Source organism: Nitrososphaerota archaeon (genome assembly GCA_029785825.1).
Lineage (GTDB): Archaea > Thermoproteota > Nitrososphaeria > Nitrososphaerales > Gagatemarchaeaceae > UBA183.
On sequence record JAFLYY010000001.1, the window covers coordinates 509,851 to 736,163 of the forward strand.

Below are 226,313 nucleotides of genomic sequence, written 5' to 3' on the forward strand. Positions count from 1 at the left end.
GTCGAGGGTCCCCGCCTTGGAGGGCCTCCCCCGCTCTGTCACCTCCGACGACCTCAAGCACCTGGGGGCCGGGGCCGCGGCTGCCGGGCCTGTAACCATGATACACTATCCCGGGATCACCCCGGGGTCACCTACTCTCGCGGCCGCGTCAGGGGGTGAAAAGGTCGAGGAGGTGGAGGTCACGCGGGGGGACCTGGACGAAGTGAGGGCGGACCTCGACCAGACGGAAGAGCCCCCGGACCTCGTCGCCCTCGGCGTGCCGCACCTCTCAACCAACGAGCTCGGGGCCCTCGCCAACCTGCTCGAAGGGAGGAGGGTGAAGGCGGGGGTGAAGATGTACCTGTACACCTCATCACAGGCCTACGACATGGCCGAGAGGACCGGGATCGCCAGCGTGATCGAAGCGTCCGGGGCCCGCATCACCCACAGCACGGACGCGGAGATCTCGCCGCTGAAGGCGCTCGGCTTCGAGGTGGTAATGACCAACTCGGCCAAGCTCGCGGAGATCATCTCTTCAGAGGGTGAGGTCAGAATGAGGTACGCGCCGCAGAAGGATATAGTCGAGCGGGTGACAGGGTGACCGAGGCGAGCTTCAGAGGAAGGGGGCTGATCCCCGGGAAGGCGGAGGGGCCCGCCCTGCTCTCCTTGAAGGCGTTCACGTTCGCACACGGGGTCGACCCGTCCACCGGGACCGTGACCGACGTGAGGAGCGACGTCAGGGGATCCAACGTCAAGGGGCGGGTCCTGTTCTACCCGTTCGGGAAGGGGTCCACGACCGCCTCTGCCTGGTTCCTCGAGACTGTGCGCCTAGGGAACGCCCCCTCCGCCATAGTCACCGAGGGGGTGGACCTGTCTGCGGTGATAGGATCGGTGATGGCGCGCGAGGTATACGGCAAAGGCATCCCCGTCATATCGGGGATAGCGAGGGACGCATACTCGAAGATCGTCGCCGGTTCCAAGGTCAGGGTGGACTCGGAGAGGGGGGAGGTGAAGGTCCAGGGTTGAAGCGCGTCCTCTCGAAGAAGGACCTGTTCCTGTTCGACCTGGACGGGGTCTTCTACAAGGGGAAGGAGACCAGGGTGAAGATCGGAGGGACCGCCGCCGTGGAGGCACTCAGGAGGCGGGGAAAGAAGCTCTTCGTGCTCACCAACAACTCGACCGACTCGGCCGAAACGGTCTGGTCCCGCCTGGTGGGCACCGGAGTCCCGGTCCGCAGGGAGGAGGTCCTCACCACCACCCTCCTCATGGCCGACTTCCTGCTGGAAAGGTACGGCAGGGTGGCCTACTTCCTGGTGGGGGAGAGAGGACTGGAAGAGGAGATGGCAAAGCGGGGCCACACTCGGGTGAGAGGAGAAACCGCCGACTTCGTGGTGGTGGGGCTCGACAGGAAGATAACGTATGAGAAACTCGACCACGCCGCGAGGCTCGCCAGGAACGGGGCGAAGATCGTGGCCACCCACGCGTCACGTCTCTACATGTACAAAGCGGGGCCGGCGGTCGCGACGGGACCGCTTGTGAAGGCCATAGAATATGCCAGCCGCAGGAGGGCCGTCGTCATCGGAAAGCCTTCTCCGCTGATGTTCGAGATAGCGCTGGGCCGCGCCCATTCAGAGAAGGCAAACGCGGTCATGGTCGGGGACCAGGTGGACACCGACATAGCTGGCGCGTCGAACGCGGGAATCGACTCCGTACTTGTCAGGAGCGGGGTCGACCAGGACCCCGGGCCCTACAGGGTTCTGGCCACACTAGACAACGTCGACGGCATAGTCCCGCTCCTCTGACCTGCCTACGCCCCGTGCTCCTTCAGGAAGCGCTCGTCCACTTCGACCCCCAGGCCGTCTCCCGAGGGGACTTTCATTTTCCCTCCCCTCGGTTCGGGGATTCCGCGGACGAGCTCGGTCTGGAGCGGATTGGTGAAGGGGTTGAGCTCGACCCCGACCGAAGGGAAGGCGGAGGCGACGTGAATCGAGGCGGCAAGGGACACGCCCGAGTTCATCCCGGTCATGGGGGAGAACGATATCCCGTGCGCGGCTGCTTCGCGTGCGACTTCTGCCTCGACCTTCACCCCCCCGCATCGGCTCACGCTCGGCTCAACCACCCCGATCAGCCCCTCAGCGAGAGGGACGTGGAAGTCCCCGGGGAACCAGCTCTCCCCGGCCCCGATCCTCGTCCTGGCCCCTCTCAGCGCCCGGTATCCTCCGATGTCGTCGGACAGGACAGGCTCTTCGAACCAGGCCAGGTCCAGGTCGGAGAAGGCGTCGCACGCCCTCAGGGCGGCCGAGGAGTCGTAGGCCCCGTTGGCATCGGCGACAAGCATCCCATCCTCCCACAGGACCCTGACCCGATGCAGCAATCTGCTGTCCTCTTCTACCCCGAACCCCACTTTGACCTTGGCTCCTGAGAGCTCTTTGCCCTTCGACAGTGCGACCTGCGCTTCCAGAGGGCCTCTGGACTCGAACAGTGAGCCGGCAAATGCTGGGACCTCCTCCGCCGGCCCCCCTGACAGGATGCGCCCTAGAGGCTTCCGCTCAAGCTTTCCCCGGCAGTCATGGAGGGCGATGTCTATCCCGCTGAGCGCCTCGACGTCCGTCCCCCTGGTATGCCCCCGGACTCGGAGCTCCCGCCAGACGGCCTCCCAAGCCGACCCCTCGCCGTCCCAATCCTTCCCTTCGACCGTCTTCCCGAGGTACCTCACCAGCAGCGCCGTGGCGCCAGGGTCGAACCTCGTCATGGCTTCCCCCCAGCCCTGCACCCCGTCCACTTCAGCCCTGACCAGGACCGCCTGATACGACGCGTAGCTGAACGTCCCTCCTCTCAGCTTCTCTTCGGTCTTGACCCTGACGGGGAACGCTTCTACCGACCTGACTCTCATCCTGCCTCCGCGCCCGGGGCAACCTTAAATTGGTTAGCGCTGCCTTTCGTCATGTTTGCAGCATCCAGCTTCGAGAGGCCTCGCCAAATGCGCCCTTTGCGGCGCCCCCGAACCCCAGGCAGGGACCTTCCCGATGGTGGTCGGGGTGGGGAAGGTCTGCATCTCCGACGGGATGACGAAGGTGAAGTGCGAGTCCTGCGGGGAGGAGGTGAAGCGCGTCACGTCCGCGAAGCTCCAGGGTAGGACGGTCTGCCTGGCCGACTACATGAAGGAGGTGGAGAAGTTCAGGCAGCACATCGTTCAGAGCTTCGACGAGGACAACGAGCCTGCCGCTTCGATACTCGGGCGCGCCTACAAGGAAGCGCCGGAGGGATATACGCTGCTGGCAGTCCGCAGGGGGAGGAACAGCAGGCACCTGTGGGAGGCCGAGTATGAGAAGACCGAGATCTTCCAGATGAGATGCAGTTAACCGCCAGAGCAACAACTCTACACACTTTTCCTTAAACTGACGCCGGGCTCGTTACACGGCGAACCTTCTTTGGCCAACGAAGAGATGCTGGTCCTCAACAAGCTCCTTCAGGAGATAGAAGACCTGAAGCTAGGGCTCGATCCGAACGTCCTAGCGGGGTGGTATCAGAAGATAGCCAGCGACGCCAGGGCCGAGGCTCCGATGCACCTCACAGAGTCCATAGACGTGGTCCAGGATCCCATCCTCCCGATGAAGTTCGAGTTCAAGACGTCGAGGCGGGCCATCAAATATGTGACGGAAGCCATCGACAGAAACCTCGACGGCATGCCGCTGGCGACGCGGCTTTACTTCCAGAAGCTGTCCGAGCTCATCCAGGCCGAAGCCCTGCGCTAGCCTGCCAGCACGGTCACGACCCCGACCATCCAGGGGTGGAGCTCGCAGTGATACACGTAGACTCCGGGGACCGTGAAGGTGTGGGCGTAGTTGTCTCCGATGTTAAGGTATCCCGGGCTGAAGGGGATGCCCCGGCCGGAACCGTGGAGGAGTGATCTCCGACTGCATCGAGGAGATCTGCAGTTCCTGCGCGCTGAGCTGGTCAGCCGAGGACTGCGTGGACGTCACTTATGCCGCGGCGACTGCCGCCAGCCCGACAAGGGGGTGGACGCCAAGGGCGTTTGCCGTGTTCAGGCCTCTCCTCGTGTTTCCGTTCTTTACGTGCCGGAGTCCGGGAGGGCGGGTGTGACTTGAGTGGACCACGGCGTCCTGCGCTTCCGCCGCCTATGTGCAGGAGGCGCGCGAGTAGGCCGGTTTGCCGTTGATGGTCGCTGAGACGACGCTCCCGTCTGGCGCAGTCCTGGCGGTGAAGTCGACGACGAACTTCTTCCCCTCGACGACACAGGAGGTGAAGAGGAAGCCCGAGACCTCAACGCCGCTCCCGGTCGCCCTGACCCGAGTGACCCCTGCCTTCTTGAGGCGCTGACTCTGCGGCAGGAACCGCTTCATTCCGCTTGCGATGCGCTTCAGCTGCGCGTCTTCGACCCGCCTGGGGTGGGCCCCGAACTCGGACTCTTCCCGGCGGGTGCGGGCCCCGGCGCGTCCGGGATGTCTCCCCACTTCCCTTTCGAGGCTCTGCTGGCCGACGGGAGTCCCGGACCTGCGCGTCACGTCACGTCACTCCCTTCCGTCCGCGCCCCCTCGACGCGGAGATGAGCGGTACCATGAGCAGCGCTATGGCGGGGGGAGTGTTTGGGTCGGTGCCGAGCCCCGTCAGCGTCCCTCCGAGGCCGAGTCCGAACCACCAGATGAAGCCGAGCCATGCCAGGGCGAAGGCGTACCCCAGTCGGGACCGGCGGACCAGCAGTCCCACGCCAGCCAGAAGTGTGATGGTCACCTCAGCCGCGTTGCAAAGCACAGGATGAGCGGCTGCGAACCTTATGATCGGGACGAGGGTGTACGTCGCTTGGCTGGGTAGCGCCGCTATGTTCGCGGCGAATATAGACGACTGGCCGAAGGTCGTCCACATCAGAGGTGCAGCCTGTACCGCTGCCAGGACAAGGAAGAGGACAGCGGGAGCGTCCCTGACGACAGAGAATCGTCCGGAAAGGTTCCAGAACCCGCGCGGTAGGAGGAGAAGGAGGGCCGCAAGGGCGTAGACCAGGGCTGCCCCTGGGAACCCGTTCAGGATGCTCGGGGTCCCGGGGAATACGCCTCCCGACATTGTCGCTGCGAACACCCCTGACATCCCTTCGCCGAAAACCCAGACCGTGAGCCCCCACGCCACCGAGACCGCAAGGGCGGCCCGTCTGACCCTCTCGCCGCCTCTGAGAAGCGAGACGCCCAGGGCGAGCTGTACGACCGCAACGGAGGCGTTCCAGAGGGCCGCGTGGGGGGTGATATACCGTAGAAAGAAGCTCATCGAAGCGAGATAGAGCGGAGGAGGCAGCGACTGGAGTGCGTTGCCCAGCACGCTGTTCACATTGTTGGCGAAGAACAGACTGAACATCCGAGGCTGAAGCTGCAGGAGGCCGTCGACGACCCAGAGCGCCCCGAGTCCCAATGTCATCCAGCGACGGACGCTGCTTGCCGCGCCCGGACCGTATGCCTCTCCTGAGGTTTCAGCCTTGGCTTCGTAAGACTTAGCGGGCAAGGGCGAGGTTCGCCTTCGTCAGGCGTCAGCTCACCGTTATGGACCCGCCCATCCATCCGTTGGCCGACATCGGACCGAGCCAGCCGCTCGGCCCGTAGCCGCAGGGGTCTTCGCAGTGCCAGACGAAGGTCCCCGTCTGGTTGATGTAGAAGTCAGCCATCTCCACCGAGTTGGCCGCCACCGGTATGTTGATTCCCAGTTGCGGGATCGTGAAAGTGTGGCCGATCTGGGTCTGTGGATTCAGCGAGCTTACAGCCGTCGCGCTCGCCTGGGTGAAGTTGCTGAGGGCCGCAGTCCCGTTCACCACATAGACGACGTTCCCTACGGTGCCGGAGACCTGGCCGTACTCCGAAGGCAGAGGCGAAGCCGTGTCGTAGTCAACGATGGTGAGCTGGATCAGGGTGTGGGCCGGAAGGGTGATGTTAGCAGAAGATTTCAGGCCGTCAGGAGTGAGCACCCAGTACTTCGGCGCCGTCGCCGTCGAGTTCCATTGCGCTGCCCCGGCTATCAGGAGGGTAAGCTTGAAGGGTCCGCTCGTGCCGTTGCCGCTCTGAGAACCCGTACTCGAACTCACCTTGCTCTGGAGCGACTGTATCTGCGACTGTTGGGTCCGTATGGTCCCCTGCTGGCTGGATGCCACGCTAATCATGGCCGTCCCTATGGCCATGAAGACCAAAGTCAAAACCACCAGGACAGCAGCGACCTTCGCGTCCGACATGCCAGCCCTGCTGTACGCCCGCCGCCCTGCGGCCGTTTCGACTTCCATTACCCGATAGGAGGGGCTCAGGGTATTTGATACGGCCTGTACGGTTAGCCATTCGAAACTAACCTTATGTATGATTGTACATACGGCCATATGCATTGGGCCGTACTAACATTGCCGTCGAAGACGAGATAGCAGGCTCGCTCGCCGACGAAGCCTCGAAGGAGAACAAGACGGTCTACGCCCTGGCGAACGAAGCGATGAAGGCGGTCCTCAGGGTCTGCGAGGAGGGGGGGAAGCCCGACGACGTCTACGTGTCTTGGTTCTTCGCGCGTATCCTGCGAGACCTGGACTCGGTTCCGATTCCGGGGGACCTTCTGGAAAAGATGGTGAAGGCACTTTACGCGACAAACAGCGACTCCCTGCTGAAGTACTGGTTTGAGGAGGGCGTGAGGACGGGGGCTTACCTCCACCTTTCGTCGCCTAAGATAGAGGGGCTCTCATCGGAGGTGAGAGCGCTGTCTCAGGCGAACCTGCTCCCTGTGAAGAGGGTCGAGATCAAGGTAGAAGATGACAACAAAGTCGCCATCCGGGTCATCGGCGCCGGGCTTTCCATGGAGTCTACGAAATGCGCCGAGCACTTCATCAGAGGGATCGTCAGCGCCTACTCCTTGAAGGTGGTAGGGAGCAGCGTCACAGGCGGGATCATAGAGCTGAAGGTGTCCAAATGACCCGCACCGCCGCCCCCTAGCAGGGGCCCCTGTGACCCTGCAGCCGGGCCTGGCTTCTTGGGCAGTCCGTCGACTTCGTCTCTTTCAGGCCGATTTGCCTCCTCTGACCCCGTTTCCGCCTGGAAGGGGGCGCCATGCCCGGGGAGCCGCCTTCGTGCCGAACACCCCTTTCATGAAGGGGTTCGGCGCATCTCAACAGGCCCAGCGGATGCCCCAGGCGAGCGACCTGCCGAAGGGACCATCCTTGGGTCCGGTCCTCGGGCACAGCCTCCTCAAGCCTAGCTGGTCAGGCCGGAAAGGTCACCCCTTCGCCCGAGCGAGGGAGTACACTATGATGAAGAACCCGACCGCCTGGCTGTACGCCTGGACCGTGATCACCGTCCCGAGGTCTACGGTCCCGAAGTTGTAGAGCACCCCGGCGGCAAGGGCACCCAGGGTGACAAAGGCGAACCCGAGAGAAAGGAGTACCATCGCCTGGCTCTTCGTCTTGGCGTAGGCTCTCCAGGCGTAGTAAACCACCACTCCCCCGAAGAGAAGTATGAGCGCCTGAGCCACGTCCAGATAGAGAAGGTCGATCACCACTTCAAGTCACCCTTCGGGCCCTTTATAGCGTTGGGGCCGATTCTCAATATTGGCAATCATTTTACCTCTCTTATGGTGAGCCAGAGGCGCTTTAGCTTCTCCGCCACATCCTCGTTGATGGTCGCATCGACCTTCATGACCCCTCCCTCGAACGAGACGTTGACCGCCCGGTAGGCGCTCCTCAGGAGCTCATACTTCTTCCCCTCGGGGGTGACGACGATGCGCTCTATCACGAGTATCTGGGCCGCTAGGAGCTCGTGGACCCTCCTGTAGCATGTGCTCAGAGGTATGTCATTCTCCCGGCTCATGTCCTCGACGGACTTGCTATTCGGGATGGCAGCGAGGATGATCTTTCTGGAATATTCGTCCGCGAGCCCCTGGACCAGCGCATGGACCCGAGACGGCTCGGTTATCTCCAACCTCTCCGAATCCTTTCTTGAGCTTATTTGAGTATATGGCGGCCGCTACGGAAAGGAGGAGGAGGAGAAGCAGGACCTATTTTGCCCTACTTCTCATCACGTACCCTAGTCCACCCAGCAGCGCGCCAAGGCAAGCGACGAGGACCAGTCCGCCGATCGGGTCTACGAGTCCCCCGAGGATCTGGACGTGGACCTGGCCCGGGCTGAGGCCTTCGCCCCCGCTCGAGACAGGAGCGCTCGCCCACCCTGCGAGGTAACCCCCCCACATCATAAGGAACATCGAACCTGCCGCGCCGACGTTCATGAATATGAGGTGTCCCCATGCCAGGAGATTGGCGATCCCCTTGTACGGCTTCCCTTGGATTCCTTCGATGTAGAGGTAGAAGATGGCTGTGACTGCCATGGCGACTACGCCGACGACGAGGAAGGAGATGTACCCGGCGAACAGCCAGGTCCCAGCGCCGTTGGACGCTATGACTTTCGACGGAGAGTAGTATGTGTTGCTCGTGAAGAATTCGATGGGGTCGATGATGAGGACCGTCGCGATCACCGCGAACAGCCCTTCGATGATTGCCGCCAGGATGAACCTGCCGGCCCACTTGCTCTCGGTGGCAAGCGGCCGTGTCGTGTTTTCCATGGGTGGCGCGCCCGTGCCCTGGGCTTATAACGGCATAACACGATTTTCGCGCCTGATAATCAGTTTTAGGGCGTATCTCGCCTCGTTGGCCGTTCAAAAGGGCTTCCCGAACCAGGCCCTCCGCTCACCTTGATGCGGGTGTGACGGTTGCGCGACTCCCCAGGGACGGAGGACAGCTTCATGCGATTCTGACGTTCTCAACGGTGGGAATCGGAGGAGCGCGTTAAATAGTGAGGGGGTTCCAAAAAAACTGAACATGGCGAACAACGCGGGGTTCAAGCTGATAGTCGTCGCCTTCGACGGCTCGGATGACTCGGCGACCGCGGTGCAGCTGGCTGCCTCGGTGGCAAAGAAGTATGGTGCCGGACTCGTAGTCGCCCACGTGTACAACTCTCCTGCCATGGCGCTCGCCGGCGGGCCCGGGATGCCGATGCCCGACTACTCAGCGCTGGAGACGGCGGCGAAGGACACAGGTCGGTCGGTCCTGTCTCGCGGCGTCCAGCTGGCGGCCCAAGCGGGGGTGAAGGCAGGCGGAGAGCTCATAGAAGCCTCGTCCGTGGTCGAGGCGCTAGTGGGGTTCGCATCTGACCAGGATGCCGACCTTCTGGTCGTGGGGACCAGGGGGATGACAGGGTTCAAGAAGCTCGTGGTCGGGAGCGTGTCATCGGGGCTCGTCAGCCACGCCCACTGCCCGGTCCTGGTGGTGAGGTGATCCGATGATCTACGTGAGAGACGTGATGACGAGGGACGTCAAGACCATCGACTCGCGCTCCACAATACTGGACGCAGCGAAGGCGATGGCGAAATGGAGGATAGGCGCCCTCGTGGTCACCGAGGGGGCCAAGCCCGTAGGGATAGTGACCGAGGGGGACATCTCTAGAAGCGTCGCCGACGGCGTGGATCCGTCCACCGCCCTGGGGAAGTTTGGGACGAAGAGGCTGCTGACTGTGTCCCAGGACGAGAAGGTCGAGGTGGCAGCGAAGATGATGTCAGACGCGAGGGTCAAGAAGCTCCCGGTTATGGAAAAGGGTGCCCTCGTCGGGATCATCACGCAGACGGACATCGTGGGCTCCAGCTTCTCGCTGGTCACCTCGCTGAAAGAGATGGTGGAGGCCCGTTACCGGCCTCCTGACTTCGAGATGTGACAGCCGCTCCGCCCCACGCGTCGAGAACTTCCTTTAAGCACCCTCAGGGCGGGGCACAAACCGCTTGACCCTCCCAGAGTACCAGATCGTGGTGGACTTCGTGAGCGAAGGAGAGGTGGCCAACCTCATCAAAGGTTTCGTCGAAGTAAGAGGTACTCGGGTCAGGTTCTCCGGGGTAGCCTACGGCCGTTTCGGCGGGCAGAACTTCTCGCCCCAGTTCTCGAAGCGCGCCCGCGACGAGCTGACGAGGCTCACTGGCGACTTCCCGAAGTTCGAGGAGGACATGCAGATGAGGCTCGTCCGGGGGGAGTTCGAGGCGAAACCCGGCAAGGGCGAGCATCACCATCATCACCATCTGGGAGAGCAGCCTGCTTGAACCTACTGGTAGGAGCGACCGGTTTCGTCGGCGGGCACCTGGTCGAGTACCTGTTCCAGCAGGGGGAGATCTCGAAAGGCGTGTTCCGGAAGGGGTCCCATCTCAAGATAATGGACCTGAACGGGGTGCAGGGGATAGAGGCCGACCTCGCAGACCACCACGCCCTCCACGAAGCCATGGAAGGAGCGGACACGGTCTACAATCTCGCGTCGCCCATGCCCGGCGAGGCAGACGGGTTCCAGAAGACGAGCACGGAAGGGCTTCTGAACCTCCTGGAAGTCGCTTCAGAGGCGAAGGCCAAAGCTTTCGTGCACCTGAGCACCCTGGACGTCTACGGCTTCGCTGCGGGGCAGATCGGCCCTTCGACACCACTCCGTCCTTCAGGAGAGTATCAAAAGTCAAAAGCGGAGGCCGAGCGCCTTCTCCAGGACTTCGCAAAACGGAGCGGCACGCCGAGGGTGACGATAATCAGGGCCGCTAGGGCCCTAGGCTCAAGGGACGAGTCGCTCGTAGTCCCATTGCTGAAGATGGTCGGCGGCGGAAAGGTCATAGTGCCGAAGGGGGAGCAGATGTCGTACACGCATCCCAGGGACATCGCCAAGGCGATGTACGGAGCGGCCATCGGAAACCCCCAGACAGGGAACGTCTATTCTGTGAAGTCGTTCGAAGCCACCCCCGAGGAGCTGGCAGGTGCCCTTGCCTCGGCCTTGGGGAAGGAGACCCAGATCAAGAAGGAGGGGTTGTTCACAGGGGGCTCGCTCCCCCGATACACGTCGGATCAGCTGAAGGCGTCGCTCCGCATAGCCGTCCAGCCGTCCTGGAAAGATATCAGCTACGCCCCTGACTACACTCTGAAGGGCGCCTGCGAGGAGATATCGGCCTGGTACAGAAAGGAACCCTGGGTGACAGAGAGCGCCTAGGCATCCCGGAGATACTCCGGGAGATGCGGAGGATGGTCCATGCCTCTGCCGACAGGAGGGCCACCGCGCTTGCCCGCCTCAAGGAAACGGAAGACTCGGACCCCTTCAGGATACTCATCGGCACCATCCTGTCTCACAGGACCAAAGATGAAAACACGGCCAGAGCAACTGAAAACCTGTTTTCAAGATACGCTAGCCCCGCCGAGCTCGCGAAGGCCGACCCCAGGGTGGTGCGCCGCCTCATCAGACCGTCCGGGTTCTACAACATGAAGGCCCGGAACATAATACGGGCGTCCAGGCAGCTCGTCACAGAGTTCGGCGGGGACGTCCCGGACAACGAAGAAGACCTTCTCAAGATCCACTCCGTCGGGAGGAAGACGGCGAACTGCGTCCTGGTCTACGCCTTCGACAAGCCTGCCATCCCGGTCGACACCCACGTCCATAGGATATCCAACAGGCTCGGACTTGTCAGGACAAGGAAGCCCGAAGAGACCGAGTCTGAGCTGGTCCGGACGGTCCCCAGGCGCTACTGGTTGGAGCTCAACGACCTCTTCGTAAGATTCGGACAGACCACCTGCAAACCCATCGGGCCGAAGTGCCCCACATGCAGCCTCAAAGGGACATGCGCCTACTATCGGGACGTGGTCGTGAAGCGCAAACCTTCATAGCCACAACATCTTTGCCGTGGACGGCCGTGCCGACACTCGAGGAGTCAAAGAAGAAGATCGAAGAGCTAGTGAAAGCCAAGGGGTTCGGCAACACTCCGCAGGAGATAGCCAACAAGCTGCTCTTCGCCTTCATCGAGCTTGGCGAAGCCGGGGACTCCTGGAAGAAGGGGAAGGCCGCCGAAGAGACGATCGAGGAGCTGATAGACGTGATCTTCTATGTCCTGGACGCTTCGAGGCTGATAGCGCCGGACGCCAACATGGACGAGGTCTTCGAGAAGAAGTGGGCCAAGAACATGGGACGACCTTTCCAGTATGGGGAAGGGTTCCGTTCGAAGCAGGCCGGCTAGCCTGTCTTCACCCAAGTAACCTGCTTGTCAGCGTGGCAGACATACCCCTCGAAGCTGCCGCCCTTCCTGTCGGTGACCGGCTCTGTCCTCTTCAGGGGGCGGCCGCAGGAGAGGCACTCCTGCCCGGAGTCGTACTGCTTGACCTTCCCCCAGTCGAGCATGAAATACGTCAGCCACAGGGGGGAGACGTCTGTCTTCATCTCACCAACGCCGTCGCGTCCCATCCACAGGCAGTTGGCTGCAAGCTGCTAGAAAAAGCTCGCCATCGACGCGGGTCAAATCCGCAGGGCGAAGATGGGATCACCAAAGCGGTCGACCCGGCTGCCTAGGGCTGCCCCCTCGGCTGTGCTCGGACCGCCCGATTCAACACGCGAATGCCAAGCGAGCGTTAAATACGGACTGACGGTCCGCGGCACCACAATTTTCCATGATCCGCATCTTCTTCACCACCGACGTCCACGGCTCCGAGACGTGCTACAGGAAGTTCCTCAACGCTGCGAAGTTCTACAAGGCAGACGTCCTCATACTCGGGGGAGACATCACCGGGAAGCTCTTGGTCCCCATCGTCGAGCGCCCCGACGGGAAATACGAGGCCTCGGTCTTCGGAGAGCGGGCTGTCTTCGGCTCGGACAGGCTGGCCGAGACTAGGCGGACCCTCCAGGACGCGGGGCAGTACTCCTTCGTCACGACCGAAGCCGGGCTCTCCGAGATGAAGGCCGACCGAGCGAGGGAGGAGGCGGTGTTCAACGGGGCCATGGCGGAGGTCCTCCGGTCATGGGTGAAGCTCACAGAGGAGAAACTAAAGGGGACGGCGGTCAAGTGCTATGTGTCCCCGGGAAACGACGACAGGTTGGAGCTCGACTCCGAGCTGGTCGACTCGGGGCAGTTCGTCAACCCTGAGAACAGGGTGGTCGAGTTGGACGGGGGGTTCGAGATGATCACTCTCGGATACGCCAACCCGACCCCGTGGAAGAGCCCGCGGGAGGTGAGCGAAGGGAAGCTCGGGGAGATGATAGAGGCGCTGGCCTCTAAGGTGAACAGGCCGGAAGACGCCGTGTACAACCTCCACGTCCCGCCGGTCAACACAGAGCTGGACAAGGCCCCGGCGGTCAGCCACGACTTCAGCTACGTCAAGGAAGGGCTCGGGATCAAGGTCATCCATGTTGGGAGCTCCGCGGTGAGGAGGGCAATCGAAGTCCACGTCCCTCTCCTGGGGCTCCACGGTCACATACACGAGTCGAAGGGGTTCGCCAGGATCGGACGGACCCTCTGCCTCAACCCGGGGAGCGAGTATTCCGATGGGGTGCTCCGGGGAGCGCTAGTGAACCTGCAGCCTGGGAAAGGGAATGTTCACGACTTCGTGCTTACCAGCGGCTAGCTGGTGAACTCCTTCTTGACGAAGAGCCAGAGCCCCAGGGCGGCCATCACGACAAAGTAGGCCACGAGTATCTCCAGCCCTTCGGGGACGGTGGCGGAGTATGTTGAGATGGCGAAGTGGGAGTTGGCGTTGGTCTGGTTCCTGCCCAGGGCCGCGCCAAGGGACTCGGTCACCTTGTGCTGGGGGTAGGGGGACACGAGTATGCTGGAGATGATCCCCGCGCCATAGGTTATGGAATACCAGGGCTCGATTCCGGCGACGAACATCGAGACATCGTCAATCACACCGAAGACGAAGAGCAGGAGGATGACGCTCATGAGTATCGAGATTGAGCTGCTCTTGAACAGGGAGCTGAACGCGAAGGTCAGCGACAGTGCGGCGACGAGGTACACCCAAGCGAACAGGAGCGACTGCTCGAACTCCCACGGGACCGTCCCCGGGAAGTAGAACAGCCCGTTCCCCATCACTATCACAGCGAAGACGACGAGAATTATCGTCGAAGCTATGAGCGCGGCGAACCACTTCCCCACGTAGATGGCCGACCTCCGAATCGGGTTGGGGACGAGGAAGTAACCGGTCCTGTTCTGGAACTCGCCTGAAATCGCGTCTCCTCCGAAGAACGCGGCGGAGAGGATTACGACCAGGCTGGAGAAGCTGAGGAAGCCGCCCGTCCCGCCCCAGGCCGCCCCGTAGAAACCGAGGACCGCCTGCGAAGCCGGGGTCCCCGGGAGCCCCAGGAAGGCTACCGGCCTGTAGTATCCGACGAGGGCAGTGAGAAGGACTGAGATGAGCAGTATGATGGCCAGCATGACATAGAAGCGCCTCGCCCTGAAGTAGTTCAGGAAGTTGTATTTCGTCACCGTGACGACCTGCGAAAGGGACCCGACCCGGGTCGCGCTCGCCTTCGTCCCCATCCTAGAGCGTCTCCTTGATCAAGCTGAGGTATGCGTCCTCTAGCCCGCTTGAAGGCTGGAAACTGACCGCCCCTGCCTTCAGTCCCGCCACCCCTTCGAAGAGCTTATCCTGGGATATGGTCCCTGCGTCGAACCTCACTATCAGGTGCCTGTCGTTGGACCTGGTGACCTCTTTGACCCCGTTTATCTTCTGGACCATGGCCTCCGTCTGGGCGTCCACGTTCCTCGCGAAGCCGATCTCCACCGCCCCGCCCCCGCCTGCGAACTTCGCGGTGACGTTCTCAATGGTGTCGTAGACAAGTAGCTTCCCGTGGTCTATCATGGCTACCTCGTGGCAGACCTCGGTGACCTCGGCGAGGAGGTGCGAGCTCATGAACACCAGCCTGTCGTTCAGGGACTTCACTATGTCTCTCACCTCGCTCATCCCTCGCGGGTCCAGGCCGGTGGAAGGCTCGTCCAGTATGATCACTTCTGGGTCGCTCAGGAGGGTGGAGGCGACATTGACGCGCTGCTTCATCCCCTTCGAAAAGCTCCCTACCTTCTTGTCCTCCCATTCGGTCATCTTGACCTTCCCCAAGGCTTCGTCTATCCGGTTTCTCCTCTCGCCGGCCGCCACCCCTCTTATCTCGCAGAGCATGGAGAGGGCTTCTCTCGGAGTGAGGGAAGGGTAGATCTCGGGGGTCTCGATCAGGGTGGCGCACGACGAGAGCGCCGCTTTCTTGTCTTTGCTCACGTCTATCCCGCCTATCTGCGCCGAGCCGGCGGTCGGCGAGATGAGTCCTGTGAACATCTTCATGGTGGTCGTCTTCCCGGCCCCGTTGGGTCCCAGGAACCCCACGCACTTCTTCCCTTCGACCTTGAGGTTGAGCCCGGACACGGCCATGAAGCTGCCGTACGTCTTGGTGAGCTGCACTGCTTCAAGAGATGGCAAAATGAAGTTGGGGAGGCGGTCCGGTGGTGGCCATTTAAGTATTATCGAATACGATATCCTTTACACTTTTTATAGTCCTCACCAGGTGCACGAACGAATGCCCAGGAACCTCCGGCGGAAATGGCTCCGCCCTCAGGCCGTCCCCAGAGGGTTCTTCAGGCTCTACATCCTTACGCTTCTTTCACGCGGCGACGAGACCGGTTACTCGATCACACAGAAGATCCTTGACATGACCGAGGGCGCTTGGAGGCCCGGTCCAGGGACGATGTATCCGATGTTGAAGGGGCTCGCCTCTGACGGGCTGGCGAAGGCTGCGCCTGCCGCCAAAGGGTCGGGGAAGGCGTACTCCATTACCATGAAGGGACGGCGGGAGCTGGAGAAGATGCGAGAGAACCTGGCGGGGGCCGGCCGAAGGGAGAAGGTGGTGGGGAGGCTGTTCGCGGACTTGCTTCCGCCGTCCGTGTACGTGCCGGCGATGGTGAACAGATATCGCGAGGGAATCGACCTTCTGAGGCAGAAAATCCTCGAAGTCCCTGAGGCAGACAGGTTCATCCAGTTAAAGGAGCTGAAACTCGTGCTGGAGTCCCAGCTCCGGTGGGTCGAGCTCCAGCTCGACGAAAAGGTGGTTATCAGGGGGCCTGTGCTGAAGGCCCGACACAGGCAATAGAGGAGAGTCCCGACGCCAGAGCTCCGCTTAGTCTGTTACATGGAGGAGGGCGCCTAGTCTATGGAGTACAAGTGGACCGTCCTCTCCAACACGACCATCGGCGTGCTGATGGCGACCATCGACGGGACTATCGTCATGATCTCGCTCCCGGCCATCTTCAGGGGGATCGACATCAACCCGCTCGCCAACGGCTCCTTCGAGTACCTCCTCTGGCTCCTCTTCGGGTACAGCATCGTCACGGCGACCCTGCTGGTAACCTTTGGCCGGATCTCCGACATGCTGGGGAGGGTGAGGCTCTACAACATGGGGTTCGCCATCTTCACCGTGGGCTCTCTCCTGGCCGCCTTCACCCCGAACCAGGGGAACCTGGGAGCCATCGAGCTGATCGTGTTCAGGATCGTCCAGGGCGTGGGAGCGGCGTTCCTATGGTCCAACAGCGCCGCCATAGTCACCGACGCTTTCCCTCCCAACGAAAGGGCCCAGGCCCTGGGGATCAACATGGTCGCCGCCCTAGCAGGGTCGCTCCTGGGGATCATCATGGGAGGAGTCCTGGCGGTCTTCAACTGGAGGTACATCTTCCTGGTGAGCGTCCCCGTGGGGATTTTCGGTACGGCCTGGTCCTACCTCAGGCTGAAGGAGATAGTGGCCGTCAGGAAGCACCAGAAGCTCGACTACTGGGGGAACCTCGCGTTCGCCGCCGGTCTGATACTCATACTCGTCGGCGTGACATACGGCCTCCTCCCCTATGGCTCCTCTGACATGGGGTGGGGGAGCCCCTGGGTCGTCGGGTCACTGCTCGGAGGGCTGGCATGCCTCGTCATCTTCCCTTTCATCGAGATGAAGGTGGAGGACCCGATGTTCCACCTCAACCTCTTCAGGAGCCAGGCCTTCAGCGCCGGGAACTTCGCCGGTCTGCTTGCCTCCATCGGGAGGGGAGGGGTGCAGCTGATGCTCATCATACTTCTCCAGGGGATATGGCTCCCTCTGCACGGGTACTCGTATGAGTCAACCCCCTTCTGGTCGGGGATCTACATCACGCCGATGCTGCTGGGATTCGTCATAATGGGCCCTCTCAGCGGCAGGATCGCAGACAGGCACGGTGCCAGGTTCCTCGCCACCACAGGGATGGTCATAACCGCAGCCACCTTCCTCATGCTGTCTTTCCTCCCCTATGATTTCAGTTTCCCCGTTTTCGCAGTGATCATATTCGTGATGGGACTGGGGGGTGGGATGTTCGCAGCCCCCAACACAGCTGCCATCATGAACGCGTCTCCCCCTGAGCAGAGGGGGGCTGCTTCGGGGATGAGGGCTACGATACAGAACGTCGGGCAGACGGCGAGCCTCGCAGTCTTCTTCTCAATCGTGCTCGTCGCTCTTGCCGCTTCGCTCCCGGGGGCGATAGCCAGCGCCCTCGCCACTGCCGGGGTCCCGGGGCTCGCAGCCTACTTCCAGAACCTCCCCCCGACTAGCGCCCTCTTCGCCGCCTTCCTCGGCATCAACCCGATGCAGTCAGTCCTGGCAGCGACAGGCGCGGCGAGCTCCCTCCCCGCCAGCACCTACAGCACCCTCACGGGGAAGGTCTTCTTCCCGACGGCCATCGCTCCGGCGTTCATGGCCGCTCTCAGGCTCACCTTCTACATCGGCGCCGGGCTTTCGCTTGCCGCCGCCGTCGCCTCGGCACTGCGGGGGAAGAAGTACGTCCACGGGGAGGAGCACATTCCCAGCCCTGCGGCTGCGCCTACCGAGGAGACCGAAGCCGTAGCCGCAAAGCCTTAACCTCATCGCCTTGTGGAGCGGGGCCACCCACCAAATGGCGCAGGACAAGCAGACGGTCAACGTGCTGGTGCTCGAACTGGCGACGATGGTGGTCGCAATCTCGCTGGCCTTCACGGCGACATTCGTGGCATCATTCGACATCAACACCGTCGTGGCCTACATCTTCTCCAACGTGGTGGTGATCTGGTTCTGGTGGGGCTACGTGGTGGACAGGCTGTCCTTCCCCCCGAAGACTATGGCGTTCCCGCTCCTCGACATCCTCATCCTGATCCTGATCTCCCTGGTCCCGTTCGCGCTCAAGCTCAGGGAGACATACTACATCGCGAGCGTCGTGGGGGTCCTCATCATCGTCTGGGCTTTCCTGATCAGGTTCATAGTGGCTGAATACAGGGGAGAGCTCTCCCTGCAGACGGAGAGTGCACTCTCCAGGGAGGTCAGGCAGAGGCTGACGATAGGCCCGCTCTTCGTCGCTGACGCAGCACTGAGCTATCTGGTCCCCTTCGCGGGGCTGCTGGCTTTCGTCGCCCTGGCCCTCCTTACGGTCTCCATGAACACGAGGCTGAGGCGCCAGAACAGGGTTCCGGCCGTCGGATGAGGGCCTACGTTTATTCTGAGCCGGTAGGAGGGACAGGCCCGGGTTGAGGAAGACAAAGATCGTCGTGACGGTCGGCCCGGCCAGCAGGGACCCCGAAACCGTCAGGAAGCTCATACCTCTGGTGGACGTCTTCAGGATAAACTTCTCGCACGGAGACAGGGCGAGCCACGTCGAGGAGATCAGGACCATCAGGAGGGAGTCCAAGAGCCTCGGGAAGAGCGTCGCGATACTGCAGGACCTCCCGGGGCCCAAGATCAGGGTGGGGAAGATAGCGGGAGACGCCGTGGAGCTCAAGCAGGGGTCGAGGGTCGTCCTGGACGCTTCATCAGATGAGGGGACTCCCCTCCGGGTCCCGGTTAACTACCCTGCGCTGCTTCACTCCGTGGCCAGGGGGGACGTCCTTCATCTGGCCGACGGGGTGATTAAGCTCAGGGTCGAAGACGCCTCGGGAGAATCGGTCGCCTGCACAATCTTGGCCGGGGGGGTCCTGGGGTCGGGGAAGGGGATCAACGCCCCCGGAGTGAAGCTCAAGATCGACTACCCGACGAAGCGCGACGTCTCTCACCTTCGCTTCGGGCTGACGCATGGAGTGGACTTCGTCGCCGCGTCCTTCGTCCGGACCCCTTCGGACCTCCAGGCGATGCGCAGGCTGATCCCCAAGGAGGGGCCGATGCTAGTGGCCAAGGTGGAGAAATCGGAGGCGGTGAAGAACTTCGACGCCATCCTGGCGGAGGCGGACGCCGTCATGGTCGCCAGGGGAGACCTCGGCATCGAAGTCCCCATCGAGACCGTCCCTGCCATTCAGAAGAGGATAACATCGAAGTGCCGGGAGGCGGGGAAGCCGGTCATCGTTGCGACGCAGATGCTGGTGAGCATGGTGAGCTCCCCTGTCCCAAGCCGGGCAGAGGTCACAGACGTCTCGAACGCCATCCTTGAAGAGTCAGACGCAGTGATGCTCTCTGACGAGACGACGGTGGGGAAGTATCCGGTCGACGCGACCCGCATGCTCGACAAGATCGCCCGGACCACGGAGAAGTATCTCCCCGCCTACGACCAGCGCCCCCTCAGGTCAGGTGTAGGGGAGACGGGACCCGCCATAGCGAGGGCGGCCTGCGGGCTCGCCGCGTACGTAGGGGCCAAGGCGATAGTCGCGCCCACCCAGACCGGTGCGACGGCCAGGAGGGTCTCCATGAACAGGCCCCGCGAGCCGATAATAGCAATCTGCGCCGACAGGCGGGTTTCGAGGCGGCTGAACCTGTACTGGGGGGTGGTGTCCGTGGTCTCCAGGCAGGCGATGACCGTCGACTGGCTCTTCCAGCGAGCGGACGCCGTGGCGGAGGAGCTCGGGCTCGCCAAGAAGGGGGACAGGATCGTGGTCACTTCCGGGACCCCGGGGGTCAGAGGGACCACCAACCACATCAAGGTCTCGGTGGTCGGGCGCAAGGACTAGCCCAGGAAGTCCATCAGGGTGGGCTCCTTCGCCCTCCTTCTGGACGGCCTCTGGCTCGTGCCTTTGACGAGCTCCTTCATCCTGCTCTCCTTCATGAGCGTGCTGTAGTAGTATGACTCGTCCACCGTCCCCTCCGCCAGCAGGATGACCACCCTCCCCTCCCTCGTCCTCCCGGTCCTCCCGCGCCGCTGTATGTACCTGATCTCCGAGGGGACCGCCTCGTAGAACACTACCAGGTCCACGTCCGGGACGTGGAGCCCCTCCTCCCCGATGCTGCTGCTCACTAGGACCTTGAACTCTCCCTTCCTGAACAGCTCGAGCGCCTCAGTCTGCATCTGCTGGTCCATCCCCGCGCTCCCTTCCCTGTCTGCCTGACCGACGAACCTCCTGGCGCTGACCCCAGACCCGTCGAGGGCCTTTACGATGTCTTCAATCGTGTCCCTGTACTGGGTGAAGACTATCACCCTGGAGTCGGGTTTCCTGGCGAGCTGGGTCCCCACGACAGAAAGGATCACTGACATCTTGGGGTGGGGGACCGACGCGAGCTTGGCGGCCTCCTCCTCGGCCTTCTGCCACTTCGGGTCTCTGACGAGGGACGCGATCGCCTTCCCCTTGTCGGGCCTCTCGCGCACCTTCTCGAGGTACCTGAGCAGCGGCGGCGCCCCCTGCGTCTCCACCATCTCCAAGGCATGGAGGATCGCGACCGCCTGCGCCTGGTTGATGATGGCCCCGAATATGTACCCCTTCTGCCCGCCGTTCGCCTGGGCTGACTTCAACCTGGCAGAAATCGCGTTCCGCGCTTCGAGCAGCGCCTTCTTCGACACCCTGTTGCTGCGGAGGAACCCTCCCTTCAGGAGTTTCTGCACCTTGTCGTTGTAAAGCTCCCTCAGCCTGAGGATTGTCTCATAGTACTCGTCCGGGACCTTCACCCTGATTGGCTCTACGTCGGTCTTCTCTACGTACTCCCTGACGTCCTCGCTCTCCTCGCTCCTCGCTTCGACCCGCTCGATGAACAGGTTCCGTTTGATCTCATTGATCTTCTCCCTCGACGCGCCGGGGGACGCCGTGAGCCCGAGGACGAGCGGACTTGCCGCACTCTCTCTGTAAGCGGCGGCGAGCTTTGTGTAGGTGTAATCTTTCACGCTCCTGTGTGCTTCGTCGAAGACGGCGAGGACGACGTCCTTCATGGAGACCCTTCCACGGCTGACGTCGTTGTAGACTGTCTGGGGGGTAGCGAAGACCACCCGGGCCTTCAACCAGAGGAGCTCGCGCTCGCTCGGGTCGATGGTCCCTGTAAGGGCTACCAGGCTGTCCTGGGGGAGTTTGAGCGCGGAGGCGAAGGCCCTCTGGTGCTGCAGGACCAGGGGCCTCGTAGGGGCGAGGACCATGACCTTCGACTCAGGGTGCTTCGAAAGGAGCCGCTCTGCCACCATCACGGCGATCACCGTCTTGCCCAGGCCCGTGGGGAGGACCACCAGTGTGTTTTCCGAGGCCGCCGTGTCAGCTATCTTCTTCTGATACTCCCTGGCCTCGAACCCGGAAGAAAGCAACCAGACCGGTGCGGGCCAGATTCGACTAAAAGCCTTGCCTCCCCGATTCGGGACTCCGCTTAAACGACCGGGAAATTTCGTGGTCTCGTGTGGGTCAGGACGCTTATCCTGACAGGGCGGAGGGAGCGGCCGCGTCGGTGCCATCCCGCGTTTCGGCCGTCCGGCCCCTCCCGGCTTCCCTGGCCGTCCCTTCCAGTCACTCGCGGTCTGGGAACAGGGCCGGAGGAGGGTCCCGTTGCTCGGCACCGGCAAGAGTTATGTGGTCGCCTGCTCCCTCGCGGCCGACACGTCACCACTGCAGGGAAAAGGAACCGAATGCGCTCGTCAGGGAAGGGGTCGGTGCATGACTTGACTCGTGAGACCAACACGGGGGTCTGCAACGGCTCTCCCGTCTGGGTTTCAGGCAGGGGGTCGCAACGCGGGTGGAGCCGGAAGCTCACGGGGTGGGTGCCGCGTTGAGGATATCGAAGCTCAAGCTCCTCATTCTCGTCGCCATGTCAGCCTTCGGGCTCTGGGCGTCAGGGACCGTCCTGCTGATATTCTACACCCTCAACCAACAGCTCCCTTTCTGCCCGACGGGCACCTTCTTCGGCCTGCACTTCGACTGCGGAGCGGTCCTGAGCAGCCCGTACAGCAGGGTGTTCGGCGTCCCACTCGAGCTCCTCGCCATGGCGTACTTCATGGTCAACCTCGGGATGGTCTACCTCATCGCGTTCGGGTCCGCGCGGGTCTCGGACTTCATGCTGGAGGCGCTCTTCGGCTGGCGGTTCATCGGCGTGATCATAGTTCCTTACCTGCTCTTCGTCGAGCTCTACGTCATCCGGGCCATCTGCGTGTACTGCACCATGATGCACGTAGCCATCGTCTTGGACTTCGTCGTAGTCAGCTACCTCCTCTTCTTCGGGAAATCCTCCCCCTGGGCTGAGGCACCGGAAGGGGCTCCCGCGCAAGTCCCCGCTACAGGCTCCTGAGCCCCCGAAAGAACCCACGACGAACCGGGGGCGCGAAAGGGGCGTGCAAGGAGAACGACGGCAAGGCCCCACAGACGAAGGCGCCTCGAGGGCTTCCCCGACAGCGTGGAGGGGCTGGCTGCTAGAGTGCAGGCGATGCACAGTGAAGCTGGAATTCAAATCCGGGCGACCTCGCATTGGGTTCTCCCTCTCGTTTGTGACTGCATGCCCGTGCGCCTGTATCTCCGCGTGCGTGTGAGAGAAGAAGCGAGTGCGCTCTCTCTCTCGTTTGTGCCTGTACCTGTTCCTGCCTGCGCCTGCCCGTGTGCGTGTGTGTGCCCGCGCGAGAGAGACCGAGAGAGACCGCCTGAGAGAGCCCGGGAGGGCGCGTGAGTGTGCATGAAGAGAAACTAAACTTACTTGACCTTTCGAACGTGAAACGTGGAATCAGACACGACGATTCCCACTGTGGAACCCTCAGAAAGGCTCAAGGCTCTACACACCTCCTTGGGTATAGTCATCCGCAAACTGTTTCCAACCTTCACGACTTTTACTTCGAATTCTACCGGCACTAACGTGTATCCAAGGGATATACACTTAAGTATATGTATATCCGTAGGATATACATATTGGGGAACGTTACACTTTCAGAAACAGGTAAGCGATGTTCCCTTGTTAGCAGGGAGACGCTTAAAGCACCTGAAGGCTTGGTGAATCGACGTCAATGAAACAGGCCGTAAGCTTGTTCACGGGTGGTGCGATTGGAGATACTGGTTTTCGAGCCGCAGGTTACACTTACACGACTATGTGCGAAATCGATGCCGACCGGGCTCAACTTGCAAAGTTGAATTTCCCGGACACTAAGGTAATCTCGCAAAACATATGGGAGTGCAAGAATGAATTCGTCGATGTCACAAGGAAAACCTTGGGCCCTGGCGAGAACCCGTTTCTTGCGGTGTGCACTGCCCCTTGTCAAGGGATGTCGAAGAGTGGTCAAGGAACACTTCTTCGAAGGATACGAGAGGGGAAGCGGCCAAAGCTTGACCCAAGAAATCGGCTTATCCTTCCTGCGCTCGAAATCATCTCTGCGCTGAAACCTCAGTTCGTCGTCTTTGAGAACGTCTGCGAGATGCGTAACACGGTGATCGAAGTCGAAAATGGCGAAGCAGGATTGATTCTAGACGTAATCAGAAAGGCGTTAGGGCGGACTTACTCGGGAGAAGCCTACGATGTGGAATTCGCGGACTACGGAATTCCTGAGCGCCGAAAGCGACTGATTACTATCTACACCAGAGACGAGAATGCTGCTGCAGCTTACGAACGAGGTGTATCGCTATTGCCCGCTCCGACCCACTCGGCAAAACCCAAGCCTGGACTTGGGCATTGGATTACAGCGAAGGATGTCCTATCGCGATTCCCCCAGCTTGATGCAAAGGGCGAAGACACTGCTTCAGACAAGACTATTCCCTTCCATAGAGTAGCGGTAATGGACCCCAAGAAGTACAACTGGATCAAGTACGCGCCCCCAGGTGCATCTGCATTTGACAACCAATGCATCAATCCATCATGCATGTATCAACTCAATAGGGCTCATGGGGCAGAACGGAATCATGAGGGTATCAATCAAGCGAAGAAGGACACTCCTTTGTATTGCGAGAAGTGTGGTAGTCTCCTCCCTAGGCCTTACACCATTGGGGTCGACGGCAAGATGCGAATAATGTCTGGTTACACAAGCGCATACAAACGAATGGAGCCCGACCTTCCAGTCCCAGCGCTGACTCGTAATCTCTTCTATGTCTCATCTGACAACAAGGTGCATCCTTTCCAGAACAGGGTTCTCTCCCTAGCAGAAGCGCTTGTAATCCATACTATTGCTGACTATCATTACTCTTGGGGACCTTTCAGAAGCAGACAAGGGAGGATTTCAGATGCTGCGCCTGATACCCTCATAGCCGATGTTATCGGCGAAAGCGTGCCGCCCAGATTCTTCGAACTTCTTGGTCGACACCTCTTGAACCTTAGCGAAGGTCAAACAAGTTTGGTGCGAAGAAGCAAAATAACACAGTCGAAGCTGAGCTAACTCAAACAGGCACAGGCTTCGGAACTCCAAACACTTCGGAAAGAGGCTTGAGATAGAAATCGTCTTTCGGCAGCACCATCCAGCCTTCGCCCATTCTCTTAACGCCGCTCCTCTTCATTACGGAGACGCTCGTAGCATGGCTGTCCTCTCTGGGAACGACCATATTGCCCCAATCGTCAACAGTCAGGTCATTCCGATAGAAGGCGGCGAGGAATGTGGGCAATGTTTCTACGAAGTCCCAATACACACCAAGTAGACTCTTGGTCTCGCGATGATGAGCCTTCCACTCTGCGCTGACGAGCCCCGTCTCGATTCTTGACATGCCGATTGCCGGCTTTGGTTTGATGCTCGCCACGGGAGTGTTCCCGCAAGTCGCTTTGACTTCGACTCCCCCGTAAGGATATGGACTCCAGTACCTCTTGTCTGTGTTAATCTTACCTCTCGAATCAGTTAGCTTCTTCAAGTATGTCCTGCTCTCGGGAGTGAGAGCACAAAGGTCTGGGTAGCCGTCTTGGTTCTGATTCTTCAGGAATTTGTCCCTGTGCGCCAGTAATACCTGTTTTGCGAAGATTTCGCCCATTAAAGCACTCAGGTTCCTGAGACCTAGCAACTCGAAGAGGTCGAACTCATACAGCGAAGAGAAAACCTGCAGTCTTTCCGTAACCCTGCTAGCGCCGATAAGGCAATTCTTTATTGTGGTGGCGTCCAGACCCCATCTAGCCGCTGAGTTCTGAGTATACAGCAATTCGGATGAAGATCGCGAACTGTTTACGTTGAACTCAATGGAATTCCGCTTTGAACTTCCAGACTTTCCCCCTTGGTGGATGTCGAGTGCGGCCTCAGCCAAGACATACTCTGTCATCGAATTCTCGTCGAGGAACCGCAGAAGTCCATCCACATCTGTGGGTATCTTCTTGGCACCTAGTCCGCTGAATCTGGACTCCCTAATCACGGACACAGTAGCTTTGACCAATAACTGAAGTAGGTTGTGTTCCTTTTCCAATATGAAGAACACGGCCGTGAAGACCGGTCTCTTGAGCATTTCGAACCACACAGAAAGCCTGCAAGCGCGTGGTACACAGTATAATGTCGTGAATTAATAGGCCGAAGTGCCATGTGAGCCTCGTATGGAACCGAAAAGGCGTGACATCTTCTCACCTGAAAAGCGAAGCGATGTCATGTCTAGGATAAGGGGCAAGTACAGCAGGCTGGATATTAGGATGAAGAAAATCCTCGCCAAATCGGGTTTGAGATATCAGATGTATCCGAACCTTTTCGGAAAGCCCGACTTCTTAGTGGAGGACCGAATTGCCGTCTTTTGCGATAGCAGTTTTTGGCATGGTAAGAATTGGGGCCGACTACGCCGCAAACTGCTGTTGGGTCGTAATTCCGATTATTGGGTTTCGCATATCAATGCAAACAGGCAGAGAGATCGCCGTGTAACGGCGGAGTTGAGAAAGAGAGGTTTCAAGGTAGTCAGGTTTTGGGATGTTGATATCCAGAAGACGCCGAACTCAGTAGTGGGCAAGTTACATAGCGAATCAGAGCTTATTGAGGGGCATAGTTGATGCATTGATTCATTGCCAATTGACGACCGCTTCCTGAGAGTCAACAGTGGCCTGAACCCAAGTGACCGCGTATATCTCATTGACTCGGGACGATTGGCAAGACTTCAAAGGAAAGGCAAGGTAGTGTGTTACACATGTGGAAAGGCAATAGTGCAAGGTGAGTGGGTTGTTCTCAAACAGGGTAATCGTAGCGGGAAAGTGCGCCATCTAGCTTGTGCGTCAAAGGTTGGGTTGGTCAACCTGCCAAATCCTAGGGTTTATGACGTAAGATCGCCCAAGCAAAATAGCAAAGGCTGGTTGTGCGTAAGTAAGCCCGGAAATCTGAGGAAGATGAAGGGCATGGGAATTTACGGCGTCAGCAAGCGCGATGCAAGCAGGTTGAACCTAATTCGTCCGGGCGATGACCTATTTGTGTTCGCCCCAGGAGATATCGCCAAGGTCATTGGTCACTGCCGAGTCCAGTCTAGCATCTATCAGACTGACAGGCTAGACTCGTACAAGTACCCCTATCGTATCAGAGTGAAGTTCCTTTGGGATGCCGAGAAACATCCAGACCTAGGGGTAACCTTGCCGTGGAGTATCGGTGACGACCTGAGGATTGAACCCAACTTCTCGCTCCGCGCCTTGTTCCAACTTACACCCAAGGCCAAATCAGACCTTCTTTCAGAGATTTATCGGGATGACCGCTTGGATAGGAAGAGAAGTGAATCCAACTAATCACTGGAAGAATTGCCTGGTCTTCTCGTAAAGTCTGACTGACCCGGTTTCCTCTAGGCGCTTCTTCTGATACCAAAGCGTGGATTTAGCCATCCCGAGCTCACGATGCGACTTCGTGAGGATCATCTCCTTTACAGTGTCCTTCTCGAACGCCTCTTTGACCTTGACTGGCCTCAGCACGAACTCCATGTTCTGGTTCCTCCCTAGGAGGAAATTAGCGAACCTCCGCGTGTTCTGGATGATCTCCTCTAGCTTCAGGCCGAGCTTGAAGTTCATGAAGAGCAGGCTGATCGTCCTCTGAGACAACATGGCTTCGTAAGTATCAGTCAGGAAGTGGTTCCTGTCCTTGGCATTGAGTTGTTCCAAGGTCTGAATCACCGCATAATCTGAGTTGGTCCGCCACAGCTCCATCAAGTCGTAGACTAGCCCCCTGCTGTTCCCCATCGCGTGGACGAAGGGGATGGAGTTGTCCAAGCCCATGGCGTTGGTCGCCCGCCTGACGTAGGTCTGCAGGAGGGCATAGGAGTAGTTCATCAGCGCGTTGACGAAGTCAGGAGCTTTCTGGTTGTGCTCGGTGCTGGTTCTGCCCCTGAACTCGAACCCAAGCTTGTTGGACACTCTCTGAATCTGCCTGAAGTATTCAATCGCATACCCTGCTTCGTGGCCTCTGAGGTAGTCCATGTCGCCGAGCCTTGATTGTGTGAAAGGAGGGATGACTGGAACCCTCACGGGGTGGTTCTTGGCGAGGCTGCTGAGGAACTCCTGCTATCGCTTTTCCTTTGCTTCTATGATGGACCTGGCGATCTTCAGGCGTTTGCCCTGGTCAAGGTAGCTCTGATACTGTGCGACCCTCAACTCGTTTGAGGTAGGCTCGTCAGGAAGAAGCTGTGCCAGCACGTTCCCCTTCCAGTTCAGGACTGTCACGCTAACGTTGTGGACGACAAGCCAGTTGATTGCAGCCAAGGAAATCCAGCCCTGGCCCCGCTGAATTACGATGCTGTCGTATGGGATCTCTCTCGGCCTGAACTCCTCGATGACCTTCTCGTCCTTCCTGTCCATGACGACCAAGGAGTGATCTTTGATGCTCAGGCTGACGACTTCGGTGTCTATGTATAATGGCCGCACGACTCAAGACCTCTCGTCATCACGCATGGACATTCGTGTGTGTGACCGAGGGCGCTTTACCCCCAATGGCCTCAGAACACCAACGCCGCCCATCTCATCAAACCGCCTTCGCATTTGAGGACGCAGCTTGTAGACCCCAAACTTGGTCATAACAATTGTAGGTTCGTCCAGCTCCGACAGAATCTTACGATACTGACCCGCCGTGATGGATTCTGGTCTCTTGGCCAGTTTCAACTCCTGCACGAGGGCGACTTTCGCTGGGTCACTCTGGCAAAGCTCCTTGAGATTCCTGGTGAGCGACAGTGAGTAAAGACCCGTTACTTGCATAAGCTCTTTGTAGGTCATGAAATCGAATTCCTTTTCTTCGTAAAGAGACTTGAGTATTTTGTATTGGCTTTGGGACTTGACGAAATCAATGTATCTGTTCCAGTCGCTAGGCTTCCAGCCAACTTTTTTCATCGGATGATACTGGTAGTCCAATAAACTATCTATCGTTTAGCCATTTGGGCCCTTCCTACATTCACAATGGCTAAAGTGAATGCAGAAACAGAACCTGACCCAGCTGCCGGATTCTTATCGGTGGCGGCCAGGAAACGGAAGTATCTCATCGACGATATCGTCGAGGAACTGAGAAAACACAGGCTGAGAGACCTGGACGAGACCAACCCCAGGGACCTCAAGAAAGTCATCGCCATCGTCCAGGACATGCACCCAGAGTCGAACTACTACAAGTGTAGAGAATATTCGATTGTGGCGATCAGGATATGGAAGAAGAACAGAAGGAAGTAGACGCCACCCTGGACAGCTTCGCGGGCTCGGGGGTGGAGATCCCACAAGCCCACTGGGTCATCCAGGAGAACCTCTGGTTCATCGGCTCCATGGCCAAGAAGGTGCGCAAGGGAGAATGGACAATCAATGAGGTGCGGGAGTTCCTCGAAAGCAGAGGATACAAACGCGAGACCGTGAACAGGTTTGTCCGCGCGGTGACGCTACAGCTCAGGGAGGCAGTAGACAGCGTCACCAAGGATTTCCCTCCGCGCAAGAAGGTGGGGAGGAGCGAGGGAGCCATGAGCCCCGAGGAGGTCGAGAAGATCAAAGACCCTTGAGGCCCGCAGGCTAGCCAAGGAGTATCTGGACCAGACGGAAGCTCCCTCCAAGGAGGCAGACACGACATCCTCTGCAAGTTCAGTCGGGACTGCCTCCACCAAGGGGACCGACTCCACTAAGAATGAAGACCACGCCACCAAGAAGACGAAGGAGCGCACCAAGCCAGCTCCCAAGGGGAAGGCTGCGACCACCCGCCATGACAAACATTGACGACTTCAAACGGGAAGCCAGGGACAAGATTGACGGGCTCATCAGCGAGCCTTTTCCAGATGCCCTTCCCGAGCTAGAGCGGTTCTTCGGTGGCCCGTCTGGAGTGCTCACCCGCAAGCAGGTGGTATGGTTCGAGATGTATTGGCGCGAATATGGGACGGCCAAGACCAACGAGAGGGAAATCTGGGAAGCTCTGCAGAGGACTCCTGAGAGGCAGAGGTTTGCCAAGAGGAGACCAACAATCAGGAGAGAAGTGGTAAGGATCTTCGGCCACAAGGTGGTGCGCTACAGAGACATGCGGACTGGTCGCTGGGTGAGAAGGCAAAGGAGGAGATAGAGTCTGAGACGGACCTATTTCGCCAGGCAGAACGAGGCAATGCTCGACCATGATTCTGATTCCTCTTTTCGGGTCTTTCTCTCAAGGCTGTATCTGGTGCTCCCACTCGTCACCAAGATTGTTATCGTTGCAGAAAGGCCCCACCATTATCATACATTCCTCCGGCTCAAGAAGAAACAGACCTGGGCAAACATCTCGGCTTTGCAGACATTCCTCGGGAGCGACAAGTCGCGGGAGCTGGCCAACATGAGCCGTATCCTTGCTGGAGCGACTTATCCCATTCTGTTGATTGAGTATGGCCACAGAGTCCCCCACTGGAGGAGGGCCGACATCATGTGCAGTTGCCCGAGGGTTTGGAAGCGGAAGAAGCTCGGGAACTGCCGCCACCTCGCTCAGGTAAAGGGGCATAGAATGAAGTGGGGCTTCATTTCGACAAGACTGAAGGAAGTAGGAGTGAAAATGTAATGTGCTCGCACAACTGCAGGCGGCACTATTTTGTGGTGGACCCCTGGTTCACGGGGAGGTGCAAGTGCGGATGCTACATCACCAAACGCAACCTGCTCACGATGCTCAGTAACATGATCGCTGGCAGGTCGCGCGCGAGGTCTGTCCTCTGCACCAACGGCGTGCAGATATGGGCGCGGAGATAAACCCGTGTTCGTTTGCCCGAAGTGCGGATGTGTCACGGACGCCGCCGAGGAGTTCGATGAACACATGAAGGTCTCGCACAGCTCGCCTCTCAGGAGGCTGGCCAAGAAGGTCTTCAGGCTCTAGCCTTCAGTCGCAGTTCTCGCACCTAATCGAGGGGTGGACCCCCTTCGGCCTCCTCAGGAAGTGTGAAATCTCCAGCCCGTCGTGGATGACGTAGTACTCGTACTTGTCGTCCTCTCCTGCTTCTTTTGGCTCACTCATTAGGGAACCCCTCTTGGGCTGCAGGGAGATAATCACCAACCAGTTCTCGAAGCGCCTTGACGTACTTTCTCACAAGGCCCGGGTTGATTCCTGCAATGTCGGCAAGATACTTCATCGTCACTGCCTTTTGGCTGCGCATGAAACCAAAGTTTCCGTTTCTGGTCTATAAGGCAGGACACGTTTCGAACCGAGTTTCTGAGCGGGAGGCTTTCGCGAAAGTGAGCAGAGACCCTTGAACGCTTATTAGGCGAGCCGCCCGCAAACAGACTGCCTTGACTGAAGGCAAACAGCGGACTCCAAACGACCAGAAATCAGACAGATGGAACGACACCTCAGCAGAGTACAAAGCCGCCATGGATCACAAAGCGCAAATCCACGACCCCAATTCACAGGCGCATCAGGCGATGCTCGACAACAGGAGCAGACAGATTGCGGCGAACAAGGCGAAGGGAAGGAAATGAGCAGCCACAAGGATGACGACCCGGATAAAACAAAAGAGGAATACGACGCAGACAACCACGCGGACCAAGAGAACCCCAACAACGATGAATACGCAAAGGACGACTAGTTCCAGATATCAATAGCATTTGGCATAATACAGACAAGAGGGGGAGCGAAAGCTCCCCTCCCTATATTTTACTTCGAAGATGCTCGTCTTGCGATGGTATCTAGAGTCCTTCTGTTCTCTATCGCATTCTCTATTATCTCATCCATCTGATTTCTATCGGCTTTTAGAAGCCTCCACTTTGATATCCCGAGCTCTCTTTGAGCCGCAGATGCCAGCGCCTCTCGGCCAAGCTGTCCACGCAATATGGGGTCCATCAATTGGGACAGACTAACATTCCCAATCTGGCTGTTTGGACTTCGGGAAGCCTTGCGTGCGGTGTCGAGCATATCCGCTAACTTATCCAAGGTTAGCCCGCTGTAGGGTCTCAGCGTTCTGATGAGAAAGTCCAATTGCCTCAATTCGTCGGCAGAATTCGGAGACATGGCTTTCAAGAACTGCCTTGCTGCTCCTAGTGTCTTTAGCAGACGAGCAACTCTGACCGGTGGTTCAGGCGAGACCGAACCCGAGGATGCGCCATCCCTACTGTCTGGGCTCAAATGGCATCGACTCTCCTCTTGATCTCTGCCGTAACTTCAGAGAATACCCTCGGAAACCCCTGCCCTCCAATGTTTTGTTCCCGAGGGTAGTGATAGACAGGGAATCCCCTCGTAAGAGACTCGCTCACTCCCACCCCGTCTTTGATGAGAGGTTCGATAATCTCATTCCCTGGGTATTGTCCCCTCAAGGCTGCAAGATTCTCCGTGGCGTCGTTGGTCCAGCCGCTCGCCCCACGGGAGGTCTGGATTCTGGTGATGACGATTCCAATGAATGCACGTGTTGGAACGTATGTTGAGACAAGCTTGTAACCTTTGGTCCTTAACAGACCAGAGTAGTCCCTAAGTTGATCCTCAATCTTGCTCATCATCTGATTCGTTAGATGCGGTGTGCCCCTTACCGAAACCGCATCGGGTATTGTTGGGACCAAGTAGCCATGGGAGGCCGCCAAGGCATTCTGCGTTACTATCTTTGTGGCCGGAGGGCAGTCAAAAATTATGTATTCGTAATCACGGTGGATTCCGTTCGTCTCAAGCCACTCGCAGATTAGCGTCCTCCGCCGCCAGTCCGACTCGACAGCGTTACCCACAGTAGTTCCACTGAGATCAATTTCCGTCTCATCGAGTGCCAGTTCGGATGGCACTATGTCCAATGTGGGGTATAGCCTCTCTAGACCTGGATGGGGTTTGTGAATGATTTCACGCCCAGGCATCGGCTGCCCTGATTTCGTCATGTGAGTGAATACTCTGTTGATGGTCTTGTGTTGTTCGACAGCTTCATCCCATTTTCGCCTTCTCATGCATACGATGGAAAGGCTGCTTTGATGATCCACATCGCAAAGGAGCACACGAGAGCCGTCTGTCTTAGAGAGCTTACAAGCTACATTGAAGGCTAGAGTTGTCTTCCCCACGCCTCCTTTGAAATTGATTATGCTGAACCTCTTGACCATGTCTTCCAAAAATCGTCCTGTTCGATTTAAGCGTAAGGGACAAGGGGTGACCTCTCTTCATACACACTCACGCGCCCTCCCGGGCTCTCTCAGGCGGTCTCTCTCGGTCTCTCGCGCGGGCACACACACGCACACGGGCAGGCGCAGGCAGGAACAGGAACAGGCACAAACGAGAGAGAGAGAGAAGAAGCGAGTGCGGGGGGTGGGATTCGAACCCACGAACCCCTAAGGGACGAGGTCCTAAGCCTCGCGCCGTTGACCAGGCTGGGCGACCCCCGCGGTGACAAGCCGGCCTGACCCTGAAACTATAACGCTTTGGCCGGAGTGTCGGCAGGCTGGAGTTCATCAGGGATTTTCACCCCTGCTCTTCTGAGGATCCCCTCCCAGTCCACCTTGAACAGGACCGCTCCGATGAGGATGAAGACGACCGCGAGGGCCGCCGTGACCCACAGCTGGTTGGCTCCGAGGACCTCTGACACCCCTCTCAGGACGGTGAACTCCAGGCCGATCTCGGCCGCGCTCTTGAGGAGCTTCGCGCCCAATGTGACAGTCGACATCAGGCCGAGCGACGTGGACGTCGCCCCTGCTCCGACGAACATGTAGTCGTCAAACGGAAAGACCGGAACGAAAGCGGCCACGAAGAGGACCGCATACAGCCCCCAGTTCGACGTGTATCTTGCGAACAGCCGCACGTTCTTGTTCCTGACGATGTACTTCTTGAGCCCGAAGGCGCCGAAATAGATGACCAGCTTGGCGGCTGTCGCCCCCACAGCAGACGCCACCACCACGACCAAGAAGGCGGTCGGGGAAAAGCCGATGAGTATCAGTTGAAGCGTTGCGATCAGGGTGTATGACCCGCCCACGAAAGGGGAGACGTTAGCAAGGAACGAAATGACCAGTATGAAGACGGCGGCCCAAATCAGGGGGTCCAACGGTCCGGGGACCGGTCCTTCGTATTTATCCCTCGTCGAGGGCAGGCGTCAAGCGGGCTCCAGTAACGTATATATCGCGACCGGAGAGGCCGCGGCCAAGGTTCTGACCCTCTATGACGCGCATGCTAGCTTTCGTGGACATCTTCGTCGACTCCCCTGCCATGGACGACGTGGTCCAGGCTCTGTCTAAAATCCCCAACGTGGAAGAGCTCTATGAGGTCACCGGAGAGTTCGACATAGTGACCCTGGTGTCCGCGGGGGACATCGAAGAGTTCCGGGACATACTGAAGAACAGGATTCTCAAGATCCGGGGGGTAAAGAGCACCGTGAGCGCCATCGTGCTCTACACCCACAAAGGGCCGAGATTCAACGGGGACTCCAAACCCAAGGCGTCAGGGCGCTAGGCGCCCGGCGAAAGATTCTCATCAGAGGCACCGGAGCCGCGATGGAACCTGAGATAGTTGATAGACGCGCTACAGGCGTTCGTGGTTGTCGCCGTCCTGGGCGTCGCCCTCGGGTCGGGGTGGGCGCTTGCGCCCTACGTGGTCAGGGTCCTCACAGGGGCACCCACCTTCCTTGACAGGTTCCTTGGCCCGCTCGAAAAAAGGCTCTACAGACTGATCGGGACGGACCCGTCGTCCGGCATGGGGTGGAAGCAGTACTTCTTCGCGGCTCTCCTTCTCAACATAGCCCAGATGGCCATAGCATTCCTCGTCCTGGTGGGCCAGGGAGCCCTCCCCCTCAACCCTCAGGGGTTCCCGGGGATGAACTGGGACCTCGCCCTCAACACCGTCGTCTCCTTCGCCTCCAACACCAACCTCCAGCACTACGCGGGGGAGAGCACGCTCTCATACTTCTCCCAGATGGGGGCGATCCAGTTCCTGCAGTTCACCTCTGCCGCGACCGGGGTCTGCGTGATGGCGGCCATGGTGAGAGGGTTCAAGCGGGGGTCAGCCGACATGGGGAACTTCTACGTCGACTTCGTGCGCGTCATCTCTAGGATCCTCCTTCCTCTCTGCTTGGTCGCTGCCGTGGTCCTGGTCGCCCTCGGCGTCCCGCAGACCCTGGGCGGGTACATCACAGTGAAGACGGTGGAAGGGGCTACCCAGAGGCTCCTGGTCGGCCCCGTGGCCTCCCTGGTGTCGATCATGCAGATAGGGACCAACGGCGGCGGCTACTTCGGGGCGAACTCGGCCTATCCGTTCCAGAACCCGACCCCTGCGACAGACGTCCTCCAGATCTACCTGATGCTCCTCTTGCCGACGACCCTCGTCTTCGCCTTCGGGGAACTGGTCGGGAAGAAAAGGGAGACCCTCCCCATCCTCATCGCGTCCTACGGCCTGCTCGCCATCGACCTGGTTATCGCATTCGTCCCCAATGTGGCGGCCGTCGGCCCTGGGATCGAGACCAGGTTCGGGGCCTTCTTCTCCACCTTCTGGACGGTCGTCACGACCGCCGTCACGACGGGGTCAGTGAACTCTTCTCTCGCGGGAAACAACCCCCTGGCGATCCTGTCGGCCTTCATGGGGATGGTGATCCAGGCGACCCCCGGGGGAGAGGGGATCGGGGTCATGTACCTGATAATGTACGTGGTCATCACGGTCTTCGTCGTCGGTCTGATGACCGGCAGGACCCCCGAGTACCTCGGGGCGAAGATCGCCGCCCGGGACGTGAAGCTTGTCATGGTCGCTTTCTTCATCCATCCGGTGATCATACTCGTCCCGACCGTGCTGGCCTACGCCACGAAGGCCGTGAACGCCATCCCGGGGTTCTCGTCGCTCCCGGCGTCGGTCGGGTTCACCCAGATCCTCTACGAGTTCACATCATCGGCTGCCAACAACGGGTCTGACTTCTTGGGGGCCGCGGCCAACACCCCCTTCTTCAACGTCGCCACGGCGGTGGTCATCTTCGTGGGACGGTTCGCTCCAATCATGGTCCTCCTTGCGCTCTCGGGCTCGATGATAGGGAGGAAGAGGTCTGAATCCCAGACCCTCCGCACGGACAGCGGGTCGTTCTCCTTGGTGCTGATAGGGAGCATCCTCCTGCTCGCGGTCTTGACCTTCCTCCCCTTCCTGATGCTGGGGCCCATCCTGACCTACTTCCAAGGCCTGGTGAATTTCCTTGGCTAGTCGCGTCCCCAGGCTCGACAGGGTCCTCGGAAGGGTCAAGCTCCCGAGGCGGCCGTCGGCCCTCACAGCGAAGACCCTCTCGGACTCCGTAGTGAGGCTCAGCCCCGTCGCACTGCTCGGCAATCCGGTCATGTTCGTCGTAGAGCTGACCTTCTTCGTGGTCACGGCGATGGCCGTGGACCCCTACGCGTTCATCCCCGTCGCCAGCCCCGCCGAGCGGGTCTTCTACGTCCAGGTGGCGGCGATCCTGCTGGTCACGGTCTGGTTCAGCACCCTCTCAGACTCGCTGGCGGAACAGCAGGCGAAGAACACGGCCAGCAGCCTGAAGCGGCTGGAGACCGAGGTCCCCGTCAAGAAGGTGGTGACGGAAGGGTGGGAGAGGAAGGTGGTCCCTGCTACCTCCAGAACCCTGCTGAAAGGAGACCTCGTAAGGCTCGACAAGGGAGACGTGGTCCCTACGGACGGCGAGGTCCTCGAAGGGATCGCGATGGTGGACGAGTCGCTGGTGACCGGGGAGTCCGCCCCTGTCCGCAAGTCCCCCGGGGACAGCCTGATCGGCGGATCCACCGTCGTGAGCGACACTATGACCGCGAGGATAACCGCGAACCCGGGCGAGAGCTATCTTGACCAGATGGTGCACCTGGTCGAGTCGTCCAAACGCCCCAAGACCCCGAACGAGGCCGCCATCACCATGGTCCTATTCGGGCTCACGGCCATCTTCACGATAATCATCCTCTCGATGCTGGGGCTCTCGGTGGAGCTGGGGCTGAACACAGACCTCTCCGTCCTGATAGCCCTGTACGTCTGTCTGCTGCCGACCACCATAGGGGCCCTCCTTCCTGCCATCGGGCTCTCGGGGATAACCCGCCTTTACGAGCGGAAGGTGGTGGCGAAGTCGGGGAAGGCGATAGAGACGGCAGGAGACACGGACGTAATCCTCTTGGACAAGACAGGGACGATAACGGTGGGGAACAGGCACGTCGTGGAGATCATCCCCTTGGGCGGGCACACCGAAAGGGAAGTGGGCGAGGCGGCCTTCCTCTCTTCCTGGTTCGACGACACGCCTGAGGGGCGGAGCGTCATCAGCGTAGCATACGAAAGGGGGTATGTCCCGCGGGAACTCAACGCCCTCGCCCTTTCGGAGGTCTACGACTTCTCCGCCAACACGCGAACGAGCGGGGTCAAGATACACTTCGGCTCCAGCTTCGTCCTGCCGAAGGGGAGCATGCAGAGGGTGCGCAGGAAGTTCTTCGTGGAAGACGCCAGCGACCGCGGGATGCACCTCTCGGGCGAGGAGAGCGAGATCGTCAAGGGGGCGCCAGACTCGTTCACGAAGGTCGGGTTCAGCATCCCAGAGGAGTTCCCCGGCCTCGTCGAGAAGATCTCCTCTGCCGGGGACACCCCCATGGCAGTGGCCAGAGACCACCAGGTGATCGGGCTCATCAGGCTCAAGGACGTGCTGAAGGAGGGGACAAAGGAGAAGATAGACGCGGTCAAGGCGATGGGGATCAGGCCGGTCATGATCACGGGGGACCAGCCGCTCACGGCGAAGAGCATCGCGTCCGAGGTGGGCATTGATGAGTTCATACCGCAAGCCAAGCCGGAAGACAAGTTCAACATCGTAAAGAAAGAACAGGCGCAGACCCGGGTGGTCTCCATGATCGGCGACGGGACCAACGACGCCCCGGCACTGGCAGCCGCGGACGTCGGGCTCGCGATGAATTCGGGGACGGAAGCGGCCAAGGAGGCGGCGAACATGGTCGACCTGGAGTCCAACCCTGCCAAGATCATAGACGTGGTGCTGCTGGGGAAGCAGCTGCTCATGACGAGAGGCGCCGTCACGGCTTTCAGCATCTCCAACGACGTCGCGAAGTACTTCGCGATCCTCCCTGTGATGTTCGCCGCCACCCTCCCTGCCCTGCATTCTCTCAACATTCTCGGGCTAGGCGTGCACACCGCCGTCCTCTCCGCCCTGATCTTCAACGCCATCATCATCCCGATGCTCATCCCATTGGCGATGCGTGGGGTCGCGTTCAGACCGTCTGACACCATGACCATCTTCCTGAGGAACGTGCTCATCTACGGTGTCGGGGGGGTGGTAGTCCCGTTCCTGGGAATCAAGCTGATCGACGTCCTTCTGGGGGCCCTCTAGGATGACGACCGAGGTGGAGCCGAAGCGGCCCCGGTCTGGGACCTACAGGCCGATAGTGGTCCTGGCCGTGCTCTCAATGCTGGTCTGCGGGCTCGTCTTCCCCCTGGTCGTCACCGGGATTGCACAGGGGGCCTTCCCCTACCAGGCGAACGGGAGTCAGGCGACCCTGAATGGGAGGAGCGTCGGGTCATACCTCGTCGACAACAACTTCACCATCCCTGTCTTCTTCCAAGGGAGGAACGAGTCCAACCCGATGAACGCCTCTGCTTCGGGGGTCGACCCCGATATCCCGCTGTCCTATGCGCTCTCTCAGGTCCCCCGGATACACAACGCCACGGGGATTCCCGAGGCGAGCCTCGTCGCGATAGTGACATCACACGTGCAGTGGACCATCTGGATAGGGGGCTCCCCATATGTCAACGTCCTAGCGCTGAACCTCGCCCTGATAGGAGACTATCCTGCGGCGTACCCGGGCTATAGCTGACCCGCTACTTCTTGGCAGCGCGCCTTTTCTTCTCTGCTTCCTTCTCCAGCTTCTTCTGCTTCTCTTTGCGCCGCAGACTGTCGTACTCGCCCAGAGGCCCCTGGTGTTCGACGTAGCCGTGGTGCATTTCTAGGGTCCTCTTCACTATCTCCTCGCTTTCCTTGTCGCGTCTGGCGAACCTGACCGATAGGTTCCTCCTGTCCAAGACCGCCCATTCGAACCCCTGGTGCTTCTTCAACTCCTCTATCGCCTGCTCCATCGCATATTCGTTCCCGAAGAGCCCCCTGACCTCCCAGGCGCCAGCCATCAATCACCGGCCCCCGGAGGGGCGATAAAACTCTACCTAGCCGAGAGCTGGGATGCGAGATCTTCCGCCGAGTCTGCGGGGAGGTCGCATGAGAAGTTCTTGCAGACGTACGCTCTGGGCTTCTTGGATGGTTCCCGCCCTTGCAGCAGGGAGGTGAGACCTGAGAGGGCCCCGAACGTCTTCCCGGTGGCCAGGACCACGGCCTTGTCAGGGATGAAGGCCCTGTATATGCCTGACATCATCGCCTCGGCCCCTTTCTCGTCGTATGCCGTCACGACCACCTCCCTGGTCCCGTTCAGGAGGAGGTCGAGCGCGGCTAGCATGCCGGTGTGGCTAGCCGGGCTCCCGGCGACGTCCTTCCCGAACGTCTTCAGGGTCCGCTCAGCCTGGGCCCTGTAGTCGGCCCTCCCAGTGATTTCGGAGAGCCTGACGAGGTCGAGCGCCGCCACCGAGTTGCCTGACGGGACCGGGCCGTCGTAGCTCAGCTTCAGGGGTGCAGGGACCCCGTCGGTGGTCATGTAGAACCCTCCGCCCTCGACGTCTTCGAACCGTGCCATCGACTCTGCCAGCCTCCTCGCTTCCGCAAGCCAGGCCGGGGCTCCGGTCGCCTCGAATAGGTCCAGCAGCCCCTGGACGAAGTAGGCGTAGTCTTCGATGGTCCCGGGGAGCGCCGCCTCCCCGCCGGCGAAGCGCCTGAGAAGCTCTCCCCCGCTCGTCATCCTCTCGAGGACGAAGCTGGCGGCATCGGCCGCCTCGACCGCATAGGAAGGCTCGCCGAGCGCCCTGCTGCCGAAGGCGAGAGCCGAGATGGCGAGCCCGTTCCACGAAGTCAGGACCTTCGTGTCGGTGGCGGGCCGGGACCTCTTGAGCCTCGCGCGGTAGAGCTGTGGCCTGAGCCGGGCGACCGCCTCTCTTTCTCCCACGCCCATCGCCTTTCCCGGCCCCAGGTGGAGGAGAGACCTCCCGCCGAAATTGCCCGTCCGGGTCACCCCGTAGAGCGCGCAGAACGTCTCGCCATCGGCAACGCCCAAGCATTCCTTCACCTCTTCCGGGGTCCAGGAGTAGTAGGCTCCTTCTCCTTCAGCCGTGTCTGCGTCCTGCGCGGAGTAGAACCCTCCTCCTTCCCCCTTCATCTCCCCCGTGATCCAGCCGAGGGTCTCCCTGACGACGTCTGCGTACTCCGGTTTTCCCGTCAGCTGATACGCTTCGGCGTAGAGCTTCGCCAGGAGGGCGTTGTCGTAGAGCATCTTCTCGAAGTGGGGGACCAGCCAGACCCTGTCGGTCGAGTACCGATGGAACCCCCCGCCCACGTGGTCTCTTATCCCCCCGGCCATCATCTCGTCCAGCGTCTTCGTCACCGCCGAAAGGGCCATCCCCTTCCCAGTCCTGTAGTGGTACCTCAGGAGGAAGGCGAGCGAGACGGGAAGAGGGAACTTCGGGGCCGTGCTGAACCCGCCGTGGGCCTGGTCGAAGGCCGAGATGAGGGAGTTGTACCCGTCATCGAGCGCAGACCCTCCAAGCTCCCCCGGCGCCCCTGAGCTGGCCTCCGCCACCGCCTTCGCCACCTGCTCCGTGTTGGCTGCCACCTCGTCCCTCTTCTCCTTCCAGAGGGTGGCGACGAACTCGAGGACCTGCATGAAGCTCGGCATGCCGAAGCGCGGCTCCGGAGGGAAGTACGTCCCTCCGTAGAACGGCTTGAGGTCGGGCGTCAGGAAGACGCTCAGGGGCCACCCGCCCCCGCCCGTCATCGCCTGCACGGCCGTCATGTAGTATGCGTCCACCTCCGGACGCTCCTCCCTGTCGACCTTGATCGGTATGAAGTTCTTGTTGATGTACGCTGCCGTCTTCTGGTCCTCGAACGACTCCCTGGCGAGCTGGTGACACCAGTGGCACGTCGAATATCCGATGCTCAGGAAGATCGGCTTCCCGTCGTTCTTGGCTCTCGCGAGCGCCTCCTTCCCCCAGGGGAGCCACTTCACCGGGTTGTACGCGTGCTCGAGGAGGTAGGGGCTCTTCTCGCCGGCAAGCCCGTTGGGCGCTTTTTCGGGCAACTTTCTCGTGCGTGGCCTTTCTCGTAATTGAAGTTGTCTGCGCGGGCGAGACTTTACATTCCAATCTGGGGGCGGACCAAGTCTTCTGGAGGAGCTGGGAGCACGCAGTACAAGTGGACGGTACTCACCGTCACCACCGTAGGAGTTCTCATGTCCGGCATAGACTCCCGGATAATCGTGATAGGCATCCCGCAGGTGGCAGCCGCGCTGCATGCCGACGCCGAGCAGGCGATCTGGTTCACCCAGGCGTACATCTTCGGGAGCACCGTCGCCCTGCTCTTCATAGGGCGGGTGAGCGACATGATTGGGAGGGTAAAGATCTACACCGCCGGCTTCACCATCTTCACTGTCGGGTCGCTGCTGACCAGCCTCTCTGTCTCCCCCGACTATGTCATAGTCTTCCGGGTCCTCCAGGGGCTCGGTTCGGCCGCTCTTTTCGCCAACAGCGCCGCGATAATCACGGACGCGACCCCAAGCGACGAGCTGGGGCTCTTTCTCGGGATCAACCAGGTGGCCTTCAGGGTCGGCGCCATGGCCGGGCTGACCCTAAGCGGGCTCATCCTGCTCTTCCTCGACTGGCGCGCCCTCTTCTACATCAACATCCCGATTGGGATCTTCGGTACCTACTGGGCGCACAGGCGGCTGAAAGAGATTTCAAAGCCCGAGAAGGGGGTCCCCATGGACTGGCCTGGGCTCTTAGCCTTCACTGCGGCCTCCATCTCGATCCTCCTGGCGCTGACCTACGCCGCCTATGGCACCTTCCCCATCGGAGGTACCGCAGCGTTGGCTTCAGCCTCCGCCGTCTTCTTGGTGCTCTTCGTATACAGGGAGCGGAGGGTCCCCCACCCTCTCCTGGACCTCAAGCTCCTGAGGATCAAGGAGTTCACCGGGGGCGTCGTGGCCCAGATGCTCAACTCCCTGGCCTGGGGGGCCGTGATACTCCTTCTGAGCCTCTATCTCCAGCTCGTCAAGGGGCTGTCTCCATTCGCAGCTGGGATTTCGATCCTCCCCTTCGACGCCGCCTTCCTGGCTGTCGGCCCGCTGAGCGGCAAGCTGTCGGACGAATACGGTCACCTGCCTTTCACCACCGGAGGGCTGGCCGTCATGAGCGCCTCCCTCCTGCTGCTCTCCACCACCACCGTCGGCACCCCCTACGTGGTGCTCGCGCTCTACCTCGTCGTCTTCGGGATGGGGGTCGGGATGTTCAGCTCCCCGAACATGAGCTCCATAATGGGGTCGGTCCCTCCTTCGGACAGAGGGGTGGCCTCCGGGGTCAGGGCGACGTTCTTCAACGTGGGGTACGTCCTGAGCTTCAACGTCGCCATCCTGGTGATGACCGCCGTCCTCCCATACTCTACCATAACCGCGGTGATCTCCTCCCCTAACCCGGCTGCGATAGCCGGCGTGGACAAGGCGCTCTTTGCGAAGGGGCTCGACTACGCCTTCCAGGTGTCCGCTGTCATCAACGCCCTGGCGATAGCCCCGTCTGTCCTCCGAGGGAAGAGGACGACGGACGCCGCCTCTCCGGGCCCCCCGATGACCGGCCTGGAGCTCGAGTAGCTCACTTCGCAATCAGAGTCATTGGCCCGCAGAGCCCCTTGAAACCTAAGGGGTCCTAGCCGGCCGTCGTCGCAGGCGAAGGAGCGGCCATCCTTCCTGCTGCCATCGCCATCCCGGATCCCATGATCGCCATGGCGAAGACCGCGAAGGCGTTGAGGAGGTGGACCCACGCTATGCCGCTGCTGAGGGCCCCCGACGTCCTCAGCACGGCGAACCCTATCAGCGCCTGGAGGAGGATGTCTACGCCGATGCCGATGGTCAACCCAAAGAGCCTCTTCGGACGTGGCGACATCCTCGCCACGTAGACGAGCGAGACTATCGCGAGGACCCCGAGGACGACCCCCCACACGATGTGGGCGGAAGAATCAAGGAACCCGAAGGAGACCAGCCCCCCGAGAGCGACTTGGACTGCCAGAGCCGCCCCTGTTATCCTGAAAAGAAGCGAGATGTTCACTTTCATCTCTGGCGGCCCGAGTCTGAGATTTGAACCCTTCGGCGCGCTTCTGTGCGGTTCCACTCGTGGCATCATCCGACCTACATTCAAATACGGGGAGGAGGCGTGATCGAACATCTTCATGCCTCTCGAAAGCCTCGAAGGCGTCAAAGAGAAGTTCGATTCGGCTGGGGGGAGGGCGACCGCATACAACGTGCTGAAGCTGAAAGACCTCGGATACGACGTCGACCGGATTCCCTATTCGATACGGGTGCTCCTGGAGAACGCAGTCCGCCACTCCGGGAAGGTCCACGGAGCCTTGGATGCGGCTCACCAGCTCGCGCAATGGCCGAAGTCGGTCGGCTCTGAGACCCCTTTCATGCCTGGAAGGGTCCTCCTTCAGGACTACACCGGGGTCCCTCTCATAGTAGACCTCGCGGCGATGCGTGACGCAGCGAAGGCGGCAGGGGTGGACCCCGGCGCCGTCAACTCGAAGATCCCGGTCGACCTCGTCATAGACCACTCCATCCAGGTGGACGCCTGGGGGAACGACCTGGCCCTGTCCATCAACCTCGAGAGGGATTACGACCGGAACTCGGAGCGCTACGCCCTGCTGAAGTGGGCCCAGTCGTCCTTCAAGGGGATGCGCGTCTTCCCGCCGGGGAAGGGGATCTGCCATCAGCTCAACCTCGAGTACCTGTCACAGGTCGTCACGGAGAGGGACGGAGAAGTGTTCCCTGACACGGTGGTCGGGACCGACTCACACACTACGATGGTCAACGGGCTGGGGGTTCTGGGGTGGGGGGTAGGAGGGATAGAAGCCGAGGCGGTGATGTTGGGGGAGCCTTACCACATGCCGGTCCCGAAGGTCTACGGGGTGAAGTTCACCGGGACTCTGAGGGAGGGGGTGACCCCCACTGACCTCGTGCTCACCGTCACAGAACGGCTCCGAGAGAAGAACGTAGTGGGGGCTTTCGTGGAGTACTTCGGGGAGGGGTACGGTCAGCTCTCTGTCCCGGACCGCGCCACCATGGGGAACATGTCCCCTGAGTACGGCGCGACCGCAGGGTTCTTTCCGGTGGACGAGGCCACGATCCGGTATCTTTCGGGGACGGCCAGACCCAGGGCCCACGTCGACCTTGTCGCCAGGTACGCGAGGCAGTATGGGTTCTACGTGGGCGCCGTCGATCCGACCTACTCCGAAGTCATCCACGTCGACCTGGACAAGATTGAGCCGTCGATATCCGGCCCCAGGAACCCGGAAGAGAGGCGCTCGCTCGTCTCAGTACCCTCGTTCACCAGGGCGCTCCTCGACCAGCGGCGTCCGTCGGAGTCCGGAGGGGTGGTGGGAGCGGGCCGGAGCCAGCTGGTGCTCAAGGCGAACGAAGCGCCAGGCGCGCTCCCCGATGGCGCTGTGGTGATAGCCGCGATCACGAGCTGCACCAACACGTCGAACCCGACGGTCATGGTGGGCGCCGGCCTGATCGCCAAGAGGGCTGTGGAGGCGGGCCTCGCCCTGAAGCCCTGGGTCAAGCCCAGCCTGTCCCCTGGTTCCACGGTCGTCACCGACTACCTCCAGAGCTCGGACCTTCTGCGCCACCTCAACGCCCTCGGTTTCTACCTCACAGGCCTGGGGTGCCAGACCTGCATCGGGAACAGCGGCCCGCTCGCCCCCGAGGTCGAGAAGGAGATCAGGGAGAGGGACGTCTATGCGGTCGCCGCCCTCTCGGGCAACAGGAACTTCGACGGAAGGATCCATCCGCTGGCGAAGGGGTCCTTCCTGATGTCCCCCATGCTGGTCGTCGCGTACGGCCTCGCGGGGAGGATCGACTTCGATTTCGCGTCAACGCCGCTTGGAAGAGGAAGTGACGGGAAGCCGGTGTTCCTAAAAGACCTCTGGCCCTCTCTCGGAGAGGTAAAGAAGACCGTCGAGGCTTCGTTGCGCTCTGGGCTCTACGAGAAGCGCTACGCGGACGCAATGAAGGGAGACGAGCGCTGGCAGAGCCTCGCCTCCTACGCTGACGACGTCTACCACTGGGAGCCGTCGTCGACCTACATCAGGGACCCTCCCTGGTTCAGGCCCCCCCTGACGGACCCGTCGAAGGAGGACATCTGCCGCGCCAGGGTGCTCGCAGTCTTCGAGGACAAGATAACCACCGACCACATTTCACCTGCGGGGACGATCGCCGTCGACAGCCCTGCCGGCGAGTATCTCGAAGGGCACGGCGTCGACTTCGTCCACTTCTCCACCTATGGGAGCAGGCGGGGGAACCACGAGATACTGGTCAGGGGCGGGTTCAGCAACATCAGGCTCAGGAACCTGCTTGCGGGGGGGAAAGAGGGCGGGTACACCAAGCACTTCCCCGACGGCGCGGTGATGACCATCTACGACGCGGCTATGAAGTATGTCAAGGAGGAAGTGCCACTGGTAATCCTCGCCGGGAAGCAGTACGGGGCGGGGAGTTCGAGGGACTGGGCGGCGAAGGCCCCCCGGCTGCTCGGGGTGAAGGCTGTCATAGCGGAAAGCTTCGAGAGGATACACAGGAGCAACCTCGTGGCGATGGGAGTGGTCCCCCTCCAGTTCAAGGAAGGGGAAGGGGTGAAGCAGCTCGGCCTCACGGGGGAGGAGTCCATCGACGTCGCAGGAATAGAGAAGATGGAGTCACCGAAGGAGTGGGTAGAAGTCGTCGCCAGGGGAAAGGAGGGAGAGAAGAAGTTCAGGGCGCTCGTCCGCGTAGACAACGCTACGGAGATGCAGTATCTCCGGTCAGGCGGAGTGCTGCCGTACGTCTTTGGGCGGCTCACGGACGCAGCGCACTAGTCCTTTCTCCCGTGTCGGGGCCGAAAGAACCACTGAAGCGCCGGAAGGGTGGCGCATGCACGCTTCTGTGCATCGGCGCAACCGTTTTAATGGCTCCGCCGTCGGTCCGGTTTCGATGCACAAGGAGTCCCTGGTCTACCTCGACGGCAGTTTCGTCGAGAAGTCGAAGGCGACGGTCTCAGTATTCGACCACGGCCTCCTCTACGGCGACGGAATCTTCGAGGGGATACGCGCCTACAACGGCAGCGTCTTCAGGCTGGTCGACCACATCGATAGGCTGTACGACTCGGCGAAGGTCATCCGCCTGACGATACCGCTCACGAAGCGCGAGATGACCGAAGCGGTACTCGAGACGATGAGGAAGAACCAGCTCAGGGACGCCTACATCAGGCTGGTGATCACCCGGGGTGTAGGGGACCTGGGGGTCAACCCGGCGCTCTGTAAGGACCCCACCATATTCATAATCGCCGAGCCGATGGAGAGCGTGCTCGGGCCCAGGGAACCCAGGGTCGTCAGCGTGATGGTCTCCTCCTACAGGAGGGACGCTGTAGACGCGACCTCCCACGAGATAAAGTCCCTGAACTACATGAACAGCATACTCGCCAAGGTGGAGGCGAACAGCGCCGGAGCGGACGACGCCATCCTCCTCGACCACCGGGGGTTCGTCTCCGAGGCGAGCGTCACGAACATCTTCCTGGTCAAGGACGGCGACGTAACGACCCCTTCGGCAGCGGCCGGGATACTCCACGGCATCACCAGGGCCCGCATCATCTCGCTCTGCTCAGACCTCGGCATCGAGGTCGCCCAGAGGGACGTCACCCCGTACGAGCTCACCTCGGCGGACGAGGTGTTCCTGGTCGGAACCAAATCGGAGATAAGGGCGGTCGGCTCCATAAGCGGGGTAAAGGTCGGGAGCGGAGGAGCAGGAGAGCTGACCAAGAAACTGTACGAGGAGTTCTGCAAGACGGTCCAGAGGCCAGAGGAGGGGACCCCGGTCTACGAGGCAGAATCCGTCAGCGTCCAACGCCGGTCATCCGGACCCGCCAGCCTATCTCGCCGACGCGGCGCCCGGGACAGCTCCCGCAGGAGCTGACATAGCAGGGTCTGGGCCCTGACCGATAAAAGGAGCAGGAATCAGTCTGCTACAGACGAAAACGGCGAGAAAAATGGGCCCTGACGAGGACACCCTCGCCTTAGCTTAGCAATATTCAAATACGCGCCGAAAATCGGGGCCCGAGGGCCCTGTTACGTGTATTGTTCGCGCCAACTAGTCTGTATTATCAAAGGAGATAGAAGCGCTTGACACCCCCTGCCAAGAAAACCGTGCGGAGGAAGAAGGTGGAAGACGAGGTCCCAGCGTTCAAAGTGAGCACCCACTTCCTCATCCCGAAGCACGAGTTGCTGACCAAGGACGAGGCTTCCCAGGTGGTGGCCAGGTTCAACGGGTCTCCTTCCCAGTTCCCGTACATCCAGGCGACTGACGCCATCGCCAAGGAGATAGGGGCGAAACCAGGCGATTTCATCAGGATAACAAGGACCAGCGAGACCGCGGGGTCCGCGGTCTATTACAGGTACGTGGTGGAGGGCTAGAGTTTGAGCAAACCGTTCGCGTCCTCCAACTCCTGGGTGATACTCAGCGACCTCCTCCAGAGGGAAGGAGTGGCCCGCCAGCACCTCAACAGCTACAACGAGTTCGTGACCAGGGGGCTCCAGAACATAGCGGACGAGATAAGCGAGGTCGAGGTCGAGACTGTCAGCACCCCGTACAAGATCAAGTTCGGCAGGGTGACCCTCGGGTCCCCCCGGGTCGTAGAGATCGACGGCTCGGTCAGCAGCATACTACCCATGGAGTCAAGGCTCAGGAACCTGACCTACTCTGCTCCCATACTTCTCGAAATGACCATCGAAGAGGAGGGGCTGCCGCGGGACACCACCCGGCAGCACATAGGCGACCTCCCCGTGATGGTGAAGTCAGAGCTCTGCCAGCTCTCGAACCGCTCCAGAGAGCAGCTGATCGAGTCTGGGGAAGACCCCAACGACCCGGGAGGGTATTTCATCATCCACGGCGCCGAGAGGGTGATCGTTGGGCTGGAGGACCTATCCCCCAACAAGATCCTGGTGGACGCCGAGAAGCTCGCAGGGGCCACCACCTACAAGTCGAGGGTATATTCGTCGGTGGTAGGTTACAGGTCCAAGCTCGAGCTGACACTAAAGCAGGACGGGGGGATCAACGTGAAGATACCGAGCTGTCCGGTGGACCTCCCTTACGTCATAGTCATGCGCGCCCTGGGGATAAAGTCGGACAGGGACATCGCCAACGCCGTCTCGCCGAAACAGGAGATCCAGGACCTCCTGGAGGTCTCCTTCGACAAGGCGAGCGAGGCCCCCACCGAGAAGGACGCGCTGGTCTACATCGGGAACAGGGTCGCCCACGGGATGCTCGAAGAGTTCAGGGTGAAGAGGGCGCTCTCCACGCTCGACTGGGGGCTCCTCCCACACCTCGGGAAGACGGAGGACAGGCGCTTCGACAAGTCGATGTTCATGGGAGAAGCCGCGTGCAAGCTCCTCGAGCTCAGGCTCGGGTGGATCGAAGCCGACGACAAGGACCACTACGGAAACAAGGTGATAAAGTTCGCAGGCCAGATGCTGGCAGACCTGTTCCGGACCGCGTTCAGGAACCTGGTCCGGGACATGAAGTACCAGCTGGAGAGAACGGGGCAGAAGAGGGGAGGGAACGTCGTAGGCGCGGCCATCAGGACGGGCATCATCACTGACAAGCTGAACAACGCCATCGCCACAGGGAACTGGGGGAGAGGGAAGGTGGGCGTGACCCAGCTCCTCGACCGAACCAACTACCTCAGCACCCTGAGCCACCTGAGGCGGGTGCAGTCGCCCCTGAGCAGGAGCCAGCCCAACTTCGAGGCCAGAGACCTCCACGCGACTCACTTCGGGAGAATCTGCCCGTCAGAGACACCGGAAGGGGTCAACTGCGGCCTCGTCAAGAATCTCGCCCTCTCGGCGATCATCTCCGTCAGCGTCCCGTCGCAGGAGGTGGAGGGGAAGCTCTGGGAGCTGGGAGCGAAGCAGATCCGCGACTCCGACGAGAAGCTTCAGGTAGAAGGGTGCAGGATATTCATGGACGGGCGCTTCCTCGGCTATGTGGACGACGGCGAGCGCCTCGCCAAGGCCTTCAGGAAGCTGAGGAGAGAGGGGCAAATCAACCCGAGCGCGAGCGTCCTCTACATCTCCCCGGTAAACGACAACGCGTACCCGAGGATATACATCAGCCTCAGCTCAGGCCGGGTCCTCAGGCCACTGGTGGTGGTCGAGAGCGGCAGGCCGCTCCTCAACCCCGAGATGATCAGCAAGGTCAGCGGAGGCCAGCTCTCCTGGAGGGACCTGGTCGACCAGGGGACCCTCGAGCTCATCGACGCCAACGAGGAGGAGAACTGCCTCGTGGCGATGGGACCCGAGGACGTCACCACGAAGAACAGCCACATGGAGCTCTTCCCAGCGGCCATGTTCGGGATCGCCGCTTCCATCATCCCGTACCCTGAGCACAACCAGTCTCCCAGGAACACCTACGAGTCGGCGATGGCGAAGCAGAGCCTCGGGTTCAGCTCTCCGACCTACCCCATCTCTCCCCACGTAAGGCAGCACCTCCTTGTCAGCCCTCAGGCACCGGTGGTACGGACCAGGACCCTCGACCTGTTGAAGATCGACGAGCGGCCCCTGGGGACCAACTGCGTCGTGGCGGTTCTTTCGTTCGAAGGGTACAACATAGAAGACGCCATCATAATGAACAGGTCGAGCGTCGAAAGAGGGATGGCGCGCTCTTTCTTCTACCGCCTCTACGAGGGAGAAGCGAAGCAGTACCTTGGCGGTATGCGGGACGCGTTCGAGGTCCCGTCGGCCGAGTCCAACATCCGCGGTTACAGGGGGGAGAAGTTCTATCGCCTTCTGGAAGGAGACGGGGTCGTAGCTCACGAGTCCCAGGTGGCCGGCGGCGACGTCGTGATCGGGAGGACCAGCCCTCCGAGGTTCATGGAGGAGTACAAGGAGTTCGAGATCAAGGGCCCCTACAGAAGGGACACCTCGGTGGCCGTCAGGCCCTCGGAGGCGGGGGTGGTCGACTCCATCTTCATGACGGAGAACGTGGAAGGAGGGAAGATGTTCAAGGTCAGGGTCAGGGACATGAGGGTCCCGGAGATCGGGGACAAGTTCGCCTCGAGGCACGGCCAGAAGGGGGTCATCGGCCTCGTCGTCCCCCAGGAGGACATGCCCTATACGGCCGAGGGGATCGTCCCAGACGTGATAATCAACCCGCACGCCTTCCCGTCCAGGATGACCGTCGGGCAGTTCATCGAATCGATCGCCGGGAAGGCAGCCGCGTTCAGGGGGTCTCCGGTAGATGGCTCCGCCTTCGCGGGGGAGAGCATCGAGGAGATGGAGAAGGTGCTCAGGGGGAGGGGGTTTGAGCCCACAGGGAGGGAGGTGATGTACGACGGCAAGACCGGGAAGAAGTTCGCCGCCGACGTCTTCGTCGGGGTGGTCTACTACCAGAAGCTCCACCACATGGTGGCCGACAAGATCCACGCGAGAGCGAGGGGACAGGTGCAGATGCTCACGAAGCAGCCCACCGAAGGGAGGGCGCGCGGGGGCGGGCTCAGGTTCGGGGAGATGGAGAGGGACTGCCTCATCGCCTACGGGGCGTCGATGGTGCTGAAGGACAGGCTACTCGACGAGGCTGACAAGACCGAGATCTACGTCTGCGAGAAGTGCGGCCTCATCGCCTATTACGACGCAAAGCAGAGGAAGTACACCTGCAAGATAGACGGTGACCAGGCGAAGATATCCACGGTCGTGGTGGCGTACGCCTTCAAGCTTCTGCTCCAGGAGATGATGAGCCTGAACATAGCCCCGAGGCTCCAGCTGAAGGACAAGGTATAGAGTCATGTCAATGGAACAGGCGCTCAAGACGATCGGGGGGATCAACTTCGCGGTCTTCTCCCCGGCAGAGGTCCGCAAGTATTCCGTCGCCGAGATCACCCAGCCCGAGACCTACGACGAGGACGGCATGCCGGTGCAGGGAGGGCTCATGGACAGCAGGCTGGGGACCCTCGAGCCAGGACAGAAGTGCGGGACGTGCGGCAGCACGGCGGGCAGATGCCCGGGACACTTCGGACACGTCGAGCTCGCCGAGCCTGTCCTCCACATCGCTTTCGTAGACGAGATCAACAGGCTGGTCCAGACCACCTGCAGGTCGTGCGGCCGGATCCTCCTCACCCAGCAGGAGCTGGACGCATACAGGACGAAGCTTGGGAGCCAGACCGACTTCACCCCCTCGCTGGTGGCGGGGGTGGCGAAGGAGATCGCCACGAAGGCGAAGAAGGTCAAGCTCTGCCCCCACTGCGGGAAGCAGCAGTACCAGATAGAGTTCACGAAACCGACCATATTCCACGAGATAACTGAGGAAGGGGGGGCGACACGCCTCCTCCCGGTGGCCATCCGCGAGAGGCTGGAGAGGTTGAACAACGACGACCTAGAGCTCCTTGGGTTCAACTCGAAGGCAGCGCGCCCGGAGTGGTTCGTCCTCCAGGTGCTCCCCGTCCCGCCGCTCACCGTTAGGCCTTCCATCACGCTCGAGTCGGGTATCAGGTCCGAGGACGATCTGACCCACAAGGTGGTGGACATCCTCAGGGTCAACCAGAGGGTCCGCGAATCGAAAGAGTCCGGTACTCCCCACCTGATCGTCCAGGACCTTGTGGACCTGCTCCACTACCACGTCACCACCTACTTTGACAACGAGGTCTCGGGGATCCCCCAGGCCCACCACCGCTCCGGAAGGCCCCTGAAGACTCTCAGCCAGCGGCTGAAGGGGAAGGAGGGGAGGTTCAGAGGGTCGCTGTCGGGGAAGAGGGTCGACTTCTCGAGCCGCACGGTCATCAGCCCGGACCCCAGCCTCGACATCGGCGACGTCGGCGTCCCCTTTGAAGTGGCAAAGAAGCTCACCATCCCGGAGAAGGTCTCTCCCTTCAACATCGAGCACCTGAAGGAGCTCGTCAACAAGGGTCCATTCGAGCACCCCGGTGCCAACTACGTCATCCGGCCGGACGGGGTAAAGATCAGGCTGGACTTCGCCAGCGACAGGAAGGCCCTCGCCGACTCCCTTGCGTCGGGGTACGTCGTCGAAAGGCACCTGATGGACGGGGACGTGGTCCTGTTCAACAGGCAGCCGTCGCTCCACAGGATGTCTGTCATGGCTCACTTCGTCAGGGTGCTCCCGTTCAGGACGTTCAGGCTGCACCCCTCGGTCTGCCCCCCGTACAACGCTGACTTCGACGGGGACGAGATGAACCTGCACGTCCCCCAGAGCGAGGAGTCGAGGTCAGAGGCGCTCATGCTGATGAGGGTCCAGGACCAGATTCTCTCTCCCAGGTACGGCGGCCCCATCATCGGCGGGATCAGAGACTTCATCACGGGGGCTTTCATGCTCACGAGGGACGAGGCGCAGCTCACCCCGGCCGAGTTCTCCAACCTCGCACTGGTGGGCGACTACGTAGGGGACCTCCCCGAACCTGCAGTGAAGGGAGCCCACCCGATGTACACCGGGAAGCAGCTCTTCTCCCTCTTCCTTCCGAAGGGGATGAATTACGTCCTGACTTCGAAGTGGGCGAAGGCCCAGAGGACAGGGAGCACCAACGACGTGGTCATCCGTAACGGGGAGCTCCTGTCAGGCGTGGTGGACAAGGCCGTGATAGGCGCCGAGGAGCCCGACTCGCTCCTGCACAGGATTGCCAAAGACTACGGCAACGAGGAAGCGCGCAACTTCCTCAACTCCATACTGAAGGTCCTCAAGAACTTCCTGACGCGCAGGGGTTTCACATACGGCTTCAACGAGCTGGAGCTCCCAGCCGACGCGAAGAAGGGGATCACTGACGCTCTGGACGAAGCGTACGCCAGCGTCGCCGACCTGCAGAAGAAGTACAAGACAGGCAGCCTCCAGCTCACCAGGGGGCTCTCGGCAGAGGACACCCTCGAAGCATACATAGTCAACGAGCTCGCAAAGGCGAGGGACAGGGCGGGGAGGATTGCCGACAGGTCCTTCCCGGCTGAGAACTCCGGGATGATCATGGCAAGGACGGGGGCGAGGGGGTCTAGCCTGAACGTAGGGCAGATGACCGCAGCCCTGGGCCAGCAGTCGGTCAGAGGGAAGAGGATCACCCACGGCATGAAGGGGAGGGCCCTCAGCCACTTCTCCTGGGACGACCCCGCCCCCGAGGCCAAGGGGTTCGTGAGGAGCAACTACAGGGACGGCCTGTCCCCGACCGAGTTCTTCTTCCACGCAATGGGAGGCCGCGAAGGGCTGGTCGACACGGCCGTCAGGACCCAGCAGAGCGGGTACATGCAGAGAAGGCTGGTGAACGCCCTTGAGCACCTCAAGGTAGAGTACGACCTCACAGTCAGGGACCCCCACGGCCACATCATCCAGTTCCTCTACGGGGAGGACGGGGTCGACCCGGCGAAGAGCGACCACGGCCGCCCCATCAACCTGGACAGGCTGGTGGAGACCGAGGAGCTTTCGCACAAGTCGAAGGCGACTGCCGACGATGCCGAGATCGAGAAGCTCCTGAAGAAGTACCAGGGCTCCCTCAACGACAGGCTCGTCAAGGAGCTCAGGGAGAAGCTTGGCGCCTCACACCTCACCGAGGAGGGGCTGAAGGAGACCATGGAGAAGGTGGATGAAGCCATGGACTACTCAAGGGTCGAACCTGGAGAGGCCTCGGGGATAGTCGCGGCGCAGTCCATAGGCGAGCCTGGCACGCAGATGACCCTCAGGACATTCCACTTCGCAGGGGTCAGGGAGAGGGACGTGACGCTCGGGCTGCCGCGCCTCATGGAGCTGGTGGACGCGAGGAAGATCCCTGCCACGCCTTCCATGGACATCTATCTCACCAAGGAGTACGCCGCGGTGAACGAGAAGGCGGTCAAGGTGGCGAAGGAGATACTTTTCACCAAGGTCGGGAACGTGGTGGTCTTCAGCGAGGTGGACCCGACAGAGGGGATCAAGCTCCATCTCGGCCCGGACCTCATGGCCGACAGGGACACCAACCCTGAGGAAATCGCCAAGGTGATCGAGACCGGCAAGCGGAAGGTCCAGCAGGACAAGAGGAACGCCAACGTCATCCACGTCAGCATGCCCGACTCCGACCTCTCGGCACTCTTCACACTGAGGAACAAGATACTCAACATGAAGCTGAAGGGGATCCCCGGGATCACGCGCGTCACGGTCGTGAAGGAGGGGGAGGAATGGTTCATCCAGACCGCCGGGTCCAATCTGGGGAAGGTGGTGCAGGTGCAGGGGGTCGACCCGACAAGGGTCTACACGAACAACGTCCACGAGGTGGCCCAGGTGTTGGGCATCGAGGCCGCCAGGGCCACGCTGGTCAGGGAGCTGATGAGCACCCTTGACGAGCAGGGACTTGAAGTGGACGTCCGTCACATCTTCCTGGTGGCAGACCTCATGACGTCGAAGGGCTACATCCAACAGATCGGCAGGCACGGCATCGCAGGGACGAAGAGCAGCGTCTTGGCTAGGGCCGCGTTCGAGATCACCGTTCCCACACTCGCCGAAGCCGCGGTGAAGGGGGAGGTCGAGGACCTGAAAGGGGTCACGGAGAACGTCATCGTGGGGCTCCCGATACCTGTCGGGACCGGCATGATCGATCTCTACATGAGCTGATGTCCTTGGCAGACACAGCCCAGCTCCAGAAAGTTCTGAAGGACGCCCTGAAGGGGGGGAAGTCAGCGGTCGGGGCCAAGGAGAGCATCGCGGGAGTCAAGGGGAGCAAGGGGGTCCTGATCACAAGGTCCATCCCGTCAGCCCTCGGCTCGAAGCTCAGGGACGAAGCGAACAAGTACAACGTCCCTGTGGTCGAGCTCCAGCAGTCGTCAGCAGAACTCGCCCGCCTGGTCGGGAAACCGTACAAGGTCTCGGCCATGGCACTGAGGAACGTCAGCGACTCAGACGTCAGACTGCTTATGCGGTGACTGTGCGGGTGCCAGAGATCAAACTTTCGTCTGATGAACTGTCCCTGATGTCCATGTTCCAGGGGATGACTGGGGCCACGGCGAGGGACTGCCTGGTCGACGAGAAGAGGGACAGGGTGATCTTCGTCGTCGCCCAGGGACAGATGGGGCTCGCAATCGGCAAGGAGGGAGCCTCGGTGAAGAAGATCGAGAGGGCGGTCAGGAGGCCCGTCGAGGTGGTTGAATGGGCCGACGACGTCGAGGGGCTCGTCAGGAACACCCTCGGGACGAAGTTCGTCCAGGAGGTCAGGGTCAGCGACAGACTAGACGGGACTAAGGGGGTGGTCGTGGTGGTGGATTCCAGGAAGAAGGGGGCTGTCCTGGGGCTGGGAGGGAAGAACGCCGAGAAGGTGAGGCTCTTGGCGAAGCGGTACTTCGACGTGAGCAACCTACAGATAACGTCAGAGCTTTGAAGCGGTTATATACGGTGGAAAAGGGCGGCGTCTGAGAATGGCTTCACCACGGGGGGAGTTCGCCGGCCGCCAGATGCTCCAGAAGAGGCAGAAGCTGCGCTGGTCGAACAAGTGGTACAAGAGGCGGAAGCTCGGCCTAGACTACAAGGCCGACCCCTTGGAGGGGGCGCCCCAGGCCCGAGGGATCGTCCTCGAGAAGGTGGGGGTGGAGTCGAAGCAGCCGAACTCAGCCATCAGAAAATGCATCCGCGCTCAGCTGGTCAAGAACGGCAAGCAGATCACCGCGTTCCTCCCCGGCGACGGAGCGCTGAACTTCGTGGATGAGCACGACGAAGTGCTGCTGCAGGGAATCGGTGGGTCGATGAAGCGCGCCATGGGAGACATCCCAGGCGTCCGCTGGACGGTCTTCAAGGTGAACGGGGTGTCACTGAACGAGCTTGTCTACGGCCGCAAGGAGAAACCGCGGAGATAGCGTTTGAGCAGGCAATCTCTCGAGTACCCCAACCTCCTCCTCTGGGAGAGGTGGGACCTTACCGGGGTGAAGGTGACAGACCCGGGGCTACAGACGGTCATAGCAGTGAAGCCGACTCTCATCCCGCACTCGGGAGGGAGGCACGAGCACAAGAGGCTCGGGAAGACCAAGATCAGCATAGTAGAGAGGCTCGTGAACTCTCTGATGCACTCAGGGAAGAAGTACGCCAAGAACACGGGGAGGATGGGTGGGAAGAAGCAGAAGGCTATGAACATAGTCAAGACCTCATTCGCGATAATCGAGCTGAGGACCGGGCAGAATCCCGTCCAGCAGCTGGTGAAAGCCATCGAGAACTCTTCCCCCAACGAAGACACCACGAGGCTGAGCTACGGTGGTGTGGTCTACCACCAGTCCGTGGACATCTCTCCGGTGAGGAGGGTGGACCTCGCGCTCCGCTTCATCTCAGAAGGGGTCAGGGAGGCTGCCTTCAACTCCCCCAAGACGGTGGAGGAGGTCCTAGCCGAAGAAGTGATACTGGCTGCGTCCGGGGACGCGAACAGCTACGCGGTGAAAAAGAAGAACGAGCAGGAACGCGTGGCTATGGCCTCCAGATAGGGCCGTCCTTCTCGTCTTCCTTCCTCAGCGCCTTCCCTCTCAGCGCGTTCTCCATCTCCGGGGGCTCGGAGATCATGGCCTCTGGTCTTGCCAGGAACGTCCTAGTCAGCTGCAGAATCTGTGGCGCCCTGAACTTCTGAAGCCTGTGGGACATCCGAAAGTCGTATCGTGGGTCCTTGGCGACGGGTGACAGGACCTCGAGCCGCGACGTGCCGATGGCGTCCCTCAGCAGGTACCCCGCCTTCAGCTGGGTGACCATGTCGTCTTCCGCGAATATCACGAGGGTCGGCTTCCTCAGCTTCTGGAGCCGGGGGATCTGCTCTTCGTCGTAGGAGCTGGCGACCAGGACGAGGGACTCGACGCTTTCGGGCCACTCGAGGGCTAGCTCGAGCGCGACCTGGCCCCCCCACCCTCCGCCTATGACGGCTGACCTGGCTATCCCGAGCTTGTCGAGCAGGTCCCGCAGCATCTGCGCCTGCGCCCTGTGGTCTGGGGTCTCCTCAGGCCCCGTCGACTTCCCGAACCCCAGGAGGTCGGGGGCTATCACCTTCCGCGAGTCAGCGAGCGCGAGGAGAGGCTCCCACACGCGCCAGCTTTCGTTCGGCTCGCTCCCGTGGAGGAGGACGACAGGGTCTCCGCTCCCCGCTGAAGCGTAGTTTACGGTGTATTCCCCGACTGGGACCTTCTTCTCAGCCGCTTCCAACTTTGACACGCCCGGGCCGCGTCTCTTTTCAACCCTTCCTATTTCGCTACTTTACGAACGAGGCCCTGAACGCGTCCCTGTTCGCCTCCAGGACCCGTTCCCTGGTGAGGACGCCGTTCCTCAGAGGGAATTGTCGCCAGGTCCATGAACCTCCAGCAGTCCTTCGTCGGGAGCTTGGTCCCCTGGGCGTGGCGATCTCCCACATGACCGAGGGGTCTATTGACCCTCCCAGGTGGACGTGCAGCTCCGCGAGCTCCGTCGAAGGGCCGACGCTCTCCGTCGCGGTCACTGGGGCTCGATGGTAGCCGGGGGCTTCGAAGAGATGGCGTAGGCGACGGCTACCACTCCCGCCACTTCGTTGGTGATCCTGCTCGAAATCCGCTCCAGGACCGGAGCGCTCAGCCTGCTCCAATCCGCGGTCATGGCGTCGACCGACTCGACGACCTTCACGGTCACCTGACGCCCCGTCGTCCTCTCGTCCCCCAGGACCCCAGTCACCAGGTCGTCGCCGACATAGGCGAATGCCTGCCAGACCTCGCCCTGGATCCCCTCCTCTTTGAGGACCTCTTCCACTATGGCACCTGCTTCCCTGCATATCCTGAGCTTCTCGGGGGTGATCTCCCCGATCACCCTCACGGCGAGGCCGGGCCCCGGGAAGGGGTGAGCCTCGACCATGGCCTTCGGGAGCCCAAGGATTGCTCCCAGCTCTCTCACTTCGTCCTTGTACAGCTCTTTCAGAGGCTCGACCAGCTTCATCGAGAGGCCTGCCGGAAGCCCCCCGACGTTGTGGTGCGTCTTGATCACAGAGGCAGGGCCCGATGACCTCCCGCTTTCGATCACGTCAGGGTAGAGGGTCCCCTGGGCAAGATACGAGAACGGGCCGCTGTCTCGCGCAAACTCCTCGAAAACGTCAGCAAACGCCTTCCCGACGATCTTCCTCTTCCGCTCGGGGTCGGGCTCCCCGGCGAGCGCCCCGAGGAACCTCTCCGAGGCGTCCACAAACGCGACGCGCACCCCGAGCTTCTCTCCGAGGTGCTTCCTGACGCGGTCCCCCTCCCCCTTCCTGAGGAGCCCCGTGTCTATGAAGACGCACTGGAGCCTGTCCCCTATCGCCCTCGCTAGGAGCCCCGCCGTCACGGAAGAGTCCACCCCGCCCGAGACCGCACAAAGGACCCTCCCCTCGAGCTTTGAGTGCTCCTCCACCGACTTCTCCAGGAACCCCTCCATGCTCCACGTCTTGCGGGCCCGGGAGATCCCGAGGACGAAGTTCGAGAGGACGTCCTGGCCCCTCTCGGTATGAGACACCTCTGGGTGGAACTGAACCCCGTACTGGGGGGCCCCGGACAGCCTCACCGCCGCGTAAGGGGATCCGTCTGTGGTAGCCAGCACCCGCATGGTCGGGGGTATCTTCGTGGCCGAGTCGGAGTGGCTCATCCAGCAGGCCAGGTCTTTCGAGACCAGCCCGTCGAAGAGGCCTCCCCCTTCGACGACCTTCACGCGCGACCGTCCGTACTCCCTCCGACCGGCCTTCCTGACCTCCCCTCCGTGGGCCTTCACCATGAGCTGGTATCCGTAGCAGATACCAAGGATCGGGATCCTCCCATCGAACAGTCCCGGCGCCGCCTCCGGCGCCCCGTCGGAATAGACGCTGGCCGGCCCCCCAGAAAGGACCACACCCGCCACGCCTACCTTCGACAGCTCTTCCAAGGGGGTGTCGTGCGGGAGGAGGGCGGCGTAGACCCCCAGCGCCCTGACCCTCCTGCAGATCAGGTGAGCGTACTGGCCTCCGAAGTCCAGGACCGCTATCCCGCCCTCCAGCCCCTGTGCGGTCATTTCTTCACCTCGAGCGAATGCGCTCCGAGCTCGGCCGAGCCGGCGGCGCTCACGGAGCCGAACGACGCCTTTGTCCACATCTCCCCGACGGTCCTGGCCCCGGCGTATCCGAAGGCCGCCTTCAGCCCGTTCTCCATCGTGGCGACGACCCCCTCGGCAGGACCTACGTAGGGGACGAACGCCTCCACCCCTTCGTCAAGGCCCTTGGCTGGTACCGAGTACCTGTCCATGGCGAAGCGGACCTTCCTCGCAGCTGCGCTCGCCATCCCCCTGTGTGTCTTGAACTTCCTTCCTTCACGGACCACGACGCTGCTCGGCGCTTCGTCCGTCCCGGCGAGCATCGACCCGAGCATCGCCACGGACGCCCCCGCTCCGAACGCCAATGCGGCGTCCCCCGGCCCCCTTATCCCTCCGTCAGCCATGACAGGGATGTCGAGCTTCCGCTCCTGGAGCGCGCTCGCCACTTCTGCCACTGCGAAGAGGGTAGGGGCGCCGACCCGGGTCACCTCGGCGGTTATGCAGATGGACCCCGAGCCTATCCCTGCCCGGAAGCCGTCCACCCTAGGGAGCTCGTCTACGATGTCGAAGGTCGCCTTCTTCGTGCCGACGTTCCCGGCTATGAAGTCCGCGCTGATGTCAGGGATGATCTTCTTCGCCGCCTCCATGACCTTGGAGGTGTGGAAGTGCGCGACGTCGGCGACGAGGAAGTCCACGACCTTGTCCAGCGCGAGGCATCGTTCCCTGTCCATCGGCGAAACCGACGCCCCGACCAGCGGTCTCCCGCTGGCGTCGACGCTGAGCGCCTCGGTCCTCGACGCCTTGACCTTCTTCGCCTGCTCCACCTGCCTCTCGACAGGCATGTTCCTGTGTATCGTCCCCGCCCCCCCGACCCTGGCCATCTCCAGGGCGAGCTTCCACTCGGTCACCGTGTCCATGGGAGAGGAGACGAGCGGGACGCGGAGCCTGAAGTTCCGGGAGAGCCTGGTAGACAGCTCGATGTTCGCGGGCTCGACCTCGCTCCTTCCAGGGAGGAGTATGAAATCTCTGAAAGTGAATACCCGCTGGGCTCCTTCAAGCTTGCTGATGAAGGGTGTTTGCAAGGCGAAGGCCTTGCCGAAGTCTGGACTCGCGTTGGGTATTTCAATGCTCCCCTGTGTCTCTTTTTGTTGACCCCCGTCTGGGCGGACCCGACGGAGCCCGGGCCGGGACAGTTTCATCGCCCCCTCTCGTGGAGCGCCATCCATGCTTGCGGAGATTTATCTAACCGGGAGCGCAGGACCGCGCCGTGACAAAGTTCGTGCTCGTGCCGGGCGCCTGGCTGGGGGCCTGGGCCTGGAAGGGGGTGGCGGACCAACTCGCGAAGGACGGGCACGAGGCGTACCCTGTCACACTGACGGGGATGGGAGAGAGGGTCCACCTGATGTCCAGGGAGGTGGGGATGGAGACCGCGGTAAACGACGTCCTCAACGTCATACGGTACAACGAGCTCGACGATTACGTCCTTGTGGGGCACAGCTTCGCCGGGAAGGTGGCCGCGGTGGTCGCGGACAGGGCCCACGACCAGGTGAAGAAAGTGATCTACCTCGACGCGTTCAGGCCAGAGAAGGTGAGAACCCCGCAGGCCGGTTTCGATCCGACCAGGGAGTTCCCGGCGCTCACCCCTGACAAGCTGGGGGTACCGCTCACGGTGCTCACCATAGACACCATAGGCAAGGACGTGGTGGGGGCTAAGAGGAACTGGATGATGTCGCTGGCGACACCATGGCCAGTAAAGCTGGCCACGGACCCGATCACGCTGTCGAAGGAGTACGACTCCGTCAAGGAGGCCTACGTGTTCTGCACCCTTTCTGGAGACCCGGTAGACGAGATCGTCGCGGGCAAATGGGGGAAGCTTGAGGGCCCCCACAAGCTGATCGAGGCCGGCCACTGGCCCATGATAACCAAACCGAAGGAGACGGCAGACGCCCTCGTCGCCCTCTCCTAGTCCCCGGTCAAGGATGGAGCGGCGGTCGCAGCCATGAACCCGAATGACCAGGCCACGTCCTGGCTGCTCGAAGAGGAACAGCCTTCGATCCGCTACCTGACCCTCACGGAGCTGCTCGGAAGGCCAGAGGGGGACCCGGACGTCAGGGCAGCCCGGGCCGGGGTCGTCAAGAAGGGGTGGGGGAAGGAGATACTCGACAGGCAGGACCCCTCGGGGTTCTGGGAGAGCGGCAGTAGCCTCTACCGGCCGAAGTACACGGGGACGAACTGGATGCTGCTTGTCCTCTCCGACCTCGGGCTCACGAAGGCTGACCGGAGGGTCGACGCCGCCTGCCGCAGGTGGATGGACCTCTTCGCGACTAAGGACGGTGGGTTCGTCGGCTCCAACAAGGGAGGGGCGAAGCAGGGCCACCTCTGCACGACCGGGAACACCGCGAGGGCGCTGGTCAAGTTCGGGTACGCCGACCACCCGAAGGTGAGGAGCGCGTTTGAGTGGTTCGTAAAAAACCAGGCCAGCCTCGGCGGTTGGTCCTGCTTCAACTACGGTGAACGCGCCAGAGGGAGGAACCTCGACTCGTGGGAGCCCATGAGCGCGTTCGCCGTCTACCCCCGGGAGAAGTGGACCCGTGGGATGAAGGGCGCCGTGGAGAAGGGGGCAGAGTTCTTCCTTGAGCGTCAACTGCACGTCCAGGGAGGCAGATACGATCCCTGGTACCGGTTCCATTATCCGGTGCACTACTACTATGATCTCCTCGTGGGACTCGACTTCATGACGGCCCTCGGGTACGTGTCCGACAAGAGGCTGGGGTACGCCGTGTCGCTGCTGAAAAAGAAGAGGAGGTCCGACGGAAGGTGGAACCTGGACTCAGTCAACCCTGACCCTGAAAGCCCTCAGGGGGCGTGGGACCGGGGGCATCCAAAACAGGCTACGGTCCCGTTCTCCCTGGAGGAAGCCGGGGAACCCAGCAAGATGGTCACCCTGAGGACGCTGAGGGTCCTGAAGCGCCTCGGGGAGTGGGCCCCGCACGGATGATGGACCGTCGCTCCACAACCGTTAACTAACCCGGGGGCCGTTTCAGGACCGAAGATGCCTCAGGAACCCGGGTCCATCTTCGGGGGCCTATTGTCCGTCTGTGTCCGGGACGACTTCCAAAAGGAAAGGAAGGTCCTGGCGGAAGGAGTCATCTTTCTGGCCCTCGGAGCGGTGAGCAGCGTCGTGACGACCTATCTCCTGAGCCTGGCCGGACTCCTGCTGTAAACAATTCAACTATCCTGTAAAGGGATACTGTCTCTTTCCAATTTACCGACTCTGGCCATGGTCAGGACATCGAAACAGCATGGGAAGAAAACTCGTACTGTTCGGATTCTGGCTCCTGGGTTACGCCCTGGGGTTCTTCGCCTGGCTCGTCAGAGCGCCCGTGATCTCGTTCATCGAGAACTTCGGGTTCAGCGCTGACACCGCGGGGGCCCTGATCACTGGCTTCGCCGGTTCGCTGGTGATGCTCGTCGGCGTGATCATGTGGAGCTACCTTTCGTCGAGCTAGACGCGAGGTTTAGAGCGCAGAGCGGAGCTCGACCCGACTCGCGCTCCCGTATTTCTGCTCCTGTCCCGAGGTTAGGCGCCGCCCCTTCTCGTCAGCCGGTGCTGGCTGGCTGGCACCATGGGTGGCTGAAACCGAGCAACCGTCCTCGTCGCACGCTCTAGTTGCCGGGGCCTCCTCACGCGGCTTGCCCGACCCGTCGTGTCCCTTACGAGGCTAACAGGGGGACTGACGCGAAGACCTTCGAGTCGTTGATCAGGTTGGCTATCCGCGAGTACTCATTGGGTTCGTGGGGGACGTCGTCGATGGTGCTCCAGACCGCCGTGGGGATCCCTTCTCGCCTGAACAGGTTCCCGACCGTCTGCCCCCCTATGCCGGTGAACTTCGGGCGGACTCCCGCGACCTTCGAAACCGCCCTGGCGAGGAGGACGGCGACCTCGCTCCCCGGGGCTGTGGCGGGTCCGGCGGGTTCCTTCTCTACTTCCTCGAGCTCTATCTTCGCGCCGCGCTTCCCCTCGAAGCGCTTGACGACCGCCTTCACGTCCCTGACGACCCTGTCCAGATCATACTCAGGGAGGACCCGGCAGTCGAAGTAGAACACGTCAACCCCCGGGATGGTGTTCACGTTCCCCACGTTCGCCTCCACCTTGGTGGGCTCGAATGAGGAGACGGGGTAGTCGTAGAGCGGGTTCCTCTTCTTGTACTCCCCGTTGAGGAGGCGGTCGACCTCCAGGGCCAGCTCCATCCCGACCCTGTGGGCGTTGAGCCCCTTCTTTGGGAGGCTGGCGTGGACCTGCTTCCCCTTCGTGGTGACCTTCATCCAGAGGAGGCCCTTCTCCGCTATCTCGATCTCCGACCCTCTGGGGGTCCCGGCGTCGGGGACGACCACCAGATCCGACCCGCTGAACAGCCTCCTCTCGAGGAGCGCCTTTACCCCGTAGTTGCTCGCGAACTCCTCGTCTGCTACGAACCAGACCCCCACGTTGAACGGGAGCGCCCTGCCCAGCTCCTTCAGCGCTTTCAGCGCGAACAGGGACGCCACCAGGGACTGGCCGTTGTCTTCGGCCCCCCGGGCGAATACTTTCCCGTCCTTGACCGCAGGTTCGAAGGGGTCTGTCTTCCAGAGGTCCCGGCTCCCTTCGGGGACCGTGTCCATATGGGAGATGAACCAGAGTGTTCGCTTCCCCCTTCCCTTCAACCTCGCCGAGATGTTCGGCCTGACCCCGCCGGGGGACTCTCCGTCCTTCACGTCGATCCTCGTCACGTCGAACCCTTCCTTCTTCAGGAACCCCTCCAGGAACGAGGCTCTTTCGGCCTCCCCCTCGCCGCCCATCCTCGGGTTGACCGCCCTTATCCTGAGCATCTTCACAAAGAAGTCTTGCATGGCCCGGGCGTCTCGGTCGACCATAGACGCGACCTTCTGTAACTCTGAGACCTCACCCATGACGGTCCCTCCGGAGAGCCGACACTAGATATGGCTTCCAGCCGGGTCGGCTGGAGAAGGAGAGTGGAATGCGGGAGTGAGGGAGGGGCCGGCCCTCGGCTCGCCGTCGGACGTCTCATGGGTCGCTACGCTTAAATACGCTGAGAAGCGGTCGCTTCATTGTAAGGACTGAGCTAGCTTGGCAGATAAGCCCCACCTGAACCTGATAGTGACCGGCCACGTGGACAACGGGAAGTCGACCTCCATGGGGCACTTCCTCTTCGACCTCGGCGCCGTCGATCAGAGGATGATCGACGAGTATGCGAAGGAGTCCGAGAAGACCGGCGCGGGTGACTCTTTCAAGTTCGCCTGGGTCCTGGACCAGCTGAAGGACGAGAGGGAGAGGGGTGTGACCATCGACCTCGCCTTCCAGCGCTTCGAGACCCCGAAGTACTTCTACACGCTCATCGACGCTCCCGGCCACAAGGACTTCATCAAGAACATGATCACCGGCGCCTCCGAGGCGGACGCGGCCGTACTGGTGGTGTCCGCGAAGAAGGGAGAGGGGGACGCGGCCATAGCGGCAGGCGGCCAGGCCAGGGAGCATGCCTTCCTCCTCAGGACCCTCGGCGTCAGCCAGCTGGTAGTGCTCGTAAACAAGATGGACGACCAGACGGTGAAGTACTCCGAGCAGAGGTACAACGAGGCGAAGCAGGACATAGAGAACCTGCTGAAGACGGTCGGGTACAACGTCTCAAAGATACGTTTCATCCCGGCCTCCGGTTGGACTGGCGAGAACCTCGTGAAGCCCTCCACCAACATGCCCTGGTACAAGGGGCCAACGGTCCTCCAAGCGCTCGACGAGTTCGTCGAGCCGCCAAAGCCCATCGACAAGCCGCTCAGGCTCCCGGTTCAGGACGTCTACACCATCACGGGGGTCGGGACGGTCCCTGTCGGAAGGGTAGAGACAGGCAAGATCAAGGTAGGTGACAGCGTGTCCATCATGCCCGAGGGGCTCACCGCTGAAGTAAAGTCCATCGAGACCCATCACACTCAGATGCAGTCCGCCCAGGCGGGAGACAACATAGGGTTCAACCTCAGGGGCGTCGCGAAGGGCGACTTCAGGCGCGGGTCCGTCCTCGGCCCCTCCAACAGCCCGCCTACCATCGCCAAGGAGTTCAGGGCACAGATAATCGTGGTCTTCCACCCGACGGCGATAGCCGCAGGGTACACTCCGGTGCTCCACGCGCACACAGCACAGGTGGCAGCGACCATCTCCGAGCTGGTGGCTAAGATCGATCCGAGGACGGGACAAGCCACAGAGGAGAAGCCGAAGACCCTCAAGACAGGGGACTCCGCCATCGTCAAGATCACCCCGCTGAGGCCCATAGTCCTCGAGACGTTCAAGGAGTACTCGGAGCTGGGGAGATTCGCGCTCAGGGACAGCGGGAGCACTGTCGCAGCTGGCATAGTCCAGGAAGTCACGCAGAAAGGCTCTGCCGAGAAAGTCGCGGCGAAGGCATAGACTTCCTCAGTCCTGCCCGTTTTCCTTTCCTGTTAGCGGATGCCGAGAACGAGGAAAGGGGCCAGGCTTGTTTAGCTCCATCATTTTCTGGAAGCGATAGCTCTTGACGTATTCACTGAAAACTGGCAATGTAGAAGCCTCTCTGCGATTGAGTCTAGCCTTCAATGGTTCTCCACCTTCGAAGGCTACGTGGGCAGACGTCATCCCCAAGCTTCGGAGGACTCGCGTGATGAATTCGGAGTTCGGTACGCTCGCGATTTCGACCACATATCTCTTTACACAGCCGTCAGAGTCAGCGACACCCTGAATGAATCGCTTCCTGAAGGATTCAGGCATATCGAAGATCCACTCCATGCGCAACATGTTCGTTGTGGTGGTTTCTCCCCAGTTCAGCCCGAGACCGACTGAGAACATCCATGCCAAGAGAGGCGAACGCTCCGTTGACCATCGGTAAGCTGGTATCGGATTCCTTCCCAAGAGTTGCCTTCCGGAAGGCGACTTGTCCTTGATTCTTGTCATTTCTAGACCGATGCTGTTGACACACAGGGTCACGAACTCCCCGAGCTGGGCATTGGTTTCTTGCCCAAGGGTGAGCTGGAGGTCAAGGTGCATCGACGCGTACCGCTGTTGCTCTCCGCCGAGTTTCGCAGAGTCTCCTACCATCATCCCGAGAAGGTAAGCAAACAACTCGGGCCGCAGAACCTGAATTTGTTGATGCAATATAGCAAAATTGTTTGCAAGTTCGTATGTCTCGTTGCGTGGCTGGACTTGTTGGATGACATTTAAGACGTCATTGTATGACTGTATCGTCAGTGGAACCTGAATCCAACCTGATGGTTCGTTTCCTCCTGAAATGAGATGCATCGGGAGCAGCTTCCAATCTGCTCTTGGCACGAGCGGCAATGAGTCGTTGGCGGCTCTGGTGAGGTATGGCTGATCCGTTCCTTCTCTCCATTCCGCGACAGTGGAACGATGCACGGACAACCTTTGCGCGGTTTCTTTGACGCCGACACCCTGTTGATGTAGCTCCACGAACTCGCAGAATCTTCTCAGTTGCTTCACGCCGAAGGGGCTAGCCTTGATGCCCCATACCCGGCTCTTCACGAACTTGAGCACAGCATCGGGTCCCTTATCGACGAGTTGGACGAACTGGTGCGAGTATCTTAGCGGCCGCTGCTCCACCATGTGGTGCCCGGGTATGATGACGACGCCCTCCCTGTGAATCTCTTTGCTCACGGTGCTTGGTGCGACGCCGAACCGCCGTGCGATGGGGACGATGGTCACCCCGCTCTTGAAGAGTTCCACCCACTTCCTGACATCCTCCTCGTCCCTCCGCCATCGGTGCCGTTTGCCATCCAGTGGAGGGCGGGCGAGGCCTGCTGGCGCGTCGTTCGGCCCCTCTTCTAGCGTCATCAAAAGGCCCAAGGAACTCTTCTTCGCTTATGAACTGCCTCCGAGTCCGACCGGGAACGTCTGCGGGGTCACGTGAAAGTGAGTTCAGGGACCCGCACTTCCAAAGAGAGCCGCCTACGATTTCCTCGCCGCCGTGACGTAGAAACCCCCCTCGACCAGCTCAAGCAGGCAGTCGGGGCAGACCGGCTTCTTGAACACCAGCCCCACTCTCTTCTCGGGGCAGCATCCATCGCAGAGGACCATCCTGCACTTCGGGCACATCCAGAGCCTCGGCTTCAGGGCGCCGCCTATCTCTCGCCCGCACCGCGAACAGAACCCTCGCACGCACACGGAAGGCGTCTCCCGGCTTTAACGGGCATCCCCGCGCTCCCTGACGTGGCCGGGGCCGGTCGAAAGTGCCCTCAGCGCCTCCTGGCGTACACCGGGGGGTGACCTCACTCGATTCCGGTCTTGTAGCCTCTCCGCGTTGAACTCATCTTCGACCCCCGGCCTGACTACGGCCTGATGCGCGAGCGCATAGTTGGACGCCGACGCGCGCGATAAGAGGGGGCTCCCTCTCGGTCAAGCTGAAGGCGCGTCTCCGGGGGGAGATGCGCGGGGATCACACCGTCCGCCCTCTCCCCTGGGCCGAACGCGCTACTTCCAGACCAGCCCGAGCACGAGGAAGACGACGCCGACCCCCAGGAGCCCTCCGTATTCCGCCTTGACCCCTCTGGAGGCCATTAGCGCTACTCCCAGGAACGAGATGACGCCTCCCATAACAAGTAGCCGGAGCTTCATCCATCTCATGTGAAGGCCGTGAGGAGGTCGGTGTAATATGCTTGCCCGCTCCCTTCGTCTTGTCGGGACCTTTCCCCGCTGGAAGGCGGCTCTGGCCGGATTGGACCTGACCGCCCCAACTCCTCCGTCTCCGTCGCGCCGGGCCGTCTGTGGAGCCGGGCCCATCTGCAACGGTTAAACCCATGCGAACCTCCGGGCTTGCTCGTGAGCTTCGACCAGCTCCTCGCGGAGGCCGGGAGCTTCAGGAACATGTTCAGCGCGGCCAGAAAACGGGGGCTCGACGTGGAGAGGGAGGTGCAGAAGGCTATGGGCATAGACAGCGAGCTCTTCAGGATCGTGGGATACACGGTGGAGAATGTAGGCGACGGAGAAGTGGCGCTGAGCTTCCCTTTCGGCCCCGCGGTGGCCAGACGGGGAGGGATGGTCCACGGGGGCGTCATAATGTACACCCTGGACAACGTCTGCGGGTTGGCTGTGATGACGGTCAATTCGGGGGCCGACCAGCTCACCATGGAGCTGAAGGTCAACTTCCTCGAGCCGCTCGAGAAGGGTCCGTTCACGGCTACCGGGAGGGTGGTCAGGGCGGGGAGGACCATAGCCGTAGCCGAGGGTGAGGTGCGCGACGCCGCCGGGAAGCTGTGCGCAAAGTCACTCGGGACCTGGTACATGATCAAGAAGGAACGGTAGCCGACCCGGGCCCGGCGCCAAACGTTTTCTATCGGAGGGGGAGGCGAGGGGACGTTGGCGTTCCTCAGGGTGGTAGAGGTGCTCCCCCCCAGGTTCCCCCTGTCAGGGTCAGGCCGCGACAGGCTGGACCTGAAAGGGGAGGTGGAGCGCTTCGTCGCCGAGGTCCGCGCGGTCGGCCGTTTCGCCGACGTGGTCCTGGTTGCCAACATGAAGAACCCCCACCTCCTCAAGATGGACGCCGTCCAGGCGGCGGTCATTGCTCAGCGCAGGACGGGGGTCGAGGCGGCGCCCGTCATCGTCGTCCGGGACCAGGTCAGGGCACAGTTCCTGTCTTCGCTCGTGGCCGCGATCTCTTCGGGGCTGCGCTCGGCCATGATCGCCTGGGGAGACGACTTCCCCGCCTCCGGGAGGGGGACGGGCCCGGGGGGGTTCACAGACCTGGCCGAGGCGATAAGGGAAGCGTCCATCGTCCGGGAGAGGTCGCGGTCGGGGATCAGGTTCTTGGCGCCCGTGGACATGAGGAGGTTAGGCGGCGGGGGAAGAAGCGCAATGGCGGCCGGGCGGCTGAAGGCGGGGGCTGACCTCCTCCTGGCGCAGCCTCCTACCACAGATCCGCACAGGACGTTCGACAGGCACGCGTCCGCGATCAGGCGATCGGGGCTGGAGGGGAGGGTCCTCCCGGGGGTCTTCCCGTTCAAGGACGCCGCCGACCTCGCCCTCTACGAGAGGATGTTCGGCTGGAAACTCTCCGAAGAGCTACACGCCGCCGCATCCGGAGGAGAGGAGGCGCTCTTCGCGCTGACGAAGGCCGTGGTAGAGCGGATCTTCCAGGGAGGGTTCCCGGGGGTGTACGTGAGCACCCGGGGTGTGCCGTCCATGGCCGAGAGGCTCCTTACGTGACGGACTCTTCCATAACCGTTATATTTCCGCTTCCGGAGCGCAACGCGTTTCATGGCCAACGATAGGGCAATCGGCGGCGGAATCTTCGCGGGCAGCGTCATCGGCATAATCGTGTACGGCCTGCTCCTCTACTTCTGGGGGACCCTGGTGGTGGAGATAACCGCCTTCGTAGGCGTGCTGATACTCCTTGCGATACTCGCCTGGATCGGATACACCATGGCGACGACCCCCCCTCCAGAGCCGATAACCGACATCCCAGAGATGGCTCCTGAAAAGCCGGCTGGGGACTCAGGGACGCCTGCCGAAGCGAAGAAGGACTGACCGCCGAAGCCTGTTAGATCTTACCCAGGCGCCGCAGCCCCATAACCAGGCCCTCCAGGCTCGCTTCGGGTCCCCCAGCTGTCGTGTCTACTGTAAGGTCGGGGGTCTCCGGCGCCTCGTATGGGTCCTGAATGCCGGTCATGTTGTTTATCTCGCCGCGGCGCGCCTTCGCGTAGAGCCCCTTGGGGTCCCGCTGCTCGCACACAGAAAGGGGCGCCTTCACGAACACTTCCACGAACCTCTCCGCGCCTATCATCTCGCGGGCTTCCGCCCTCGAGCTCCGGTAGGGAGAGATGAGCGCGACGACGGCGACCACCCCGTTCCTGGCAAGGACCTTCGCGACATAGGAGACCCTTCTGGCGTGCTCCTCCCTGTCCTCCTTCGACAAACCTAGGTCGCGGGAAAGCCCCTTCCTAACCTCGTCCCCGTCGAGCACCTCGACGTAGCGGCCGAGCCTCCCCCTGAGTTCCGCTTCCAGGAGCTTCGCCAGGGTCGACTTGCCCGAACCGGGGAGCCCGGTCATCCAGACAGCGAACCCTTCGGGACGGGGCTCTCTGGCTCCCTGCTTCTCCGCCTTCAACTGCACCCCTCGACCGCCTCGGGGAGGACCTTCCCGTCGACCGCGGGGTGGTCGGGGAAGCTGAGCCCGAACGCCCTGAGCAGGGTCGGCCCTATGTCCTCTATCCTTGCCCCCTTCACTTCCGAGCCGCCCAGGTCCCTGCGCGGGTTGGACATGAGGAAGACGCCGTACTTGGAGTGCACGGAGTCGTCGGGGCCGGTGTCGTTCTCTGATAAGTAGATCGATTGGTGCCCCACCGTCCCTGCGGATCTCCAGTCGAGGTCGTCGAAGTACACCATGAGGTCGGGCTTGTCCCCGACGGCAGAGCCGTAGAGCGCGTCCGGCTCGTAGACGCGGTTGGACATCGGCCTCCCTGACCCGTCCGTGACGGCCAGGATCTTCCTAGTCAGCTCGGACTTCTCCTCCTCCAGCATGTCAGGGTCCACGGTCCCCGTCCTCTCGCGCCCTTTTACGTTGAAGAATATCCTCGCGTAATACCCTCCCCACCCCCATGCCCGTGTCCTCTCCCAGTCTACCTCGGCCTTCTCGAGGTCGGTGGGAGACGCTGGCTCTGACTTCATGGCGAGATATCCCTCCCTCTCGAGCCACTGGTTCACGCAGAACGCCCCCTTCATCGCTTTGGAGCCGTGGTCAGAGAGGACGAACGTGGTCGTGTCCTCCCCGAATATGTCGAGTAGGCGCCCGACCTTCTCGTCGACCAGCCTGTAATACTCCAGGTCAATCCCCTCGTACCTGTTCCCGGAGACGAACTTGGGGTGTGATGGGTCGAAGTACTTCCAGAACGCGTGGTGCAGCCTGTCGAACCCTATCTCGTGCATTATGAAGAAGTCCCACCGCTTCTTCCGTGCGAGGTACTCCGCCACCCGAAAGCGTTCCTCCGTCATCTCGAAGAGCTCCTGCTTGAGCCGATCCCTGTCTTCGGTCCGGAAGGTGACGTCGAACAGGTACCTGCCGCGGCTCACGTCCATGATCTCCTCTTTGAGGGATGCGGGGTAGGTGAACTCCCTGTCGGCGCTCGGGGTCAGGAAGCAGGACACGAGGTTCCCCCCTTCCACCTGCTTGGGTGGGTATCCTGGTGGGATGCCCAGCACCACAGACTTCTTCCCGTGGCTCGCGAGGACGTCCCACACGGTGGGAAGGCGGACGTGGGCCGAGTTGACCACGTAGCCGTCGGTGTACGACGCCCCCCTCCTGTGCCTGAACCCATAGATCCCGAGCTTTCCGGGATTCTGGCCGGTCAGCATCACCATCCACGCCGGGACGGTTATCGGGGGGTCGCATGTCTCGAGGGTCCCGTGCAGCCCCCTCCGATACATCCTTTCGAAGTTCGGGAGCTCTCCAAGGAGCTTGTCGAAGAGGAGCGCCGGGGGGACCGAGTCGAGCCCGATGACCGCGATCTTCTTCGGCATGCTCACTCCACGCACGGGGCGCACCCTGTCATGGTGAGACGCTATAATTACACGTAATTAAGCACTTCGCAGGGGGGACGTCCGCGAAGAACGCCTGACGTGCCGGCCGGATGACCTGGCTCCGGTCTCGCTCCGGGGGAGCCGCTCTGCTGGGCGGGCGCGGAGCCACGAGGGTCTGTCTGGTGACCTATGCTCTAAGGCCGTACGAAGTGTACGCGTCTTCCACTCGCTTGGCGAACGAATCGAACGTGAACGTCTTCCTCACAATCCCGTTCCCCGCGTCTCCCAGTCTCTTCCTAGCCTCCGGGTCACCCATCTCGACGATGGCCCTGCCGATGCTCTCGACCTCCCCGAACTTGCAGTAGTGGATGCCTTCGCCCTCTCCGGCGACCGATCGCACCGTGGGGATGTCCGCACAGATGGCTGGCTTGTTGAAGGCCCAAGCTTCAAGGACCACCTCGGGGATGGTTTCTCCCAAGGAAGGCAAGACCAGCGCGTCGCAGCTCGCCAGGAGCTTCTTCCTCGTGTCGTCGTCGACCACCCCGAAGTCGAAGATACGCCTGTTGAGGTTCCGGCTCAGGACCTCGTTGGAGGCCTCGGCGAGGGGGCCGCTGAAACCCTTCCCGGCGACGGGGCCCGCCACCATCAGGGTCGCATCCGGTAGGTGCCTCCAGACATAGGGCATGGCCGACAGGACGTGGTAGAATCCCTTCCTGTAAGCCCGACGCCCCAGCCAAAGCACCTTGTACGCGCCTTCGTTCACGTCCTGCGGAAGGGGAATCCGCCCGTACGCGCCGGCTTCAGAGAGCTCCATGTCGACGGCAGAGGCTATCACGGCGACCTTGCCGGCTTCGACTCCGAGCTTTGACGTCAGGTACCCCTTCTCATATGGGGTCTCGACCAGTATCCCGTCCGCCTTCCTGTACAGCCACTCGCGTTCCGGCCTGGCCACATCGTGGGTCTCCGTATGGACATATCCGATTGTTATGAACGGGGGGCTCCTTCCCACGGCGCGACGCGAGAGGAGCGTCACATAGGGTAACGACGACCCGGGGGGCGCGGCGTTGACGATGTCGCAATCCCCCAGCAGCTTGACCAGGTCGGGGACCCTCTTCCAGAAGGCGCGTGGGGGCTTGAACGAGCCCCTCAGGCAGAGCGCGAAGTCGCTCGTTACCATGGTGCCTTCTGCTCCACTGGTCGGCTTGGACCCCCCTACGGTCGAGCCCGACCGAGCCGGAAGGGCGGCCGGTCCTGACCTGTAGACGGCTCGCGGGGTGAGCACCGTGACTTCGTGCCCTCGTGCGGTGAGCGCCCGGCTGATGATCCGGGTGTACGTCCTTCCGCCGGAAGGCGTGGCGGAATCGAACGAGTCGAACACGTTTAGGATTCTCAATGCGCTGACTTCGAGCGAACGGGGGGCGCGCGGTCGGCATTTGACGTTTCAGGTGGCCCGCCCGCGTCCGCGAGGGCGGCGCCGGTCGTGGGACGCCCCCAGACATGGGTCGGGAGCCGCCATGTCCTTAGAACTGATGGCAGCACGTCGAAAACCCTGCGCATTCTTCTCTCCGTGCGAGCTGGGCCCTCTCCATACGTGAGTGTCACCATCTCTTCACTGCGGCGGTCATCTGACGGACTTCAGCAATGACTCGCAGATCTGCCGGACGTCGTCTTCCACCATGCCGTAGTAGGTCGGCAGGCTCAGGCCGTGCCTCGACAGATATGCGGTCGTAGGGTTCCGGTATCGCGTGCCCTTGTAGGGGGGCAGCTCCGAGATGGGATAGAACGACGGCCGGGTCTCAATCCCTTCCCGTTCCAGTCGTTTCGCCAGGCTCGCCAGCTCGGGCACACCGAGCTTCTCTATCATCGTAGTGTACATCCAGTAGACGCAGGTGGCCCAGTCCATCTGAGGGTGAGGCTCCAGACCGGCGCTGGACAGGATGTCGGTATACCACCTCCCGACCCTCCGATACCCTCTGATCCTCGAGTCGAGCGAGCCCAACTGGGCGCATCCGATGGCGGCCTGGAGGTTCGTCATCCTGTAGTTGAATCCCACTACCGGGTGCCAGAAGTGCCTGTCCGGCTTGGCCCCGTGGTCTCGGAGCAGCCGCATCGTGCTCTCAAGACGGTCGTCCTTGGTCAGGCACATCCCCCCTTCCCCTGTCGTCAGGATCTTGTTCCCGTAGAAGCTGAAGCAGGCTACGTCTCCGAATGTGCCCACCATCCTACCTTTGTATCTGGCGCCGTGCGCCTCCGCGCAGTCTTCGATTAGGAGCAGGTCTTTGGCGGCGCAGAGCTCCTTGATGGGGTCGATGTCCACGGGGTGCCCGTATAGATGGACGACCACGACCGCCTTCGTCTTCTTGCTCAGCCTGGCTTTGACTGAGTCGACGTCGAGCCCCCAGTACTGACGGTTGACATCCGCGAGGACCGGCTTGGCTCCCGTGTAGACCACCGTGTTTGCTACCGCCACGAAGCTGAAATCCGGTACGATGACCTCGTCGCCAGGACGGATACCGCACGCCGCCAGGGCCAGGTGGAGGGCCGTGGTGCCGTTGGATGTCGAAACTCCGTGACGGTCCCCGACGAACGACGCGAAACCGTCCTCGAACTTCCTGATGAATTCGCCTTTGGAGCTTATCCACCCGGAGTCATACGCCCGCAGGAGATTCTCTCTCGCTGATGGGGGGAGGCTAGGGCGCGCGAGCGGGTATCTGAAAGCCTTCATCTCGACCCTCACGACTCGCGTTTGGGCATGGAAACGTCCTGGGCGGTGATCCTGTCGAGATTCGTGGAGACCGTCACGTCCCACGGGAACACCTTCCCGTTCAGCGCATCCTTCCATCTGCGTAGGTCTGCTTCCACCATGGTCCGGATCAGCTTGGAAAACTCCGTCTTCGGGCGCCAGCCGAAAACCCTCTTCGCCTTCGAGTAGTCGCCTTTCAGGAATGGCACGTCGAGGGGCCTCAGCAGGCTCTTGTCCACCCTGACGTAGTCCTTCCAGTCCAGCCCCGCCACGGCAAACGCCTCCTCAGCGAGCTCGCGCACCGAGTGCTCCGTCCCCGTGGCGATGACGAAGTCGTCCGCCTTGTCGCACTGCAATATCTCCCACATCGCTTCGACATATTCCGGCGCATATCCCCAGTCCCTCTTGGCCTCGAGGTTGCCGAGCCTGACCTCCTTGCCGACGCCAACGCTTATCATGGCCACGGCGTTCGTCACTTTCCGCGAGACGAACTCGAGGCTCCTGAACTGCGACTCATGGTTGAAGAGTACCCCGTTTGCGGCGAACATGCCGAAGGCGTCCCTGTAGATGCGCGTGATCCAGAAACCGTAAAGCTTGGCCGCGGCGTACGGGCTAGCCGGCGCGAAAGGGGTCCGTTCGTTCTGCAGCGCGCTGGCGCCGTCTCCGAACATCTCGCTGGAAGACGCCTGGTAGAACTTGGGGCTCGTGCCTGCCATCCTGCAAGCGTCGAGCATCCTCGTGACCCCGACCCCCGAAATGTCGCTGGTGAACACCGGCTGGTCGAACGAGGTGCCGACGAAGCTCTGGGCGGCTAGATGATAGACTTCGTCGGGGTCGGCCGTCTTGATGGCCTGGGCGAGGGAACCGGCATCGGCGAGGTCTGCCGCGATTAGTCGGACTCTGTCCTGTATGTCCAGCCCCTGGAGGCGCCAGAAGGACGGGGTTGACACCCTGCGGTACGTCCCGTAGACTTTGTATCCCTTCTTCAGGAGCAAATGTGCCAGCAGGGCCCCGTCTTGCCCCGTCACCCCGGTAATGAGCGCTCTCAAGCTCAACACTGAGGGCAGTCAGGATCCCCGGTGGCAGCCGAACCGGGCCTGGACAACCAGCGAACTCTCCTGGCGAGGTCTCCCGCCGGGGCCCTCTTGTCCTCCCTGTGCTCCGACCCTGCCGCCGTCAACCCGGCTGCTGCGCAGTAGAAGCTCCGGAGCGCTGCGGTCGGGGAGCCAAGAGGTGCGAACTTCCTCCCTGACTTCTGGAGACGGCGTCGGACCCCCTGCGATGGCCTGGGCGCTTTCCGCCTGTCCGAAAGGATGCGGACCTACGCCTCCGTCTCTTCAGCAGAGGTGCTGGTGTGCAACCTGTATCTTCTGGGACTCTTGCCTTCCCCGGTAGGTTTTATGCTTTTTACGGCGTCCATGCAGAATCTCCGACAGAGGCGGCGCTCCCCAGGCGGGGCTTCCGGAAAAGACAATATTGCTCACAGGGAAGGGCTCTGCACGTTGCTGGCCGACGGCCCCGTGGCCACCAGGATGTCGGACCGTTAGTGGCTGAGATAGCTCCACGCCGCACCGGGGTGGTCGTCTTCGGCGCATGGATAGTCAGCATCTTCACCGGCATAGTGTTCATCTCCATGGTCACCCACCGTCTGACCGCTTCGCAGTTCGGGCTCCTGGAGATCATAACTGACATCGTCGCCTTCGCGAGCTACCCCCTGTCCATCGTCAGCTACTGGGCCCCGAGAGACATAGGGCGGGGAAAGAAGTTTGGGAAGACCGCCATAGTGGCCAACCTCGCCGTCTCCCTGGGAGGGTGCGCTGTCTTCGGGCTGTTCGCCTTCGTCGGCAACAGCGCCGTCGTCTCGAGCATCGCCCTGTTCTTCTCGGCGCTCGCGCTCGTCCCGTTGGCTTACTGGTACCGGACTGCTAACTCGATCCTTTCTGTCTCCAAGCCACATGCGACGGCCTATACGCTCCTCTCCACGGAGGCCTCGAAGCTGGTCGCGGGCTATTTCCTGATCTTTGTCCTCAGATGGGGTCTCCCTGGGGTCCTGCTTTCGCTGTCTCTCTCCAACGTCGTCCAGGCAGGGCTGGGGACCTACCTTGCCCGGGGGACCTTCGAAGGCTCCCTCTCCCTGGACCAGCTCAAGGTCTGGTTCGGAAGCGCGTGGCTCCCGCTGCTGGACATGACCCCGTCGATAGTCATCTTGGCCGACACCTATGTGGTGTTCCTCGTGACGGGAGGGTACACGGTCTCAGGCTACTACCAGGCCGCCTTCGTTATCGCGTCGATGGTCGGATATTCGCGATATCTGTCCTATGCGCTCTACCCCATGCTGCTCAAGGGGGAGGCTGAGAGGGTGATCGGGGTCCTCTTCGACCTCATGATGATGGTCGGGATCCCCATGGCGGTGGGCGTTTCGGCCCTTGCCCCGGAGTTCCTCTACCTGCTGTCGAAGCAGTACGTGGTGACGTCGGTCCCGCTCATGATCCTCGCCTTCTCCGCGCTTGCGAGCGCAGTCTTTTCCCTCCTCGACTACTCCCTCATAGGGAAGGACAAGTCGGACATAGCTGAAGGGAACAGGTTCGGAAACCTCCTGAAGGGGAACCTCTTCTTCGTACCGGTGATGAACCTGACCTACGGGGTCATCTACCTCGCCGGCGTCGCGGCGGTCGCCTACTTCGGCATCTCCTTCGGGTACTCCTACCCGCTCATCATTACGCTCTGGGCTGCTGGCCAGCTCATCCTGAACCTCCTGTTCGTGGTGCTGAAGGTCAGGAGGCTGGGTCTGAGGTCCTTCGCAGGGACAGGAAGACCCCTGGCCTACTACACGCTGTCGGCGGCGGCCATGGCCGCGACGGTCCGCGCGGTTGGTCCGTCGCTTCTGGGCTTCTCCATGCCCACGATAGACTACGCGGTACGGCTCATGCTCCTGATAGCCGTGGGGATGGCCGTCTACTTCGGCATCCTCGCGGCCGTCGATAAGCGTTCGAGAGAACGGATCGCGAAGGTGCCGGGCATCTTCCTGCCGTAGACCCCACGCGCCGGACCGGTCCCCCGGGGCCGGACGGTCATCAGCTCACCCCAACAGCAAGCTGTTCGCCCCACAGTAGTCAAGGGTGGAGCCGTAGTCGCCGTCAAGCATGGATGCCAGGTCAGGTGGGATCGCCCTCGCGGTTTCCTCTTCGCTGGGTGGAGAGCTCCCTCTCCGGGCGGTCCCTGCGCGCTCCCCGAGCCCCTTCAGGGGGTTGAGCTTCCCCAGCGGCTTCCGTAACGGCCCTTTCCCTTCCGGGTCCGCGGTGTTCAGGAAGTATCTGACCGGGGTCATCACTGTCCTGGTCAGCCGGAGGTAAGGCGCCGCCGTCCTCCGTTGGTACTCGTCCAACGACTTCATTCTGCCGGCGTTCGAGCGGAGCGGCTCGACGTCGACCGCCTCCACCCCCAGGAACTCGAAGACCCGGCGCATGACCTGCTCCGGCCGTTCCGAGAGGGACTTGTTGTCCACCACCTTGACCGAGTCGCCGAACAGCCGATGATATGACGTCAGCATCTCCCGGAAGAGAAACGGGCTGGCCTGGGGCCTGAACCTTTTCTCGATCCACCGGTGGAAGTCCGACTCCAGGTGGTAGGGGAAGCCGTGGAAGTAGAGGCTCAGCAGCCTGTCCTTCTGCTCCCTGACCATGAATATGAGCTTGGCTTTGGGGGAGAATCGCCAGAGCTTCTCGGGGAAGACCGGCGGCCAGATGTACGACTGGCTCCCTTCGGCTCTGTACCGGGCCCCCTTCGCCTTCTCCAGGCGGCCCCTGTACTGCTTCATGTCAAGGTAGTTGAAGTATGGCCGTTTCATCTGGTGGTGGTGGTCCCTTGCCCAGGCCGGAACGTCGATTCCCACAGCCAGCGTGTTGGGCTCCTTCGGCTCCATCATGTAGATGGCGGGGTTCTGCTTCAGATAGTCACAGAGCGCCGTGGTGCCGCACTTCGGAAACCCGGGGACGAAGAGGTTGGGCTTCCAGTCCTCAGGCCCTTCTTCCGTGCTCACAGCCGATCCGAGCGGGCGAAACCCGCACCGCTTTGAAAACGTTTTCCGGTATCCGTTATGCGACGCCTCTGTCGGAGGCGCCGGCTACCCCGCTACCGCCCTTGGCGTCCGCAGCACGGTCTCCCTGGTCTCCGGCTCTACCGCGCCGGAGGTCTGGCGTCATGACCGGGACCCGGGGTGGCCCGCAGCAGCCCGACCTCGCGCCCGTTGACCACCCTGACGCTCTTCTCGTCCACCCTCTCCATCCCGAACCTCCCGACCAGCTCGTCGCCGGTGTCCGCGCCGTGGTACTCCACGACGCACGGAAACCCTATCCTGTCAAGCTTGAGGAGCTCCTTCTCGCCTCCTTCGCAGTCTATCTCGGCGAAGTCGAAAGGCAGCTCACGGAGATGCTTTAGGTCGAAGCGTTCGTTGTAGACGACGGCGTCCCAGTGGTTGCTTTCCATGTTGGCCCTGAGGACGTCAGCAGACCCCTTCAGATAGTCGTCCGACTCCACGCAGATGAACCTGGTGGCGCCGTGAGACGCGTAGAAGGCCGCGCTCTCGCCCTGGCCCGCTCCCACGAGGAGGACCGTCTTGTTCCTGAGAGGGAACTGGGGGAGGTAATATTTCTCCCACTTTCCCCACTCCATCACAAGCGTCTTCGCGTACACTTCGTCGAGGGCGAGCGTCCAGCCGCCGCGGGCGAGCCTCAGGCGTCCCGGCTCGTCGGAGACGCGGAACCGGTACCGCTGGCGGAGCAGGGACGGAAGGTTCCAGACGGCGTAGGTCCCGTCCACGAACTTCAAGACAGGAAGATGCCTCCTTTGCGATAGACCCAGGGCGATATTCATGCTCTTGGCGGCCTCTGACCTGGGCATACTGTGCTACCACAGGTTGGCGTCGCGCCGCATTAAGTCTTGGGTAGGCGAGGGAGGTCAGTCCGCCCGCCATCAGATGTGGGCCACGCGCGTCCCTCTGTGACAGGACATCGATCAGCTCTCTACCCGCAGAGGCGACACATGGGAGCCCAGGGGTTCAGCCGTTGTTCTCTATCATGAGGCTCCGACTCCTGCAGAACTCGTACGCCTGGGCGTAGTCCTCGTCGAGCTTGGCTGCCAGCTCCTTGGGTATCAGGCTCTCCTCCGGGACCGCTTCGATTCGCCGCCTACGGGGTCTTTCGACCTGCTCGCTCCCGCGCTTCATGACCTTCCTCAGAGGGTGGAGCTGGAACAGGCGGTTCAGAAACGGGGACCCGCGCCCCGGGTCGGCGGTGTTCCAGAGGTAGGTGACCGGCGTCCTGACGTCCCGGACGAACCTGTCTCGGCCGGAGCGGATGGCTCTGGCCTCCGGGCTCAGGGACTTCAGCTCTCCCACGTTCGACTGTATGGGAGTGACCTCAGCCCTGGTGACCCCCAGGAAGTCAGACACCGCGTCCATCACCTGCTGCGGGGACCGTTGCAGCGCGTCCCCCCCGACCACCCTCATGGAGTCTCCGAAAACGTGATAGAATGACGACAGCCTTTCGCTGTACAGGAACTTGCCGATTTCCGGTTCTACCCTTTCGCTCACCCATCTGCGGAAGTCGGGCTCCCTGTGTTCCGTGTAGAGATAGAAGTACATGGAGACCAGCCTGCTCTTCTGCTCCCTTATCATGAACAGGAGCTTAGCCCTGGGCGAGAACTCCTTCAGCTTCCGCGGAAAGCGCCTGGGAAAGATGTAGTTCTGGGACCCTTCGGCCCTGTAGCGTGCGTCCGCGTGCCGCTCGAACTGCCGCCTGTAGGCCCGAAAGCCAAGGACCGAATAGTAGGGTCGCATCAACCTGAGGTGCCTGGACCCCCAAGCCGGTATCAGCTCCCCTTCGGCCAGCGTGTTGGGCTCCTTCGGCTCCATCATGTAGATGGCGGGGTTCTGCTTCAGATAGTCACAGAGCGCCGTGGTGCCGCACTTCGGAAACCCGGGGACGAAGAGGTTGGGCTTCCAGCTTCTTTGCTCTCCCGCCATGGCTGTTGCCTGGCCGTGGGGCGTTGATTGGCTTAGAAACGTTTCTTCCGGGCTGACCTGGCGCTCGTCAGGCACCGGTCTGCGACCTAGGCCAAGAGCGGCCCCGAGGCTTCAACCGTCGGCTTCCTCGAACGAGTCGTCCAGTCTCAGGTGCTGGACGTACGCGTGGAGCACGCCTCTGGTCGAATCTATCCTCCGCCTCATCAGCTGTCTCGCGGCCGCGACGTCACCCGTTCGCGCCAGTATGAAGGCGGCCTTGAACGGCTCCTGAAACACGAGCCTCTCGAGCTGGTTCCTTGGGGTGAGGATGCCAATCTGGTAGCCGCACCTCGCGCTCTCGTACGTCTCTGCAGCCATGTCACGGCCCGACAGGTGGTGGTAATAGTTCGAGGTCGGCGTCCTGACCCACCTGTACCCCTTCCTTTCCAAGAAGAGGCGCAGCCAGTCGTCTTCGTAGTAATGGATGCTGGGGAAGCGGATCCCCTTGGCGGCCCGCGTCCGGAGCAGGGTGGCGCCGGTGAACGCCCTGTCTACCGTGTCCAGCGGGCTCTTCCTTCCAAGGACCCGGTTCAGCGACTCCATCGCCGACAGCACGTTGTCCGCGTCCCTGTTCCCCGTGCCGACGACCTGCCTCCCTTCCACCGCCCCGACCCCTTCCTTCATCGCCGAGGTGACGTCACCGAACCAGGTCGACGTGAGCACGACGTCAGTGTCGACGAACGCGAAGCAGTCGGTGGAGACCTGCTCCACCAGCTTCTGCCTGGAGCGCCCCCTCCCTTTCGTCGAGTCTACGAGCAGCCTGTTGACCGGGATGACGTCCTCGAGGTGACGGGCGAACTCTTCGGAAAGCGGTTTCAGGGAGGGTACACAGACGTCTATCTTCATCGCGGACCTCTTCCAGCGGGCGCCGTCCGCCTCGCCGTACGACGCGCAAGCGGCCCCAGGAGCGCACCGGCCCGCAGGTCTTCCCTTATCTGGACACACGAGGCGGAGTTCATCTTGCTCCTTCAAGGCCGGGTCCTGGGCTGGAATTTAAGCTGCCTCCCCGCTGCCGTCCCCCGACCAGTCCGATCCGGAGAGGACTGCATGGCACGGGGGTGCTGTCGGCCCCCACCGGCCGGGACCTGGGGTCGCCGCCGCTTCATCCTTTAGTAGTCCGGCCGTGCGACAGCGTACGACTGTTACTTGTGCGGCATAGGCGGGTGCATAGGAGAACAGGCCACGAAAGAGCTCGTGGGGCGGATGTCGACGGTGACGAGGCACAGGGGTCCAGATGACTACGGCGACTATGTCGACCGGGGGGTGGCGCTCTTCTCGAACAGGCTGAGCATCATAGACGTGGAAGGCGGCCGCCAGCCGATCTTCAACGAAGACGGGACCCTCGCCATTGTCTTCAACGGCGAGATATACAACTTCGAGGAGATCCGGGCCGGCCTCGAGTCGAAGGGGCACCGCTTCAGGACGAGGACCGACACCGAGGTCATCCTTCACGGTTTCGAGGAGCACGGGGCGAAGGTCTTCGCCATGCTCGACGGCATGTTCGCCATAGCCATCTGGGACCTCAGGCACAGGAGGCTGACCCTGGCCCGGGACCGCGCTGGGGTGAAGCCTCTCTACTATGCGAGGACGGGAAAGGGGGACCTCCTCTTCTGCAGCGAGGTCAAAGGGCTCCTGGCCCATCCGGACGTCGAGGCGGCGGTCAGCCGCGAAGGGCTGTACTATCTGATCTCGCTCTACTACATCCCGTTCGGGTTCACCCTCTTCTCAGGGGTCTACAAGGTCCCGCCGGGGCACTACTACGACTCATCGGCCGGGACGGTGACGGCTTACTGGGACCCGCGGGGGCTTAGCCCGACCCCGCCGCCAGACCCCAAAGTGATCCGGGACGCCCTGGAGCAGTCTGTGAAGCGGCAGCTGGTCTCCGACGTCGAGGTGAGCTCGTTCCTCTCAGGGGGGCTGGACAGCTCTACGGTCGCGGCTTTCGCTTCGAAGCACTACCCTCACAAGCTGAAGACCTTCTGCCTCGGCTTCGGGCACGAAGACGACGAGCTGTCTGACGCCAGGCTGGTGGCAGAGCGCTTCGGGACGGACCACCACGAGCTGATCGCCACCGACAGGGCGGCGCTGGAGCTCTACCCCGAGATGATCTGGCATTCGGAGCAGCCGAAGCTGAACACCTACTACTGGTTCGTCGACGAGTTCGCCAGCAGGTATGTGAAGGTCTGCCTGAGCGGACTAGGGGGGGACGAGCTCTTCTTCGGGTACCCTACGTCGTCAAGGTTCACGGCGTTCCAGAAGGCGCAGCGCCTGATGAGCGTCCCCGGGGCTTCGCTCCTGTCGGCCTTCGCGACCGGAAAGAGGAAGAAGGTCATCGCCAGCGTCAAGGACAGGACCTCTTCGTACCTGACCATAGTGTCCCCCGTGTACGGTTCCATCGACGACACTGTCTTCTCCGGGCCCGTCTCCGCCGAACGGGCACGTCTGACCGACAGGATGCGGGCGTCGTTCTTCAGCGCGCCGGGTGCCGATTTCGTGCAGCAGGCGGTGTTCGCCGAGTTCAGCACGAAGCTCCCTGACGACTTCCTCGCCATGGAGGACGCGACCTCGATGGCGCACTCCCTCGAAGTAAGGGTTCCACTCCTGGACAACCAGCTGATGGACCTCATGCTCCCCGTACCGTATCGGTACAACTACGGGAGCGGGGCGGGGAAGGCTCTCCTCAGGGAGGCGATGGTCGGCGTCCTGCCGAAGGAGTGCTTCAAGAAGCCGAAGCACGGGTTCAGCCTGGACATCGTAAAATGGTGGCCGGGGGAGTTCGGCGAAGAGATCAGGAGCGTCGTCTCTGACTCGCAGACGGTGAAACAGTACTTCGACGTCGGGGCCCTGAAGAGGCTGATGCCCTCGGCCAAGGAGTCGTACAGCACGGTCTCTCTCCTCTGGCACGTCTACGCTTTCCATATCTGGCACGAGCTCTTCGTGGAGAAGGGGAAGGAGAGGGTGATGGCTTCCGCCCCTCGGATTTCCAGCTGACTTCTGCCAGCGAGCTTGTCGCGCGGCCGGTAGTGCGGACCGGCTCACTTGGTCGGGACCCTGAGGGCCCGGCCCACTCCGCAGTAGACGAACCCTGCGGCCGTCGCCGCGGCCGGGTCGACCGAGTTCCTGGCGTCCACGAGGGCGGCCTTGGCGCTGGCGGCCTTCGAAAGCGAAGCGAGGTCGAGCTCCTTGAACTCTGAGTGGGCCGTACCGAGGAGGATACAGTCGGCGCCCTTGGACGCTTCGAGCGCGCTCTTCGCCCCGAGGTAACCCAGGACCTCCTCCCCCCTGTACATCGGGTCGTAGACGGAGATCTCGGCCCCCATCGCGGAGAGCCTTTTCATCGCCCTTTCCACCGGGGTCAGCTGCACGTCCTTGACGTCGGGCTTGTAGGCGACCCCGAAGACCGCGACCTTCGACCCTCTGACTGTCTTCCCGACCCTGTTTAGCGCCTCGGAAGTGAGCTCCACCACGTGCTCTGGCATCCTGTCGTTGATCTCCCTCGCCATCCTCACCAGATAGGGGATGTCCCCAGCCTTGAGGGCCTCTGCTATCATGTAGTATGAGTTGCTCGGGAGGCATGGCCCCCCAACGCCGATCCCTGGGTAGTGGGGGACGAAGTTGTACTTTGTGGCACAGGCGTCTATGACCTCCCTCGCGTCGATCCCGAGCCCTTCGAAGAGCAGCGCGAACTCGTTCGACAGCGCTATGTTCACGTCCCTGAATATGTTCTCGGTGAGCTTGACCGCGTTCGCGGTGCGCGGGGACGTCACCCGGATCGGCTCTACCCCGAGAGCCTCCCTGTAGAGCTCGACGACGACGGAAGCGCACTCGGGCCCGGTGGCCCCTATGATCCTCGGCAGGGACTTCATGTCTCTGAGTATCCTCCCGGGGTCGGACCTCTCTGGGCAGGCGGCGAGCCCGAAGTCGTGCGTAGCCCGGAGGCCCGACGACTCCAGCGTGGGGCCGATCAGGCCCTCCACTATCCCTGGCCCCACAGTGCTCTCGGTGATCACCACCGTCCCGCTTCTGAGCCCCTTTCCGATGTCTTCGGACGCACGTCTGACGGCGGAGTAGTCTGGGGTCTTCCCCTGGTCCACGGGGGTGGGGACGCATATCACGACGAAGTCGGAGTCGAATGCCCCTTCGGGGGACCGCGTAGCTTTCATGGTCCCGCTCTTGGCGTGCTTTCTCACAAGGTCTCCCAGGCCGGGCTCGTCGACGAACTTGCACCTCCCCGCGTTCGTGTCCGCTACCACCGAAGGGTCGATGTCGAAGCCTGTGACCTTCGCCCCGGCCTCTGCGAAGAGAGCGGCGGTCGGGAGCCCGATCCTCCCGAGGCCCACGACCGTTATCTTCACGGCCCCCTGCTTCAGCCTCCGGGCGACGGTCCCGGGGGGGACCCTGAGCTGCTCGGTCTTCTCGGGAGCCAACTGGATACTAGCCCGCGGCCATCGGTGCACTTTATTATGATTTGTCGCGCAGCGGCGCCCAGTGCGTCGGGGCTCAGCTTGGACAAGTTGAAACGAAGCGGGGTGGGGGTCTTCATGGCCGTCCGCAACGAAAAGGAGGTCGGACGGGTCCTGGAGTCCCTCGAGGCGCAGGATGTCAAACCCGGCGTGGTGGTGGTCGTGGACGACGGGTCCACGGACGGGACCGGAGGGTTCCTCGACTCAGCGAAAAGGAGGTTCTCCTTCGACCTTGAAGTCGTCCACCGTCCTCCTCACCCTGGGAGCTACGTGGGTAGGCCGGAGCTCGCCGGGGTGCTCAACTCGGGATTGGAGGTGCTCGCACGGAGAAACCCCCTGCCCGATTTCGTCATGAAGCTCGACGGCGACCACGCCCTCCCGCCTGACTATCTGGGCCGGGTGCTGGAGAGGATGGCCGCAGACCCCCGCCTTGGGGTCGCCAGCGGCTGCATCTCTGGGGAACGCTACACGGAGAAGTCACCCAGGGGGTCCGGGATGGTGGTCAGGGCCGACTTCTGGAGGGACGCGAACGGGATGCGTTTCCCCCTGGAATACGGCTGGGAGAGCTGGCTGTATCTGAAGGCCCAGGCTTCGGGGTATGAGACCAGGTCATTCCCGGACATAGTAAGCGCTATCTCGCGCCCGACCGCCCTTTCGAAGGGGGTCCTCTACGGGAGGGCGATGTACGCCCTGGGATACTACTGGCCCTATGCCATAGGGAGGTGCCTGGTCTTCCTCCCTCGCTCCCCATGGAGCGCCCTGCAGATGCTCCGGGGATACGTAGATCACAGGGGGGTCGGTCGCCTGGACGTCGCCCCCTGGGTGAAAAGGGCCCAGCGCAGGTCACTTCTAAAGAGGGGGACGAGGATGGTCGCGCGCATTGGGGCCAGGTAGCGGCGACATAGACGCCGTAGTCTTCGACCTCGACGGGACCCTGTTCCACCTCCCTGTGGACTGGAAGGCGGTGAGGCGAGACCTGGAGGCTTCGTACGGTTCCGGCTTCGGGGGCGCGCCGATCTTCGCAAAGCTCAGGGAGCTGTCCAGGTCGGAGCCAGGGGCTCTGCCGAGGCTCTTTGCAGTGATAGACTCCTACGAGGTGAGGGCGGCTGAGGACGCGTCCCCCGTGGGGGGGTCCCTGGCTCTGCTTTCCTCTGCGCGCTCGAGGCGCCCCCTCGCCCTGGTCACCATGCAGGGGAGGAAGGCGACCGCGAGGGTACTGGCGCGCTTCGGGCTGGTCGGCTCCTTCGCCGCGGTGCTTACACGCGAGGACTCGCTGAGCCGGGAGGCCCAGATCCTGTCAGCATGCCGCACGCTGGGCTCGCCTCCCTCCCGCGCCCTGTTCGTGGGGGACAAGAGGAGTGACCTAGAAGACGGAAAGGCCGCTGGAGCGAAGGTGGCGCTGGTCGGGAGGCGCGCGAGCCCCGAGTGGGGGGGTGACTACTACTCCGAAGACCCCGCAGGCCTGGCGCCGATGGTCTGAGCTGCCGCGGACCATTCTTCACCGGACTGCGGCGCGGCAGAGCCACAGAATCTTCCTGTGCAACTCGCCGTTAGCGGAGGCCACGAAGTTGAACCTGTGCTCCAGGTCGAACTCAGGCGACAGCCTCCTCCCTCTCGGGTCAGTCAGCACCGCCCCTGCCTCCAGGGCTATGAGGCCGGCCGCTGCGAAGTCTGTTACCCTCATCTTCCCCCTGAGGTCGACGAAAGCGTCGGTCTTCCCCTCCGCGAGGTAGCAGAGCTCGAGGGCGTTGGCGCCCAGGTGCACTTGCCGCTTCACCCCTTCGATGAGCGGTCCCTGGCGCGCCGTCATCCTCTCTCGGGTCCCGCTCAGGTCCACCCCCACCACCGCGGTCGACGGGTCGGCGGTCCGGCTCGTCCTGATCGTCTTGCCGTTCTTTGTCGCCCCCTTCCCCCTCCGGGCGGCGTAGACGTCGCCGGTCACGAGGTCCCTGACCACCCCTACCCTGACGTCGTCCATCGTCCTTCCGTCTGCCAGGGCCACCGAGGTGCAGTAGAATGGTATGCCGTGCTCGAAGTTGGAGGACCCGTCGAGAGGGTCGACTATCGCCAGAATCGCGGCGTCGTCGTCTCCCACCGACCCAGCCTCCTCAGTCAGGACCTTCGCCCCTCCCGCCCGGAGGATGTGCTTCAAGAGAATGTCCTCCGCCTTCTTGTCCGCATAGATCGTCTTGTCGCCGGCCGCGCCCACGCCGATCACGGTTCCCCTCCCTCCGCGCCTGGCCAGGGGCGCCAGCCGGCGCATGACAGCCTCGGTAGAGGAGAGGAGGAGTCTCTCCCACTCGTCCTCTTTCACGTCGCCGTCGCCCTGCGCCTGTCGAGTATGGCCAGGATCTCGCCGAGGGTCACTCTGGTGTCGGAGTCGGTCTGGACCTCTTCCACTTCTTTCTCCCCCAGGTCACTGTGGACCTCTTCCAGGGCGGTGTAGTACCTGGTCCTGAAGTACTCCGAGACGTTCTTCTCCCTCTCGTCCTTCCCCAGCTGTCTGCTGGAGATGGTCTCGTTCCCAGCCCTCAGGCGGATGTAGATGTCTGGCCTCAGCGACGGCTCCTTGAGGACGCGCCTGGCCATCTCCATCATGGACGGATACGCGTCGCTCTTCTTCAGCTCGTGCCTTATCTTGGCGTAGGCGAGGTCAGACAGCAGGTACCCTTCCGAGACCACGTTCCTGGTCGCCCTGAGCTTGGATATCACCGAGCTGTAGACGAGCGTCGCCCCCAGGAGGCTGAAGTCCGCTGCGGTGTCTGCTCTGTCTGCGACCGGGACGTCATGGGGGACAGCGTGGGCGGACTCCTGCAGCCGGAACCATCCCATCAGCTCCAGACCCACTGCCAGGGTGGTCTTGCCCGTCCCCGAGAACCCCTCGAGGACTATGAACGTCAAAGCGCCTGCGCTTTCGGCGTTCCGGATTTAACCTATGGGCCAGGCGCTACGGAAGCGCGGCGAAGACCCCGTAGTTGAACAGCGCGAGGTACAGAAGGTATGCCGCATATCCTATCCCCAGGTAGGCGACAGTCGGGACGCCGTAGCGCACGACGACTGACGCGTCGGGCTTGTCCGCCTTCTCGACTTCGTCCCTGGCCACGTTGACGTCCCCGCTCACCTGGGTCCTGGCGCCGTCTGAGACGATGGCCTTCGGGATCCACCTTTGCTCGCGGAGGAACTGCTCCATCGATATCGTCTTCTCTCTCACGTTCCCCCTCGAGAGCTCGTACCCTATGTGACCCAGCGCCACCACGGCGGTGCCGATGAGCGGGGCGAAGGGTGAGAGGACGTAGGGGTCTGCCGCTATGAAGGCGATCGCTATCCCGTCCGCCTGCCCGATCCCCCCGAGAAAGGTGAAGGCGAGAGCAATCCCTCCGAGGAGGACGAACTTGGCGACGAAGAACTCGAACCCGAAGAACCCGCTCGCGTAAAACGAGTAGACGATGTAGCAGACCCCTGCCGCCGCCGGGATCCAGACCAGGTCGCTGACAGCCCTGTCCTTCACGTCCTGATAGGAGGCCATCACGAACGAAGCCAGTATGAGGAGCTGGGCGTACAACAGCCCCACCGGCCCCGGCCGACGATATAAGAAGCAGGGAGTCAGCGCGCCGTTTCGTCCACTTTCAGCTTCTGCCCTGCGAAGATGCGCTCGACTTTGGCGATGTCGTCGATCTCGGAGGGCCCTTTGTCTGTCCTTATCCTCTTTATCCGGGGGAACCTTAGCGCGAACCCCGAGTCGTGCCTCCCGCTGCGCTGGATGCTGTCGAATGCGACCTCGACGACTATCTCAGGTCTGACCTGCCGCCTGTGTCCGAAGTCTTTCACGGTCGTCTCTTTCAGCCGCTTCGTCATCTCTTCGATCTCCCTGTCGGTCAGCCCGCTGTACGCCTTCCCTACGGTCTTCAGCGCGTCCCCGTCCCTGACGGCAAAGGTGTAGTCGGAGATCACCCCTGCCCTCTTCCCGTGGCCGTATTCGGCGCCGACTATGACGACGTCCAGGGTGTCGAGTTCCTCCTTCAGCTTCGCCCATCCTGACCCTCTCTTCCCCATGGCGTAGGTCCCCCCGGGGTCCTTCACCACTAGACCTTCGTATCCCAGTTCCCTGCTTCGCCTGAACGCCGCCATCACGTCTCCTTCGGTCTTCACATCTACGGACTCCGCGATCCTCGCCGGTGACCCGGCGACCACCGCCGCAAGGAGCTTCCTCCTTTCCGAGAGAGGGAGTCCGACTGTCTCCCCGCCGTCCAGGGACAGGATGTCGAACGCGAAGTAGGTCACGGGGGCCTTCTTCCTGGCCCCTTCGAAATCCTCCTGCCTCCTGAGCCGTCTCTGCAGCAGCTGAAAGGGGAGGGGGCGGCCGTCAGCGAACGGGACCGCCTCTCCGTCGAGCACGAACTCTCTCCTCCGACCCGCGAAGGCGGAGACGACCTCGGGGAAGCCTTCGGTGATGTCCTCGAGCCTCCTCGAGTAGACGCGGACCGTCCCTTTCGAACTGTGGACCTGCGCCCTGACGCCGTCGTACTTGTACTCGGCATAAGCCGTCCGGCCGAAGTGCTCGGCGATTTCCCCGGGGGTCGTGAAGGGTTCGGCGAGCATGAAGTTCACCGGTCTGAACGGTTGGATCCTGGCAGACCGCGTGTCCCCCTTCGCCGCGGACTCCGCGAAGGTCCCGATGTCCCCCAGCACCATGTGCGCCCTTTCCGCTTCCTCGTCCGAAAGCCCATAGGCTGCGGCTATCGCCTCCTTCAAGAGCCCGGAGACCAGCCCGGTCCTCATCTCCCCTGTGAGAACCTTGACTATGTACTTCCCCTCGAGCGGGGTCGCGGCCAGCAGGAGGGACTTCACTATCCCGCGCTTGGTCCCTGAAGACCCTTGCCCCTTCGTCGCTCTCAGTCTCGCGAACGCGTCGTCGAGGGCGGCCAGGGTCAGGTCCTCCCCGAAGAGGGACTGCTCCTGCTTGTCGCGCAGGAGGACCTCGGCGACCTCGCCCAGGTCGCCCCGCTTCAGGTAGACCTTCGAGACGTCCTCTTCCGTCGCTCCGGTCGCTTCGCGTATGACGTCCAGGAGGGTGGAGTATCCCACCTGGGCCTCGTCCCTGCTCCCCCTCTGGGAGGACCTCCCGGAAGCGATACGAGAGGCTACCCTGGCGTCGTCAGGGCTGAGGTCTTTGAGGTACGCCGACAGGATGGCGACCTTCTCGTTCTTGCTGGCGGTCCCCTTCGCCCGTTCGAGCGCTTCTGCCAGCGCGATGAATCTCGCGCTTTTCATTGGGCGAGCGGTACCGCCATGACCAGGGCCGCCTCGCCGTCCTTGTAGTACCCCTCGAGCCTCCCGGAAGTCTTGTAGCCGAGCTTCTGGTAGAGGGTGATGGCGTCACTGTTCGAGACGCGGACTTCCAGATAGCACTCGGTTGCCCCCTTCGCAGCCATCGCCGCCTGAGAGGTATTGAGGAGCTGCGTGCCCACTCCCTTCCCCCTGTGTTCCTCTCTGACCGCCACCGACACGATGTGCCCCTTCTTCGAGAGCCCCAGCCGTCTGAGGTGCGAGAACCCGTACTCTATCCTCCCCATGACGTATCCGACCACCTTCCCCTCAAGCTCCGCGACCAGGAAAGGCTCGGGGAACTCGGAGAGAATCTCGTAGTAGAAGAAGTCAGAGTAGTGCTCTGGGAGCGTATCCTCGTTGATCTGGATGACCCCTGGGATGTCTTCCCTCTCGCACTGCCTTACCTGATAGTCTCCGACCCTCGCGACCACAGACTTCTGCAAGTCCCGCCTTGCGGGCCGCTTGTGGACGATTAAACCTTCCTGGCCGTCCAAAGCCTTTATCGGAACTCTGGCCGGCCCGTCCTCCAATGTCGGGGCAGGCCCAGGGGGTGGAGCAGATGGTCCGCGACCTCTTCGTGGTGAGGCAGTCCTTCTCCCTCCCGGATGGCGAGTACGAGTTCCAGATAGACTACGACGAAGGGACCAAGTCGAAGTTCGCCAGGCTGAAGGAGAAGGCGGGAGGACTGGGGTACAGGCCCGGGCTCACCGGGGGGATGGACGAGTGCGTGCTGACGCTGAAGAAGACCGAGCAGGGCCCGGGGAAGATGCCGCGCCTCCCTGTCTTCTTCCTTTTCTTCACCCTCGCAGCCCTGGTCGTCTCGTCCATAGAAGAGTTCGAAGTGAATCGGCAGCTTCTCCCGAGCTTCGCGAGTTACCTGGGTTTCTTCGCCTTCTGGGTCTGCGTGGCTGCGATCCTCGCCGCCCATGAGTTGGGGCAGCGACTCATGGCCAGGAGCAGAGACGCCGGCCATGCGAGCAGCTATGTCATACCGGGGATTCCCATCATCCCCCCCTATCTGCCGTCCCTCGGGTTCGCCACCTCACAGAGAGAGCCCGCGCTGAACAGGGACAGTCTCTTCGACGCCGTGGTGGCCGGGCCGCTGGCCATGCTCCTCCTTTCGGTCCTGCTCTATGCCATAGGGGTTGTGACCGCCTCTCAGTCGACCGTCCCTTTCGCCTCGACCCAGCTCGCGAACACCACCGTGACCGTCCCTCCGAACGCTATCCAGATGGGGCTCGGCTTCCTGCTCTCCCCTCTAGTCCGCACCGTCCCCCCGGGCTATGTCTTGGTCTCTCCCATGGCGGATGCGGCCGTGATAGGGTTCATCCTGGTCTTCCTTTCTCTACTCCCCATGGCGTTCTATGACGGGGGAATGCTCGCGTCTGCCGCCTGGGGCCAGAGGTCGGCGAGGATAGCGGGGTACCTCAGCGTCCTGGCGCTGCTGGCCATCGACACCCCGAACTACTGGGCAGTGGCGATAATCGCCTTGATACTCGCGGGGAGGCCCTTTCAGCTCAGGCTACTGGACGAAGTCTCAGGGCTGTCGAAAGCCCGGCGCTTGCTCGTGGTGGTGCTAATACTGGTAGCTGTCCTCTGCATACCCATCCCGCAGAACATCGCCACCTTTCCGCTAGGCTGACTCGATCAGGCACTCGGGAGCCCGCGGGACCACGTTCACCTTGCCGCTCCGGCCCACCTTGTTGAGCAGCCTCCCCACCGCCTCCCCTGATCCCTTGGCTGTGACGAGGCCGAGCTTTGACCGCGCATACGTCTCGGGGAGCCCGGAGAGGAGCAGCATGTCGTATTCGTCCTTCAGCTTGTTGAGGTAGAAGACCTCCTCGAGCCCGTCCACGTAGACCCCATGCCTCCTTTTATCATCGGACAGCCTTCCTGTCACCATCATCTCCAGGGCTGTCGAACCCACCCCCTCGGAGCACTCTGCGATGAGCAGGATCGTCCCCGTCTTCCTGACCGCGTCGACGACGTTCCACACGCCGCGGACTGCCGACGAAAGCGTGTCGTCGTATCCGCACCCCCCGGCGCCCACGACGAGCCCCTTCGCCTGCGGCATCTGCGTCCGTGCGAACGCGTTCTTGATGGCGTCGAAGGGAGCGTCTTCGAGGGCCGCCTGCGCCTTACCGCCCCTTGGGACGACGGTCACGAACTTCGGCTCGGTTATCCTCTCGACCATTTCCTCGATGGCTTCGTAGGGGGTCCCCTTCCTGAACGGAGCGGGCTCCATCGTCTTCTCGCCCTCCGCGGCCATCGCACGGGCCCGGGCTACCCAGTCGAGGCACGCCTCGACCTTGGCGTCGAGGAGCCCGAAGAACGGGTCGGGTTTCGCAGTACCGATGAACAGCTTCGTCCCCGCCGCCTTGAGCTCGGGCGCTACAGTCACGTCGTCGCCTTCTTTGGCGGGGAGTGGCGGCGGCAGGGTCGTGATCCTTCCCTTCAGTTCCGGGACCGATGCCTCTATCCTCTTTGGGGCCGGGGAGTAGAAAGCTTGGGGAGTCGCTCCAGGCGGTGCCGCGAGCCCTTTCAGGACCTCCAGGGTGGCGGGAGCCGCGTCGCAGACGAACACCGAAGCCGAACCCCTGGCCAGCTCGACCAGCCTTTCAACGTCCAAGGTTGGCCCTCCTGCGGGCGCCTCGGAAACCGCCCCCAGATTCTCCGCTTGGATTGTGACGAGGGTCTCTACGGTCCCATAAGGGATCCAGAGTTCAGGCAATCTGCCGAGATACCGCGAGGTTGCTTTTTAAGCAAATGAAGGAAGCGCCGGCCTATGGCCTGGAAGAAGCGGAACAGCAAGCTCGGCGCCATAGCGGAGGGGCTGGTGAAGGCAGGCGCGCTCCAGTTCGGGACGTTCACGCTCCCGGACGGGAGCGACAGCTCGTACTACGTGAACCTCCGGGGGCTCCCAAGCTATCCGGGGACATACGGACTCGTCTCGGAGGCCCTCGCGGAGCAGGTCTCCAAGAACGTGCCGAAGGCCGACGCGATATGCGCCTTCCCGACGACGGGGCTCCTCCTCGCCGTCCCGGTCGCGGTGGCGCTGAAGAAGCCGCTGGTATACGTCAGGACGGAGAGGCACGGAAACGACAGGCTGGTGGAAGGGGAGGTCAGACCGGGGTGGAACGTCGTCGTAGTCGGGGACCTCGCCACTTCGGGGAAGACGATAATGTCCGCGGCCGAGGCCGTCGAGGACGAAGGGGGAAAAGTCTCTTCGGCGGTGGTCCTCATCGACAGGCTGGAGGGTGCGAGGGAAGAGCTTGGTAAGAAGAAGGTGGCCCTGCACGCCGTCACCGACGTGGTGGAGCTCGCGGACACGCTCTTCTCCATGGAGCTGATCACCAAGGACAACATGAAGGCGATCACGAAGTCGGTCGGGCGCCGCTCGGGTTGAGCGGCAGGTCGCCTGGTTCGATCAGGATAGCGAAGCTCCCGGGCGCCAGGTGGAAGGAGGCGAGGGCGCTCCGGCTCGAGGCTCTCAGTACCGACCCTGGGGCGTTCGGCAGCTCCTATGAGGAGGAGGTGGGGAGACCGGAGGAAGAGTGGCGCAAGAGGATGGAGGGGACGCTCTACGCCTTGTCTGGAGGGAAGCCCGTGGGGATGATATCGAGGGTGTTCAACGACCGGGTCAGGACGGGGCACATAGCCGCCATCTACGGGGTCTATGTCACTCCTGCTCAGAGGGGAAGGGGGGTGGGCAGCCTCCTTATGGAGCGGGCCCTCCGCGACGTGCGGAAGAGGCGCGGGGTCATCAAGGTGCAGCTCAGCGTGAACTCGGAGTTCCGGCCCGCGCTTCAGCTCTACAGGAAGTTCGGGTTCGAGGTGACAGGGAGGGCGAGGAACGAGCTCAGGGTCGGCAAGACCTACTTCGACATGCTGTACATGGAGAATGAAATCAGGAAGCCCTAGCGGACAAAATCGGGGAGAAAGAACCTCTTCAGTACACCATGAGGTTCTTCTCTTCGAGGGTGATGTGGAGGTTGTTGACCGCCCTGTAGACTTCGCTCTCCTTCTTCGCGCCGGTGCAGACGAGCTTCCCTGACGCGAACAGGAGGATGACCGTCTTGGGGTCGGCCATTCTGTGGATCAGGCCCGGGAACTGTTCTGGCTCGTACATGGACTTCGGGAGGACGCGCGCCGCCTCCTCGAGGTGGACCTTCCCTCCCAAGCTCGCTGATGCCACGATGTTCTGGATCTCGACGACCGCCTCGTTCTTGATGGGTATCTTCCCCTTCTTGAGCTGACGGACCACTTCCTCTACAGCCTTCCTGGCCTGCTCCTCGGATTTCGCGCCCGTGCAGACCATCTTCCCAGAGCTGAAGATCAGGGTGGCCGTCTTGGGGTTCCGCAGCCTGAACACCAGGCCGGGGAACTGGTCGGGGTGGTACTCGACGGTGACGAAGTTCTTGGTGATGAGGTTCAGGTCGACGGTCTGGTTGATCGATGCCGATGCGACTACGTTCTCGATGCTGACTATTGCTTTTGTCTGCGGCATTCCGAGCCGAGGCGAATTCTCTCAGTATTTAAAGGAGTATTTAAGCAGGCTCTGCAGGCAGTGTTGCATCTACTGGTGCGTCTCTTCCCTCTCCTTCTCCGAGGGCTGCAACAAGGTCGAGACGATGACAACGAGGAGGATAAGGAGGGACGGGATGTAGTTGTACCACTGCGGCAGGTTGTACAGGTCGACGTAGTAGGCGAGCAGCTCTACGTAGGGTATCACGAACACCACCTCTCCTTCAAGGCAGTTCTGGGTGATGGGCCTGGAGGCTATCCCTGACGCCTGGTCTGTGCGGGGGTTGTTGTCCCCCTTCGTGATCAGGCCGGCAGAGGTGACGTTCACTACCCGGTGCACCACCGACTCTCCTCCTGTCGAGCAGAGGCCGTTGTACACTATGATGTTCCCGACGTGTACGTCGCTTATCGGGACGCTCTGGATCACCACCAGGTCCCCTCCCTCGAGCGTCGGGAGCATGCTGACGCCGTCGACCCTCCTGGTGTCCGTCTGGACGAAGTACGCCCAGAAGATCAGGGCGACGAAGACGGCGACATAGATGACAGTGCTTCTGCGGACCATCTGCATTAAGACGCCTCCGCGCCAGAACCGGTTAAACGTTTGAGCAGACTGGATGCTTTTTATCGCCCCCTGCCGACGATGACGTCGTGCTCAGGAACCTGTTGAAGGTCCTCGCGGCAGACGCCCTCCTGCTGGTGGCCCTCTACTATGTGGTCCAGGACTTGAGCTGGAGGATTTCCTATGCGGCCTCCCTCCATACGGCCTGCCCTAACCTATGCGGGTACACGCCGTCCTTCAGCTACTCGTTCCTGACCAGGCTCTTCACGATGTCCGGGAACCCGCTTCTGAGGTCGAGCGCCTTGGTGCGCCTAACCAGCCCACCGACCCTCGACTGGGTTCAGGTGCTTTCTGTGATGCTCGTGGCTGTGAACGCCTGGTTCGTCTACGTCACGCTCTGGAAGGGGAGGAGGTCGGCGGGCATGTCTCGCCCTTCCGAATCAGTTCCGCCGAACCCTCCAGCGTAAGGCCGGGCGGCCCTGCTCAGGTTCAAAAGGCGAGCCTCTGTCCATGCCTTCATGGGGTCGCTCCTCCAGCTCCTGGAGAGGAAGACCGGGACCCCCCAGAGGGCGCGCGACGCGCTCGCAGGAGTCGCGGAGCGGCTGGGGACCCCTGGCGACGGGCCATCCGACGAGGTGATGGCGGGACTCGCGCTTTGCGCCCGGGGGGAGCCGCCCGAGTCCGTCTCGAAACACCTGAACTGGAAGGACTTCGAGAAGTTCTGTTCCATGGTCCTCCGTGCCAAGGGGTACCGCGTTAGGGAGAACCTGCACCTTAGGAAGCCGCGGGCCCAGATAGACATCCTCGGAGTGTCGGCCCGGATCTGCCTGGCGGTGGACTGCAAGCACTGGCGGAGGACCCCGGGCAGGGCGACGCTCGCGAGGTTGGTCGCCGCCCAGCGGGCGAGGGCGAAGAGGCTGCACGACACCCTCGACCCCATAGGGCCGATAGCCACCGTGATACTCGTCCTGACCGACCCGGGCGAGAGGTTCGTGGAGGGCGGTGCCATCGTCCCGGTGTTCGCCCTGGGGGACTTCCTCGACGGCGTCGAGTCGCACCGGGAAATGCTGGACCTGGTCTAGTCGTTCTAGGCGCCCTGCCTGAACGGGCTCATCCATCCTCAATCTCCTTCGTCACCCCTGTCGGGTTAGGGACGCCCTTCAGGACCACGACCCCGAGACCCTGCGGGGAGCGGCGGCTTTCCCTGCCCCGTTTCAGCTCGGCGTACACTGTCCCCTCCCCGAAACACTTCGCCAGCATCCCCTGCGAGTAGGCGAGCCCCTGGACGTCGGCGTAATCGACTATGACTCTGTCATGGAAGCGCTTGATCCGCGGCCCCGAGGCTCGCAGGGTGTACACGCCGGGCCCCTTGTTCTGCACGTACACGCCCATGACTCCGTAGGCTACACCGAGGAAGGCGACGTAGTTCTCAATCCGGGGGGAGCGGTTTGTCGCAGGAGGGCGATCGTCCTCATCTTCGCCTTCACCGACTTCCAGCACAATATTGGCGTGCACTTGGACTATCTGGAGCCTGCTTGAGGCTCGGAAGGGGGCGACTCTGTCCCTGCGAACGGACCAAGCTTCTCCGCTATCTCTTCCATCAGTCCGAAGGGATCGGGGAGGTCTCTGAGCTGGACGACGGCCACACCAGTCATGGACCTGTGCGTGCCCTTCCCCTGCCTGAGTTCGACATAGATTGTTCCGCAGTTGAACCGCCTGGCGAGCATCCCCTGTGAGTGCCCTAGGTCCCTGATGTTGTCATAGGACACGACCATCTCTCTTTGCCATAGCCGCTTGACGTGGACTCCATCATCCCCTATCCAGTGCGCCGTCGATTCTTTGTAGAGCATGTACAGCCCCACGGTCAGATAGTACACCCCGACGAAGAGCAGATAGTCCGGCAGGTGCGCCCAACTGAGGCTCAAGAACGGAGTGAACAGAGCCAATGCTATGGTCCCCTTGACCAGGCTCTTCGTAGTGTTTGACCGTAGGACTTTGGCGGGCTGCAAAAGGAATCAGTAGAGCCAGCAGGCGGCTTGGACTTCTCCTACCCCCTTCAGGCCGGGCTCCTTCTCCCTGCAGACGTCCATGACATAGGGGCAACGAGGGTGGAACCTGCACCCCGTGGGCAGAACGACGAGGCTAGGGACTTCTCCTGTCGGAGGAACTACTTCGTGCGACTTGACTGTTGGGACTGATTTCAGCAAGGCCTGGGTGTATGGGTGCTTGGGGTCGCTGATCACCCGCTCAGTCGGGCCGGTCTCGACCACCTTTCCTGCGTACATCACCGCAATCCTGTCAGAGATGAAGCGCGCCACCGCGATGTTGTGAGTTATGAAGAGGTAAGTCAGCTCGAGTTCGTCATGAATCCTGGCGAGGAGGTTCAGGACCTGGGCCTGGACGGACGCGTCTAGCGCCGAAGTCGGCTCGTCCAAGACTACGAACGTCGGGTTTCCGATGATGGCCCTTGCGACGGCTATCCTCTGCCTTTGACCGCCAGAAAGGTCACGGATTCTCCTCTGAGCGAAAGTCTTCGCGTCCAGGCCCACGAGCTCAAGGGCGGTTGCGAACTGGGCTTGCTTGTCGCCCTTGCTGACCCCCGACTTGTGGAGGGGCTCTATCACGATGTCCTTGATGGGCATCCTCGGGTCTAGGCTGTCCGTGGGGTTCTGGAAGACCATCTGTACCCGGCTCCTGACCTTCCTCCATATCTTCTTGGAGACCTTCTCCTCCATGAAGTAAATGTCCCCGTTGGAGGTCGTTTCGAGGGTCGCGAGCATCCTCCCGAGAGTCGTCTTCCCGCTTCCGCTTTCCCCCACCAGCGCGAGAATCTCTCCCTGCTTTATCTCGATGTCCACGCCGTCCACGGCCTTCACCCAGACCTTGGGCGACCTGGCGATGACAGACTGGATGAACCCTCTCTTGGAAGCCTCGAACCATCTCGTGGCCGCCACCGTCTTGAACACAGATTTCTCTTCAGTCAAATAGATGGCACCTGAGCAACCTCTGGTCCACTCCTTTCGTTGCCGGGTCCGCGGTTCGGCATATCTCCATCACCTTGGGGCACCGCGGATTGAATCTGCATCCGGACGGAGGCGCCAGCATGTTCGGCGGCGAGCCTGGAATGGCCACCAGCTCTCCTTGCCTGTGGGACTTTGTCGGGATGCTGTTTACGAGCGCGATTGTATAGGGGTGCAGAGGGTTGGCCACCACCATGTCTACCGGACCGAGTTCCGAGAGCTCGCCCGCGTACATGACGAGGAACCTGTCCGCGATTGTGTACGCAACAGCCATGTCATGGGTTATGAAGAGGACCGACATGCCGTACTCTTTCTTCAGGTCCTTGATGAGCTTCATCACTTGCGCCTGGATGGTCACGTCAAGGGCGGAGGTGGGTTCGTCCGCTACCAGGAGCTTGGGTTTCATCACAAGCGCCATGGCGATTACCACCCTCTGGATCTGACCTCCAGAAAGCTGGTGCGGATAGCGCCGCAATATCACGTCCGGGTCGGGCATCCTGACCTCCGTGAGCTCCCTGACTACCTCCTTGTAAGCCGCTTCTCGGTCGAACTCCCTCCCTGCGACCTTCTCTCTCATCATCACCGCCTCGAGCATCTGGTTGTCGACCCGCTTGACAGGGTTGAGGCTGTTCAGCGGGTCTTGGAAAATCATGAAGACGTCGTTCCCACGGAACGCCCTCAACTCCATGCCCGTCAGACTGAAGACGTCCTTCCCGTTGAAGTTCACAGAGCCCTCATATTTCGCATTTGGGGGGAGGAGCCTCACTAGGGAGTGCCCGACAGTCGACTTCCCGCATCCGCTCTCCCCAACCACCGCCACGGTCTCTCCCTTCTCTATCGAGAGGTCCAGTCCCTTTACCGCCTCAAGGTAGCCGTAGACGGTGCGATAGGTTATGCGGAGTCCCTTGACCTCCAGGAGCAAGTTAGTACGATATCCTCCCGCCAACCAAGTCCTGAATCCTGTCTCCCAGGAGCGAGAAGAAAACGACGACCAACATTATGGCGATACTGGGGAAGAGCGCGTACCACCAGACGCGGGGGACGTACTGTAGCCCGCTCGCCGACATGGCACCCCATTCAGGCATCCCGACCGTCACCCCGATGCTGAGGAAAGCGAGGGTGGAATAGGTGAGAATCACGTTCCCGAAGTCGAGGGTGGCGATCGCCACTATCGGATCAATGGCGTTCGGGAAGATGTGTCGGAGTATTATCCTGATCGAGCTCAGCCCGCTGAGTCGTGACGCCTCGACATATCCTCTGGATTTTATGCTCAGCGCCTGGGCGCGGAAGAACCTGGCGTAGGACGGCCACCATATTATCACGAGGGTAACGAGCACGACTTGGTACCCGTTCCCCAGGATGAGAGAAAAGGCGATGGCCAGAAGTATGATCGGGAAAGCGAGGAAAGCGTCGGTGAGCCTCATCAGGATCTCGTCCGCCCATCCTCCGATGTATCCGGCCGAAATCCCAAGCAGCATCCCTATCAGGATGGCCGAGCCGACCACCACCAGGGCGGCCAGCGCGTCTCTGGGGGCGGCAAACAAGATCCTGGACATGATGCTCCTGCCTTCGGCGTCGTAACCGAATATCCCAACCGGGAAATTGACGAGCGAAGGAGGCGCGAGTTTCAGGGTGAAGTCGAAAGTGAAGGGGTTCGACGGCAATATCGCATATGTGAGAGCCTTGTCCCGGATGTAATTCCCTACGACTTCAAGAACCCCTTGGACGAGGGAGAAACCGAGGAATACGGTTATGCCGATGGCGCCGGCGAGAGCGACCTTGTCTCTCCTGACGTACCCGACGATGAAGGAGATGCCGCTCGACTCTCCCAATGGGACTTCTGCTTTGTTCAGTTCTTCAATTGACTGCGGACCGCTCTTGCCCTTGAACAGCCTAAACCTCCCTTTCTTCTGCTCCGAGGCGTCACTCATCTAAGTCAGCCTCACCCTCGGGTCCATCACGCCGTACAAAACGTCCGCTATGAAGTTTGCAATGATGACGGCGAAACCCACAATCACCGCGATGGCGATCAAGGCAGGGTAGTCGAGCTGGTAAGCCGCCTGGACCGCGAAGTAACCAATGCCATGATATGAGAATATGTCCTCCACGACAACGGCTCCTCCCACCGTAGTGGCAAAGGTCAGAGCAAGCAGCGTGATGATCGGGATGACAGCGTTCCTGAAAGCGGTGCCCCACACGACCTTGCTCTTCCCCAGTCCCTTCATGTATGCCAGTTTTACGTAGTCTTTGTCGAGGGCGTCCACCATTGTAGCCCTCGTCAGCCTTGTTATGCTCCCGAAGCTTATCAGGGCTATGGTGACTGCAGGGAGCATCAGGTGCCGGGCCCAGCTAAACAGGTATGTCCAGTTGTGTGCCAAGATGGAGTCTATCAACGGAATCCCGGTCACTGGAGCCGGGACGAGGAGCAAGGGGTTGGCGACTCCCCCGGTGGGAAGGAGGTTCAGATAGTACGCTAGTACGAGTTGGAGGAAGATCCCCACCATAAATGGAGGCGCTGCCCAGGTCGCCAGGTATACGCCCTTCACGCCATAGTCGGCCTTTGTGTTCCTGTTCGACGCCGCGATCGCTCCGGTGAATATTCCGATGAGCACGCCGCCAAGCGTTCCGAGGATGACCATGTTCAGCGTGATTGGAAAGTACTCCTCAATCACCAGTATCTCCGGGATGTTGTATATGGTGTCGGTGCCCAGGTTCCCCTGAAAGAAGCCGATCACGTAGTTGACGAACTGGACGTAGATTGGCTGGGTCAGTCCTAGCCTCTTGGCAAGCGCGAGGAGTTCCTTCGGCGGGAACTTCGGGCCGACGTATATTCTCGCTAGGTCCTCTGGGGTGGGAGCGACGAGATGTATGATGATGAATATCAGCGCCACCATAAGGAAGACGGTTATGACGGCGTTCACTGCTCTCCTTGCGACGAAGAACAGGAACCCTTGAGCCATTCGATTTCTTCGCTCGCGTGCAGTTTCCAATGCCCTTCTTATGTGTTGTTAGCACAATATCTAGGGGGTCGTGGTGGTTGTTCAGCTCTGACCTGCCCGGCGTTTTTGAAAAAGTCGAGGCTAAGGCTGGCCTGCCGCTCCTCTGGAGAATCTCCTCGGACGACCGAAGACCGGTCTGGAGAGCGGGGACCCCTCGACTCGAGTCAGACCCAAGGCGCGGCTCAGCCGGAGCGGGGAAGATGGGCTCAGCGGTTCAAACCAGTCCTGGTCTCCGATGTCCTCAGAAACTCTGGAGGCAGGGGCACGAAGACCGACATGGATCGCGGGAAGTCTTCCTCACGTATGACTTGGGTCGGACAGCAGGTTGCCCATGTACCGTTGTGGGGCCTTGTAATGTCCCTTCGGCCTTGACCTGAAACGACCTCCAAAAAGTCAGGCCACCGCAGTCTCTGGAGGTTGGTATCTGTGTGGAAACGGCAGCGCTAATCCATATCTATGGTAAATGCCCTGTCCCGCAATTGGGCGACTTTCGGCTCTGATAACAAACGTTATATTTTCCCACAAACGAACACTTACCGTGATTTGGCGCTAAGAGGAGGATTCTCTATCCGGGGCCCTTTCAGACTTAGACTGCTGTATCATCTCGTTGTGCGCCCAAGGACCCCGACCGAGCTTGCTAGCCTGGAAAACAAGCATCTGAGTGACGTAAGCAGGGGGCTGAGCCTCCTACGGAAGGATGGGCTGGTCCGATGCGAGTCGACCGGCGCCAGGGAACGGTACTACAAGCTCACTCAGGAAGGGTATATACTCCTCTATGCAAGTATGCGCCAGGGCAGATAATTCCGATGCCAGCGACAGTCGGCGCTTTCCACCCTCTGTGTTAACAATTCTTATATAATCTGGAAGGCGGTTATAGCGTGAGAATGAATATCACTTCACGTAAAGCGATAAGCGCTACAGTCACAGTCGCAATCATCGTAGTCATCCTCGTCATCGCTGGCGTCGCGGCCTTCGTCGTCTTCGTCCCGTCGGGACAGAAGACTACGAGCTCCACGGTGCCACCGACCACCACGACACCGACCACCACGACACCGACCACCACGACACCCACGACGACAACCTATGGTCCGCAAAACTCGAGCGTGCTGGTTGACGAGTCCACCGGGACCGCGCCAGACTCGATGGACCCAGGTTATGCGTTCTACTCGCAGGATGTCAACATCATCAACGCCCTCTACCAGGACCTGGTGATGTACAACGGGTCAAGCAACGTCATCGTGCCTGTTGTAGCCTCTAGCTATGCGATCTCCACCAACGGAATGACTGATGTCTTCCAGATCAGACCAGGTGTCACCTTCTCCGACGGTACGCCGGTCTCTGGGTATGACGCGTGGTTCTCAGTAGTACGCATGATCTACATGAACGCGCCTACAGGCATCAGCTTCTCGAACTGGGAACAGATCAGCTACAGCGCGAGCTCCTACTCCTTCGGCACCTTCGGCAACCAAATCCCGTTCGGTCTGAGGGAGGCAATTCACAGCGTAACCGGTCTGAACACAGCAGCCAACACGACAGCGGCAGAGAACCTGGCGGTCTCTGTGCTGAACCAGATGCTTTCAAACTTCAGCCCACAGACCAACTCGACACAGGCGTCCATCATACAGTACGCCAACCAGGCCTTCTCGGCCAACTCCACCTCCATCACAGCCAACTATCTGGTGCCCATGGCCGCGTTCGGTCCGCAACTCTTCGCAGGGTTTGACGGAGCTCAGGTCATAGAGCCGGCGAACGTCGACGCCCACGGTGGGGTCTCGAACAACACGGCGAACTCGTATCTGAACATCCACGGCGGCATCGGCAGTGGGCCATATGTAGTCAGGTCTTTGGGGCCAGGCGACAACCCTGTCGTACTGCAAGCTACGCCCAACTACTGGGGCGGAAGCTCTTCCCAGACCAATCTCCCAGCACTGGCCAAGCCAGCCCACATCAATACCATCATAGTCGCACCATATTCGAATGATGCCCAAGCCGAAGCGGACTTCGGGTCCAACAAGGCCCAGATTTCAGCCGAGGCCGCGCTGAACTACAACGCGATGTACGACTCCCTGCCTGCGAACGTCAGGGCGCACTACGCGTTCAACCAGGTGTTCAGAGGCATCGGGCTATTCGACTTCGAACTGTCCCTAGAAATGAACATGTGGTCTGCTCCGACCAACTACACGTCGTTCAGGCTAGGTATGGGCAATGCAATCAACTACACTGCCCTCAACGAGCCTGGCATCTTCAACGGGACATACTACGCAGGCTACTACCTCGGGCCCTTGACCCAGGCATACGCCTACTACAACCCTGGCAACCTGCCAGAACCCATCCAGAACCTTACGGCGGCGTTCCTCGACTTCAACCAGTTCGGGCTCCAGTCCCATCAGTGGATGGTGACGACCTCTCCGATCACCCTGTCCAACGGCACAACGATCGCGTCCGGGACGGAGTACGGTGACCAAAGCGGAACCCAGCTACAACCATTCAAACTCTACTACGCCATCCCGCTCACAGGCGCTCTCGAAGTCTCACTGACGGTGATTTCGAGTGACCTGCAAACCTTCGGCGTCTATGCGAACCCATTCGGGACCACGACGACCCAACTTGACATCCTCGACGGCAGCAAGTACACCTATCCTGTCATCCAGTACATCGGTTGGGGAGCGGACTACAACAATCCGTTCACACAGATGTTCTTCCCACTGATGACGCCATCTCCCTTCAACGGGTACTTCACCAACTCGACTGTGAACAACGAAGCGCTAGCATGCCAATTCCCATCCTCCGCGGCAGCCGCAACGACCTGCTCGGAGAATCTCTACAAGTATGCGGCCCAGAACCAGATATGGATCTGGTCGCCCATACCCCAGATACCCGCTGGGCAACCCGGTGCGGGCACTCCTACGAACTTCTTCTTCGTCCAGCCCTATGTGCAGGGATGGAATTTCAACCAGTTCGTGGGCGGCTTCTACAACCTAGTCTACTACTCTCCAGTCACAATCTAGACAGTCCTGGGCCGGAAGGCTCGGGATCCCTCTTCTGTTTTTGAAAACCGCAGCGGAGGCTGTGGACAACCTTTTGAGCATCCGGAAAGAAGGAACGCACGTGCGCGTCCGCATCAGCTTATCCGCGACTGGACCGCTTGAGCCGGGAGCATAGACTTGGCTAGGCGAAAGCCAAAGGACGGACCTCAGACAGAAGAGTCCCAGCCGGCGATAGCGAGGATCTGGCACGGGGTCACGCCCAAATCGAAGCGGGACGAGTTCATCCACTATGTGGGTGCCACCGGGATGAAGGAGATCAAGAGCTCAAAGGGGAACAGAGGGGCGTATCTCTTCACGCGCGACGTCGGAGACAACACCGAGTTCGTGGTCATCTCCCTGTGGGACTCGGAGGACGCCATCCAGGAGTTCACCGGGGCCGACATCAAGAAGGCGAAGTACTATAGGAGGGACAGCGAGTTCCTGGCCGAGCTGGAGCCGGGAGTCGCCCATTTCCACGTGGCGAGTAAGGTCTAGGCGCGTAGGATGGCTCAGGGATGGAACTGCCGTGCGAGGCGATGCCGGCCCTTCGAGAGAAGGACAGTCGCGGGAAGGGGCCTCATGTTGTATGTGCTTGCCATGGACGTGCCGTAGGCTCCTGTGTCGAGGACGGCCAGCAGGTCGCCCTGGGCGAGCCTTACCCCGAGCTTCCTTCCCGACCCGAACACGTCTGTCGTCTCGCACACCGGCCCCCCAATGTCGTAGGACGCTCCTGACTCTGTATAGTCGGCCACACGGGCAGGCACTATGTCGTGGTAAGCCCCGTAGAGGGCGGGTCTGATGAAGTCGTTCATCCCGGCGTCCACAAGAGCCCACGATGTCGTCCCCGCCTTCTTCACGTAGTTCACCTTGGTGAGCATGACCGTGGAGTCTGCTACTATCGACCTCCCGAGCTCGAACACCAGCCTGGCGTTCCTGTCACCTCCGAGCTGGGAGAAGGTCCCTGCAGTAGCCTCCGCGTAACCCTCGAACCCCAGGGCCCCGGCCCCTCCAGTGTAGTCGACTCCTAGGCCCCCGCCGAAGTTGAACTCTATGATTTCAGTCCCGACTTTCCGGAGCTCGTCTGCCAAGCGGACGAGTTCTTCAGCCTCCTTCCTGAATACCTCGGCGTCAGCTACCTGAGATCCAACGTGCGAATGCAGGCCGACGACCCTGACATGCTTCAGTCTCGGCGCTATTTCCGTGCAGAATTTCACTACCTCCTCTCTGGGGACGCCGAACTTGTGGTTGCTGCTGCCAGTCGCCAGCCCTGGGTGGGTGGCAGCCGCGATGTCAAAGTTGACCCTGAACCCCACCTTGCAGCGGCCGACTCCCAGCGTTTCGCAGAGTGCGTCTATGTCCAACATTTCCTGGGTCGACTCGGCGTTGATCATGCCGACCTTCCCCTTGATGGCGGCCGTGAGCTCCCCCTTCGACTTGCTCGGTCCGTCGAACACCACGTTCTCATGGCTCACTCCGACGGCGCCGGCTAGCTCGATCCCCGCGACGGAGACGATAGTAGCGCCTGCTCCGAGCCGGGCGAGCGACTCCACAACCTCCGCAGTGGAGTTCGACTTGTACGCGAAGGCGACGAGGCATCGCCCGTGCCTGGAAGCGAGCGCCTTGGCTGCGCTGTTGTATCTCTCTTCGACCCTGTCCAGGTCGGTCACGTAGAGGGGGGTGCCATACTCCTCGGCCAGTTCTCCTGCGGGGACCCCTCCGACGCTGAGGGTCCCCTTCCCCATCCTGAGGTGAGGCCTGCGGTCTTCCAAACTCTGTCCCGCCTCCGCCGGACGGCTTCGAACCTTAAGGGTTAAAATGACTCCCAGCCTCTCGCGAGACGTGAAAGGCGTCGTCGTCGGGGTCGCGGACCTGAGGCGAAAGCCCAGGTTCCGTTCCGAGAGGACCTCTCAGCTGGTCTACGGGGAAGAGCTGAAGATACTCGGCACCGAGGAAGGGTACTGTCGGGTCGTTGGCCCGGACAAGCTCGAGGGGTACATGCAAAAGACCCTGTTGGGGGATCTCGAGGGAGACCGCGCGTACAAGGTCGCGTCCAGGCAGAGGGCAGACTGCCTCCTCCTCCCCTTCGGCTCATACCTGAGCGAGGCGGAAGCGAAACGATACAAGCTCCCGGCCAGGGCGCTGGTCCCCATAGAGGAGAGGTTCGAACCCGCAAGCCTGAGCGAGCGGTTCCTGGGGGTCCCATATCTGTGGGGCGGGACGTCTGACTTCGGCTACGACTGCTCGGGGTTCACCCAGAGGCTCTTCCGCTATTCAGGGAAGGAGCTTCCGAGGAACTCGAACTGGCAGAGGGACGCCGGGACGAAGGTGAAGGACTTCGACCACGCGAAGAGGGGAGACCTGGTCTTCTTCAGCGGCCACGTGGCGATGCACCTGGGGAACCGGGTGATAATACACGCGAACCTGAGCCACGGAGGGGTGTCGACCACCGACCTTGCCGACGGGGGAGACTACTCGCGCCGCCTGATGGCGGTGTTCCAGGGGATCAGGCGCTTCGAAGGGGACGACTTCGGCTGATCTGCCGTAGCACCGAGGGGTCCAGGGCGGAGACCCCAGTCTTGACCAGCCCCCTGGTCACCCTGACCCAGTTCCTGTCTTCGGCGCACACTTCTTTGAGCATCCTGACGCCCCTGGCCCTGTCCCTCCCCGAAGACACGAGGCCGATGGCCACCCAGTACTTCAGCTCGAGCACCTCTGGCACGAGTTTCATCCCCTTGCTGTAAGCGGCGAGCGCGTCGTCCATCTTCCCTGAGCTCAGCCTGTCGTCCCCCTGGTCCACCCAACCGTACCCCTCATGGTAGCGGAGGAGCCTCCTCATCTCCTTCAGGGGGTCTGGGTGGTCCTCTACCCTCAGGTCGACGAGCCTCCCCTCCCACCGGTTCGGAGACGCCTTCGGGCCTACCACGACCATCGCCGCCGACTGCCTCCCGCGAAGGTCGCCGCCGGCACCCTCCCCTGCCTCGAGGGCCCTCATCAGCCGCTCCTTCAGGGGGAGGGCTGGGCTGCTCTCGAAGGCGCGGCGCATCTCCGTCCAGACCCTCCTGCTCTTCATTATGTTCCCCTGGCAGCTGACCCCTCCCCCGACGGCGGACCCAGCCTCCGGTATGCACTTCTTCCCGGTATGCGAGGCGACCAGCCCTTTCGAGTCCACCATCGCGACCTGCCTGTGCTCAGGCTTCGTGTCAGCGGCAAGCAGGGCCCGCAGGGCCCCTGGCGCGCTCATCCCTGCCGCCATGAGCTCCAACCCCAGCGGCCCGTACCTCACGTCAAGCATCGCCTGGGTGGCGACCGCCCCGACCCCCGCCCGTGCCCAGGAGACCGCCGAGCCGACAGAGAAGTAGTGAGACTGGACTGCGACTCCCATCTCGCCGGTCCTCGCGTCCCTGGCGACGATAGAATAGGTCAGCGCTCTTCACCGCGGCTTTCGGGGAACTGATTATAAAACGTCGGCGCAGGCCGCCCTGCCCATGGTCAAGGTCGTACTCTGCGGCATGGGCGCAATCGGAACTGAGATTCTGAAGCATCTGACGGAAAGAGGGCACGAAGTGGTCGCCGTAGTCGACCCTGACCCGGCCAAGGCGGAGAAGACGGTCGCGGAACTGACGGGGCTCCCCCTTGGGGTGAGGGTGCATCCGTCGATACAGCAGGCCCCTCTTGCCGGTGCAGAGGTGGCTGTGTATTCAGCGCGGTCCAGGGTGGGTGACGTCGCCGCAGATATCGGGGCGCTCCTGGCCGCGGGGCTCGACGTGGTCACGACCTCAGAGGAGATGGCGTACCCCAGCCACGCAGGGGCTGACGAAGCGGCAAAGCTCGGCGCGCTCGCCAAGGAGAAAGGGGTTAGCCTGGTGGGCGTGGGGGTCAACCCAGGGTTTGTCATGGACTGGGTCCCGGCCGTGGTGGCTTCGGCTTCGAAGAGCCCTACGAGGATACACATAGTGAGGAGCGTCGACGTCTCTCGACGGCGCCCACAGCTCCAGAGGAAGGTGGGGGTCGGACTCAGCCGCTCGGAGTTCGACAAGAAGCTCGCAGAGGGGAGGCTTGGCCACATAGGGCTCGCGGAGTCGGCCCATCTGGTTGCGCTCTCGCTCGGGGAGAAGCTGGAGGACATCGATGAGGGGGTCTTCCCGGTCCTCGGCTCGGAAGATTACGTAATGGGGGTGAGGCAGTTCGCGGAAGGGAGGGGAGGGAAGTGCCAGATCCGCCTCGACCTCGAGATGACGACCACCTCCGCGGACTTCGACGTGATAGAGGTCACGGGGGACCCGTCGATCAAGGTCAGGTTCGAGAAGGGGGTCTTCGGGGACTCGGCGACGGTCGCAATGGTGGTGCACGGCGTCGAGAGGATAGGGAAGGCACCTGCTGGGCTGATCACCGTCCTCGACCTGCCGTTGTCGGGCCGCTGAGCTGCTTCAGCGGCATAGCGTCAGTAAAGCGCCCTCTCCTTCTAATGCCTTCAGGACATCTGGACCTTCCCGTAACTCTGTTAAGTCATCGAGGGCACGGCCACGGCTGCGCGTCGCCTCTTAAACCCACCATGAGGCCCTGAACGAACGGCCCCGTTCTAGCAGATTACGCTGAGCCCCACGGACTCGTCGAACCTTCGGACGGCCCTGTTGCTCGTGGGAGTGATGACGAACTCAAGCAGGGGGGAGACGGTCGCCGACACGACATGGCCGCCTAGCACCGACATGTCCCTCCTACCAAAGGTCCCGTGCAAGTGCAAGAACGGCGCGCCGTCCTTTACCGTGATGTCCCCCAGGAGGCTGGTGACCTCGAGCTCCTCTCGGAAGTCGTGCTCTTCGTACTTTCTGGTCTCCTGGTTGAAGTATGCCAGCTTCACCTCCTTGACTCCCCCGATGCCGCTGACGAGCGCCGTCTTGATTCCCTCGCGCGCCGCGACCGATGCTATGTCTTCGGGGATTCTGGAACCCGCCCTGACGCTGTAAATCTTAGCCAACGGGACCCCGTCTCCGGGCGTCGATAAAAGGGGAGACACTTTCGCACGACACTCCCTGGAGCCGGAATCGGCTGGGGCAACCCTTTCATACCTAGGTCCATGCTAATCCCTTTCACGGGAGCAATCGCGGAAATTGGAGGAAAAACCGACGGGCAGTGGGCCCGCGAAATGGGCTGTCTCAGTGGAAGGGCTCACTCGGGAGTATGTCACCCGCAACTTCTTTGGCGGGGTCTCCAAGACGACCTGGGCGCTTTCCGGCGTTGACTTCCAGGTCGCCCCCGGCGAGCTGTTCGGGCTCATAGGACCCAACGGCGCCGGCAAGACGACGACGATCAAGATACTCACCACCCTGCTCACCCCGACCGGTGGGGAGGCGAAGGTCCTCGGGTTCGACGTGAAGAAGGACCTGTACGAGATCAGGCGCAGGATCGGTATCGTCTTCGGAGGCGAGAGGGGGCTGTACAACAGGGTGTCCGCCATCGACAACCTGCGGTACTTCTCGGACCTCTACGGGGTGGACCCGTCGGTGGCCAGGAGGCGCATCCCTGAGCTCCTAGGCGTCGTCGGGCTGGCAGACAGGGCTGGCGAGAGGGTGGAGAAGTACTCGAGGGGGATGAAGCAGCGGCTCCACATCGCGAAGGCGCTGGTGCACGACCCCGAGCTCATCTTCCTCGACGAGCCCACCATAGGGCTCGACCCGGCGGGGGCGCGGGACATCCGCAACATGGTCATGGAGCTGAAGAGGCAGGGGAAGACTATCCTGCTCACGACCCACTACATGTTCGAGGCCGAAGAGCTCTGCCAGCGGATAGCCGTGATATCGAAGGGGAAGATAGTGGCGCTTGACACCCCATCGGAGCTCAAGAATCTGGTGAGGGACGTGTCTGTGATAGAGCTGAGGACGTACGGGGCGACGAGCGAATACGTCGAAGCCCTGAAGATGCTCCCCGATGTCGGACGAGTGACCGCCGACCTGGACTCCGAGGTCCAGGACATCCGCATCCAGACCCCGCTCGGCGCAGACCTCCTGTCCAAGGTCGTGGCAGCCCTCCCGCCGGGGGCGAAGATGATCGACCGGACCATCAAGGAGCCGACGCTGGAGGACGCATACCTGAGGCTGGTGGAAGAGTAGTTGGCCACCATGGATGAAGTCACCCCCGGGAAGATGACCGAGGGGTACTTGGCGAAGAGGGTCCAGGTGCTGAAGGCCTCGGCGTTCCTGACCAGCAAGCTCTTCTTCGCCGACCCCCAATGGCTGATCCCTAACATAATCGCGCCATTCATCTTCACCCTCGTGGCGTTCTTCCTCTTCGAGGGACAGACCTCGGGTCCCAACTTCCTCCTCTACCTCGTCCTGGGGTCGGGGCTGATGGGTATGTGGGGGACGACCATCTATGCGTCAGCCAACTCGATAGGATTCGACAGGTGGAACGGGACCATGGAGTCGACCCTCGCGGCTCCCGTGCCGCTCTCCTGGATAGCCCTCGGCCGGGTCCTCTTCAACACCCTCCAGGGGGTGCTGACGGCCGTCTTCATCCTGGTGATAGGGCTCGCCTGGTTCAGGACGGGCCTTTCGCTCCTCAACCCCCCTGCCTTCCTCCTGGCGTCGGTCGCGACCTTCCTCTCCCTGTCATTCTTCGGCCTCCTCATGACGACCGTGCTCCTCCTCTCCAGGAAGGGGGGGTTCATCACCAACTCCATGGAGATCCCCGTCTACATCGCCACGGGGACCATGTTCCCCGTGATATTGCTCCCTATTGTTTACCTGCCGTTCTCCTTCCTGCTGGCCCCCACCTGGGGGATCGACGCCATCAGGCTTGCCGCCCTCCCCGGCTACGTCGGGCTGCCGACCACCTACTGGGAGGACATCGCGATCATGACCGTGGAGACGGTCGCCTACATGGCCCTGGCCTTCTTCCTCTTCAAGAGGGTGGAGGCCTACGCCAAGAGGATCGGGACCCTTGAAGAGTACTGAGAGAGGCGCGGCAGGGACCCTCAGCGCGGGGTCGAGGCTCCAGATGGCGTACAGGGTGTTCAGGGGCGCGTTCTTCTTCGGCAGGAAGGGGCTGATCATCTGGGACAGCTGGGAGATGTGGGTCATGCAGATATTCATCACCCCGATCGCCCAGATGGGGTTCTTCGCGTTCCTCTCGATCTATCTGAAGTACCCGCTGTCGGAGACGCAATTCATCGTCATAGGGAACGCGCTTCAGGCGATGTCTTTCTCTGCGGTCTTCGCCGTGGCTAACATCACGTCGCAGGACAAGTGGCAGGGGACCCTTCCAAGCACCATGGTGACCCCCGCTAACAGGGTCGCCCTGTTCATAGGGAGGGCGTGGTTCCAAGTGCTCCTCTCCGCGCTCATCGCGGCCGCGGGGCTCCTCTACGCGGCGACCATATTCGGGGTCAGCTTCGCCAACGCCGACTACCTTGGGATCGCGGCCGTCGTGATGCTCACCGCCATCGCCATGACCACCTTCGGGCTCCTCATCAGCGCCGTTGGTCTCTACATGAGGACGGCGCTGATCGTGGCCAACATCTTCCTGTTCATCACCCTCCTGCTCAGCGGGGTCAACTTCCCCGTGTCGGTCCTTCCCGGCTGGCTCCAGCCCGTGGCCTGGGCCATCCCTCTGACCTATGGGACCGAGGCCGTGAGGGAGGCAATCGCAGGGACGTCCCTGCAGGGGCTGCTCCCGTTGCTCGGCTGGGAGGCGCTGGACGCCATTCTCGTGATGGTCGCCGGGTACGCGGTCTTCTCGGGGTTCGAGTCGCTCGCCCGCAGGACCGGAAGGTTCGAGGAATACTAGGCCCTGCCGATGAAGCTCCACCTCGAGAAGCCGGGGATCAGGGCCCTGGGGGTGGCAGAAAGCTTCAGGCAGGGAGAGAAGAGGTCCGTCCTAGCCGGGGTGGTGATGAGGAGCGACTTCGTGATCGACGGGGTCTCCCTCGGACGGACCGAGGTCGGCGGCGACGACGCCACGAAGTCCATCGCCTCCCTCTTCAGGAAGCTCGCCAGGAACGACGTCAACGTGATCCTGGTGTCGGGTGCCGTCCTGAGCCTCTACAACATCGTAGATGTCGACCTCCTCTCGGCCAAGACGCGTCTCCCGGTCGTCTGCCTCACTTACAGGGAGACCTCTGGGATAGAAGGGTCGATCAGGCGCCACTTCCCTCACGGGGCCGAGGAGAAGCTGGCCGCATACCGGAAGCTGGGGAGGAGGACCGGGGTGGTGCTGCGCACGGGCCACAGGGTGTACGTCAGGGCCGCGGGGGTGGGTGCCGCGGAAGCGAAGGGCGTCCTCGATTCCTTCACTCTTCAGGGTTCTGTCCCGGAGCCTGTCCGCGTGGCCAAGCTCCTGGCGCGTGGCGCCCTCGCCTGGCGACCTTGAACCCGGGTTGAAGACCCGCCGTGGGGTCGAAACCGCCTATCGGAGTCTTCGTCGTCTATGCGGCGTTATAGTGGCGTCTAAGCCGAAGCGCCAGAAGCCGAGCCGGTGCCGGCGAGCACCACGACCTCGCCCTGCATCCATGGGTGGTACGAGCAGTAGTAGAAGTACGTCCCCGGGGTGGTGAACGTGTACTGGTAGGTCCCGCCCTGGTTGGACAGGGGGCCCCCTTCGCCCGAGTTGAAGATCGGCGGGGTGGAAACGGAAGTCACGGTGTGGGGCGCTGCGTCGTTGTTGACCCAGTACACTGTGTTGTTGACGCCTATGACCACGACGATCTTGTCTGGGGCGTAGCCGTAGGTCGTGGTCTGTCCCGAAGAATAACCCGATGGAGGAGTCGAAGCCCCGCTAATTATTGAGACGTTCGCGCACGCTGCCGACGGACAGGTGACCGCCGGCAACGTCGAAGCGGCAGTGGAGCTCGTGTTGACCTCACCGGGCGCCACGACGACCTGATAGTACCCGATCGAACCGACGGCCCCGATGATTAGTATCGCGACTATGATTCCAACGGCGGTAGAACCCTGTTTGCTGCTCAAAGACTGTCTTTGTTGGCTCAAAGCCTGACTCGTTTTAAATATTTTTGGAGACCAAAGGTCGTAGAACATTCCTTTCCTGAAAACCGAAGCCTAAAAAACGCCTTTCAGCACCCCGCCGCTGGTAACAAATTGGCAGAGGATTCTGGCGAGAAGCCGCCTGCCCAGCAGCCTGCTACGGCCGAGAAAAAACCTGAGCCGGCCGTTCCTGCGCCTGCCGCGGCTCCAAGGCCGGCCGTTCCCGCTGCAGCCCCTCAGGCTCCAAGGCCAGCGCCGCAGCAGCCGAGGCCAGCCGTTTCCGCTCCTCCGGCCGCTCCGCCGAAGCCCCCGGTGAAGGACCCCGGGAAGCGGGCCTTCATGAAGGTCGCCCTGCTCGCGGGCGCGGTCCTAGCGATGCTCCCATTCGTCCCTTGGGGGACGTTCCTTTCGTCGACGGTAAAGATCGGCACTTCCACGCAGTACCTGTATCAGAAGGTGACGATCGACGACCTGCCGGCGCAGTACGGGGCCGCGGCGGGCCAGGTGGCGAACATCAACGACCTCACCACCTTCCCCCCGAACAAGTCATGGGTTTTCACGTACCCGACCTCAGGCGACCCCGTCACCGACGCCCAGAATCCAGACACCTTCCAGAAGTTCGCGCTCATCAGGATGCCGGTCGAGCTGGGCGGGGACAGCAAGAAGGCCACGGACTTCGTCGCTTTCAGCAAGGTCTGCGTGCACCTCTGGTGCAGCCCGAACTACAACCCTGAGAACACCACGAACCCGGCGGACGAGACTTACCAGTGCCCCTGCCACGGGAGCGTCTACAGGCTCCCCGACGGGCTGGCGACCGCAGGCCCGGCGGCGTTGCAGGCCTTCCCACAGAACGCCATCCCGATGATGACGCTGCAGGCCGACGCCAGCGGCGACCTCTGGGTCTTCGCGCCGAACTACGACCCCGCCACCGGGAACCCCGTGGCCGACCCCATCGAGGCTAACGGAGAGATAGGCTACGGCCGCGACTACCAGAGCTATGAGAACTTCCTGAAACCCGCCGCGCTGAAACCGGTCAACGTGAAGGACGAGACAGTGGTGTTGAGCGGGTGACCCAGGCCCCAGAGAAGAAGAACGTCATCTCAAGGTTCTACCGGTGGATCTACAACGGCCTCGAAAGGACCGTCTGGATGGGGATCCAGTACACCTACCCGAAGCGATTCGTCAGCCCGCTAGGGTATCTGGGGGTCCTGACCGGGATGACATTCCTCGTCCTCGGTGTGACCGGCGGGTTCCTCATGATCTACTACCAGCCCACGCTCGCAGGGTGCGGGAACGTCACCTGCGCCTACAACAGCGTCGCGAACATCAACAACTCCGTCCCCTTCGGCTACATGATCAGGAACATCCACTATACGGCGTCCAACGCCATGGTGCTCCTGGCTATACTGCACCTCTACTACCAGTACTTCAGCGGTAGGTTCAAGATAAAGAACGAGATCCTCTGGGTGACCGGGATCCTCCTCGGGATTATCACCGGGGTCGAGGCCTACAGCGGCTACGACCTTCTCTTCAACCAGAGGTCCGGGCTCGCGATCGAGATCGGGGCGTCCCTGACGAACGCGTCCCCCGTCATAGGGGGGCAGCTCCGCCTCGCGCTGTTCGGCTCGGGGTTCACCGACTTCATACTCAGGCTCTACTCGGCCCACGTCTTCATCCTCCCGATGATCATGCTCATCCTCGTGTTCATACACTTCCCGCGGTACCTCGTCTTCGACCTCCCCGTGATCGCGACCCTCGTGGGCGGCCTCTTCCTCGTGGCGGCCATATTCCCGGTGGCGCTGAACGTCCCGTACAGCCCGAGCAACCCCCAGCTCACCATCCCCGAGTGGTACCTGGTGGGGATCTACGCCCTCCTCCGGACGTTCTACGACAAGTTCGTGATGGGAGGCCTCATCCCGGCTCTGTTCTTCCTCATGGCAGTCGTAGTCCCCTTCGTCGACACGTCGAAGAAGCTCAACTGGAGAGACAGGCCGTTCTTCACAGCCCTTGGGATAACGACCATAGCCCAGGTGCTCATCACGACCGGGTGGGGATTCTACATCAACCCCAACGTGAGCCTTACGACTCTCCAGAGGCTCTACGTCGACCCGACCTACTACTTCGCGTCCATGCTCGGCGTGACTGCGCTGTGCTTCATAGGGACATACGCTTTCATGCGCTACATCAAGTCGAAGGAGCGGGTCAGGAAGGCGGTAGCCCCGATGGGGCCCGTCCTCTCTAGGAAATGGGTCTACATAGTGTTCCTGCTGCTCATCTTCGCGCAGGTCGGGATGAACCTGCTGGCAGCGCAGGCCGTCGTCCTGAGCCTCAAGAACATGGTCCTGTTCGACACCGGTGCGATCCTCATCACATTCGGCGTGATGGTCCACCTCTACAGGTACAGCCAGAGCCTTCCCTTCTAGGCTGCCCTGATGTCGGCGACCAGCTCCACCCACCTGGGGCCGACGGCCCTCACCCTGCGCGAGGAGAACCTGGACCCGCGTGGGAGGAGCCGCGCGAGCTCTCCCCGAAGGGCGAGCTCAGCCTCGGCGTCGTCCTCTCCCAGGACGTGCCTGTAGTAGTGTATGATCCCCCCCTTCTTCGCCATGGCTAGGGCGACGGGGAGGAACCTGTCCGCCTCGGACGGGTGGGGCATTATGACCCTGTCGAACTTCCCGCGCACCTTGCCGGGGAGGTCCGCGGCGTCCCCCTCTATCACCTGGACGAGTTGCTCGACCTTGTTGAGCCTGTCGTTCTCTTCGTGCAGCCTGGCGGCTACCGGGTTCGCTTCGCAGCTTGTCACCCTGGCCCCCGAGGTCTTCGCGATGAGGATGGAGAAAGGCCCGACCCCGGCGAACATGTTCAGGACCTTCTCCTTCTTCTTCACCATCCCTGCGATCCTCGACCTCTCCGTCGCCAGCCGGGGCGAGAAGTACGACTTCGCCAGGTCTACCCTGTAGGAGCACCCGTTCTCCCTGTGGAGCGTGAGGGTCCTCCGCTCTCCTGCCAGGTGTTTCAGCCTCCGCAGCCTGAACTCCCCCTCTATCCCTCCTTCCTGTTCCATGACCACCCGGAGGTTCTTGGATTCGGCCAGCAGGGCCCTGGCGACCTTCCTCTTCTCGGCGGGGGTGAACCCGGCGAGCCTGACCACGGCTACGTCTCCCACCACGTCGACCCCGGAAGAGACCCTTTCGGGGCCCCCTATCCCTGCCTTCTCGAGGGCGGCCCTAATCAGCCGGGGCACTCTCATCGCCCTGCGGGGCCACATAGTAGTATGCCCCCTTCTCCTTCTGCTCCCTGTCCAGCTTGCTCCCGGGCTTGTTGACCCTCGGCCTCCCTGTGTTCACGTCTCGCCTGTAGGTCAGCCCGACCAGCTTCAGGAACTCGTTCATCCCGTCCTCTTTGGTCAGCGGTGGGGTGGCTCCCCCTGATGCGCCTGGCTCCCCGGAGAAGACGAGGAGCCTGTCGGACACGATGTCGACCACCTGCAGGTCGTGGTCTATCACCACCGCGGCCTTCCCTCTCGCCTTCACCATCCTGTTTATCGCCCTGGCGACCACGAACCTGTCCTCGACGTCCAGGAATGCCGACGGCTCGTCCAGCGCGTATACCTCCGTGTCCTGCGCCATGGTGGCCACAATGGCGACCTTCTGCAGCTCCCCTCCGCTCAGCTCACCCACCCTCCTGGCGAGGAGCTTCTCCAGCCTGAGCGGGACCACCAGGTTGTCCTGCAGCACCGGATCGCTGTACTTCGTGCCGAGGGTCGTCATGAAGAACTCGTCCACCGTCCCGTCGAAGGCTGAACTCAGGTACTGGGGCTTATAGGCGACCTTCGCGTCCACATGGACGGTCCCCCTGGATGGCTTCTCTTCCCCGGCCAGGATCTTCAGGAACGTCGTCTTGCCGAGGGCGTTCGCGCCTACCACCCCCACTATGGTGCCTCCCCGGATCTCCCCTGCGTCCACCGCGAGCTTGAAGGACGGGTATGACTTGCTCAGCTTCGAGTATCTCGCCACCACCTCCTCGCTCTCGACCGTCTCCCCGGCCGCCCTCACGCCGAACGTCACCGCGTGGTCGCGGAACCTGACGTTCTCCTGGGGGAGGTACCCGTCGAGGAGGGCGTTGATCCCAGTCCTGGAGGCGTAGAGCCCGGAGACTACCCCGTAGGCGCCCGGTTCTCCATAGATCACCTGCACGTAGTTCGCGACGTAGTCTAGGAACGCGATGTCGTGCTCCACCACGAGGACCGCCTTCCCCGAAGCCGCGATCTCTGTGATGAGCTTCGAGACCGCCAGCCGCTGGTAGACGTCGTTGTATGATGACGGCTCGTCGAAGAGGTAGAGGTCGGCGTCTTTGAGGGCGGCCGCTGCGACGGCGACCCTCTGCAGCTCTCCTCCGCTCAGGTCGGGGAGCTTCTTCTCCAGGGTGGCTCCGAGGTTGAGCGCCTCCACCACTTCGTCCATCTTCTTCCTCTCGTCCATCTTTTCGAGGAGGAGCCTGGTCTCCTTCTTCCACGCCTCGGGGAGGAGGTAGACGGCCTGGGGCTTGAGCGAGACGCGCATCTCGCCGTCCGCTATCTTCTCGAAGTGCTCCTTCATCTCGCGGCCGCTCAGGTAGGCGAGGAACTTCTCCCAGCTCGCACCCCCCTCGTAGTCCCCGAGGTTGGGGACCAGCTGCCCGGCCAGGATCTTGAGGGCCGTAGACTTGCCGATGCCGTTCCTGCCGACCAGCCCTACCACCTGCCCCTTCCTCACCGTGGGGATGCGGAAGAGCCTGAACGAGTTGACGCCGTACTGGTGGATCTTGTCGCTCTTCAGCTCCTCGCTCAGGTTGAGGATGCCTACGGCGTCGAAGGGGCAGACCTTCACGCAGATCCCGCACCCTATGCAGAGCTCTTCTGAGACCAGGGCGATCTTGCTTTCCGGGAGGGTGATGCACTCCTGGCCGTTGATGTTGACCGGGCACTCCTTGATGCACTCGAGCCCGCACTTCTTGCTCTGACAGAGGTCCTGGTCTACGACCGCAATCCGGTGTACCAACCTTCTCTCACTCCGCGAGCCTCTTCGGGATGGGGCAGAAAGAGCAGATGGCGGGGTCGCCCCTCAGGCCAAGGCTCTCCGCGCTGTGCCTGGACTTCATCGAGTCCCAGACGGCTTTCTCGCTCACGACCCCTGTCAGGTGGATCGCTTCGTGCTCCTTGATCACCGGCAGGAGCCTGCACCTCACGCATATGGGCTTCACGAACGCTGTCGGCTTCATTGACGCGGCGAGGGACGCCCCACCGGCCGACCCCACGAACCAGACGGAAAGCGCGGCTGCGACCGGCCCCACCGACTCGTAGAGTAGGAACCCCAGGACGCCGGCCGCCGCCAAGAGCAGGGCGCCGACCAGCTTCCCCCCGCTGCCAGGGATGAGCGTCAGCCCCCTGGTGCTCTTCGAGAGGGAGGGGATCGCGAGCATCGGGACGAGGGCCTGGAGGGGAGCGGATAAAGTGACGACCCTCATCTCGGCGACTACGCTCTTCCAGGCGGGATGGTCCCGCCCTTCGTTCTGCATCAGGGCCCCCTAACGCTGGCGACGGGGCTTCCGGAGCTTCTGCTCCACCCTCTCTCTCAGCAGCGAAAGGTCCTTCGATATGGGGGCAGACATCTTCAGGGCCATCGGCGTGATCGAGACGTGCTTCTTGACCAGGACCGCTTCGGCGTCCGACTTCTCGGGGAACTCGGAGAGCCGCTCCCCGAAGAGCCAGTAGTAGGCCCTCCCCCTCGGGTCCTTCCTCACCATCACCTTGTCGGTGTACTTCCTCCTGCCTAGGTCGGTCAGCTTGATCGGGGTAGACGGCATGACCCTGCGCGGGAAGTTCACGTTCAGGACGTCCGCCCCTTCAGGCATCCCGTGCTCGAGGACGTCCCCGATTATCTCCGACGCTATGACCCCCGCATTGGTGAAGTCGGGCTGGTCGTACTCGAGGGCGAACAGGCTCTCCCCGCTCACCTCCATCGAGAACGCTATGGCCGGTATCCCGGTTATCGCCGCTTCCAGGGCGGCGGCCACGGTCCCCGACGCCAGCACGTCCTGGAACGTGTCATTGTCGCCGATGTTTATCCCCGAGACCACGAGGTCCGGGCGCCTCGGGAGGATCTTGTTGACCCCCACCATCACCGAGTCTCCCGGCGAGCCGGAGACAGCGTAGCACTCGAAGTTGTCCCTCCTCACCCTCCCGACCCGGAGAGGCTTGTGGAAGGTCAGGCTGAGCGCAGTCGCGCTCTGGGGCTGCTCCGGGGCGACGATTATCGCTTCCGCGTGTTTCGCCGCCGCCCGGGCGAGCTCGACGATGCCGTTGCTCTGGACGCTGTCGTCGTTCGTCACCATAACGAGCTTCCTCTGTTCAGCCATCTCGTCTCGCCTTCGTCAGGGCGCTCTCTAAAGCCCTTCTGTCCGTCAGTCCGTAGTACCGTGCCATGGCCCTCATCCCGTCTTCGGCCGTCTCCTCGGTGAGGAGGACGGTCAGGATCAGCTTCTCCTGGCTCTTGAGCTTCTTCCTATCGATCCCGTCTAGCAGCGCCTGCTGGTCGGAGACCAGGACGTCGATCATCCTCCCGAGCCTCCTCGCCTGCTCACGGACCCTCCTCCTCTGGACTATCAGGTCCCCTGACAGGTCTTCCAGACTCTCTGCTCCCCTCTGACCGGGCGGGGAGGGCACCCTGTCCGTCGACTTCACCACGACGAGCTCTCCTGACGAGTAGTCCCCGACCGTGAAGGCCTTCGCGACGTACGCCCTCCTGGCTTTGGGAGTCCTGGGCTTGAGGGCCACCTCTTCCACTATCCCGATTTTTCTCAGTATCTTCAGGTGCCTCAGCACCCCCTGGACGGAGATGCCCGTGAGGTGCGAGAGCTCTCCCAGCGTCCTGGGACGGACGGAGACGGCGCTTTCGATGGTCAGCCTTGCCCTTGACGACAGGACTTCGCCGAGGGCGTCAGGGTCCAACGGCCCTTAGAAGGAAATGGTTTATTAAAGGGTTAACAAGACCGTAATTAACACAACGTGAACTAATGTGAGCGAAGACAAAAGGCGCGACCTGAGAGACATGATGGACGAGCTCGAGAGGTACTTCGAGGACTTCGAGAAGGACATAGAGGAGACGGTCAAGAAGAGCATCTTCGGAAGAGGCGAGCCCGGCAAGCCCTTCGTCGCGGGCTTCTCCTTTAACATGGGTCCTGGCCAGAGGCCCTCGGTCCAGGTCTTCGGGGACAGCCCCATCCGACGAGACGGCTTCAGGTCCCCCATAAACGAGCAGACCGTCGACGAAAAGAACGGCGTACTCAAGGCGATATTCGAAATGCCTGGCGTCGAAAAGGGGGACATCAAGGCCGAGGCGGGGGAGGCGTCGGCGATCATCACTGCGGAGCGGGGAGATAGGCGCTACCGGGCCGAGTTGTCGTTCAGGGCAAAGGTGCGGCCGGAGTCAGGGAAAGCAGAATACAGGAACGGGGTTCTGGAAATTTCGTTCTCATTGAAAGACAAGGATAATAAGGACTTCAAGAGGGTAAACATTGTCTGAGAGTGGAAGCGGAGTGAGTCAGCAGCAGGTCCAGCTAAAGGTCCTCGAGGCATACACCAGGGACGTCGGCCGCGGTGTCGCCAGGATTGACTATGACGCCATGGACGCGCTGGACGCCTCGACCGGGGACGTCATCGAGATCAAAGGGAAGAGGAGGACGGTCGCGAAGTGCCTCCCGTTGTACCCGTCTGACGAAGGGAGGGGGATCGTCAGGATCGACGGGCTCATCAGGAACAACGCGGGGGTAGCCATCGGGGACGTGGTGGTCGTGAAGAAGGTGAAGGCGCCGCCTGCCGAGAAGGTGGTGGTCGCGCCTCTCGAAGCCGTTCCGCCAATCGACGAGCGGTACCTGGCTGACGCCCTGGAGAGCGTCCCGGTGACGAAGGGGGACAACATCATGATACCATACTTCGGAGGAAGGCTGACCTTCCAGGTCGTCGGAGTGAGCCCGGTCGCGGACGCCGCTCTGATCACTCAGAGGACCGTCTTCGTGATTTCGGAAAAGGGAGAGGCCCTTCGAGGGGTCCCCCAGGTCACATACGAAGACATCGGCGGGCTGAAGGACGAGATACAGAAGGTGAGGGAGATGATAGAGCTCCCTCTGAGGCACCCGGAGATATTCGAGAAGCTCGGGGTCGAGGCGCCGAAGGGGATCCTCCTCTACGGTCCCCCGGGGACCGGGAAGACGCTGCTGGCGAAGGCGGTCGCCACAGAAAGCAACGCGCACTTCATCCCGATAAGCGGCCCGGAGATAATGAGTAAGTTCTACGGGGAGTCCGAAGCAAGACTTCGCGAGATCTTCAAGGAAGCCAAGGAGAAGGCTCCGACGATCATATTCATCGACGAGATAGACTCGATCGCGCCCAAGAGAGAGGAAGTGACGGGGGAGGTGGAGAGGCGGGTAGTCAGCCAACTCCTTTCACTGATGGACGGACTGGAGGCGAGGGGGAAGGTAATCGTGATCGCCGCGACCAACCGCCCTAACGCCATAGACCCGGCGCTCAGGAGACCCGGAAGGTTCGACAGGGAGATCGAGATCAAGGTCCCCGACAAGAAGGGGAGGCTGGAGATACTCCAGATACACACCAGGCACATGCCGCTCGCCCAGAACGACGACAAGCACGGGGCCGTGGAGAAGATCGTCGACCTGGAGAAGCTGGCCGGGGTCACCCACGGGTTCGTCGGCGCGGACCTCGAGTACCTGTGCAAGGAGGCGGCCATGAAGACCCTCAGGAGGAACCTGCCGGAGATCAAGCTGGAGGAGGACAGGCTCAGCCCGGAGACGCTGGACAAGCTCATAGTGACGATGGCGGACTTCGAGGACGCCCTGAAGGACGTGATGCCCTCGGCCATGAGGGAGGTCTACCTGGAGACCCCCGACGTAAAGTGGGCTGACATAGGAGGGCTCGAGGGGGTCAAGAAGGAGCTCCAGGAGGCAGTCGAGTGGCCCCTGAAGTACCCCGACCTCTACGACAAGATCGGGTACAGCATGCCGAAGGGCATAATGCTCTACGGCCCGTCCGGGACCGGGAAGACGCTGCTGGCGAAGGCGGTCGCCACCGAGAGCGAAGCGAACTTCATCAGCGTAAGGGGGCCCGAGCTCCTGAGCAAGTGGGTCGGCGAGTCGGAGCGCGGGATAAGGGAGGTCTTCCGCAGGGCCAGGCAGGCGTCCCCGTGCGTCATCTTCTTCGACGAGATCGACGCCCTCGCCCCTACGAGGGGGATGGGAGGGGACAGCATGGTCACCGAGAGGGTGGTGAGCCAGCTCCTTACCGAGCTCGACGGCGTCCAGAGCCTCCAGGGGGTGGTGGTCCTCGCGGCCACCAACAGGATCGACATAGTCGACTCGGCGCTCCTCAGGGCAGGCAGGTTCGACAAGCTGATCCAGATACCCCTGCCGGACAAGCCGGCGAGGAAGGAGATCCTCAAGATACACACGAAGGGGGTCCCCATCGGCAAGGACGTGGACCTGGACAGGGTGGTGGATCTGACCGAGGGGTTCAGCGGGGCCGACATGGCTTCCCTCACCAACACCGCCGTCTCCATAGTCCTCCAGGGGTTCGTGTCGAAGTACCCGAAGCCCGACGACGCCAAGAAGCACGTAGACGAAGCCATCGTGTCGATGGAGCACTTCGTCGACGCGATAAAGAAGGTCCGCCAGTCGAGGGAGGGGAAGCCGATGGAGAAGGTCGCGGTCCCCTACTACCGGTGAGCGAAGCCTAATTACTCCACGGCGACAGCCTGCCCCGAAGCTTGGAGGATGGAGCGGTAATCGGGCGGGGCACCTGGCTCGACAAGGTCGCCCAGGAGACGGCGGAGCGAGAGAAGAAGCTGGGGCGGTCTCTCTCCATGGTCAGGGTGGAGAGCGGGCTGGGGGCGTCCGGGCTCCCTCACATCGGGAGCGTGGGGGACGCGATCAGGAGCTACGGGGTGAGGCTCGCCCTGGAGACCCTCGGCCACAGGTCAGAGCTCATCGCGTACTCAGACGACTTCGACGGGCTCCGGAAGGTCCCCGCGGGGTTTCCCACATGGCTGAAGGACTACATCTCCCATCCGGTGTCGCGGATCCCCGACCCGTTCGGGTGCCACGGTTCCTACGCCGAGCACGTGGGCTCGCTGCTCAGGGAGTCACTCGACAAGGTCGGGGTGGAGTATAGGTTCCAGAGCGGGGCGGAGGCGTACAAGGCGGGGGTCCTCAACGACCAGATCCGGACGATACTCGCCCGGTCCAAGGAGATAGGCGAGAAAATCAACGCGTTGGTCGGCCAGTCGAAGTACAAAGAGTCCCTACCATACACCCCGGTCTGCAAGGACTGTGGTCGCATCTACGTCACCCAGGCGAAGTCGTACGACCCTTCGACTGACATGATACACTACGTCTGCGAGGGGACCGAGCTGGGGGAGAAGCACGTCGACGGCTGCGGCCACGAAGGGGACGTGAAGGTGTCGGACGGGAACGGGAAGCTGATGTGGAAGGTCGAGTTCGCGGCCCGGTGGGCCGCCTTCGGGATCCGGTTCGAGGCTTACGGTAAGGAGCTCACAGACTCCGTGAAGATCAACGACTGGGTGGCGGAGAACATCCTCTCCTACCCTCCCCCCTACCACGCCAGGTACGAGCTCTTCCAGGACAAGTCGGGGAAGAAGATGTCGAAGTCGAAGGGGAACTTGGTCACCCCGGTCGAGTGGATGGAGTACGCGTCCCCGGCGAGCCTCAGGCTCCTGATGTACAAGAGGATCGTGGGGGCCAGGAACATATCCGTGGCCGACGTGCCGGTCTACATGGACGAGTTCGACGACCTGGAGGCGTACTACTTCTCGAAGAAGAAAGACCCCAACCAGATGAAGGACGCACGGCTGAGGGGGCTGTACGAATACACCATGTTCCTCAATGTCCCGAAGGCGGAAGGGGTCCACGTCCCCTACAGGCTCCTCGCCCAGCTGGCCTCTGTAGCGCCTCAGGGAGGGGTGGAAGGGTTCGTGGTGAAGAGGCTCACGTCCTACGGGATGGTGAGCTCCGGGACCCCAGAGCTTTCGGCGAAGATAGACTGGGCGAACAAGTGGCAGAGGAGGGAAGGGAAGGCGGCGGTCGAAGTCCCCCAGCTGGGGGACGCGGCAAAGAGGGCAGTCAGGGACTTCGCATCCTCTCTCGGCGGGCTGGCAGACGCCGACGCGGTGCAGAACGCGGCCTTCGACTCCGCGAAGAGGAACGGGGTGAAGCCCGGGGAGTTCTTCCCGGCGGTGTACTCCATCCTCCTGGGATCCGACAGGGGGCCGAGGCTGGGCCCGTACGTCATGGACGCAGGGAAGGAAGAAGTGAGCAGGATCCTCCTGGAAGCCGCCGGGAAATGAGGCCGGGCGGTCAGGACCGCGAAGCTCTGAGGGCGAGGATAGTCTCCTGCAGGCGATGCCCCCGGCTGGTCAGGTACAGGGAAGGGATCGAGCCGAGGGCGTCGTTCGCGGGCCAGCGGTACTGGCGGAAGCCCGTCCCAGGGTTCGGCGACGTCGACGGCAGGCTCCTGGTGCTCGGGTTGGCCCCCGCCCAGCACGGAGGGGCGAGGACGGGACGGATCTGGACGGGGGACGCGTCGAGTGCCTTCCTCGTCAGGGCCCTCCACGCGACGGGGTTCGCCAACCAGCCCAGGTCAGAGTCTGCCGAGGACGGGCTGGTCTACCGGGGGTGCTACCTCACTGCCGCGGTAAAATGCGCCCCTCCGGGGGACAAGCCGACAGCAGAAGAGTTCGCCAACTGTTCCCCCTTCCTGGACCAGGAGGTCGCCCTGATGAAGAACCTCGAGGGGGTGCTCGCGCTGGGGTCCATGGCGTTCCGGGCATACCTCTCCCACCTTGCGAGGTCAGGGGCGGACGCTAGGGGTGCGAAGTTCGTGCACGGGGGAGTCTATCGTCTCGCCGGGTCGCCCACCCTTTACGCATCCTACCATCCGAGCCCCAGGAACACCAACACGGGTAAGCTCACGCAGGGGATGCTGGTCAGAGTCCTGAGGGTGATAAGGAAAGATCTGAGCATATGAATTGGCCCCTTCGACCGGGGCTCGGGCCCGCAGCCTAGCCCGGACTTGGAAAAGGTCGGCATTCTCCTGGTCCGCACGCGGGGAGCTGTACCTGCCCGCATCGTGGGTCATCTGCTCGCTGACCCAGTTCGACCATCGAAAAAATGGAGGAGAGAAGGGTCGACGACCCCTCTGACAAGTCTATGTGAAACCCGAAGGGAATGGTGACTGTCCGAGGTAAGGTGTGCTCAGTATCAGTGATGACAACTGGGCCGAAGTCAGTGCTGTTCCCGACAGTGAGATTACGCTTACGAGGTCAAGATACATGTGCATGCTCGGAACGTACACTGCATTGGGTAGATAGGCCTGATAGGTACTGTATGCCGCAGGAGTGAGGTAAGACCACTGGTAGATGGTTCCGCTTACAAAGGTGTTTTGACTTGGAGTTGGTCCACTGAATCTCAGAATTCCGCTTTCGTAGTTGTAGGAGTATGGGGTGCCTCCCGGAGTGAGCGAGAGGACAAATCTGTTCGCCTGCGATGATACAGCAACCCAGGTGTTCCCTGACTCTTTGTGGAATGTTATCTGACCGCTGGCGTAAGGTGGTGGTGAACTGAAACAAGAGTTGGAGGTAGTCGCAGCGCAAAGTAGCGGTTCGATGAAAGACGCGTTCATGGAGAGCTCGTTGTGGTCTTCTACCAGGCACCACGAACTGAATCCGCTTCCACAGTTGCCTATGTAGCCGACGTCGTTAGAGTCCCAGCCTGCGTTGGTCAGGGCCGTGGACGAACAGGTAGCCGTCGAGGTCAGGGTCGAGCCGTAGGGACAGTTGGACCACGTTCCGAAGGGCACGTTGTCGCTGAAGTAGTTCAGGCCGAACCAGAGAAAGACGTTGTTGTAGGGCGTGTTCGTCATTACGACGGTCGAAGGTGTTGGCGCTTGTGCGAATGCAGGAGCCGTGAAGAGAACGGCGAGAAGGACAGCCATCGATGCCACTGCTGTTTTCCGCATCATGGCGCAGCATTAGCTGAAGCACGAAGATATAAGTGTGATATCGTAATTAACCTTGGCGAAAATCTCTCCCGAAGAGCACGATTCGTGCTTTATCATCGGCGTGTGGTTCCTTTCCGGCCCAATTCGGCTAAGAGCACTTATCTTGGCTATGAGTCGCACGTGGGGGAAGGCGCTTAACTCGAACGCTTCTTGCCTTTTGTCAGTGGCGAAAGGCGTTCACAAATCTATCGCCGCTTATCGCGCCCTATGCATTCATGGCCGATTTGGAGTTGAAAGGTTATAGAATCGGATTGGGAACGCCCGCTCGGGCCCGTAGCCTAGACTCCAACCAATCCGGCGAGGGGAATCCCGTGGACAGGGATGTCCATGGTTGCCCCAAACACGGATCAGGGCGTCAAACATTCCGGGTGCGCAAGCCTGCGAAGCTGGAGACTGCGACCAGAGACCGAGGGTTCGAATCCCTCCGGGCCCGCTATGAAACAACCTTTTATGGGCTCAGTTTGCCGGATGGAGTTCGATTCTGGCTTGGAGCCGAGGAGCGATCATGGGGCAGCCGGATATCATCCAGTGCTAAGGTGGGTTTGTTGGCCGCCCGTGGCCGTTTAGCTCGGGCCCAACTCGTCAGTTTGGATATAGCAACCATTTTCGTCATTTATGGGGTTCATGCCTCTGTGCGACCAACCAAGATTAATGACCCGGAGTTCGCCCTAAGCGGTTGTTGCTGGGTAAAGCGGTCGCGCTGTCGGCGGCGCTCGTCATTACGAGCTTCGCAGCGCTCATCGCCATGTGTCCGGCCCAATCCGCATCGTGCGTATACACTGCCCAGTACGAGATGACGTCTGCTGCCTTCTTTATGTTCCTCGTCGTTGCATGCGTGTCAGTCGTTGGTTACGGCATCGCCTGGAAGAGCAGTCTAGAGCGGGCGACATCAGGCCCGAGTGTCTTTCTCCCGCCCATGACCTTCAACTGCCCTCATTGTGGGGCGCCTAACAACGCAGGTGAAGGCGTCCTCAACCTGAACTGTCCATATTGTGGAGCGAGAAACGTAGTCCCACGTCCGAGAGCCGAGACTCCGACCGCGGCTCCTGCAGGCTCTGGCAAACTGGAAGCCCAAGGTTAATCAATTCCAGATGCGCAGGCCTGAAAGATTGCTGGGAAGGCTTGCGCTGCTTTCGGCGATAGTCACTGGCGCGGCTTTCATTGTGTTGGCGGCCACATGTCCAGCTGCTCCTCCCGGGTCCGCTTGCGTCTCGTCGGTGCCGTACGTCGCTGGGTCATTCGTGGTCATCGGGGGATTCTTCGTGACCATCGTCCTGGTAGTAGGACTCGGATTGAAGCTGCGAAGCCAGCCCCGGAGGCCACTCCCGACGCCGACGACGAACCCCCAATCATTCACCTTCCGCTGCGCGCATTGTGGGGCCCCGGTCACAGCTCCGGCGTATGCAGCCACCGTGAAGTGCGTTTATTGCAGCCAGACGAATGTTGTCCCAAGCCCCAACCCGATGGCTCCCCCAGCTGGGGCGCCGTGGAGCAAGGCATACGTCAGTAGGATTGCGGACAGGCTGCTGGATGAAGGCTATTCGGTCCAGCGGGAAATTGCCATACCTTCCATACCGTTCAAGGTCGACCTCATTGCAACGAGAACCAGAAGAGAGATTTCGAAGTTCGGCTGGTTCACAAGGACGTTCGTGTTGTCCTGTGTCTCTGACCCGACTCCGGAGTCTGTGCAGCAGTTCTCGTCTCTGGCCACGGATTTCGGCTTCGCAACTGCAAACAGGCGGCAGACTGGCGCACGCGCTTCGCAGCGCGCCCGCACTACGCTTGTGGTCGCCGCCGTTGTCGCCGAGGCCGCAGGGAATGAGGTCAAGGACTGGATCGAAAGCGACCAACCGGAGAAAAGGTGGAATGCAATCGACTTTCGAGTGTTGATTTCAGGCGACGATGGGAAACTACATTACTACAAGAAGACACCGATCTGGGGTGCCGCCTACTACAGCGGCGTCAGAGATTATGTAGACGAGATGCTAACAATCTAGCATCTCGACGTCTCGTCGCGTCCCTGGTTATTGACGCTACCTCTGGAAAACTTTGACAGGACGGAAATCGGGTCGCCGACAAGATTTGCGCGTACCTACCAGAACGGCCCAGGGACCTTGTGGAATCAGAATCTAATCCCAACCTGGATTCGAACCTATAATCGGTCCGGGCCTCTCCGGGCTCGCACGAGAAATAAGCTCAAAATACGTATCATCTGGACAACAGAGCGTTTTCTGAGTTACTCGGCAACCCCGGACCGAATCCAAAAAATCTGGGGGTCGGGGGACGGTGCCCCCCGATTTGGTCGATCTAGTGACGGTAGACTCCTGGTATGGGGAAAGGGGTGCCGTTGGCAAGCCATGAGACGGTGAACGAATTCGAGGAAGCCGTCGTGACCGAGACAAGGTTCGTAAGGCTCCCGTCCGAGTTGACCGAGACCATCGTTATCTGGTCGTAGCAGGGAGCGAACGAAGGCGAGGGCCCGCACGCCGGGTAAACGGCGATGGCGTCTTGTAGCGACGACGAACCTGCCGTAGTTGCGAAAGAGGCGTGGGTGAAGGTTGTCGAGTCGAAGGTGGCTAAGGGGAGGATGGTGAGGTACCCATTGGAAATTGTAGCCGCGCGCTCTACTATCCATTCGGCAGAGCCGCGCTGGGCAGCGTCGGGACCGTTCACAGGTGCGCTGACTGTGGTCGAGAAGGCCTGGCCGTTAGTGTTGTCAGCAATCGAGAGGGTGAAGCTCCCGCCGCCGTTGTAGGCGACGCTGGCTGTGATGCTGTCACCTGCCGAGATGGTCATGGAGTGGATGGTCATGGACACTCGGGGGTACATCTCCCACCAGGCATAGTAGGTCGCGCCACTGGCACCGTAGCTCCCGGAGATGCCCGTCTGTTCCACGGTTCCGGTCGAGTATCCGTCGATGCCGACCCAGACGCTGACATCAGTAGGGGACCCGCCGACTGAGCTCGGGCCGCTGACCGTGGGGACTGTAAAGGTCCCCGACACGGAAGTGACGCCGGTGATGTTCACAGCATAGCCAGACCAGTTGAGGGAGAGCGTGTTGGAGATCCTGTAGTTCGGTACACTGGCAACCTGGGCGGTAGCCGCTGGAACGACTGCGAGCGTGAGGATTGCTAGGAGTGGAATCAAACGAAGATATTTCATGTTCGGTTTGAGACGGGCTGGCTGAGTTAAATGGTTTTTGGGATCGTTGCTTTGGGGTATAATCCAACGCGAAGTAGAGGCAGATGTTGGCCACTGTATTATACCGAATAGCAAGGTGGCTCTGCAAAGGGCATTCGACCCTTGGATTGGGCAAGTCCCTCCGGGCCCGCCCTAAGCCCTAGCTGAAAGACGCCGTGGCGGTCTCCCTTCGCCAGCTCTGGTACTCTATGTCGAAGTGATACATCACGTATCCGAAGAAGGCGCCTGCCACCACCGACAGGACCGCGTACTGGGGGCCGTCCCTTGCGAAGAAGTAGTACATCAGGACGGTGAATATCACGACCACCAGATAGACAGGCAAGCGCGAGGCGATCGATGCCTCCCGACCGGACCCATTGGCGGGGGTGCTGTCCGAGTCCGGGGAACCGTCCCCTTGGGACGCCTCTCTAGCCTTAATGGGCTGCGCGGTACTACTACCGATGCCTGCGAGCTTCATCGCGGCTGCTCCTTATCCCTCCTATCGCGGGGACCAGACCCTGAGACTGGACGGAAACTCCTCCCCTCCCGCTCCTGCCGTCCTTTGCCAGGCCGATGGCCGCGACCACGAGGCCGGCCACCCCAAAAGGGAAGGCGGGATAGAAGAGCGCGGGGATCCCAAGCATCACCGACGCTGCTACCAGGCTGCCTGACCCTGCGAGGACCGCCATCCCGATGACGAAGACGAAGGCTGGCTGGCCGATCTTTCCTGCGAATGCCATCTGGTCGGTCCGGCCAGTCAGGTGTATAAACCGGGAATAGCTACGCCTTGTTACCTACAATTGCGGACCAATCCCTCGGGAAATCGCCAAGATATCAGCCGCCTTGCGGTACCGACTTCTGGCCAGCGGGCCAGGCCCCAGACGTCGCTCAGGCCGCAAGGGGCCCGGACCCGGTGAGACTGGCTGCCGAAGGGACTCGCTCCTCCCAGTGGAGACGCTGCCAGAAGATGGACGGACCCCGGGGTCCTCCGTGAGCTCTCCGTCGAGCTCCTCTCCTGCGGCCTGACCCTGAACGAAGCCCGGGTCTACGTCCACCTTCTGGCCAACGGCCCCTCCCCGGTCAGGACCATATCGAAGGAGACAGGGCTACACAGGGTCGAGGTATACAGGAAGCTCCGGGACCTGGAGGAGACGGGGCTGCTGGAGACCTATCTGGACCGCCCCAAGAGGTACGGCGCAGTCGAGCCCCGGGTCGCTTCGACGGTGCTCGTGCACCGGCAGGAGGAGGCGCTTGCGTCCTTCAGAAAGGAATCCAGAGACGTCTTTACGAGGCTGGAACGGCTGGGGGACGCCGGGGCATCGCCCCAGTCCGGACGGGAAGGCAGAGGGCGCGGCGAGGGGATCTATAGGTTCGTGCGAGGGAGGAGGAACTACTACAACGAGATAGCCCGCCTGGCCAGGCGTGCGGACAAAGAGATACTCCGGATCGTGTCTCCGGGGGGCGTGGTCCGGACGTTCCTCGCCGGGGTAGATGCTGAATACGCCCGAGCGAAGGCCAGGGGTGTTTCGGTGCGGATGATTTGCGAAGTCGGCCCGAAGAACAGGAGCTACGCCCGCCGCCTCTCCAAGGTAGTCCAGCTGAAGCACATGGACGGTGTCCGCCTGAGGTTCACCCTCGTGGACGGGAAGGTGACAATGCTCGGCGCCAAGTTCGACGAGGCTTCCCAGTCCCTCGACGCACTCGAAGACAGCTACATCGTCTTCGATGACCCCAAGCTTTCTGAGGCGTTCCGGATGTTCTTCGAGCATCTCTGGGCCGACGCGAGAGAGATCCCGCGGAAATGACTAATATTGTAGAGGATTGTAGGTAACATAACGTAGCTATTCCCGGTTTATACAACCGCCCGGAGACTCGCACAATCCTTCGGGGCGATTCGATGCTTCGCGAAACGCTGGAGTCGGCATACACAAGGACCATCGTGGCTGTCAAAGACTCTGTCGTCGACTACGGGGCGAAGGTGACCGAGAGCGGCGGCCTGGTCCAGGCCCTCTACCTCCTGGTCATAGTGACGCTGATGGCCGGGTTCATCGACGCCCTGGTCAACCCGTTGCCGAACCAGACCTACATCCCCTATCCCAGCTTCACAGGGGAAACCATCCCGGAGGCCTTCGTCGACGCGCTCGTCATAGCCCTGGGAGCTGCGGGCATCTATCTGGGGTTCATCAGCGGCAGACAGACGACGAACCCGAAGAACGTCAACCTGTACCTCGCCGTGGCGCTGGTCCTCCTGGTGGTGTCGCTGTTGACGGGTATGAATATGGCGCTACTGAAAGGGCTTGGATAGGAAAAGAAGAGCGAAGCATCCGAGAGCCCTCCCGGCGGCCCCTTCGAAGGGAGCAATGCGCTTCGGCCGCGCCGCCGAAGAGCGTCCTTCGTCCGCGTTCGCAAACCCTAAACGGGAGCCGCGGCGCGCGAGCGGCGGAATTGAGCGAAGTCCGCCCGACCCCTGCGCCCCCGGGCAGGGGCACTTCGAGACGGACGACCGCCCTCGCAGTTGCCGTCGTGGCCATCGCGGCAGCCGGAGCGGTCTTGGTGGTCTACGCAGGGGGGTTCGGCGGTCAGCCTTCCACCAGCGGCCAGGGCGGAGCGGGGACCGTCTCGGCGGGGGGGCCAGGGAGCCTGGCGCTCATGAACGCCACCTGCAGCTCGGTTGCCAGCAGCCCCGTCAGGGTCGAGAACGTGACCTATGGCGGGTCCGGGAGCCACGTCTATTTTCTCATAATCGAGACGGACCCGGCTAGCCCGTACGCGGGGATGAATGGCAGCGCCAACGTCCCGATCACAGCCCACTGGCCGGTGTTATACGTGAAGCAGAACCAGACCGTCTCCATACACGTGATCAACTGCGCGCCCAACGAAGCTCACGGCTTCCAGATTACATACTACGACTCTGAGGCTCGCTCTCTGAACGCAATCCAGCCCGGAGGGTCCTATGACGTCACTTTCACCGCCACAGAGGTGGGGACTTTCAGGATCTACTGCAGCATCTTCTGTTCGATACACTCCCGGATGCAGAACGGCTACCTGGTGGTCACCGGGTGACGGCCAGCCAGCCCTTCAAAGCCGCTGTGACGGAGGGACCTGGTTGATACCTCCCGCGACCATAGTCCCGAGCTTCGCCCTGGCTACCCTGATCCCTGCCTTCGCCGCCCTCTACCTGGTCCCGTCCCTGAAGCGGGTCCCGCTGAGGTACCTGGCGGCGGCCGGCGCCGGCCTCGCCCTCTGGTTCCTCCTGGACACCATGGGGGACGCGGCCTTCCTCGACGCCTACTGCTGCTCCGTCTATCCTCTGAGCCTCTTCGGCGGGGTCGGCCACGCCGCGCTCATCGGCGCCTTCGTCCTGGGCTTCGTCGTCCTCGCGGTCTTCGACAGGTTCGCTGTCCCTGGAGAGCCGCGGTCCGCAAGGGGCGCCGCGAACGTGCAGAGGCTCCCCTTCCTGATCCCCGTGGCCGTCGCGGCGGTGATGGGGATCCACGGGCTCGGAGAGGGGTGGGTCGCGGTCTCCCCTGTCTCGTCGGGACCGGTCGTGTCGGTCGGCCTCTGGCAGGCCTTGATCGCCACCTACGGGGACGTCGCCGCCCTGGCTTCGTACCCCATCCACAAGTTCCTCGAGGCGTCGGTCATCGCGGTGCTCTACACCGCGTACGTCTCGAGGGCGGAAGGAGCGGAGAAGGAGAGGTGGTGGCAGCTCCCGCTGCTGGGGGCGCTCTTCGCAGGCCCGTCTGTGGTCGGGGCAATCGTCGGCTACTACGTGACATTCAACACCACGTACTTCTTCGCCTTCGGGGTGACCGCTGCGTTCTATGCCCTGCTGAGGCTTTTCGAGCCGATCCTCCCGGACTTTCGCGAGCGGGGCCCGTCGCACCTCGGGACGGGGGTCTTCGTCGCCCTGCTGGCCGGGTTCCTCTTGCTCTACGCCGCCGCCCTGTTGCACTAGTCCTGGAGAGTGCCCGACCCCATGCCACCCGTCTCGACCTTCTGCGCAGACGGTGAGGGACTGCCTTGAGCGTAACCCTGGTCGAACTGGTCATGTGGGGGCTCGCCGCCTCCATGGGCGTCATCACGTCCTACGCGCTCAAGTGGACGGTCCAGCACTTCAGGGTCAGGGGGTCGCTCATGATCCCCTTCGTGGTCTTCCTGCTGGTGATGATGCTGTCGATGGTGGTGAGCGCTGTCGTCTACTTCTACTCGCCCTCGCTCAACCTCCTCATCGGCCTGGTGGTCGCGAACATGCTCGTGATGGGGGCGGGGGCACTCCCATTCGTCTTCGTGATGTTCAGGACCCTGCTGGCCGACCAGGAAGCAGGCCAGGGTGGGGAGGCGGGCCCCTCCGTCCCTCCGCCCGCGGGCGCGGGCCTCCGCTACAGGGACGCGCTGGTCGAGGCGCTCGTCATCGGTCTGGCCCTGCTGAACGAGTTCTTCATGGGGTGGGCCTTCGAGCTGGCCTCCTCCGGGCCCCTTTCGCTCGGGAACGGGACCCCCCTGGCGGTGTTCTCGTCCGTCGTGGGGTCATACTGGTTCCTCTTCACCATGTCCTTGGAGATGGCGCTGACCGCCTACTTCATCCGGAAGGAGCTCGGCCACACCTTCCTCTATCTGGTGGGGATGCAGTCCCTCGTGATGTTCCTTTCTCCCACCGCCATCGCTGACCCAGCCTGGGCCGCCGTCAGCGTGTTCGGAGGGAGCGCAGTGATGATCGTCCTTTTCATCTTCGCCTTCGAGCACCTGGCGAGGAACACGCTGGCGGAGAAGGCGGTTGCCGGCTACCTGCTGAAGCTCGTGGGAGCCTACGCCCTCATGATGGCAGGGCTCTTCGTCTGGAGGCTGACGGCCTCTGAGGCCCTCTTCGCCCTGTCTATCGTCCTGGAGATGGCGGTCTACCTGGACCTGGTGGTGGGCGGGAAGAGGGACAAGTCTTCGTGGCGGTGGCAGTCTGACCCCTGGTGGGTCCTCGGGCTTCTCTCGGCCCTCTTCGTGGGGGAGTTCTTCATGGGGGCCCTCCTCGACGCCCAGGTGTACGGTCCCCAGGCGTTCGTCGCGTCCATGGGGCTGGTCCCGGTGGCAGGCGCTGGGCTGTCGGCACTGGGAGCGGCAGCATACGACGCCATGGTCTTCTTCGGCATCGTGAGTCTGTCCCCCTGGTTCCTGGTGATGATGGGCGCGGAGATGGGGGCTCTCGTCGTCTTCAGGATCAGGGAGGTCAGGGAGCTCGAAACCAGGGTCAGGCTCTGCCTCGTCGTAGCCGCCTACTCCGTGTATGCGGTCCTCCTCCCCGGCTTCTTGATCCCGGGTTCCCTCCTCCCGAGGGTCCCCTTCGTGGGGTGGAGTATGGGGATAGGGACGGCGGGGGCGGTCGCGCCCGCGACAATCGCCGCCCTGGCCGGCACCTACTTAATCTCCGGCTCTCTCTCCTTCCTCTTCGGCTCCCGGCAGGTCTGCTCCATGTTCTGCACGGCCGCCCTGATGTATCAGGGGACCTTCTACGACTCGATGAAGACATTCAACCGGACCTCCCGGATTGGGAGGAAGATGCTCACCAGCAGGCTCTCAGGGGCGTACAAGGCGACCTTCTCCCTCGTGTGGGTCTCCCTCATCGCAGCGGCAGCGGTCTCCTACCTCGACTCGGTCGGGGCGGCGAATCTAACCGTCTTCGGGTCCGACCCGGCGTACCTCCTCTACCTGTTCTACTTCGGGGTCCTCTGGTACGTCATCTTCGTCACAGTCCCGTTCGTCGGGACCTACGCGTGCGTGAGCATGGGGTGGTGCCACTGGGGGACCTTCAACCAGCTCGTGGGGAGGCTGGGCTTCTTCAGGCTCAAAGTGAGGGACCCGGGGGTGTGCGTGACCTGCGAGACCAAGGACTGCGCCAAGGCCTGCCCGGTGGGGCTCACAGACCTCCCCGGGAGCTTCATGGCCAAGGGGGAGTTCAAGAGCCTGAAGTGCATCGGGGTCGGGGACTGCGTGAGCGCCTGCCCGTACGAAAACGAGTACTTCTTCGACGTGAGGCACTGGCTCCGCCTGGGAAGGCGGAAGAAGGGCCAGCGCGCCGCTGACCTCTCGCTTGTGCGGGTGCGGGCCCTCCAGGGCGTGCCCGCGGGCGAACCGTAGGGAAGGTGCCTCCGCCGTCCGCGGGAGTCACCCCTTCGGGGCCGGCGCCGACCTTACGGTCGCAGCGATCCTCGAAGCGAGGTCGAAGTTGAGCTTCAACACGACGACGGCGAGCAGGGGGAAGACGAAGTAGGCTACATAGAACGCCCAGGAGGAGCTGGCCGCATCCGCCAGCGAAGGCGAGACGAGGCTGAGCAGAGCCGGGAGCGACATGCAACAGGAGGCCCCGAGGACGATCCCGGCGAGGGGCATCGCCGCGTACGCCCTCGACTTCGCCAGCCAGGAGCCCGCTCCGATCTCTTTCACTTTCGCCACGTTGGCCAGGACTAGGATGTCGATCACGACCGCCATGAAGATGGCGAAGAGCGACAGCGAGGCCCCGTAGATGGGGGGAAACTGGAGGGCGATGCTCGGGCTGAACGCGTCAGCAAGCAGCACGTTCGCGAGCGTAGCCGGGTAGAGGACGTCGGTCGTCACGAAGGCGAACGACGAGGACACGAACGGCGAGATCCTGTATGCCTCCACCAGAATCCACTCCAGGAGGAACCCGTACAGCAGCAGGTGGGCGGTGAAGTACACGGCCCCTATGACCGCGCCGGTCTTCGTCCTGACGTACCTCCCTCCTGCCCTGAACTGGCCCGACAGCAAGAGCGCTCCGAAGAGGAAAGCCCCTCCCCAGAAGACGGCGGACCCGGCGGCCTGATAGGGGTTCAGCACAGCGGGCGGGGTGAAGTAGGCGTAGAACGATATGAAAACCCCGGCGGCCATCAGCACCGCCGAAACGCCCACGAGGTATGTCTTCTGCATCTGAACTGTTCCTCTGGCTCCGCAGGTTAAATCCTTCGCGGGGGCCGCGCCCGAGGCGCCTCCTTCCGAATGTATAGATGGATTTAGAGTTACTATAGACTAAGCTGAAATATGGAGGAGAACAAGTCATGTCCGTGAGCGGGCAGTTGCAGGCTCCCCGGGCGAGCCCCACAGTCCAGGTCACTGTGATAGCGATCTCCGCGGCCCTCTTTGCGGTGGCCAAGGGCGTCACGGCCTACATCCGAACGCCCTGGGGGCTAGGCGAGCTCTTCATCGCCGCGTTCGTGCCTGTCTTCTTCGCTGTGACTGCCGACCCTCTCCCGGCCGCCTTCGGAGCTGCGATCGGGTCTTTCCTCGGGGACGTCCTGTTCCTCGTCCCGTTGGGGGCGACCACTCCGTTCTTCGCGCTCACGGTGGGCGCGCCTGCCAACTTCGTCGCCACCCTCCTGATCGCCCTTTTCGTAAGGAGGTATAGGTCGTGGTCCTCCTTCGTCGCCGCGTCCGTCGGGTTCTTGACCTTCGGGAACTTCATGGCCGCAGCGCTACTCTGGTGGCTGGCCCCGCTCCCCCAGGCGATAGACATCCTCGGGTTCACGATCTTCTGGGACATGACCGCTATACCCGCCATCCTGATCGGCGTCCCGATACTCGTACGCGCCACGGGGCCCGTGATAGGCCGTTCGAAGGTCCTCCGCTACTCCCCCGACTGGTCGGGGGTTGGAAGGCGGCAGGTGACCATATCGCTGGTGTTCTCTCTCCTCTTCGTCGCCCTGGGCGGGGCCATATTCTTCTTCGCCCCCTCCGCTCTGGGCTACTGGCCGGGGATGGCGACCTACTTCGCCATCGCGGCAGTCATCGTCGTCATATTCGGTCCCCTGACGAGCTTCCTGGCGGGGCGGAGGCTGGGGGCGGCAAAGGGTGCGGGTTAGCCGGTCTGAGGCCTTCGCTCCTTCGGCGATAACCAACTTCTTCGAGATAAGCTATCACCCTCGCGGCGGCTCGGCCGGCGCGACGGGGGGCGGATACATCCTGTCGAAGGGGACCACGACCAGGGTCCTGGCAAGGGACGACGGCGGAAGGGTGGCGACGGTCGTGAACGGCGACCCAGGGTACGACGCGCGCACCACGAGGAGGGCGGCGAAGGCGCTGCTCTCGGAAGCGGCGCCGGGGATATCCGTGGAGCTGGATCAGACCTCGGACACCCCCATCGGGGGAGGGTTCGGCGCCAGCGCGGCGGCGGCGACGTCCGCAGTCTATGCGGTCGCGGCGGCGGCTGGCATCGCCAAGGGGAAAGACGTCCTCGCCTCCTATGCCTACAGGGCCGAGGTCGAAGAGCGGACCGGACTAGGCACCGTCTCAGTCATCTATGACGGGGCGGGCGCGGGGGCGATAACGGTCCCGGGAGAGCCGGGGAAGTCGGAGTTCCTCCGCGTGAAGGTCCCGAAGGGGCTCAGGATAGTGACTGGGTTCCTCGCCCCCTTCGACAAGCGGGACGCCCTCTCCTCGAAGTCTGTGAGCGACCGCATAAACGCCCTCGGCCGGGACGCCCTCAGGTCCTTCAGGTCCGACCCCGCCCTCGGAAACCTGGCGTCGGAGGGGGAGAAGTTCTCCCGCCGCCTCGGCCTCGAGTCCCCTGAAGTCGTGAAGATGATCTCCACGGCGAAGGCCGCAGGGGCAGAGTACGCCAGCCAGAACATGATAGGCTACTCCGTCCACAGCCTCGTCTTCGACGGAAGAAGCGGGAGGGTCGCTTCGGCGCTCCGTTCACTCTCCCCCGACATCCGCGTGGACGAGTTCGGGGTGGGGAGAAGGCGAGCGGAGGTTCTGAAGGCTAGCCGCAGGTGACCAGGTCCTTCGTGTACTTCGTGAACAGCTCGGGCTTCCCGTCAACCCTGAGGGTGTCCTCGATCCTGATCCCGTACTTGCCTACGAAGTAGACCCCGGGCTCGTCCGTGATGACGTCGTTCTTCACGAGCTTCACCTTGCTCCCCTTGAATATCCCGGGCATCTCGTGGATGTCTATCCCGACCCCGTGCCCGACGCTGTGGTTCAGGTACTTCGCGAGCCCGTGCTCTTGGAGGACCTCCACCGCTGCCTGGCTGACGCTCCCGCATTCGGTCCCGTCCCTGACCGCGTCTATGGCCGCCTGCTGCGCCTCCCTGACTATCGCGTAGTTCTTCTTCATCTCCGGGCTGACCGTCCCCACGGCGAAGGTCCTGGTCTCGTCGGAGTTGTACCCCTCGTACCTGAAGAAAAGGTCGGTTACCACGAAGTCTCCTGCCTTGACCTTCCTCTCGGAGAGCTCCGAGTGGCCGTAGGCCCCGTGCGGGCCGGATGCGACGATCACAGGGCCGAGCGAAGAGTCGGAGTTCGAAGGGGTCATCCCCTCTTCGGTCGCGACCCTCATCACCTCGGCCGCCACCTCCCACTCTGTCTTCCCTGGCCTCAGCGTCTGCTCCACGGCTCTGAACGCCTTGTCCGTCTTGGCGCAGGCCCTCTTTATCCTCTCGAGCTCCAGCTCGTCCTTGGCCCTCCTCGCTTCGAGGAAGAGCTGCGGGTCCGGTTCGACTCCCCCCTTCAGCCCCTCCTGCTCAGCGTCCGTGACGACCTTCTCCTTCTCGAGCCGGCGGGAGACCTCCTTCGCTATGTCCTTCCAGCGTTTCACGACCACGATCTCAGCTTCCTTGCACACCTCGCCCGCCCTGTCTGCCTCCAGGGGGGTGGTGACTACGACCGTTTTGTCCTGATGGACTACCCCGGCGCCTCCCCCGAAGAAGTCCGTCAGATAGAAAAGATTGGGAGCGGTAAAAGCCGCTACCTGCTTCCCTTTTGCCATAGAAAGCAGCCTTTTGCGCCTTTGGGCGTAAACCGTCAACATTCAAGCCTTCCAAAACAGAGCGCTTATATCCATTCGTGAGCGTGTGCTCAACGGGGCAAATCATCCTGTGACGCACATTCGAAGGCTGGAGATGCGCGGTTTCAAGTCCTCGGGCCCCCGGACAGTGGTGGTCAATTTCGAACGCGGGTTCACCGTCATCACGGGCCCCAACGGGAGCGGCAAGTCTAACCTTGCCGACGCAATCGCCTTCGCCATCGGGGAGAACTCTCCGAAGGCGCTGAGGGCAGCCAACGGAAGGCTGTCGGGGTTGATCTACGACCCGAGGTCCGAAGACGGCACGACGTCGACGAAACCGAGCGCCTGCAGGGTGATGCTGCAGTTCGACAACTCCGACCGCGCGATACCAGTGGACTCCGACCTGGTGACGATCACCAGGGAGCTGAAGGAGGACGGCGACAACACCTACTACATCAACGGCAGGAAGACGCCGAGGGGTTCACTCACCGACATCATCGACATAGCAGGGCTCGCGCCCGGCGGGTTCAACATAGTGGCCCAGGGAGCCGCCACCAAGATGGCCGACCTCACCCCAGAGGAGAAGAGGAAGGTCATCGAGAGCATAGTCGGCATCTCGAAGTTCGACGAGCGCAAGGCGGAGGCTCAGAGACAGCTGGGGCAGGCGGACCAGAGGCTGGAAGTCGCCATGGCGCGCATCGGGGAGATGAAAAGCACCCTGGAGTCGCTCGACTCCCAGAGGACAGACATGCTCAGGTTCGATCTGCTGGAGTCGCAGATAAACTGGCTCAACGCCGTCATCACATCGAAGAAGATCGGCGACCTGAAGGGGCACCTCGCCGACCTCAGGTCGGCGGAGCAAGAGCTGAACGGGAAGCTCGGGGACCTGGGTGCGAGGCTCGTGGAGCTCGAGAACCGCATCGGGCAGGTGGAGAATGACAAGACGAAGTTCATAGTGGAGGTCATCCAAGGCGGCGGGGCGAGCCATGTGGAGCTCCAGTTCCAGCTCGCCGAGATGAGGAACGAGCTGGAGTCCCTGGAGGGGGACTACAAGGCAGCACAGGCGAACGTCTCAGAGCTGGAAGGGGAGACAGTCCCCCAGCTCAAGCAGGTGGTGACGGAGAAACAGAGGGAGGCGAACGCGGCCGCCTCCACCGTGAAGCAGCTGACGGGAGAGATAGATAAACTGGACGGCAGGCACGCAGAGCTGGCGCAGAGGCTCAAGGAGTTCTTCCAGGCCGGGGAGGAACTGAGGCGGACCATCGAGAAGAAGGCCAAGCTCACATCAAAGGTGCAGGTGAAGCTCGCCGACCTCGGGCAGAAGCTCACCCAGGTGGACCTGGCGATAAACGCGGCCAGCGCGAGCCTGGGGGTGGAGAAGAAGCGCCTGGACGAGCTCAAGCTCAGGGTAGACGGCTACTCGGAGGTGCTGGAGAAGCTCGAAGGGAACACGAAGCAGCTCTTCGACCTGTACGACTCTTCCACCAAGGAGCTCAACACCCTGGACGAGAACCTCTCCGAGATGGAGAAGACCAGGGAGAGGCTCGTAGGTTCGATCGCCGGGGCTTCCAAGATACTGGAAAAGGCGTCGGCTGAAATGTCCAAGGAGGAGGCGTTCAGACACATGTCCGAAAGCCTCGCGGGGGAGCGGAGCGGGCAGCTGAAGCTCCAGGGCCTCTGCGAGCAGGGAGGGGTCCCTGGATACGTCGGCCGGCTGGGGCAGCTTGTGAAGTACCCCCAGCAGTACTCGAAGGCTGTCAACGCGGTGATGGGGAGGTGGATGGGGGCGTTCGTGGTGCAGGACCTGAAGGGGATGACCCAGCTGATCAAGGCGGCGAAGTCGTTGAAGGCGAAGAGCTTCGCCGTGATACCGCTCAGCGAGGTCGAGTCGGTGAAGGCGGCCGAAGTGGAGAGGTCGGCCGGAGTGATCGGGACGCTCTCCGACGTCATAAAGTGCGAGGACGAGTTCCAGGGGCTGGTCAACTTCCTCGCCGGGGACTCGGTCCTGGTCGAGTCCGAGGCAGTCGGGTACATACTGGCTTCCGAAGGGGTCAGGGCCGTCACCGAAGCGGGCGAGGCCTTCGAGCCGGGAGGGAGGGCGTTCAGCTACGGGTACCAGGAGCTCATGGTCAACCTGATGGAAGGGCTGGAGAACATCGAGGGGATGAGCGAGGTCGAGGACGCCGTGGGTGCGCTGAAGGGGGCGATAGACAGGAGGAGGTCAGAGCTCAGCTCCCTCGAGTCGGAGTCCCGCTCGGTCACGAAGGAGCGGGTCAAGAAGATTGTCTCCACCACTAGCCTGAAGGCCGAGGCCACGACCATCACACGCATGGCGAAGCGGTACAGGAGCGTCTTCAAGGCCATGAACGCCGAGTACCAGAAGCAGGCTGCCACGGTGGCCCGACTGGAAGAGAAGCTGAAGGTCAGCCAGGAAAAGAAGGGAGGGATGACGAAGGGGATCTCTTCGCTCCAGCAGGTGGTGGCCGACGTCCAGGCGCTGGGGCTAGACGCGCACCTCCTGGAGTTGGACGGGACCAAGCAGTCGGTGTCTGCCGAGATCGACACCATCAGGAACAGGATCCAGGACCTCAACCTCACCCTGACCAGGGAGAAGGCCAACCTGGAGAACGTCCTACTGAGGGCGCTAGAGGAGAACCAGCTCGACCTGGCCAACGCGACCGAAGACCTGCGGTCTAACAAGGAGTTCACGAAGGACGCCCCGAAGAGGATCAGGGAGCTGTCGGACGAGAAGAAGTCCCTCGAGGACCAGATTTCGAAGCTGATGGAGTCTTCCCGGAGGAGCCAGCCGGTGCTGGACGAGTTCGACGCCAGGTCGAGGCGCCTGAAGGAGGAGAGGGACGCGCTCTCGAGGTCCATAGCGGGGAACCAGAAGGAGCTTTTCGCACTGGCGGGGCAGTCTTCCGCGACCCAGGAAAGGGTGGAGGAGGCGCTGGGGAGCCTCAGGATGCTCGGGTACGCCGAGGAGCTCGAGTTCTTCGAGTCGAGCGAGTCGCTCCTCTCCGAGCTTCAGGAGGAGTACCAGCAGACCGTCGCCTCGGTCAACAGGGCCGCGGACAGGCAGTACACCGACATGTACCTGAGCTACAAGAACCTCTCCGTCAGGCACAACGAGCTCGAGAACGAGAGGAACTCGATAATCGGGTTCATCGAAAGCGTCGAAGCGGAGAAGAGGAAGGTCTTCATGTCAGCCTTCGACAGGGTCGGGTCGGAGTTCAGCGGCATCTTCGCGAAGCTTGCGGGAGGGAGCGCCCAGTTGGACCTCGAGAACCCCGAAGAGATCTTCACCGGTGGAGTGATAATGCGGGCGGACTTCGGGAACGGGCTCCGCGAGTCGTCCCAGCACAGCGGAGGCCAGAGGGCGGTGACAGGAGTATCGATGATCTTGGCCATGCAGGCGGTCCAGCAGCACCCCTTCTACCTCTTCGACGAGATCGACGCCCCGCTGGACGCGGTGAACTCCAACAGCCTCGCCCGCTTCCTGAGAGAGAAGTCGGCCGAGGCCCAGATCATCGCCATCACCCTCAGGGACGTCTTCGTCGCCGAGAGCGACATGACCTACGGGGTGTACTCCGCGGGTGGGACGTCCAGGGTGGTGCACTACAAGCCCGCCGAGGTGCCGAAGAGTGCCTAGCTCCCCCCTGCTTGGGAAGCCCCCGCTGAACGTCCTGATCGATCCATCCCTGGCCAAGCGCAAGAGCCCCTGGGAGATCAACCTGACCGAGCTTCTGGGGATGTTCCTGAAGGCGATTTCAGAGACGGAACTCATCGACATGAGGGCCGCCGGCACCGCGGCGCTCTCTTCGGCCACGATCTACAGGCTGAAGGTCGAGACGCTCTTCCTCTTCGAGAGGCTCAGGCTGCAGCAGAGGCCCCTGGACCCGTCCGAGCCGCCGCAGATCATCGTGATGCCCTTCCGCTACGAGATATACTCGACCAACATAGACGAGCTGTTCAACGAGCTCGGGCGGATCCTCCAGGACATCGTCATAGACGAGGCCAGGGGGGGCGAGAACCCGCTGTCCATCGCCGACCTCCCTCCTCCCAACTTCGACGATTACGTTGTGTCCCTCCAGGCACTGCTCTCAGAGTTCAGGAAGATACTCGTCGAGAGGCTGAGCGGGACGGGGAAAGTGCTCCTCTCCGAGCTGTTCCGGGGCCTCTCCCCACTCGACGCCGCACGCGTCTTCCTACTCCTCCTCTTCGCGGCCAACGACGGTGACGTCGTCATCGAGCAGGGGGAGACGGACTCGGACGCGCTGGTGGTGTCGGTGGGCCAGCTTGAGTAGCGACCCCCAGTCCGGGTCGACCCCGAAGGACGTCCTGGCGAAGGTTGAGGCGGCCCTCTACGCTGCAGGGCGTCCGCTCTCGGTCGGGGAGATCGCCCATGTGGCCGGGACCGTCTCGGAAAGGAAGGCCGCGGCCATCGCGAGGGAGATAGCCAGCGCGGTCAACGGCAGCCTCCAGGCACTCGAGGTCGTCGAGTACTCGGGGCCGAGGTTCGCGCTTCAACTGAAGGCGAAGTACACCCAGACCGCGAGGAAGTTCGCCACCCGGCCCCTCCTTTCGCGGGCGGCTCTGCGGACCCTGTCCTTCATCGCGTTCTTCCAGCCCATAGCCTCCTCGGAGCTCGTCCTCCGCCGCGGGTCCACCGTCTATCAGCACCTGAAGGAACTGGAGGAGGTCGGGTTCATTTCAGGCGAGAGGCAAGGGCGGAGCAAGGCGTTCAAGACCACCAGCAGATTCGCCGAGTACTTCGGGCTGAGCACCGACATCGCCGCCATGAAGAAGCAGCTGGAGAGCAGGACCCTCACCCTGAGGTAGGGGCTGTTCTTCGCGCTAGTCTTATACCGACCGCGGACCTGCGCCTGTTCCCGATGAAGCTCGCGGAGGTCGGCGCCGTCCTGGCGGTCGCAGCCATCGTCGTGCTGGCTTACTCGACCTTCGCGTACGCCACCGACGTCCGGACGACGACGGCGACATCCACGCTGACCGTCTATCCTACTACGGGGTCCCCCTACTCGGTCGAGCTCGTGGTGATACAGCCCGTGTACGTCAACGAGATCTGCCTCGTCGAGGCCACGAACTCCACCTACACCACCTACCTGGTCGGCGGGGGGACGGGCGGGGCGGTCAGCCAAACCACGACGGAGACCGTCAGGGCGCTCAGCACGGTCACCATGTACTACAACGTGACAATCGCGGAGTCCGGGTCCACCTGCACCCTCGTCAACCCGCACTACGGGGCCACGTCCTCGTCCTGCCCTCCGTGCGCGTGATAGGCCCCGAGCCTCGAAACGCTTAACACCCCGAGCGGTGGGGCGGCTGAAAGACTCGCGAAATGACCCGTCCAATCGAGAACCTGGTGAAGCGGAAACCCACCGGAGGCAGGTCCAGGCCCCACCGGGGACGGAGGGCGTTCGAGAAGGACGGCTACGCCATAGAGCCCCTAGTGGGGAACGCCTCGTCCCGGACGATCCGGAGGAGGGGAGGGGTGTTCACGAGCGGGGTGGTCTTCGCGACCTACGCGAACGTCTCCGACGGCTCCGGGAAGGCGACGAAGTCGAAGATACTCAGCGTGAAGAGCAGCCCGGCCAACAGGGACTACGAACGGAGAGGCGTGATCACGCTGGGAGCAGTCCTCGAGACCGAGGCCGGGGAAGCTGTCGTCACGTCGAGGCCCACCGCGGACGGAGTGGTGAACGCCGTCCTCGCGTCGAAGAAATGAAGGACTACGACCGCTACGTATTCTGGGTAGACTACTTCGACTCTGAGCTGAAGAGGAGCGACGGCAGAAGGGTGCCGCTCAACTCGGCCACCAAGTCTCCGACCCTCCCTGAACTGGGGGAGGCCTGCCGGAGGCTCAACCTGCAGCCTCAGCCCCAGGCGGCGCGATACCCTTCGCGGCCGGCCCACGAGTCGGGGTATGTCTCGATTGCGAAGTCAGGGAAGAAGAAGGAGCTCCTCATCAAGGTCGCCAAAGAGCTCTCGACAGTCAGAGGGATCGCCCAGCGGAGCCAGCGCAAGAAGTGAACGCCGAGGGTGGCTGCGGGGCGGAGGCTCCGCCCTCCTCCAGTGAGTCGTAAGGGCAAAGGGCCGTGGGTCCTGTCGGATGGCCCCACACTGTGGACTGCGTCCTGTGGAACGTAGGCAATGCGCGGAGCCCCGGGCTTTCTGGCGCACCTAGGGTCCTTTAGGCTGGATTCCAGATTTCGGGAAAACCCCCTCCTAAATAGTAAATTCCCCTTCGGCGGCCAGAGGCGTTGCCAGTGAACGGGCATCTCAGCGGGGGACAGATCTGTGATGCTCTGTAAGAACGCATCAGGACAACTCCCTCTCCGCGCGCTAGCGCTCATCCTGTCCCTTCTCATAGTTTCGAGCAGCGCATCATCGTTAGTTTCTGCCAGTACGCTCTTTTCAGGGTCGGCGTCCGCGGCTTTTACCGGATGATAAAGCGGCTTCGGCCCTAGAGGACCTCTGATAGCCCGTCCATCCAGCGACAAATCTGGCCCTGCATATTCGAGTTTCGAGCTCGTAGAGTTACGACAGCATCCGCCCTGGCGCGTTACGAGAAAATGTTCCGCAAGTTGCTCCCCCCGGGGGAACAGCCAGGGGGTTTTCGGAGGTGCAAAGTCAGGTGGCGCATAGGGCGCATCATCAGGGCTATGGAGGTGAGGGAAGCGCCAGCTTGGGTGCGAAACCATCACTCGGGAAAACAATCGACCGGTGAACCACGAAGGTTTAAAGGTGAGATTTGGGCCGGAAAATTCTCTTGTTTCAAGTGGGCACTATCCTCCTTCAGGCGAAGAGCGGCCGTCTGATTGTCCGCCTGACGAAAGAGGTGAAGCCCGGGGCGTTCGTCTACGATGACGGCAGGAGGAAGCTTGGAAAGGTGGTGGAGCTCATCGGCCCGGTCAGGGCCCCATACGCGTCCGTCGCGGTTGTGAGCAGCAGAATCGGGAAGCCGGGGGATCCGGCGTTCGTGGAATGATAAACCAGTGAGTCTCTGGAGCCAGGGGAGAGACGACGGGTTCAGGACGTCCTGCCCGGTCTGCGGCAACAGGCTGATCGGGGACGCTGAGAAGGGGGAGCAGGTCTGCCCCACCTGCGGGTATGTGACCGTGGCTCCGGCTGACTCGGGCCCCGAGTGGAAGGCCATGGATCTGGAGGAGAAGAACCGCAGGGTGAGAGTAGGGTCCCCCACGACCCTGGCGCTTCACGACCTGGGGCTGTCCACGGAGATCAGCAGGACCATGCGGGACTCCCACGGCAAGTACCTCGACCCGGCCATGAGAGCGACCGTGGAGAAGATGCGGAAGTGGCAGAGCAGGACGAGGACGGTCAACAGCGAGGAGAGGGGGCTCTCCAACGTCCTTTCGAAGATAAGCGAGCTCTGCGAGGCGCTCAACCTCCCCGACAACGTCGCCGAGACCGCGGCCCAGATCTACAGGACGTCGGCCAAGATGAAGGTGGCGAAGAGCAAGTCGATACTGGGGATGACGGCCGCGACGGTCTACCTCGCCTGCAGGAAGTGCGGGGTCTCCAGGACCCTCAAGGAGGTGGCCAGGGCCGCAGGGATGGAGAAGGGGAACGTCGCCAGGTACTTCAGGCTGGTCCTCAAGGAGGTGGAGAAGGAGTACGTCCCTCCCCCGTCCGTCGAGAAGTACATCTCGAAGCTAGTCAACATGGCGAAGATAGACCCCAAGGTGGAGATCCTCGCCCTCAACCTCTCCCGCAAGACAAGCGACTCCAAGATCTCCAGCGGCAAGGCGCCCGCCGGACTCGCGGCGGCATACGTCTACCTCTCTTCGGTGATGGTAGGCGAGCACCTCCCGCAGAGGGAGGTCGCCGAGTTCGCCGAAGTCACAGAGGTCACCGTCAGGAACAGGTGCAGGGAGATCTTGGACAACTATGTCATAAGACAGGAGTTCATGCCGGCGAAATGACGAAGACGAAGGCGAAGGCGAAGCCCCAGAAGGCGGCGAAGAGGCAGCCGAGGCAGAAGAAGGAATCTGAGCCCTCTCAGCCCGTCGAGCGGACGGAGGAAGAGCTGGTCGACCTGACCTCCCGGGTCTACAAGCTCGTCGTAGAGAGGGGGAGGGACGGGGTGTTGCAGAGCGAGATCTGGAAGGAGCTCGGGCTGACCAGCAGGGACGGTTCGAGGCTCGCGATCAGGCTCGAGAGGAGGGGGCTGATAGGGAGGGTGAAGGTACTCGAAGACGGGAGGTGGACCTACAAGCTCACCCCACTCCGGTTCCCGACCGACATGACGTCCATAGAGAAGGCTCCGTGCATAGTCTGCCAGTACGAGCCGAAGTGCTCCATCGAAGGAGAGGTGAGCCCCTACGTCTGCCCCTGGATAGGGCCCTGGGTGGTCCAGGAGGCTATGGTCGCCCGGAGCGGGCCTGGCGAGGCCGAAGCGGTCCCGGCAAGGTAAGGCGCGCGCGATGCCAACGAACGACTCCCTCGAGCGATTGGTCCGCGCCGCCCGGAAGGCGAGGGAAAGCGCATACTCCCCCTACTCCGGGGTGAAGATAGGCGCCGCCGTGCTCTCCTCCGGCGGTTCAATCCACACCGGGGCGAACGTCGAGAACGTCTCTTACGGCCTGTCGTGCTGCGCCGAGAGGACCGCCCTGTTCAACGCCGTCTCCGGGGGGGACAGGAAGATAGTGGCCATCGCCGTCGTGGGCGGGTCAGAGGAGTTCACCCGACCGTGCGGGGCATGCAGGCAGGTGATGGTCGAGTTCAACCCTGGGATGAAAGTGCTGATGCGCGGCATCGACGGCTTTTCCGAAGACGGGACGGCCGAGTCTCTCCTCCCGCACCGCTTCCGCCCGGCTGGTCTCGCGAAGCGTTGAGGCTCAACGAAGCCCGGCGGGACCTCTACAGGCGCCTGGCCAGGGAGCAGGGGTACAAGAGCAGGGCGGCTTTCAAGCTCATCGAGGCTAACGAGCGCTACGGCTTCGTCAGTGCGGGGTCGAAGGTGATCGACTTCGGTGCGGCCCCCGGCGGGTGGATGCAGGTCGCTTCGGAGCTGGTCGGGCCGGAAGGGTTTGTCGTCGGGGTGGACAGGGCGCCAATCCGGGTCAAGCTCCCCAACGTGGCCGCCTTGAAGATGGACGTGGAGGACCCGGGGGTCCCGGCCAAGGTCATCGACCTCCTCAAGGGGAAGGCGGACGTCGTCCTCTCCGACCTGGCTCCAACGGTGACGGGGGTCTGGGAGCTAGACCAGACGAGGCAGGTGGACCTCACCCTGAAGGTCCTCGACCTCTGCAGCGAAGTCCTCAAGGAGGGCGGTTCCGCCTTCTTCAAACTCTTCGAGGGCGAGAGGTCCCAGGAGGTCAGAGACAGGTTCAGGCTCGCCTTCTCTTCGGTCCGGGTCATCAAGCCCGCCGCCAGCAGGAACGCGAGCTCGGAGCTGTACTACCACTGCCAGGGGCTGAAGCGAAAAGTCCCCTGACCCGGGGCCTGCTCAGCGCCGCCCTGGACCTCACGCTTTCCGGGGGCGGGCGCTCGCGCTCTTCACCGCCTCCACGACGTCGCCGTACGATGCGTCTGTCTTGATCCCCTCCTGCTCGAAGGGGGTCCTCATCACCCGGTGGCCCCCTCCGGTCAGCCGTCTGATGACCTCCAATTCGGGGACGGTCGGGACCTTCAGCCGCGAGCAGACCTCGGCGATGTCGAAGCTCCAGGGAGGAAACCGGTCGACCCCGACGAGCGACCCCAGCACCTCCGACCCCCGGTAGAGCCCCCTCGCTGTCGCTTCCTTGCGGGCGTCCTCGACCAGCCGCTCGTCGACCACCTTCCCTGACCACAGAGGGCCCGCGACCTTGAGCTTCCCTCCGCAGACTCTGCAGGCAGGGTCTCCGTTATGCGGCGCAAGCGCGTCCCCGCAGGCAGGGCACCAGGAGATCGTTCCGACCCCCTTCAGCGAAGCTTCGGCCTCGGACGCTCCGGCGCGGACCCGGACATAGACCCGGATGTAGTGGCGGGTGGAGTGAGCGGCCACCGGCTCTATGCCTGCGTCGATGGCAGCGCCCTGCCTGGCCATTGACGCGAGCAGGATCCTGACCCCTGTCTCGTGGTGGAAGCGGTTGTTGAGCGGAACCGAGCCGTAGCGCCTGACGCAGGTCGCCCGATGGACGCCGCAGAGCACGGCTGTGTCGGTGGCGGTCACGGAAAGGATTCCGCCGTCGGCGGTGGCGGAGATCCCTCCCTGAAGATATCGGACAGGTGAGCCGAAGGGGTCGACGTCCACGAAGTCGAACTTCTGGCCTCTCCCGAACCTGGAGAAGAGGAACGAGCCGGTCTCAGAAACTGCAAACCTGAGTTTGCTGCTCACGCCGTTGGCCGCCGCAGCCTTTTTCGCGGCAGCCAGGGCCCTCTCGTTGAAGTCGACCAGAGTCACTTCTGTCCCACCCTTGACCTCGTTCGCAACCCGGACCCCTCTGGCCCCTACCCCGGACATGGAGTCGCAGAACGTCCCCCCGCCAGCTGCCGAGGTCAGGGCGACGGAGACGTCTCTGTTGAGGGAGGCGGCGGGGTTGAAGAAGACCGGCGAAGTAGGAGGCGGGTCCTGGGAGAGACTCGCGTCGGGGACCAGGAGGACCGTCCCGCCCTCCCTGTGCCTGACCAGCTTCAACGCCCCCGTCGCGCCGAAGACAGGTGTTAAACGATTCCGGCGGCGCCTGGTACCTTATTGTACCCGCCCGGGCGGAGGGAGAGCCCTTGTCCAAGCTGTGGCTGGTCTCCGGCCCCCCAGGTGTAGGCAAGTCGACGCTGGTGTCCAGGGTCGTCTTGAAGCTGAAGAGTGCTGGGGTGATAGTGGGTGGGTGCACGACGTCAGAGAAGAGGGAGGGCGGGGCGCGGGTAGGGTTCGAGGTGAAGGACCTCACCACCGGAAGGAAGGGGGAGCTGGCTTCGGTCTCCTCGAGGTTCGGCCCCAGGGTTGGGAGGTACAGGGTGAACCTGGTGGACCTGGCGGAGATAGGGGCCGCGGGGCTCGAAGCGGCGGCCGAAAGGTCGGAGCTGATAGTCGTCGACGAGGTAGGGCCCATGGAGCTCGTCAGCCCTGAGTTCAGGCGCGCGGTCGAGAAGTGCGAAGCTACCGGGAAGCCGATGCTGGCAGTGGTACATGAAAGGATGGAGGACGACATCCTCGGCGAACTCAAGGCCCATGCGGAGGAGGTGGTCGTCCTGAGCCCTGAAAACAGGGACGCCGCCGCGGACGACCTCGGGGCGAAGCTCCTGGCCGCGGTGGGTGGGCCGAAGACAGGTTGAGAGAGTCTCGCGCTGTCGGGGGCGTGGTAGTAAAATGCTCTACAGGCGTGATATCACACGCTAGAGCGAAAAGTCAGGCTTGCGCAGGCAGTGGGACTATGGCTAGCCGAAGGGGACAAGTTAACCAAGCGAGAAATCACATTTACTAACAATCAACCTTACCTTATCGCCCTCTTCCATAGGCCAGTTCATGAGAATCTCCATCCGAAGCACACGCCTCGCATTGCAGTATATCTTCCCAATCTGGACATCCCTTACGAAAAACCTGTTGGGTGGGCAAGATGTCGAGTGTATGTGGATAAAAGGGCAAACGTGCCGTACTACATCTACCGGGTGAGCGGAGTAAAGACTGTCAAGAGTTGGAGAGCGCTTGTATCTTCTGTCTCCAGCGACACGAGTGACTACGGACCAGTTCTGCAGGGTTTCTTCGCTGGAGAGGGAAATGTTAGAGAGAGTGCCCATCACTCGCGACTAGTCAGAATTGCACAGGGAGAGCCTTATCCCCTGCTGGAAACAATTCTGCGCCACTTTGGAATCTCGTTCAAGTACGGAGGCCATAGGGAGTATTCGATTTCTGGCCGCGACAACTTCGAGAAAATCCTCGCATTAGGAGCAGCTCATCTTCATCGTTCGAAGCATAAGAAACTTCTCAGAATGATGGAGAGATACCGGCAGCACCACTATCCGTATCATGCCCTACACGCGTTGGTACTGGCCAGACTCTCGACTCCCCGAACTGCTGAGGACCTTGCTATCGACCTGAAGCGCTCGACGTCGCGGCTTCGTCAGGTTCTGTGCGATTTGAGGTCCAAGGGAGATATCAAGATGTACCATGTCAACTCGACATACTTCTGCGTAAGGGCAACCTCCGGGGTAGTGGCAATCTCGAAGCAGAAGGCTCGGATTCTTGCTTTGATGGAGGCTCTCCATCGTCCTTTCGAACTGTCCGCAGAGTTGAAGAGGAATCGAAAGGCGGTCACCCGCCGGTTGCGCGAACTTGAACACATCGGCTTGGTCTATCTGGAAAAGGCTAATTGGCACAAAAGTCCGACAACCAGCCGGGTGATTGTAAGATGACGATAGTCGGTGGGCTCGACGAAGCTGGGAGAGAGCAATGGCCCTCCATGCTCCCCAACAGGTTGCCTACTGGGACCCCTCGTTGTTGCGGGAATCTCTATTGAAAGAAGCAAGGTCAGGAAACTGAAGGAGATTGGCGTAAAGGACTCCAAGCTACTCTCGGCGGCTAGGAGGGATGAACTCTACCCCCAGATAAGGGAACTCGCCGAACACGTCCACTGGGTTGGAATTCCGCCGAGGGAGATAGACGAAGTCGTGACGACCGGCCGGAGGCTTCGGAAGCTCAACTATCTGGAGGCGATTTACTTCGCCAGGGTCATCGCCCATCTGGGGGCGGAGAAGGTAACTGTGGACGCCTCTGACGCCGTCGCCGACCGCTTCGGAAGGGACATCTCCGCCAACTTGGCTGCGAAGGTGAAGATTGCCTCCCTGCACAAGGCCGATATGAACTTCCCAATCGTGTCGGCAGCCTCCATAGTGGCCAAGGTCGAGAGGGACAGACAGGTGGAGCTCCTAAAGCAGGTGCACGGGGACTTCGGGTCGGGGTACCCTTCAGACCCAGTTACCACAGACTTCTTCACCAGGTGGCTGGCTCGCGGGGCCCCCCTTCCCCTCTACGTGAGGAAGAGCTGGAAGACCTGGGACCGCTATGCCAGACTCGCGGGCTTACCCGGCCGCACAGGCTCCCCTACAAGGTTTTAGCCTGGGTGGGGCTTCACGCCTCTACTCTTGAAGGTCAGCATCGAAATCGTCGCCGTGACCCCCGAGTCGCTCTTCGACCCTCGCGTCCTGGACTTCCAGAACCTGAAGTCCCGTGGACTGGTGTTCATCCCGGGACCCGGAGGATAGGTCGACGAGGAGAGCGTGAGGATAGGGGATGTCGTCCGCCAGACGCCTCCCAGGGGGTTCGAGTCCCGATGGCGCCCCGCTTCGGCGTGGCGGTCGGAGGCCGCGCGACGCCTGACCGTCGCCCCACCCGGATTCCGATGCTAGCCAGCCTGGATCGCGTATACCAGCGCGTGGTCCTTCTCGAATGGGCTGAGCTCTGTCACGCTCCTGACCTTGAACCCGGCGCCTTCGAGCTTGGCCGTCTCGTCCGCGTACACCCGCTCCGGCTCCTTCAGGACGTCGATGCTCCTCGCCTTGACCACCAGGAGGAGAGTCCCGCTCCCCGCGAGGAGGGCCCTGCAGTTCGCGATGGCTATCTCTGTCTGGTCCGGCTGGGCTATGTCGCAGTACACCACGTCAACCTTCGAGATCGAGTACTTCGATGGGTCCCTGGCGTCGGCGACGAAGGGGACCACGTTCCTCCTTTCCCTGGCTACGCGTTCCACGAACTCCCTGGCTACCCTGGGAGAGAACTCCACCCCTATCACCAGCCCGCTGGGGCCGACGAGGTCGGAGACGTGCGAAGGGGTCGTCCCCGTCGACGCCCCTAGGTAGAGTACCCTGGACCCTTCGCGGACGATGTCGTCTGGGAGCCCCTTCAGCATGGCTGCGGCCAGCTTGCTCCTGAAAGGGTCCCAGGTCCGGAACTCGACCCCTCCTCTGACGACGAGGTCCTCGTTGTACACCCTCTTCCCCGGCGCCAGGTTCATCGTCAGAAGGGCGCTCCTTCCGTTCCTCTCCTCCCTGAGGAGGCGCGTCATCTCCTTCTGAACTTCTCTCGCCTTTGAGGCCTTCCTTCCTTCCTCGGCCTCCCGCTGGGCTCCGGCTTCCGCCGGGGAGGCTCCTTGTACTTCTCCTTGATGCTCTCGAGCCTCTTGTCCAGCCCTGCCTTGATGGAAGCGTCCTCGGCCCCGCGGTAGTAGTCGACCCGCGCGGCGATGGCTATCTTGTTGGCCAGGGTCCTCGCTATCTTCCCCCGCTGCCACTTGGGGGCGGTGTGGACCGCCTGGTGCTGGAAGAGGATGCCGTGCTTCGGAGGCCTCGCCCCCGTCCTGAGGGACCTGAACAGGGCCTTCTCGGCCCCCAGGATCTGGATCGTGCTCGCCGGGAGGACCGCCAGCCTGTCCAACCCTCCGGCCTTGGCCATGAGCCTGGCGCCTATGGTGGCTCCCGCCACTTCCGCGACGTTCGGGGCGACCTTCTTCATCTGTGACCCGACGTACTCGTCGAGCCCGCCCCTGAGGTTGCTCAGCTGCACCGCCAGCGCGGCGAGCGCTTTCACCCTGCCGATGTCCCCGTCCGAGATGGTCCCGCCCTTGGACCTGTCCCTGGCCTCCAAAATCGCGTCGACCTTCTTGTCGGTGAACCCCCTGCCGGCTAGGGCCTCCTTCGAGAACCCCTCCCGTCCCCCTATCTCTGAAATCATCTTGCAGAGGGCGATGTTGTCCTGGACCATCTGGATCAGCTCGGGAAAGTGGAGCCCGTACCACTCGGAGGCACGGGTCGCCGTCACGTTGAGGTGCTTGTCAGTGTCGTCCAGGGCCTGTATCGCCTGGACCAGGTGCAGGTCGGGGCGGGATGATGCTTCGCGTATCGCCGCTTCCGCTTCGGCTATGCTCTTCTGGCGGAGCGCCTCGAACTCAGGGGATCCGGGCGTCGGTTCGATGGACAACTTGAGGGCGCTCGACCCTCACGTGATTAAAGGGTTTCACAGAAACGACTCGATGGCTTCCTTGAGGACGGACCTGTGGCACTCCGACGGGTCCTTCTCGGTGCAGAGGAGGGTGATGGTCCCTTTCTTTGACTCCCGGGCAAGCCCTTCGACGATGGCCTCTTTCCCCTTCAGGGACCTCATGTACTCACGCCTGAACTCAGGCCAGTCGACCTTTCCGGCCTTCCTGCGTCTGACGAGGTCCATCGGGGTCCCGAGCTCCTTGATCCAGACATCGACCTTGTCCTTGGAGATTCCCCTGGGCCACAACGACATGACCAGCACCCTGCGTCCGTCGGAGGCCTCGGGCGGCGAGTAGACCGACTTCCCTATCTTGATCAATAAGACGACCGCCCTCCTGGCGAAGACAGCTGCGGAACCTCCTCCCTCGACTGTCCCCGGACCGGCCGGGGCGTTTTATCGGTTGTCCCAGTGGTCTCAGGGCGCCCCTGACCCGGAGCGCGTCTGACTGAAAGCCGGGAGGAGCACGTCCCCGGCGAGAAGGCGGGGGCCGCCGGGGCCCGGACCGTCCTCAGAAAGATTAAATGCGGAAGACGGTCGCCTGTACTCAGGAGGTTAGAGCAAGAATGCCGACCCACGGAAGTCAGCAGACCAGCCTCAAACTGGCTGCCTTCAGTCACGAAGGCTGGCAAGGTTAGATCCCAGACTCCGAAACTCGAGGGGAAACCAAAGGAAAGCAAGATCCCCAAAGTCAGGAACAAGCGGACCTACGAGAAGCGCTTCACCCTGAAGCGCAAGCCCGGCCAGAACTGGATCAGACAGTGACAGCGCAGGCTCTGGACAGGCTCCAGGAAGCCGCCTCGTACATAGCGGAGCTAGTCGCCAGGGGGACGGTCCGCACGAGGAGCGACCTGGAGAAGCTGAAGAAGAGGGCCGCGGCGGACTTCCAACTCGACAGGTACCCTTCGAATGCGGAGATCCTTGCCCACCTTCCGCCGGGGGACAGGGACCGGAGCGCGGGGCTCCTGCGCGTCCACCCGAGGCGCAGCGCCTCAGGCATCGTCGTCGTCACCGCCTTCTCGGCTCCCTTCTCCTGCCCCCACGGGACCTGCGTCTTCTGCCCCGGAGGGCCGCGGCAGGGGACCCCCCAGTCGTACCTGCCGCAGAGCCCGGGGATGCAGTCGGCGCTCGAGGTCCGGTTCGACCCGCGCCTGCAGGTCGAGAAGTCACTCGCCAAGTACGTCGCCAACGGCCATGCCGTGGGGAAAGTGGAGGCCATCATAGAGGGGGGGACGTTCATCGCGCTCGATCCGGGATACCAGACCGCGTTCGTGAAGGGGATCTACGACGGCCTCAACGGCGCGGTGTCCGGGACGCTCTCAGAGTCCCAGACCGCCAACGAGACGGCGGCCAGCAGGTGCGTGGGGCTGACCCTCGAGTCGAAGCCAGACTGGTGCAGACCGAGGGACGTGGACCTGATGCTCGGGCACGGGATCACGAGGGTCGAGATAGGGGTCCAGAGCCTGAGGCCTGAGGTGTTACTGCGCAGCAACCGCGGGCACACGGTCGAGGATGCGGCGAAGGCGTTCCAGGTCGCCCGGGACGCAGGGCTGAAGATCACGGCCCACATGATGCCCGGCCTCCCCGGAGCCACCCCTGACGGAGACCTCGAGGACCTCCGCAGGCTCTTCGATGACGAGGCCTTCCGCCCCGACATGTCAAAGCTCTACCCGACGCTTGTGGTCCCTGGGACGGCGCTGGCGAAGCAGTTCAGCGCGGGACTCTACAAACCGTATCCCTTTGAGACGGTGGTCGAACTCCTCAGCGACATGAAGGGCTTCGTCCCCCCCTGGCACAGGATCATGCGGATACAGAGAGAGATACCAGCCGCCGAAATAGAGGGCGGGGTGAAGGACGGGAACCTCAGGCAGCTCGTCCTGCAGAGGGCCAGGGAGAAGGGGATAACATGCCGGTGCATCAGGTGCAGAGAAGTCCTTCTGAGGGACCCGGAGGCGCTCGGCAGGGACGACTCCCTGACCTACAGGGAGGCTCGCTACACCGCCTCGGGCGGGGAGGAGGTCTTCGGGTCGTTCGAGTTCGAAAGGTCCGGGACCATCGCAGGCTTCGTCCGGATGAGGGCCCCTTCTCCCCTGGCCCATAGAACGGAGATGAGGGGGGGCGCGGTGGTTAGGGAGCTCAGGGTATACGGGGTGGTGGTGGGAATAGGGAAGAAGGAGGACGCCGCGTGGCAGCACAGGGGGATCGGCGCGTCCCTTTTGGAGCGCATGGAGGAAGCGGCGTCGTCAGAGTTCGGCGCCAGGAAGGTCCTCGTGATAAGCGCCGTGGGGACCAGAGGGTACTACCGGAGGCTCGGGTACGAAAGGGACGGCCCGTACATGGCGAAGGGCCTTCGCTAAACGATTTAAGACCGGAGAAGCGCGGGACTGTTCGCATGGGGGACCTTTCGGGCTACAAGGGGGGCGCCCTCCGCTTCCTGCAATCCGCCAAGGCCTCGATCGGTGACGTGCTCGAAGTCCAGACGAAATGGGGGGCGGTGACAGGCACCCTCGTCCCCAGGTATCTCTACGGCGACGGAGACCACGTCGTCCTCAAGCTGAAGTCAGGGTACAACGTCGGCCTCAGCCTCGACGGCCTCGGGAGGGCCGCCGTGAAGTCGAAGGGAGAGAAGCCCTCCTTCTCCCCGCCCCCGCCCCCGAAGTCTCCGGAGGGGCTCCCAAGGGTGGCGCTCCTCGGCACCGGAGGGACGATCGCCAGCAGGATCGACTACCGGACAGGGGCGGTGAAGCCTGCCGTGTCAGAGTCGGAGCTGCGCGCCCTCGTCCCGGAGCTCTCAGGCGCGGCGAGGGTCGAGGCCGAGGTGATGTTCGATATACTCAGCGAGAACGTGGCCCCGAGCCACTGGGCCAAGATGGCGAAGAGGGTGGCCAGGGCCGTGGATGAAGGGGTCGACGGGGTCGTAATCACCCACGGCACGGACACCCTGGGCTACACGGCGGCGGCGCTCAGCTTCGCCCTGGTGGGGATCCCTGTACCTGTAGTGCTCGTCGGCGCCCAGCGCTCGCCTGACAGGCCGTCGTCCGACGCCCCTCTGAACCTGGTCGCGGCGGTCTCGGTGGCAGGCACAGCGAAGTTCTCCGGCGTGTACGTCGCCATGCACCTCGGGGAGAGTGACGACAAGATCGCGTTCCACAGGGGGACCCGGGTCCGGAAGAACCACACCAGCAGGAGAGACGCCTTCGTCTCCGTGGGGGTCCCGCTTGCGGCCGTCTGGGGAAAGGGTGGGCTCGAGTACGTATCCGAAGGCCTGCCTCCGCGGGGAGGCTCCTTTAGGCCGAGGCCGGCTTTCGCCCCCGGCGCCGCGCTGCTGAAGTTCTACCCCTCGATGCCGCCGGAGGCCGTTAGGTCGGCCCGGCGGCTGGGCGCCCGGATCATAGTGGTGGAAGGGACGGGGCTGGGGCACGTGAGCGGGGAGGTCACGAAAGAGCTGGCACTCTTCGTGAAGTCCGGAGGGGTCGCCTGCATGACCTCGCAGTGCATCGGAGGCAGGGTCGACCTCAACGTCTACGAGACGGGGAGAGACCTCCTGCAGGCGGGGGTAGTCCCACTCCGCGACATGCTCCCCGAGACCGCCCTCGCCAAGGCGACGTGGGTCCTCGGGACCGGGGCAAAGGGGGAAAGGGCGAAGGAGATGATGCTGCACGACGTCGCCGGGGAGACCACGGCGCGGACCTTCCCTGGATAGGGGCTCAGGTTGACTGAAGAGCTTCTCGTAGGCCTGGAGATACACCAGCAGCTGGCCATCCCCACGAAGCTCTTCTGCGCCTGCCCTCCGGTGAAGTCCGAGGAGTTCCCGGGGAAGTTCGAGCGGAGGCTCCGTCCGGCACAGAGCGAGACGGGCCGCCTCGACCCCGCCGCCCTCTTCGAGTATTCCAAGGGGAAGTCCGACCTTTACTTCTGGAACCCCGAGTCGTCATGCCTCGTGGAGGCCGACGAGGAGCCCCCGCACCCCCTCAGCGCGGAGGGGCTGGATGCCGCCCTCCTGGTGGCCGCCACCCTGAATTCCAACTTCATAGACGAGGTGCACGTCATGCGGAAGATAGTGATTGACGGCTCGAACACCGGGGGGTTCCAGAGGACGGCGGTGGTGGGTCTGGGAGGCTCGTTCGACGTGGACGGGGAGAGGGTGGGGGTGCAGTCCGTCACCCTCGAGGAAGACGCCGCGAGGAACCTCGGAGAGGACGGCGGCTCCAGGCGCTTCGCCCTGGACAGGCTCGGCGTGGCCCTGGTCGAGATAGCGCTGGAGCCGGTCAGAGGGGACCCTGGGCGCGTCGGCGCCGTCGCGCTCCACCTGGGCCGCATGCTGAGGTCGACAGGGAAGGCGGCGAGAGGACTCGGGACCATCCGTCAGGACATGAACGTCTCCCTGGGAGGAGGGAGGGTCGTGGAGGTGAAGGGGGTCCAGAAGCTCAACCTGATCCCGAAGGTGGTGGGGTACGAGCGGAGGAGGCAGTCGATGCTGAGAGCGGTCGCGGCGGAGCTGAGGGCGAAGGGGGTGCGGAGGGTGCAGTGCAGGTCGATGGACGTGACGGCGGCGATGGCGAGGACGGCGTCTCCGGTCATCAGGGAGCTGGTCGCCCAGGGAGGGGTCGTGCATTGCATCTCAGCCCGAGGGCTCGCGGGGCTCCTGGGGTGGGAGCCGGAGCCGGGGGTGAGGCTCGGGAAAGAGCTCGCCGAAGTGGCCAGGGCGGGTTCGCTGGGAGGTGTCATACACTCCGACGAGTTCGAGAAGCAGGGGGTGACGGGCCCTGAGGCAGACGAGCTCAGGAACGTCATGGGGTGCGGCGCCGAGGACGGCCTCGTGCTCGTCGCCGGCCGTTCCGACAGCGTGGAGAGGGTCGTCCCCGTCCTGGTTTCCAGGCTGAAGGCGGCGACAGAGGGGGTCCCGGAAGAGACGAGGGCGCCGACCGACGCCGGCGAGACGAGGTACATGCGCCCGCGCCCAGGCTCACAGAGGATGTACCCTGAGACGGACATCCCGGACATCCCCATCCCGGGGCGCCTGAGGGCGCAGATGGCGAAGGCGGTCCCGGAAGATTGGAGATCGACGGTGAAGGCGCTCCAGAGCAGATACTCCCTGAGCTCGGACATGGCCCTGAAGGTCTACGACTCGGGCCTCGTGGCCGAGTTCGTGCGGGCGTGCGGAAAGCTCCGGCTCGAGCCATCGTTCGTAGCTTCGACCCTGGTCGACCTCCCGGCGAGACTGACGAGGGAAGGGGTCCCCGAATCGTCGTTCTCGCTTCCTGCGCTCATGGCTGCCCTCGAGGCGGTCGACGGCGGAAAGGCCGCGAAGGAGGCGGTCCCGGAGATCCTGCAGGGCGCCGGGGAAAAAGGGGTGTCAGTGGGTGAGCTGCTGGCGTCAACGGGGCGCGAAGTGCTCGACGAGGCCCGCGTGACGGGGGTGGTCGAGGCGGTCGTGTCACGGGAATCTGCGCTGATAGCGGAACGCGGGGATGCCGCGTTCTCCCCGCTCATGGGGGAGGTGATGAAAGAGCTCCGAGGGAAGGCTGACGGCTCGCTGGTCGCCAAGGTCCTGCGTCAGAAGGTTTCAGAGGCGGCCAAGAAGGCGGACAGGTCCCGATAGGACGCCGCGTCCCCCTTCTGCTAGGGGCCCCGGCCCGGTCTGCCTCCCCTCGCCAGACGAGTGCGTCAGTTCCCGCCCGAAACGTGCTTCCCCGACCTCGCAGCCTGAACCTACGCCGCTGGCTTCCGCCCTTTCTCTTCGAGCGCCCTTATCCTGGAGTCAACGAACTCGGCCTGCCCGGACAGGACCTTCCTGTACGCCTTCAGCAGCCTGGCCTGGTCTCCGGCGGTCGCGCCGTCGATGGTCTTCATGGACTTCATGAACGCCTTGTTGGCGGCGTCAACGGAGGCCCCGAGGGACTTCTGCACTACCGGCGCCGCCCTGTGGAGGGCCCTTTCCGTGGACTCCTGGGCCTTCTCTATGATCTCCCTCACCGACTTCAAGGTCTGCTTCGTCCTCGGTGACCCTCGGTCCTCGCTCACCGACACACCTTCCCTGCTGTACCGCGACTCATGCACGCATCTGTTTTCCAGCGATATATGATTCAACGCGTTAGAAACGTCTCGGCGCCCTCCGACGGCTCAGGGCGAGGCGCAGGCGGACGGCCCGTTGATAGCAGTCTTTATAGAAGCGCAGGAGCGCCTCTTACAACCTGGGGGCGTCCTGAATGTTAGCCATCCATACGCATCTGCTGTTCGGGACCACGGTCGGGTTCTTCGCCGTCATCGCCGTGGCGTCTGCGCTGGACCGCTTCGGCACCGCCATGTTCCGGAGGGGGGTCGCGATGCCGTTCTTCCTGGGGCGGCACCGCCTGCACCACAGGAGGGTCCTGTTCGTGGGGCTCCCTCTGGCTTATGTCGCTGTCGCTTCTCTGGTGCTCCTCGGCTTCGTGCAGATCGTATGGAGCCTGCTCTGGACCGGGCTCGCCGGAACGGTCCTCGTGTCCGTCGACTGCCTCATGGTCGACCTGACCATAGACTACGCCTGGAAGGGGAGGGGGTGGCGGTTCCTCAGGCACGAGTTCCTCTACTTCGCCGTCCCGGCGTACGCCTTCGCCGCGTTCCTCCGCTTCGCCATCTGACTGTGAAAGGTGCTCCCCTGGAATCGTAGAGGGGGCAGCCTTACACCCTCGGCAAGGACAGGTCCTGAGCGGTGGGACCGAGAACCAGCCCGTAGAAACTCACGTCCCACCACCTCCCGAACTTGAACCCCGCCTCCTTGAAGTCCCCCGCGTGCTCGAACCCCAGCCCTGTGTGGAGCCGGACGCTCGCCGGGTTGGGGGGCACGATACCGGCGATCACTGCGTGATAGCCAAGGCGACCGGCCCTGGCCAGGACCTCCCGCATCGCTGCCGTCCCCGCCCTGGCCCCCCTGCGCTCCCTGCGGACGTAGAAGGAGCTCTCGGCGGTGAGGGAGTAGGCAGGCCTGTCCCTGAAGGGGGAGAGAGGCGTATCCTGCCACCGAGCCTCTCGCTTCGACCACCACGATGGGGTGCCTCGCGGTGTGTCCCTCGAACCAGGCAGTCCGCTGTTCGAGGGTCTGAGGATGGATGCCGAAGGTCGCATGAGGGTTGACGACCGCCTCGTCGTAGATCTCCAGCAGCGCAGGGATGTCAACAGCTCTGGCATCCCTCACCTTCACCGCGGCTTCCGCGCTCGTTCTACCTGTAAAGCATCGGCACAGAGCTCAGTACGGCCGGACGTTGGCTCCCATAGGTCGAAGTAGAGGGAGCTCTCCGGATTCCCCAGGAGGCACGGGAGAGCCAGGGAAGCCCCCCGGGGGGAAGGTCCGGCGACGACGAGCACAGAGAAGGCAAAGGCATGGACGGGGAGGTGCAGAAGCCCGGAGCGGCGCTCGCTGGCCATCGGCTCAGGCTGAAGAAGGGGTGCGCCGCCGGAATCATCGCCTTCGGCCCCCGAAGAACCGGGAGAGCTCCATCGACTTCAGGGTGACCGCCCCGAATCCAAGCAGGGACAGGGAGAGGAAGTACTGCCCCACGAGGGACATCGGGACGGCGAGGAGGAGCGAGGCGACGGAGAGGGCCCCCTCCGCGAAGAGAACCCCGCTCCCCTCACCGGGCTGGGAGTCGGCCCTGGCCGCCTCCTTCCCTCCGGTCTTGGGGGTCCGGAAGAACGTCCCCTTGTCGCTGACCAGCCCCTTCAGGAACGCGATGGCCGAGATGGTGAACATCCCCGAAACGGTGTAAGAGAGGACCGGGAGGAGCCACAGGTTCCGGGGGGTGAGCATCTTCCGGATCCTCAGCGCGTTGGCCCCTGCGGCGTAGAAGACCACCGCGGGGACGGTCACAGCCACGACGTAGGCTGGGTTCGAGAAGAGGGAGCTCTGCGGGGAGACGAGCCTGAGGAAGACGGCCGAGGCCGTGAGGAGCGAGACCACTATCCAGCTGAGGCTTGCGAATGGGGAGAGGAGGGTGAGCAGGAGCCCCAGCTTCCTGAGCGGGTCCAGCTTCTTCGAGAAGAGGACCGTCCCCAGGTCGAGGCGCAGGCACTGGGACCACCCCTGGGCCACCCTGGCCGCCTGCCTCTTCCAGACCCTGAGGGACGAAGGGTCCTCGCTCAGGAGCTGGTCCCCGCTGAGGTACCCTCCTTTCAGCCCCGAGGCGAAGAGCCTGCAGGAGAGCTCCGCGTCTTCTGTGAGCATCCCCTCCTTCCAGAGCCCCACCTGACGGAGGGCGTCGGTCCTCGCGAGGACGAAACCTCCCTGCAGAGAATAGGGGAGCCCGAGCGGGGTGGACCCCATCTTCTGCAGCCCGTCGACCGTGTCCTGGAAGAGGGCGTAGGACCTCGTCACCAGGTTCGTCTCCCTGTTGTAGTGCCCCACCCTGAAGGACACGAAAGACAGGTCCCCCTTCGCCAGGGTCCTGACCCCGTCGGCGACGCTGCCCGAGGAGACCCTAGAGTCTGCGTCGAGGAGGAGCGTGTACTCCCCGGACACGCTCGCCATCGCGGCGTTCATCGCGCCTGCCTTGAACCCCTCCCTCCCCTTCCTCCTCGAGACCACGAAGCCGACCCCCTTGGCGCGCATCTCTGCTGCCGCCCCGTCGACCACCCCCGAAGTCTCGTCGTCAGAGTCGTCGGCGACCACTATCTGCAGCCTGTCCCGGGGGTAGTCGAGGGCGTCGAGGGCGGCCAGCGTCTCCCCCACGACGTCCCGCTCGTCGTAGACGGCGAGGAGGACGCTGAGCCGGGGGAGAGGAGTCAGGGGCACGGCCGTCGGCGGCGCCTTGTACGCGGCGCTCCCGGCGAAGAGGACGACGGTGTAAGCCGAGTAAGCGAACACAGGGACGCTGAACACGAGCACCGCGACCTCGACGACGAGGTCGAGCAAAGGCAAGTCGCGCCCGGCTGAGCCCGAGGCTATTTCTGGCTTGGCGGCCCTCCCGGCGTGGCAAGAGCCCTTCAACGCTTAAAGAGCCAAGGCCAGAGTCGGGGAAATCATGGATGAGAGCGCCAGGCGGATGTACCTCGTCGTCGCACTGGTGTCTCTGGCGATCATGGCGATCGTTGCCGTCTACGGCATAGTCGAGTCCCTGTACTTCACCGGGCAGCCGGTGGGGGAGACCTGGGTCAACGTCTACTTCCCGTTCACCCCCTACTTCGCCCAGCCCGTCACCTACTTCGCCGTCGCCTGCGTGGCCCTCTTCTACAGCGGGCTCAGGATAGGCGAAGAGAGGATCTCCAAGTGGCCCCACTGGCTGCTGATGACGATACAGCTCTTCGGGTTCATCGTGGCGTTCTCCGCGGCCTACGAGGTGATGTACAACTTCATGCTCTGGGGGTCGGCGTACACCTCCGCGTGTTCCACCAACCTCGCCAACCACATCCCCTGCAACCCCAACAACCTCTTCTCCACCTATCCGACTCCGTGGAACCTGGTCTTCGCCACCAGGTCGTTCTTCGCGCTCTTCGTGATAAGCGGGTACACGGTGTACTATCTGCGGAAGTTCTCCGACACCATCTAGCCGACGGTAGGGCGCGCCACGCCGGCGTAGAACAGGAAGACGTGCGCCACCGCGAAGACCGCGAACCCGGCCACCGGGACGGCGGCCACGGACGAGAAGGCCCCCCCGAGGAGGGGATACCAAGCGTAGACTTCGTACGCAGAGAAGACGAGCCCCATGGCAGCGGTCGAGACGGCCCAGGCGAACGTCAGCCTGGCGTCAGGCCGGAGCTTCAGCAGGGCGCCGCCGGCGAAGCAAGCGACCACCGGCCAGGCGGCGAGTACCGAGGCGCCGATGACGGCGACCACCAGCCACACCACGCCCATGGCGATGAAGAAGTAAGGCGCGTACCCCCTGATCAGGGCGCCGAGGTCGGGCATCTGAAAAGGCGGGCGTAAGTCTCGATATAAACCATGGCTTCATGTCGGGCGAGGTAGCCTTATCTGCCGAAAAGCCCGCGGTCGGACAGTTCTCCATGACCGCCCAGTCCCTGGCCACCTCCGCAAGCCTGGCAGCCAAGCTAGCGGGGCTGATGAGGCCGGCCGGCGAGATCGGGGAGTCTCTGCTCGCCTCCGCCACCTATGACGGCGACACCAGGAAGGCAGTCCTCAAGTTCTATGACCCGAAGGCGGGGAGGTTCTGGCTCTGGGAGGACAATACGGGACACAGGCCGTACTGCTTCACAAGGCTCCCGATGGAGGAGCTCGGGGCGATCAGGGCACGGAAGGACGTGGTGGCGATAACCGAGGAGGACAGGCTCGACCTGGTCAACGACACCACGGCCAGGCTGAGGAAGATTGTCACCACCGACCCCCTGGCGATAGGAGGGGGGAACGACAGCATACGGGACCAGATCAGGGCCTGGGAGGCGGACATCAAGTACTACGAAAACTACGCCTACGACCTGGGCCTCAGGATGGGGACCTACTACAGGGCCTCCCAGGGGAAGGTGGTCGCCGTGAGGCACGAGGTCACCGAGAGGGTCGCCCGGTCGCTCGAAGAGATCCTGAAGAAGAACCCTCCTGAGTTCACCCCCTACCTGAAGGAGTGGGCGGAGCTCCTCGGGGAGCCGCTTGTCGAGTTCAAGAGGGTGGCCCTCGACATAGAAGTGGACAACGAGCCCGGGAGGCTCCCGGACGTCGAGAACCCGAACAGGGAGGTCATCGCCGTTTCGTTCTACAGCGAGAGCGAGAAGCAGGTCTACCTGTTGAAGGGAGAGAGGAGCGCGGAGGGGCTGGACGGGGGACCCTTCGGGTTCCAGCTCTTCGAAAGGGAAGAGGACCTGCTCAGAGCGGTGCTCTCGAAGATCATGGACTACCCCGTCGTGGTCACGTTCAACGGCGACGACTTCGACCTCAGGTATCTGCGGCACAGGGCGGAGAAGCTCGGCGTCGGTGAGGACGAGGACCCCATCCAGCTCGAGCGGGTCGCCGCCTCGCTCAAGCACGGGATTCACGTGGACCTCTATCAGTTCTTCCGCAACAGGTCGATCCAGGTCTACGCTTTCGGCAACAGGTACACCGACCACACCCTCGGGGGGATCTCGGAGTCGTTAATCGGGAAGTCGAAGCTGGAGTTCGAGGGAGAGGTGGGCGCGCTCCCCCTGCTCAAGCTGGGGGAGTACTGCCTGAACGACTCGCAGCTCACGTTCGAGCTGACGTCCACGAGCGACTCCCTGGTGATGAAGCTCCTCCTCATGATCTCCAGGATCGGGAAGATGCCGATGAACGACGTCTCGAGGCTGGGCATCTCGAACTGGATACGGAGCATGCTCTTCTTCGAGCACCGAAGGATAGGCGCGCTGATCCCGAGGCAGGACGAGCTGTCCGAGAAGGGGGGAGCGTCCTCAAAGTCGGTCATAAAGGGGAAGAAGTACAAGGGGGGGCTGGTCATCGACCCGAAGCCCGGGGTCTACTTCGACGTGTCCGTCCTCGACTTCGCCAGCCTCTACCCCTCGTTGATGAAGGTGCACAACCTCTCCTACGAGACGGTCAACTGCCCCCACCCCGAGTGCAGGGCCAACAAGATACCGGACACTGATTCTTGGGAGTGCATCAGGAAGAAGGGGATCACCAGCCTCGTCATAGGGTCTCTCCGGGACCTGAGGGTCGGGCACTACAAGCAGCTCGCGAAGGACTCGACCCTTTCTAAGCAGGACAGGGAGCTCTACGGGGTGGTCTCGCAGAGCCTCAAGGTGTACCTTAACGGAGCCTACGGGAGCTTCGGGTTCGAGTCATTCGCGTTCTACTGCCTCCCGGTCGCGGAAGCGACCGCCGCCCTCGGCCGCGACGCCATCACCCGGACCATATCGAAGTGCAAGGAGCTGGGGGTCGACGTCCTTTACTCGGACACCGACTCGCTCTTCCTGCACAGCCCTTCGAAAGAGCAGGTGCTGACGATATCCCACTGGGCCGACAAGGACCTCGGGGTCGAGCTGGACCTGGACAAGGTCTACAGGTATGTGGCCTTCAGCAGTAGGAAGAAGAACTACTTCGGCGTCCTTCCCGACGGGACGGTGGACATAAAGGGACTGACGGGGAAAAAATCCGTCGATGGGGCGACGCCGATGCTGGCCAGGTTCGATGAGCGTGTGCAGCTTGTCACCGTCAGAGACGTCTTCAAGGCATTCAGGGGAGGCAGTGCTGTCGAAGTCCTGACCGTCGCAGACGGGCTCAACACTGCATGGGCAGGAATCTCCGACGCGACGCGGCACGACGTAGCCGACGTCTACAGGATGGAGACGAGCAAAGGAAGGGACCTGGTGCTTTCGGGAGACCATAGCGTGTACATAATGGACGCTTTCGGCCACCTCCATTGCAGGGCTACCAGGTCCCTCAAGAGGGGGGATGTCGTCGTCGGGGTTCAATATGTGCCTCCCCGGAACCCTTCAACGACGCTTCCCGTCCTGCGCTATCTTGTTACGCCCGTCAGAGTGAAGGAAGGGAGGGCATATTCCGGGAAAGCGCACGCTACATCGTCCACCCCAATCCCCATCGTGCTTCCCATGTGCGAGGAGCTAGCCACATTGCTCGGAATCTATGTGGCCGAAGGAAACACGAGCAGCGCCCCCGGGTCACGAAACAACTCCATCACCCAGAGCCGGCGCGCCAATCCGGAAGTCTGTTCTGCCATTGAAGCCTCTTGGAGGGCGCTTTTCCAGGTGCCCGCCAAGGTCTACCGGAGGGATGGAGGCGCCAACTCCTACTACCTGCCGAAGCTGCACGCGGAGCTCCTTGACCGGCTCTGCGGCGGCTCGAGCTCAACGAAGCACGTCCCGAGCGTTGTCCATGACGCCGACGGGGAATTTGTAGCCGCCTTTCTAAGGGGAGTCTTCTCCGGAGACGGCTATGGAGATGGGAAGAGGGTCAATATTGCATCTAAGAGCAGGACTCTTCTCGTTGGGCTGGGCTACCTCCTGGCCAGGTTTGACATTGATACCCGAATCAGGGTCATGCGTGTGAAGGGATCGGCTTACCACCAACTCAGTATACTCGGGCCTTCCAGCAGGGGAAGATTCTATGCTCATATCGGTTTCATGCAACCTCGCTTCAACCGCGGAGTGAAGTTCGGGCCCAGAAACAAAGAGCTGCTTCCTCTGAAGACGGACGGCTTGCTCTCCTTGAAAGGCGAGATCATGCGGCGAAAGGGACTCGCCAAGATGAGGGGGATCAGTATGCACGACTCTAGGTATTACAACCTGTCCATCCTAGACCGCTACAATTCGGTTCTGCGATCGTTGATGCAGGTAGCGGACACAGGTGAGAAGGCTCGGCTCGCCAAAATAGCGACGATGCTGAACGTGAAGGACGTCAGTTTCGACGAGATCGTCTCTGTCAAGAAGATTCCCGGTCGCAAGGCGATGTTCGACTTCTCGATCCCCACGTTCGAGCGGTTCGTAGCTGGCAACCTCCCTACGCTGTTGCACAACAGCCAGACCCCGGAGTACCTGAAGCGCGTCTTCTACAAAACCCTGGACATCCTGAGCGGGGTCAAGACCCCCGAGGACTTCGAGCGGGCCCGGACGGACACGAAGGGGCTCCTCACGACGATGCTGAACGAGCTCAAGGGGAAGAAGGTCCCCGTCATCGACCTCGCGTTCACTGTCATGATGGGGAAGCCCGCCGACAAGTACAGCGGGACCACCCCGCAGCACGTCAGGGCCGCGCTGCAGCTCCAGGAGAGGGGGAAGGAGGTCAAGGCGGGGGAGATGATCGCATACGTCAAGACGAAGACCCCCCCTTACGTCAAGCCCGCCGAGCTCGCTCGGTCCGACGAGATAGACCCCGACAAGTACATCGAGTACGCGCACTCCATGTTCGACCAGCTCCTCGACGCCCTGGACTTCTCCTTCGACGAGATCATGGGCGCCACGACGCTGGACCTGTTCTGGGGGAGTTAGCGCCGCGGGGGACGACGGAAGGGAGCCTCGGTCGCGAGCACGCCGTCCGGTGGCCGCCTTGGCGGGCTCGCACGTTTGAATAGCACCGGCGAAAGGGGCCGGAGAGATGCCCAGAAGGAAGCTGACGATAGGGCTCGTGCAGATGTCCATGGCGGAAGACAGGGGCTCCAACGTGCAGAAGGCGCTCGCCTACGTCGCCGAGGCGGCGAAGAAGGGGGCCGACGTGGTCTGCCTCCCCGAACTCTTCTCCATGCGCTACTTCCCTTCTTCCAGGCGGTCGGGGGCAGAACCCGAGCCCATCCCCGGGAAGACGAGCAGGGCGCTGGGGGAGTGCGCCAGGAAGAACCAGGTGGTCCTGGTCGGCGGTTCCATCTTCGAGGCCGCAGGCAACTCGAGCTTCAACACCTGCCTCGTCTTCGACCCGACGGGGAAGGTCTCGTCGAAGTACAGGAAGGTGCACATCCCGCAGGACGAGCACTACTACGAGCAAGACTACTTCGAGCCCGGAAAGAAGTACGCCGTCGCCAAGACCGCGGCCGGGAACCTCGGGACCCTCATCTGCTTCGACCAGTGGTACCCGGAGCCTGCGAGGGTCGAGAGGCTTATGGGGGCGGAGGTGATCTTCTACCCCACCGCCATAGGGTGGGTGAAGGGGATAGAGCCGGTCGAGGGGGACTGGAAGGATGCGTGGGAGTCGGTCCAGGTGGGGCACGCCGTGGCAAACAGCGTGGTCGTCTGCGCGGTCAACAGGGTGGGAAGGGAGGGGGACTCGAACTTCTGGGGCGGCTCCTTCGTCGCCGACCAGTTCGGGAAGGTCCTGCTTAGGGCCGACGACGACGAGGGGGTGCACACGGTCGACTGCGACTTGGGGCTCGGGAGGGTCGTCGAGGAAGGATGGGGGTTCATGAGAAACAGGAAGCCGTCTTCCTACAGGGCGATAGCGAAGTAGGGCATGGAACCGACCCCCGCATCGCTCGGCTTCAGGATGCCCGCCGAGTGGGAGAGGCACGACGCGACCTGGGTCTCTTGGCCCAAGGACCCGAACACCTTCCCGGCGCCTCTTCTCCCGAAGGTCGAGGAGGCCTACGTCAGGATGGTGGAGGCCCTCGGCGCGGCGGAAGAGGTCAGGGTCCTGGTCGACGACAGGAAGACGGAAGCCCGGGTGGCGGCGATGCTGAAGCACGGAGAGGACGTATCGTTCCACAGGATCAGGACGGTCGACGTCTGGACCAGGGACTACCTGCCGACATACGTCAGAAGCGAGGGGGTGGCGCTCGTGAAGTGGGACTTCAACGCATGGGGGAGGAAGTACGACGACCTCCTCCCTGACGACGGAGCCGGGACGAGGGTCGCAGAGTCCACCGGGCTGAAGGTCTTCAGGCCGAGGGTGGTCTTGGAAGGAGGGTCCATAGACTCGGACGGGGAAGGGACGGTGCTCACCACCGAGCAGTGCCTCCTCAACCCCAACAGGAACCCCACCCTGACGCGACGAGACGTCGAGGAGGTCCTCCGGGGCTACCTCGGGGCGAAGAGGGTGGTCTGGCTGAGGAGGGGGATAGAAGGGGACGACACGGACGGCCACGTAGACGACATCGCGAGGTTCGTGGGACCGAGGACGGTGGCAGCGGCCGTCGAAGCGAAGGAGTCCGACCCGAACCACGCCGCCCTTTCGGAGAACCTCTCGGCGCTGAGGGAGGCCAGGGGCGCAGGCGGAAGGGGGTTCGAGGTCGTCGAGATCCCCATGCCCCCGATGGTGGAGTCGGGGGACGGGAGGCTCCCCGCGAGCCACCTCAACTTCTACGTCGGGAACCGCTCCGTGGTCGTCCCCACCTTCGGAGGGAGGAGCGACAGGGCCGCCCTGAAGGCGCTGGAGGGCGCGTTCCCTACGAGGGAGGTGGTCGGGATTGACTGCAGGGCGCTAGTCTACGGGCTGGGGACCCTTCACTGCGTCACGCAGCAGGCGCCGTCCGCCAAGCTCAGCCCCTCACCTGTGCGACGCGGCCTCTGACTTCACGGTGGAGACGAAGTCTTCGACCTTCACCCCGAAGGTCTGCGCCCCGGCCCGGGTCCGTACCGCGACCGTCTTCGAGTCCTCCTCTTTCTTGCCGACCACCAGCATGTACGGGATCTTCTGGAGCTGGGCGTCCCTGATCTTGGCTCCCATGGTCCCGCTCGAGAAGTCCCCCTCGACCCTGACCCCTCCGGCGGCGAGCGCGCCGAGCACGCCCCGGGCGTACTCCAGGTGCTCGTCCGAGAGAGGGATGACCCTCGCCTGGACGGGGGAGAGCCAGACGGGGAGCGCGCCCTTGTAGTGCTCAAGCATTATCCCCATGAAGCGCTCGAGGGACCCCAGGATCGCCCTGTGGATGACCACCGGCGTGTGCTCCTTGCCGTCGGACGCCGTGTAGGCGAGCTTGAACCGCTTCGGCATCTGCAGATCGAACTGGAATGTCCCGCACTGCCACTCCCTTCCGAGGGAGTCTTTGACGTCCACGTCTATCTTGGGTGAGTAGAAGTTCCCCTCCTTCTCCTTGACTTCGTACTTCCATCCGCGAGACTCCACGGCACGGGTCAAGGCGCTCGTCGCCCGCTCCCACTCCTCGTCGCTCCCCATGGAGTCGTCGGGCCTCGTCGATATCTTCACCTTGTACGCGAGCCCGAAGACGCCGTAGACCCTCTCCATGAGGTCGAGGAGCTTTGCCACCTCCCCTTCGGCCTGCTCCTCCGTGCAGATGATGTGTGCGTCGTCCTGCGATAGGGACTTCACCCTGAAGAGCCCGCTCGCTACGCCGCTCAGCTCGTTCCTGTAGAGGGGGTCGAAGGCCGCGTACCTGACCGGGAGCTCGCGAAAACTCCATTTCCTCGTCTTGTAAATCAGGAAGTGGGAGGGGCAGTTCATCGGCTTCATCCCCATCTCCTCGTTCCCCAGCGAGGTGAGGAACATGTTGTCCTTGTAGTGGGCGCTGTGCCCGCTGACCTGCCAGAGCGCGGTGTTCGCGAGCGCCGGGGTGCTCACCTCCTGGTACCCGTCCTTCGCATACTCCTGCCTGAGGAACCCGACCAGGGCGTCCCTGAGCGCCAGCCCCTTCTGATGGAGGTACACCATCCCGGGGGAGACCTCCTGGAAGCTGAAAAGGTCGAGGCGTTCTCCGATGACCCTGTGGTCCGACTCCGGGAGGTTCGCGTACTCGCTCCTCTTCAGCCTGGCCATCGCCTCCGCGTCGGTCAGCTCCCTCCTCGCCTTCAGCTTCGGGGCCTGCGCTGGCCCGCCGTGGCTGTAGCTCCTGGACATCTCAGCCAGCGGGTGGCCTTTGACCTTGACCTGCAGCGCCTTCGTCCAACCGAAGGGCGCCCTGCTGACCTCCAGTCCCGACTCCTTCGCCGCCTTCTCCATCCCCAGGAGGAGGGAAAGCGCCTCGTCAGGCGGGGCGAGGTCCTGGCTGAGGTGCGCGAACGGGTACAGCATCAGTCGCTTCGTCCCCAGCTTCGACAGGAACTCCTTCGCTTCGGCCACCGCCTTCCCGGTGAGCGCGGCGTCGTCCCCCGACTCGAACGCCGTGAACAGCACCACGAGGTCCTCCTCTCTTACGGTCCGGGGGTCGACGTCCTCGGCTCCCTTGATCTCCCTCTTTACCGGGGTGTATTCTATGAAGTCGACGTGCATCTGCAGGATCTTCAAGGCGCCGCTACCATCTCGAACGCTCGAGGGACCTGGACTTCCTGGTCGCCTTCTTCCAGGCCTTGTAATGTTCCCTGCAGAGATAGACCCGGTGGCCTTCCCCTCCGGCGGTCAGACCGCTCCCGGCCATGTCTTCCTTGCTCAAGGACCTCTCGGCCTGGTTCTTGCACCCGGAGACCCTGCAGGCGACTCCCTTGTCGACCCTTCCCAACGGATATCAACCCCGGCTCCTTTTAGTTAATATAAAAACCGGGCCCACCCCTGCGACATGCTTGACAGGATGAGGGGGCGCCTGGGGTCATTGCTCTCCTCCGTGGGGGGGTGGTTCTCGCGGCTCGAGGGGTCCCCCACCGCCTGGACCGGGGTCGGGCTCGTCCTGTCGCTGCTGGCCGCCTACTCCTATGGCAGCGGCGGGTACAGGGGGGAGGCGCTGGCCGGGGTCCTGGTGCTCGTGTCCGGATGGTTCGACATCGTCGACGGCGCCGTCGCCCGGGTCACCGGGAGGACGTCCACGCGCGGGGCGTTCCTCGACTCGACCCTCGACAGGGTGGCTGAAGTTGCGCTCTTCGCAGGGATACTGGTCGGCGGCTACGCGGACCCGGTCTGGGTCCTCCTGGCTCTTTCGTTCAGCCTGCTGGTGAGCTACACCCGGGCGAAGGGGGACGCCCTGGGGGTGAAGCTGGCGGGGGTCGGGATAGGAGAGAGGAGCGAGAGGCTCCTGATACTCTCGGTCACGTCCCTCCTGGGGGTGGTGCAGTGGGGGGTCCTGATTGTGCTGGCCGTCGCGCTCTTCACCTTCCTGGAGAGGAGCTTCACAGCCGCCAGGGCCCTCGGCGGGGAGCAGGAACCGAAGGATATTTCTACGCAACATGCGGCCGCCCCCCCTTAGGATTTGGTCGACAAGCCGGGGAGGCGGAAGAGGCGGGAGGTCCCGTGGGCGAAGATAGTCGCGGTGGCTCTTGTCGTCCTCATCGCGGGGGCGGTCGCGTGGGAGGTCTACTGGAACTACATCTACGAGGTCCCGCCCGCATACGCCGAGATAGGGACGAGCCAGGGGGACATCTACGTCCAGCTCTTCACCAACTGCGCCCCGAAGACCGTGGCGAACTTCGAGAACCTCTCGAGCACAGGGTTCTACGACAACCTCGTGTTCCACAGGATCGTACCGGGGTTCGTGATACAGACAGGCGACCCCAACACCAGGGGCGCTGTCAACAGCACCCGCTCGACCTGGGGGCAGGGCGGGTCGCCCCAGACCGTCCCTCTGGAGGTGTCCAGGTGCCCCACCCTCACCAACGCGGCGGGGTACGTCGCCATGGCCAGGGAAGGGAACACGACCTATGGGTTCAACACCGGGTCCTCGCAGTTCTACATCGTCCTGGACAACCAGACCCAGCCCACGCTCTCCCAGCTGGACGGGTACTACACCATCTTCGGGAAGGTCGTCTCCGGGATGAACGCGGTCTGCGCGTTGGCCAACAAGAACACCGACCCCACCTACGGGTCCACGGTCCCCTCGACTTCCTACCTCGTGTCTCAGCCCATCTACCCGCAGCGCGCGATGATGTACAACGTGACCATCATACCTGCGTCAGAGGCGCCGGCCTCTGTGCCGATACAGCAGTGCTGAATGCGGACGGCGCCGCAGCGGGAGAAGCCGTGCGCATTGGGCGGGAGCAGCCTTCGCGCCTGACGGACGACCTGGAACGGCCCTACCAGGAGCGCCGTTCGCTCTTGGCCCTGACCTTCACGATGCCGTAGTGCACAGCGCAGGAGACGCAGTAGTAAGCGACCTGCGTGGGGCTCGCGATGTATGCGCCGGCGGCCCTGAGCTCTCGGGCGAGTGTCGGCTCGACCAGGCTCGTCCTCTTAGTGACCTTCTTCGCCTTGTCTCGAGGGACGGCGGCTCCGCAGTTGCTGCAGTAGATGAGGTCGCTGTGCCCCTTTCCTCCCTTGGCACGTCCGCGGCTCTTTCTCTTCTTCGACAAAGGGAACTTTGCGTCCTCGCCCCGAGTCTCCCTTTAAACATATACCGCGACGCGCAGGCGAGACGGACGGCTGACTGGGGCGTCGGGGCCGAGAAAACAATCCGTCGCCATCAGGCGAGCCTTTAAATCAGGTCGAAAGCGGAGCATGACGCACTTCTTGTCCAAACCCTCGGTCTGGATTCGGGAAGCAACGGGCGTTGTGAAGAACGTTAACCCACTTACCATGTTTTGGGCCAACATGGGGGAGATCGGCTTCGGCGGAGGGTTCCTGTTCCTCAACATCATATTTGCGTCGTTCATCAGCTCGATCCCCGGAGGGTCGAACCCAGAGGACGTCATCCCCGCGGTGGGGGTGTTCACCATCGCCGTCCTCTTCGAGGCATACATCTTCTATCACATCACCCACAGCGTGGGGAGGACCGGCGGGGACTACGTCTGGCTGAGCAGGATAGTGAACCCCTCGTTCGCCGGGTTCCTGATGCTCGGGTTCGTCTTCACCGGGATTCCTTTCATCGGCGTGGACCTGTTCTTCCTCTTCTCTACGATGGCTCCCTCCTTCGCCACCCTCGGACAGGTGACGAACAACGCGGGGCTCTCGACGGCCGCGACGGCGCTGAACTTCTACGGCGGGGCCTTCAACGCCCCTGAGGCCATCGCGATAGGGCTGGCCATAATCGCGATCATCACGGTCATCGACATCTTCAGGCCCTCCCTCGGGTTCAAGGTCCTGGCAGGCTTCGTCGCCCTGGGGACCCTGGCGGCGCTGGCGATGGCCGCCCTCTTCCTGATGGCGGGCCCGTCGGGGGTCCAGTCGTCGCTGAACTCCTACCTCGGGACCTACGGGCTCTACTACTTCAACGGGACGGGTTATAGCGCCGCTACGAGCGTCAACCAGCTTGCGACGCTCCCGGCTCTCGGGGGAGGGGTGCCTTCGTTCTCCTGGATGGGGGCCTTCCTGCTGCTCCCGTTCGTCGCGATTTACATGCCTTGGATCAACAACGTGGCTGCCTTCGGCGGGGAGCTGAAGAGCATCAAGAAGAGCGCGATGTACGCGACCTTCGCCGTAGTCCTCGCCAGCGGTGTCCTCCTGCTCCTCTTCAACCAGCTCTACATCTCGTACGTCGGCGGCCCCGCGGTGACCTTCGGGCTGGCGCAGACGTCGTCGACCATGCTGAGCGTCGCGACTATGATATCCGGGAACAACGCCGCCCTCGGCTGGTTCATGAACCTCGGGTTCTCCCTCTGGTTCCTTGCGGCCATCGCCCAGACCATCCTCGTGATATCCAGGTACCTCCTCAGTATGGGGTTCGACAGGTTCATCCCCACGTGGTTCGCGAACGTCAGCAACAGGTTCCACTCTCCGGTCAACGGGCTCGTCTTCCCCGCCGTGATCGCCGGCGTCGTGACCATCTTCGTGATGTACTATTCGTTCATCTCCGCCTTCACCACGACGGGGCTGGGGACTATGTACTTCGCCTGCATCGGCCTCACCGCGATCTACTACGCCTACAACAGAAGGGCGCAGCTGAAAGGGACGGCCACCGCGCTCATCATCTCAGGGGTCGTAGTCCTGGCGTTCTTCGCCGTCCTTACGGCGGAGTTCTTCGTCTACCCGTACTTCGGGGTAAGCATAGGCAACCTCGGGGCGGCGATATCGGCAGGGATGAATTACTACAACCCGGCCGGAGTCCAGCAGATATACGGAGGCCTCCCGTGGCTCATCATAATCTTCGGGTTCTGGATCGTAGGGGCGTTCTGGTACACGATAAGGAAGCGGTACCTGAAGAGCAAAGGGATAGACCTCTCGGTCACCTACAAGGAGATCCCGCCGGAATAAGCCGGGCGGGGAACAGCGAAGACGTAGTCAGCAAGAAAGCGCGGGCGCAAGCTTGCAGGCTCCTTCCGCCGGTCTCCTCGACTTCGGCTCGGTGCGGGGCGTCCCGCCTCGCGGCTCAGGGACTTCACGTCAAGGCCGGGTCCTTCTGGCTCTGTGGTTCATCTCGCATTTAAGCCGGCCCGGCGGAGGCGGGGCATGGCCGTCGTAGCGCGCACCCCCACGGACGGGGGCCGCCGGGGGAGGGCGCTGCCATACGCCGCCGCCCTCTTCACCACGGTCCTGTGGTCTTCCTCCTACGTCCTGATAAAAGAGGGGGTATCAGAGATACCGCCGCTTTACTTCGCGACGCTGAGATACGGCCTCGCGTTCATCATACTCCTCACCGCCGACCTGGCGCTCTCCCGTCGAGGCAGACGCCACCCTCCGGTCGGGAGGCGGAAAGGCATCCTGCTGGTGGTAGCGGGGGTCGGGGGATACACCGTCGCCCAGGGCCTCCAGTACGTGGGGCTCTACTACCTCCCCGCGGTCACGACTAGCTTCCTCCTGAACTTCAACCCCTTCTTCGTCCTCCTCCTCGGGGTGGGCCTCCTGGGGGAGAGAGTCACGCCGGCACAGCTGATGGGGTTCGGCCTCGCGGTCCTGGGGGCATTCGCGTTCTTCAGCGAGAAGGTCGCCTGGGGGGGCCAGGTCTTCGGCGTCGCGGTGGTGGTCGCTTCGGGGGTCGGATGGGCCGTCTACATGGTCGCGGTCAGGTCGTTCTACGGCCCGCACGGGCTGAGCCCCCTCAGGCTGACCACCGTGACGATGGGGGTAGGGGTGGCCGGGATGGTCGTCCTGACGGCGGCGTCCGGCCAGTACGCGCCTTTGACCCTCGATGGAGCGCTCACGGTGGTCTGGCTCGCTTCGGTCAACACCGCCCTCGCATTCGTCCTCTGGAACTGGTCTCTGAAGGCGATACCGCCCTACGAGCTGACCATCCTTCAGGACCTGATGCTGATCGAGATCGCGCTGTTCGCCCTCTTATTCCTGGGGGAGCCCATCACTCCGGTCATGGCGGGGGGGATGGGGATGGTCCTCGCCGGGGTGTTGGTGGTACAGCTGAAGGGGAGGCCCGCCAAGGCGGTCCCTGCCATCGCAGACCAGGGGACGGACGCGCCCAAGTCACAGGTATCCGTCGAGGGCCTTCAGCGAGTCTTCGGCAGACGACACGGGGAGCAGCCCTCCGGCTGCGAGCCTGTGCCCTCCCCCTGACCCGCCGTACCTGGCGGCCACCTCCGATATCGCCTTCCCCAGATGCGCCTTGCAGCTGGAGGTCCCCCTCAGCTCGACGAGGTAACGCCCGCCTGCCGGCGCGAGCGAGACGCCCACGGGGGCGCCCATGGCCCCAGGGATGAGCTCGGCCACGTTCCCGCTGGTCCCTTCGGGGACGACGACGTATGCCAGCCCCCTCAGCTTCCGCCCCCGTTCACCGATGAGCCTGACGAGCTCCCTTGACGTCCTCAGCTGGCGAAGGGCGGACGCCTCCACTCCTTTGATCTCGTGGGGCTCGGCCATCCTCGAGAGCCCTCTGACGACCGTCCGGAGGAAAGGGCGCGCTCCCCTGTTCGCGAGGACCGCGTTGGAGAGGAGGGAAGCCTCCGCGAGGACGTGCAGCCTGTCCGTCCCCTCTATCAGCCGCCGGGCCATGGGCGAGTCGTCCATCCCGTCTGTAACGGCGCCCAGCAGGGGCACCTGCCAGGCTACGGCAGGGAGGTCGCCCTTGAACCTCGCGTAGGCGAGCATGCTCGCGCACTCGCTTTCGTCGTGCACCAGCTCCACCCCCAGCCCCTCGATGCGGCGCTTCGCCCTCCGCCCGAGGAAATGATGGTCCACGTAGGTGACGGCCGCCCTTGAGGCGATCCTCCCGAGCGCTTCGACGAACGGCCCTTCATCGGAGCCGTCCACCCCCATGTCACAGAGCACGAGCCTGTCGATCCCCTTCGGGACCCTCCCCAGGTCAGGCACCAGTGTGTCGTAGTCCGTGAGAAGGAAGTCACCCCCCGTGGCCGCCACCGCCAGGGCTGCCGAGCTCAGCCCGTCCACGTCCCGGGAGTGCGACATGCAGAAGGTCTTGGCGGACCTGCGCCCCCGGCCCCGGAGCCGTGACCCGGTGGGGCGGCTCACCCTTTCACGCCTCCGGAGTAGAGCCCCTTCAGGAGGTAACCCTGGGCGACGATGGACAGGATGATCACAGGTATCGCGAGGATGATACCCGAGGAGGCCAGTTGGGTCCAGACGTTGTTGCTGATGGTGCCGCCCGTGCTGTCAGGGTCGAACAGTATCGCGAACGTCGTGACGGTGTTCGACCCCACAGGGGGGAAGGTGAAGGAGAACGGGGTCTGCGAGAGGACGAGCGGGAACAGGAGCAGGTGCCATGAGAAGATGAACGCCACCATCCCCGCGGCTATGAGCCCGGGCCTGGCCAGCGGCATCACGATGGAGAGGAAGGAGCGTATCCGCGAGTATCCGTCGACCAGGGCGGCCTCCTCGTACTGCTTCGGGAGCGAGCTGTAGAAGTTCGTCATGGTCCAGACGACGAACGGGACGGTGAACAGTGGCTCGGTGAGTATCAGCGCCGTCCACGTGTTGAGCAGGCGGAGCCCCACCATCATGGAGAAGATCCCGTATACGAAGACTATGGACGGGAGGGAGAAGGTGTAGATCATGATGCCCAGAAGCGCACGCTTGCCCTCCCTCGCTATGATGTAGGCGGCGGGCGCGGCCAGGAGTATGGTCACCGCCGTGACGGCGCAGGACACGAAGAACGTCGTGATTATCTCGGGAGACGCCTGGGCCACCGTCTGCAGGAACACGTCAGTGATTATCTTGGTGGGATAGATGATCGGGGGGAGGAGGTAGTCGAGCGACTGGGGCCTGAACGCGATCAGCCCCATCCAGTAGATGGGGAAGAGAATGAACACGGATACGAGGCCGCAGACGAGGTACAGGATGTACCTGAAGGGGGCGTTGAAGACCCGTCGGGATCCTGGGAGGCGTACCTTCGGCGCCCGGATCTTGGGGAGCCAGGTCCTCCCTCTCCCGTTCTTGGAGGCTCCGATCGTGGTCCTGACCAGCAGGAGCCCCGGGATGCTGGCCAGGAGCGCGACGAATATGGCCGCGGCCAGCCCCTGAGGCGCGAGGTTGGCATAGAACATCTCGGCGTAGGCATACACCACCATGGTCGCCATGGTGATGGGGGGGACCCCGCCCGCGCCGCTGAGGATGTAGGGGAGGTCGAAGTTCCCGAAGCCGAGTATCATGATCATGAGGAAGGCGGTGACGATCGCCCCTTTCGCCAGGGGGAGGGCCACGGAGGAGTAGTAGTCCCACATCTCCATGCCGTCAACCGACGCCGCCTCCTTCACCTGCTTGGGGACGGAGGACAGGCCCGCGAGGATGATGAGGAAGGCGAGGGGGATGGAGGCCCATACCCCCACCGTGGTCAGCGAATAGAGCTGCAGGGCGGGGCCGAGCCAGTTGATGGCGGGGAGGCCGAGCGACGTCAGGATCGGGTCAAGGGGGCCGTACCCGGGGTTGAACAGGGTCGCCCAGATCAGGGCGCTCGCTGTGAAGGGTATCATGTAGGGGAGGTACGCTATCAGGGAGATGGCGCGCTTCGCCCTCCGCCTGCTGTCTACGAGGATCGCAAAGGCGGTGCCGACAAGGACAGAGGCAACGGCGGTTCCGACCGCGAAGAAGACGGTGTTGTAGACGATCCGCCCGAAGTCGGTCTGGGCGAAGAGCGACACGTACGACGACAGGTCGGACGAAGGGGCGGAGAGGACGACCGATATAATCAGGGGGACTAGCGCGAAGAAGAACAGATAGGCGACGGCGGGGATGTAGAAGATCCTCTTCGACAGAGCCTCGCCGACGCCGGACAGGTCAGGCCCCTTCCTTGCTCAGGACGTGGACTCCCCCCGGGTTAACCGAGAACTTCACCCTCTGCCCCGTGCCCATCCCCCCGACGTCGTGGGCGATCGCCCTGATCTCCACCCCCCCTATGCTCAGATACACGATTGTCTCGCGCCCTGCGTACTCGAAGGCGGTGGCCTCTGCCTCGTTGGGCCCCGAGCCGAGGACCAGGCTCTCCGGCCTGACCCCGACCTTGAAGGTCCCGTCTGCGAGGTTCCCGAGGGGGAGGGAGACAGGGGTCGAAGACCCGCCCGAGACCTTGACGTACATGACGTTCAGCGGCGGGCTCCCGATGAAGGTGGCCGTGAACTCGTCGGCGGGGGAGGCATAGATCTCCCTCGGGGTACCTACCTGGCGGATCTTCCCGTTCCCCATTATGGCGACCCTGTCAGAGATGGAGAGGGCCTCGGACTGGTCGTGCGTCACGTAGATGGTGGTCATGCCGAACTCCCTCTGCACATCTTTCAGGAACTTCCGGGCCGAGAACCTCAGCTGGGCGTCGAGGTTGGAGAAGGGCTCGTCGAGGAGGAACACGTCCGGGTGCTTGATGAGGGCTCTGGCGAGCGCGACCCGCTGCTGCTGCCCCCCTGAGATCTGGCCGGGCCTCCTGTCCAGGGTCTCGCCTATGCCGAGGCGCCCGGCTATCTCCCTGGCGTCTTTGAGCGCGTCCTCCTTCTTCATCCCCCTCACCGTCAGAGGAGAGGTGATGTTCTCCATCACGGTCTTGTTAGGATAGAGGGCGTAGTCCTGGAACACCATGCCTATGTTCCTCTTCGCCGGACCCAGGGCGTCTACGGGTCTCGACCCGATGAAGAGGTGCCCCGAGTCCTGGACCTCGAGCCCCGCGATTATCCTCAGCAGAGTCGTCTTCCCCGACCCCGACGGCCCCACGAGGGAGAAGAGCTCCCCCGGGGAGATCTCGAGGTCCACATCTTCGAATACTGTGAGCTTTCCGAACCTCTTCGTTATGCCTTGTAACCTTACCCCGGCCGCCCGGGCTTCAGGTCCCGAAAAAGTGTGGGCAGGCACCGGCCTTCAGCTTACGGCTTTGAGCCAAGCGGCTGCTGCCGTATCCAGTGCCTGTTGCGCAGATGAGGTGCTGTTGGATGTCCCTGTAAGGAAACCGTAGACAGGCTGGTTGAACGCGGGTATCAGCGTGGAAGAGGTGATGACGAGGTTCGGCGGATTCGCCCAGCCGACCGCGCCGGTGTCGAACACCTGTTGTATCACGTTCCTTGCCTGCTGCGGGATCGAAGTGTTGGAGGTGAGGATAGCAGTCGCGGCCCTGGAGATCGGGAACTCTCCTGCCACTGTGTAGATCTTGGCGTTGACCGTGGGGGAGACGAGATACTGGATGAACGCTGCCGCCAGCGCCTGGTTGTTCGAGTACTTGTTGATGGCATAGAAGTCTGTACCAGTCTCGGCGTAGCCGCCCGGAAGCGAGCTGACCGCGATGGAAGACGAGATGTTCTTCGAGCTCAGCAGAGTGGATGCGTCAGCTGTGAACATCAGTGAGCCCCACGACTCGCCCGCCTGCAGCGGAGCGAATACCGTGCCGTAGCCCACCGTGGTCCCAGCCGGCTGGGGGTCGTACTGCATCAGATTGTACATCGTCTGCAGTGCCTGTACCCCGGCGGTCCCGTTGAAAGATGGGGATGGTACGCCGCTGGACCCTGCGAAGCCGTTGAACATGATGTTGTAGTTCAGCAGACCGCCCTGTGGGTTGGATCCGCTGATCGAGGAGTCGTGCGCGTAGTAGTAGCCGAAGATTGCCGGATAGGTGTCTATGATGTCATGGCCTTCCGAGCCGTCGGTTATGAGCCCGTACTTCACAGTGTGTGTCTGAGTCACGAGGAAGTGGTTCACGTCGAGGATCGCCTGCCAGCTCGACCACGGTGGACTCATGGGGAACCCATACTGGCTCTCGAACTGTGCGTTCAGAGCGGCGTTGCTCAGCAGGGTCTGGTTGTAGAAGATGGTGAAGGTCGAAGTGTCGTACGGCACTCCGATGAGCTCCTTCGTCCCGTTGACCAGATAGTAGCCTCCGAAGTTGAGCTGCGGAGCTGGGATGTCCGAGGTGTTCAGGTTCACCAGCCCGTTCAGGTTCGACACGTAGCTGGCGAAGCCCAGCGCGCTGGTCGAAGTGAAGGTGATGATGTCGTAGGTGGACGACTGTGCCTTCAGCGAGGTGAGCTCGGTGGTGGTGTAGCTGCTGAATCCCTGCGCCGTCACGTGGATGGTGACCCCGGGGTGGGCCGCCATGAACGTGTTGGCTGCGTCCTGCAGCCAGGCGTTCGACGGGTCCGTGAACGTGATGACGTTGAGGGTCCCGGACAGCTGCGCAGAGGTCGTTGTCTTGGCCGGAGGAGAGTAGTACGCGATGTAATAGTAGGCTCCCCCTGCGATTACCAGGAGGACCACAACTATTGCCACGCCTGCACCTGTGCTTATTGCATTTCGGGATTGAACGTCCATAATATTCTCGGCAGCCGGTCCGGTCGTTAGTTATTTAAACGGGACAAAGCAGTTCCCCGCATCGGACGCGACGAGGCAAAGTGTTCTTAACGACCGTACCTCCGGCGACGGCGATTGAAGGTCCTGGTCGCGGGGTTCCTCACCATCGACTCGATACAGCTCCCCACCCGGACCGTCGCCTCGGTAGGGGGCCCCCCCGCCTACGCCGGGCTCATCGCCTCCCGTCTCGGGCACGAAGTCACGCCGCTGACCAAGGTGGGGTCCGACTTCCCCGACGAACAGGCCGTCTGGCTGGCCAGGAACGGGGTGTCGCTCAGGGCGTCGGACCGGAGCGGCACGAAGCCCACCACCAGGTTCAGGATAACTGACACCGGCGGGGACAGGGCTCTCTACCTGGCGAGCAGGTGCGAAGACCTCGCCCCTTCGCAGATACCGCCCGAGACGAGGTTCCGCGCCTCCCTCGTGTCCCCTCTCGCCGGGGAGGTCTCCCCGTCCCTCCTCTCGGAGATATCGGCCCGATCCGACTTCACCTTCCTCGACCCCCAGGGGTTCATCCGGAGGTTCGGGGCAGGGGGGAAGGTCTCCTTCGCCCCCCCGAGCGACGGCGCCGCCCTGACGAAGGTGGACGCGGTCAAGATGGACAGGACCGAGGCCGAGATGCTGACCGGGAGGTCGGAGCCGACGGCGGCGCTCGAGAAGGTCTTCTCCATGGGGATACGGAAGGGGATCGTCACCCAGGGAGGGGGCTCCTGCTACGTCCTTGACGGCGGGAGGATATACAAGGTCTCGGTCCCGCAGACGCCGGTCCTCGACAGCACCGGCGCGGGGGACATACTGAGCGGCGCGACCGTCTCCTGGTACCTGAAGACCAGGGACTTCCTCAGGAGCGCCTGCTTCGGCGTCGCGGCGTCGTCGCTTTCTCTCCAGATGATCGCGCTGGCGAAGGTAGACCTCCCCATGAGCGTGGACGACACAGCCCAGCGGCTCTTCTCCAACGCCGACCCGGTGGCGGCGGTCTGAGAGCGCTCACCCCTGCGTGAGCGTGTGCGACACCACCCTGTCCTTCTCTATCTCGCAGAGGAACCCGTTCAGGTTCCCGAACCCGTAGTCGCTCCCCGGGTTGGCGCAGAGGGTCCGGCCGAGCTTGACCATCCCCCTCGACTCGTGGATATGGCCGTGCACCCCGAGGAGCGGCTGGTGCTCCTCTATCTTCTTGCGGACCGCCGAGCTCCCGGCGGAGATCATGACGGACTGCCCTCCGGCGGTGACGGGCTTGAGCTCCGCGTCCAGCTTCGGGGCCCTGTCGAGGAGGGTGTCGATGGGAGGGACGTGGACGTTGTATATGGCCGCCGAGGGGTCCTTGACCTCCTTCGCCATCTGCTCGATCATCCCCTCCAGGTCCGGCTCGTCGACCTCCCGGGGGCTGTCCCAGGGGGTGTGGTTCGTGTACCCAAGGGTGATCATCTCGTGCCCTCCGCCGATGTCGACCACCTTCCGCTCCGGGTTGACGACGTAGGAGGAGGAGTCGAGGATCTCGTCGATCTCGAAGTAGTCGTCGTTCCCCGGGGATATGTAGCACGTTATCCCGGTCCCCTTCAGCCGCTCCTCGGCCAGGCGCATCCACCCCTGTATGCTCTCCCTCATGAGCGACTTGAAGAGGGGGACCTGCAGGTCAGGGTCGGCCGAGATCTCCTCGGCTTCCTTGACGTTCGTCAGGAACGGATAGCACCCGGCGTCCCTTATCGCCTTCATGGTCGCGTCGAGCTCCTCCTTGGAGCGGATGACCTGCTCCTTCCCGAAGGTGCAGGCTCTGGTGCCGTCCGCCTGGGCGACGATAGGGACGATCATCTTCCCGGTGATGTCTCCGCCCAGTATGAGGACGTTGGCGCCATAGAACTTCCCGGCGTTGACGAACTTGCGGAAGCACCTGTCCGACCCGTGAACGTCTGTCACGAAGAAGAGCTTGGTCTTCGGCATCTATCTTTCACCACGGGGGGGCTGTCCAGAGGGCTCCTGCCCGCTGTCCTTGGATATCCTCGAGTCGACCACCTGGACGTCTGCTTCGGGGACTTCGTACCACCTCACCTTGTCTCCCACACCCGCCCTCAGCTTCCACTTCATGCTCTTGGGGGCGCCCTCTATCAGGGCCATGAGCTTTTCCGTCCTTTCTTTCAGGAGGCCGATGCGGGCGCCGTCGAGCCCAGACTTCTCCGCGCTCCCCGCCACCGCGGCCAGGTTGGCCGTGAACGTCTTGTAGATCCCCCAGTCTTCGGCGCAGAGTCCGGCCAGGTACTTCCCGTTCACCGCCCCCGAGTCTGTCTCCCCCACGTCGTAGTCGGCGAGCATGCAGACCATGTCTTTGAGGTCCTTCTCGTTTATCTCGTGTATCTGCAGCTTCGTGGCGAGCATGTCGGCGAGCGGGAGGGTCATCTTGTCGACCTCGAGCCTGTTTCTTAGGTCCAGCTTGTGCGACATTTCAAAGACGTCCAGGAAGACGTCGGCGCGCCTATGGTTGACGAGGTCGTTGAATATCAGCCTCCTCCGCCCCTGCCACGCGTTGAACATCTCCCGGGGGACGTACCCCATCTCCTTGAACAGGGCGCCGATCTCCTTCGACTGCTTCGAGCGGGCCATGAAGTCGAGGTCGCGGTAGTCCCTCTTCAGCCTGGCGTCGGCGGCCGACGGGCAGCGGAGTAGGAAGGAGACTCCACCAAGGAGCCTGAGCACTACCCTCCGCTCCTCGGCGGCTCCGAGAATTCGCCTGGCTTCCCCCGAGGGGTCCGCGATGGCGGCCACTAGGCCGTCGGGGACAGGGCGGGTTGATAATCCTTCCGAGGGGAGTCAGTAAGACTTCCCGTAGAGGGCTACCGAGGGGGCGTCCCTTCCGCAGGCGACGCACGCCCCGCTCCCCCGCTTCTGGTCGAGGGGAACGTTCAGGACCTTCCCCCCTGCCGACTCCTTCATCTTGGCTTCGCACGCCCCGTCTCCGCACCAGCGGACCCTGACGATCCCCCCCTCGGCGGCCAGGACCTCCTTGAGCTGCGCCAGGGAGGAAGCGTCGTGGGTCCCCGCCTCCAGCGCCTCCCTGGCCCTCTTCAGGAGGTTCGCCTGTATGTCGTCCAGCTCCCTCCCCACCTCGGCCGCCAGGGACCCGAGCTTGACCGTCCTCTTCCCCCTGGTGTCCCTCCTGACTAGGACGGCCTGCCCCTCCTTCATGTCCCTCGGGCCGAACTCGACCCTGAGGGGGACCCCCTTCAGCTCCCACTCGTTGAACTTCCGCCCAGGGGTAAGGTTGTCCCTGGCGTCGAGCTTCGCCCTGAACCCGGCCAGGGACTCCAGGAGCTTCCTGGCCCCGTCCAGGACCGCCCCTTTGCTTTCGTCGTTCACTATGGGGACGACGACCACCTGGACGGCCGAGAGCCTCGGCGGGACGACGGCCCCCCTGTCGTCGCTGTGGACCGCGAGCATCACCCCTATCTCGCGGGTCGAGATCGCCCAGGTGTTCTGGTAGACCCACTGCTTGTTCCCCTCCTTGTCGATGAAGACTATGCCGAACGCCTTCGAGAAGTTCTGGCCGTCAGAGTGCCAGTCTGGCCCCTGTATCGCTTTCCCGTCGGGGAGCAGGTGCTCGATGCTGTAGGTGGCTTCGGCACCGGCGAACGTCTCCCCCCGCGTCTTCCTCCCCAGGTACCCTGGGAGGGCGAGCCACTCTTCGGTGACATTCTTGTAGATCCCGAGTATCTGGTCCCTTTCGGCGTCGGCTTCCTCCTTGGTGGCGAAGAGGGAGTGCCCCTCGTTCCAGAGGAACTCCCTAGAGCGCAGGATGAAGGCGGGGTTCTTGAACTCCCAGCGGATGACGTTGTTCCACTGGTTGAGCCTCAAGGGGAGGTCCCTCCATGACCGTATCCAGCGCGACACCACCTCGTACATGAGCGACTCCGACGTCGGCCGGATCGCGAGCTTCTCTTCGATCTTGGAGCTCCCGGTCTCAGTCACCCAGGCCACCTCAGGCGCGAACCCCTCCACATGCTCCGACTCCTTCTTCAGGAGCCGCTCGGGGATGAGCAGGGGGAAGTAGGTGTTGAGGACCCCCGACTCCTTGAACAGCCTGTCGGTCTCCCTCTGGATGTTCTCCCAGATGGCGTAGCCTGGAGGGCGGTACACGACGCACCCGGAGACGGGGCTGTAGTCGGCTATCTCCGATTTCAGGATTATCTGGGTGTACCACTCGTCGAAGTCTTCCGCCTTCTTGGCCGTGAGCCCTTCCTGGTTCCCTCCCGACATCAGGAGCGCCCTTCTCCCGGCTGCTCTTAATGAAGGTGTTTGCCCGCCGGGGCGCTTACGCGGCGGAGGCGAGGATCGCCACCCCGAGGGCGAGCAGGACCGCTGCGGACACGACGCGGAGCCTCCTGGGGGTGAGGACGCGGCCCATCCTGTTCCCCAGCGCCGTCTCGAAGGCGGTCGCCGCGATGAGCCCGGTGCAGACGGAGGCGAAGACGAAGAGCGGGTCGGAGTACTTGGACACCAGGACGACCGTGAGGACCTCTGTGGCATCCCCCGCGATGTCGAGGAACGCCAGGGACGCCACCAGGGTGAGGTAGGCCCTGAGGGCGGTCCCGGATCTTTCGACGCGCGACTCCTCCTCCTCGACCGTCCGGTAACCGACGAGCCCCCGGACCTGCCACCCGCCGTACCCGAGCATGACCACCCCTCCGGCCAACCTCACCCAGGCCACCGGGACCACGGTCAGGAGGAGGGACCCCGCACCCACGAAGAGGGCCGTGGTGAGGACGAAAGCGGTCGCCCCGGCCAGGAAGGCGACCCTGGCCTTGATCTTCGCAGACACGGCGAGGAGGAGGAACGCGTCCTTGTCGGTGAGCTCGGCGACGAAGAGGGCCGCGGCTATCCCGAAGAACGCATAGAGCGTGATGCTGTCCATGGGGCGCCCGTGAACCCGTACAGGGCCGCTATTCTTCCTCTTCGGCGACTTGCTCTTTCGCGGCGGCCTGGTCGCGGGTCGGCATGAGTATGGCGGCCAGCCCCGCCACCATGAGGATGAAGGCCAGCCCGAGGCCGAGCGCCGTCTGCCGCTTGCCCACCTCGTAGAGCGAAGCGGGGACCAGGAACAGGGCGATTATCGCGAGGACGTTGCGGTCCGACAGGGCAGACCACCTGAACTGGGACGTCAGGAGGAGGCTGAGCACGACCATGACGACCGGGAAGACCAGGTCGTACCTCCCCACGATGAGGTCCGAGGCCGTCCCGCCCAGACCAAGGCCGTTGGCGTAGAGCCCCGCGGCTAGGGCGAAGAAAAGGGAGGTGCCGGCTATGGCGAGGAGCGTGCTGGCCAGCGACGCGAGCTTCTCCCGCCGCGCCGGCAGAGGGGTCCCTCTCATCTCGACAGCCAGACCGACCATGACGCACAGGGTGCCGACCACGAAGACGTAGGGGCTCCTCGTGATCTGCAGGAAAACAGCGTTCGGGAGGAGCGCGGACAGCCCTCCCCTGGCCCAGAGGAACAGGCCGTAGAGCCCGCTCACGAGGAACGGGGCCATGTAGAGGAGGGTGGAAATGTCCTCGAAGCGTCCCTTGGTGCTCATCGGATTTCACGTGCGAGCCGGGCCGGGGTTAAAACCGTTACGACTTCGTCGTCCTGCCGAACGTCAGGTACGCCGTGTGCCCCACCATGATGTTGGAGGGGCGCGTCATCCCCACCCTCGCCTCCAGGTGCCGGAGGAGGATCTCGACGGTCTCGATGGCCACGAACCCCTCTTCCTTCATCTTCGCCACCAGCCTCTCGGCCTGGTTGGTGGTCGGGGTCACCGCGGCCATGGGAGCCGACGGCTTCAGCCCCGCCTTCATGCTGGGGATGACATCCCAGGGGTCCCCTACGTCCAGGATCCCGGCGTCGAACCCGCTCTCGTCGAACCCGAGGCGCGAGTCGGCGGACCTGAAGGCGACGCTGTCAGAGAGGCCGAGCCTCTCTATGTTCTTCTTCGCGACGGCCTGGAACTCGGGGTTGATGTCGTAGGTCCAGACCATCCCCCCCGGGCGGACGAGGTAGGCCATCAGGGCGGTCGTCGCCCCGCTCCCCGTCCCGGTCTCGACCACCTTCGACCCTGCGTGGACCCCGAGCTTCACGGCCATCAGCCCGAGGTCTTTCGGATAGATCACCTGCGTCTTCCTGGCGAACTTCATCGTCATGTCCTCTATGGTCGGCCGAAGTATGCAGAGCTCGTCCCCCATGGTGGTGGAAGCGACGACGCCGAACTCCTTCCCGACCAGGGCGGAGACGTCCAGGATCCCCAGGTGGGTGTGCAGCTTCGGGGTGTCCTTCGGCCTTACCAGCCACCTCCGCCTCCTGTCCCTGTAGACGAGGACGTAGGAGTCTTCCTGGATGACGCTCACAGGCCGGCCCCGGAGGAGAGTTCTATATCCTTGCGGTCGTGCCGTCGAGGGTTCTCCAGGACGCGCGGCCCCCCTTGACGGAGACCTTCCCCGGGCGCATGTGCCCTGGCATCACGACGGCGTCCTCGGCGGAGGCCAGCCTGTAGAAGCGCGCCCTGCTCGACTCCATCTCCCTCGGCTCGTTCCAGGAGGCGACCAGCTCGGGATGCTCAACCTCCTCCTCTAGATGGATGAGGTCTCCGACGCAGTAGCAGCTCATCCCCTTCGACTTCACCGCGACCACCTGGTGCCCCGGGCTCTCCCCCGGGAACGGCTCGACGCTCACCCCCCCGCCGAGGTCTTTGGCGCCGTCGAGGAGCGAGAGCCTCCCCGCTTGCTGGACCGCCACGAGGGTGTCGACGACGTCAGGGTCCCGGACCTCTCTGGCTTCGGCGATGGAGCTCATCCGCCAGTCCTTCTCCGGGATTATGCAGTCAGCCTTCGGGAAGGTAGGAACGGCGTTCCCCCCCGCGCCCCGGGTCGCTCCAGCGAAGTGGTCGAAGTGGAGGTGGGTGACTACGACGTGGGTGACTTCCGTCGGGGCGACCCCGACCGACTCCATCTGGGCGGTCAGCGCGGGCGGGGGCGCGTACCCCGCCGGAGGCGTGAAGTGCCCAGGGGCAACGAGCCGGGAGTAGTCGCTGGGGTCCACCACGACCTTGACCCCTCCTGATTCTATCAAGAACGACTGGGCGGGGAACCCCGCCTTCTTCCCTATCTTCTCTTCCGGGAAGTAGCGCGAGAGGTCCACGCTTTTGTCGTAGACTTCGTCCAGCCCGAGCAGTATGTCTCCCACGTTGAAGACCGTGACCCTGGCCTCCCCCACCTTCAGCGCTAGAGGGCCCATCGACCTAGGCACGCCACCAGTCGTACCTCAGGAAGTCGATCGTCTTCCTGTCCTTGTCTGAGATGGCGATGATGAACTGCTTCCTCACCGTGGTGGCCAGCCTCCCCGACCTCACCATCGAGGTCGCAGTCATCTTCGAGTCGGGGGAGACCACCTGGACGATGTAAGGGGCGTGGTCTATCCCCGGCCCGTGTTCGTAGACCGCGAAGTCCGACCCGAACTTTATCCCCGGGGTCACCACGAAACCGGCTTCCCTGAGCTTCCTGTAGACCTGGAACTTCTCGGCGAAGTCGTTGTAGGATGCCTCGCACAGCTGGTGGAGCTTCTTGGGGGCGATCTCCTTCCCCGAGGCGTCTTCCACCCCTATCACCTTCTTGGTGGTCAGGTAGTACCCTTCCATCAGGTCTAGGATGAGGGGGGCGTCGAACAGGAAGTCCTTCGGCTTCGGGATGCCAAGGGGCTTGCCGTAGTACCCTTCTTTGAACAGCCTGCGGGACTCCTCGATGTCCCAGACCACTATCCTGTTCTCGAAGAGCCTGCCCCTGGCCCGCGCCCCGGGCACCGGCTACATCCCCATCGCGAGTATGGTGCTGGCGTTGGCCGCGACCAGCATCACGTCAGCGCAGTTCTCTATGGACTCGAGGACGTCCTTGACCGTTATCAGCTCCTTGACGTTGGTGGCGGTCCGCATCACCATGGCGACCGCTTCACGATAGTCGGTGTCCATCGAGCTTTCTATCTGCTGGACCTGGGCCGCCATCTGTATCGCCTGGTCCGGGTTGATCGACAGCGCCCGGATGCCGTCGTTCAGCTTCGATATGCCGTCGATGAGGAGCCCGAGGAGCTGGAGCACCGAGTCCCTGTACTTCTTGTTCTTGGCCGACCCCTTCTGCAGCTGCGACATCTTGAAGGCGACGCCGTTTATGTGCCCGAAGATGTCCTCCACTGCGAAAGCCCCCCTCATGATGTCCTCGCGGTTGACCAGGAGGGTCCCGACCTGGGAGAGCTCCCGGATCAGCGCCGTCCTGAGGGTCATGACGTCCTCCTCGGCCCTCTTGACCTTCTCCAGGGCCGCAGACACCTCGTTCTTCTCCCCCTTCGCCAGGCCGTTGAACTCTTCGAGGAGGACTCGTGTAGCGTCCAAGACCCGCCTCATCTCATCCTGGAGGACTACGACGACGCGCCTCCTTGCCTGGATCTCCCCTTCTTGTCCTGACACTTGATGCGCTCGCTCCGACCCTCCAAGAGCATTGAATTTAAGACTGAAGCGCCGCCGTCGGCGGGCTCGCCTGGCAGGGTGCCGGTGGGCCCTGGCGCCGACCGCTCTCCTTGCCTGACACTGGCGGACCTGTGGAAGCCGCCTTGCCCGGCAGGCGTGCGGTCCTTACTTCTTGTCGCTTTCCTTGGCGTAGTCCCTCAGCGGGGCAATCAGGTTGGTGAACTCCATGGGGAAGATGTACTTCGTCGACGGCGAGGCGCCGAGGGCCTTCAGCGTGTCGAGGTACTGGAGGACCATGGTCTTGGAGTCTATCCCCTTCGCCGCCCCGAAGATCTGGTTCAAAGCGCCTGCGTACCCCTCCGCCCTCAGTACCTGGGCCTGCTTGTCCCCTTCCGCCCTGAGGATGTTAGACTTCTTGTCCCCTTCGGCCACAAGGATGGACGCCTCCCTCTTCCCGTCCGCCTCGGTGACGGTCGCCCGCCTGGTCCTTTCAGCGGACATCTGGCGGACCATCGCCTGCTGCACGTCGGCCGGGGGTGTGATCTCCCTGATCTCGACGTTGGTCACCTTGATCCCCCACCTCTCCGTGACCTCGTCCAGCTTGGTCCTGAGGATCTGGTTGATCTCTTCCCTCTTCGCGAGCAGCTCGTCCAGCGGTATGTCCCCCACCACAGCCCTCAGCGTGGTGGTGGCTATCCCTATCGAGGCGCCCTCGAAGTTCTGCACCTGGACAATGCTCTGGGTGGCTTCGGTCACCTTGTTGTAGATCAGGAAGTCGATGTCTACCGGCGCGTTGTCCTTCGTGATGCACGTCTGGTGCGGGACCTCCAGGAACCTCTCCCTGAGGTCCACCCTGCTGGTCCTGTTGATGAACGGAAGGACGAAGACGACCCCGGGGCCCCTGGCCCCGACGAGCCTCCCCAGTCTGAACACCACAAGCCGCTCGTACTCCCGCAGTATCTTGATCGTGGACGCGATGATGGCGATGGCGGCTATGACCACGACCAAGTAAACGACGTAGTCGATGATGTCAGCGGTCGCGATGGCGAGAGGGACGGCCCCTGTTAGAATCAAGTTGACAACTTCTCTACGGTCAACGTGTTCCCGCTGACCCCTTTAACCGTTACCAGGTCCCCCTTCTTGAGCTCCTGGGAGGAGGTGACGCTCCACTCCTCGGACGCGACGGAGGCGACCCCTCTCCCGCCTCCCCTGAGGTCCGACTCCATGGTCCCCTGGCGCCCCACCAGGGCGGAGGGGTCGTTCACCTTCGGCCTCCGGCGGAGGGCGTCCCTTATCGACCTGAGGTAGAGGCCGGCGACCACGACGGCAGCGCTGAGGCCGACTATCAGCCCCCAGGCGATGTCGGGGATCCCCGAGAAGGTGGCGGCCGGAAGCGGCCCCGAGGCGGGGGAGCTGGCTGCGGCCGGGGGGAACTGGTAGATCAGGAAGAACCCGAGGATGAACACGACGACCCCGATCAGGGCGCTGATCCCGTGCTGGGTCTTGACCTCCAGGAAGATGAACGCGGACCCCACCACCATCAGGAGTATCGCCAGAGGGGACGCGCCGAAGACCCCCAGCCCGAAGAGGGCGAGCGCGACCATCACGACCCCCACCGCGGAGAGTATGACGGTGGGGTGATAGATGTCGGCGAAGACCGCGAAGACCCCCAGCAGGAAGAGTAGGCTGGAGACGTTCGGGTTGCTGAGCACCGAGATGAGCGTGGACCTGATCCCCGGGGTGTTGACCGGGGTCGAAGCAGGGACCCCGAGGTAGGCGAGCGCGCCCTGGACCGTCGTCGAGTCTATCACTCCGTTGACGACGTGCTCCTTCAGCGCCAGCTGGTCAGGGTACGACACCCCCTTGGTCACCATCAGAGAGGTCGCCGTCTGGTTCCGCCCGTGGTCGGCGGTGAGGGTGGACATGTAGGAGGAGAAGGCATTGATGTCCTTGGTCATGGTGGAGTTCTCCTCCCCGGTCGGGATCCCCGAGACTATGGGGGTGGCCGAGCCTATCGTCGTCCCGGGCTCCATGAATATCTGGTTGGACGACTCGGCGATATAAGACCCCGCAGAGAAGGCGTAGGCCCCCTGCGGGGCGACCACCGTCGTGAAGTTCCCGCCCCACTGCTGGTACCCCTGGATGGCCGTGATCATCGTCTGCATGCTCGCCCCGTCCCCCCCGTCTGTGACGAGGACCAGGACGAAGTTGCAGGCGCCCACGGACTCCGCGTTGGATATGCTCGAGGTGAGGAAGTCGGCGGCGCCCGGGTCGATCCCGGCGTTGAGGGACGCCACGTAGTAGGTCCCCGCCTGGCACGTCCCAGTGGGGGCCTGGCCGTGGGCCGGGACCGCCTGCAGCGCGAGCGCCAAGACCAGGGCCGCGGCCAGCGCGAACGTCAGAAGCCTCAAAGCGCCCCCGCGGCCCTCTCCTCTCACATAAACGTAGTCCGTCGCGGCTCCGGCGTGGCGGACCGCAACAGTGGCCCCCTGGGACGGGGGCCGGGAGGATTATCGGATAATAAGCCGCGCTGGAGAGCCCACGTCCGTGGGTGCGACTCGGGCGCGAAGGGTCACAGTCGTGGACCACCCGATGATCAAGGAGCAGGTCACGCTCGCGAGAGACAGGCGCACCAGCCAGGTCGCATTCAGGAAGGCGATCTACCGGCTCGGGCGTCTGATGGCTTACGAGTTCCTCAGGACGATGGAGACCCAGGACGAAGAGGTCGAGACCCCCCTCGGCGTGTCGAGGGGAGGGAGGGTCAAGGGGAACGACAAGATAGTCATCATACTTGTGCTGAGGGCGGCGATCCCTTTCGTAGAAGGGATGTACAAGAACTTCCCCATGGCCAGGACCGGGGTGATAAGCGCCTGGAGGGGGGACCCGCCTGACTTCCCCATCGAAGTGAGCTACGCCAAGATACCCCAGATCAGGAAGGACGACGTGGTGGTGATCGCGGACCCGATGCTCGCGACCGGACATACGCTCCTCGAAGTGGCGAGGAGGGTGGCGAAGCAGGGGAGCCCGAGGAGGCTGGCGTTCTTCTCTATCATCTCCACCATGCAGGGGATCCGCTATGTCGCCAAGGGGTTCCCCCGGGCCGAGTTCTACACCTGTGCCATAGATCCGGGGCTGGACGAGCGCGGGTACATCGTCCCGGGGCTGGGGGACGCCGGGGACAGGGCGTTCGGTCCCCCCCGCTGAGATGACCCCCCTCGACGTCCTGAGGCTTGCGGACGTCCTGCTTCTGGCGCTCCCGATGGTCGCCGTCTCCGTCCTCCTCGTGCTGAAGACCCGCCAGATCAGGGAGCTGCAGAAGCGGTACAACATCCAGATGGCGATATTCAGGAACCTGATGGTGGTGGGATACCTGTTCCTTGCCGCCGGGTTCTTCTTCCTCGCGGAGGACGCGGCGGAGTGGTTGGGGCTGGACTACTACCAAGGGGTGGCCAGGATGGGGTTCCACGCGCTCTCCCTGGTCATAGTCGTCGCGGTGACCTTGAGCCTCTACCAGTACCACAGGCTCATGGCGGCGCCCCCTACCCCTGGCAGCTAAGGAAGCTGCTTCCTCCGGAAGTACCCGACCCCCCGGAACAGGGTGGTCGGCCTCCCGATCTTCCCTCGCAGCTGCTCGGTGTCGACCATCCCTCCGGCCTTCAAGACGGTCAGGTGGTGCCTTACCGTGATGGGCTTCATCCCGATCTCCTTGGCTATCTGGTCGACGCTCATCGACTTCGTAGAGACAAGCTCTGCTATCCTGACCCTGGCGATGGCGGAGAGGGCCTTGTGGGCGTCGACGTTCCCCCAGGAGGAGGACATCAGGTCGAAGAGCTCGTCCAACTCGACCGTCCCCACTATGTTTCTGCCGTCGCTGACGTAGACCGTCCTGACCTTGGAAGTCCGGGCCACGTCTGCGACCTCCTTGAGTGATGCGCCCTCCATGACGACCGGGGCAGGACTGGACATCACTTCCGAGATCTTGGCGACGCCTGGCTGCTTTCCGGCCGCCAGGGCTCTCGCGAGGTCTATCATCCGCACCACCCCTATCGGACTCCCTCTGTCCCACACGAGGGCGTCAGTCCCATGCTCGGCTATCACACGGACCGCGGCCTCCATCGGCTCGTCAGGGGCCACTGTCTCGACGCTTGGGAGCGTTGCTGCTCAGCCCGGGGCTGCCAGATGCGCCGATGATATAAGCCAGACCGCCCCCCGTGGGGCTGGGCTGAGGCGACCAAGCGAGAGTCGCGGCCGTCTCGGCGGAGGGGCCGGCGGTCACCCGCTGACCCGCTTGACCTGCCCCTGATACATCTCCACTATCTCTTCTACGGTGGTCGCGTCCTCGGGGGCCTTGTCGTCCCTGTTCTTCCCTGTGTACTTGGGGAACCTGAGCGAGATCCCGGCCCCCTGCCTGACCCTTCCCATGGCCGCGGTGTGGACTGGAGAGAGCGTGAGCTCCGCCGCGATCACTTCGATCACAAGGTGGGGCCTGAACCAGACGTCCGGGACCATGTTCGACTCCACCCCGGGGGGCTTGACGCGGCTTTCGTAAGGTTCCAGGAGCCGAGGGAGCTTCTCCAGGTCCTGGTCGGAGAACCCGGTCCCCACCTTGGCGACGCTCGTGAAGACCCCCCGCTTCGAGTCGTAGGCGCCGAGCAGATACGTGCCGAAGGTCCCGGCCCTCCTCCCCCTCCCGTGGAACCCGCCTATCACCACCAGGTCTATGGTGTCAGTGAGCTCGCTCCTGTATTCGCGCTTGAGCTTGATCCAGGCGAACTCCCTGGCGCCGGCCCTATAGGGGGAGTCCGGGTCCTTCACCACCAGGCCTTCGCACCCGTCAGTTATCGCGTCCTCCATGAACTTCTCCATCTCCCTTGGGCTGGAGGTGGATATCCGCGGGACGGGCCGGGTCCGCGCGGTCTGCTCCACCACCTGCTCGAGCTTCTTCCTCCTGGCTGCGTAGGGCTTCCCTGTCAGGTCTGACGCCCCGGCCAGGAGGATGTCGAAGAAGTTCAGCGCCACAGGGTAGTCGGAAATCGCCTGCTCTACGCCGTACTTCCTCCTCCTGTGCATCAGCTCCTGGAAGGGGAGGTACTCGCCGGTGTCCTGGTTTATGGCGACCACCTCGGCTTCGAGGATGGCCCTCCGTGCTTTCACGTGCTCCCTGACGAGGTCGGCCGCGTCAGGATAGTGGGATGTGACGACCTCGAGCCGCCTGGAAAAGAGCGCGACCTTGTTCCCATCCCGGTGGATCTGGAGCCGCTCCCCGTCGAGCTTGTACTCCGCTGCCACGGTCTTCCCCCCCATCTTCTCGACTATGGCCTCGGCTGACGAGAGCCTCTCGGCCAGCATCGGCCTTATGGGGACGCCGACCTCCGCTGACACCCCCTCGAGCCCCTTGAGCCCCTTCGCTGCGGCGCTGGCCACGATGAAACCCAGGTCAGGGTGGACGTTGTACGCGTGCTCGATGGGGCCCCGTGCCTCCTTCCCTCCCAGGAACGCCAGTGCGGACGCGTCGAGGACCGTGTAGTCGGCGACGCCGAGCCTGAGCTCCCCCGTGACCGTCCGCATGATGAACTTCGCCTCGAGGGGCGAAGCGTCGTTGAGCAGGGAGGCCAGCTCCCTCAGCTTCGCGTCCATAGACCCGGAGCCGCTCTGGCGGGCTATCCGCAGGAGCGTGTCGTAGACCCTCCGCAGGGTCAGCCCCTCGCTGAACAGCGTCCCCTGGTTCTTGCTCGTCAGGAGCTCCTCGGCCGCGGTCCCGATGTCGCCGTGCTTGACGTAGACGGCATAGACCCTGTCCTGGGAGAGGCCGGCGGCGTTGGCGAGCGCCCGGAGAGCGAGCTTCTCGGCCACCCCTAGCTCGACCCCCTCGTAGTCAGGGCGGAGCTTCCCTTGTGTCATGTAAGCCAGGGAGGCGAGCTCGTCTTTCGGTGTAGACTTCAGCAGGTCGGCGAGGACCCTCGTGATCTCGTTCCTCCCGGATATGGCCTCCAGCTCGTCGTACTTCGAGGCGACCTCGGAGTAGTCCAATCGCGCTGGATGCGCCCCCCGTGCCTATCTCCCTATCGGTGCGGCCCCGGCGGACGCACGGAGGGTCCTGCATTTCCCCGCCGCCCGGAAAGCCTTAATTGCGATTGAAAGGGGTCTTCCTCAGATAAACATGGGCGGAGTGAAGAATAAGTCCCTGGCATCGATGGAGAAGTCGCAGGACTCCAGCGAGACGGCGCAGGGAGACGCCACTCAGACGAAGGGGAAGAAGACGAAGGAGAAGTCGGGGCCCCAGCAGAGGAAGCAGCTTTCGTTCCTCCCCGCGAAGCTGAGCGACGCGGACCTCCTGAAGACGTTGACCCCTCTGAAAGCGATCACGATATACTCCGCGTCGAGGGCCCTGGGAGTGAACGCCTCCGTGGCTTCCGGGGTGATAAAGGGGCTCGAGGCCAAGGGTTCCCTGAAGCGGAGAGGCGGTTTCAGCGGACACGGCGTCTGGTCTACGAAGTAGTTTCTTCTTTATTTGCGGCGAGGGACACTTTCACCACGTCTCCCGACCTGACCGCGTCGAGCCTTTCCAGCCCTGATTCCATCTTCCCAAGCGGGTTCAGGGGCCGGTCGCTCCTGGCGTCCCCTAGGAAGACGCAGACGAGCCCTCCGGACGGGAGGAAGGCGACGTCCCCCCTGGTGAACTGGCTCCGGGGCTTTTCTACCCCGACCTGGATCTGGGAAAACAGGCAGACCATCGGCGGCTGGACGGATGCCCTGCTAGCGAGAGGGAGGGTGCGGAGGAAGGCGTTCACGGTGAGAGGGGCGAGGTGGCGGTAGAGGGACATGGTCCCTTCGTCCTTCGCTCCGACGGAGACGATGCACTCGACCTTCGACACCGAGCCCGCGGCCGCGGGGGTTTCCGTAGTCATCTGGGGAGCCCCGGCCGGCGGTCTTAATCTGCTTTGAGCTGGTGCGGAGGACCGACCGCAGACTACCCAGAACCGCCACAGGAAAGACTTATGTTCCGACCCAGTCGGGCGAGACCAACTCCTGGTCCCCTTGTCCCCAACTAAGACCGTCAGGAAGTCGAGACAGCCGTCGCTTACAGGTTTTGAGGTCAAGATAGGCCCCCCGAAGCTCACCCGTTTCGAAAGGGCGCGGATAGTCGGCGCGAGGTCGCTTCAGCTCGCCATGGGCGCCCCGGCTTTCGTACCACTGGAAGGGGCGTACAAGGGGCCGATAGCGACCGCGATGCTCGAGCTGGAAGCTGACGCGCTCCCCATCTCCATCCGAAGGTCGCTCCCCAACGGCCTTACCCAGGACATCCCCATCAAGGCGCTCGCCTAGCCGGGGACGACGTGGTGCCCCGCAGAGCCGTCTTCGCGACAGAGCAGCTCCCTCCCGTTGCCAGAGAGATTCTCAAGGAATACGACCTTTTCGAGGTCGAAGCCGACGGCGCGTCGCTCGCGAAGTGCGAGGCGCTGATCTGCTGGCCCCACAGGGTGAAGCCGGAGCTCATCAGGAAGATGACCGCCCTGAAGATGATCCAGGCGATGTCGGCAGGGGTCGACAGCTTCGACTTCGCGTCCCTCCCGCCCGGGGTGACCGTCTACTCCAACGCCGGCGCGTTCGCGGAGTCTGTGGGCGAGCACGCCTGGGGGGTCCTCCTGGGGGTCGCGAAGGGGGTGCACCTCCGCAACCAGAGGTCCGCGCCCCGGAAGCTGCGGGGGAAGACCCTCCTGGTGGTGGGCGCCGGAGCCATCGGGTCCGAGGTAGCCAGGCTGTCAAAGTCCCTGGGGATGAAGACGGTCGGGATCTCCAGGTCTTTCCGGGACCCTGGCGCTTTCGACGAGAGGGCGCCGCTCTCCTCGCTGGCGGATAAGCTGGGGGAGGCGGACGCGGTGGTGATGGCCCTACCGCTCACCAGAGAGACGCGGGGGCTCGTGACCTACGACCTCCTTTCGAGGACGAAGGACGGCGTCATCCTCGTCAACGTCGGGCGGGGGGAGAGCATCCAGGAGGAAGGGACGCTCCGCTGGCTGAAAGAGAGGCCGGAAAGCAGGTTCGCGACCGATGTCTTCTGGGACAGAGAAGGGAGGGAGTCGTTCGACACGCCCGCTTGGGACCTTCCCAACTTCGCAGGGACCCTGCACGTCTCGGGGGTCCCCCTCGGAGACGACCTGACGGGGGTGAGGGTGGCGGCCGCCAAGAACGTGAAGAGCTTCTTCGAGACAGGAAACGCAGCCAACCGGACAGACCCGGCGGAATACCTCTGACCGCGGCCGCACCCCCTTCCGAAGGCCCGCACGGGGCCCTGGGCCGTTCGGGGCGGGTCCCATGAGACGCCTAGGCAGTGGTTAAATACGCGGTGCCGGGCCCGTGCCGAACAAGGTCAGCCATATGCCAAAAAAGAAATCCGACACGAACGCGTCAGAGGGACACAAGGCCACTGAACAGGCCGCAACACCAGCACATCAGAGCACGCCAACCCAGAGGACCGCACCGTTGAACCACATCTTCGTGGGTCAGAAGCCTGTGATGAACTACGCCATGAGCGCACTCATCCAGCTCGCCCAGGCAGGAGAGGTGACGGTGAAGGCCAGAGGGATGGCGATCAGCAGAGCAGTCGATGTGGCAGAAATCGTCACCAAGAGGCTGGGGAACGGCCAGTTCAAAGTCAAGGACATCGGCATAAGCACCGAGGTCGTTGGCGAAGGCGCCGAAACACGGAACATCTCCTCGATCGAGATAGTCGTCGGCAAGTAACAAGAGCAACCCATCCAATCCTGGTTTGGTAAGGAGAGGTCAGCGGAAGCTCTGGCCGGCTGCTGGAGCGCTCGCAAGCAGGGCGAGCTTGTCTGACCTCCCCAGTTTCTTTATCTCCGCCTCCCGCTCCAGCGCCCTTCCCCGGCTCTCTGCGGGCTCGGAAAAGGCGAGCCTGACCGGTCTCCGACCGCGGGTGTACTTCGCCCCTCGCCCCGAATTGTGCTCTTCGACCCTCCTCGCCAGGTCGGTGGTGACCCCAGTGTACAGAGTCCCGTCGGCGCACCTGACGATGTACACGTAGTATGGAGCCACGCACCCCCTGCGAAGACTCCGACTAAAGGACAGTCTCGACGCCGGCTCCCGGTCGCGCCGGTGCGCTAGCCGATTATTTTTTGCGCACGGGTCGCAATATTTTCCGAGCGCCGGGGATAAAGTTATAAGAGAAAATTCTCGGCGGTCGAGCAACAAAAAGTTGGTCGACACTCGCACGCAGCCCGTCTCGCGGTCGGGCGTTGCGGCGCCGAGGTTTGCTGACGGGGATCTCTACAGCCTAGCAGAGAAGCACGGCACCCCGTACTTCCTGATAGACGAGGCGACCCTGAGGAGGAAGGTCTCCGAGATGGAACAAGGCTTCAGCGAATACAAGGGGGTGTTCAGGGTCGCGTACTCGGTGAAGGCGAACTTCAACCCCTCGGTGATAAGGACGTTCGCGAGCGAGGGGATACTCTTCGACCTCACCGCCCCCAGCGAAGTCGTCTTCGTGCAGAAGGCAGGAGGCTCGGCCGAGAACGTGATGTACACCAGCATCACCGAGACAGAGGAGGAGTACGAGCAGGTGCTGAAGATGGGGGTGCGGAAGATCGTGGTGGCGAGCCACACCGGGTACCTCAACCTGGCGGAGGCGGCCGCCAAGCTGAACGTGACGGTCAGCGCGATGATCAGAGTGAACCCCGAGGTCCACGTGCACGCCGAGCTCCGCGGGTCCATGGGCCACGGGAAGTTCGGGCTCCAGTTCAACGGAGGGAGCCAGGACAGCGCCCTGGTCGTCCTGAAGAAGATCCTCGCGACGCCACTGCTGAACTTCGAAGGGTTCCACTTCCACCTAGGGAGCCAGATCGAGGACCCGTCCTGCTACGCGGAGGCGATAGAGAAGCTCGAGGCGTTCATACTGGGCGCCAGGAGGCAGCTCGGAGAGTTCAGGGTCAACACCCTCGACATCGGAGGGGGTCTCCCGGTCCCCTACGGGAAGAAGGTGCCGTCCCCCAAGGACCTCGGAGGCAAGATAACCGGACAGCTCAACAGCCTTGTGGAAAGCATCGGGGACAGGTTCACGCTTGTCGCGGAGAGCGGGAGGTTCCTCACGGCAGAGTCGACGGTGCTTGTGACGCGGGTGGTCAACATGAAGAGCTTCGGAGAGACGAAGTACATCTATGTCGACGCAGGTTACAACGTCCTCCTCGACTCTGCGCTGCTCAGGCACGAGTACCCGGTGGACGTCGTCCCCGGAGGGAAGCCGTCCCCGCAGAAGGTCGCCCTGGTCGGGAGGCTCTGCGACCCGCTCGACGTCTTCCCGATCTCCAGCCGGTCGAAGCTCGGAGGGGCGGAGCTCGGGAAGCTGGTCGTCTTCCGCGAAGTCGGAGCGTACTCTCTGGTCATGAACATGCCGTTCCACAGCCAGCCGAGGCCCCCGGTCCTGATGCGAGGGAGCCAGGGGAGCTACTCGGTGGCCCGGAAGGGGCAGGACGTAGAGCGGCTCTTCGCCGACGAAGGCGGAGACTGCCTCCCGAACTGAGTCTTCAGCCACCGGACCGGGGCGGCCCGGGAGAGGCTCTCTTTCGGCCTTGGGCGAACTGAAATATCCGCCGCCCGGGGGCTGCGGTAGAAGTGACACTGGAAGTCATAGTCGGGCCGATGTTTTCAGGCAAGACGTCCGAGTTGATCAGGCTGGTAGAGCGCGAGGTCTACGCCAAGAAGAAGGGGGCGATATTCAAGGTCGACTTCGACAGGCGGTACAGCGAGAAGGAGGTCGTCACCCACAACGGGCTCAGGTACGACGCCTATTCGATATCTTCTTCGGACGAAGGGGTGAAGAAGATCGAAGAGGCAGCAGAGTCCAACGGCCTCGACGCCATAGGGGTCGACGAAGTGAACTTCTTCCCGGAAGCGATCGTGAAGGTCCTCGACGGCCTCGCCGACCGGAGGAGGGTGATCGCGTGCGGACTGAACCTGGATTTCCGGGCCGAGCCGTTCCGGACCACGATGGAGCTGGCAGCCAGGGCCGACCGGGTGAGGTACCTCAGCGCAGTCTGCGTGGTCTGCGGGCAGGAGGCCACCAGGACGCAGAGGCTCGTGGGCGGCAAGCCTGCCCCCAAGGGCTCCCCGGTGATCGCCGTCGGCGGGAAGGAGATGTACGAGCCCAGATGCAGGAAGTGCTACGCCCCCCCGACGTGACCGCCGTTAGAACTCTTGATAACACCCGCAGGCGGGTCCATGAGGGCGTAGCTTTTGGCGCACCAGCCCAAGGACGAAGAGGGGAGGCCGTATCACGTCAGGTTGTCGAAGGCAGATGTCGGAAGGGTGGCCCTCCTCCCGGGGGACCCGGGGCGGGTCCCGCTCATCGCAGAGCGCCTCGACGGCGCCAGGGAGCTTAACTCCAACAGGGAGTACGTCGCCTACGGCGGGGCGACGGGAGGGGAGAAGGTGGTGGTCATGAGCACAGGCATCGGCGGGCCTTCGACCGCCATCGCCGTCGAAGAGCTGGCGCGACTGGGGGTCGAGGTGATGATACGGGTCGGCACCTGCGGTGCCATCCAGCCTGCCCTGAAGCTGGGGTCGCTGGTCGTCGCGGATTCGGCCGTCAGGATGGACGGCACCAGCCGCCAGTACATCATGGACGGGTACCCTGCGGCGGCAACTCCGGGGGTGGTCATGGCGCTGGCGGAAGCTGCCGCGTCCCTTCACAAGAAGGCGGCAGTGGGGGTCTCGGCCTCGACCGACTCGTTCTACGTGGGCCAGGGGAGAGAGGGGTTCGGCGGATACCTCCCCTCCGACAAAGCGCGCGTAGTGGAAGACCTCCGGGCGGCGAAGGTCCTCTGCTTCGAGATGGAAGCGGCCACGCTGTTCACCCTGGGGAGGCTGTTCGGACTCAAGACAGGGGCCGTCTTCGCGGTGATAGCCAACCGCGCGACGGACGAGCTCGGCCACGACGTCGGGGTGGACGACGCGATAGAAGTGGCGCTCGCCGGGGTAAGGGGCCTGAAGAAACACTCCGTCTAAGGGGCCAGGACAACCCCGAGCACGTCCCGGCCCATCATGTGTCCGAGGGAGCCGCGCTTGGCGTCGGCCTCCGTGAACCTCCTCCCGTCCCCCTTCTCGGAGGTCACGAGCAGCGGGAAGGGGTCGTCGGAGTGCATCTTGATCGTGCAGGGAGTGCTGTGGTCGCAGGAGACCCCCAGGCGAAGGCCCTCCAGCTTCCCGGCCACGGAGAAGAAGTCCCTGTCGATCTCCTCGATGCTCCTCTTCTTCCCCCGGGCGTCGCCGTCGTGCCCGAACTCATCGGGCCCCTTGATGTGAACGTAGACCAGCCCCCCCTCGCGCGCAGCCGACGCGAACAGCGACGCTTTCTCCCGCAGGTCGCGCCTGTCCTTTATCGGGACCATGGTCATCCCGAGGAGCTTCGCGATCCCGACCTCTGCCGGCATCTCCACCAGCGCGGTCCCCTTGCGCCCGTACTTCTCCTCGAAGGACTGGAGCACGGGGATGTGGTCGCCTGCGTCGCGGAGGAGGACGCAGTTGGCCGGGAGCTTGCCAGCCTCCGCCCTCTCGGCGTTGACCTCGCTCTTCTGAAGCGCCCTGGCAGCCTTGGCAGCGAACTCGTTGACCAACTCGGCGGCCCTCGCCGCGCCCGCGTCCCTGGTCTCAGGGACGCTCTTCGCCACCCGGTCCGTCCCCTTGGTCTCCTTGGCCGCCCCGAACCCGCCGACCCTCGAGTACGCCGGGTCCGTGTTCGAGATCATTGCCGAGAGAGGGCGGCCGGCCCTGATCACGAGCACGCCGCGGTAGGACACGGTCGCCCTGAAATCGAACTCGGCGCCGGCGAGCGACACCCGGCTGATGTCCTTGGCGAGGCGCTCCGCTTCGTCCTGGGTCAGGTCCCGCCCCGCCCTCCTGTCGACTATCACGTCCCCCCTCGCGGACGCCAGGTTCGCCCGCAGAGCCAGGTACCCGTCCTTCATCTCCATCCCCGAGCCCACCGCCTCCACCACTCCCCTCCCGGGGTAACCCGCGCCGAAGGAGTATCCGAGCATGCTGAAGACCGCTATGTCAGACTCCGGGGCTATCCCCTTCCCGACCGAAGTGACCGTCCCCAGCCTAGACCTCGAGGCTATCCTGTCGAGGTTTGGGGTGTACGCACCCTGCAGCGGGGTGACGAAGTTGAGCCCCGGGACGGGCCTGTCGCCGCACCCGTCGAGGAGGACATATCCGGCCTTCAAGCTCCCGGGACAGGGGCGCCGCGGGTCCCCATTTGTCCCTTTCCCAGATCCCGGCAGAGCGTCTCGGCGCCTGGCCGCGGCGCGGAGAGATCCGGTTTCCGGCCCGTCCGCCTCCAAAGGCTAATATCGTGTCAGGGGCGCCGCAGGCGCGCCTATGGTAGAGATCAGGAAGGACTACTTCACGGAAAAGCTCTCGATAATCCTCCCCGACAGGGGGCTGAAGCCGGGCCAGGTCATCCCGCAGCGGGCAGAGAAGTGCAACTACTGCGCGGGGAACGAGGAGATGACCCCCCCGGCGGACCTCGTCCTTGTCAAGCGGGGCGACACCCTGCTGAAGCAGACCGACTCGGAAGGGGACGTCGTGAAGAACTGGTCGGTGAGGATCTTCCCGGCGAAGAACCCTCTAGTGGTCCCGGCCGCGCCTCCTTCATACGGGGAGCCCCCCCACTACAGCGAGCCGGCGGTGGGGTACCACTACGTGCTGGTGGCGACCCCGAGGCACGACCAGCCGTTCTCGAAGATAGACACCGAGCAGTGGACGAACATACTCGCGTCGCTGCAGGACAAGGTCAGGTGGCTCTACTCGCAGAAGGGGGTGAGCTACGCCCTGGTCTACGTGAACAGCGAGAAGGACGGGCCCCCCACGGCGGTCCACCCCAGCATCCAGATGGTGACCACCCCGCGGGTCCCTCCCGCCGTGGAGGAGGAAGCGGACACCGTCCAGACGTCCCTGAACGACCTGGGGGTCTGCCCGATGTGCCAGGTTGTGACTGCGGAGACGGGAGGGCCGAGGCAGATCCTGGCCACCGACTTCTTCCTGGCGTTCGCCCCCTGGGTGTCGACGCACCCCTTCGAGTTCTGGGTCTACCCGAAGAGGCATATGACGAGCCTGCTGAAGCTGTCCCAGAAGGAGATGATGGACCTGGCGCTGATGCTCAGGTCGACCCTCGGAGGTCTGGCCAAGGCCCTCGACTCCCCGAACTTCACGATGGTCTTCCACAGCTCGTCGGAGAAGAAGACCACGAAACAGATACACTGGCACGTCGAGATCTACCCCAAGAGGGAGAGATGGACAGGGCTCGAGCTGGGAGGCGGGATATACGCGAACGAAGTGTCCCCTGAGGGGGCCGCCCAGGTCCTGGGAGCGAGCTCCAGGAAGGAGCTGGCCCAGCTCGTCGGGATAAAGTAGGACGCCCCCTTACTTGGAGCCCAGCCTCTGCCTGAGCTTCGTCAGGAGCCCGGTAGGGAGTGGGTCGACCCCCCTCAGCACGGCCAGATAGTAAGACGCCATGTCCAGCTTGTAGGCCATGGTGGCGAGCTCCGCCAGGGCCGAAGGGCCCGAGCCTTCCACGGAGATTGGGACGGCGCCCCTTAGCCTTATCGCGGAGCCGAACCACCCCATCCTCGTCGACATCTTCGGGTCGTCGGCGGAACAGCGCAGCAGAATCGGGACGAAACGCCGGTCAGGGCTCTCCCAGGTCTCGACGTCGTTGTGCATGGCCTCCGGGACCTCCTCGAAGAAGGCGTGGGTCTTCGCGTTCTCGTTGACGGAGTTGCAGAACCTGACCCCGACCCCTCTCGTCACCCGCGTCCCGTAGACCTTGGGCGTGGACCTGCGGACGGCGAGGGCGAGCGACTTCGCGGCGTTTCTCGGCGCCGGTACGTCGGCGGACAGCCCCCTCCACGCCGACCCGAGCGCCTCTGCGGCCTGTTCGGCTTCGGCCCCGGCGGAGAGCCCCAGGGCCGCGTCGATGATCCTGACGCAAGCGAACAGCATCGCCGGAGTGCCGTATCTGGGGGCCTTCACGGTCGGCAGCCCGACGAACGGGACCCCGGACGCCTCGGCCAGCTCCTTCATCTCTCCTCCCCCGGACACCACGACCACGTCCGCCCCCTTCGTAATCGCCGACTTCGTCATCCCTATCGTCTCCAGAGTCCCCCCGGAGGCGCTGCAGGCGAGGGCGAGGGTCCCCTTCATGTCGCCGCCGGGGATGGCCCCTTTGTACACCGAGACCTCCCTCGCGTCCCTCGCGAAGAGCCACCCGGAGATTATGTCGCCGGCTGACGCTGACCCTCCCATCCCGAGGAAGACGACGCGGGAGTAGCCTCCCCCGGAGAAAGGGCCCGCCGCGGAGAGCCCTTGCCGCGCCAGCGCGGGCCACTCGCGATAGATGGAGTAGACGTCTGACCTGTCCACCCGCGGCTGACCCCCGAACTGGTCTTTCAAGGCACGGCTACCTCCCCGGTCAAGAAGACGCTGCCGTCCAGCCTATCTTCCCTTTCTTTGCGCCGGCGCTCTTCCGTTCCTGAGACGTGTCCGCGAAGGCCCTCCTTATCGCCGCCTCCTCTTCCCTGGAGAGGACGAGCCCCCGCCTCTCCATCATCCTCCTCTGCGTTTCGAGGACCGATTCGAGGACTAGTTCGACCTTCTTTTCTGCCGCTCCGTCGAAGTAGGTGAAGCTCGGGACATCCGAGGCGGCCAGTCCCGAGACGTGCGACCCGGTCCCCACGGACCTCCCGGCGTGGACGAGGGAGCCGATGGAGAGCTTGGCCATGTCTCCCACCACTGGGCCGAGCTTGACCATCCCGCTGTCCACCCTCTCCGCGGCCACGGTCGGCCTGACGGTACCGTAGGTGTTCTTCAGGTTGCTGAACGTGCACCCGGCCCCGAGGTTGACCCAGGACCCGACGTAGGAGTCGCCTACGTATCCGTGGTGCGCCTTGTTGGTGTACGGCATGATTATCGAGTTCTCGACCTGCCCGCCGATCTTGCACCCTTCGAAGACGGAGGTCCCGCCCCCGATGAGGGCCGAGTACACCTTCGTCCTGGGGCCGATGTAGCACGGCCCCATTATCCTGCTGAAGCTCTCCACGGACGCCCCCCTGTCGATGACGATGGGCCCCAGCCTCGCATCGAACGTCGTCTTCCCCTCCACCTCCGCGGTGCCTTCCACCATCAGGTTCGTCGCGGGCCCCCTCACCTCCGCCTCCCTCGGCAGCGTCAGCGGGTCTTCGAACCTCTTCGACTGCTCCGCGATCGCGAGCCCGTTGCTCTCGACCAGGTCCCAGTAACCGCCGAAGAGCGGGTCCTGCGGAGGGGCGACCTTCTTCGCCTTCCTGACGACGCCCGCGACCGCGCCTTTCGTCAGCACCCCGGGTCTGAAAGGGACGGTGTCGAGCCGCGCGGCGACCAGCGTCCCCCCCGCGACCGCAGCGAACGGCTCCGAGGAGGAAGCGGGAGAGACGAGTTCCGGCGTGGGCCTGGCCCGGGCGTTCACGAAGAAGGCGGGCCCGCGGACCTTCTCGTTGTACTGCCTCCCGGTGACCTCCCTGGACAGGGCGGCGAGCTCCGGCCTCCCCCAGAGGATTGGCTCCCTGGCGTCGGGTATCCGCTCCAGGAGGGCGGCGAGGAGGGTCTTCGTCCCCCAGCGGAGGAGGCTGGTGTGCCTCAGCCGGACGAGGGGCCCGAAGCCTGCGATGCCCTCGTCTTCGAAGACGACTACCTTCGTGGCTGGGTACCCCCGCCCTGGAGGTCCTTGGTGTACACGTCGTTGGCTTCCTTGAAGGACTTCCTGTCGCCTATGTCCATGAAGGAGCCCTCGACCTTGACCGCGTAGATGCGTGCCCCCTTCGACCCCGCCTCCTTGAACGCGTCGTTCATTTCATAGATCTTCCCCGGGGTGATGAACTTCAGGAACTCCTTCTCCATGATGTAACACCCGACGTTGATGTACCCGGATATGGTAGGCTTCTCCTTCCACTCCACCAGCCTGCCGTCCTTGTCGGTCTCCATGAAGCCGTACTTCAGCTCGGTGCTGTACTTCATCAGGACCATAGTGGCGGCCGCCTTCTTCTTCGCATGGAAGTCGACCGCCTTCCCGAGGTCGAAGTCCAGGAGCTGGTCACCATAGATGCAGACGAACCTCCCCCTGACCTTCGGCTCGGCCGCCTTCAGCTGTCCCGCCGTCCCGAGGGGACGCGGCGAGGTCGCGTAAGTGATCCGCATCCCCCACTCTTTGCCGGAACCGAAATAATCCTGCAGCATCTTACCGAGATACCCTGTGGACACCACTACGTCGGTGATCCCCCCCTTCTTCAGCCACTCGAGGATGTGCTCCATTATGGGCTTCGGGCCCACCGGGAGCATCGGCTTGGGGAGGAGGAAGGTGTACGGCCGGAGCCTCGTCCCGAGGCCGCCGGCGAGAATCACTGCCTGCAGTTTATTGTCCTTCAGCGGGCCCTCCTCTTGGGGCGAGGCTCGCGACTTCGTCCTTATACGCTTCATCAGTCCCTGATAGGATGCACGGGTCCACGACGAGCCCCCTCACCCCCAGGGCGACGGCCCCGGCGATGTCCGAGCGGGCGAGCTTCTTCTGGGTCCGGAGGAGGACCGGCCTGGCCGAGAGCCGGGCTATCACCCCCAGGGTCGCGTAGTCGAGGGCGCTGAAAGGGGCGCCGCGCAGCTGGTGGGGGACGGTCGCCACGTCCAATGCCTCCACCCCTTCGATCTCGGAGAGCTGCCTGACCTGCTCCAGTATGTACCCTGTGGCTATGGCGGTGATCTTCTTCACCCGAGTGTCGGAGAGGACGAAGGTGGGCATCTGATGGGCGTACATCTCCACGAAGCTGAACGAGCTCGACATTATCCTCTCCCAGTACTCCTCCGTGAGGAGCCGCGCCCCCCCGACGAAGATGCCGCAGGGGACTGAGACCGTCGAGATCACGTCGTTGATGTAGACGTCGTGCAGGTCATAGCTGCCGAAGTGGTTCGGCGACGAGTTTTCGTCCCCCTCGACGTTGAGCATGACGGCGTCGGCGCCCCCCTCGACCGCCTGGACCGCCAAGGAGGTGCTGTTCTTCGGAAGGCTGGCGATGACGGAGTAGTCCCTCCCCTGAGACACGACCTCCAGCGGCCTTCGCAGCTGGCCTACCGACTCCATCTGCCACGGTCCGACGCCTTCGGGGCCTTAGAAGAGAACTGCTCAAATGTGTGCAACCCTTTGATATGTCCGTTTTAACCAGCCGGCTCGAGCACAGGATCCTTCCTATCGGTGAGCGCCCGGGCTCACCGGGACAGCGGGGCGCCGCAGCTCGCGCAGCGCCTCGGGGAGGAGCCAGTCACCGTCACTCCCGAACCTGGCGCGACAGTCGTCCCGCAGCCGGGTCTTTTGCCCCCCGTCCTCTTCTTGTAGTTCAGATGGGCGCCGCGCTAGCTAGGTCCGACCGTCAGTTCGCAGTGATGCGTCGCTGGGTCCACCTTCGTATCGTAGATGTTGAACACTGACGACCTCTTGCAACTGGGGCATCGAAAGTACCTGGACTTGCCCAGCCGGACCGCTGAGAATGAGCCGCCAAGGACCCACCTGTAGTCGAACTCGACCCCGCACTTCTTGCACTTGAGGTGCGAGGTCTGGACCACCCTTGGCATCGTTCCTCTCTATCCCAGGTCAGCTAAAAAGTCCCTCCCCTAAGGAGTGCATTGCAGGCTGGCCCGATGGCCCTCGAGGGGCGCGCGTCAGGCCGTGACCCAGACCGTCAGGCCCAGGACCAGGAAGATCACGGTCAGGTACGGGCTAGTCAGCTTGAACAGGGTCCAGGCGGTCTTGCTGCTCTGGGTCATGGCGAGCCTGGCGCTGTAGACGAGGACCATCCCCCCGAGGACGAGGGCTGTGAGCGTGTAGAAGATGCTGACCCCCGGGGTGAAGAGGAAGATGGCGACCGAGAAGACGGTGAGGAGCGCGCTCGTCCCGGCGACGCAGACGGACGCGACCCGGTCCCCGAAGACCACTGGGAGCATCGGGACCTTGGCAGCTTCATAGTCGTCCCTGTTGAAGATGGCGAGGCTCCAGATGTGCGTGGGTATCCAGACTATGACCAGGGCAGACATGTAGAGGGCCAGGGGCGTGACCGCGCCCGCCACAGCCGTATACCCTACGAGCACCGGCATCCCGCCGGATATCCCGCCAAGGATTATGTTCAGCCAGCTTCTGCGCTTCAGCAGGAGCGAATAGACGACTATGTTGTCGATCAGCCCGAACAGCATGAACCCCGCGGAGACCGCGTTGATGAGGAAGAGGGGGACGAGGACGGAGGGGACGGCCATGACAAGGCCGAAGATCAGGGCGCTCCGGGGCCTGATCCTCCCGGATGGGATGGCGCGCTTCATCGTCCGCTTCATCATCCCGTCTATGTCTCTGTCGTGATAGTTGGTCAGGACCTCAGCCGACGCGCTCCCCAGGACCAAGGCGCCTATACCGGAGGCGAGCAGCCCGGGCGAGAGTGTGGCCCCGGGCGTGACCTTGAAAGCTACGAGCATGGCTATGGCCCCGGTGAACACGAGGAGCCCCCAGATGCGGGGCTTCGTCAGCCGCCAGTAGTCCATCAGGTGGTCCTTGACGGGCACAAGTGGCCCCGGACGACGCCGTCAGAAAAACGTTCGCTCGGGCGCTGCTGCGCCGGCTGGCACTCCCGCTGCTCACGCTGTTCTGCGAAGACTAGATCAGGCCGATCGCGTAGCCAGCGGCTACCCGGTCCTCCCCTTTGCCGCCTTCTCCCTGGAGACCTCCTCCGCCCCCTTCCCTTTCTTCAGGGTGATCTCCCCTTCCGAGACGTAGAGGACTATCTCGTCCCCTTCCTTCCAGTCGAACCCTTCGACTATCGGCCTCGGAAGGGTCACCCTCAAGCTGTTCCCTGTCTTGCCCAGGATCACCCGGAAGATGAGCGGCAACGGGGCCGCCAGTAATTACGTAAATAAAAACGTGAGTTTGTCAATTTTCAACACACCGGAGGTCAACTCTGCTTCCTCGTAGTCGATAAATCACTTCGGTTAATACACAGGTGCTAACGTGTCTTCCACAACACGGATAAGTCAGGTCCTGAGCAGGCCTTTCCGCTGGGAGGATGTCGGCATAGACCTTTTCGACATGGAAGGTGCCCCCGACGGAACCTAAGGACCAGGACGGGACGGGGGACGCGCTCGCGGAGCTCGCGAGGGCGGCGGAAGAAGACCTGTTGCGGGAACGCGAAGCGAGAGCCCCGGACGAGGGGGAGCTTATCGAGAGCCCTCTGGACGTGACGTTCGTCCTGGTAGTCCCCGGATACAGGAGGGGAGACATCGCAGTGTACGCCGAGCAGGAGCGCCTGAAGGTGGAGTCATACGACTTCAAGATAGTCAAGTGCATGGGGAGCCCCATAGACCCGACAACGGCCCGCTCGACCTACGTCAACGGGGTCCTCTCCGTCCGGGTCGACAAGAGGATCTGACGAGAGCGCGGTTTAATTACCGCCGCGAACTGTTCTGCTCCATGACGGTGTACGATAACCGCCGCGAGCTCTCGTCGGCTGAAGGGTTCGACGAGATCTTCGAGATGGTGAAGGCGGCCACTGAGCGGTCCCTCAGGATGCACCGGGCGGGGCTGACTCTCGTGCTCGGGGACATCCCCAACTCAGTGGGGGCGTATCACGAGATGGGATCCAACGCCATTGTGATGAACAGGAATCTGCTCCGGATCGTGGAGAAGCTCTCGAGGTCGAGAAAGAAGAGGAACGCGTACGTGTTCATGATACTCCTGCACGAGTACCTGCACAGCCTGGGGTACTCCAGCGACAGGCAGGTGAGGGACCTCGGGAAGCAGATAACAGACGGGTTCCTGGGGAAGCACATGGCCGGAGAGATGGCCGTGAGACCCTTGGACCAGTTCTTCCCCGACCTCGGGAAGTTCGCGGGATTCAGGGACCAGGGGGAGTACCAGACGGTGAGCAGGTTCGACTCTTCCAGCACCCCGTACATCGGCTGACCCGTGCAACGTGTAAATACGCTGCGACAGGCCGCCCCTCGGACGCCTGGTGCCTCTTCAATTCGGCCTGGTTGCCCTTGATATCATAGTATCTTGGATCAGGATGATACTCGCCCTCGGGCTGAGCATCGTCTTCGCCCTCACAGTAGGCATCCTGGCGGCGAGGAACAAGAGGGCGGAAGGGGTGATACTCCCGCTCCTGGACATATTCCAGTCCATCCCCATCCTGGGGTTCTTCCCCTTCGTCATAGTTGCCATCTACGGCCCTCCGGGGTTCGCGCTGCACAACTTCATCGGGGCGAACGTCGCCGTCATCGTCCTCATATTCACGAGCATGTCCTGGAACATAGCCTTCGGTGTGTACGAGTCGGTGAAGGCGATCCCCCAAGACTACGCTGACCTCCTCAACGTGTCCCAAGCCAGCTCCTGGCAGAGGATCAGGAGCCTCTACATCCCGGCCTCCATGAGCAGGATCGCCTACAACACCCAGATCTCGTGGGCGGTGGGGCTCTTCTTCCTGGTGGCCAGCGAGATCATCAGCTCGGGCTCGACCAGCATCCCGGTGGGGTACGGCATAGGGGTCGCGGTGTCTGAGTTCGTCTTTCCCACCTTCGACTACGCCAACTACGTCCTTCTCGTGGCAGGCATCGTGGTGGCCGTCGTCATCTGGAGGTTCCTCTTCCTCAGGGAGTTCGCCCTCTGGTCGGAGAAGTACAAGATGATGGAGGAGCCGAGGGAGGTCAGGCGGGACCCTGTCCTGAGGTTCTACTCGTGGGTCAGCCACCGAAGCGTGTCGAAGCTCTTCCTGATAGGCCAGGGGAGGGGGGTGACGCGGTTCACCTCATCCATCGCCAGGTTCAGGAAGGGACTGAGGTACGCGGTCCTGATATTTCTGGGGCTGTTCTTCCTGGTCGTGGCGGCGGCCATAGGGTCTTCCGGGGGCCTCGGAGCCATCTCCATCCCCTCGCCTTCGTACCTCGTCTCGCGAGAGCTGTTCGTGATCTACAACCTGGCCGTGTCCTTCGTCCGCGTCTGGTTCGTGGTGGCCATCTGCGTCGCCATCGGGCTCCCCCTCGGCATAGTGGTGTCGCTGAACTTCAAGCTCTACGACACGGTGTCGCCGCTGCTGGAGGTCATCTCCTCGATCCCGGCCCCGATCCTCCTCCCGGCCATCCTCCTCATCCCCCTGATCGGGAGGAACCCGGAGGCCGTGGCGGATCTCGTGATACTCCTCTCGGTGTTCTGGTACATAGTCTTCAACGTGATGGCGGGGGTCAGGACCCTCCCCGCCGACATGAAGGAGCTCCCCCGGGTTTACAGGGTCGGGAGGACGTCGGCCTGGAGGAACGTCTACATCCCGAGCGCGATAACCGCCCTGGTCACCGGGGCGATTACCGCTGTGGGCGGAGCCTGGAACGCGCTGATCGTGGCCGAGTACTTCCAGCTGGACCCGTCCAGCCCTCCGCTCTCCCAGGTCCAGTCGGGGATCGGGAAGGTCATCACGATAGCTACCAACAAGGGGGACAACCTCACCCTCTTCCTAGCGGTGTCAACCATGACCGTGCTGATAGTGGGTTTCAACCTCACGGTCTGGCGGAGGCTGTACAACCGCGCCACGAGGCGCTACACTTACAACAGGTAGAGGCCCGCTACTTTTCGGTCCCGCGCTGCCGTCGGCCCCGCCTCTCCCTCGCCGACTCGGCCAAGGCGACCGCGTCGAAGGCTACGACCGCAGCCCCCAGGAAGAGCGACCACGTCGGGAAGTAGGCCGGGCTAGATGCAGACTGCGACGGGGCCGAGACGGTGAACGTCGATGACTGGGACACGATGACGTTGTGCCCCTTGTCATAGGAGGCGGAGACGGTGTAGCTCCCAAGGGGGAAGGCGGACGAGCCTGCGACGCCTTTGAAGAGCGTAGTGGTCGCGTTCGGCGCGACGTGGGCGGTCCCTGAGCCAGAGTTTGCGCCGCTGTAAGACCACTGCACTTCCTGCTGGCAGGCGGCCTCGGCCGTGGCCAAGATCGACGCGCCGGTCAGATAGGTCCCGGTCGGAAGCGAGAGGGTGACATCGCACCCGGTGGACGTGGTCGAGGTCTGTACCGAAGTGGTCGTGCTGGTGGTCGAGGAAGCGCTCGAGGTGGTGGAGGTGGACGCCGTGGTCGACGTCGTCGAGGTAGTTGTGGTGGTCGTCGAGGAGGTGGTGGAGACGGCGACAGAACTGGTGGTGCTCTTGACAGCGGTGGTCGACGTCGTCGAGGTGGTGGAGGTGGTGTTCGAGGTGGAGCTCGTTTCAGTGGTGGAGGTTGTGGTCGTCGTCGTTGTCGTCGTGGGGGGCGAGGTCCCTCCTCCCTCCGAACGGGTGGAGGTCGTACTTGACCGCGTGGTAAGAGCCGCCGCAGTAGAGCTCGACGTCGAAGACGTGGAAACGGTCGAAGCGATAGTCGAAGTCGTCGAGACCGCTGGCGCGTGGGCGTAGGGGCCCTGGGTGAAGCCGCTCGCGGCAGACCCGGCGTAGGGGACCACGATCCCTGACACGACCACTACGACTGTGAGCACGTTCACGCCGATGATGACGTGCGTCGGGAGCATGAGCTTCATTTGACCCCTCTGGTCGCCTCCCAAGTCTCGGTCGCGAGGAGGGTCACGATGAGCACGTTCACGAGCATCCCGGCCGCCGCTATCCCGGGCGCGAAGGTGGTCCCGATGCCGCTCCATACCATCCCTATGATCGACGCGACTATCCCTACGTAGACCCCCTTGATCCAGTGAATCTCCGACCAGAGCAGGGCCGCGGACGCCACGTAGATCACTCCCAGGACGAGCAGGACGATCCCGAATCCGCCTAGAAGCCCCCTAGACACGCCGTTCCCTGTCGAGAGGTTGACCAGGAACGTCCCCTGGAGGGCGCCGGGGCTGGTCACGATCGCGGTCCCGACGGATATCGAGAAGACCGCAGCCACGGCGCAGACGAGGGCGGCCACGACGGTCGGGCCCTTGAAGAGGAAGCTGTTTTTTATCGCATCGTTCCTTCTTTTCTCGTTTTCTTCTTCCAAATGTCAGTTTTCCCTGTAAGACGGTTGCGGGTGATTCTTCCTATGTAGATATGCCTTACCTCTCGCTCGAGTGTAAGCGGGGCCGGCGCATCGGTCCAGTCCCCGGGCGGCCGCGATATGCGTATATCCGCTGGAAATCGGAGCCGCCTGTTTGCCTCAGGGGCAGGTCCAAGTGGCAAGAGGAGACACCGTAGTCACCGTCGACCATGTGAGCCTCGATTATCACAAGGAGAAGGAGGCGCTGCCTGTCCTGACGGACGTCTCGCTCAAGGCCGGGAAAGACGAGCTGGTGGCGATCACCGGGCCCTCCGGCTGCGGGAAGTCGACGCTGCTCAGGATAGTGTCCGGGCTCATACGGCCGACGTCGGGGACGGTGAAGGTCCTTGACTCTGAGGTCACCGGCCCGAGAGACGACATAGCGATGGTATTCCAGAACTTCGTCCTCCTCCCTTGGAGGACCGCCCTGGAGAACGTCATGTTCGGTCTCACTTCTAAGAAGGAGCTCACCGAGGTACAGAAGCAGGAGCGGGCCCAGAAGGCCCTGGACGTGGCCGGCCTTACGGGGTTCGAAAGCGTCTATCCGGGGGAGCTTTCCGGGGGGATGAAGCAGAGGGTGGGGGTGGCCAGGGCGCTGGCTACCGAGCCGAAGGTCATGCTCATGGACGAGCCGTTCAGCTCCCTCGACGACCTCACCGCGGAGAGGCTCAGGAAGGAGACATACACCCTCCTGATCAACCCGCAGACCTCCGTCCAGTCGGTCATCCTCGTGAGCCACAACGTAGAGGAGATCATCGAGCTCGCGGACAAGGTGGTGGTCCTATCCGGCCGGCCGGCCCACGTGGTCGGCGAGCTCACCGTCGACATCCCCAGGCCGAGGAACAAGAAGTCGGACGAGTTCTTCCAGTGGGTGGACAAGGTCTATGCGCTCCTTTCGTGAGCGGGCGCCGTTGCTTAAATCAGAGGCCCGCGGTGCCTGGCGCTGGTCCTGATTGGCTGACATTTCCCGCCCCCTTCCTACGGCCCTGATGATGCCGGGGTACGTCAGGGGCGGACAGGTGATCAGTCTCGTGGAGATCACCGGGAGCATCGGCGACAAGATAGACATCCCCAAGCTGGCCGACGAGATGGGGGCGGACGTCTCGGTCCTCCTCCCCATCCTGGACGCCGCCGAGATGCTGGGGCTGGTCCGCGTGGAGAAGGGGGACGTAAAGCTCACCGAGCTCGGGCTCAAGTTCCAGAAGACCACCAAAAACAAGCTGACGACGCTGAAAGACAGGATCGCCACCATCGAGCCCTTCCGGACGGCGCTGGAACTCGCCAGAGGGAGGTCGGTCACCACGGCGGAGGTGGCGGAGGCCCTGGGAGAGTCCGGGCTGAAGTGGCACTACCAGCCCGAGATCAACGAGTCGGTCATACGGACCCTCCTCATCCACTGGTCCATCTACGCGGGGCTCTTGAAGTACAACGGGAAGACGGGCAGATTCCAGCGCGCCTAGCCGCCGAAGCGGTGCGCGAAGGTCCCTCCGGCGACCGTCCCGACTATCCCCACCTTCCTGAACAGGGCGGGGTGCAGCCCGGCCACGGCCGAATCGAAGACGGTGAAGTCGGCGGCCTCCCCCTCGCCGAACCCCGGGGCGTCGAACCCGTTCGACCGGGCGCTGTCCGTGTACAGCCTGAAGGCGCTCGTGAGTTCGAGGGCCTCGTCAGGGACGGAGCCCCCCCTGGTCATGGCGGCCCACATCCCCAGGACCGGGCTCAGGGACTCGACGGGGGAGTCGGAGCTCCCCGATACGGTCAGCCCCGCTTGCAGCATGGAGCGGAACGGATAGAGGTCTTTCACGCGGTCTTCTCCCAGCCTTTCTGCCGCCCAGGTGTCGGACGTCACGAAGCAGGGCTGGACGGCGGCCCTTATCGAGTGCTTCGCCATCTTGGACCTCAGGTCACTGGGGAGGAGCGCCGCGTGCTCTATGCGGTGGCGCCTTGGGTTGCTCGCCCCCGCCACGGCCCCTAGCGCTTCCGCCGCCTGCTCGACCGCCCTGTCACCGATGGCGTGGACGATGGCCTGGTAGCCGAGGGAGTCCGCCCGCTCCACCAGGGCGCCGAGCTCCTCGTCGCTGTACCTGAGGAGGCCGCTGGTCTCGGGGGCGTCGGCGTAGGGCGCCCTGAGGGCGGCGGTCCTCGCGCCGAGGGAGCCGTCCGTGTAGATCTTCACCCCGTTCAAGCGCACCTTGTCTCCAGACAGCTTTTCCGCGAGTCCCTGCTCCCGCACGAACTCGAGAGACTCGGGGGGGACGTAGACCCGGTAGCGGAGCGCCAGCCTCGACTCGGAAGCCAGCGCGGACAGCGCCTGCAGCTCGTCGCGGTATCCGTCGGGGGAGACGATGCAGTGCAACCCTGTGAGGCCGAGCCTGGCGGCTTCCGCGTCGACGGCCTGGAGGTCTGCAGCCGCCTTCTCCGGGGTGCTCGGGATGCTCCCATAGACATCGGTCAGTGCGTTCTCCTTGACGATCCCGGTCAGCCCGCCCGCCGCGTCTCTCTCATACTCCGGACCAGACCTGGAGCCGAACCCGAGCCTTCGGAGCGCCTCGCTGTTGAGGAGGGCGACGTGCCCGCAGACCCTGGAGAGTGCGACGGGGTTGGCAGGGGAGACGTCGTCGATGTCGCGCCTGGTTGGCATCTTCCTGTCGGGGAACGTCTCCTGGTCCCACCCCATGCCGACCACCCACTCTCCCGGGGAGGATCTCATGACCCCCGCTTGGACCCTGAGCCGGATTCCGGTGACGTTGCTCGTCCCCCTCAGGTCGACGGTGCGCTTGAGCCTGCCGTACTCGAAGGGGTGGCAGTGGGTGTCGACCAGCCCGGGGACCACCGTCCCCCCGCTGGCGTCCAGGACCGCCGTGTCGGAGGGGACGTCCGGCTCCCCGCCGGTGTACAACCGGACCACCCTTCCCTGCTCGCAGTAGACTCCTCCCGCCGTCGAGTCCAGGAAGGTGCAGTTGCGGACGAGGAGCCCCTTCAACCCAGCACCCTCCTGGCGAAGGCGGCCGAAGACGACCTCGACCGCGACGCGGCCAGCATCCTGAGGTCGTCCGGAGAGTCGATGTCAGACATCACCCCTTGCGCGGTGCAGACCCCCACGGTGAGCCCCATGGCCGCTGCGGAAGAGAGATGGTTCCAGAAGCTGTTGCTGTCGTAGCTCAGCGGGAGTGCGACGCTCCGAGGAAAGAGGAGCGCGTTGGTGCCGTCGAAGGCGGCCGACGGCGCGATCACGACCTCCGCCCCGCCTTCGCGGAGGGCGACTATCCGTCGGAGGTCTGACGCCTGCAGGAACGGTAGGTCGGTGGGGAGGACGAGTATCTGAGGGGCCGCGGACGCCCCGATCCCTGCGCTCACCGCGCCGTTGACCCCCGTGTCGGCCGTCTCCCTCACCGCCCTGGCTCCGAGGGACCCTGCTAGGCGGATGGCTCCGTCGTCGGAGGACACCACGAACGTAGACCCCGCAAGCCCGGCGTCCCTGAGGGCGGCCATTACCTCCTCGAGGAAGAGCAGGGCGAGTTCCCTCCTTTCGCCTTCCGCGAGGACCCCAGAGAGCCTGGACTTGCCCGAGGGCTTCACAGGGACTATCACCGCGAGCTGGCTCAGGCCTCCAGCACCTCGCGCGCGAGCCTAGCCTCGCCTTCGGGCCCCGCCATCCTGGTCTCTCCGAGGCGGCACTCGACACCCAGGGCCTCGATCCGTGGCTTGAGACCGGCGTCCGCGTCTGAGACGAGGAGGGACCCTGCCACCCCAGCGTAGAGCCGGGCCACCCCGAGGGAGTCCGGCCTTTTCCCCGTCGCTCTCATCAGCTTGCCGGCGGGGCCGCTGAAGGGCGCGCTCCCTATCAAGGGGGACACGGCGACCACCCGGCGGCTCGAGGAGAGCGCCTCCCTGAAGCCAGGGACCGCAAGCATGGGGCCGATGCTGGTGATGGGGTTCGCGGGGCACATCACGACGCGGTCAGCCCTCTTGACTGCGTCCGCCACCTGCCGGGTGGGGCGGGCGCTGCGCGCCCCCCTGTAGGAGACCCGATGGACCCGGGGCCTCCCGCGGTCCCTGACCCAGAACTCCTGGAGGCCCAGGTCTCCCTTCGGGGTCGAGACGGTGGTGCGCACAGGCTCGTCGCAGGCGGGGAGCACCCGGGGCTCTGCGCCCAGCGCCCTCCTGATCTTGTCCGTGGCCTCTGTGAGTGTGAGCCCTCGCCTCAGCATGTCGGTCCGGGCCAGGCAGGTGGCAAGGTCGCGGTCCCCGAGCCTGAACCAGGTCTCCACGCCGAGCTTCGAAGCCGCCTCGAGGAAGCGGAATGTGTCCCCCTCGAGCCCCCACCCCCTGGAAGCGTCGGCGACCCCTGCGACCGTGTAGCAGGCGATGTCAACGTCCGGGCAGACGTAGGCCCCGTAGACCCAGGCGTTGTCTCCGACGTTCGCAACGACGGTGAGGTCGACCTCGAGCCTCTGCAGCCCCCGGATGAGCTTCGCAGACCCCGTGCCTCCGGCGAGTGCGACCACGCGCAATCTCTCACCGGAACAGGTCCCTCTCGCGAGGCATGACCAGCGCTCTGGCGCCGGCGTCTCCCCTGACGTAAGACGCGCCCCTTACGACCGCCGCCGGGATTCCCCTCAGCTTCCCCGTGGCGAGCTCGGCGGCCCCGGCGATCTCGTCCACGACCGCAGGTTCGGTCACCCTCAGCCTGTAGCCGAACCTGTCCTTCTTCCCTGCGTAGCTCACGAGAGGAGAGATCCCGGAGCACCCTATCGCCATGTCCGTCTGCCCCAGCCTCCAGGGGCGGCCGAATGTGTCTGTCACCAGGACCGCCAGTTCGGCGCCGCTCCCTTTCTCGAGCGCCGCTCGGATCTTCCTGGCGCTCCTGTCGGGGTCGGTCGGGAGGAGCGCCACCATCCCTGGTCCGACGTTGGACTGGTCCACCCCCGAGTTGGCGCAGACGAACCCCTGCTTGGTCCTGGTGATGATCACTCCGTGCCCTGACCGGACCACCTCGGAAGCTTCTCGGAGGACGAGCTCCACCAGCCTGGGGTCCTTCCCCTCCGTTTTGGCGAGCCGGACGGCCCTCTGGCGTGGCTTAACCTCTGAGAGGATGACCACCCTCCCTTCCGACTTCGAGACCACCTTCTGTTTCACCACGACGACGTCGTGCTTCAGGAGCGGGATCCCGGCTCTCCGGAGCGCCTCGAGGACAACCGCTCCGAGGTCGTCCCCCGCCCTCACTTCGGGGATGCCCGGGATGGGGATGACCTCTATGCGATTCAACTTCCCGGCCGGGCGACTTCCAGGGGGCGATAAAGCCTCTTCCGCGGGAGAGGAATTTTAAGGGGCCCGGAGCGGCTCCGAAACCTGATGCCGACGAGGGAAGACGTGCTCAATGCGCTGGCCGGGGTGAAGGACCCGGAGCTGGGGAAGGACTTGGTCACCCTGCACATGGTCGACGGGGTCGAGGTCGTCGGAGGGAAAGTCACGTTCACGCTCAACCTAACCACCCCCGCGTGCCCGCTGAGAACCAGGCTCGAGGAGGCTGCGAAGGCCGCCGTGGCGGGGGTACCGGGGGTGGAAGCGGTGGAGATGAGGACAGGCTCCACGGTGTACGCGACGAGAAACTACTCGGAGGCGGAGGTCCTCCGCGGGGTCAAGAACGTGATAGCCGTGGCGAGCGGGAAGGGAGGGGTGGGGAAGTCGACGATCGCCGTCAACCTCTCTTGCGCGCTGGCGTCGTCGGGGGCGAAGGTGGGGATACTGGACGCGGACGTCTACGGCCCCAACATCCCCCTGATGATGGGGGTGAAGGCCTCCCCTGAGGTCAGGGACGACAAGGTGGTCCCTCCCATGGCCCACGGCGTCAAGGTCGCTTCGCTCGGGTTCTTCTACAACGAGGAGACCCCGGTCATCTGGAGGGGGCCGCTGGTGGCGGGAGCGGTGAAGCAGCTCCTGACGCAGGTCGAGTGGGGAGAGCTGGACTACCTCGTGGTGGACCTTCCGCCAGGGACGGGAGACGCGAGCCTGACCCTCGCCCAGACGGTCCCTCTAGGAGGGATACTCATAGTCACCACCCCCCAGGACGCGGCCCTCAACATCGCGGCCAAGGCGCTCGCCATGTTCAAGCGTCTCAACGTCCCCATCCTCGGAGTGGTGGAGAACATGAGCTACTTCGTCTGCCCGCACTGCGGAGAAAGGACCGAGGTCTTCGCATCCGGCGGGGGGAAGAAGATAGCAGCGGAAAGGGAGGTGCAGTACCTCGGGGAGATCCCGCTGGCTGTAGCGATACGGGAACATTCTGACCGGGGAGACCCGGTCGCATCTGCCGCCCCAGACTCACCCGAAGCCCTAGTCTACAGGGACCTAGCCTACAAGGTCGCCGGGATGCTCAGCATCGTGGCCTTCGCCCAGTCGAAGAGATGAACCCCGGAGAGGAAGACCCCGCGGCCAAGGCGGAACGCAGGAAGAAGGCGCGGAGGAGGAGGCGCGGGCCCTATCGAAAGTCCTGGTCGCCCTGACAGAGCGCCTGCGCTGCGGGGGTCCCCGTCTTCTCGGCCGGCTAGCCGTTCCAGGGCTGGTCAGCGGACCGCGACCGCGTCTATCTCCACCCTGGCCCCCTTGGGGAGGGAGGCGACCTGGACGGTCGACCTGGCCGGGTAGGGGGGCGCGAAGTGCTTCCCGTACTCCTCGTTCATCTGCGCGAACTCTGCGAGGTCGACCATGAACACGGTCGTTTTCACCACGTTTTCCATCTTCAGCCCGTCTGCCGCAAGCACCTCGCCCAGGTTCGAGAGGGCCCTCTTCGTCTGCGCCACTATCCCGGGGTCAAGGCTTCCGCTCTGTGGGTCCGCGCCGACCTGGCCCGAGCAGTAGACGGCTCCGGCTTCCACCGCCTGAGAATAGGGCCCGATGGGGGCCGGTGCCCCTTTCGACCTGACCTCTCGCTTCATGGGCGAGAGGAGGAGCCCGAGGGGATAAATCAGTTGCGCGGCGTCAGAGTATGCGCCTGAGCTCCGTGTATATGTCGTCCTCGCCGTCGTATTCGACCGTCTCCTTGCGGTCCATCTGGGCCAGCATGCGTGAGATGGTTTTTCCCTTCTTCGCGACCAGGACAATCTTCTTCCCGGCGATGTAGGCGGCCATCAGCTCCATGCCGACCCCGACGCTCGGCTCCGTGACGTCGGCCACGATGACGTCTGACCCCTCGGCGGCCTTCTTGTCACGCTGGAAGACGTCGACGGCCCCTTTCCTGCTGGTTTCCAGGGGGCCGAGGACCCACGGAGAGGTGACCGTGTGCCCGGAGTCCGTGATCGCATTCGCCATGAGCCGGGCCCTCCCGAGCGCCCTGTTGGCGATCATGGGCACAGAAAGATAGACTTTCAACGGCACCCGGGCGCAAGACAGCACGCCGACTTAAGGTCGCCCTTGTCCGCCGAGAGGCACCGCTCCAGGCGCGCTATCTGGTTAACCTGAGTTGAGGGGGACGGGTCGCGTTCTTCACCGGCTCGTGTGGGCACTTCACGGGGATGTGCGCATAGCAATAGCTGGCGTTGCACACATGGCACGTGTAGTAGTACCCGATGCCGAGCTTCCGACCGCAGACCCCGCACCCGGGGGTGGCCGCCTGTTCCGTGCTCGTGTACATGCTCGAGCCTCCCGAAACATGAATAATCCCCTCACTTTTAAGTCAATGTATTGTAATTTCAGAGAATATTGTGGGGGACATGTGAAAGTGTGGTCAGCGACGATTAACGTCTCACCGTATGAAAGGTGAATTGACTGAGGGCAAGGTCAGCGCTTGTACCCTATCTTCCGCAGGAGCCCGCGGCGCTCTTCCCTGTCGTCCGGCCCCTCCTCCCCCTTCAGGTACCCTCCGTCGATCACCCCGAGGACCCCTCTCCCCTTCCCCGAGTCGCCGACGACCACGGTGACTGGGTTCGCTGTCGCGCAGAACACGCCCGCCACTTCTTCCACCTGCTTCACCCTGTTGAGCACGTTAATCGGATAGGCGCCGGCGAGGACGACGCAGAAGACGTGGCCGGCGCCCACCCTGCGGGCGACCTCGACGGCGGTGCGGACGCAGCCGCCGTCCGACCCGTCAGACCTGACAAGAGACTTCCCAGAAGCTTCGCAGAAGGCAACGCCGAACCTGATGCCGGGCATCGAAGTCGCCAGCGTCTCGTACATGTCTTCCACCGTCTTGATGAAGTGGGCCTGGCCGAGGACCAGCTGATGCCCTTCAGGGACGGAAATGTCCACCTCCTCGATTTTCAAGCGTCCGCGCGTCTGCTCCGCGGTTTCAAATCCTTTCCCTCCGTGTCCGTGGGCAGGGGCCCCGGACCCTAGGGCGCGTTATAAGCGGACCCCGGGCTCTCTGGACGTTGTCGGGGGTCCGTCAGCTCTTCGGGAAGGGAGGGGATCAGGGGCATGCCGGGACGCAGGGGGACAGGGCGGGGCCCCAGGAAGAGATCTCCGGGGTCCTGGACACCTACAGGGTCCCGGCCGGGGGCAAGCCCGACTCTTCGGCCGAGGTCTTCGTGGTCGACGAGGAGGGGGCGGGGAGGTACCTCGTAAGGACCCCGAAGCTGAGCCCCGAAGAGGCGAGGGTGCTTGAGCTCCTCAGGGTCAACCTGCTGGACTCCATCCCTGCAGACGCGACGGGGACCGCGCGCGAGGTGGTGGGGGACTACGTCTGGCGGACCGCCGAAGGCGAAGGGCTCACAGGAGTGGTCCAGGAGTCCCACGACAAACTGCTCTATTATCTGATGCGGGAGTTTTCAGGGTTCTGGGAGGTCGACCCGCTGATGGAGGACGACAAGCTGGAGGAGATCTCGGTCACCCGGTACGACAGGCCCGTGAGGGTCCTCCACAGGGACTTCTCGGAATACATGTGGATCGAGACCGACGTCGTCTACCCCTCGGAGGAGAGGCTCCAGGCGTTCGTGAGGAGGCTGGCTCAGCTGGGCGGGACCACCGTCTCCCTCGCTCAGCCCGCCCTGGAGGTCACCCTTCACGGGAGGTCGGACAGAAGGGTCACCGCCACCCTGGGAGACGAGATATCCAGGCCGGGGTCCACCTACGCCATACGGAAACAGAAGGAGTCCCCCATCACGCTCGCGCAGCTTGCCGCTCCCGAGCACGCGCGCTGGCCGCCCCGGGGTCCCGAGGGAGGGAGGACCGAGCCCAGGGCCGCCTACGACGAGGTCCACTCCCACAAGACGCTGTCCGTGCTGATGGCCGCCTACTTCTGGCTCCTCCTCGAGAGGACGACCAACGTGGTCCTCGCTGGAGAGACTAACTCAGGGAAGACCACTTTGATGAACGCGATACTCGCCCTGGCCAACCCGAAGTGCAAGATAGTGACCGCCGAGGACGTGCTCGAGATCAGCCTCCCTGACCACCTGCACTGGCAGCGGCTCAAGACGAGGTCTTTCCGAGCGGGTCTTTCTCCGCTGTCCGGAAGGTACGAGTACGGCCTCCCCGAGCTCCTGAAGCTCGCGCTGCGGTTCTCCCCGACCATCCTCAGCCTGGGCGAGATGCGCGGAGAAGAGTCGGAGACCGTCGCCGCAGCCATAACCCTCGGCTTCTCCACGATGACCACGATTCACGCCGAGAACGCGGAGAGGTGCGTCCAGAGGCTGACGACCCCGCCCATGAAGTTCTCCGAGGGGCACGTGAGGGACCTGACCGCCATAGCGACCCTGCGGAAGGTGGTCCTCCAGGACGGCAGGGTAGTGCGCAGGGTCGTGAGCGTCGACGAGGTGAAGCCGTCGGGGTCGTCTGAGCACGAGATAGTCAACGTCTTCCGGTACGACCCGGCCACAGACTCCTTCTTCCCTACCACACCGGCGGAGGTCCTCGACAGGTCGTTCCGCCTCAACGAGATAGCCGAGAGCTACGGCTGGTCCCCCTCGGCCGTCCAGGCGAGCCTGGAGGTGAGGGCGGCCCGCATCGCGGGGCAGATAGCGGGAGGCGACCTGAACCCCCAGGCGCTGTCCAAGATGGTGAGGGACTTCGCCGTGGAAGAGTCCGAGCACGGTGGAGGGGCGCGGTGGAAGTCGTAGCGGGGGAGGAGCGGAGCGGGCCGGCCCGCAGGCTGGTCCTCCGGAGGTCCCGGAGGTTCGCCGAGCTCCTCAGGCGGTCCGGCCAGGTCGGGGACCCGGTCGCCCTGGCAGGGGGTTCGGCCCGCGCCTCCTTGAAAGCGGCTCTGGTGGCCGTCCCTCTCTCCGTGGCCGGAGCGCTCCTCGTCTCCCCCTGGCTCGCCATCGGGTGCGCGGCCCCCCTCATGTTCTACGCGGCCCCGGAGCTCAGGCTCCGGGACCAGGTCGCGGCTAGGAGAGAAGGGGTCGAGAGGGAGCTCCCCTTCTTCTCGGTCATGGTGGGGGTGATGGGAGGGGCCGGGGTCCCCTTGTACTCGATCCTCAAGGGGGTCATCAGGAGCGACATCTTCCCGGCAATGCGCAAGGAGGCGCAGCTTGTGAGGCGCGACGTGGAGATCTTCGGCATGAACCCCAACGACTCCGTCGACAGGCTCGCGGCGCGACACCCTTCCGCCCGGCTCAGGAGCTTCCTGCTGGGGTACACGAGCAAAGCCCGGAGCGGCGGGGACGTCGCAGCGTACCTCACCTCGGAGAGCGGGAACCTCCTGCGAGGGCTGGAGGACGGGTGGGCGAGATATGTGGCCAGGGTGGGGATAGTGGGGAGCATGATGATCACCATGTTCGGGGTGGTCCCGCTCCTCCTGATGGTGGTGGGTGTCTTCTCCCCGGCCTTCTCCATGGTCGGGCTCGTATTCTTCACAGGGGTCGGGGTCCCGGTGTTCACCATGGCCCTCCTCTACCTTGCGGGCCGGATGCAGCCCACCCCTGGCGAGCCGCTGAAGGGGAAGGCGCTGAGGAGCCTCGCCGTAGCCCTCCCCTTCTCGGCGGCCGGGTACCTCGCAGGGGCCCCCTGGGCGTCGGCGGCGTTGGTCCTCTTCGTCTTCTTCGCAGCCTACGGGCTGTCGGTGAGGGAGCAGATCGCGGAGGGCAGAGCCCTGGAGGAAGGCCTGTCGAAGTTCCTCGGGGATCTCCTTGAGTACAAGAAGCAGGACTACGACCTTTCGAGGGCGGTCATCGCTATCGAGTCCCAGGGAGGGCACGACCGCGCCTTCGGAGCGGTGCTTTCGAAGGTCGCGGCGATGCTGAGATCAGGGGTCCCCCTGGACGAGGTGAGGGTGGAGTGCAGGAGCGCGCTGGGGAGGCTGGCGTTCCTGCTGCTCGGGGAGATGAGTCGGTCAGGGGGCGGGACAGTGGACACGGTCTTCCAGGTCTCCAACTTCTCGGACAGGATGATCCAGATGAGGAGGAACGCTGCCGACGAGGTGAAGCCGTACCTCGCCCTCTCCTACGTGTCCCCCCTGCTGCTCGCATTCGGGGTCACGTTCGTCGGCGGAGTGCTGTCTTCGTTCGGGAACAGGCTCCGCACCGGGGTGCAGGGGGTGCACATAGGAGGGTTCCAGTTCGGCGCGGTCCCTCCGGGGCTCTCTCAGGTCTCGGACCTGCTGATAGTCGTGTCTGCCGCTTCCCTCGGGCTGATCGGGGCCAAGATAATGGACCTGACGGTGAGGAACACGCTCAGGGCGTCGGTCAACGTGGCGCTGGCGGTGGGGGCCGTGGCCCTCATGGCCGCGCTGGGCTCACATTCTGCCCAGGGACTCTTCCACATCTGACCTGGCCGGGTTGGGCGTTAAATCGTCCCGGACGCCTGTCGGGCGTTGAAAATCACAAAGCGACGCAGAGCCATATCTCAGAGCATGGACCTAATCTGTATAGCGGCCTACAGTCGCCTAAAGATACAATCGGGCACACAAAACCGACCCGAAGACGCTGGACTCAACAAGAACGCGTCCAACGCGTCAAGAACATCAGCAAAGCACGCTGGAGGACAGACTACGACAAAAACCAACTCGTTGAATCAGACCCAGCCTTCAAGCACTATCTCGACTCTCACTCTACTGACATGAGCTCCGCGTCAATCTCCCAGGCCAGAAGCGGAACAAGAAAGTTCCTTGAACACCTGGGGATTCAGATAACCCCAACGTGCCTCTCCGAACTCATCATCAAGACGCGAAAGGAGCACCGGGAAGACAACTTCTCGCTAGACGCGAACCTCCAGAGGTTTGGCAAACTCCAACCACA

243 protein-coding genes, 2 tRNA genes and 2 pseudogenes (2 of these 247 only partly in view) are annotated in these 226,313 nt (G+C 62.8%); 128 read left to right on the forward strand and 119 right to left on the reverse strand.

Annotated elements, in window-relative coordinates; genetic code table 11:
- The 3 genes in view from JRN21_02780 to JRN21_02790 are tightly spaced (each overlapping or abutting the next) and all read left to right on the forward strand, a layout consistent with a single transcriptional unit that may run on beyond the window.
- Window positions 1-580, forward strand: the 3' end of a protein-coding gene (locus JRN21_02780) for an aconitase X catalytic domain-containing protein (GenBank protein ID MDG6988230.1). 629 nt of this gene lie to the left of the window's left edge; only the last 580 of its 1,209 coding nucleotides appear in the window; its start codon lies beyond the left edge, outside the window; its stop codon occupies window positions 578-580.
- Window positions 577-1,005, forward strand: coding sequence for a DUF126 domain-containing protein (locus JRN21_02785; GenBank protein ID MDG6988231.1), 429 nt, complete (start codon window positions 577-579; stop codon window positions 1,003-1,005). Before JRN21_02780 ends, JRN21_02785 begins: the two co-directional genes overlap by 4 nt.
- The gene (locus JRN21_02790) at window positions 1,002-1,781 is read left to right on the forward strand and encodes an HAD-IIA family hydrolase (protein MDG6988232.1); all 780 of its coding nucleotides are present in this window, start codon (window positions 1,002-1,004) and stop codon (window positions 1,779-1,781) included. The genes JRN21_02785 and JRN21_02790 overlap by 4 nt, the downstream gene beginning before the upstream one ends.
- 5 nt (window positions 1,782-1,786) lie before the next feature.
- On the opposite strand, the gene JRN21_02795 is transcribed toward JRN21_02790, so the two are convergent.
- The gene (locus JRN21_02795) at window positions 1,787-2,872 is read right to left on the reverse strand and encodes a hypothetical protein (GenBank protein ID MDG6988233.1); all 1,086 of its coding nucleotides are present in this window, start codon (window positions 2,870-2,872) and stop codon (window positions 1,787-1,789) included.
- A 55-nt stretch (window positions 2,873-2,927) separates the two neighbouring features.
- Here JRN21_02795 and JRN21_02800 point away from each other — a divergent pair, with 55 nt between their 5' ends.
- Together JRN21_02800 and JRN21_02805 are read left to right on the forward strand one after the other, a co-directional pair.
- Complete coding sequence (locus JRN21_02800) at window positions 2,928-3,341, forward strand: hypothetical protein (GenBank protein ID MDG6988234.1); 414 nt, start codon at window positions 2,928-2,930, stop codon at window positions 3,339-3,341.
- A 69-nt stretch (window positions 3,342-3,410) separates the two neighbouring features.
- On the forward strand, window positions 3,411-3,734 hold the full coding sequence (locus tag JRN21_02805) for a hypothetical protein (GenBank protein ID MDG6988235.1): 324 nt from the start codon (window positions 3,411-3,413) through the stop codon (window positions 3,732-3,734).
- 384 nt (window positions 3,735-4,118) lie between these two features.
- On the opposite strand, the gene JRN21_02810 is transcribed toward JRN21_02805, so the two are convergent.
- The 3 genes from JRN21_02810 to JRN21_02820 are packed head-to-tail and all read right to left on the reverse strand — an operon-like array spanning window position 4,119 to window position 6,253.
- A complete protein-coding gene (locus JRN21_02810; GenBank protein MDG6988236.1) occupies window positions 4,119-4,505 on the reverse strand; it encodes a hypothetical protein in 387 nt (128 codons plus the stop codon).
- Window position 4,506: 1 nt separating this feature from the next.
- Window positions 4,507-5,487 (reverse strand): hypothetical protein, encoded by a 981-nt coding sequence (locus tag JRN21_02815; GenBank protein MDG6988237.1) that lies wholly within the window; start codon window positions 5,485-5,487, stop codon window positions 4,507-4,509.
- 25 nt (window positions 5,488-5,512) lie between these two features.
- Window positions 5,513-6,253, reverse strand: coding sequence for a hypothetical protein (locus JRN21_02820; GenBank protein MDG6988238.1), 741 nt, complete (start codon window positions 6,251-6,253; stop codon window positions 5,513-5,515).
- 95 nt (window positions 6,254-6,348) lie between these two features.
- On the opposite strand from JRN21_02820, the gene JRN21_02825 reads away from it, so the two are divergent.
- Window positions 6,349-6,921 (forward strand): hypothetical protein, encoded by a 573-nt coding sequence (locus tag JRN21_02825; protein MDG6988239.1) that lies wholly within the window; start codon window positions 6,349-6,351, stop codon window positions 6,919-6,921.
- A gap of 300 nt (window positions 6,922-7,221) precedes the next feature.
- Here JRN21_02825 and JRN21_02830 read toward each other — a convergent pair whose 3' ends face one another.
- From JRN21_02830 to JRN21_02840, 3 genes are all read right to left on the reverse strand, one after another.
- The gene (locus tag JRN21_02830; protein MDG6988240.1) at window positions 7,222-7,503 is read right to left on the reverse strand and encodes a hypothetical protein; all 282 of its coding nucleotides are present in this window, start codon (window positions 7,501-7,503) and stop codon (window positions 7,222-7,224) included.
- A gap of 56 nt (window positions 7,504-7,559) precedes the next feature.
- Window positions 7,560-7,922 (reverse strand): hypothetical protein, encoded by a 363-nt coding sequence (locus JRN21_02835; protein MDG6988241.1) that lies wholly within the window; start codon window positions 7,920-7,922, stop codon window positions 7,560-7,562.
- 76 nt (window positions 7,923-7,998) lie between these two features.
- A complete protein-coding gene (locus tag JRN21_02840; GenBank protein ID MDG6988242.1) occupies window positions 7,999-8,559 on the reverse strand; it encodes a hypothetical protein in 561 nt (186 codons plus the stop codon).
- A 256-nt stretch (window positions 8,560-8,815) separates the two neighbouring features.
- Here JRN21_02840 and JRN21_02845 point away from each other — a divergent pair, with 256 nt between their 5' ends.
- The 6 genes from JRN21_02845 (at window position 8,816) to JRN21_02870 (ending at window position 12,015) form a co-directional block, all read left to right on the forward strand.
- Window positions 8,816-9,271: a universal stress protein gene (locus tag JRN21_02845; GenBank protein ID MDG6988243.1), complete on the forward strand. Its 456-nt coding sequence runs from the start codon at window positions 8,816-8,818 to the stop codon at window positions 9,269-9,271.
- A 4-nt stretch (window positions 9,272-9,275) separates the two neighbouring features.
- Window positions 9,276-9,704, forward strand: coding sequence for a CBS domain-containing protein (locus tag JRN21_02850; protein MDG6988244.1), 429 nt, complete (start codon window positions 9,276-9,278; stop codon window positions 9,702-9,704).
- Window positions 9,705-9,768: 64 nt separating this feature from the next.
- A complete protein-coding gene (locus tag JRN21_02855; protein ID MDG6988245.1) occupies window positions 9,769-10,080 on the forward strand; it encodes a hypothetical protein in 312 nt (103 codons plus the stop codon).
- A complete protein-coding gene (locus tag JRN21_02860; protein ID MDG6988246.1) occupies window positions 10,077-11,000 on the forward strand; it encodes an NAD(P)-dependent oxidoreductase in 924 nt (307 codons plus the stop codon). The genes JRN21_02855 and JRN21_02860 overlap by 4 nt, the downstream gene beginning before the upstream one ends.
- A gap of 23 nt (window positions 11,001-11,023) precedes the next feature.
- Window positions 11,024-11,668 (forward strand): endonuclease III, encoded by a 645-nt coding sequence (locus JRN21_02865; GenBank protein ID MDG6988247.1) that lies wholly within the window; start codon window positions 11,024-11,026, stop codon window positions 11,666-11,668.
- A 26-nt stretch (window positions 11,669-11,694) separates the two neighbouring features.
- A complete protein-coding gene (locus JRN21_02870) occupies window positions 11,695-12,015 on the forward strand; it encodes a hypothetical protein (protein ID MDG6988248.1) in 321 nt (106 codons plus the stop codon).
- Here the strand turns inward: JRN21_02870 and JRN21_02875 are convergent.
- Window positions 12,012-12,239 (reverse strand): hypothetical protein, encoded by a 228-nt coding sequence (locus tag JRN21_02875; protein ID MDG6988249.1) that lies wholly within the window; start codon window positions 12,237-12,239, stop codon window positions 12,012-12,014. The two genes, JRN21_02870 and JRN21_02875, sit on opposite strands and share 4 nt — an antisense overlap.
- A gap of 203 nt (window positions 12,240-12,442) precedes the next feature.
- Between JRN21_02875 and JRN21_02880 the strand changes: the two genes are divergently transcribed.
- A complete protein-coding gene (locus tag JRN21_02880; GenBank protein MDG6988250.1) occupies window positions 12,443-13,393 on the forward strand; it encodes a metallophosphoesterase in 951 nt (316 codons plus the stop codon).
- On the opposite strand, the gene JRN21_02885 is transcribed toward JRN21_02880, so the two are convergent.
- Together JRN21_02885 and JRN21_02890 are read right to left on the reverse strand one after the other, a co-directional pair.
- Window positions 13,390-14,307, reverse strand: a complete 918-nt coding sequence (locus tag JRN21_02885) for an ABC transporter permease (GenBank protein ID MDG6988251.1) — start codon at window positions 14,305-14,307, stop codon at window positions 13,390-13,392. The genes JRN21_02880 and JRN21_02885 overlap by 4 nt on opposite strands.
- Window position 14,308: 1 nt before the next feature.
- On the reverse strand, window positions 14,309-15,190 hold the full coding sequence (locus JRN21_02890) for an ABC transporter ATP-binding protein (protein ID MDG6988252.1): 882 nt from the start codon (window positions 15,188-15,190) through the stop codon (window positions 14,309-14,311).
- A gap of 145 nt (window positions 15,191-15,335) precedes the next feature.
- Between JRN21_02890 and JRN21_02895 the strand changes: the two genes are divergently transcribed.
- Genes JRN21_02895 through pyk form a run of 4 tightly spaced genes read left to right on the forward strand, consistent with a single transcriptional unit; the run spans window position 15,336 to window position 19,726 of the window.
- Complete coding sequence (locus JRN21_02895; protein ID MDG6988253.1) at window positions 15,336-15,905, forward strand: PadR family transcriptional regulator; 570 nt, start codon at window positions 15,336-15,338, stop codon at window positions 15,903-15,905.
- 60 nt (window positions 15,906-15,965) lie between these two features.
- Window positions 15,966-17,681, forward strand: coding sequence for an MFS transporter (locus tag JRN21_02900; protein MDG6988254.1), 1,716 nt, complete (start codon window positions 15,966-15,968; stop codon window positions 17,679-17,681).
- A gap of 34 nt (window positions 17,682-17,715) precedes the next feature.
- Window positions 17,716-18,276, forward strand: a complete 561-nt coding sequence (locus tag JRN21_02905) for a hypothetical protein (GenBank protein MDG6988255.1) — start codon at window positions 17,716-17,718, stop codon at window positions 18,274-18,276.
- A 43-nt stretch (window positions 18,277-18,319) separates the two neighbouring features.
- Window positions 18,320-19,726 carry a pyruvate kinase gene (gene pyk, locus JRN21_02910; protein MDG6988256.1) on the forward strand — a complete coding sequence of 469 codons (1,407 nt, stop codon included), beginning with the start codon at window positions 18,320-18,322 and terminating at the stop codon, window positions 19,724-19,726.
- On the opposite strand, the gene JRN21_02915 is transcribed toward pyk, so the two are convergent.
- Complete coding sequence (locus JRN21_02915; protein ID MDG6988257.1) at window positions 19,723-21,276, reverse strand: DEAD/DEAH box helicase family protein; 1,554 nt, start codon at window positions 21,274-21,276, stop codon at window positions 19,723-19,725. The genes pyk and JRN21_02915 overlap by 4 nt on opposite strands.
- Before the next feature lie 422 nt (window positions 21,277-21,698).
- Here JRN21_02915 and JRN21_02920 point away from each other — a divergent pair, with 422 nt between their 5' ends.
- Window positions 21,699-22,247 (forward strand): vitamin K epoxide reductase family protein, encoded by a 549-nt coding sequence (locus JRN21_02920; GenBank protein ID MDG6988258.1) that lies wholly within the window; start codon window positions 21,699-21,701, stop codon window positions 22,245-22,247.
- Window positions 22,248-22,642: 395 nt separating this feature from the next.
- On the opposite strand, the gene JRN21_02925 is transcribed toward JRN21_02920, so the two are convergent.
- Window positions 22,643-22,798, reverse strand: a complete 156-nt coding sequence (locus tag JRN21_02925; protein ID MDG6988259.1) for an AbrB/MazE/SpoVT family DNA-binding domain-containing protein — start codon at window positions 22,796-22,798, stop codon at window positions 22,643-22,645.
- 152 nt (window positions 22,799-22,950) lie between these two features.
- Between JRN21_02925 and JRN21_02930 the strand changes: the two genes are divergently transcribed.
- Complete coding sequence (locus tag JRN21_02930) at window positions 22,951-24,306, forward strand: DNA cytosine methyltransferase (protein ID MDG6988260.1); 1,356 nt, start codon at window positions 22,951-22,953, stop codon at window positions 24,304-24,306.
- Window position 24,307: 1 nt separating this feature from the next.
- Here JRN21_02930 and JRN21_02935 read toward each other — a convergent pair whose 3' ends face one another.
- Window positions 24,308-24,769, reverse strand: coding sequence for a bsaAI (locus JRN21_02935; protein MDG6988261.1), 462 nt, complete (start codon window positions 24,767-24,769; stop codon window positions 24,308-24,310).
- A gap of 664 nt (window positions 24,770-25,433) precedes the next feature.
- On the opposite strand from JRN21_02935, the gene JRN21_02940 reads away from it, so the two are divergent.
- Window positions 25,434-25,874 carry a DUF559 domain-containing protein gene (locus JRN21_02940; protein ID MDG6988262.1) on the forward strand — a complete coding sequence of 147 codons (441 nt, stop codon included), beginning with the start codon at window positions 25,434-25,436 and terminating at the stop codon, window positions 25,872-25,874.
- 330 nt (window positions 25,875-26,204) lie between these two features.
- Complete coding sequence (locus tag JRN21_02945) at window positions 26,205-26,591, forward strand: hypothetical protein (protein MDG6988263.1); 387 nt, start codon at window positions 26,205-26,207, stop codon at window positions 26,589-26,591.
- Here JRN21_02945 and cas1 read toward each other — a convergent pair whose 3' ends face one another.
- The 3 genes from cas1 to JRN21_02960 form a co-directional block, all read right to left on the reverse strand.
- Window positions 26,592-27,272, reverse strand: coding sequence for a CRISPR-associated endonuclease Cas1 (gene cas1 / locus JRN21_02950; GenBank protein ID MDG6988264.1), 681 nt, complete (start codon window positions 27,270-27,272; stop codon window positions 26,592-26,594). It abuts the gene before it with no gap.
- An 84-nt stretch (window positions 27,273-27,356) separates the two neighbouring features.
- Window positions 27,357-27,716, reverse strand: a complete 360-nt coding sequence (locus JRN21_02955; GenBank protein ID MDG6988265.1) for a CRISPR-associated endonuclease Cas1 — start codon at window positions 27,714-27,716, stop codon at window positions 27,357-27,359.
- 3 nt (window positions 27,717-27,719) lie between these two features.
- Complete coding sequence (locus tag JRN21_02960) at window positions 27,720-28,196, reverse strand: hypothetical protein (GenBank protein MDG6988266.1); 477 nt, start codon at window positions 28,194-28,196, stop codon at window positions 27,720-27,722.
- Window positions 28,197-28,295: 99 nt separating this feature from the next.
- Between JRN21_02960 and JRN21_02965 the strand changes: the two genes are divergently transcribed.
- The 5 genes from JRN21_02965 to JRN21_02985 all read left to right on the forward strand — a co-directional run bounded on the left by JRN21_02965 (window position 28,296) and on the right by JRN21_02985 (window position 30,020).
- Window positions 28,296-28,505 carry a hypothetical protein gene (locus JRN21_02965; protein ID MDG6988267.1) on the forward strand — a complete coding sequence of 70 codons (210 nt, stop codon included), beginning with the start codon at window positions 28,296-28,298 and terminating at the stop codon, window positions 28,503-28,505.
- Window positions 28,481-28,822, forward strand: a complete 342-nt coding sequence (locus JRN21_02970) for a hypothetical protein (protein ID MDG6988268.1) — start codon at window positions 28,481-28,483, stop codon at window positions 28,820-28,822. The genes JRN21_02965 and JRN21_02970 overlap by 25 nt, the downstream gene beginning before the upstream one ends.
- Before the next feature lie 197 nt (window positions 28,823-29,019).
- Complete coding sequence (locus tag JRN21_02975; GenBank protein MDG6988269.1) at window positions 29,020-29,370, forward strand: hypothetical protein; 351 nt, start codon at window positions 29,020-29,022, stop codon at window positions 29,368-29,370.
- Window positions 29,371-29,409: 39 nt separating this feature from the next.
- Window positions 29,410-29,835, forward strand: a complete 426-nt coding sequence (locus tag JRN21_02980) for a hypothetical protein (protein ID MDG6988270.1) — start codon at window positions 29,410-29,412, stop codon at window positions 29,833-29,835.
- Window positions 29,835-30,020 carry a hypothetical protein gene (locus JRN21_02985; GenBank protein MDG6988271.1) on the forward strand — a complete coding sequence of 62 codons (186 nt, stop codon included), beginning with the start codon at window positions 29,835-29,837 and terminating at the stop codon, window positions 30,018-30,020. Before JRN21_02980 ends, JRN21_02985 begins: the two co-directional genes overlap by 1 nt.
- A gap of 254 nt (window positions 30,021-30,274) precedes the next feature.
- Here the strand turns inward: JRN21_02985 and JRN21_02990 are convergent, their stop codons facing one another.
- Complete coding sequence (locus JRN21_02990) at window positions 30,275-30,421, reverse strand: hypothetical protein (GenBank protein ID MDG6988272.1); 147 nt, start codon at window positions 30,419-30,421, stop codon at window positions 30,275-30,277.
- A 133-nt stretch (window positions 30,422-30,554) separates the two neighbouring features.
- On the opposite strand from JRN21_02990, the gene JRN21_02995 reads away from it, so the two are divergent.
- Window positions 30,555-30,743, forward strand: a complete 189-nt coding sequence (locus JRN21_02995) for a hypothetical protein (protein MDG6988273.1) — start codon at window positions 30,555-30,557, stop codon at window positions 30,741-30,743.
- Window positions 30,744-30,918: 175 nt separating this feature from the next.
- Here the strand turns inward: JRN21_02995 and JRN21_03000 are convergent, their stop codons facing one another.
- The 4 genes from JRN21_03000 to JRN21_03015 all read right to left on the reverse strand — a co-directional run bounded on the left by JRN21_03000 (window position 30,919) and on the right by JRN21_03015 (window position 33,265).
- Entirely contained in the window at window positions 30,919-31,386 is a 468-nt protein-coding gene (locus tag JRN21_03000; protein MDG6988274.1) for a hypothetical protein, read from the reverse strand.
- Entirely contained in the window at window positions 31,383-32,333 is a 951-nt protein-coding gene (locus JRN21_03005) for a ParA family protein (protein MDG6988275.1), read from the reverse strand. Before JRN21_03005 ends, JRN21_03000 begins: the two co-directional genes overlap by 4 nt.
- A gap of 194 nt (window positions 32,334-32,527) precedes the next feature.
- A tRNA-Leu gene (locus JRN21_03010) sits at window positions 32,528-32,612 on the reverse strand.
- A 26-nt stretch (window positions 32,613-32,638) separates the two neighbouring features.
- Entirely contained in the window at window positions 32,639-33,265 is a 627-nt protein-coding gene (locus tag JRN21_03015) for a hypothetical protein (protein ID MDG6988276.1), read from the reverse strand.
- Window positions 33,266-33,378: 113 nt separating this feature from the next.
- Here JRN21_03015 and JRN21_03020 point away from each other — a divergent pair, with 113 nt between their 5' ends.
- The 4 genes from JRN21_03020 to JRN21_03035 are packed head-to-tail and all read left to right on the forward strand — an operon-like array spanning window position 33,379 to window position 38,030.
- Entirely contained in the window at window positions 33,379-33,669 is a 291-nt protein-coding gene (locus JRN21_03020) for an Lrp/AsnC ligand binding domain-containing protein (GenBank protein MDG6988277.1), read from the forward strand.
- Window positions 33,670-33,726: 57 nt separating this feature from the next.
- Window positions 33,727-35,394, forward strand: a complete 1,668-nt coding sequence (gene kdpA / locus JRN21_03025; GenBank protein ID MDG6988278.1) for a potassium-transporting ATPase subunit A — start codon at window positions 33,727-33,729, stop codon at window positions 35,392-35,394.
- Window positions 35,387-37,546 (forward strand): potassium-transporting ATPase subunit KdpB, encoded by a 2,160-nt coding sequence (gene kdpB / locus JRN21_03030; GenBank protein ID MDG6988279.1) that lies wholly within the window; start codon window positions 35,387-35,389, stop codon window positions 37,544-37,546. The genes kdpA and kdpB overlap by 8 nt, the downstream gene beginning before the upstream one ends.
- A gap of 1 nt (window position 37,547) precedes the next feature.
- Complete coding sequence (locus tag JRN21_03035) at window positions 37,548-38,030, forward strand: potassium-transporting ATPase subunit C (protein ID MDG6988280.1); 483 nt, start codon at window positions 37,548-37,550, stop codon at window positions 38,028-38,030.
- Between the two features lie 4 nt (window positions 38,031-38,034).
- Here the strand turns inward: JRN21_03035 and JRN21_03040 are convergent, their stop codons facing one another.
- Both JRN21_03040 and JRN21_03045 read right to left on the reverse strand, forming a co-directional pair.
- The gene (locus tag JRN21_03040) at window positions 38,035-38,337 is read right to left on the reverse strand and encodes a hypothetical protein (GenBank protein ID MDG6988281.1); all 303 of its coding nucleotides are present in this window, start codon (window positions 38,335-38,337) and stop codon (window positions 38,035-38,037) included.
- A gap of 32 nt (window positions 38,338-38,369) precedes the next feature.
- A complete protein-coding gene (locus JRN21_03045; GenBank protein MDG6988282.1) occupies window positions 38,370-40,388 on the reverse strand; it encodes a thioredoxin domain-containing protein in 2,019 nt (672 codons plus the stop codon).
- Between the two features lie 27 nt (window positions 40,389-40,415).
- Between JRN21_03045 and JRN21_03050 the strand changes: the two genes are divergently transcribed.
- Entirely contained in the window at window positions 40,416-41,948 is a 1,533-nt protein-coding gene (locus JRN21_03050; GenBank protein ID MDG6988283.1) for an MFS transporter, read from the forward strand.
- 55 nt (window positions 41,949-42,003) lie between these two features.
- On the opposite strand, the gene JRN21_03055 is transcribed toward JRN21_03050, so the two are convergent.
- Complete coding sequence (locus tag JRN21_03055) at window positions 42,004-42,408, reverse strand: hypothetical protein (GenBank protein ID MDG6988284.1); 405 nt, start codon at window positions 42,406-42,408, stop codon at window positions 42,004-42,006.
- Between the two features lie 115 nt (window positions 42,409-42,523).
- Here JRN21_03055 and acnA point away from each other — a divergent pair, with 115 nt between their 5' ends.
- From acnA to JRN21_03100, 9 genes are all read left to right on the forward strand, one after another.
- Window positions 42,524-45,202: an aconitate hydratase AcnA gene (gene acnA, locus JRN21_03060; protein MDG6988285.1), complete on the forward strand. Its 2,679-nt coding sequence runs from the start codon at window positions 42,524-42,526 to the stop codon at window positions 45,200-45,202.
- A gap of 115 nt (window positions 45,203-45,317) precedes the next feature.
- A complete protein-coding gene (ilvE, locus tag JRN21_03065; GenBank protein MDG6988286.1) occupies window positions 45,318-46,295 on the forward strand; it encodes a branched-chain-amino-acid transaminase in 978 nt (325 codons plus the stop codon).
- A 245-nt stretch (window positions 46,296-46,540) separates the two neighbouring features.
- Window positions 46,541-46,792, forward strand: a complete 252-nt coding sequence (locus JRN21_03070) for a DNA-directed RNA polymerase subunit H (GenBank protein MDG6988287.1) — start codon at window positions 46,541-46,543, stop codon at window positions 46,790-46,792.
- A 3-nt stretch (window positions 46,793-46,795) separates the two neighbouring features.
- Window positions 46,796-50,152: a DNA-directed RNA polymerase subunit B gene (locus tag JRN21_03075; protein ID MDG6988288.1), complete on the forward strand. Its 3,357-nt coding sequence runs from the start codon at window positions 46,796-46,798 to the stop codon at window positions 50,150-50,152.
- A gap of 4 nt (window positions 50,153-50,156) precedes the next feature.
- Complete coding sequence (locus JRN21_03080; GenBank protein ID MDG6988289.1) at window positions 50,157-53,945, forward strand: DNA-directed RNA polymerase subunit A'; 3,789 nt, start codon at window positions 50,157-50,159, stop codon at window positions 53,943-53,945.
- A gap of 5 nt (window positions 53,946-53,950) precedes the next feature.
- Window positions 53,951-54,253 (forward strand): ribosomal L7Ae/L30e/S12e/Gadd45 family protein, encoded by a 303-nt coding sequence (locus JRN21_03085; protein MDG6988290.1) that lies wholly within the window; start codon window positions 53,951-53,953, stop codon window positions 54,251-54,253.
- An 8-nt stretch (window positions 54,254-54,261) separates the two neighbouring features.
- Window positions 54,262-54,705 carry a NusA-like transcription termination signal-binding factor gene (locus JRN21_03090; GenBank protein ID MDG6988291.1) on the forward strand — a complete coding sequence of 148 codons (444 nt, stop codon included), beginning with the start codon at window positions 54,262-54,264 and terminating at the stop codon, window positions 54,703-54,705.
- A gap of 37 nt (window positions 54,706-54,742) precedes the next feature.
- Window positions 54,743-55,177 (forward strand): 30S ribosomal protein S12, encoded by a 435-nt coding sequence (locus JRN21_03095; protein MDG6988292.1) that lies wholly within the window; start codon window positions 54,743-54,745, stop codon window positions 55,175-55,177.
- A gap of 3 nt (window positions 55,178-55,180) precedes the next feature.
- Complete coding sequence (locus JRN21_03100; protein ID MDG6988293.1) at window positions 55,181-55,792, forward strand: 30S ribosomal protein S7; 612 nt, start codon at window positions 55,181-55,183, stop codon at window positions 55,790-55,792.
- On the opposite strand, the gene JRN21_03105 is transcribed toward JRN21_03100, so the two are convergent.
- Genes JRN21_03105 through JRN21_03120 form a run of 4 tightly spaced genes read right to left on the reverse strand, consistent with a single transcriptional unit; the run spans window position 55,776 to window position 59,428 of the window.
- Window positions 55,776-56,495: an alpha/beta hydrolase gene (locus JRN21_03105; protein ID MDG6988294.1), complete on the reverse strand. Its 720-nt coding sequence runs from the start codon at window positions 56,493-56,495 to the stop codon at window positions 55,776-55,778. The genes JRN21_03100 and JRN21_03105 overlap by 17 nt on opposite strands.
- A 46-nt stretch (window positions 56,496-56,541) precedes the next feature.
- Window positions 56,542-56,784: a hypothetical protein gene (locus tag JRN21_03110; protein ID MDG6988295.1), complete on the reverse strand. Its 243-nt coding sequence runs from the start codon at window positions 56,782-56,784 to the stop codon at window positions 56,542-56,544.
- Window positions 56,781-58,328 (reverse strand): glutamine-hydrolyzing GMP synthase, encoded by a 1,548-nt coding sequence (gene guaA / locus JRN21_03115; GenBank protein MDG6988296.1) that lies wholly within the window; start codon window positions 58,326-58,328, stop codon window positions 56,781-56,783. The genes JRN21_03110 and guaA overlap by 4 nt, the downstream gene beginning before the upstream one ends.
- Window positions 58,325-59,428: an IMP dehydrogenase gene (locus tag JRN21_03120; GenBank protein ID MDG6988297.1), complete on the reverse strand. Its 1,104-nt coding sequence runs from the start codon at window positions 59,426-59,428 to the stop codon at window positions 58,325-58,327. Before JRN21_03120 ends, guaA begins: the two co-directional genes overlap by 4 nt.
- Before the next feature lie 185 nt (window positions 59,429-59,613).
- Here JRN21_03120 and JRN21_03125 point away from each other — a divergent pair, with 185 nt between their 5' ends.
- The 4 genes from JRN21_03125 to JRN21_03140 all read left to right on the forward strand — a co-directional run bounded on the left by JRN21_03125 (window position 59,614) and on the right by JRN21_03140 (window position 61,855).
- Complete coding sequence (locus JRN21_03125) at window positions 59,614-60,312, forward strand: alpha/beta hydrolase (protein ID MDG6988298.1); 699 nt, start codon at window positions 59,614-59,616, stop codon at window positions 60,310-60,312.
- 33 nt (window positions 60,313-60,345) lie between these two features.
- Entirely contained in the window at window positions 60,346-61,344 is a 999-nt protein-coding gene (locus JRN21_03130) for a hypothetical protein (GenBank protein ID MDG6988299.1), read from the forward strand.
- A 54-nt stretch (window positions 61,345-61,398) separates the two neighbouring features.
- Window positions 61,399-61,569 carry a hypothetical protein gene (locus JRN21_03135; protein MDG6988300.1) on the forward strand — a complete coding sequence of 57 codons (171 nt, stop codon included), beginning with the start codon at window positions 61,399-61,401 and terminating at the stop codon, window positions 61,567-61,569.
- Window positions 61,570-61,648: 79 nt separating this feature from the next.
- Window positions 61,649-61,855: a hypothetical protein gene (locus JRN21_03140; GenBank protein MDG6988301.1), complete on the forward strand. Its 207-nt coding sequence runs from the start codon at window positions 61,649-61,651 to the stop codon at window positions 61,853-61,855.
- A gap of 205 nt (window positions 61,856-62,060) precedes the next feature.
- Here JRN21_03140 and JRN21_03145 read toward each other — a convergent pair whose 3' ends face one another.
- A complete protein-coding gene (locus JRN21_03145; protein ID MDG6988302.1) occupies window positions 62,061-63,260 on the reverse strand; it encodes a M20 family metallo-hydrolase in 1,200 nt (399 codons plus the stop codon).
- A gap of 214 nt (window positions 63,261-63,474) precedes the next feature.
- Here JRN21_03145 and tuf point away from each other — a divergent pair, with 214 nt between their 5' ends.
- The gene (tuf, locus tag JRN21_03150) at window positions 63,475-64,800 is read left to right on the forward strand and encodes a translation elongation factor EF-1 subunit alpha (protein MDG6988303.1); all 1,326 of its coding nucleotides are present in this window, start codon (window positions 63,475-63,477) and stop codon (window positions 64,798-64,800) included.
- 6 nt (window positions 64,801-64,806) lie between these two features.
- On the opposite strand, the gene JRN21_03155 is transcribed toward tuf, so the two are convergent.
- From JRN21_03155 to JRN21_03165, 3 genes are all read right to left on the reverse strand, one after another.
- Window positions 64,807-66,213, reverse strand: coding sequence for a hypothetical protein (locus JRN21_03155; GenBank protein ID MDG6988304.1), 1,407 nt, complete (start codon window positions 66,211-66,213; stop codon window positions 64,807-64,809).
- Window positions 66,214-66,327: 114 nt separating this feature from the next.
- Complete coding sequence (locus JRN21_03160; protein MDG6988305.1) at window positions 66,328-66,537, reverse strand: hypothetical protein; 210 nt, start codon at window positions 66,535-66,537, stop codon at window positions 66,328-66,330.
- A 312-nt stretch (window positions 66,538-66,849) separates the two neighbouring features.
- Complete coding sequence (locus JRN21_03165; protein MDG6988306.1) at window positions 66,850-66,993, reverse strand: hypothetical protein; 144 nt, start codon at window positions 66,991-66,993, stop codon at window positions 66,850-66,852.
- Window positions 66,994-67,299: 306 nt separating this feature from the next.
- Between JRN21_03165 and JRN21_03170 the strand changes: the two genes are divergently transcribed.
- From JRN21_03170 to JRN21_03180, 3 genes are read left to right on the forward strand one after another with little or no spacing between them, the layout of a single operon-like run.
- Window positions 67,300-67,680: a PaaI family thioesterase gene (locus JRN21_03170; GenBank protein ID MDG6988307.1), complete on the forward strand. Its 381-nt coding sequence runs from the start codon at window positions 67,300-67,302 to the stop codon at window positions 67,678-67,680.
- Between the two features lie 54 nt (window positions 67,681-67,734).
- Entirely contained in the window at window positions 67,735-68,580 is an 846-nt protein-coding gene (locus JRN21_03175; protein MDG6988308.1) for a hypothetical protein, read from the forward strand.
- A 51-nt stretch (window positions 68,581-68,631) separates the two neighbouring features.
- Window positions 68,632-68,901 (forward strand): transcriptional regulator, encoded by a 270-nt coding sequence (locus JRN21_03180; protein MDG6988309.1) that lies wholly within the window; start codon window positions 68,632-68,634, stop codon window positions 68,899-68,901.
- A gap of 13 nt (window positions 68,902-68,914) precedes the next feature.
- Here the strand turns inward: JRN21_03180 and cysC are convergent, their stop codons facing one another.
- The 5 genes from cysC to JRN21_03205 all read right to left on the reverse strand — a co-directional run bounded on the left by cysC (window position 68,915) and on the right by JRN21_03205 (window position 74,688).
- Entirely contained in the window at window positions 68,915-69,424 is a 510-nt protein-coding gene (gene cysC, locus JRN21_03185) for an adenylyl-sulfate kinase (protein MDG6988310.1), read from the reverse strand.
- 53 nt (window positions 69,425-69,477) lie between these two features.
- Window positions 69,478-70,890 carry an alkaline phosphatase family protein gene (locus JRN21_03190; GenBank protein ID MDG6988311.1) on the reverse strand — a complete coding sequence of 471 codons (1,413 nt, stop codon included), beginning with the start codon at window positions 70,888-70,890 and terminating at the stop codon, window positions 69,478-69,480.
- Between the two features lie 187 nt (window positions 70,891-71,077).
- The gene (locus tag JRN21_03195) at window positions 71,078-72,283 is read right to left on the reverse strand and encodes a glycosyltransferase family 4 protein (GenBank protein ID MDG6988312.1); all 1,206 of its coding nucleotides are present in this window, start codon (window positions 72,281-72,283) and stop codon (window positions 71,078-71,080) included.
- A gap of 228 nt (window positions 72,284-72,511) precedes the next feature.
- Window positions 72,512-73,615 carry a DegT/DnrJ/EryC1/StrS family aminotransferase gene (locus JRN21_03200; protein ID MDG6988313.1) on the reverse strand — a complete coding sequence of 368 codons (1,104 nt, stop codon included), beginning with the start codon at window positions 73,613-73,615 and terminating at the stop codon, window positions 72,512-72,514.
- Between the two features lie 8 nt (window positions 73,616-73,623).
- Window positions 73,624-74,688 (reverse strand): GDP-mannose 4,6-dehydratase, encoded by a 1,065-nt coding sequence (locus JRN21_03205; protein ID MDG6988314.1) that lies wholly within the window; start codon window positions 74,686-74,688, stop codon window positions 73,624-73,626.
- A 491-nt stretch (window positions 74,689-75,179) separates the two neighbouring features.
- Between JRN21_03205 and JRN21_03210 the strand changes: the two genes are divergently transcribed.
- Complete coding sequence (locus JRN21_03210) at window positions 75,180-76,667, forward strand: hypothetical protein (protein MDG6988315.1); 1,488 nt, start codon at window positions 75,180-75,182, stop codon at window positions 76,665-76,667.
- Window positions 76,668-76,712: 45 nt separating this feature from the next.
- On the opposite strand, the gene JRN21_03215 is transcribed toward JRN21_03210, so the two are convergent.
- The 4 genes from JRN21_03215 to JRN21_03230 form a co-directional block, all read right to left on the reverse strand.
- Window positions 76,713-77,672, reverse strand: a complete 960-nt coding sequence (locus tag JRN21_03215) for a sulfotransferase domain-containing protein (protein MDG6988316.1) — start codon at window positions 77,670-77,672, stop codon at window positions 76,713-76,715.
- 137 nt (window positions 77,673-77,809) lie between these two features.
- Complete coding sequence (locus tag JRN21_03220; GenBank protein ID MDG6988317.1) at window positions 77,810-78,460, reverse strand: hypothetical protein; 651 nt, start codon at window positions 78,458-78,460, stop codon at window positions 77,810-77,812.
- 229 nt (window positions 78,461-78,689) lie between these two features.
- Window positions 78,690-79,655 (reverse strand): sulfotransferase, encoded by a 966-nt coding sequence (locus tag JRN21_03225; GenBank protein MDG6988318.1) that lies wholly within the window; start codon window positions 79,653-79,655, stop codon window positions 78,690-78,692.
- Between the two features lie 111 nt (window positions 79,656-79,766).
- Window positions 79,767-80,540 carry a hypothetical protein gene (locus JRN21_03230; protein MDG6988319.1) on the reverse strand — a complete coding sequence of 258 codons (774 nt, stop codon included), beginning with the start codon at window positions 80,538-80,540 and terminating at the stop codon, window positions 79,767-79,769.
- A gap of 300 nt (window positions 80,541-80,840) precedes the next feature.
- Here JRN21_03230 and asnB point away from each other — a divergent pair, with 300 nt between their 5' ends.
- A complete protein-coding gene (asnB, locus tag JRN21_03235) occupies window positions 80,841-82,685 on the forward strand; it encodes an asparagine synthase (glutamine-hydrolyzing) (GenBank protein MDG6988320.1) in 1,845 nt (614 codons plus the stop codon).
- A 44-nt stretch (window positions 82,686-82,729) separates the two neighbouring features.
- On the opposite strand, the gene JRN21_03240 is transcribed toward asnB, so the two are convergent.
- Window positions 82,730-84,121: a nucleotide sugar dehydrogenase gene (locus tag JRN21_03240; protein ID MDG6988321.1), complete on the reverse strand. Its 1,392-nt coding sequence runs from the start codon at window positions 84,119-84,121 to the stop codon at window positions 82,730-82,732.
- 78 nt (window positions 84,122-84,199) lie between these two features.
- On the opposite strand from JRN21_03240, the gene JRN21_03245 reads away from it, so the two are divergent.
- Window positions 84,200-85,051, forward strand: a complete 852-nt coding sequence (locus tag JRN21_03245) for a glycosyltransferase family 2 protein (GenBank protein ID MDG6988322.1) — start codon at window positions 84,200-84,202, stop codon at window positions 85,049-85,051.
- Entirely contained in the window at window positions 85,038-85,637 is a 600-nt protein-coding gene (locus JRN21_03250) for an HAD family hydrolase (GenBank protein ID MDG6988323.1), read from the forward strand. The genes JRN21_03245 and JRN21_03250 overlap by 14 nt, the downstream gene beginning before the upstream one ends.
- Window positions 85,638-85,655: 18 nt before the next feature.
- On the opposite strand, the gene JRN21_03255 is transcribed toward JRN21_03250, so the two are convergent.
- Genes JRN21_03255 through rimI form a run of 5 tightly spaced genes read right to left on the reverse strand, consistent with a single transcriptional unit; the run spans window position 85,656 to window position 89,928 of the window.
- Complete coding sequence (locus JRN21_03255) at window positions 85,656-86,471, reverse strand: hypothetical protein (GenBank protein MDG6988324.1); 816 nt, start codon at window positions 86,469-86,471, stop codon at window positions 85,656-85,658.
- Entirely contained in the window at window positions 86,468-87,058 is a 591-nt protein-coding gene (locus JRN21_03260) for a hypothetical protein (GenBank protein ID MDG6988325.1), read from the reverse strand. The genes JRN21_03255 and JRN21_03260 overlap by 4 nt, the downstream gene beginning before the upstream one ends.
- A 46-nt stretch (window positions 87,059-87,104) precedes the next feature.
- On the reverse strand, window positions 87,105-87,719 hold the full coding sequence (locus JRN21_03265) for a hypothetical protein (GenBank protein ID MDG6988326.1): 615 nt from the start codon (window positions 87,717-87,719) through the stop codon (window positions 87,105-87,107).
- A 41-nt stretch (window positions 87,720-87,760) separates the two neighbouring features.
- A complete protein-coding gene (locus tag JRN21_03270; GenBank protein ID MDG6988327.1) occupies window positions 87,761-89,428 on the reverse strand; it encodes an ATP-dependent DNA ligase in 1,668 nt (555 codons plus the stop codon).
- Window positions 89,425-89,928: a ribosomal protein S18-alanine N-acetyltransferase gene (gene rimI, locus JRN21_03275; GenBank protein MDG6988328.1), complete on the reverse strand. Its 504-nt coding sequence runs from the start codon at window positions 89,926-89,928 to the stop codon at window positions 89,425-89,427. The genes JRN21_03270 and rimI overlap by 4 nt, the downstream gene beginning before the upstream one ends.
- An 86-nt stretch (window positions 89,929-90,014) precedes the next feature.
- On the opposite strand from rimI, the gene JRN21_03280 reads away from it, so the two are divergent.
- Window positions 90,015-91,127, forward strand: coding sequence for a hypothetical protein (locus JRN21_03280; protein MDG6988329.1), 1,113 nt, complete (start codon window positions 90,015-90,017; stop codon window positions 91,125-91,127).
- On the opposite strand, the gene JRN21_03285 is transcribed toward JRN21_03280, so the two are convergent.
- A complete protein-coding gene (locus JRN21_03285; protein MDG6988330.1) occupies window positions 91,119-92,216 on the reverse strand; it encodes a hypothetical protein in 1,098 nt (365 codons plus the stop codon). The two genes, JRN21_03280 and JRN21_03285, sit on opposite strands and share 9 nt — an antisense overlap.
- A gap of 54 nt (window positions 92,217-92,270) precedes the next feature.
- Here JRN21_03285 and JRN21_03290 point away from each other — a divergent pair, with 54 nt between their 5' ends.
- Window positions 92,271-92,891: a hypothetical protein gene (locus JRN21_03290; GenBank protein ID MDG6988331.1), complete on the forward strand. Its 621-nt coding sequence runs from the start codon at window positions 92,271-92,273 to the stop codon at window positions 92,889-92,891.
- Window positions 92,888-93,406 carry a GNAT family N-acetyltransferase gene (locus JRN21_03295; GenBank protein ID MDG6988332.1) on the forward strand — a complete coding sequence of 173 codons (519 nt, stop codon included), beginning with the start codon at window positions 92,888-92,890 and terminating at the stop codon, window positions 93,404-93,406. Before JRN21_03290 ends, JRN21_03295 begins: the two co-directional genes overlap by 4 nt.
- Before the next feature lie 28 nt (window positions 93,407-93,434).
- Here the strand turns inward: JRN21_03295 and JRN21_03300 are convergent, their stop codons facing one another.
- Both JRN21_03300 and JRN21_03305 read right to left on the reverse strand, forming a co-directional pair.
- Entirely contained in the window at window positions 93,435-93,992 is a 558-nt protein-coding gene (locus tag JRN21_03300; protein ID MDG6988333.1) for a TATA-box-binding protein, read from the reverse strand.
- Window positions 93,993-94,061: 69 nt separating this feature from the next.
- Window positions 94,062-94,577 carry a signal peptidase I gene (locus JRN21_03305; protein MDG6988334.1) on the reverse strand — a complete coding sequence of 172 codons (516 nt, stop codon included), beginning with the start codon at window positions 94,575-94,577 and terminating at the stop codon, window positions 94,062-94,064.
- Between the two features lie 80 nt (window positions 94,578-94,657).
- Here JRN21_03305 and JRN21_03310 point away from each other — a divergent pair, with 80 nt between their 5' ends.
- Both JRN21_03310 and JRN21_03315 read left to right on the forward strand, forming a co-directional pair.
- The gene (locus JRN21_03310) at window positions 94,658-95,035 is read left to right on the forward strand and encodes a hypothetical protein (protein ID MDG6988335.1); all 378 of its coding nucleotides are present in this window, start codon (window positions 94,658-94,660) and stop codon (window positions 95,033-95,035) included.
- A gap of 51 nt (window positions 95,036-95,086) precedes the next feature.
- Window positions 95,087-95,650 carry a restriction endonuclease gene (locus JRN21_03315; GenBank protein MDG6988336.1) on the forward strand — a complete coding sequence of 188 codons (564 nt, stop codon included), beginning with the start codon at window positions 95,087-95,089 and terminating at the stop codon, window positions 95,648-95,650.
- Window positions 95,651-95,678: 28 nt separating this feature from the next.
- Here the strand turns inward: JRN21_03315 and JRN21_03320 are convergent, their stop codons facing one another.
- From JRN21_03320 to JRN21_03345, 6 genes are all read right to left on the reverse strand, one after another.
- Window positions 95,679-96,083, reverse strand: coding sequence for a hypothetical protein (locus JRN21_03320; GenBank protein MDG6988337.1), 405 nt, complete (start codon window positions 96,081-96,083; stop codon window positions 95,679-95,681).
- 5 nt (window positions 96,084-96,088) lie between these two features.
- Entirely contained in the window at window positions 96,089-96,577 is a 489-nt protein-coding gene (locus JRN21_03325) for a PH domain-containing protein (GenBank protein ID MDG6988338.1), read from the reverse strand.
- A 6-nt stretch (window positions 96,578-96,583) separates the two neighbouring features.
- Window positions 96,584-97,534 (reverse strand): ABC transporter ATP-binding protein, encoded by a 951-nt coding sequence (locus JRN21_03330; protein MDG6988339.1) that lies wholly within the window; start codon window positions 97,532-97,534, stop codon window positions 96,584-96,586.
- A gap of 10 nt (window positions 97,535-97,544) precedes the next feature.
- Window positions 97,545-98,510 (reverse strand): ABC transporter ATP-binding protein, encoded by a 966-nt coding sequence (locus JRN21_03335; protein ID MDG6988340.1) that lies wholly within the window; start codon window positions 98,508-98,510, stop codon window positions 97,545-97,547.
- 1 nt (window position 98,511) lies between these two features.
- Window positions 98,512-99,420 (reverse strand): ABC transporter permease, encoded by a 909-nt coding sequence (locus JRN21_03340; GenBank protein ID MDG6988341.1) that lies wholly within the window; start codon window positions 99,418-99,420, stop codon window positions 98,512-98,514.
- 99 nt (window positions 99,421-99,519) lie between these two features.
- A complete protein-coding gene (locus JRN21_03345; protein MDG6988342.1) occupies window positions 99,520-100,548 on the reverse strand; it encodes an ABC transporter permease in 1,029 nt (342 codons plus the stop codon).
- Between the two features lie 923 nt (window positions 100,549-101,471).
- On the opposite strand from JRN21_03345, the gene JRN21_03350 reads away from it, so the two are divergent.
- Complete coding sequence (locus JRN21_03350) at window positions 101,472-103,595, forward strand: hypothetical protein (GenBank protein ID MDG6988343.1); 2,124 nt, start codon at window positions 101,472-101,474, stop codon at window positions 103,593-103,595.
- A gap of 156 nt (window positions 103,596-103,751) precedes the next feature.
- Window positions 103,752-104,108 (forward strand): antibiotic biosynthesis monooxygenase, encoded by a 357-nt coding sequence (locus JRN21_03355; GenBank protein MDG6988344.1) that lies wholly within the window; start codon window positions 103,752-103,754, stop codon window positions 104,106-104,108.
- Window positions 104,109-104,122: 14 nt separating this feature from the next.
- Here the strand turns inward: JRN21_03355 and lysA are convergent, their stop codons facing one another.
- Window positions 104,123-105,382: a diaminopimelate decarboxylase gene (gene lysA / locus JRN21_03360; GenBank protein MDG6988345.1), complete on the reverse strand. Its 1,260-nt coding sequence runs from the start codon at window positions 105,380-105,382 to the stop codon at window positions 104,123-104,125.
- 70 nt (window positions 105,383-105,452) lie between these two features.
- Here lysA and JRN21_03365 point away from each other — a divergent pair, with 70 nt between their 5' ends.
- Window positions 105,453-106,148 (forward strand): C40 family peptidase, encoded by a 696-nt coding sequence (locus tag JRN21_03365; GenBank protein ID MDG6988346.1) that lies wholly within the window; start codon window positions 105,453-105,455, stop codon window positions 106,146-106,148.
- On the opposite strand, the gene JRN21_03370 is transcribed toward JRN21_03365, so the two are convergent.
- On the reverse strand, window positions 106,117-106,995 hold the full coding sequence (locus JRN21_03370) for a DUF1028 domain-containing protein (protein MDG6988347.1): 879 nt from the start codon (window positions 106,993-106,995) through the stop codon (window positions 106,117-106,119). The genes JRN21_03365 and JRN21_03370 overlap by 32 nt on opposite strands.
- A gap of 103 nt (window positions 106,996-107,098) precedes the next feature.
- Between JRN21_03370 and JRN21_03375 the strand changes: the two genes are divergently transcribed.
- The gene (locus JRN21_03375) at window positions 107,099-108,034 is read left to right on the forward strand and encodes an NAD-binding protein (protein ID MDG6988348.1); all 936 of its coding nucleotides are present in this window, start codon (window positions 107,099-107,101) and stop codon (window positions 108,032-108,034) included.
- A 158-nt stretch (window positions 108,035-108,192) separates the two neighbouring features.
- Here JRN21_03375 and JRN21_03380 read toward each other — a convergent pair whose 3' ends face one another.
- Window positions 108,193-108,588 (reverse strand): DUF296 domain-containing protein, encoded by a 396-nt coding sequence (locus tag JRN21_03380; GenBank protein MDG6988349.1) that lies wholly within the window; start codon window positions 108,586-108,588, stop codon window positions 108,193-108,195.
- A 133-nt stretch (window positions 108,589-108,721) separates the two neighbouring features.
- Between JRN21_03380 and JRN21_03385 the strand changes: the two genes are divergently transcribed.
- The 4 genes from JRN21_03385 to JRN21_03400 are packed head-to-tail and all read left to right on the forward strand — an operon-like array spanning window position 108,722 to window position 111,977.
- Complete coding sequence (locus JRN21_03385) at window positions 108,722-109,720, forward strand: ABC transporter ATP-binding protein (GenBank protein ID MDG6988350.1); 999 nt, start codon at window positions 108,722-108,724, stop codon at window positions 109,718-109,720.
- Entirely contained in the window at window positions 109,721-110,563 is an 843-nt protein-coding gene (locus tag JRN21_03390; GenBank protein MDG6988351.1) for an ABC transporter permease, read from the forward strand.
- A complete protein-coding gene (locus tag JRN21_03395) occupies window positions 110,550-111,395 on the forward strand; it encodes an ABC transporter permease (GenBank protein ID MDG6988352.1) in 846 nt (281 codons plus the stop codon). Before JRN21_03390 ends, JRN21_03395 begins: the two co-directional genes overlap by 14 nt.
- 9 nt (window positions 111,396-111,404) lie before the next feature.
- Window positions 111,405-111,977, forward strand: coding sequence for a DUF99 family protein (locus JRN21_03400; protein MDG6988353.1), 573 nt, complete (start codon window positions 111,405-111,407; stop codon window positions 111,975-111,977).
- Window positions 111,978-112,054: 77 nt separating this feature from the next.
- Here the strand turns inward: JRN21_03400 and JRN21_03405 are convergent, their stop codons facing one another.
- On the reverse strand, window positions 112,055-112,573 hold the full coding sequence (locus tag JRN21_03405; protein MDG6988354.1) for a cupredoxin domain-containing protein: 519 nt from the start codon (window positions 112,571-112,573) through the stop codon (window positions 112,055-112,057).
- A gap of 327 nt (window positions 112,574-112,900) precedes the next feature.
- On the opposite strand from JRN21_03405, the gene JRN21_03410 reads away from it, so the two are divergent.
- Complete coding sequence (locus tag JRN21_03410; protein MDG6988355.1) at window positions 112,901-113,659, forward strand: Rieske 2Fe-2S domain-containing protein; 759 nt, start codon at window positions 112,901-112,903, stop codon at window positions 113,657-113,659.
- Window positions 113,656-115,011 carry a cytochrome bc complex cytochrome b subunit gene (locus tag JRN21_03415; protein MDG6988356.1) on the forward strand — a complete coding sequence of 452 codons (1,356 nt, stop codon included), beginning with the start codon at window positions 113,656-113,658 and terminating at the stop codon, window positions 115,009-115,011. Before JRN21_03410 ends, JRN21_03415 begins: the two co-directional genes overlap by 4 nt.
- On the opposite strand, the gene JRN21_03420 is transcribed toward JRN21_03415, so the two are convergent.
- From JRN21_03420 to JRN21_03440, 5 genes are read right to left on the reverse strand one after another with little or no spacing between them, the layout of a single operon-like run.
- Complete coding sequence (locus JRN21_03420) at window positions 115,008-115,832, reverse strand: methyltransferase (GenBank protein MDG6988357.1); 825 nt, start codon at window positions 115,830-115,832, stop codon at window positions 115,008-115,010. The genes JRN21_03415 and JRN21_03420 overlap by 4 nt on opposite strands.
- Entirely contained in the window at window positions 115,816-117,627 is a 1,812-nt protein-coding gene (locus JRN21_03425; GenBank protein MDG6988358.1) for a ribosome biogenesis/translation initiation ATPase RLI, read from the reverse strand. The genes JRN21_03420 and JRN21_03425 overlap by 17 nt, the downstream gene beginning before the upstream one ends.
- A 7-nt stretch (window positions 117,628-117,634) precedes the next feature.
- The gene (locus JRN21_03430; protein ID MDG6988359.1) at window positions 117,635-118,144 is read right to left on the reverse strand and encodes a hypothetical protein; all 510 of its coding nucleotides are present in this window, start codon (window positions 118,142-118,144) and stop codon (window positions 117,635-117,637) included.
- A gap of 9 nt (window positions 118,145-118,153) precedes the next feature.
- Entirely contained in the window at window positions 118,154-118,984 is an 831-nt protein-coding gene (gene surE / locus JRN21_03435; protein ID MDG6988360.1) for a 5'/3'-nucleotidase SurE, read from the reverse strand.
- The gene (locus tag JRN21_03440; GenBank protein ID MDG6988361.1) at window positions 118,977-119,576 is read right to left on the reverse strand and encodes a helix-turn-helix transcriptional regulator; all 600 of its coding nucleotides are present in this window, start codon (window positions 119,574-119,576) and stop codon (window positions 118,977-118,979) included. Before JRN21_03440 ends, surE begins: the two co-directional genes overlap by 8 nt.
- Before the next feature lie 67 nt (window positions 119,577-119,643).
- On the opposite strand from JRN21_03440, the gene JRN21_03445 reads away from it, so the two are divergent.
- The 4 genes from JRN21_03445 to JRN21_03460 are packed head-to-tail and all read left to right on the forward strand — an operon-like array spanning window position 119,644 to window position 124,679.
- Window positions 119,644-120,150, forward strand: coding sequence for a hypothetical protein (locus tag JRN21_03445; protein MDG6988362.1), 507 nt, complete (start codon window positions 119,644-119,646; stop codon window positions 120,148-120,150).
- A gap of 13 nt (window positions 120,151-120,163) precedes the next feature.
- Window positions 120,164-122,362 (forward strand): CDC48 family AAA ATPase, encoded by a 2,199-nt coding sequence (locus JRN21_03450; GenBank protein ID MDG6988363.1) that lies wholly within the window; start codon window positions 120,164-120,166, stop codon window positions 122,360-122,362.
- Window positions 122,363-122,403: 41 nt separating this feature from the next.
- Window positions 122,404-123,999: a lysine--tRNA ligase gene (gene lysS, locus JRN21_03455; protein ID MDG6988364.1), complete on the forward strand. Its 1,596-nt coding sequence runs from the start codon at window positions 122,404-122,406 to the stop codon at window positions 123,997-123,999.
- On the forward strand, window positions 123,996-124,679 hold the full coding sequence (locus tag JRN21_03460) for a uracil-DNA glycosylase (GenBank protein MDG6988365.1): 684 nt from the start codon (window positions 123,996-123,998) through the stop codon (window positions 124,677-124,679). The genes lysS and JRN21_03460 overlap by 4 nt, the downstream gene beginning before the upstream one ends.
- A 180-nt stretch (window positions 124,680-124,859) precedes the next feature.
- On the opposite strand, the gene JRN21_03465 is transcribed toward JRN21_03460, so the two are convergent.
- Window positions 124,860-125,672, reverse strand: a complete 813-nt coding sequence (locus JRN21_03465; protein MDG6988366.1) for a hypothetical protein — start codon at window positions 125,670-125,672, stop codon at window positions 124,860-124,862.
- Window positions 125,673-125,978: 306 nt separating this feature from the next.
- Between JRN21_03465 and JRN21_03470 the strand changes: the two genes are divergently transcribed.
- Both JRN21_03470 and JRN21_03475 read left to right on the forward strand, forming a co-directional pair.
- Window positions 125,979-126,144, forward strand: a tRNA-Arg gene (locus JRN21_03470).
- 1,030 nt (window positions 126,145-127,174) lie between these two features.
- Complete coding sequence (locus tag JRN21_03475; protein ID MDG6988367.1) at window positions 127,175-127,708, forward strand: hypothetical protein; 534 nt, start codon at window positions 127,175-127,177, stop codon at window positions 127,706-127,708.
- 310 nt (window positions 127,709-128,018) lie between these two features.
- Here JRN21_03475 and JRN21_03480 read toward each other — a convergent pair whose 3' ends face one another.
- The 3 genes from JRN21_03480 to JRN21_03490 form a co-directional block, all read right to left on the reverse strand.
- The gene (locus JRN21_03480; GenBank protein ID MDG6988368.1) at window positions 128,019-128,873 is read right to left on the reverse strand and encodes a hypothetical protein; all 855 of its coding nucleotides are present in this window, start codon (window positions 128,871-128,873) and stop codon (window positions 128,019-128,021) included.
- Window positions 128,874-129,051: 178 nt separating this feature from the next.
- Window positions 129,052-129,369, reverse strand: a complete 318-nt coding sequence (locus JRN21_03485; protein MDG6988369.1) for a hypothetical protein — start codon at window positions 129,367-129,369, stop codon at window positions 129,052-129,054.
- Window positions 129,347-129,631, reverse strand: a complete 285-nt coding sequence (locus tag JRN21_03490; protein MDG6988370.1) for a hypothetical protein — start codon at window positions 129,629-129,631, stop codon at window positions 129,347-129,349. Before JRN21_03490 ends, JRN21_03485 begins: the two co-directional genes overlap by 23 nt.
- 183 nt (window positions 129,632-129,814) lie before the next feature.
- Here JRN21_03490 and JRN21_03495 point away from each other — a divergent pair, with 183 nt between their 5' ends.
- From JRN21_03495 to JRN21_03515, 5 genes are all read left to right on the forward strand, one after another.
- On the forward strand, window positions 129,815-130,696 hold the full coding sequence (locus JRN21_03495; GenBank protein MDG6988371.1) for a hypothetical protein: 882 nt from the start codon (window positions 129,815-129,817) through the stop codon (window positions 130,694-130,696).
- Window positions 130,697-130,788: 92 nt separating this feature from the next.
- Window positions 130,789-131,196 carry a hypothetical protein gene (locus JRN21_03500; protein ID MDG6988372.1) on the forward strand — a complete coding sequence of 136 codons (408 nt, stop codon included), beginning with the start codon at window positions 130,789-130,791 and terminating at the stop codon, window positions 131,194-131,196.
- A 140-nt stretch (window positions 131,197-131,336) separates the two neighbouring features.
- Complete coding sequence (locus tag JRN21_03505) at window positions 131,337-131,954, forward strand: hypothetical protein (protein MDG6988373.1); 618 nt, start codon at window positions 131,337-131,339, stop codon at window positions 131,952-131,954.
- A 43-nt stretch (window positions 131,955-131,997) separates the two neighbouring features.
- Window positions 131,998-132,849 (forward strand): hypothetical protein, encoded by an 852-nt coding sequence (locus JRN21_03510; GenBank protein ID MDG6988374.1) that lies wholly within the window; start codon window positions 131,998-132,000, stop codon window positions 132,847-132,849.
- A gap of 65 nt (window positions 132,850-132,914) precedes the next feature.
- Window positions 132,915-135,020: a 4Fe-4S binding protein gene (locus tag JRN21_03515; protein MDG6988375.1), complete on the forward strand. Its 2,106-nt coding sequence runs from the start codon at window positions 132,915-132,917 to the stop codon at window positions 135,018-135,020.
- Window positions 135,021-135,047: 27 nt separating this feature from the next.
- On the opposite strand, the gene JRN21_03520 is transcribed toward JRN21_03515, so the two are convergent.
- Complete coding sequence (locus JRN21_03520) at window positions 135,048-135,827, reverse strand: hypothetical protein (GenBank protein ID MDG6988376.1); 780 nt, start codon at window positions 135,825-135,827, stop codon at window positions 135,048-135,050.
- A 134-nt stretch (window positions 135,828-135,961) separates the two neighbouring features.
- On the opposite strand from JRN21_03520, the gene JRN21_03525 reads away from it, so the two are divergent.
- Window positions 135,962-136,756, forward strand: a complete 795-nt coding sequence (locus JRN21_03525; GenBank protein ID MDG6988377.1) for a hypothetical protein — start codon at window positions 135,962-135,964, stop codon at window positions 136,754-136,756.
- Window positions 136,746-137,672 (forward strand): hypothetical protein, encoded by a 927-nt coding sequence (locus JRN21_03530; GenBank protein ID MDG6988378.1) that lies wholly within the window; start codon window positions 136,746-136,748, stop codon window positions 137,670-137,672. Before JRN21_03525 ends, JRN21_03530 begins: the two co-directional genes overlap by 11 nt.
- Here JRN21_03530 and JRN21_03535 read toward each other — a convergent pair.
- A complete protein-coding gene (locus JRN21_03535; GenBank protein MDG6988379.1) occupies window positions 137,659-138,663 on the reverse strand; it encodes a M24 family metallopeptidase in 1,005 nt (334 codons plus the stop codon). The genes JRN21_03530 and JRN21_03535 overlap by 14 nt on opposite strands.
- Window positions 138,664-138,796: 133 nt before the next feature.
- Here JRN21_03535 and JRN21_03540 point away from each other — a divergent pair, with 133 nt between their 5' ends.
- The 11 genes from JRN21_03540 (at window position 138,797) to JRN21_03590 (ending at window position 148,159) form a co-directional block, all read left to right on the forward strand.
- Window positions 138,797-142,333, forward strand: a complete 3,537-nt coding sequence (locus JRN21_03540) for a chromosome segregation protein SMC (GenBank protein MDG6988380.1) — start codon at window positions 138,797-138,799, stop codon at window positions 142,331-142,333.
- Window positions 142,326-142,988 carry a hypothetical protein gene (locus JRN21_03545; protein MDG6988381.1) on the forward strand — a complete coding sequence of 221 codons (663 nt, stop codon included), beginning with the start codon at window positions 142,326-142,328 and terminating at the stop codon, window positions 142,986-142,988. Before JRN21_03540 ends, JRN21_03545 begins: the two co-directional genes overlap by 8 nt.
- The gene (locus JRN21_03550) at window positions 142,981-143,523 is read left to right on the forward strand and encodes an SMC-Scp complex subunit ScpB (protein MDG6988382.1); all 543 of its coding nucleotides are present in this window, start codon (window positions 142,981-142,983) and stop codon (window positions 143,521-143,523) included. The genes JRN21_03545 and JRN21_03550 overlap by 8 nt, the downstream gene beginning before the upstream one ends.
- Window positions 143,524-143,576: 53 nt before the next feature.
- Entirely contained in the window at window positions 143,577-143,978 is a 402-nt protein-coding gene (locus tag JRN21_03555) for a hypothetical protein (GenBank protein MDG6988383.1), read from the forward strand.
- A gap of 62 nt (window positions 143,979-144,040) precedes the next feature.
- Window positions 144,041-144,427: a 30S ribosomal protein S8e gene (locus JRN21_03560; GenBank protein ID MDG6988384.1), complete on the forward strand. Its 387-nt coding sequence runs from the start codon at window positions 144,041-144,043 to the stop codon at window positions 144,425-144,427.
- Entirely contained in the window at window positions 144,424-144,732 is a 309-nt protein-coding gene (locus JRN21_03565) for a hypothetical protein (GenBank protein MDG6988385.1), read from the forward strand. Before JRN21_03560 ends, JRN21_03565 begins: the two co-directional genes overlap by 4 nt.
- 739 nt (window positions 144,733-145,471) lie before the next feature.
- Window positions 145,472-145,690 carry a hypothetical protein gene (locus tag JRN21_03570; GenBank protein MDG6988386.1) on the forward strand — a complete coding sequence of 73 codons (219 nt, stop codon included), beginning with the start codon at window positions 145,472-145,474 and terminating at the stop codon, window positions 145,688-145,690.
- Window positions 145,691-145,697: 7 nt separating this feature from the next.
- Entirely contained in the window at window positions 145,698-146,645 is a 948-nt protein-coding gene (locus JRN21_03575) for a transcription factor IIB (protein ID MDG6988387.1), read from the forward strand.
- A 104-nt stretch (window positions 146,646-146,749) separates the two neighbouring features.
- Complete coding sequence (locus JRN21_03580) at window positions 146,750-147,136, forward strand: winged helix-turn-helix transcriptional regulator (GenBank protein ID MDG6988388.1); 387 nt, start codon at window positions 146,750-146,752, stop codon at window positions 147,134-147,136.
- A gap of 10 nt (window positions 147,137-147,146) precedes the next feature.
- Entirely contained in the window at window positions 147,147-147,557 is a 411-nt protein-coding gene (locus JRN21_03585; GenBank protein MDG6988389.1) for a cytidine deaminase, read from the forward strand.
- Window positions 147,554-148,159 (forward strand): RlmE family RNA methyltransferase, encoded by a 606-nt coding sequence (locus JRN21_03590; GenBank protein MDG6988390.1) that lies wholly within the window; start codon window positions 147,554-147,556, stop codon window positions 148,157-148,159. The genes JRN21_03585 and JRN21_03590 overlap by 4 nt, the downstream gene beginning before the upstream one ends.
- 30 nt (window positions 148,160-148,189) lie before the next feature.
- Here the strand turns inward: JRN21_03590 and JRN21_03595 are convergent, their stop codons facing one another.
- Window positions 148,190-149,341: a methyltransferase domain-containing protein gene (locus JRN21_03595; protein MDG6988391.1), complete on the reverse strand. Its 1,152-nt coding sequence runs from the start codon at window positions 149,339-149,341 to the stop codon at window positions 148,190-148,192.
- An 86-nt stretch (window positions 149,342-149,427) separates the two neighbouring features.
- Between JRN21_03595 and JRN21_03600 the strand changes: the two genes are divergently transcribed.
- The 3 genes from JRN21_03600 to JRN21_03610 all read left to right on the forward strand — a co-directional run bounded on the left by JRN21_03600 (window position 149,428) and on the right by JRN21_03610 (window position 151,758).
- Complete coding sequence (locus tag JRN21_03600) at window positions 149,428-149,979, forward strand: NTPase (protein MDG6988392.1); 552 nt, start codon at window positions 149,428-149,430, stop codon at window positions 149,977-149,979.
- Window positions 149,980-150,291: 312 nt separating this feature from the next.
- Window positions 150,292-151,056 (forward strand): hypothetical protein, encoded by a 765-nt coding sequence (locus JRN21_03605; protein ID MDG6988393.1) that lies wholly within the window; start codon window positions 150,292-150,294, stop codon window positions 151,054-151,056.
- 24 nt (window positions 151,057-151,080) lie between these two features.
- Window positions 151,081-151,758: a ribonuclease HII gene (locus JRN21_03610; protein ID MDG6988394.1), complete on the forward strand. Its 678-nt coding sequence runs from the start codon at window positions 151,081-151,083 to the stop codon at window positions 151,756-151,758.
- Window positions 151,759-152,045: 287 nt separating this feature from the next.
- Here JRN21_03610 and JRN21_03615 read toward each other — a convergent pair whose 3' ends face one another.
- From JRN21_03615 to JRN21_03625, 3 genes are read right to left on the reverse strand one after another with little or no spacing between them, the layout of a single operon-like run.
- Window positions 152,046-152,705: a fibrillarin-like rRNA/tRNA 2'-O-methyltransferase gene (locus JRN21_03615; GenBank protein MDG6988395.1), complete on the reverse strand. Its 660-nt coding sequence runs from the start codon at window positions 152,703-152,705 to the stop codon at window positions 152,046-152,048.
- Window positions 152,702-153,616: a C/D box methylation guide ribonucleoprotein complex aNOP56 subunit gene (locus JRN21_03620; protein MDG6988396.1), complete on the reverse strand. Its 915-nt coding sequence runs from the start codon at window positions 153,614-153,616 to the stop codon at window positions 152,702-152,704. The genes JRN21_03615 and JRN21_03620 overlap by 4 nt, the downstream gene beginning before the upstream one ends.
- Before the next feature lie 36 nt (window positions 153,617-153,652).
- On the reverse strand, window positions 153,653-153,997 hold the full coding sequence (locus JRN21_03625; protein ID MDG6988397.1) for a DUF488 family protein: 345 nt from the start codon (window positions 153,995-153,997) through the stop codon (window positions 153,653-153,655).
- A 285-nt stretch (window positions 153,998-154,282) separates the two neighbouring features.
- Between JRN21_03625 and JRN21_03630 the strand changes: the two genes are divergently transcribed.
- Genes JRN21_03630 through gatE form a run of 4 tightly spaced genes read left to right on the forward strand, consistent with a single transcriptional unit; the run spans window position 154,283 to window position 159,278 of the window.
- Window positions 154,283-154,441, forward strand: a complete 159-nt coding sequence (locus tag JRN21_03630; GenBank protein ID MDG6988398.1) for a 30S ribosomal protein S30e — start codon at window positions 154,283-154,285, stop codon at window positions 154,439-154,441.
- On the forward strand, window positions 154,438-156,033 hold the full coding sequence (locus JRN21_03635; protein ID MDG6988399.1) for a tRNA uridine(34) 5-carboxymethylaminomethyl modification radical SAM/GNAT enzyme Elp3: 1,596 nt from the start codon (window positions 154,438-154,440) through the stop codon (window positions 156,031-156,033). The genes JRN21_03630 and JRN21_03635 overlap by 4 nt, the downstream gene beginning before the upstream one ends.
- Before the next feature lie 35 nt (window positions 156,034-156,068).
- On the forward strand, window positions 156,069-157,379 hold the full coding sequence (gene gatD, locus JRN21_03640) for a Glu-tRNA(Gln) amidotransferase subunit GatD (GenBank protein MDG6988400.1): 1,311 nt from the start codon (window positions 156,069-156,071) through the stop codon (window positions 157,377-157,379).
- A 9-nt stretch (window positions 157,380-157,388) separates the two neighbouring features.
- Window positions 157,389-159,278, forward strand: coding sequence for a Glu-tRNA(Gln) amidotransferase subunit GatE (gene gatE, locus JRN21_03645; protein MDG6988401.1), 1,890 nt, complete (start codon window positions 157,389-157,391; stop codon window positions 159,276-159,278).
- 110 nt (window positions 159,279-159,388) lie between these two features.
- Here the strand turns inward: gatE and JRN21_03650 are convergent, their stop codons facing one another.
- On the reverse strand, window positions 159,389-159,736 hold the full coding sequence (locus JRN21_03650) for a hypothetical protein (GenBank protein MDG6988402.1): 348 nt from the start codon (window positions 159,734-159,736) through the stop codon (window positions 159,389-159,391).
- A 149-nt stretch (window positions 159,737-159,885) separates the two neighbouring features.
- On the opposite strand from JRN21_03650, the gene JRN21_03655 reads away from it, so the two are divergent.
- A complete protein-coding gene (locus JRN21_03655) occupies window positions 159,886-160,299 on the forward strand; it encodes a hypothetical protein (GenBank protein ID MDG6988403.1) in 414 nt (137 codons plus the stop codon).
- A 40-nt stretch (window positions 160,300-160,339) separates the two neighbouring features.
- On the opposite strand, the pseudogene JRN21_03660 reads toward JRN21_03655, so the two are convergent.
- Together JRN21_03660 and JRN21_03665 are read right to left on the reverse strand one after the other, a co-directional pair.
- Window positions 160,340-160,859: pseudogene (locus JRN21_03660) on the reverse strand (N-acetyltransferase).
- A gap of 258 nt (window positions 160,860-161,117) precedes the next feature.
- Window positions 161,118-162,572 (reverse strand): glycosyltransferase, encoded by a 1,455-nt coding sequence (locus tag JRN21_03665; protein ID MDG6988404.1) that lies wholly within the window; start codon window positions 162,570-162,572, stop codon window positions 161,118-161,120.
- Window positions 162,573-162,675: 103 nt separating this feature from the next.
- On the opposite strand from JRN21_03665, the gene JRN21_03670 reads away from it, so the two are divergent.
- On the forward strand, window positions 162,676-163,200 hold the full coding sequence (locus tag JRN21_03670; protein MDG6988405.1) for a hypothetical protein: 525 nt from the start codon (window positions 162,676-162,678) through the stop codon (window positions 163,198-163,200).
- Here JRN21_03670 and JRN21_03675 read toward each other — a convergent pair.
- A complete protein-coding gene (locus JRN21_03675; protein MDG6988406.1) occupies window positions 163,197-163,559 on the reverse strand; it encodes a hypothetical protein in 363 nt (120 codons plus the stop codon). The genes JRN21_03670 and JRN21_03675 overlap by 4 nt on opposite strands.
- Window positions 163,560-163,654: 95 nt before the next feature.
- Here JRN21_03675 and JRN21_03680 point away from each other — a divergent pair, with 95 nt between their 5' ends.
- Complete coding sequence (locus JRN21_03680; protein ID MDG6988407.1) at window positions 163,655-167,578, forward strand: DNA-directed DNA polymerase I; 3,924 nt, start codon at window positions 163,655-163,657, stop codon at window positions 167,576-167,578.
- 106 nt (window positions 167,579-167,684) lie between these two features.
- Window positions 167,685-169,586: pseudogene (locus tag JRN21_03685) on the forward strand (agmatine deiminase family protein).
- On the opposite strand, the gene thrS reads toward JRN21_03685, so the two are convergent.
- Complete coding sequence (thrS, locus tag JRN21_03690) at window positions 169,563-171,257, reverse strand: threonine--tRNA ligase (GenBank protein ID MDG6988408.1); 1,695 nt, start codon at window positions 171,255-171,257, stop codon at window positions 169,563-169,565. The pseudogene JRN21_03685 and the gene thrS overlap by 24 nt on opposite strands.
- Before the next feature lie 7 nt (window positions 171,258-171,264).
- Window positions 171,265-171,468, reverse strand: coding sequence for a hypothetical protein (locus tag JRN21_03695; GenBank protein MDG6988409.1), 204 nt, complete (start codon window positions 171,466-171,468; stop codon window positions 171,265-171,267).
- 57 nt (window positions 171,469-171,525) lie between these two features.
- Between JRN21_03695 and JRN21_03700 the strand changes: the two genes are divergently transcribed.
- Together JRN21_03700 and JRN21_03705 are read left to right on the forward strand one after the other, a co-directional pair.
- Window positions 171,526-172,146 (forward strand): CDP-alcohol phosphatidyltransferase family protein, encoded by a 621-nt coding sequence (locus tag JRN21_03700; protein MDG6988410.1) that lies wholly within the window; start codon window positions 171,526-171,528, stop codon window positions 172,144-172,146.
- 120 nt (window positions 172,147-172,266) lie between these two features.
- The gene (locus tag JRN21_03705) at window positions 172,267-172,887 is read left to right on the forward strand and encodes a peptidylprolyl isomerase (GenBank protein ID MDG6988411.1); all 621 of its coding nucleotides are present in this window, start codon (window positions 172,267-172,269) and stop codon (window positions 172,885-172,887) included.
- 82 nt (window positions 172,888-172,969) lie between these two features.
- On the opposite strand, the gene JRN21_03710 is transcribed toward JRN21_03705, so the two are convergent.
- A complete protein-coding gene (locus tag JRN21_03710) occupies window positions 172,970-173,245 on the reverse strand; it encodes a 30S ribosomal protein S26e (protein ID MDG6988412.1) in 276 nt (91 codons plus the stop codon).
- A gap of 157 nt (window positions 173,246-173,402) precedes the next feature.
- On the opposite strand from JRN21_03710, the gene JRN21_03715 reads away from it, so the two are divergent.
- Together JRN21_03715 and JRN21_03720 are read left to right on the forward strand one after the other, a co-directional pair.
- Complete coding sequence (locus JRN21_03715) at window positions 173,403-175,082, forward strand: APC family permease (protein ID MDG6988413.1); 1,680 nt, start codon at window positions 173,403-173,405, stop codon at window positions 175,080-175,082.
- Window positions 175,083-175,277: 195 nt separating this feature from the next.
- Window positions 175,278-176,333 (forward strand): DMT family transporter, encoded by a 1,056-nt coding sequence (locus tag JRN21_03720; protein ID MDG6988414.1) that lies wholly within the window; start codon window positions 175,278-175,280, stop codon window positions 176,331-176,333.
- Here JRN21_03720 and JRN21_03725 read toward each other — a convergent pair.
- The 4 genes from JRN21_03725 to JRN21_03740 all read right to left on the reverse strand — a co-directional run bounded on the left by JRN21_03725 (window position 176,244) and on the right by JRN21_03740 (window position 181,511).
- A complete protein-coding gene (locus JRN21_03725; GenBank protein MDG6988415.1) occupies window positions 176,244-177,245 on the reverse strand; it encodes a DHH family phosphoesterase in 1,002 nt (333 codons plus the stop codon). The genes JRN21_03720 and JRN21_03725 overlap by 90 nt on opposite strands.
- Window positions 177,242-178,870: an ABC transporter permease subunit gene (locus JRN21_03730; protein MDG6988416.1), complete on the reverse strand. Its 1,629-nt coding sequence runs from the start codon at window positions 178,868-178,870 to the stop codon at window positions 177,242-177,244. The genes JRN21_03725 and JRN21_03730 overlap by 4 nt, the downstream gene beginning before the upstream one ends.
- Before the next feature lie 136 nt (window positions 178,871-179,006).
- A complete protein-coding gene (locus JRN21_03735) occupies window positions 179,007-180,065 on the reverse strand; it encodes an ABC transporter ATP-binding protein (protein MDG6988417.1) in 1,059 nt (352 codons plus the stop codon).
- A 6-nt stretch (window positions 180,066-180,071) separates the two neighbouring features.
- Window positions 180,072-181,511 (reverse strand): extracellular solute-binding protein, encoded by a 1,440-nt coding sequence (locus JRN21_03740; protein ID MDG6988418.1) that lies wholly within the window; start codon window positions 181,509-181,511, stop codon window positions 180,072-180,074.
- Window positions 181,512-181,625: 114 nt separating this feature from the next.
- On the opposite strand from JRN21_03740, the gene JRN21_03745 reads away from it, so the two are divergent.
- Window positions 181,626-182,531 carry a hypothetical protein gene (locus JRN21_03745; protein MDG6988419.1) on the forward strand — a complete coding sequence of 302 codons (906 nt, stop codon included), beginning with the start codon at window positions 181,626-181,628 and terminating at the stop codon, window positions 182,529-182,531.
- 6 nt (window positions 182,532-182,537) lie between these two features.
- Here JRN21_03745 and JRN21_03750 read toward each other — a convergent pair whose 3' ends face one another.
- From JRN21_03750 to JRN21_03800, 11 genes are all read right to left on the reverse strand, one after another.
- Window positions 182,538-183,488, reverse strand: a complete 951-nt coding sequence (locus tag JRN21_03750) for a metallophosphoesterase (GenBank protein MDG6988420.1) — start codon at window positions 183,486-183,488, stop codon at window positions 182,538-182,540.
- On the reverse strand, window positions 183,489-184,307 hold the full coding sequence (locus JRN21_03755; GenBank protein MDG6988421.1) for a hypothetical protein: 819 nt from the start codon (window positions 184,305-184,307) through the stop codon (window positions 183,489-183,491).
- Window positions 184,308-184,352: 45 nt separating this feature from the next.
- Window positions 184,353-185,795, reverse strand: coding sequence for a proline--tRNA ligase (locus JRN21_03760; GenBank protein ID MDG6988422.1), 1,443 nt, complete (start codon window positions 185,793-185,795; stop codon window positions 184,353-184,355).
- A gap of 55 nt (window positions 185,796-185,850) precedes the next feature.
- Complete coding sequence (locus tag JRN21_03765) at window positions 185,851-186,450, reverse strand: TMEM165/GDT1 family protein (protein ID MDG6988423.1); 600 nt, start codon at window positions 186,448-186,450, stop codon at window positions 185,851-185,853.
- 28 nt (window positions 186,451-186,478) lie between these two features.
- Entirely contained in the window at window positions 186,479-187,111 is a 633-nt protein-coding gene (locus JRN21_03770) for a hypothetical protein (protein ID MDG6988424.1), read from the reverse strand.
- A gap of 37 nt (window positions 187,112-187,148) precedes the next feature.
- The gene (locus tag JRN21_03775) at window positions 187,149-187,919 is read right to left on the reverse strand and encodes a tRNA (adenine-N1)-methyltransferase (GenBank protein MDG6988425.1); all 771 of its coding nucleotides are present in this window, start codon (window positions 187,917-187,919) and stop codon (window positions 187,149-187,151) included.
- Window positions 187,920-187,941: 22 nt separating this feature from the next.
- Window positions 187,942-188,805 (reverse strand): MBL fold metallo-hydrolase, encoded by an 864-nt coding sequence (locus JRN21_03780; protein ID MDG6988426.1) that lies wholly within the window; start codon window positions 188,803-188,805, stop codon window positions 187,942-187,944.
- A gap of 4 nt (window positions 188,806-188,809) precedes the next feature.
- Complete coding sequence (endA, locus tag JRN21_03785; GenBank protein MDG6988427.1) at window positions 188,810-189,367, reverse strand: tRNA-intron lyase; 558 nt, start codon at window positions 189,365-189,367, stop codon at window positions 188,810-188,812.
- 3 nt (window positions 189,368-189,370) lie between these two features.
- Window positions 189,371-190,024: a DUF47 family protein gene (locus JRN21_03790; protein MDG6988428.1), complete on the reverse strand. Its 654-nt coding sequence runs from the start codon at window positions 190,022-190,024 to the stop codon at window positions 189,371-189,373.
- Between the two features lie 165 nt (window positions 190,025-190,189).
- Complete coding sequence (locus JRN21_03795) at window positions 190,190-191,068, reverse strand: SPFH domain-containing protein (GenBank protein ID MDG6988429.1); 879 nt, start codon at window positions 191,066-191,068, stop codon at window positions 190,190-190,192.
- Between the two features lie 26 nt (window positions 191,069-191,094).
- Window positions 191,095-192,435: a nodulation protein NfeD gene (locus JRN21_03800; GenBank protein ID MDG6988430.1), complete on the reverse strand. Its 1,341-nt coding sequence runs from the start codon at window positions 192,433-192,435 to the stop codon at window positions 191,095-191,097.
- A gap of 181 nt (window positions 192,436-192,616) precedes the next feature.
- Here JRN21_03800 and upp point away from each other — a divergent pair, with 181 nt between their 5' ends.
- On the forward strand, window positions 192,617-193,228 hold the full coding sequence (gene upp / locus JRN21_03805) for a uracil phosphoribosyltransferase (protein MDG6988431.1): 612 nt from the start codon (window positions 192,617-192,619) through the stop codon (window positions 193,226-193,228).
- Between the two features lies 1 nt (window position 193,229).
- Window positions 193,230-193,580: a hypothetical protein gene (locus JRN21_03810; GenBank protein ID MDG6988432.1), complete on the forward strand. Its 351-nt coding sequence runs from the start codon at window positions 193,230-193,232 to the stop codon at window positions 193,578-193,580.
- Here JRN21_03810 and JRN21_03815 read toward each other — a convergent pair.
- Both JRN21_03815 and JRN21_03820 read right to left on the reverse strand, forming a co-directional pair.
- Complete coding sequence (locus JRN21_03815) at window positions 193,577-194,158, reverse strand: CBS domain-containing protein (GenBank protein MDG6988433.1); 582 nt, start codon at window positions 194,156-194,158, stop codon at window positions 193,577-193,579. The genes JRN21_03810 and JRN21_03815 overlap by 4 nt on opposite strands.
- Before the next feature lie 138 nt (window positions 194,159-194,296).
- Window positions 194,297-196,054 (reverse strand): ATP-dependent DNA ligase, encoded by a 1,758-nt coding sequence (locus JRN21_03820; GenBank protein ID MDG6988434.1) that lies wholly within the window; start codon window positions 196,052-196,054, stop codon window positions 194,297-194,299.
- A gap of 139 nt (window positions 196,055-196,193) precedes the next feature.
- Between JRN21_03820 and JRN21_03825 the strand changes: the two genes are divergently transcribed.
- A complete protein-coding gene (locus tag JRN21_03825; GenBank protein MDG6988435.1) occupies window positions 196,194-196,523 on the forward strand; it encodes a hypothetical protein in 330 nt (109 codons plus the stop codon).
- Here the strand turns inward: JRN21_03825 and JRN21_03830 are convergent.
- Window positions 196,513-196,932: a hypothetical protein gene (locus tag JRN21_03830; GenBank protein MDG6988436.1), complete on the reverse strand. Its 420-nt coding sequence runs from the start codon at window positions 196,930-196,932 to the stop codon at window positions 196,513-196,515. The two genes, JRN21_03825 and JRN21_03830, sit on opposite strands and share 11 nt — an antisense overlap.
- 130 nt (window positions 196,933-197,062) lie before the next feature.
- On the opposite strand from JRN21_03830, the gene JRN21_03835 reads away from it, so the two are divergent.
- The 3 genes from JRN21_03835 to albA all read left to right on the forward strand — a co-directional run bounded on the left by JRN21_03835 (window position 197,063) and on the right by albA (window position 198,769).
- On the forward strand, window positions 197,063-197,350 hold the full coding sequence (locus JRN21_03835) for a DNA-directed RNA polymerase subunit K (protein ID MDG6988437.1): 288 nt from the start codon (window positions 197,063-197,065) through the stop codon (window positions 197,348-197,350).
- A 14-nt stretch (window positions 197,351-197,364) separates the two neighbouring features.
- Window positions 197,365-198,279 carry a 3-phosphoglycerate dehydrogenase gene (locus JRN21_03840; protein MDG6988438.1) on the forward strand — a complete coding sequence of 305 codons (915 nt, stop codon included), beginning with the start codon at window positions 197,365-197,367 and terminating at the stop codon, window positions 198,277-198,279.
- 124 nt (window positions 198,280-198,403) lie between these two features.
- Window positions 198,404-198,769 carry a DNA-binding protein Alba gene (gene albA, locus JRN21_03845; GenBank protein ID MDG6988439.1) on the forward strand — a complete coding sequence of 122 codons (366 nt, stop codon included), beginning with the start codon at window positions 198,404-198,406 and terminating at the stop codon, window positions 198,767-198,769.
- 39 nt (window positions 198,770-198,808) lie between these two features.
- Here albA and JRN21_03850 read toward each other — a convergent pair whose 3' ends face one another.
- Window positions 198,809-199,081 (reverse strand): GIY-YIG nuclease family protein, encoded by a 273-nt coding sequence (locus tag JRN21_03850; protein MDG6988440.1) that lies wholly within the window; start codon window positions 199,079-199,081, stop codon window positions 198,809-198,811.
- A 160-nt stretch (window positions 199,082-199,241) separates the two neighbouring features.
- Between JRN21_03850 and JRN21_03855 the strand changes: the two genes are divergently transcribed.
- The 3 genes from JRN21_03855 (at window position 199,242) to JRN21_03865 (ending at window position 202,045) form a co-directional block, all read left to right on the forward strand.
- Complete coding sequence (locus JRN21_03855) at window positions 199,242-200,561, forward strand: hypothetical protein (GenBank protein ID MDG6988441.1); 1,320 nt, start codon at window positions 199,242-199,244, stop codon at window positions 200,559-200,561.
- Window positions 200,562-200,680: 119 nt separating this feature from the next.
- The gene (locus tag JRN21_03860) at window positions 200,681-201,220 is read left to right on the forward strand and encodes a thymidine kinase (GenBank protein MDG6988442.1); all 540 of its coding nucleotides are present in this window, start codon (window positions 200,681-200,683) and stop codon (window positions 201,218-201,220) included.
- A 54-nt stretch (window positions 201,221-201,274) separates the two neighbouring features.
- Window positions 201,275-202,045, forward strand: a complete 771-nt coding sequence (locus JRN21_03865; GenBank protein ID MDG6988443.1) for a nucleoside phosphorylase — start codon at window positions 201,275-201,277, stop codon at window positions 202,043-202,045.
- Here the strand turns inward: JRN21_03865 and apgM are convergent.
- A complete protein-coding gene (apgM, locus tag JRN21_03870; protein MDG6988444.1) occupies window positions 202,042-203,262 on the reverse strand; it encodes a 2,3-bisphosphoglycerate-independent phosphoglycerate mutase in 1,221 nt (406 codons plus the stop codon). The genes JRN21_03865 and apgM overlap by 4 nt on opposite strands.
- 154 nt (window positions 203,263-203,416) lie before the next feature.
- Here apgM and JRN21_03875 point away from each other — a divergent pair, with 154 nt between their 5' ends.
- Entirely contained in the window at window positions 203,417-204,451 is a 1,035-nt protein-coding gene (locus JRN21_03875) for a galactose-1-phosphate uridylyltransferase (protein ID MDG6988445.1), read from the forward strand.
- A gap of 9 nt (window positions 204,452-204,460) precedes the next feature.
- On the opposite strand, the gene JRN21_03880 is transcribed toward JRN21_03875, so the two are convergent.
- The 7 genes from JRN21_03880 to JRN21_03910 form a co-directional block, all read right to left on the reverse strand.
- The gene (locus tag JRN21_03880) at window positions 204,461-205,489 is read right to left on the reverse strand and encodes a hypothetical protein (protein ID MDG6988446.1); all 1,029 of its coding nucleotides are present in this window, start codon (window positions 205,487-205,489) and stop codon (window positions 204,461-204,463) included.
- Between the two features lie 19 nt (window positions 205,490-205,508).
- On the reverse strand, window positions 205,509-206,741 hold the full coding sequence (locus JRN21_03885) for a hypothetical protein (protein MDG6988447.1): 1,233 nt from the start codon (window positions 206,739-206,741) through the stop codon (window positions 205,509-205,511).
- 20 nt (window positions 206,742-206,761) lie between these two features.
- Complete coding sequence (locus tag JRN21_03890; GenBank protein MDG6988448.1) at window positions 206,762-207,472, reverse strand: nucleotidyltransferase family protein; 711 nt, start codon at window positions 207,470-207,472, stop codon at window positions 206,762-206,764.
- Between the two features lie 10 nt (window positions 207,473-207,482).
- Window positions 207,483-208,202 carry a hypothetical protein gene (locus tag JRN21_03895; protein ID MDG6988449.1) on the reverse strand — a complete coding sequence of 240 codons (720 nt, stop codon included), beginning with the start codon at window positions 208,200-208,202 and terminating at the stop codon, window positions 207,483-207,485.
- A gap of 269 nt (window positions 208,203-208,471) precedes the next feature.
- Entirely contained in the window at window positions 208,472-208,690 is a 219-nt protein-coding gene (locus tag JRN21_03900) for a hypothetical protein (GenBank protein ID MDG6988450.1), read from the reverse strand.
- 87 nt (window positions 208,691-208,777) lie between these two features.
- Entirely contained in the window at window positions 208,778-209,644 is an 867-nt protein-coding gene (locus JRN21_03905; GenBank protein MDG6988451.1) for a heme o synthase, read from the reverse strand.
- 141 nt (window positions 209,645-209,785) lie between these two features.
- Window positions 209,786-209,989, reverse strand: a complete 204-nt coding sequence (locus JRN21_03910; GenBank protein MDG6988452.1) for an AbrB/MazE/SpoVT family DNA-binding domain-containing protein — start codon at window positions 209,987-209,989, stop codon at window positions 209,786-209,788.
- 203 nt (window positions 209,990-210,192) lie between these two features.
- On the opposite strand from JRN21_03910, the gene JRN21_03915 reads away from it, so the two are divergent.
- From JRN21_03915 to JRN21_03925, 3 genes are read left to right on the forward strand one after another with little or no spacing between them, the layout of a single operon-like run.
- Window positions 210,193-210,525 (forward strand): Hsp20/alpha crystallin family protein, encoded by a 333-nt coding sequence (locus tag JRN21_03915; protein MDG6988453.1) that lies wholly within the window; start codon window positions 210,193-210,195, stop codon window positions 210,523-210,525.
- Between the two features lie 41 nt (window positions 210,526-210,566).
- A complete protein-coding gene (locus JRN21_03920; protein ID MDG6988454.1) occupies window positions 210,567-211,058 on the forward strand; it encodes a hypothetical protein in 492 nt (163 codons plus the stop codon).
- Between the two features lie 49 nt (window positions 211,059-211,107).
- On the forward strand, window positions 211,108-212,700 hold the full coding sequence (locus JRN21_03925) for an ABC transporter permease subunit (protein MDG6988455.1): 1,593 nt from the start codon (window positions 211,108-211,110) through the stop codon (window positions 212,698-212,700).
- 7 nt (window positions 212,701-212,707) lie between these two features.
- On the opposite strand, the gene JRN21_03930 is transcribed toward JRN21_03925, so the two are convergent.
- The gene (locus tag JRN21_03930) at window positions 212,708-213,076 is read right to left on the reverse strand and encodes a hypothetical protein (protein MDG6988456.1); all 369 of its coding nucleotides are present in this window, start codon (window positions 213,074-213,076) and stop codon (window positions 212,708-212,710) included.
- 58 nt (window positions 213,077-213,134) lie between these two features.
- On the opposite strand from JRN21_03930, the gene JRN21_03935 reads away from it, so the two are divergent.
- On the forward strand, window positions 213,135-213,533 hold the full coding sequence (locus JRN21_03935; protein MDG6988457.1) for a hypothetical protein: 399 nt from the start codon (window positions 213,135-213,137) through the stop codon (window positions 213,531-213,533).
- Window positions 213,534-213,651: 118 nt separating this feature from the next.
- On the opposite strand, the gene JRN21_03940 is transcribed toward JRN21_03935, so the two are convergent.
- Window positions 213,652-214,110: a hypothetical protein gene (locus JRN21_03940; protein MDG6988458.1), complete on the reverse strand. Its 459-nt coding sequence runs from the start codon at window positions 214,108-214,110 to the stop codon at window positions 213,652-213,654.
- A gap of 208 nt (window positions 214,111-214,318) precedes the next feature.
- Between JRN21_03940 and JRN21_03945 the strand changes: the two genes are divergently transcribed.
- Window positions 214,319-215,047 (forward strand): ABC transporter ATP-binding protein, encoded by a 729-nt coding sequence (locus JRN21_03945; protein ID MDG6988459.1) that lies wholly within the window; start codon window positions 214,319-214,321, stop codon window positions 215,045-215,047.
- 52 nt (window positions 215,048-215,099) lie between these two features.
- A complete protein-coding gene (locus tag JRN21_03950; protein ID MDG6988460.1) occupies window positions 215,100-215,606 on the forward strand; it encodes an AAA-associated domain-containing protein in 507 nt (168 codons plus the stop codon).
- Here JRN21_03950 and JRN21_03955 read toward each other — a convergent pair.
- Genes JRN21_03955 through cofE form a run of 4 tightly spaced genes read right to left on the reverse strand, consistent with a single transcriptional unit; the run spans window position 215,603 to window position 219,414 of the window.
- Window positions 215,603-217,129, reverse strand: a complete 1,527-nt coding sequence (locus tag JRN21_03955; GenBank protein ID MDG6988461.1) for an amidohydrolase — start codon at window positions 217,127-217,129, stop codon at window positions 215,603-215,605. The genes JRN21_03950 and JRN21_03955 overlap by 4 nt on opposite strands.
- A complete protein-coding gene (gene cofC / locus JRN21_03960; GenBank protein ID MDG6988462.1) occupies window positions 217,126-217,725 on the reverse strand; it encodes a 2-phospho-L-lactate guanylyltransferase in 600 nt (199 codons plus the stop codon). Before cofC ends, JRN21_03955 begins: the two co-directional genes overlap by 4 nt.
- Before the next feature lie 23 nt (window positions 217,726-217,748).
- Window positions 217,749-218,654, reverse strand: coding sequence for a 2-phospho-L-lactate transferase (locus JRN21_03965; GenBank protein MDG6988463.1), 906 nt, complete (start codon window positions 218,652-218,654; stop codon window positions 217,749-217,751).
- 10 nt (window positions 218,655-218,664) lie between these two features.
- Window positions 218,665-219,414: a coenzyme F420-0:L-glutamate ligase gene (cofE, locus tag JRN21_03970; GenBank protein ID MDG6988464.1), complete on the reverse strand. Its 750-nt coding sequence runs from the start codon at window positions 219,412-219,414 to the stop codon at window positions 218,665-218,667.
- Between the two features lie 87 nt (window positions 219,415-219,501).
- On the opposite strand from cofE, the gene JRN21_03975 reads away from it, so the two are divergent.
- Window positions 219,502-220,557 carry an Mrp/NBP35 family ATP-binding protein gene (locus JRN21_03975; GenBank protein ID MDG6988465.1) on the forward strand — a complete coding sequence of 352 codons (1,056 nt, stop codon included), beginning with the start codon at window positions 219,502-219,504 and terminating at the stop codon, window positions 220,555-220,557.
- Window positions 220,558-220,712: 155 nt separating this feature from the next.
- Here JRN21_03975 and JRN21_03980 read toward each other — a convergent pair whose 3' ends face one another.
- From JRN21_03980 to JRN21_03995, 4 genes are all read right to left on the reverse strand, one after another.
- Window positions 220,713-221,084 (reverse strand): reactive intermediate/imine deaminase, encoded by a 372-nt coding sequence (locus JRN21_03980; protein MDG6988466.1) that lies wholly within the window; start codon window positions 221,082-221,084, stop codon window positions 220,713-220,715.
- Between the two features lie 43 nt (window positions 221,085-221,127).
- Complete coding sequence (locus JRN21_03985) at window positions 221,128-221,517, reverse strand: hypothetical protein (protein MDG6988467.1); 390 nt, start codon at window positions 221,515-221,517, stop codon at window positions 221,128-221,130.
- A 73-nt stretch (window positions 221,518-221,590) separates the two neighbouring features.
- The gene (locus JRN21_03990) at window positions 221,591-221,779 is read right to left on the reverse strand and encodes a hypothetical protein (GenBank protein ID MDG6988468.1); all 189 of its coding nucleotides are present in this window, start codon (window positions 221,777-221,779) and stop codon (window positions 221,591-221,593) included.
- Window positions 221,780-221,925: 146 nt separating this feature from the next.
- Window positions 221,926-222,408 carry an adenosine-specific kinase gene (locus JRN21_03995; protein ID MDG6988469.1) on the reverse strand — a complete coding sequence of 161 codons (483 nt, stop codon included), beginning with the start codon at window positions 222,406-222,408 and terminating at the stop codon, window positions 221,926-221,928.
- Window positions 222,409-222,515: 107 nt separating this feature from the next.
- Between JRN21_03995 and JRN21_04000 the strand changes: the two genes are divergently transcribed.
- The 3 genes from JRN21_04000 to JRN21_04010 form a co-directional block, all read left to right on the forward strand.
- Window positions 222,516-224,198, forward strand: coding sequence for a type II/IV secretion system ATPase subunit (locus JRN21_04000; protein ID MDG6988470.1), 1,683 nt, complete (start codon window positions 222,516-222,518; stop codon window positions 224,196-224,198).
- Window positions 224,186-225,844, forward strand: coding sequence for a type II secretion system F family protein (locus tag JRN21_04005; GenBank protein ID MDG6988471.1), 1,659 nt, complete (start codon window positions 224,186-224,188; stop codon window positions 225,842-225,844). The genes JRN21_04000 and JRN21_04005 overlap by 13 nt, the downstream gene beginning before the upstream one ends.
- A gap of 290 nt (window positions 225,845-226,134) precedes the next feature.
- On the forward strand, window positions 226,135-226,313 hold the 5' portion of the coding sequence (locus JRN21_04010) for a hypothetical protein (GenBank protein MDG6988472.1). It continues 781 nt past the right edge of the window; only the first 179 of its 960 coding nucleotides appear in the window; it begins with the start codon at window positions 226,135-226,137; its stop codon lies beyond the right edge, outside the window.

Excerpts from the sequence above, each read along its gene's own strand:
- JRN21_03350 (MDG6988343.1), top strand. The coding sequence starts at position 101,472 with ATGAATATCACTTCACGTAAAGCGATAAGCGCTACAGTCACAGTCGCA.
- JRN21_03480 (MDG6988368.1), bottom strand. The coding sequence starts at position 128,873 with ATGAAATATCTTCGTTTGATTCCACTCCTAGCAATCCTCACGCTCGCA.
- cas1 (MDG6988264.1), bottom strand. The coding sequence starts at position 27,272 with ATGGACTACCTCAGAGGCCACGAAGCAGGGTATGCGATTGAATACTTC.
- JRN21_03280 (MDG6988329.1), top strand. The coding sequence starts at position 90,015 with ATGTCGGGGCAGGCCCAGGGGGTGGAGCAGATGGTCCGCGACCTCTTC.
- JRN21_03170 (MDG6988307.1), top strand. The coding sequence starts at position 67,300 with ATGGGCATAGACAGCGAGCTCTTCAGGATCGTGGGATACACGGTGGAG.
- JRN21_02875 (MDG6988249.1), bottom strand. The coding sequence starts at position 12,239 with ATGGGACGCGACGGCGTTGGTGAGATGAAGACAGACGTCTCCCCCCTG.
- gatD (MDG6988400.1), top strand. The coding sequence starts at position 156,069 with ATGGGGGACCTTTCGGGCTACAAGGGGGGCGCCCTCCGCTTCCTGCAA.
- JRN21_03860 (MDG6988442.1), top strand. The coding sequence starts at position 200,681 with ATGTTTTCAGGCAAGACGTCCGAGTTGATCAGGCTGGTAGAGCGCGAG.
- JRN21_03500 (MDG6988372.1), top strand. The coding sequence starts at position 130,789 with ATGCTTCGCGAAACGCTGGAGTCGGCATACACAAGGACCATCGTGGCT.
- JRN21_03670 (MDG6988405.1), top strand. The coding sequence starts at position 162,676 with ATGGATGAGAGCGCCAGGCGGATGTACCTCGTCGTCGCACTGGTGTCT.
- JRN21_03290 (MDG6988331.1), top strand. The coding sequence starts at position 92,271 with ATGGCCTGGAAGAAGCGGAACAGCAAGCTCGGCGCCATAGCGGAGGGG.
- JRN21_03165 (MDG6988306.1), bottom strand. The coding sequence starts at position 66,993 with ATGAAGCTCCGGCTACTTGTTATGGGAGGCGTCATCTCGTTCCTGGGA.
- JRN21_03765 (MDG6988423.1), bottom strand. The coding sequence starts at position 186,450 with ATGGACAGCATCACGCTCTATGCGTTCTTCGGGATAGCCGCGGCCCTC.
- JRN21_03020 (MDG6988277.1), top strand. The coding sequence starts at position 33,379 with ATGACGCGCATGCTAGCTTTCGTGGACATCTTCGTCGACTCCCCTGCC.
- JRN21_03770 (MDG6988424.1), bottom strand. The coding sequence starts at position 187,111 with ATGAGCACCAAGGGACGCTTCGAGGACATTTCCACCCTCCTCTACATG.
- JRN21_03370 (MDG6988347.1), bottom strand. The coding sequence starts at position 106,995 with ATGGGAGTCGCAGTCCAGTCTCACTACTTCTCTGTCGGCTCGGCGGTC.
- JRN21_03560 (MDG6988384.1), top strand. The coding sequence starts at position 144,041 with ATGACCCGTCCAATCGAGAACCTGGTGAAGCGGAAACCCACCGGAGGC.
- upp (MDG6988431.1), top strand. The coding sequence starts at position 192,617 with ATGATCAAGGAGCAGGTCACGCTCGCGAGAGACAGGCGCACCAGCCAG.
- JRN21_03740 (MDG6988418.1), bottom strand. The coding sequence starts at position 181,511 with ATGGACGTTCAATCCCGAAATGCAATAAGCACAGGTGCAGGCGTGGCA.
- JRN21_02930 (MDG6988260.1), top strand. The coding sequence starts at position 22,951 with ATGAAACAGGCCGTAAGCTTGTTCACGGGTGGTGCGATTGGAGATACT.
- JRN21_03535 (MDG6988379.1), bottom strand. The coding sequence starts at position 138,663 with ATGGCAAAAGGGAAGCAGGTAGCGGCTTTTACCGCTCCCAATCTTTTC.
- JRN21_03565 (MDG6988385.1), top strand. The coding sequence starts at position 144,424 with ATGAAGGACTACGACCGCTACGTATTCTGGGTAGACTACTTCGACTCT.
- JRN21_03720 (MDG6988414.1), top strand. The coding sequence starts at position 175,278 with ATGGCCGTCGTAGCGCGCACCCCCACGGACGGGGGCCGCCGGGGGAGG.
- JRN21_02795 (MDG6988233.1), bottom strand. The coding sequence starts at position 2,872 with ATGAGAGTCAGGTCGGTAGAAGCGTTCCCCGTCAGGGTCAAGACCGAA.
- JRN21_03990 (MDG6988468.1), bottom strand. The coding sequence starts at position 221,779 with ATGTACACGAGCACGGAACAGGCGGCCACCCCCGGGTGCGGGGTCTGC.
- JRN21_03655 (MDG6988403.1), top strand. The coding sequence starts at position 159,886 with ATGTTAGCCATCCATACGCATCTGCTGTTCGGGACCACGGTCGGGTTC.
- JRN21_02905 (MDG6988255.1), top strand. The coding sequence starts at position 17,716 with ATGGCGCAGGACAAGCAGACGGTCAACGTGCTGGTGCTCGAACTGGCG.
- JRN21_03155 (MDG6988304.1), bottom strand. The coding sequence starts at position 66,213 with ATGACGCTAGAAGAGGGGCCGAACGACGCGCCAGCAGGCCTCGCCCGC.
- JRN21_03005 (MDG6988275.1), bottom strand. The coding sequence starts at position 32,333 with ATGGTCAAGAGGTTCAGCATAATCAATTTCAAAGGAGGCGTGGGGAAG.
- JRN21_02890 (MDG6988252.1), bottom strand. The coding sequence starts at position 15,190 with ATGGCCGTGTCCGGGCTCAACCTCAAGGTCGAAGGGAAGAAGTGCGTG.
- JRN21_03400 (MDG6988353.1), top strand. The coding sequence starts at position 111,405 with ATGAAGCTCCACCTCGAGAAGCCGGGGATCAGGGCCCTGGGGGTGGCA.
- JRN21_02980 (MDG6988270.1), top strand. The coding sequence starts at position 29,410 with ATGCTCGACCATGATTCTGATTCCTCTTTTCGGGTCTTTCTCTCAAGG.
- JRN21_03345 (MDG6988342.1), bottom strand. The coding sequence starts at position 100,548 with ATGGCTCAAGGGTTCCTGTTCTTCGTCGCAAGGAGAGCAGTGAACGCC.
- JRN21_03200 (MDG6988313.1), bottom strand. The coding sequence starts at position 73,615 with ATGAAGGCTTTCAGATACCCGCTCGCGCGCCCTAGCCTCCCCCCATCA.
- JRN21_03615 (MDG6988395.1), bottom strand. The coding sequence starts at position 152,705 with ATGACGCGCCTCCTCAGGGAGGAGAGGAACGGAAGGAGCGCCCTTCTG.
- JRN21_02820 (MDG6988238.1), bottom strand. The coding sequence starts at position 6,253 with ATGGAAGTCGAAACGGCCGCAGGGCGGCGGGCGTACAGCAGGGCTGGC.
- JRN21_03905 (MDG6988451.1), bottom strand. The coding sequence starts at position 209,644 with ATGGACTACTGGCGGCTGACGAAGCCCCGCATCTGGGGGCTCCTCGTG.
- JRN21_03675 (MDG6988406.1), bottom strand. The coding sequence starts at position 163,559 with ATGCCCGACCTCGGCGCCCTGATCAGGGGGTACGCGCCTTACTTCTTC.
- JRN21_03035 (MDG6988280.1), top strand. The coding sequence starts at position 37,548 with ATGACGACCGAGGTGGAGCCGAAGCGGCCCCGGTCTGGGACCTACAGG.
- JRN21_03180 (MDG6988309.1), top strand. The coding sequence starts at position 68,632 with ATGGCCAACGATAGGGCAATCGGCGGCGGAATCTTCGCGGGCAGCGTC.
- JRN21_02840 (MDG6988242.1), bottom strand. The coding sequence starts at position 8,559 with ATGGAAAACACGACACGGCCGCTTGCCACCGAGAGCAAGTGGGCCGGC.
- JRN21_03305 (MDG6988334.1), bottom strand. The coding sequence starts at position 94,577 with ATGCAGATGGTCCGCAGAAGCACTGTCATCTATGTCGCCGTCTTCGTC.
- JRN21_03900 (MDG6988450.1), bottom strand. The coding sequence starts at position 208,690 with ATGCCAAGGGTGGTCCAGACCTCGCACCTCAAGTGCAAGAAGTGCGGG.
- JRN21_03760 (MDG6988422.1), bottom strand. The coding sequence starts at position 185,795 with ATGTCGGGAGGGAACCAGGAAGGGCTCACGGCCAAGAAGGCGGAAGAC.
- JRN21_02850 (MDG6988244.1), top strand. The coding sequence starts at position 9,276 with ATGATCTACGTGAGAGACGTGATGACGAGGGACGTCAAGACCATCGAC.
- JRN21_03055 (MDG6988284.1), bottom strand. The coding sequence starts at position 42,408 with ATGAAAGTGAACATCTCGCTTCTTTTCAGGATAACAGGGGCGGCTCTG.
- JRN21_03040 (MDG6988281.1), bottom strand. The coding sequence starts at position 38,337 with ATGGCTGGCGCCTGGGAGGTCAGGGGGCTCTTCGGGAACGAATATGCG.
- albA (MDG6988439.1), top strand. The coding sequence starts at position 198,404 with ATGCCAAAAAAGAAATCCGACACGAACGCGTCAGAGGGACACAAGGCC.
- JRN21_03300 (MDG6988333.1), bottom strand. The coding sequence starts at position 93,992 with ATGCCGCAGACAAAAGCAATAGTCAGCATCGAGAACGTAGTCGCATCG.
- surE (MDG6988360.1), bottom strand. The coding sequence starts at position 118,984 with ATGGCTGAACAGAGGAAGCTCGTTATGGTGACGAACGACGACAGCGTC.
- acnA (MDG6988285.1), top strand. The coding sequence starts at position 42,524 with ATGCCTCTCGAAAGCCTCGAAGGCGTCAAAGAGAAGTTCGATTCGGCT.
- cysC (MDG6988310.1), bottom strand. The coding sequence starts at position 69,424 with ATGACCGGGCTCCCCGGTTCGGGCAAGTCGACCCTGGCGAAGCTCCTG.
- JRN21_03540 (MDG6988380.1), top strand. The coding sequence starts at position 138,797 with ATGCGCGGTTTCAAGTCCTCGGGCCCCCGGACAGTGGTGGTCAATTTC.
- JRN21_03920 (MDG6988454.1), top strand. The coding sequence starts at position 210,567 with ATGACGGTGTACGATAACCGCCGCGAGCTCTCGTCGGCTGAAGGGTTC.
- JRN21_03520 (MDG6988376.1), bottom strand. The coding sequence starts at position 135,827 with ATGCAGAAGACATACCTCGTGGGCGTTTCGGCGGTGCTGATGGCCGCC.
- JRN21_03680 (MDG6988407.1), top strand. The coding sequence starts at position 163,655 with ATGACCGCCCAGTCCCTGGCCACCTCCGCAAGCCTGGCAGCCAAGCTA.
- JRN21_03830 (MDG6988436.1), bottom strand. The coding sequence starts at position 196,932 with ATGACTACGGAAACCCCCGCGGCCGCGGGCTCGGTGTCGAAGGTCGAG.
- JRN21_03780 (MDG6988426.1), bottom strand. The coding sequence starts at position 188,805 with ATGGGCCCTCTAGCGCTGAAGGTGGGGGAGGCCAGGGTCACGGTCTTC.
- JRN21_03270 (MDG6988327.1), bottom strand. The coding sequence starts at position 89,428 with ATGAAAAGCGCGAGATTCATCGCGCTGGCAGAAGCGCTCGAACGGGCG.
- JRN21_03975 (MDG6988465.1), top strand. The coding sequence starts at position 219,502 with ATGCCGACGAGGGAAGACGTGCTCAATGCGCTGGCCGGGGTGAAGGAC.
- JRN21_03490 (MDG6988370.1), bottom strand. The coding sequence starts at position 129,631 with ATGGCATTCGCAGGAAAGATCGGCCAGCCAGCCTTCGTCTTCGTCATC.
- JRN21_02975 (MDG6988269.1), top strand. The coding sequence starts at position 29,020 with ATGACAAACATTGACGACTTCAAACGGGAAGCCAGGGACAAGATTGAC.
- JRN21_02945 (MDG6988263.1), top strand. The coding sequence starts at position 26,205 with ATGAAGGGCATGGGAATTTACGGCGTCAGCAAGCGCGATGCAAGCAGG.
- JRN21_03140 (MDG6988301.1), top strand. The coding sequence starts at position 61,649 with ATGGGAAGAAAACTCGTACTGTTCGGATTCTGGCTCCTGGGTTACGCC.
- JRN21_02895 (MDG6988253.1), top strand. The coding sequence starts at position 15,336 with ATGCCCAGGAACCTCCGGCGGAAATGGCTCCGCCCTCAGGCCGTCCCC.
- JRN21_03080 (MDG6988289.1), top strand. The coding sequence starts at position 50,157 with ATGTCAATGGAACAGGCGCTCAAGACGATCGGGGGGATCAACTTCGCG.
- JRN21_02865 (MDG6988247.1), top strand. The coding sequence starts at position 11,024 with ATGCGGAGGATGGTCCATGCCTCTGCCGACAGGAGGGCCACCGCGCTT.
- JRN21_03135 (MDG6988300.1), top strand. The coding sequence starts at position 61,399 with ATGCCTCAGGAACCCGGGTCCATCTTCGGGGGCCTATTGTCCGTCTGT.
- JRN21_02900 (MDG6988254.1), top strand. The coding sequence starts at position 15,966 with ATGGAGTACAAGTGGACCGTCCTCTCCAACACGACCATCGGCGTGCTG.
- JRN21_03430 (MDG6988359.1), bottom strand. The coding sequence starts at position 118,144 with ATGCAGAACGAAGGGCGGGACCATCCCGCCTGGAAGAGCGTAGTCGCC.
- JRN21_02845 (MDG6988243.1), top strand. The coding sequence starts at position 8,816 with ATGGCGAACAACGCGGGGTTCAAGCTGATAGTCGTCGCCTTCGACGGC.
- JRN21_03375 (MDG6988348.1), top strand. The coding sequence starts at position 107,099 with ATGGTCAAGGTCGTACTCTGCGGCATGGGCGCAATCGGAACTGAGATT.
- JRN21_02880 (MDG6988250.1), top strand. The coding sequence starts at position 12,443 with ATGATCCGCATCTTCTTCACCACCGACGTCCACGGCTCCGAGACGTGC.
- guaA (MDG6988296.1), bottom strand. The coding sequence starts at position 58,328 with ATGACCGCACAGGGGCTGGAGGGCGGGATAGCGGTCCTGGACTTCGGA.
- JRN21_03095 (MDG6988292.1), top strand. The coding sequence starts at position 54,743 with ATGGCTTCACCACGGGGGGAGTTCGCCGGCCGCCAGATGCTCCAGAAG.
- JRN21_03315 (MDG6988336.1), top strand. The coding sequence starts at position 95,087 with ATGGGGTCGCTCCTCCAGCTCCTGGAGAGGAAGACCGGGACCCCCCAG.
- JRN21_03750 (MDG6988420.1), bottom strand. The coding sequence starts at position 183,488 with ATGCCGAAGACCAAGCTCTTCTTCGTGACAGACGTTCACGGGTCGGAC.
- JRN21_03230 (MDG6988319.1), bottom strand. The coding sequence starts at position 80,540 with ATGAAGATAGACGTCTGTGTACCCTCCCTGAAACCGCTTTCCGAAGAG.
- JRN21_02985 (MDG6988271.1), top strand. The coding sequence starts at position 29,835 with ATGTGCTCGCACAACTGCAGGCGGCACTATTTTGTGGTGGACCCCTGG.
- JRN21_03145 (MDG6988302.1), bottom strand. The coding sequence starts at position 63,260 with ATGGTCGACCGAGACGCCCGGGCCATGCAAGACTTCTTTGTGAAGATG.
- JRN21_03475 (MDG6988367.1), top strand. The coding sequence starts at position 127,175 with ATGGCTCCCCCAGCTGGGGCGCCGTGGAGCAAGGCATACGTCAGTAGG.
- JRN21_03895 (MDG6988449.1), bottom strand. The coding sequence starts at position 208,202 with ATGGAGTCGGTAGGCCAGCTGCGAAGGCCGCTGGAGGTCGTGTCTCAG.
- JRN21_03485 (MDG6988369.1), bottom strand. The coding sequence starts at position 129,369 with ATGAAGCTCGCAGGCATCGGTAGTAGTACCGCGCAGCCCATTAAGGCT.
- JRN21_03190 (MDG6988311.1), bottom strand. The coding sequence starts at position 70,890 with ATGCCGAAGAAGATCGCGGTCATCGGGCTCGACTCGGTCCCCCCGGCG.
- JRN21_03700 (MDG6988410.1), top strand. The coding sequence starts at position 171,526 with ATGCTTGACAGGATGAGGGGGCGCCTGGGGTCATTGCTCTCCTCCGTG.
- JRN21_03810 (MDG6988432.1), top strand. The coding sequence starts at position 193,230 with ATGACCCCCCTCGACGTCCTGAGGCTTGCGGACGTCCTGCTTCTGGCG.
- JRN21_03585 (MDG6988389.1), top strand. The coding sequence starts at position 147,147 with ATGCCAACGAACGACTCCCTCGAGCGATTGGTCCGCGCCGCCCGGAAG.
- ilvE (MDG6988286.1), top strand. The coding sequence starts at position 45,318 with ATGCACAAGGAGTCCCTGGTCTACCTCGACGGCAGTTTCGTCGAGAAG.
- JRN21_02970 (MDG6988268.1), top strand. The coding sequence starts at position 28,481 with ATGGAAGAAGAACAGAAGGAAGTAGACGCCACCCTGGACAGCTTCGCG.
- JRN21_02885 (MDG6988251.1), bottom strand. The coding sequence starts at position 14,307 with ATGGGGACGAAGGCGAGCGCGACCCGGGTCGGGTCCCTTTCGCAGGTC.
- JRN21_03980 (MDG6988466.1), bottom strand. The coding sequence starts at position 221,084 with ATGAAGCGAGAGGTCAGGTCGAAAGGGGCACCGGCCCCCATCGGGCCC.
- JRN21_03875 (MDG6988445.1), top strand. The coding sequence starts at position 203,417 with ATGGTAGAGATCAGGAAGGACTACTTCACGGAAAAGCTCTCGATAATC.
- JRN21_03225 (MDG6988318.1), bottom strand. The coding sequence starts at position 79,655 with ATGGCGGGAGAGCAAAGAAGCTGGAAGCCCAACCTCTTCGTCCCCGGG.
- JRN21_02940 (MDG6988262.1), top strand. The coding sequence starts at position 25,434 with ATGGAACCGAAAAGGCGTGACATCTTCTCACCTGAAAAGCGAAGCGAT.
- JRN21_03130 (MDG6988299.1), top strand. The coding sequence starts at position 60,346 with ATGAACCCGAATGACCAGGCCACGTCCTGGCTGCTCGAAGAGGAACAG.
- JRN21_02990 (MDG6988272.1), bottom strand. The coding sequence starts at position 30,421 with ATGCGCAGCCAAAAGGCAGTGACGATGAAGTATCTTGCCGACATTGCA.
- JRN21_03465 (MDG6988366.1), bottom strand. The coding sequence starts at position 125,672 with ATGATGCGGAAAACAGCAGTGGCATCGATGGCTGTCCTTCTCGCCGTT.
- JRN21_03460 (MDG6988365.1), top strand. The coding sequence starts at position 123,996 with ATGAGGCCGGGCGGTCAGGACCGCGAAGCTCTGAGGGCGAGGATAGTC.
- JRN21_03555 (MDG6988383.1), top strand. The coding sequence starts at position 143,577 with ATGAAGCTCGCGGAGGTCGGCGCCGTCCTGGCGGTCGCAGCCATCGTC.